This window comes from Paenibacillus sp. J2R1T-4, assembly GCF_059692235.1.
Genome location: NZ_JCAUBA010000004.1, coordinates 1 through 230,686, shown reverse-complemented (window position 1 = coordinate 230,686; position 230,686 = coordinate 1). Strand labels below are relative to the sequence as shown.

Annotated in this window: 217 protein-coding genes, 2 tRNA genes, 1 pseudogene and 1 other annotated feature (1 of these 221 cut by a window edge); of the genes and pseudogenes, 40 read left to right on the top strand and 180 right to left on the bottom strand. The window is 47.0% G+C overall.

The annotated features are described in order from the left end of the window. The 7 genes from AC58QD_RS09965 to AC58QD_RS09935 all read right to left on the bottom strand — a co-directional run. Nucleotides 1-3,827 carry the 5' portion of a family 10 glycosylhydrolase gene (locus AC58QD_RS09965; protein WP_497332603.1) on the bottom strand. The gene continues 460 nt to the left of window position 1, outside the view, so the window shows 3,827 of its 4,287 coding nt (coding positions 1-3,827); its start codon is at nt 3,825-3,827; its stop codon lies off the left edge, out of view. Between the two features lie 230 nt (nt 3,828-4,057). Further along, complete coding sequence (locus AC58QD_RS09960; RefSeq protein WP_497332601.1) at nt 4,058-4,570, bottom strand: adenine phosphoribosyltransferase; 513 nt, start codon at nt 4,568-4,570, stop codon at nt 4,058-4,060. Then, entirely contained in the window at nt 4,567-7,014 is a 2,448-nt protein-coding gene (gene recJ, locus AC58QD_RS09955; RefSeq protein ID WP_497332599.1) for a single-stranded-DNA-specific exonuclease RecJ, read from the bottom strand. The genes AC58QD_RS09960 and recJ overlap by 4 nt, the downstream gene beginning before the upstream one ends. 14 nt (nt 7,015-7,028) lie before the next feature. Further along, nucleotides 7,029-7,982 carry a cation diffusion facilitator family transporter gene (locus tag AC58QD_RS09950; protein WP_497332597.1) on the bottom strand — a complete coding sequence of 318 codons (954 nt, stop codon included), beginning with the start codon at nt 7,980-7,982 and terminating at the stop codon, nt 7,029-7,031. Between the two features lie 52 nt (nt 7,983-8,034). Then, the gene (secF, locus tag AC58QD_RS09945) at nt 8,035-8,958 is read right to left on the bottom strand and encodes a protein translocase subunit SecF (RefSeq protein WP_497332595.1); all 924 of its coding nucleotides are present in this window, start codon (nt 8,956-8,958) and stop codon (nt 8,035-8,037) included. After that, a complete protein-coding gene (gene secD / locus AC58QD_RS09940) occupies nt 8,948-10,180 on the bottom strand; it encodes a protein translocase subunit SecD (protein WP_497332593.1) in 1,233 nt (410 codons plus the stop codon). Before secD ends, secF begins: the two co-directional genes overlap by 11 nt. Before the next feature lie 124 nt (nt 10,181-10,304). Further along, complete coding sequence (locus AC58QD_RS09935; protein WP_497332591.1) at nt 10,305-10,583, bottom strand: post-transcriptional regulator; 279 nt, start codon at nt 10,581-10,583, stop codon at nt 10,305-10,307. 161 nt (nt 10,584-10,744) lie between these two features. Between AC58QD_RS09935 and spoVB the strand changes: the two genes are divergently transcribed. Beyond that, complete coding sequence (gene spoVB / locus AC58QD_RS09930; RefSeq protein WP_497332589.1) at nt 10,745-12,307, top strand: stage V sporulation protein B; 1,563 nt, start codon at nt 10,745-10,747, stop codon at nt 12,305-12,307. Nucleotides 12,308-12,331: 24 nt separating this feature from the next. Here the strand turns inward: spoVB and AC58QD_RS09925 are convergent, their stop codons facing one another. Next, entirely contained in the window at nt 12,332-13,018 is a 687-nt protein-coding gene (locus AC58QD_RS09925) for a DUF421 domain-containing protein (protein WP_497332587.1), read from the bottom strand. Nucleotides 13,019-13,221: 203 nt separating this feature from the next. Between AC58QD_RS09925 and AC58QD_RS09920 the strand changes: the two genes are divergently transcribed. Both AC58QD_RS09920 and AC58QD_RS09915 read left to right on the top strand, forming a co-directional pair. Then, nucleotides 13,222-13,608 carry a TIGR04086 family membrane protein gene (locus AC58QD_RS09920; protein ID WP_497332585.1) on the top strand — a complete coding sequence of 129 codons (387 nt, stop codon included), beginning with the start codon at nt 13,222-13,224 and terminating at the stop codon, nt 13,606-13,608. An 88-nt stretch (nt 13,609-13,696) separates the two neighbouring features. Further along, complete coding sequence (locus AC58QD_RS09915; RefSeq protein WP_497332583.1) at nt 13,697-14,557, top strand: phosphatase PAP2 family protein; 861 nt, start codon at nt 13,697-13,699, stop codon at nt 14,555-14,557. Nucleotides 14,558-14,672: 115 nt separating this feature from the next. Here AC58QD_RS09915 and yajC read toward each other — a convergent pair whose 3' ends face one another. The 14 genes from yajC to AC58QD_RS09845 all read right to left on the bottom strand — a co-directional run bounded on the left by yajC (nt 14,673) and on the right by AC58QD_RS09845 (nt 29,709). Further along, on the bottom strand, nt 14,673-14,987 hold the full coding sequence (gene yajC / locus AC58QD_RS09910; protein ID WP_497332581.1) for a preprotein translocase subunit YajC: 315 nt from the start codon (nt 14,985-14,987) through the stop codon (nt 14,673-14,675). A gap of 21 nt (nt 14,988-15,008) precedes the next feature. Next, nucleotides 15,009-16,142 (bottom strand): tRNA guanosine(34) transglycosylase Tgt, encoded by a 1,134-nt coding sequence (tgt, locus tag AC58QD_RS09905; protein WP_497332579.1) that lies wholly within the window; start codon nt 16,140-16,142, stop codon nt 15,009-15,011. A 33-nt stretch (nt 16,143-16,175) separates the two neighbouring features. Next, nucleotides 16,176-17,207: a tRNA preQ1(34) S-adenosylmethionine ribosyltransferase-isomerase QueA gene (gene queA / locus AC58QD_RS09900; RefSeq protein ID WP_497332577.1), complete on the bottom strand. Its 1,032-nt coding sequence runs from the start codon at nt 17,205-17,207 to the stop codon at nt 16,176-16,178. Between the two features lie 10 nt (nt 17,208-17,217). Further along, nucleotides 17,218-19,359, bottom strand: coding sequence for a SpoIID/LytB domain-containing protein (locus AC58QD_RS09895; protein WP_497332885.1), 2,142 nt, complete (start codon nt 19,357-19,359; stop codon nt 17,218-17,220). 30 nt (nt 19,360-19,389) lie between these two features. Next, nucleotides 19,390-20,430 (bottom strand): Holliday junction branch migration DNA helicase RuvB, encoded by a 1,041-nt coding sequence (gene ruvB, locus AC58QD_RS09890; protein ID WP_497332575.1) that lies wholly within the window; start codon nt 20,428-20,430, stop codon nt 19,390-19,392. Nucleotides 20,431-20,443: 13 nt separating this feature from the next. Further along, nucleotides 20,444-21,085: a Holliday junction branch migration protein RuvA gene (gene ruvA, locus AC58QD_RS09885; protein ID WP_497332573.1), complete on the bottom strand. Its 642-nt coding sequence runs from the start codon at nt 21,083-21,085 to the stop codon at nt 20,444-20,446. Beyond that, nucleotides 21,082-21,585, bottom strand: coding sequence for a crossover junction endodeoxyribonuclease RuvC (ruvC, locus tag AC58QD_RS09880; protein ID WP_497332571.1), 504 nt, complete (start codon nt 21,583-21,585; stop codon nt 21,082-21,084). Before ruvC ends, ruvA begins: the two co-directional genes overlap by 4 nt. 179 nt (nt 21,586-21,764) lie before the next feature. Beyond that, nucleotides 21,765-22,400, bottom strand: a complete 636-nt coding sequence (locus AC58QD_RS09875) for a BofC C-terminal domain-containing protein (RefSeq protein WP_497332569.1) — start codon at nt 22,398-22,400, stop codon at nt 21,765-21,767. 102 nt (nt 22,401-22,502) lie between these two features. Then, the gene (locus AC58QD_RS09870) at nt 22,503-24,815 is read right to left on the bottom strand and encodes a LysM peptidoglycan-binding domain-containing protein (protein WP_497332567.1); all 2,313 of its coding nucleotides are present in this window, start codon (nt 24,813-24,815) and stop codon (nt 22,503-22,505) included. Between the two features lie 120 nt (nt 24,816-24,935). After that, nucleotides 24,936-25,799, bottom strand: a complete 864-nt coding sequence (pheA, locus tag AC58QD_RS09865; RefSeq protein ID WP_497332565.1) for a prephenate dehydratase — start codon at nt 25,797-25,799, stop codon at nt 24,936-24,938. Continuing rightward, nucleotides 25,796-26,776: a homoserine kinase gene (gene thrB / locus AC58QD_RS09860; protein WP_497332563.1), complete on the bottom strand. Its 981-nt coding sequence runs from the start codon at nt 26,774-26,776 to the stop codon at nt 25,796-25,798. Before thrB ends, pheA begins: the two co-directional genes overlap by 4 nt. Next, nucleotides 26,773-27,843, bottom strand: coding sequence for a threonine synthase (gene thrC, locus AC58QD_RS09855; protein WP_497332561.1), 1,071 nt, complete (start codon nt 27,841-27,843; stop codon nt 26,773-26,775). Before thrC ends, thrB begins: the two co-directional genes overlap by 4 nt. Nucleotides 27,844-27,902: 59 nt before the next feature. Then, nucleotides 27,903-29,189, bottom strand: coding sequence for a homoserine dehydrogenase (locus AC58QD_RS09850; protein ID WP_497332559.1), 1,287 nt, complete (start codon nt 29,187-29,189; stop codon nt 27,903-27,905). A gap of 73 nt (nt 29,190-29,262) precedes the next feature. Beyond that, nucleotides 29,263-29,709, bottom strand: a complete 447-nt coding sequence (locus AC58QD_RS09845; protein WP_497332883.1) for an ACT domain-containing protein — start codon at nt 29,707-29,709, stop codon at nt 29,263-29,265. A 340-nt stretch (nt 29,710-30,049) separates the two neighbouring features. Between AC58QD_RS09845 and AC58QD_RS09840 the strand changes: the two genes are divergently transcribed. After that, nucleotides 30,050-30,550, top strand: coding sequence for an NUDIX domain-containing protein (locus AC58QD_RS09840; RefSeq protein WP_497332557.1), 501 nt, complete (start codon nt 30,050-30,052; stop codon nt 30,548-30,550). Nucleotides 30,551-30,797: 247 nt separating this feature from the next. Here AC58QD_RS09840 and obgE read toward each other — a convergent pair whose 3' ends face one another. From obgE to AC58QD_RS09750, 18 genes are all read right to left on the bottom strand, one after another. Next, nucleotides 30,798-32,099 carry a GTPase ObgE gene (gene obgE, locus AC58QD_RS09835; RefSeq protein WP_497332555.1) on the bottom strand — a complete coding sequence of 434 codons (1,302 nt, stop codon included), beginning with the start codon at nt 32,097-32,099 and terminating at the stop codon, nt 30,798-30,800. 10 nt (nt 32,100-32,109) lie between these two features. Further along, nucleotides 32,110-32,733: a Spo0B domain-containing protein gene (locus AC58QD_RS09830; RefSeq protein ID WP_497332553.1), complete on the bottom strand. Its 624-nt coding sequence runs from the start codon at nt 32,731-32,733 to the stop codon at nt 32,110-32,112. Between the two features lie 280 nt (nt 32,734-33,013). Continuing rightward, complete coding sequence (rpmA, locus tag AC58QD_RS09825) at nt 33,014-33,325, bottom strand: 50S ribosomal protein L27 (protein ID WP_497332551.1); 312 nt, start codon at nt 33,323-33,325, stop codon at nt 33,014-33,016. A 5-nt stretch (nt 33,326-33,330) separates the two neighbouring features. Then, the gene (locus AC58QD_RS09820) at nt 33,331-33,678 is read right to left on the bottom strand and encodes a ribosomal-processing cysteine protease Prp (RefSeq protein ID WP_497332549.1); all 348 of its coding nucleotides are present in this window, start codon (nt 33,676-33,678) and stop codon (nt 33,331-33,333) included. Between the two features lie 12 nt (nt 33,679-33,690). Then, complete coding sequence (gene rplU, locus AC58QD_RS09815; RefSeq protein WP_497332547.1) at nt 33,691-34,002, bottom strand: 50S ribosomal protein L21; 312 nt, start codon at nt 34,000-34,002, stop codon at nt 33,691-33,693. 182 nt (nt 34,003-34,184) lie between these two features. Further along, nucleotides 34,185-35,477 carry an Rne/Rng family ribonuclease gene (locus AC58QD_RS09810; protein ID WP_497332545.1) on the bottom strand — a complete coding sequence of 431 codons (1,293 nt, stop codon included), beginning with the start codon at nt 35,475-35,477 and terminating at the stop codon, nt 34,185-34,187. A 31-nt stretch (nt 35,478-35,508) separates the two neighbouring features. Next, nucleotides 35,509-36,390 (bottom strand): M50 family metallopeptidase, encoded by an 882-nt coding sequence (locus AC58QD_RS09805; RefSeq protein ID WP_497332543.1) that lies wholly within the window; start codon nt 36,388-36,390, stop codon nt 35,509-35,511. After that, entirely contained in the window at nt 36,383-37,288 is a 906-nt protein-coding gene (locus AC58QD_RS09800) for a peptidoglycan DD-metalloendopeptidase family protein (RefSeq protein WP_497332541.1), read from the bottom strand. The genes AC58QD_RS09805 and AC58QD_RS09800 overlap by 8 nt, the downstream gene beginning before the upstream one ends. Nucleotides 37,289-37,478: 190 nt before the next feature. Further along, the gene (locus AC58QD_RS09795) at nt 37,479-38,633 is read right to left on the bottom strand and encodes an FtsW/RodA/SpoVE family cell cycle protein (protein ID WP_497332539.1); all 1,155 of its coding nucleotides are present in this window, start codon (nt 38,631-38,633) and stop codon (nt 37,479-37,481) included. Between the two features lie 7 nt (nt 38,634-38,640). Continuing rightward, nucleotides 38,641-39,435 (bottom strand): septum site-determining protein MinD, encoded by a 795-nt coding sequence (gene minD / locus AC58QD_RS09790; protein WP_497332537.1) that lies wholly within the window; start codon nt 39,433-39,435, stop codon nt 38,641-38,643. A gap of 61 nt (nt 39,436-39,496) precedes the next feature. Then, on the bottom strand, nt 39,497-40,177 hold the full coding sequence (locus AC58QD_RS09785; protein WP_497332535.1) for a septum site-determining protein MinC: 681 nt from the start codon (nt 40,175-40,177) through the stop codon (nt 39,497-39,499). An 87-nt stretch (nt 40,178-40,264) separates the two neighbouring features. Beyond that, complete coding sequence (mreD, locus tag AC58QD_RS09780; protein ID WP_497332533.1) at nt 40,265-40,795, bottom strand: rod shape-determining protein MreD; 531 nt, start codon at nt 40,793-40,795, stop codon at nt 40,265-40,267. Then, the gene (mreC, locus tag AC58QD_RS09775) at nt 40,792-41,667 is read right to left on the bottom strand and encodes a rod shape-determining protein MreC (RefSeq protein WP_497332531.1); all 876 of its coding nucleotides are present in this window, start codon (nt 41,665-41,667) and stop codon (nt 40,792-40,794) included. Before mreC ends, mreD begins: the two co-directional genes overlap by 4 nt. A gap of 45 nt (nt 41,668-41,712) precedes the next feature. Beyond that, on the bottom strand, nt 41,713-42,744 hold the full coding sequence (locus AC58QD_RS09770; protein ID WP_497332529.1) for a rod shape-determining protein: 1,032 nt from the start codon (nt 42,742-42,744) through the stop codon (nt 41,713-41,715). Between the two features lie 54 nt (nt 42,745-42,798). Continuing rightward, on the bottom strand, nt 42,799-43,488 hold the full coding sequence (gene radC, locus AC58QD_RS09765; RefSeq protein ID WP_497332881.1) for a RadC family protein: 690 nt from the start codon (nt 43,486-43,488) through the stop codon (nt 42,799-42,801). A gap of 167 nt (nt 43,489-43,655) precedes the next feature. Further along, nucleotides 43,656-44,387, bottom strand: a complete 732-nt coding sequence (locus AC58QD_RS09760; RefSeq protein ID WP_497332527.1) for a glycerophosphodiester phosphodiesterase — start codon at nt 44,385-44,387, stop codon at nt 43,656-43,658. Nucleotides 44,388-44,423: 36 nt separating this feature from the next. After that, on the bottom strand, nt 44,424-45,017 hold the full coding sequence (locus tag AC58QD_RS09755) for a Maf family protein (RefSeq protein ID WP_497332525.1): 594 nt from the start codon (nt 45,015-45,017) through the stop codon (nt 44,424-44,426). 27 nt (nt 45,018-45,044) lie between these two features. Next, on the bottom strand, nt 45,045-45,287 hold the full coding sequence (locus AC58QD_RS09750; protein WP_497332523.1) for a DUF4321 domain-containing protein: 243 nt from the start codon (nt 45,285-45,287) through the stop codon (nt 45,045-45,047). Nucleotides 45,288-45,509: 222 nt separating this feature from the next. On the opposite strand from AC58QD_RS09750, the gene AC58QD_RS09745 reads away from it, so the two are divergent. Beyond that, a complete protein-coding gene (locus AC58QD_RS09745; protein WP_497332879.1) occupies nt 45,510-46,808 on the top strand; it encodes an N-acetylmuramoyl-L-alanine amidase in 1,299 nt (432 codons plus the stop codon). Between the two features lie 66 nt (nt 46,809-46,874). On the opposite strand, the gene AC58QD_RS09740 is transcribed toward AC58QD_RS09745, so the two are convergent. The 4 genes from AC58QD_RS09740 to AC58QD_RS09725 form a co-directional block, all read right to left on the bottom strand. Then, nucleotides 46,875-48,266 carry an SPOR domain-containing protein gene (locus AC58QD_RS09740; RefSeq protein WP_497332521.1) on the bottom strand — a complete coding sequence of 464 codons (1,392 nt, stop codon included), beginning with the start codon at nt 48,264-48,266 and terminating at the stop codon, nt 46,875-46,877. Between the two features lie 393 nt (nt 48,267-48,659). Then, nucleotides 48,660-50,051 carry a UDP-N-acetylmuramate--L-alanine ligase gene (gene murC, locus AC58QD_RS09735; protein ID WP_497332519.1) on the bottom strand — a complete coding sequence of 464 codons (1,392 nt, stop codon included), beginning with the start codon at nt 50,049-50,051 and terminating at the stop codon, nt 48,660-48,662. An 8-nt stretch (nt 50,052-50,059) separates the two neighbouring features. Beyond that, the gene (locus AC58QD_RS09730) at nt 50,060-51,424 is read right to left on the bottom strand and encodes a bifunctional folylpolyglutamate synthase/dihydrofolate synthase (RefSeq protein ID WP_497332517.1); all 1,365 of its coding nucleotides are present in this window, start codon (nt 51,422-51,424) and stop codon (nt 50,060-50,062) included. A 49-nt stretch (nt 51,425-51,473) separates the two neighbouring features. Further along, nucleotides 51,474-54,143 carry a valine--tRNA ligase gene (locus AC58QD_RS09725; protein ID WP_497332515.1) on the bottom strand — a complete coding sequence of 890 codons (2,670 nt, stop codon included), beginning with the start codon at nt 54,141-54,143 and terminating at the stop codon, nt 51,474-51,476. A 90-nt stretch (nt 54,144-54,233) separates the two neighbouring features. Next, nucleotides 54,234-54,452: a binding site (T-box leader), on the bottom strand. A 329-nt stretch (nt 54,453-54,781) separates the two neighbouring features. Between AC58QD_RS09725 and AC58QD_RS09720 the strand changes: the two genes are divergently transcribed. Beyond that, nucleotides 54,782-54,946, top strand: a complete 165-nt coding sequence (locus tag AC58QD_RS09720) for a YszA family small membrane protein (protein ID WP_497332513.1) — start codon at nt 54,782-54,784, stop codon at nt 54,944-54,946. 75 nt (nt 54,947-55,021) lie between these two features. Here AC58QD_RS09720 and AC58QD_RS09715 read toward each other — a convergent pair whose 3' ends face one another. From AC58QD_RS09715 to AC58QD_RS09705, 3 genes are all read right to left on the bottom strand, one after another. Next, on the bottom strand, nt 55,022-56,269 hold the full coding sequence (locus tag AC58QD_RS09715) for a LysM peptidoglycan-binding domain-containing protein (RefSeq protein WP_497332511.1): 1,248 nt from the start codon (nt 56,267-56,269) through the stop codon (nt 55,022-55,024). 106 nt (nt 56,270-56,375) lie between these two features. Next, nucleotides 56,376-57,242 carry an RluA family pseudouridine synthase gene (locus tag AC58QD_RS09710; protein WP_497332509.1) on the bottom strand — a complete coding sequence of 289 codons (867 nt, stop codon included), beginning with the start codon at nt 57,240-57,242 and terminating at the stop codon, nt 56,376-56,378. Nucleotides 57,243-57,247: 5 nt separating this feature from the next. After that, nucleotides 57,248-57,382 (bottom strand): hypothetical protein, encoded by a 135-nt coding sequence (locus AC58QD_RS09705; protein ID WP_497332508.1) that lies wholly within the window; start codon nt 57,380-57,382, stop codon nt 57,248-57,250. Nucleotides 57,383-57,525: 143 nt separating this feature from the next. Here AC58QD_RS09705 and AC58QD_RS09700 point away from each other — a divergent pair, with 143 nt between their 5' ends. After that, the gene (locus AC58QD_RS09700) at nt 57,526-59,142 is read left to right on the top strand and encodes a phosphodiester glycosidase family protein (RefSeq protein ID WP_497332506.1); all 1,617 of its coding nucleotides are present in this window, start codon (nt 57,526-57,528) and stop codon (nt 59,140-59,142) included. Nucleotides 59,143-59,365: 223 nt separating this feature from the next. Here the strand turns inward: AC58QD_RS09700 and hemL are convergent, their stop codons facing one another. Then, nucleotides 59,366-60,667, bottom strand: a complete 1,302-nt coding sequence (hemL, locus tag AC58QD_RS09695) for a glutamate-1-semialdehyde 2,1-aminomutase (protein ID WP_497332504.1) — start codon at nt 60,665-60,667, stop codon at nt 59,366-59,368. Nucleotides 60,668-60,758: 91 nt separating this feature from the next. On the opposite strand from hemL, the gene AC58QD_RS09690 reads away from it, so the two are divergent. Next, on the top strand, nt 60,759-61,427 hold the full coding sequence (locus tag AC58QD_RS09690; protein WP_497332502.1) for a Crp/Fnr family transcriptional regulator: 669 nt from the start codon (nt 60,759-60,761) through the stop codon (nt 61,425-61,427). A gap of 129 nt (nt 61,428-61,556) precedes the next feature. Here AC58QD_RS09690 and hemY read toward each other — a convergent pair whose 3' ends face one another. The 3 genes from hemY to hemE are packed head-to-tail and all read right to left on the bottom strand — an operon-like array spanning nt 61,557 to nt 65,035. Continuing rightward, a complete protein-coding gene (gene hemY / locus AC58QD_RS09685; RefSeq protein ID WP_497332500.1) occupies nt 61,557-62,993 on the bottom strand; it encodes a protoporphyrinogen oxidase in 1,437 nt (478 codons plus the stop codon). 24 nt (nt 62,994-63,017) lie between these two features. Further along, on the bottom strand, nt 63,018-63,950 hold the full coding sequence (hemH, locus tag AC58QD_RS09680) for a ferrochelatase (protein WP_497332498.1): 933 nt from the start codon (nt 63,948-63,950) through the stop codon (nt 63,018-63,020). A 2-nt stretch (nt 63,951-63,952) separates the two neighbouring features. Next, on the bottom strand, nt 63,953-65,035 hold the full coding sequence (gene hemE, locus AC58QD_RS09675) for a uroporphyrinogen decarboxylase (protein ID WP_497332496.1): 1,083 nt from the start codon (nt 65,033-65,035) through the stop codon (nt 63,953-63,955). 249 nt (nt 65,036-65,284) lie between these two features. Here hemE and AC58QD_RS09670 point away from each other — a divergent pair, with 249 nt between their 5' ends. Further along, nucleotides 65,285-65,443 (top strand): hypothetical protein, encoded by a 159-nt coding sequence (locus AC58QD_RS09670; RefSeq protein WP_497332494.1) that lies wholly within the window; start codon nt 65,285-65,287, stop codon nt 65,441-65,443. A gap of 134 nt (nt 65,444-65,577) precedes the next feature. Here the strand turns inward: AC58QD_RS09670 and hemB are convergent, their stop codons facing one another. The 13 genes from hemB to lonB all read right to left on the bottom strand — a co-directional run bounded on the left by hemB (nt 65,578) and on the right by lonB (nt 80,108). Then, nucleotides 65,578-66,582 carry a porphobilinogen synthase gene (gene hemB, locus AC58QD_RS09665; protein ID WP_497332492.1) on the bottom strand — a complete coding sequence of 335 codons (1,005 nt, stop codon included), beginning with the start codon at nt 66,580-66,582 and terminating at the stop codon, nt 65,578-65,580. Between the two features lie 81 nt (nt 66,583-66,663). Next, on the bottom strand, nt 66,664-68,196 hold the full coding sequence (gene cobA, locus AC58QD_RS09660; RefSeq protein ID WP_497332490.1) for a uroporphyrinogen-III C-methyltransferase: 1,533 nt from the start codon (nt 68,194-68,196) through the stop codon (nt 66,664-66,666). An 8-nt stretch (nt 68,197-68,204) separates the two neighbouring features. Continuing rightward, complete coding sequence (gene hemC, locus AC58QD_RS09655; RefSeq protein WP_497332488.1) at nt 68,205-69,155, bottom strand: hydroxymethylbilane synthase; 951 nt, start codon at nt 69,153-69,155, stop codon at nt 68,205-68,207. A 55-nt stretch (nt 69,156-69,210) separates the two neighbouring features. Continuing rightward, on the bottom strand, nt 69,211-69,897 hold the full coding sequence (locus tag AC58QD_RS09650) for a precorrin-2 dehydrogenase/sirohydrochlorin ferrochelatase family protein (protein WP_497332486.1): 687 nt from the start codon (nt 69,895-69,897) through the stop codon (nt 69,211-69,213). Between the two features lie 5 nt (nt 69,898-69,902). Continuing rightward, entirely contained in the window at nt 69,903-70,733 is an 831-nt protein-coding gene (locus AC58QD_RS09645; protein ID WP_497332484.1) for a cytochrome C assembly family protein, read from the bottom strand. Between the two features lie 32 nt (nt 70,734-70,765). After that, complete coding sequence (gene hemA, locus AC58QD_RS09640; protein ID WP_497332482.1) at nt 70,766-72,205, bottom strand: glutamyl-tRNA reductase; 1,440 nt, start codon at nt 72,203-72,205, stop codon at nt 70,766-70,768. Between the two features lie 160 nt (nt 72,206-72,365). Further along, nucleotides 72,366-72,905 (bottom strand): S-adenosylmethionine decarboxylase, encoded by a 540-nt coding sequence (locus tag AC58QD_RS09635; protein ID WP_497332480.1) that lies wholly within the window; start codon nt 72,903-72,905, stop codon nt 72,366-72,368. A 128-nt stretch (nt 72,906-73,033) separates the two neighbouring features. Beyond that, a complete protein-coding gene (speD, locus tag AC58QD_RS09630; RefSeq protein ID WP_497332478.1) occupies nt 73,034-73,435 on the bottom strand; it encodes an adenosylmethionine decarboxylase in 402 nt (133 codons plus the stop codon). Between the two features lie 337 nt (nt 73,436-73,772). After that, entirely contained in the window at nt 73,773-74,330 is a 558-nt protein-coding gene (locus AC58QD_RS09625; protein WP_497332476.1) for a double zinc ribbon domain-containing protein, read from the bottom strand. A gap of 133 nt (nt 74,331-74,463) precedes the next feature. Continuing rightward, nucleotides 74,464-75,051, bottom strand: a complete 588-nt coding sequence (locus AC58QD_RS09620; protein ID WP_497332474.1) for a non-ribosomal peptide synthetase module — start codon at nt 75,049-75,051, stop codon at nt 74,464-74,466. A gap of 233 nt (nt 75,052-75,284) precedes the next feature. After that, nucleotides 75,285-75,896 carry a ribosome biogenesis GTP-binding protein YihA/YsxC gene (yihA, locus tag AC58QD_RS09615; RefSeq protein ID WP_497332472.1) on the bottom strand — a complete coding sequence of 204 codons (612 nt, stop codon included), beginning with the start codon at nt 75,894-75,896 and terminating at the stop codon, nt 75,285-75,287. A gap of 17 nt (nt 75,897-75,913) precedes the next feature. Next, entirely contained in the window at nt 75,914-78,250 is a 2,337-nt protein-coding gene (lon, locus tag AC58QD_RS09610) for an endopeptidase La (RefSeq protein ID WP_497332470.1), read from the bottom strand. A 145-nt stretch (nt 78,251-78,395) separates the two neighbouring features. Beyond that, the gene (gene lonB, locus AC58QD_RS09605; RefSeq protein ID WP_497332468.1) at nt 78,396-80,108 is read right to left on the bottom strand and encodes an ATP-dependent protease LonB; all 1,713 of its coding nucleotides are present in this window, start codon (nt 80,106-80,108) and stop codon (nt 78,396-78,398) included. A 215-nt stretch (nt 80,109-80,323) separates the two neighbouring features. On the opposite strand from lonB, the gene AC58QD_RS09600 reads away from it, so the two are divergent. Next, nucleotides 80,324-81,079: an N-acetylmuramoyl-L-alanine amidase family protein gene (locus AC58QD_RS09600; RefSeq protein ID WP_497332466.1), complete on the top strand. Its 756-nt coding sequence runs from the start codon at nt 80,324-80,326 to the stop codon at nt 81,077-81,079. Here the strand turns inward: AC58QD_RS09600 and ispG are convergent. From ispG to AC58QD_RS09575, 5 genes are all read right to left on the bottom strand, one after another. After that, nucleotides 81,076-82,188 (bottom strand): flavodoxin-dependent (E)-4-hydroxy-3-methylbut-2-enyl-diphosphate synthase, encoded by a 1,113-nt coding sequence (gene ispG / locus AC58QD_RS09595; protein ID WP_497332464.1) that lies wholly within the window; start codon nt 82,186-82,188, stop codon nt 81,076-81,078. The two genes, AC58QD_RS09600 and ispG, sit on opposite strands and share 4 nt — an antisense overlap. Nucleotides 82,189-82,303: 115 nt before the next feature. Then, nucleotides 82,304-83,581 (bottom strand): ATP-dependent protease ATP-binding subunit ClpX, encoded by a 1,278-nt coding sequence (clpX, locus tag AC58QD_RS09590; protein WP_497332462.1) that lies wholly within the window; start codon nt 83,579-83,581, stop codon nt 82,304-82,306. Nucleotides 83,582-83,595: 14 nt separating this feature from the next. Further along, nucleotides 83,596-84,183 carry an ATP-dependent Clp endopeptidase proteolytic subunit ClpP gene (clpP, locus tag AC58QD_RS09585; protein WP_497332460.1) on the bottom strand — a complete coding sequence of 196 codons (588 nt, stop codon included), beginning with the start codon at nt 84,181-84,183 and terminating at the stop codon, nt 83,596-83,598. 299 nt (nt 84,184-84,482) lie between these two features. Next, complete coding sequence (tig, locus tag AC58QD_RS09580; protein WP_497332458.1) at nt 84,483-85,784, bottom strand: trigger factor; 1,302 nt, start codon at nt 85,782-85,784, stop codon at nt 84,483-84,485. Nucleotides 85,785-85,936: 152 nt separating this feature from the next. After that, a complete protein-coding gene (locus AC58QD_RS09575; protein ID WP_497332456.1) occupies nt 85,937-86,860 on the bottom strand; it encodes a hypothetical protein in 924 nt (307 codons plus the stop codon). A gap of 170 nt (nt 86,861-87,030) precedes the next feature. Here AC58QD_RS09575 and AC58QD_RS09570 point away from each other — a divergent pair. Both AC58QD_RS09570 and AC58QD_RS09565 read left to right on the top strand, forming a co-directional pair. Continuing rightward, nucleotides 87,031-87,104 (top strand) — tRNA-Gly (locus AC58QD_RS09570). A 14-nt stretch (nt 87,105-87,118) separates the two neighbouring features. Further along, nucleotides 87,119-87,192: transfer RNA gene (locus AC58QD_RS09565), tRNA-Arg, on the top strand. A gap of 81 nt (nt 87,193-87,273) precedes the next feature. Here AC58QD_RS09565 and AC58QD_RS09560 read toward each other — a convergent pair. Next, a complete protein-coding gene (locus tag AC58QD_RS09560) occupies nt 87,274-87,636 on the bottom strand; it encodes a VOC family protein (RefSeq protein WP_497332454.1) in 363 nt (120 codons plus the stop codon). Nucleotides 87,637-87,824: 188 nt separating this feature from the next. On the opposite strand from AC58QD_RS09560, the gene AC58QD_RS09555 reads away from it, so the two are divergent. The 4 genes from AC58QD_RS09555 (at nt 87,825) to asnB (ending at nt 92,625) form a co-directional block, all read left to right on the top strand. Further along, nucleotides 87,825-88,523 (top strand): response regulator transcription factor, encoded by a 699-nt coding sequence (locus AC58QD_RS09555; RefSeq protein WP_497332452.1) that lies wholly within the window; start codon nt 87,825-87,827, stop codon nt 88,521-88,523. After that, the gene (locus AC58QD_RS09550) at nt 88,513-89,610 is read left to right on the top strand and encodes a sensor histidine kinase (protein WP_497332450.1); all 1,098 of its coding nucleotides are present in this window, start codon (nt 88,513-88,515) and stop codon (nt 89,608-89,610) included. The genes AC58QD_RS09555 and AC58QD_RS09550 overlap by 11 nt, the downstream gene beginning before the upstream one ends. A 113-nt stretch (nt 89,611-89,723) precedes the next feature. Further along, nucleotides 89,724-90,635 (top strand): D-alanyl-D-alanine carboxypeptidase family protein, encoded by a 912-nt coding sequence (locus AC58QD_RS09545; protein WP_497332448.1) that lies wholly within the window; start codon nt 89,724-89,726, stop codon nt 90,633-90,635. Between the two features lie 139 nt (nt 90,636-90,774). Further along, nucleotides 90,775-92,625, top strand: coding sequence for an asparagine synthase (glutamine-hydrolyzing) (asnB, locus tag AC58QD_RS09540; RefSeq protein WP_497332446.1), 1,851 nt, complete (start codon nt 90,775-90,777; stop codon nt 92,623-92,625). A 176-nt stretch (nt 92,626-92,801) separates the two neighbouring features. Here asnB and AC58QD_RS09535 read toward each other — a convergent pair whose 3' ends face one another. The 3 genes from AC58QD_RS09535 to thyA all read right to left on the bottom strand — a co-directional run bounded on the left by AC58QD_RS09535 (nt 92,802) and on the right by thyA (nt 94,679). Beyond that, complete coding sequence (locus tag AC58QD_RS09535) at nt 92,802-93,386, bottom strand: type 1 glutamine amidotransferase family protein (RefSeq protein ID WP_497332444.1); 585 nt, start codon at nt 93,384-93,386, stop codon at nt 92,802-92,804. Nucleotides 93,387-93,501: 115 nt separating this feature from the next. Further along, the gene (locus AC58QD_RS09530) at nt 93,502-93,723 is read right to left on the bottom strand and encodes a DUF2905 domain-containing protein (RefSeq protein WP_497332442.1); all 222 of its coding nucleotides are present in this window, start codon (nt 93,721-93,723) and stop codon (nt 93,502-93,504) included. Nucleotides 93,724-93,845: 122 nt separating this feature from the next. After that, nucleotides 93,846-94,679, bottom strand: coding sequence for a thymidylate synthase (gene thyA / locus AC58QD_RS09525; protein WP_497332877.1), 834 nt, complete (start codon nt 94,677-94,679; stop codon nt 93,846-93,848). Nucleotides 94,680-95,064: 385 nt separating this feature from the next. Here thyA and AC58QD_RS09520 point away from each other — a divergent pair, with 385 nt between their 5' ends. Both AC58QD_RS09520 and AC58QD_RS09515 read left to right on the top strand, forming a co-directional pair. After that, a complete protein-coding gene (locus AC58QD_RS09520; protein WP_497332440.1) occupies nt 95,065-95,316 on the top strand; it encodes a YolD-like family protein in 252 nt (83 codons plus the stop codon). A 42-nt stretch (nt 95,317-95,358) separates the two neighbouring features. Then, the gene (locus tag AC58QD_RS09515) at nt 95,359-96,609 is read left to right on the top strand and encodes an aminopeptidase (RefSeq protein WP_497332438.1); all 1,251 of its coding nucleotides are present in this window, start codon (nt 95,359-95,361) and stop codon (nt 96,607-96,609) included. A 75-nt stretch (nt 96,610-96,684) separates the two neighbouring features. Here the strand turns inward: AC58QD_RS09515 and AC58QD_RS09510 are convergent, their stop codons facing one another. Then, the gene (locus AC58QD_RS09510; protein WP_497332436.1) at nt 96,685-97,527 is read right to left on the bottom strand and encodes a nucleotidyltransferase domain-containing protein; all 843 of its coding nucleotides are present in this window, start codon (nt 97,525-97,527) and stop codon (nt 96,685-96,687) included. Between the two features lie 153 nt (nt 97,528-97,680). Between AC58QD_RS09510 and AC58QD_RS09505 the strand changes: the two genes are divergently transcribed. Next, nucleotides 97,681-98,439, top strand: a complete 759-nt coding sequence (locus tag AC58QD_RS09505) for a MerR family transcriptional regulator (RefSeq protein ID WP_497332434.1) — start codon at nt 97,681-97,683, stop codon at nt 98,437-98,439. A gap of 84 nt (nt 98,440-98,523) precedes the next feature. Here the strand turns inward: AC58QD_RS09505 and AC58QD_RS09500 are convergent, their stop codons facing one another. From AC58QD_RS09500 to AC58QD_RS09450, 11 genes are all read right to left on the bottom strand, one after another. Then, nucleotides 98,524-99,204, bottom strand: coding sequence for an ABC transporter ATP-binding protein (locus AC58QD_RS09500; protein ID WP_497332432.1), 681 nt, complete (start codon nt 99,202-99,204; stop codon nt 98,524-98,526). Continuing rightward, nucleotides 99,201-100,862 (bottom strand): ABC transporter permease, encoded by a 1,662-nt coding sequence (locus AC58QD_RS09495; RefSeq protein WP_497332430.1) that lies wholly within the window; start codon nt 100,860-100,862, stop codon nt 99,201-99,203. The genes AC58QD_RS09500 and AC58QD_RS09495 overlap by 4 nt, the downstream gene beginning before the upstream one ends. Next, complete coding sequence (locus tag AC58QD_RS09490) at nt 100,863-101,966, bottom strand: Fe(3+) ABC transporter substrate-binding protein (RefSeq protein WP_497332428.1); 1,104 nt, start codon at nt 101,964-101,966, stop codon at nt 100,863-100,865. 203 nt (nt 101,967-102,169) lie between these two features. Continuing rightward, nucleotides 102,170-102,979 (bottom strand): AAC(3) family N-acetyltransferase, encoded by an 810-nt coding sequence (locus AC58QD_RS09485; protein WP_497332426.1) that lies wholly within the window; start codon nt 102,977-102,979, stop codon nt 102,170-102,172. Nucleotides 102,980-103,074: 95 nt separating this feature from the next. Further along, a complete protein-coding gene (locus tag AC58QD_RS09480) occupies nt 103,075-103,230 on the bottom strand; it encodes a hypothetical protein (RefSeq protein ID WP_497332424.1) in 156 nt (51 codons plus the stop codon). 12 nt (nt 103,231-103,242) lie between these two features. Then, nucleotides 103,243-103,707 carry an NUDIX hydrolase gene (locus AC58QD_RS09475; protein WP_497332422.1) on the bottom strand — a complete coding sequence of 155 codons (465 nt, stop codon included), beginning with the start codon at nt 103,705-103,707 and terminating at the stop codon, nt 103,243-103,245. A gap of 73 nt (nt 103,708-103,780) precedes the next feature. Beyond that, the gene (locus AC58QD_RS09470) at nt 103,781-104,842 is read right to left on the bottom strand and encodes a Gfo/Idh/MocA family protein (RefSeq protein ID WP_497332420.1); all 1,062 of its coding nucleotides are present in this window, start codon (nt 104,840-104,842) and stop codon (nt 103,781-103,783) included. Nucleotides 104,843-104,935: 93 nt separating this feature from the next. After that, entirely contained in the window at nt 104,936-105,520 is a 585-nt protein-coding gene (locus tag AC58QD_RS09465) for a GNAT family N-acetyltransferase (RefSeq protein ID WP_497332418.1), read from the bottom strand. Nucleotides 105,521-105,617: 97 nt separating this feature from the next. Continuing rightward, on the bottom strand, nt 105,618-106,379 hold the full coding sequence (locus AC58QD_RS09460; RefSeq protein ID WP_497332416.1) for an aminoglycoside adenylyltransferase domain-containing protein: 762 nt from the start codon (nt 106,377-106,379) through the stop codon (nt 105,618-105,620). 26 nt (nt 106,380-106,405) lie between these two features. Further along, nucleotides 106,406-107,638, bottom strand: a complete 1,233-nt coding sequence (locus tag AC58QD_RS09455) for a M16 family metallopeptidase (protein WP_497332414.1) — start codon at nt 107,636-107,638, stop codon at nt 106,406-106,408. 402 nt (nt 107,639-108,040) lie between these two features. Next, a complete protein-coding gene (locus AC58QD_RS09450) occupies nt 108,041-108,187 on the bottom strand; it encodes a hypothetical protein (protein WP_497332901.1) in 147 nt (48 codons plus the stop codon). Nucleotides 108,188-108,420: 233 nt separating this feature from the next. Between AC58QD_RS09450 and AC58QD_RS09445 the strand changes: the two genes are divergently transcribed. Then, complete coding sequence (locus tag AC58QD_RS09445) at nt 108,421-109,179, top strand: YheC/YheD family protein (protein WP_497332412.1); 759 nt, start codon at nt 108,421-108,423, stop codon at nt 109,177-109,179. Nucleotides 109,180-109,264: 85 nt separating this feature from the next. Here AC58QD_RS09445 and AC58QD_RS09440 read toward each other — a convergent pair whose 3' ends face one another. From AC58QD_RS09440 to AC58QD_RS09405, 8 genes are all read right to left on the bottom strand, one after another. Then, complete coding sequence (locus AC58QD_RS09440; RefSeq protein WP_497332410.1) at nt 109,265-109,999, bottom strand: multinuclear nonheme iron-dependent oxidase; 735 nt, start codon at nt 109,997-109,999, stop codon at nt 109,265-109,267. A 22-nt stretch (nt 110,000-110,021) separates the two neighbouring features. After that, nucleotides 110,022-110,789: a DeoR/GlpR family DNA-binding transcription regulator gene (locus AC58QD_RS09435; protein WP_497332875.1), complete on the bottom strand. Its 768-nt coding sequence runs from the start codon at nt 110,787-110,789 to the stop codon at nt 110,022-110,024. 547 nt (nt 110,790-111,336) lie between these two features. Continuing rightward, nucleotides 111,337-111,462 (bottom strand): hypothetical protein, encoded by a 126-nt coding sequence (locus tag AC58QD_RS09430; RefSeq protein WP_497332408.1) that lies wholly within the window; start codon nt 111,460-111,462, stop codon nt 111,337-111,339. 134 nt (nt 111,463-111,596) lie between these two features. Beyond that, the gene (locus AC58QD_RS09425) at nt 111,597-112,094 is read right to left on the bottom strand and encodes an NUDIX domain-containing protein (RefSeq protein ID WP_497332406.1); all 498 of its coding nucleotides are present in this window, start codon (nt 112,092-112,094) and stop codon (nt 111,597-111,599) included. Nucleotides 112,095-112,287: 193 nt separating this feature from the next. Beyond that, nucleotides 112,288-113,559, bottom strand: a complete 1,272-nt coding sequence (locus AC58QD_RS09420) for an MFS transporter (RefSeq protein ID WP_497332404.1) — start codon at nt 113,557-113,559, stop codon at nt 112,288-112,290. A 65-nt stretch (nt 113,560-113,624) separates the two neighbouring features. Further along, nucleotides 113,625-114,857 (bottom strand): beta-ketoacyl-ACP synthase II, encoded by a 1,233-nt coding sequence (gene fabF / locus AC58QD_RS09415; RefSeq protein ID WP_497332402.1) that lies wholly within the window; start codon nt 114,855-114,857, stop codon nt 113,625-113,627. A gap of 73 nt (nt 114,858-114,930) precedes the next feature. Beyond that, nucleotides 114,931-115,527, bottom strand: a complete 597-nt coding sequence (locus tag AC58QD_RS09410; RefSeq protein ID WP_497332400.1) for a TetR/AcrR family transcriptional regulator — start codon at nt 115,525-115,527, stop codon at nt 114,931-114,933. Between the two features lie 71 nt (nt 115,528-115,598). Then, a complete protein-coding gene (locus tag AC58QD_RS09405; RefSeq protein ID WP_497332398.1) occupies nt 115,599-116,534 on the bottom strand; it encodes a GNAT family N-acetyltransferase in 936 nt (311 codons plus the stop codon). Between the two features lie 180 nt (nt 116,535-116,714). Here AC58QD_RS09405 and AC58QD_RS09400 point away from each other — a divergent pair, with 180 nt between their 5' ends. Next, entirely contained in the window at nt 116,715-118,226 is a 1,512-nt protein-coding gene (locus tag AC58QD_RS09400) for a sulfatase family protein (protein WP_497332396.1), read from the top strand. Nucleotides 118,227-118,299: 73 nt separating this feature from the next. Further along, nucleotides 118,300-118,461, top strand: a pseudogene (locus AC58QD_RS09395) (N-acetyltransferase); the annotation flags it as partial. Between the two features lie 205 nt (nt 118,462-118,666). On the opposite strand, the gene AC58QD_RS09390 reads toward AC58QD_RS09395, so the two are convergent. Then, entirely contained in the window at nt 118,667-119,947 is a 1,281-nt protein-coding gene (locus tag AC58QD_RS09390; RefSeq protein WP_497332394.1) for a neutral/alkaline non-lysosomal ceramidase N-terminal domain-containing protein, read from the bottom strand. A 19-nt stretch (nt 119,948-119,966) separates the two neighbouring features. Then, nucleotides 119,967-120,323, bottom strand: coding sequence for a cupin domain-containing protein (locus AC58QD_RS09385; RefSeq protein ID WP_497332392.1), 357 nt, complete (start codon nt 120,321-120,323; stop codon nt 119,967-119,969). Between the two features lie 139 nt (nt 120,324-120,462). Between AC58QD_RS09385 and AC58QD_RS09380 the strand changes: the two genes are divergently transcribed. Further along, the gene (locus AC58QD_RS09380) at nt 120,463-121,455 is read left to right on the top strand and encodes an AraC family transcriptional regulator (RefSeq protein WP_497332390.1); all 993 of its coding nucleotides are present in this window, start codon (nt 120,463-120,465) and stop codon (nt 121,453-121,455) included. Nucleotides 121,456-121,573: 118 nt separating this feature from the next. Here AC58QD_RS09380 and AC58QD_RS09375 read toward each other — a convergent pair whose 3' ends face one another. The 4 genes from AC58QD_RS09375 to AC58QD_RS09360 all read right to left on the bottom strand — a co-directional run bounded on the left by AC58QD_RS09375 (nt 121,574) and on the right by AC58QD_RS09360 (nt 125,510). Continuing rightward, nucleotides 121,574-122,302, bottom strand: coding sequence for a non-canonical purine NTP pyrophosphatase (locus AC58QD_RS09375; protein WP_497332388.1), 729 nt, complete (start codon nt 122,300-122,302; stop codon nt 121,574-121,576). Beyond that, on the bottom strand, nt 122,286-123,044 hold the full coding sequence (gene rph, locus AC58QD_RS09370; RefSeq protein ID WP_497332386.1) for a ribonuclease PH: 759 nt from the start codon (nt 123,042-123,044) through the stop codon (nt 122,286-122,288). Before rph ends, AC58QD_RS09375 begins: the two co-directional genes overlap by 17 nt. Nucleotides 123,045-123,186: 142 nt before the next feature. Beyond that, complete coding sequence (locus tag AC58QD_RS09365) at nt 123,187-124,284, bottom strand: hypothetical protein (RefSeq protein ID WP_497332384.1); 1,098 nt, start codon at nt 124,282-124,284, stop codon at nt 123,187-123,189. A gap of 197 nt (nt 124,285-124,481) precedes the next feature. Then, the gene (locus AC58QD_RS09360; protein ID WP_497332382.1) at nt 124,482-125,510 is read right to left on the bottom strand and encodes a GerMN domain-containing protein; all 1,029 of its coding nucleotides are present in this window, start codon (nt 125,508-125,510) and stop codon (nt 124,482-124,484) included. A gap of 228 nt (nt 125,511-125,738) precedes the next feature. Between AC58QD_RS09360 and AC58QD_RS09355 the strand changes: the two genes are divergently transcribed. Further along, a complete protein-coding gene (locus AC58QD_RS09355) occupies nt 125,739-126,278 on the top strand; it encodes a phosphatidylglycerophosphatase A family protein (RefSeq protein ID WP_497332380.1) in 540 nt (179 codons plus the stop codon). Nucleotides 126,279-126,332: 54 nt separating this feature from the next. Here AC58QD_RS09355 and AC58QD_RS09350 read toward each other — a convergent pair whose 3' ends face one another. Continuing rightward, nucleotides 126,333-127,376, bottom strand: a complete 1,044-nt coding sequence (locus AC58QD_RS09350; protein WP_497332378.1) for a cation diffusion facilitator family transporter — start codon at nt 127,374-127,376, stop codon at nt 126,333-126,335. Between the two features lie 184 nt (nt 127,377-127,560). Between AC58QD_RS09350 and AC58QD_RS09345 the strand changes: the two genes are divergently transcribed. Together AC58QD_RS09345 and AC58QD_RS09340 are read left to right on the top strand one after the other, a co-directional pair. Next, the gene (locus AC58QD_RS09345) at nt 127,561-127,845 is read left to right on the top strand and encodes a hypothetical protein (protein WP_497332376.1); all 285 of its coding nucleotides are present in this window, start codon (nt 127,561-127,563) and stop codon (nt 127,843-127,845) included. Beyond that, entirely contained in the window at nt 127,796-127,969 is a 174-nt protein-coding gene (locus tag AC58QD_RS09340; protein WP_497332374.1) for an STAS domain-containing protein, read from the top strand. The genes AC58QD_RS09345 and AC58QD_RS09340 overlap by 50 nt, the downstream gene beginning before the upstream one ends. 1,292 nt (nt 127,970-129,261) lie before the next feature. On the opposite strand, the gene AC58QD_RS09335 is transcribed toward AC58QD_RS09340, so the two are convergent. The 17 genes from AC58QD_RS09335 to AC58QD_RS09255 form a co-directional block, all read right to left on the bottom strand. Further along, on the bottom strand, nt 129,262-130,773 hold the full coding sequence (locus tag AC58QD_RS09335; protein WP_497332372.1) for a sulfatase family protein: 1,512 nt from the start codon (nt 130,771-130,773) through the stop codon (nt 129,262-129,264). Beyond that, nucleotides 130,770-132,218, bottom strand: coding sequence for a sulfatase family protein (locus tag AC58QD_RS09330; RefSeq protein ID WP_497332370.1), 1,449 nt, complete (start codon nt 132,216-132,218; stop codon nt 130,770-130,772). Before AC58QD_RS09330 ends, AC58QD_RS09335 begins: the two co-directional genes overlap by 4 nt. A gap of 59 nt (nt 132,219-132,277) precedes the next feature. Further along, complete coding sequence (locus AC58QD_RS09325) at nt 132,278-133,807, bottom strand: extracellular solute-binding protein (RefSeq protein ID WP_497332368.1); 1,530 nt, start codon at nt 133,805-133,807, stop codon at nt 132,278-132,280. 42 nt (nt 133,808-133,849) lie between these two features. Further along, the gene (locus AC58QD_RS09320) at nt 133,850-134,713 is read right to left on the bottom strand and encodes a carbohydrate ABC transporter permease (RefSeq protein ID WP_497332366.1); all 864 of its coding nucleotides are present in this window, start codon (nt 134,711-134,713) and stop codon (nt 133,850-133,852) included. A 57-nt stretch (nt 134,714-134,770) separates the two neighbouring features. Beyond that, entirely contained in the window at nt 134,771-135,739 is a 969-nt protein-coding gene (locus AC58QD_RS09315) for an ABC transporter permease (RefSeq protein WP_497332364.1), read from the bottom strand. A 163-nt stretch (nt 135,740-135,902) separates the two neighbouring features. Further along, on the bottom strand, nt 135,903-138,245 hold the full coding sequence (locus tag AC58QD_RS09310) for a helix-turn-helix domain-containing protein (protein WP_497332362.1): 2,343 nt from the start codon (nt 138,243-138,245) through the stop codon (nt 135,903-135,905). Between the two features lie 142 nt (nt 138,246-138,387). After that, entirely contained in the window at nt 138,388-142,071 is a 3,684-nt protein-coding gene (locus AC58QD_RS09305; RefSeq protein WP_497332360.1) for a hypothetical protein, read from the bottom strand. Nucleotides 142,072-142,190: 119 nt separating this feature from the next. Continuing rightward, nucleotides 142,191-143,054, bottom strand: a complete 864-nt coding sequence (locus AC58QD_RS09300; RefSeq protein ID WP_497332358.1) for a sugar phosphate isomerase/epimerase family protein — start codon at nt 143,052-143,054, stop codon at nt 142,191-142,193. A gap of 889 nt (nt 143,055-143,943) precedes the next feature. After that, a complete protein-coding gene (locus AC58QD_RS09295) occupies nt 143,944-145,122 on the bottom strand; it encodes an FAD-dependent monooxygenase (protein WP_497332356.1) in 1,179 nt (392 codons plus the stop codon). 85 nt (nt 145,123-145,207) lie between these two features. Next, complete coding sequence (locus AC58QD_RS09290; protein WP_497332354.1) at nt 145,208-145,810, bottom strand: Uma2 family endonuclease; 603 nt, start codon at nt 145,808-145,810, stop codon at nt 145,208-145,210. A gap of 81 nt (nt 145,811-145,891) precedes the next feature. Next, nucleotides 145,892-146,251: a Rieske (2Fe-2S) protein gene (locus tag AC58QD_RS09285; RefSeq protein WP_497332352.1), complete on the bottom strand. Its 360-nt coding sequence runs from the start codon at nt 146,249-146,251 to the stop codon at nt 145,892-145,894. A 4-nt stretch (nt 146,252-146,255) separates the two neighbouring features. Further along, a complete protein-coding gene (locus AC58QD_RS09280) occupies nt 146,256-147,347 on the bottom strand; it encodes an amidohydrolase family protein (RefSeq protein WP_497332350.1) in 1,092 nt (363 codons plus the stop codon). Between the two features lie 34 nt (nt 147,348-147,381). Next, nucleotides 147,382-148,497, bottom strand: a complete 1,116-nt coding sequence (locus AC58QD_RS09275) for an alpha/beta hydrolase family protein (protein WP_497332348.1) — start codon at nt 148,495-148,497, stop codon at nt 147,382-147,384. Further along, nucleotides 148,463-150,796: a helix-turn-helix domain-containing protein gene (locus tag AC58QD_RS09270; RefSeq protein WP_497332346.1), complete on the bottom strand. Its 2,334-nt coding sequence runs from the start codon at nt 150,794-150,796 to the stop codon at nt 148,463-148,465. Before AC58QD_RS09270 ends, AC58QD_RS09275 begins: the two co-directional genes overlap by 35 nt. A gap of 29 nt (nt 150,797-150,825) precedes the next feature. Beyond that, the gene (locus AC58QD_RS09265; RefSeq protein ID WP_497332344.1) at nt 150,826-152,409 is read right to left on the bottom strand and encodes an extracellular solute-binding protein; all 1,584 of its coding nucleotides are present in this window, start codon (nt 152,407-152,409) and stop codon (nt 150,826-150,828) included. 44 nt (nt 152,410-152,453) lie between these two features. Further along, nucleotides 152,454-153,329 (bottom strand): carbohydrate ABC transporter permease, encoded by an 876-nt coding sequence (locus tag AC58QD_RS09260; protein ID WP_497332342.1) that lies wholly within the window; start codon nt 153,327-153,329, stop codon nt 152,454-152,456. A gap of 20 nt (nt 153,330-153,349) precedes the next feature. Further along, nucleotides 153,350-154,309, bottom strand: coding sequence for an ABC transporter permease (locus AC58QD_RS09255; protein ID WP_497332340.1), 960 nt, complete (start codon nt 154,307-154,309; stop codon nt 153,350-153,352). Nucleotides 154,310-154,715: 406 nt separating this feature from the next. Here AC58QD_RS09255 and AC58QD_RS09250 point away from each other — a divergent pair, with 406 nt between their 5' ends. Then, on the top strand, nt 154,716-155,567 hold the full coding sequence (locus AC58QD_RS09250; RefSeq protein WP_497332338.1) for an alpha/beta hydrolase: 852 nt from the start codon (nt 154,716-154,718) through the stop codon (nt 155,565-155,567). Nucleotides 155,568-155,620: 53 nt separating this feature from the next. Next, on the top strand, nt 155,621-156,163 hold the full coding sequence (locus AC58QD_RS09245) for a PadR family transcriptional regulator (protein WP_497332336.1): 543 nt from the start codon (nt 155,621-155,623) through the stop codon (nt 156,161-156,163). A gap of 257 nt (nt 156,164-156,420) precedes the next feature. Here AC58QD_RS09245 and AC58QD_RS09240 read toward each other — a convergent pair whose 3' ends face one another. Both AC58QD_RS09240 and AC58QD_RS09235 read right to left on the bottom strand, forming a co-directional pair. Then, nucleotides 156,421-157,401 (bottom strand): MBL fold metallo-hydrolase, encoded by a 981-nt coding sequence (locus AC58QD_RS09240; protein ID WP_497332335.1) that lies wholly within the window; start codon nt 157,399-157,401, stop codon nt 156,421-156,423. Between the two features lie 25 nt (nt 157,402-157,426). Then, the gene (locus tag AC58QD_RS09235) at nt 157,427-158,158 is read right to left on the bottom strand and encodes a class I SAM-dependent methyltransferase (RefSeq protein WP_497332333.1); all 732 of its coding nucleotides are present in this window, start codon (nt 158,156-158,158) and stop codon (nt 157,427-157,429) included. Between the two features lie 154 nt (nt 158,159-158,312). On the opposite strand from AC58QD_RS09235, the gene AC58QD_RS09230 reads away from it, so the two are divergent. Then, the gene (locus AC58QD_RS09230) at nt 158,313-159,260 is read left to right on the top strand and encodes a hypothetical protein (protein WP_497332331.1); all 948 of its coding nucleotides are present in this window, start codon (nt 158,313-158,315) and stop codon (nt 159,258-159,260) included. 94 nt (nt 159,261-159,354) lie between these two features. Here the strand turns inward: AC58QD_RS09230 and AC58QD_RS09225 are convergent, their stop codons facing one another. From AC58QD_RS09225 to AC58QD_RS09120, 22 genes are all read right to left on the bottom strand, one after another. Next, nucleotides 159,355-160,461, bottom strand: coding sequence for a glycosyltransferase family 2 protein (locus AC58QD_RS09225; RefSeq protein WP_497332329.1), 1,107 nt, complete (start codon nt 160,459-160,461; stop codon nt 159,355-159,357). A 292-nt stretch (nt 160,462-160,753) separates the two neighbouring features. Then, nucleotides 160,754-161,116 (bottom strand): VOC family protein, encoded by a 363-nt coding sequence (locus AC58QD_RS09220; RefSeq protein WP_497332327.1) that lies wholly within the window; start codon nt 161,114-161,116, stop codon nt 160,754-160,756. A gap of 196 nt (nt 161,117-161,312) precedes the next feature. Next, a complete protein-coding gene (locus tag AC58QD_RS09215) occupies nt 161,313-161,537 on the bottom strand; it encodes a helix-turn-helix domain-containing protein (RefSeq protein WP_009672290.1) in 225 nt (74 codons plus the stop codon). Nucleotides 161,538-161,705: 168 nt separating this feature from the next. After that, a complete protein-coding gene (locus AC58QD_RS09210; RefSeq protein ID WP_497332325.1) occupies nt 161,706-162,182 on the bottom strand; it encodes a CcdC protein domain-containing protein in 477 nt (158 codons plus the stop codon). Between the two features lie 470 nt (nt 162,183-162,652). Then, a complete protein-coding gene (locus tag AC58QD_RS09205; RefSeq protein WP_497332323.1) occupies nt 162,653-162,913 on the bottom strand; it encodes a metal-sensitive transcriptional regulator in 261 nt (86 codons plus the stop codon). A gap of 76 nt (nt 162,914-162,989) precedes the next feature. Beyond that, on the bottom strand, nt 162,990-163,469 hold the full coding sequence (locus tag AC58QD_RS09200; protein WP_497332321.1) for a DsrE/DsrF/DrsH-like family protein: 480 nt from the start codon (nt 163,467-163,469) through the stop codon (nt 162,990-162,992). A 46-nt stretch (nt 163,470-163,515) separates the two neighbouring features. Continuing rightward, nucleotides 163,516-164,298, bottom strand: a complete 783-nt coding sequence (locus AC58QD_RS09195) for a sulfite exporter TauE/SafE family protein (protein ID WP_497332319.1) — start codon at nt 164,296-164,298, stop codon at nt 163,516-163,518. 27 nt (nt 164,299-164,325) lie between these two features. Then, nucleotides 164,326-164,553: a sulfurtransferase TusA family protein gene (locus tag AC58QD_RS09190; protein WP_497332317.1), complete on the bottom strand. Its 228-nt coding sequence runs from the start codon at nt 164,551-164,553 to the stop codon at nt 164,326-164,328. Nucleotides 164,554-164,579: 26 nt separating this feature from the next. Beyond that, the gene (locus tag AC58QD_RS09185) at nt 164,580-165,716 is read right to left on the bottom strand and encodes an MBL fold metallo-hydrolase (RefSeq protein ID WP_497332315.1); all 1,137 of its coding nucleotides are present in this window, start codon (nt 165,714-165,716) and stop codon (nt 164,580-164,582) included. Between the two features lie 5 nt (nt 165,717-165,721). Continuing rightward, on the bottom strand, nt 165,722-166,303 hold the full coding sequence (locus AC58QD_RS09180) for a sulfurtransferase TusA family protein (protein WP_497332313.1): 582 nt from the start codon (nt 166,301-166,303) through the stop codon (nt 165,722-165,724). Next, a complete protein-coding gene (locus AC58QD_RS09175) occupies nt 166,284-166,628 on the bottom strand; it encodes a rhodanese-like domain-containing protein (protein WP_497332311.1) in 345 nt (114 codons plus the stop codon). The genes AC58QD_RS09180 and AC58QD_RS09175 overlap by 20 nt, the downstream gene beginning before the upstream one ends. 161 nt (nt 166,629-166,789) lie before the next feature. After that, nucleotides 166,790-167,116 carry a cupin domain-containing protein gene (locus tag AC58QD_RS09170; RefSeq protein ID WP_497332309.1) on the bottom strand — a complete coding sequence of 109 codons (327 nt, stop codon included), beginning with the start codon at nt 167,114-167,116 and terminating at the stop codon, nt 166,790-166,792. 130 nt (nt 167,117-167,246) lie between these two features. Beyond that, nucleotides 167,247-167,999 (bottom strand): YhcN/YlaJ family sporulation lipoprotein, encoded by a 753-nt coding sequence (locus tag AC58QD_RS09165; protein WP_497332307.1) that lies wholly within the window; start codon nt 167,997-167,999, stop codon nt 167,247-167,249. 297 nt (nt 168,000-168,296) lie between these two features. Further along, nucleotides 168,297-168,836, bottom strand: coding sequence for a hypothetical protein (locus AC58QD_RS09160; RefSeq protein WP_497332305.1), 540 nt, complete (start codon nt 168,834-168,836; stop codon nt 168,297-168,299). Nucleotides 168,837-168,866: 30 nt separating this feature from the next. Further along, on the bottom strand, nt 168,867-170,342 hold the full coding sequence (locus AC58QD_RS09155) for a DEAD/DEAH box helicase (protein WP_497332303.1): 1,476 nt from the start codon (nt 170,340-170,342) through the stop codon (nt 168,867-168,869). Between the two features lie 165 nt (nt 170,343-170,507). Continuing rightward, nucleotides 170,508-171,374: a sugar phosphate isomerase/epimerase family protein gene (locus AC58QD_RS09150; RefSeq protein ID WP_497332301.1), complete on the bottom strand. Its 867-nt coding sequence runs from the start codon at nt 171,372-171,374 to the stop codon at nt 170,508-170,510. A gap of 48 nt (nt 171,375-171,422) precedes the next feature. Beyond that, the gene (gene nagA / locus AC58QD_RS09145) at nt 171,423-172,589 is read right to left on the bottom strand and encodes an N-acetylglucosamine-6-phosphate deacetylase (protein WP_497332299.1); all 1,167 of its coding nucleotides are present in this window, start codon (nt 172,587-172,589) and stop codon (nt 171,423-171,425) included. A gap of 37 nt (nt 172,590-172,626) precedes the next feature. Beyond that, nucleotides 172,627-173,400: a glucosamine-6-phosphate deaminase gene (locus AC58QD_RS09140; protein ID WP_497332297.1), complete on the bottom strand. Its 774-nt coding sequence runs from the start codon at nt 173,398-173,400 to the stop codon at nt 172,627-172,629. Nucleotides 173,401-173,417: 17 nt separating this feature from the next. Continuing rightward, complete coding sequence (locus AC58QD_RS09135; protein ID WP_497332295.1) at nt 173,418-174,701, bottom strand: neutral/alkaline non-lysosomal ceramidase N-terminal domain-containing protein; 1,284 nt, start codon at nt 174,699-174,701, stop codon at nt 173,418-173,420. A 2-nt stretch (nt 174,702-174,703) separates the two neighbouring features. Further along, nucleotides 174,704-175,729, bottom strand: a complete 1,026-nt coding sequence (locus AC58QD_RS09130; RefSeq protein ID WP_497332293.1) for a Gfo/Idh/MocA family protein — start codon at nt 175,727-175,729, stop codon at nt 174,704-174,706. Nucleotides 175,730-175,732: 3 nt separating this feature from the next. Beyond that, nucleotides 175,733-176,587 (bottom strand): sugar phosphate isomerase/epimerase family protein, encoded by an 855-nt coding sequence (locus tag AC58QD_RS09125; protein WP_497332291.1) that lies wholly within the window; start codon nt 176,585-176,587, stop codon nt 175,733-175,735. Nucleotides 176,588-176,747: 160 nt separating this feature from the next. After that, nucleotides 176,748-178,418, bottom strand: coding sequence for a polysaccharide deacetylase family protein (locus AC58QD_RS09120; protein ID WP_497332289.1), 1,671 nt, complete (start codon nt 178,416-178,418; stop codon nt 176,748-176,750). Between the two features lie 210 nt (nt 178,419-178,628). Between AC58QD_RS09120 and AC58QD_RS09115 the strand changes: the two genes are divergently transcribed. Both AC58QD_RS09115 and AC58QD_RS09110 read left to right on the top strand, forming a co-directional pair. Beyond that, nucleotides 178,629-180,008 carry an extracellular solute-binding protein gene (locus AC58QD_RS09115; protein ID WP_497332288.1) on the top strand — a complete coding sequence of 460 codons (1,380 nt, stop codon included), beginning with the start codon at nt 178,629-178,631 and terminating at the stop codon, nt 180,006-180,008. A 198-nt stretch (nt 180,009-180,206) separates the two neighbouring features. Then, nucleotides 180,207-182,348: a methyl-accepting chemotaxis protein gene (locus AC58QD_RS09110; protein ID WP_497332286.1), complete on the top strand. Its 2,142-nt coding sequence runs from the start codon at nt 180,207-180,209 to the stop codon at nt 182,346-182,348. 65 nt (nt 182,349-182,413) lie between these two features. On the opposite strand, the gene AC58QD_RS09105 is transcribed toward AC58QD_RS09110, so the two are convergent. The 9 genes from AC58QD_RS09105 to AC58QD_RS09065 form a co-directional block, all read right to left on the bottom strand. Further along, entirely contained in the window at nt 182,414-183,301 is an 888-nt protein-coding gene (locus tag AC58QD_RS09105; RefSeq protein ID WP_497332284.1) for an SMP-30/gluconolactonase/LRE family protein, read from the bottom strand. Nucleotides 183,302-183,464: 163 nt separating this feature from the next. After that, nucleotides 183,465-183,785: a hypothetical protein gene (locus AC58QD_RS09100; RefSeq protein WP_497332282.1), complete on the bottom strand. Its 321-nt coding sequence runs from the start codon at nt 183,783-183,785 to the stop codon at nt 183,465-183,467. After that, nucleotides 183,782-184,126, bottom strand: a complete 345-nt coding sequence (locus tag AC58QD_RS09095) for an alpha-helical endospore appendage domain-containing protein (protein ID WP_497332280.1) — start codon at nt 184,124-184,126, stop codon at nt 183,782-183,784. The genes AC58QD_RS09100 and AC58QD_RS09095 overlap by 4 nt, the downstream gene beginning before the upstream one ends. Nucleotides 184,127-184,171: 45 nt before the next feature. Next, a complete protein-coding gene (locus AC58QD_RS09090; RefSeq protein WP_497332278.1) occupies nt 184,172-184,462 on the bottom strand; it encodes a nucleoside-diphosphate sugar epimerase in 291 nt (96 codons plus the stop codon). A 137-nt stretch (nt 184,463-184,599) separates the two neighbouring features. Then, nucleotides 184,600-185,940: a UDP-glucose dehydrogenase family protein gene (locus tag AC58QD_RS09085; RefSeq protein ID WP_497332276.1), complete on the bottom strand. Its 1,341-nt coding sequence runs from the start codon at nt 185,938-185,940 to the stop codon at nt 184,600-184,602. Nucleotides 185,941-185,961: 21 nt separating this feature from the next. After that, a complete protein-coding gene (locus tag AC58QD_RS09080) occupies nt 185,962-187,065 on the bottom strand; it encodes a glycosyltransferase (RefSeq protein WP_497332873.1) in 1,104 nt (367 codons plus the stop codon). A gap of 5 nt (nt 187,066-187,070) precedes the next feature. Further along, nucleotides 187,071-188,177, bottom strand: coding sequence for a glycosyltransferase (locus AC58QD_RS09075; RefSeq protein WP_497332274.1), 1,107 nt, complete (start codon nt 188,175-188,177; stop codon nt 187,071-187,073). 74 nt (nt 188,178-188,251) lie between these two features. Then, nucleotides 188,252-189,352 (bottom strand): glycosyltransferase family 4 protein, encoded by a 1,101-nt coding sequence (locus tag AC58QD_RS09070; protein WP_497332272.1) that lies wholly within the window; start codon nt 189,350-189,352, stop codon nt 188,252-188,254. A 43-nt stretch (nt 189,353-189,395) separates the two neighbouring features. Beyond that, nucleotides 189,396-190,514, bottom strand: coding sequence for a glycosyltransferase family 61 protein (locus AC58QD_RS09065; protein ID WP_497332270.1), 1,119 nt, complete (start codon nt 190,512-190,514; stop codon nt 189,396-189,398). Between the two features lie 172 nt (nt 190,515-190,686). Here AC58QD_RS09065 and AC58QD_RS09060 point away from each other — a divergent pair, with 172 nt between their 5' ends. Continuing rightward, complete coding sequence (locus AC58QD_RS09060) at nt 190,687-191,805, top strand: glycosyltransferase family 4 protein (RefSeq protein ID WP_497332268.1); 1,119 nt, start codon at nt 190,687-190,689, stop codon at nt 191,803-191,805. A 151-nt stretch (nt 191,806-191,956) separates the two neighbouring features. On the opposite strand, the gene AC58QD_RS09055 is transcribed toward AC58QD_RS09060, so the two are convergent. Continuing rightward, complete coding sequence (locus AC58QD_RS09055; RefSeq protein ID WP_497332266.1) at nt 191,957-193,039, bottom strand: glycosyltransferase family 4 protein; 1,083 nt, start codon at nt 193,037-193,039, stop codon at nt 191,957-191,959. Nucleotides 193,040-193,295: 256 nt separating this feature from the next. On the opposite strand from AC58QD_RS09055, the gene AC58QD_RS09050 reads away from it, so the two are divergent. The 3 genes from AC58QD_RS09050 (at nt 193,296) to AC58QD_RS09040 (ending at nt 196,365) form a co-directional block, all read left to right on the top strand. After that, nucleotides 193,296-194,411 carry a glycosyltransferase family 61 protein gene (locus tag AC58QD_RS09050; protein ID WP_497332264.1) on the top strand — a complete coding sequence of 372 codons (1,116 nt, stop codon included), beginning with the start codon at nt 193,296-193,298 and terminating at the stop codon, nt 194,409-194,411. A 77-nt stretch (nt 194,412-194,488) separates the two neighbouring features. Continuing rightward, the gene (locus tag AC58QD_RS09045; protein ID WP_497332262.1) at nt 194,489-195,208 is read left to right on the top strand and encodes a hypothetical protein; all 720 of its coding nucleotides are present in this window, start codon (nt 194,489-194,491) and stop codon (nt 195,206-195,208) included. Between the two features lie 20 nt (nt 195,209-195,228). Next, the gene (locus AC58QD_RS09040) at nt 195,229-196,365 is read left to right on the top strand and encodes a glycosyltransferase family 61 protein (RefSeq protein WP_497332260.1); all 1,137 of its coding nucleotides are present in this window, start codon (nt 195,229-195,231) and stop codon (nt 196,363-196,365) included. 49 nt (nt 196,366-196,414) lie between these two features. Here the strand turns inward: AC58QD_RS09040 and AC58QD_RS09035 are convergent, their stop codons facing one another. From AC58QD_RS09035 to AC58QD_RS09020, 4 genes are read right to left on the bottom strand one after another with little or no spacing between them, the layout of a single operon-like run. Continuing rightward, complete coding sequence (locus tag AC58QD_RS09035) at nt 196,415-197,800, bottom strand: UDP-glucose dehydrogenase family protein (protein ID WP_497332258.1); 1,386 nt, start codon at nt 197,798-197,800, stop codon at nt 196,415-196,417. Then, nucleotides 197,797-198,789 (bottom strand): NAD-dependent epimerase/dehydratase family protein, encoded by a 993-nt coding sequence (locus AC58QD_RS09030; protein WP_497332256.1) that lies wholly within the window; start codon nt 198,787-198,789, stop codon nt 197,797-197,799. Before AC58QD_RS09030 ends, AC58QD_RS09035 begins: the two co-directional genes overlap by 4 nt. Then, nucleotides 198,786-199,667: a UTP--glucose-1-phosphate uridylyltransferase GalU gene (gene galU / locus AC58QD_RS09025; protein WP_497332254.1), complete on the bottom strand. Its 882-nt coding sequence runs from the start codon at nt 199,665-199,667 to the stop codon at nt 198,786-198,788. The genes AC58QD_RS09030 and galU overlap by 4 nt, the downstream gene beginning before the upstream one ends. Next, nucleotides 199,657-201,780 carry a glycosyltransferase gene (locus AC58QD_RS09020; RefSeq protein WP_497332252.1) on the bottom strand — a complete coding sequence of 708 codons (2,124 nt, stop codon included), beginning with the start codon at nt 201,778-201,780 and terminating at the stop codon, nt 199,657-199,659. The genes galU and AC58QD_RS09020 overlap by 11 nt, the downstream gene beginning before the upstream one ends. A gap of 198 nt (nt 201,781-201,978) precedes the next feature. Between AC58QD_RS09020 and AC58QD_RS09015 the strand changes: the two genes are divergently transcribed. Continuing rightward, nucleotides 201,979-202,479 (top strand): DUF4214 domain-containing protein, encoded by a 501-nt coding sequence (locus AC58QD_RS09015; RefSeq protein ID WP_497332250.1) that lies wholly within the window; start codon nt 201,979-201,981, stop codon nt 202,477-202,479. Nucleotides 202,480-202,510: 31 nt separating this feature from the next. Next, nucleotides 202,511-203,413 (top strand): phosphotransferase family protein, encoded by a 903-nt coding sequence (locus tag AC58QD_RS09010; RefSeq protein WP_497332248.1) that lies wholly within the window; start codon nt 202,511-202,513, stop codon nt 203,411-203,413. A 90-nt stretch (nt 203,414-203,503) separates the two neighbouring features. Here the strand turns inward: AC58QD_RS09010 and AC58QD_RS09005 are convergent, their stop codons facing one another. Genes AC58QD_RS09005 through AC58QD_RS08995 form a run of 3 tightly spaced genes read right to left on the bottom strand, consistent with a single transcriptional unit; the run spans nt 203,504 to nt 206,256 of the window. Next, the gene (locus AC58QD_RS09005) at nt 203,504-203,998 is read right to left on the bottom strand and encodes a PIG-L family deacetylase (RefSeq protein ID WP_497332246.1); all 495 of its coding nucleotides are present in this window, start codon (nt 203,996-203,998) and stop codon (nt 203,504-203,506) included. A 25-nt stretch (nt 203,999-204,023) separates the two neighbouring features. Beyond that, entirely contained in the window at nt 204,024-205,094 is a 1,071-nt protein-coding gene (locus AC58QD_RS09000) for a glycosyltransferase (RefSeq protein ID WP_497332243.1), read from the bottom strand. A gap of 52 nt (nt 205,095-205,146) precedes the next feature. Beyond that, entirely contained in the window at nt 205,147-206,256 is a 1,110-nt protein-coding gene (locus AC58QD_RS08995) for a glycosyltransferase family 61 protein (protein WP_497332241.1), read from the bottom strand. A gap of 273 nt (nt 206,257-206,529) precedes the next feature. On the opposite strand from AC58QD_RS08995, the gene AC58QD_RS08990 reads away from it, so the two are divergent. Next, complete coding sequence (locus AC58QD_RS08990) at nt 206,530-207,633, top strand: glycosyltransferase family 4 protein (protein ID WP_497332239.1); 1,104 nt, start codon at nt 206,530-206,532, stop codon at nt 207,631-207,633. A gap of 11 nt (nt 207,634-207,644) precedes the next feature. Here AC58QD_RS08990 and AC58QD_RS08985 read toward each other — a convergent pair whose 3' ends face one another. Further along, entirely contained in the window at nt 207,645-208,346 is a 702-nt protein-coding gene (locus AC58QD_RS08985; RefSeq protein ID WP_497332237.1) for a putative nucleotide-diphospho-sugar transferase, read from the bottom strand. 119 nt (nt 208,347-208,465) lie between these two features. On the opposite strand from AC58QD_RS08985, the gene AC58QD_RS08980 reads away from it, so the two are divergent. Continuing rightward, nucleotides 208,466-209,554 (top strand): glycosyltransferase family 4 protein, encoded by a 1,089-nt coding sequence (locus AC58QD_RS08980; protein WP_497332235.1) that lies wholly within the window; start codon nt 208,466-208,468, stop codon nt 209,552-209,554. 57 nt (nt 209,555-209,611) lie between these two features. Here AC58QD_RS08980 and AC58QD_RS08975 read toward each other — a convergent pair whose 3' ends face one another. The 6 genes from AC58QD_RS08975 to AC58QD_RS08950 all read right to left on the bottom strand — a co-directional run bounded on the left by AC58QD_RS08975 (nt 209,612) and on the right by AC58QD_RS08950 (nt 216,208). Further along, on the bottom strand, nt 209,612-210,250 hold the full coding sequence (locus AC58QD_RS08975; protein ID WP_497332233.1) for a serine/threonine protein kinase: 639 nt from the start codon (nt 210,248-210,250) through the stop codon (nt 209,612-209,614). Between the two features lie 61 nt (nt 210,251-210,311). Then, nucleotides 210,312-211,748: a glycosyltransferase gene (locus tag AC58QD_RS08970; protein ID WP_497332231.1), complete on the bottom strand. Its 1,437-nt coding sequence runs from the start codon at nt 211,746-211,748 to the stop codon at nt 210,312-210,314. 49 nt (nt 211,749-211,797) lie between these two features. Continuing rightward, nucleotides 211,798-212,745, bottom strand: coding sequence for a GDP-mannose 4,6-dehydratase (locus AC58QD_RS08965; RefSeq protein ID WP_497332229.1), 948 nt, complete (start codon nt 212,743-212,745; stop codon nt 211,798-211,800). Between the two features lie 4 nt (nt 212,746-212,749). Beyond that, nucleotides 212,750-213,784 carry a mannose-1-phosphate guanylyltransferase gene (locus AC58QD_RS08960; protein WP_497332228.1) on the bottom strand — a complete coding sequence of 345 codons (1,035 nt, stop codon included), beginning with the start codon at nt 213,782-213,784 and terminating at the stop codon, nt 212,750-212,752. Between the two features lie 205 nt (nt 213,785-213,989). After that, nucleotides 213,990-215,255 (bottom strand): glycosyltransferase family 2 protein, encoded by a 1,266-nt coding sequence (locus AC58QD_RS08955; RefSeq protein WP_497332226.1) that lies wholly within the window; start codon nt 215,253-215,255, stop codon nt 213,990-213,992. Continuing rightward, the gene (locus AC58QD_RS08950; protein ID WP_497332224.1) at nt 215,252-216,208 is read right to left on the bottom strand and encodes a GDP-L-fucose synthase family protein; all 957 of its coding nucleotides are present in this window, start codon (nt 216,206-216,208) and stop codon (nt 215,252-215,254) included. The genes AC58QD_RS08955 and AC58QD_RS08950 overlap by 4 nt, the downstream gene beginning before the upstream one ends. A gap of 186 nt (nt 216,209-216,394) precedes the next feature. Between AC58QD_RS08950 and AC58QD_RS08945 the strand changes: the two genes are divergently transcribed. Continuing rightward, a complete protein-coding gene (locus tag AC58QD_RS08945) occupies nt 216,395-216,913 on the top strand; it encodes a DUF4214 domain-containing protein (RefSeq protein WP_497332222.1) in 519 nt (172 codons plus the stop codon). Nucleotides 216,914-217,007: 94 nt separating this feature from the next. Here the strand turns inward: AC58QD_RS08945 and AC58QD_RS08940 are convergent, their stop codons facing one another. From AC58QD_RS08940 to AC58QD_RS08870, 15 genes are all read right to left on the bottom strand, one after another. Continuing rightward, the gene (locus tag AC58QD_RS08940) at nt 217,008-217,262 is read right to left on the bottom strand and encodes a hypothetical protein (RefSeq protein WP_497332220.1); all 255 of its coding nucleotides are present in this window, start codon (nt 217,260-217,262) and stop codon (nt 217,008-217,010) included. Nucleotides 217,263-217,293: 31 nt separating this feature from the next. Next, nucleotides 217,294-218,670 (bottom strand): glycosyltransferase family 2 protein, encoded by a 1,377-nt coding sequence (locus AC58QD_RS08935; RefSeq protein ID WP_497332218.1) that lies wholly within the window; start codon nt 218,668-218,670, stop codon nt 217,294-217,296. Between the two features lie 24 nt (nt 218,671-218,694). Next, nucleotides 218,695-219,696, bottom strand: coding sequence for a GT-D fold domain-containing protein (locus AC58QD_RS08930; RefSeq protein WP_497332216.1), 1,002 nt, complete (start codon nt 219,694-219,696; stop codon nt 218,695-218,697). A 15-nt stretch (nt 219,697-219,711) separates the two neighbouring features. Continuing rightward, nucleotides 219,712-220,818, bottom strand: a complete 1,107-nt coding sequence (locus tag AC58QD_RS08925) for a CgeB family protein (protein WP_497332214.1) — start codon at nt 220,816-220,818, stop codon at nt 219,712-219,714. A gap of 16 nt (nt 220,819-220,834) precedes the next feature. Continuing rightward, the gene (locus tag AC58QD_RS08920) at nt 220,835-221,986 is read right to left on the bottom strand and encodes a CgeB family protein (RefSeq protein ID WP_497332212.1); all 1,152 of its coding nucleotides are present in this window, start codon (nt 221,984-221,986) and stop codon (nt 220,835-220,837) included. Between the two features lie 45 nt (nt 221,987-222,031). Beyond that, nucleotides 222,032-222,931, bottom strand: coding sequence for a dTDP-4-dehydrorhamnose reductase (rfbD, locus tag AC58QD_RS08915; protein WP_497332210.1), 900 nt, complete (start codon nt 222,929-222,931; stop codon nt 222,032-222,034). Then, nucleotides 222,928-223,977 (bottom strand): NAD-dependent epimerase/dehydratase family protein, encoded by a 1,050-nt coding sequence (locus AC58QD_RS08910; protein ID WP_497332208.1) that lies wholly within the window; start codon nt 223,975-223,977, stop codon nt 222,928-222,930. The genes rfbD and AC58QD_RS08910 overlap by 4 nt, the downstream gene beginning before the upstream one ends. Nucleotides 223,978-224,035: 58 nt before the next feature. Next, nucleotides 224,036-224,575 (bottom strand): dTDP-4-dehydrorhamnose 3,5-epimerase, encoded by a 540-nt coding sequence (gene rfbC / locus AC58QD_RS08905; protein WP_497332871.1) that lies wholly within the window; start codon nt 224,573-224,575, stop codon nt 224,036-224,038. Nucleotides 224,576-224,595: 20 nt separating this feature from the next. Beyond that, complete coding sequence (gene lhgD / locus AC58QD_RS08900; RefSeq protein WP_497332206.1) at nt 224,596-225,852, bottom strand: L-2-hydroxyglutarate dehydrogenase; 1,257 nt, start codon at nt 225,850-225,852, stop codon at nt 224,596-224,598. Continuing rightward, entirely contained in the window at nt 225,849-226,580 is a 732-nt protein-coding gene (locus AC58QD_RS08895; RefSeq protein ID WP_497332204.1) for a sugar phosphate nucleotidyltransferase, read from the bottom strand. The genes lhgD and AC58QD_RS08895 overlap by 4 nt, the downstream gene beginning before the upstream one ends. Nucleotides 226,581-226,614: 34 nt before the next feature. Beyond that, complete coding sequence (locus tag AC58QD_RS08890; RefSeq protein WP_497332202.1) at nt 226,615-227,352, bottom strand: glycosyltransferase family 2 protein; 738 nt, start codon at nt 227,350-227,352, stop codon at nt 226,615-226,617. After that, entirely contained in the window at nt 227,349-228,467 is a 1,119-nt protein-coding gene (locus tag AC58QD_RS08885; RefSeq protein ID WP_497332200.1) for a glycosyltransferase family 2 protein, read from the bottom strand. The genes AC58QD_RS08890 and AC58QD_RS08885 overlap by 4 nt, the downstream gene beginning before the upstream one ends. Nucleotides 228,468-228,471: 4 nt before the next feature. Then, nucleotides 228,472-229,281, bottom strand: a complete 810-nt coding sequence (locus AC58QD_RS08880; protein WP_497332198.1) for a glycosyltransferase family 2 protein — start codon at nt 229,279-229,281, stop codon at nt 228,472-228,474. Between the two features lie 474 nt (nt 229,282-229,755). Next, nucleotides 229,756-230,124 carry a RidA family protein gene (locus AC58QD_RS08875; protein ID WP_497332196.1) on the bottom strand — a complete coding sequence of 123 codons (369 nt, stop codon included), beginning with the start codon at nt 230,122-230,124 and terminating at the stop codon, nt 229,756-229,758. Next, nucleotides 230,099-230,338, bottom strand: a complete 240-nt coding sequence (locus AC58QD_RS08870) for a hypothetical protein (RefSeq protein ID WP_497332194.1) — start codon at nt 230,336-230,338, stop codon at nt 230,099-230,101. Before AC58QD_RS08870 ends, AC58QD_RS08875 begins: the two co-directional genes overlap by 26 nt. Nucleotides 230,339-230,686 lie beyond the last annotated feature (348 nt).

Genomic DNA, 230,686 nt, shown 5'->3' with positions numbered 1-230,686 from the left:
TTTACTGTCAACACTACTTTCCTTACATCGTCCAAGGCTTGGGCTGAAATAGTGACTTTAGCCACCTGCACTTCATCCTTCACATCAACGATCAGTTCCGATGCTTTCTTACCTAACGAATCCAGCATCTCTGCTGCTCTCCCTACCATCTCCGCATCGATAATGATTTCAACGGCGGTTTTGCCGTCGATAACAGATGTCTTCACTTCCGTTGGTGGCATGAGGACACCGTTTAGGGTCGGCGTCGGGGAGAGTACACGGACAGTGACGTTACTCATTTGCTTTTTCCCCATATAATCTACACTAATCGTTGTCTGCCCAGCTTTAATTGCACGGATAAGTCCATTTGCCGCAACAGATGCTACGGTCGGATTGCTGCTTGTATAGACCGCTTCACCAGTAATGTCAATCTTGCTCGAATCCTCATATAAGGCTTCAACTTTTAGTTGTGAAGTTTCCCCTACTGCCAATTGCCCATTAGAACCGCTGACAACCAAATCCTGCAATACCGGAGGATTATATGTCATCTGAATGGATTTCTGATTCGTCTTCATCCCATCCACATAAACGGCAATTGTAATCGTATTTAACCCTGACTGAAGGTTCACTTTGCCAGTAAAATCACCATTCGCGCTAACCGCAGCCGCCGAACCATTCAAGCTAACGCCAACTGTCGAACCTGCTCCCATCACCTTCACGTTGCCTGAGAGGTCAGGATTGGCATTGGTTACCGTTTGTCCGTCATAGGCCATATAACCGGTAAGCGCTGCCGCTCTAATGTTATCCCCAACATCGTACGTATTGGCAAGCAGTTGACGATTCGTTCTAATCCCGCTCTGATCAATCGCCGATACAACCATGCCTCCTGCAGGAATTGAACTGTTGTTATCCTGAGGAACAGTCCAGTTCCAAGTAGACGCTTGGGTCTTGTTGACGACTGCAGTTACTTTTCCAGTTGCATCTGTAACTACTTCCACACCGAATTTGTTCGTTCCGGTTGAAGTGCCAAATTCTTCGTTATATACGTTAATATCATTGGTGTTGCGGCTTACATTATAATAACTGCCCTCAATGAATGAGTTCGGATCGTTCGGATCACTGACTCCGATTTGATAATCCTTCACGTAATCCTGGTTGTTCAGGGAGGCTTTCACAATCGGCCAGTTCGCCAGTGATGCATCGAATAACATTAAGCCGTTAGAGCTGCCGAGCGCATTTTGGAAAATTTCCTTCTGAAGAGCCGGCGATTGCAAATCTGTCAAAGCCATTCCTGCATAGATCGGCACCTCGCCATTGGTCACAATCGTATCAATCGTGAGATACTTCTGAATTTCCTGTTTCGTACTGTAGTAAGTGCCCACCATCAGGAAGTCCAAATAACTGATATACCCGGTTTGGTAATATTCAGGTGTATAAATAGAGCTTGTAGGAAAGCCCAGACGGCTGTCATAACGGAAATCTTTGCTCCCCCAGTGTACGCCATTCAAGTAGTACGATTCGAACCAAGCGCCTACATAAGCCGCGGTCTGGATCGACCTGTTCTTGGAGGCTTCATACTCGGCTACGAGATCATGCGTCTCTTTCACAAAGCTTTCGATCGTGCCGGATCGGAATTCCCACCAATCCTGGATGAGCGGACCATCTGTCCTCTTCCCGTTAACATATCTGAAAATGTCATCCGGCCAGTTATTCAGTTGTTTTCCTCTTTGTTGCAAAAACGTGATGAATTTGGCCTTGGTTACATCACTGAAATCAGCGGTTTCGTTATCGTATCGTCCGCGGTCGAGAATGATCCCATCCACATCATAGTTCTTCAATACTTCCTCGAACGTCTTCAACTGATAATCGCGCACCTGATCATTGGCAGGATTCACGAACAGCACGAGTGCCCCGTTGGCATTGCCGGCAAGTCCTCTTTTGCCATACTCGCTCTCGCGAAGACGTTTAATCTGTCCGTTATCATCAGAGCGATACACTTGCTCCTCCCAGTCCAGATGCTGATCGATCACAGCGAAATCTTTTACAGCAATGGACCCCTCCGCAAACACGTTAAAGGCTGCATGAACCTTCAAATTGAGCGTGCGGCTGTGGGTAATCACCTCTTCGAGCAAATCCAGATCCGGATTAGATCCGCTACGCTCCGGAGCCGTCATTTCACTGACGTAAGGACGGTTAGTCAAGTCGTTCTTTTTGTAGGAAACGAACCCTTCCACTCCCTTAACGTCAAAGGCAATATCAGTGACACCGGCATCCTTAGCTTTACGTAGGAAATCGAGTACGCTTGCGCTACTCTGTAATTTTCTTGCATTGGATGCTTGGTCAACCCATAGTATCACTTGTTTTTCTGATGGCAGATCCGGCTTACTGTAGACGACAACACTTTTTTTATCATGCTGCACATTATTTTTGCTCAACATGACATCCATATAGTTCGGACCAACCGTAAGCTGCTTCAAGTAGTTGAATGTACCATCCGGCTGTACCGTAACTGGAATATTATCAACCGTAACAGAAGCACCATCCGGATTCGTCACTTTACCTGTGATAGTCGTTGTCGTTTCCTTGATCGTGTAGAGCGGCAGGTTATCCAGCACAAGCCGCGGAATTTGGCCCTGGCCGGTCATGAGCTCGGTTACGGGTACGACATTCCCATTTTTACGAAGCTTGGCGATATCCCCTACTTTGAATTTTGTTGCCAAGTATCTTTTGATGTAATTGTTTGCATAGCTGTTATCCTGGGCCATGACCACATATCCGCCCTGTGGAATTTCCAGGTCCGTAGGCGTTACCGTCCAGCTAGGAGTACCTCCATTGACGGAGGGATTGACCATCCTCGTTACATGCCCTGTAGCGTCTACTTGGATGGCTACACTTACGGTAGGGATTTGAATGGACGGACCAAATTCCGTAGTGTACAGAGCAAAAATATTGCTTATTCCTGTTACATCCTTATCGATGTAATCGATCTTCTTCTTTGGTCCTTCCACAATGATCGTTATATCATCTGGCGGTGCTTCGATCTCGATCAGATCACCAGCCTGCGGTTGAAAAGCCAGAGTAATCATTTGCTCTTGAAGAAGCGTTTCGTTTTTGAATAGCTTGACATAAATATTATTAGCACCTTCGACCAGTGATACCGACTGGCTGAATGAACCGTTCGCTTGAAGAGCAGCGTTCGACTCCCCGACTTTTACGACAAGTCCAAGATCAGGAGCATACTGCGCGATACGGCCTTCTACCGTATAGGTAGCTGTCGTAACTGTGGTTCCGGACAGTGTTGTGAGCTTTAGAGACGGCACCAGCAGTTCAGATGGCGCCACCGTCAGCCCTCCTCGTTCGAGATGAATGGGGCTGCCTTGCATATCGAAAAGCGAAGCCCTGTACTTAGGTGCCGTGTTCCACGAGCTGTCGCTCGCTATTAATACGAATCCATCCTGAGGGATATCCATGTACTGATCGGCTTCCCACTGGGTGGTTCCTGAGACAGGCAATGACAAGGGACCGATTACATCTAGAATTGCGCCATGGCTATCCACTTGAATGGCGACATTAAACTTTTTTACAAGTACTTTATTCGTATAGGTCGTATTGTTTACAATCTCTGTTCCGCTAGTGTAAAGCGCAACATAATTACTTTTTTGCTCACCAGGTTTGTTGACATTGAAGTTGATATAATCGATCTTAATCTTCTTGCTTCCGTCTTGCGATGCCGCATAGACAGTGTCCGTTACTGTCCCTCCTTGTGGTCCGTCTGCCAAAGCGGCGGTATGTCCAAAAGACGGTAAAAGCGAAAACAGCAAACAGGCGATTAGCAACCTATTAAGCATATACATTCTACTCCTCAAAACGTCACCTTCCTCCAATGATATAATGGTCGTCCTTGCCATTATAGTTGGGAGCGGTTTCATAATGAAGGGATTATGATGACCTGTTATTGGATAATGATGACTATTTTGTATCGTATAGGTAATAAGTCCTAGTTCGCGTGACGCTTCACTCCATCTTCCTGTCCCTTTCCAGTTAAAGAAAAGAGCCCTGGGAAAGGGCTCTCCTACTATCAATATTGCACCATGGACAAGACATCGATCCCGCCAAGCTTTTCACGTCCGTTCAAATAGGACAACTCAATTAAAAATGCAGCACCCACTACCTCGCCGCCCAGCTGTTGGACCAAATTGATCGAGGTGTGAATCGTGCCGCCAGTTGCAAGCAGATCATCTGCAATGAGCACACGTTGACCTGGTTTGATCGCGTCCTTGTGCATGGCCAGCTTATCCTTGCCGTATTCCAGATCGTAGCCAGCTTCAATGGTTTCGCTTGGCAGCTTGCCGCTCTTCCGAATCGGCACGAAGCCTACTCCTAACGCATAGGCTAGCGGTGCTCCAACTACGAAGCCGCGTGCCTCAGGACCTGCAATGAGATCGATTTCCCTCGCTTTGTAATACTCCGCCAAATAATCGATAACCTGACGATAAGCCTCACCATTACTTAGTAAGGTTGTAATGTCCTTGAAGCGAATACCCGGTTGTGGAAAATCAGGAATAACCCGAATGTACTCTTTAATATTCATACTGAAACCTCCATAGCGTACGTTTCCTGTCTTTTCAATAATAACCATTGTGTTAATTCTTGTGCTGAGGAATAGATCATGGACTGTTCCATCCCTATTCTATGCAACCGCCTCTTATAGGCTTCAGCAGATTCTAGTTCAGTCTTGCCGGGCGACACTACCGTACGCTGTATCGAGCCTATGCTTTCAACCAAGGAAAGCTCTTCAAACACTAACAGTATAAACCGAATGATGGCAGGTGACAAACCTGTTTGCCGAGCAAATTGCTCAAGTGCATGCTGGTCATCCTTCGGCCAACTCGCCGTATGTAGAAGCTTCGTATACACTTTCTTGAATGCCTCTCGTCCAGGCAGCTTGAAGTCATCGGTATTCCAATCCGCAAATACGGGATAGATCCGTTCCGCTGCTCGCGCTGTCGCAAGCAACCGATACAAGGATGCTTCTGTATCCGGTAACGAGTACAGCATCAAGTCCGTGACATCAACAATGGGAACATGGGCGGCCGCATCATTCAATGGCACTGCCCCGTCCAACTCATCCCAACCATACAAGAGCCAATCAGTCGCCTCAAGGAGCTTGCGATCTCGTTCCCAGTGCAGCACTCGCTCCACAATAATCGCGCGCTGCGGTTCACTCCTTCTGCTCATGAACCTACTTGCACTAGCTCTTGCACTATCCAACTCTCCCAACTTGTGCTGGAGCCGGTTCACACCGCGCCAATCAAACACCTGCAGCTCGGCAACACGCATGTCCTGGATTATGATCTGCGGCTTACGAACACCGTTCCATTCATTGACCGACAGTTCACCGATCACTTCAAGCTTCGAGGTTGGAGAAATGAATTCGGTCAGCCCTCCCCGACCGAATCCCATAGCTTCAACCGAGCAAGCTATCTCTTGTATACTCTGACCAAGCTGCAGCTTCAAATGCTGCTTCTCCCTGCCAAGTGTGCGCATCTCTTGCACGTCTAATTGGGACAGATGGAACCGCGGTGACGGATTCCCCATCCCAAAAGGAGCCATTGCTTCAATCTGGTTAATGCTGTCCAAGGAAACATCACTCAAAGCATATTCTGCATCTATTCGCATATACGGAATGAAGTCATCCTCCGTAAGCCACTCATCCGCATACGTGTTCAAACGATCCCGGAAAAGGTCGATCCATTCTTGCTTCAACGTCATGCCTGCTGCTGCTTGATGACCGCCATAGTGTTCAAGCAATTCCTGACATTCCGTCAGCGCTTTATGAATATCATAGCCTCTGATCGATCTAGCCGAGCCCTTCGCCTTACTAGTCTCACCATCAATCGTCAATATAATGACAGGTCGATAGTATTTCTCCAGCAGCTTGGCTGCTACGATACCAATAACACCAGCATTCCAGCCTTCTTTTGCAATCACAATTACTTTGTGAGCATGTTCCTGCTGAGCAGTATGAAACAGGGATAGCGCTTCTTCCGTCATCTCATCTACGATACGCTGACGTTCTTTGTTCAGTTTGTCTAACTCTGCAGCCAATAGGTCTGCTTCATCGGCATCTTCTGTAGTAAGCAGCCGCAGCGCTTCTTTGGCATGCTGCAGCCGACCGCTAGCATTTATTCTAGGTGCCAGGCCGAATCCAAGATGCGAAGCGCTCACTTCTTTACTAGTAATACCGCAAACTTTATATAAAGCCAGTATACCTGGATACTTGCTTCTGGCTAATTGCTCCAGACCTAACTTAACTAGACAACGATTCTCTCCTGTCAGAGGCATCAGATCGGCAACCGTTCCTATCGCCGCGAATTCAGCCAATGATTCTGGAGCATCACCTAACAAGGCATGCGCTAACTTCCAGGCAACTCCTACTCCAGCCAACTGCTTATTCGGATAAGAACATCCTGGTTTCTTCGGATTGAGAATAACCAAGGCATCAGGCAATAGCTCGGGCGGCTCATGATGGTCTGTCACAATTACATCGATTCCAAGTTGATTCGCATAAGCGATCTGCTCTACTGCACTTATTCCGGTATCGACCGTTATAAGCAGGGTTACTCCGCATTCCAGCGCATGATCTAATGCTTGATTATTAAGACCGTAGCCTTCCAGAGTTCGATGGGGAATGTATGTATCGAACTCGGCTCCGAGTTGTCTGAGCAAATGCGTCATAAGGGCAGTGCTGCTCACCCCGTCTGCGTCATAATCTCCATAAACTCGAATTTTCTCTTTCTGATGAAGTGCTTTTCTTATTCGATCGACTGCAAACTGCATGCCATCCAACAGAAAAGGATCATATAAATGATCCTTTCCACCATTCAAGAATTGATCGGCTTGTTCCACGGTTGTTATTCCTCTTGCCACTAATAGCTTGGCAACAGCCGGGTGCAGCTTCAATTCGTGTATTAATTGTTGTTCGGCCATCTGATCACTTGCCGCTGTTTCCCATCTTGCTTTCGAATGAAGCATACATACCTCCCTCGTCAATGCAGCAGGTTCGGATGCTCCGTTTGATCCGAATCGACATTATTTTTATAAGGATAGCCTGGATCGTATGGATTGACATGAATCATCACATCCGAGACATGACTGAACCTGCGCAGCAGCTGCTGCTTCACAACCTTGCCGATTTCATGACCTTCCGTAACGGTGATCTTAGGGTTGACGCTTATTTTGATATCGACTACAACATAATGCCCGTGTTCTCTAGCTCGCAAATCATTTACAGCAATGACCCCTTTGATCCTTAATGCCGTATCCAACATATCCTCAGTTTCTTCCTTGTGCAGGACATGATCAATGGAGGTGTGAATCGACTCTTTTACTAAGTTATACCCTACACGAAGAACTAGAACTGCAACGAACAATCCCGCCACTGGATCGGCATAGTACAACCATGTATGTCCAAAGCGTTCACCCAGTACCGCTCCGCCAACACCCAGAAGAACTGCTACTGAGGATAGCACATCTGTTCGATGGTCCCAAGCGCTCGCAATGAGGGCCTGACTCGATATTCGGCGGCCCACGCGGATATTGTATTGGAACAATATTTCTTTTACAACCATCGCAACCCCGACTGCTATAAGGGCGAACCATCCTGGAGCGCTCTCGACTCCGTTTACAATCGTTTTGATCGAAGAAAGACCGATCTCCAGTCCTACTAACAATAACAACACGGAGACAATAATAGCAGCGACGGACTCTGCTTTCCCGTGACCATACGGATGATCCTCGTCCGGCGGTTTGTTCGCAGCCTTGAGTCCAATCAATACAGCGATAGATCCTGCTACATCTGAAGCTGAATTTGCCGCATCAGCCATCAGTGCCTTACTGCCTGACAACCACCCCACAATGCCTTTTAGTGCTGCCAGAAGGATATTGCCGATGATCCCTAACCAAGCAGCAAAGCGAGCTTGTTCGAAACGCTGCTCTGACATGTTGCCACCCCTTGAACCATTGTAGTCAACTCACGCAAGCCCCTATCCGTTATTAAGATTGCTTCGCTACTGCTACTTTCTTTGATTTAAGTGTCTGCCGTTTCAGTAAAAACCACATAGGCGTTGCCAGGCAGATCGAAGAGTAAACCCCGCTTGCTAATCCGATCATCTTGGCTAATGCAAACAATTTGATGGATTCGCTCCCGAAAATGTACAGACATCCTGCAGCAATGAGTACGGTGACAACCGTATTAATGGAACGTCCCATCGTCTGCCATATACTTTTATTAACCAGATCCGCTAATTCCTCATCTGTGCGAGTCTTGGAGAATCGGAGATTCTCACGAATCCGGTCCAGAATAACAATCTTATCATTAATGGAATACCCGATTGTAGTTAAGATCGCAGCCACAAACGGCAGATCAACCTCAAATCGGAAGATCGAGAAAATTGCGATTACGAAGAAAGCATCGTACAGAATGGTAATAATTGCCGATAGAGCGAACCGCCACTCGAATCGAATCATAACGTATAAGCTGATACCTATGCTGGCAATCGCTATAGCGATCAGCGCCTTCTTACCTAGCTCACGGGCCATGTCCGGAGTAACGATATTGACCTCGGATGATACTTGAGTACCGTACTTAGCTATGAAGGTATCCGTCACTTTTTTGACTTCATCGTCTGATAAAATTTCATCATAACGAACGGAGATGCGGTCCTTGTTTTCTCCACCTATTGTGCGGATTACAGGCGGGTGTCCCGCATCTTGAAAGGTCTGATCCGCTTCTTCCTGAGTTACAGATTTGCCTACGGAAAGATCAATCGAGGTCCCTGACTTGAAATCAACCCCATAATGCAAATTGAACACGAATAACATAATGATCCCGATAACCGTTACGGCTGCTGACAGGCCGAAGAAGATGTTCCGGTGTTTTACGAAGTCATACCGTTTCTTATAGTCTTTAAAGTACACGGATCTCATCCTCCTTCACGCCGTAATAGCTCGGTTTCTTGAACAGATTGGAACGAATTAACAGCTGTATCAATACTCTTGAGAAAATGACATTCGTTAGAATACTGATCAGGATACTTACAATCATCGTCAGGGCAAAACCTCGTATAGCGCCGTTCCCGATGTAGTAAAGTACTATTCCTGCAATAATATTCGTGATGTTAGCATCCATAATGGTGCGGAATGAATGCTTGGACCCTGCTTTGAGCGAGGACAACAAGCTTTTCCCGCTGCGAATTTCTTCTTTGATCCGTTCGTACATAATAATGTTGGCATCGACGGCCATCCCGATCCCGAGAACGAGGGCACCAATACCAGGGAGAGTAATAGTAGCATTCATGAAATAGAATACTAGCAGCACGGCCCAAGTATAAGTGACTAGAGTCACGGATGCGACGAGACCCGGAATGCGATAAAAAACAATCATAAAGATCAGAATAAGCACCGTTCCGATAATAGCGGCTTTAACGGTTTGTTCCAACGATTTTTGACCCAGTGTCGCACCAACGGATTGCGTGTATTTCTCCGTCAATTTCAATGGCAACGCACCTAAGTTAATCGTATCTTTAATTTTCTTTGCTTCTTCATAGGAGTAGCTTCCTGAAATTGTCGCGCTACCATCCGTCAGCACCTGCTGGACGATCGGAGCAGACAACTCTTCCTCATCTAAATAAATAGCGAGCGGTTTGCCTAACAGCTTCTCCGTTACTTTCTTGAACTTGTCGGCTTCTTTGATCTTGATATGAATCTCCGGCTGATTCGTCTGACTGAAGCCAACCTCAGCTCCGCCAGCTACGAAATCGCTACCAACTAATTCCTTCGTACCGTCAGGTCCGCGGAAAGATAACTCTGCCGGCTTTTTCAGGAGCTTTCTAACTTCGTCCTGATTCTCTACTCCTGCTAATCTTGCACGGATCCGGTTCGATCCTTCCGTTGTTACTTCCGGCTCGGCGACACCGCTCTTGTTCGCGCGGTCCTCCAAGGCCTTAGCCGTCTCAATTAACGAATCTCTGGAAATGGGTTGACCCGCTTCAATAGGCTCGGCTTCATACAAAATCTCAAATCCGCCTTTCAAGTCCAGTCCCAGGTTGATTTGCTTCAACAGGTATGGGCTTGTCCCTGCAATAACTCCGAGGGAAACTACTACAATTAGCAAGAATGTAACGAGCCTTTTCAAATCCATGTAAACGAACTCCCTTCAATACTCAATATTCCTATTATAGCGATACGCAAAATTCGAGTCAATTTGTACAATTTCACCATAAATCGAGCCCATCATATCCAACCACAAACAAAAAGCCCATTCCTCAGAATTGGGCTCCTTTATAAACGCTCAGCGTCATCCAGTTCATTAGCGATGTTACTTTCAAGGATAAAATATCGTTGACCATCTTGTGCAGCAGCGGCTCACCCGTCTTGATATATTTATCGCAGACGCAGTTCCATACATCCTGCCCTGTAACTTGATCGTAGCCCAGCATTCGGAATTCCTCAGCCTTACTGACGCATAACTCACGGATCGTGTGGCCCTTCTCGTCATCCAGATTGTATAGAACAACAAGCTCATTGTTACGATCCAACTTCACGAAGCATTCCCCCCTGACCTTCCATCCTAATAGGTATTCGAGAAAAAACTTGTTTTTCCTGCCCTTGATTCTCCTTCCCTGCAAAAAACCTAGCATGAGCTTGGACACCTTTCGCATAGTCATAAGTAAACTAGCTACGGCCATGGAAGGAAGATACAGCCTTGAAGAAACAATCATTTATTAAAGGGACCCTCATTCTGCTCGCAGCAGGTATCGTCAACCGTCTTCTTGGTTTTATTCCCCGAATCACGCTGCCGCGTATCATGGGCGCTGAAGGTGTCGGGCTGTACCAGCTAGGGTATCCGTTCATGATCGTAGTTCTTACTATTATTACTGGCGGGATTCCACTTGCAGTGGCCAAGCTGGTTGCTGAGGCCGAGTCCGAAGGAAATGTCAAACGTATTCGTAACATCATTAAGATATCCCTGACCATCACAGTCGGACTGAGCATCATTTTCACTGTCTTCTGTCTGGTCGCTGCTCCCTGGATCACAACACGGATATTAACTGACCCAAGAGTATATGACACCTTTATTAGTATGAGTCCGATCCTCCCAATCGTGGCTATCTCCGCTGTGCTTCGCGGATATTTTCAAGGGCGGCAGAACATGATCCCTTCCGCTGTTTCCCAGATCGTTGAAACCTTAATGCGAATTGCTGCGATGCTGATCGGTGCGTATCTTATGTTGCCGTATGGGATTGAGAAAGCCGCTGCAGGGGCAATGGCTGGAGTAGTGTTCGGAGAGTTATGCGGAATGGCCGTGCTGTTATATCATCATTTTCGGAATCCAATTCGCTTGCAGGTGAAGAAATTAATCATCACAGCAGGCGAGACGCGTGCCAGCTCGGAGTTGAAACGTATTCTTACGATTTCGATTCCGGTAACTGGAAGTCGGCTTGTAGGCTCGACTTCCTACTTGTTAGAATCCATTCTAATCGCTCAGAGTCTCGCTGTGGCCGGAATCGCAACTGGAGTTGCAACGGCACAATATGGGATTCTCCAAGGTATGGTCATCCCGATTCTTCTGCTCCCTGGAGCACTGACATATTCTCTCGCAGTATCGCTCGTTCCATCTTTGTCAGAAGCGGCAGCCAAAAACGACATTAAGACGATCCATAAGCGGCTGCATCAGTCCCTGCGGCTGTCCTTGGTTACAGGAGCGCCGTTCGCTGTTCTGATGTACATGCTGGCTGAGCCGATATGCTACTATATGTACGGGAATATTGAGGCCGCCCGAATGCTGAAGATGATGGCCCCCGTTGCTCTGTTTATATATTTCCAAGGGCCCTTGCAGGCTACATTGCAGGCATTGGACCGTCCGGGTACGGCTTTGTTCAATACCTTTATAGGGGCTGCAGTAAAGCTCTCGCTTATTGTCTGGTTAGCCTCCAAACCGCAGTGGGGCATTCAGGGTGCCGTTGTGGCAATTAATGCTAATATTATTCTAGTTACGCTCTTGCATTGGAACAGTGTCGTACGTCATGTCAAGTTCCGAATGGACAACATTCATTTTGTGAAAGCCGGGATTGGCATGATCATCATGGCTGCCTGCTGCCACTTAGCCATGTATGTTCAGTGGACCGATCTAACTCTGCTGAAATTCATAACTTCCTGTGTGGCAGGAGGGCTCGTTTATGGAGCCGCAATGATCATGTTCGGTATGGTGAAAAAGGAAGATATGAGCCGGGTGCCATGGCTGAACAAAATCTTCAGAAATCGTTAACCGCTTAACACACACACCTTAACGTCATCTCTTACGCTTTAAGTCGGTATACAATTTCCCTTTATGATCCACTGAGCAGTAGAACACCTCTTTAAAATCCATAATCCCTTTAGCTTGCAGCTGATTTTTCAACCAGAACCTAGTTTTGCCGAGCTTCTCCAGATTCTCATTCTGTACTTTGCCGTCCATGATTAAGGAAACGGGCAAGCCTTCATAGCTGAATTTCACTTCGCCTTGAGCAGCAGGGATGTTTCTCTGATCCTTAGGTTTCTCGAGCACACTTAGTTTCCCGGAAGTTTCCAGAATGGCGAATTCAACATCAGCCACATTGTTTATTTTATTTTCTCTAAGCTGCAATAACAAATCGTCCAACGAGTACCTTTGCTTGCTCATCTCTTCTCGATTCAGCTTTCCGTTCTGAATCATGAAGCTCGGCTGACCATCGAACCATCCGCGGATGGTTTGTGACTTCAAGGAAAGGTAGGCGATCAGAATCTGAATTATCACCAGAGTAAACATAGGAAGTAACCCGTGTGTTAGAGGGAGTGAAGTATCCTCAATAACAAACACCGCAATTTCTGCAATCATAATCGAGATCACCAGATCAAAGACAGACAGCTTGCCGATCTCACGTTTACCCATAATACGCAAAGTTATGAACACGACAAAGTAAATTAACACAGTGCGCAAGAACAGAGTTGAAATGTCCATGGATAGCAACCAAGATTCCCTCCGATCATTTGGATTCAATGGTATTCTGACCATGGTAAACGTTGCTCATACTTATTCGAGATGATCAATAATTGGCAGTTGCATCATGAATGGAAACCCGTTCCCTTGTACTATTTTGGTCAAGCTGCCCATACAATGGGGACATAAGACTAGTACGACTAATTTCGGAGGTGTTCATTAAGATGAATTCATTCACTAAGGTGCCCCGCTTGCGTATTACTTCTCCTCTGCTGTCTGGACTTGTTAATGCTACGATCAGCTTATTCGTCGGTATGATTGTGTTATCTATGATTCTCGCTTGGACGGATCTGAAAGAGCAGTCTCTTTCGACTTGGGTGTATATCATTCACGCCGTTGCTTCTGTTATAGGGGGCATGGCCAGCGGAAAACGTGCTGCAAACAAGGGTTGGTATCACGGTGGTATGGCAGGCATTTTGTATGGGATTATTATTTTATTGGCTGGCTTTCTTGGGTTTGACGCTCATTTTGGCGCACAGACATTAGCTCTGCTGGCGTTATCCTTTGCGTGCGGTGCTCTCGGCGGAATGGTCGGTGTAAATAGGAAATAATACAGCTACAGTCATTTCACTTCTTATGCCCCTATGCTATAATAGTTGAGTTCAGCCGTTCTTATTTCCATTTTTAGGGGGATACACCATGTTTGTCATACACTCGATGACCCAAGTTTCTATATACATTGCCATAACGGTCTATTTATTACTTGTCTTTTCATTAAAAAGAAGCCCGCTTTTACCTTTTCACGCAGCAGGTACGTTTGTCCAAGTATTGTTTACAAATCGTAAATATCTTTTTCATTTCCTAGCTGTCTTAACAGTATTGTTTTTCAACAAACTTGAGCTGTTTATAGAAAGTCAAATGCATAATTTGAATGACTTTACCCAAGAAATTCACAAACTTGAGGGCAATTTCGTAGAAGTGTTCCAGAGAGTATTCGAGAACAGTGCACTGACTTTTTTCCTTAGTTATTTCTATGTGGTCGTTTTTACAGCACTCATGGTAACTTCTATTTTCCTTTATACCTACCAGAAGCAAATGAAGTTATTTAACGCTCTTTGTTATGCCATTATGCTGAACTATATGATTGCTATTCCGTTTTACCTGTTTTTTCCTGTTACCGAGGTTCATGCTTTTACACCAAGTGTCAAATTTCTAATGCTCGACGTGTTCCCTAGCTTTGAGGCAGAATATCGGCCATTGTCAGGATTGGATAATTGTTTTCCAAGCCTCCACACTTCCCTTTCTGTAACATTGGCCATGTTAGCAAGAAAATCGAATAGCCGCTTCTGGAAAATATTCGTACCTATAAGCGCAGCCATTATTATTTTCTCCATCTTCTATCTAGGCATTCACTGGTTAACCGATATGTGCGGAGGATTAGTTCTTGGTTTATTTGCTTCCAAGCTTGCTCTTCGTCTAAGCACAGGCCGCCAATTGTTGAACCAAGTCGGTGTACCCAACAGCTTGAAAATGAAGAAACAACAACGGGATGTTCAGTGAACTAATTTGGATCCTGTTCGATCCATATAGTCCGACGCAACAAACAAGCGTGCAGCCAGGCGGCTGCACGCTTGTTTATTTGTTCTATGTAAGGACTCAAGACCCGACACCCTTCTTACTCGGATACCGGACTTGATTGTACAACTGCATTAATCGCGGAACGATCAAAAGTCAGCTTCGTTACATCATTGACTCGAAGCACGATGATATCGTCGGTAATCTCAACAATCGTACCATGCATACCGCCAATTGTAGTGACCTTATCACCCTTCTTAAGCTGACTCAGCATACTGGTGCGAGTCTTGGATCTCTTTTGTTGAGGACGGATAAGCAAGAAATACAAGACGGCGAACATCAAAATAAACGGCAAAAATGTCGTTAGATAACTCGCAGCACCTGGGCTTTCAGCCGCTTCTGCTAAATACCACATGTTGTTCCCTCCTTTCTTCCATTAAAAACCTTTTGAATTGTCATTCATACCATAGCGCTCGAAGAAGTCATCACGGAAATCCAATAGACGATCTTCCCGTATAGCTTGTCTAACTCCCCGCATCATTTCAAGCAAGAAGTGCAAGTTGTGATACGTTGTCAATCGAATTCCGAACGTCTCATCCGCCTTGATCAAGTGGCGCAAATAAGCTCTTGAATAGTTAGTGCACGTGTAGCAGCTGCAATTCGGATCGAGCGGTCCGTAATCCCGAGCATACTTCGCGTTGCGGATGACTAACCTTCCAGTACTGGTCATGCATGTTCCGTTACGGGCTATTCGAGTAGGGAGTACACAATCGAACATGTCGATCCCGCGAATGGACCCTTCAATTAATGCATCCGGAGAACCGACCCCCATGAGATAGCGGGGCTTCTGCTGCGGAAGCAATGGAACCGTACATTCCAGCATTTCGTACATGAGCGGCTTGGATTCACCAACACTCAGTCCACCAATAGCATACCCCGGGAAATCTATAGAAGTCAACTGTGCAGCGCTTTGCTTACGCAAATCGGTATACATCCCGCCTTGTATGATGGCGAATAAAGCCTGATCATGCGGCCTAGCATGTGCTGCGAGACAGCGCTCAGCCCAACGTGAGGTACGCTCAAGCGACTGCTTCACGTAATCATACTCAGCTGGGTACGGAGGACATTCATCGAATGCCATCATAATATCGGCTCCGAGCGCATTCTGAATCTCAGTTGCTTTCTCAGGTGTCAAGAAGAGCTTGTCTCCGTTCAAATGATTGCGGAAATGTACACCCTCCTCCGTTATTTTGCGAAGCTCACTTAAGCTGAATACTTGAAATCCGCCGCTATCCGTTAAGATTGGGCGATCCCAATTCATGAATTTGTGCAATCCACCCGCTTCCTTAACTACCTCATGTCCCGGGCGAAGAAACAAGTGGTACGTATTACTCAAAATAATATGAGCATCCATCTGTTTGAGCTCTTCCGGACTCATCGTCTTGACCGTAGCTAAGGTGCCGACTGGCATAAAAGCTGGAGTATCGATTACTCCGTGCGGTGTGTGCACCTTTCCTAGTCTGGCGCCTGATTGCTTACACGTTTTAATTGCCTCATATGTTACTGCCATGCTTCCATTCCCTCTCATTCGTTAGTACCAACGTTATTCATAGATGAACATTGCATCTCCAAAGCTGAAGAAACGGTATTCTTGCTCTATCGCATCATGATAAGCTCTCATAACCGCGTCTCTTCCTGCTAATGCGCTCACCAGCATCACCAGTGTAGATTTAGGAAGGTGGAAGTTCGTAAGCAGCGCGTCCACAATCTTAAACTTGTAGCCAGGATATATAAAGATGTCTGACCATCCTTCACAAGGCTCAATAGGAGAATCACCTGCAAGCTGAGCTATCGTTTCCAGTGTTCTGGCCGAAGTCGTCCCGACCGCAATTACTCTGCTGCCTGTTATTCTGGCTTGATTCAATAGATCAGCGGCTTCAGCTTCAATCCTGTAATACTCGGCGTGCATGGCATGTTCTTCTACACGTTCAGCTGAGACCGGACGGAATGTGCCTAACCCTACATGCAACGTTAAATAAGCGATATGGACTCCTTTTGCGCTAATCTGCTGCAAATAGTCAGGAGTAAAATGCAGTCCAGCAGTCGGAGCAGCTGCAGATCCATCATGCTTGGCATAGACAGTCTGGTATCGTTCCTTATCCTCAAGCTGCTCTTTGATGTAGGGAGGCAAAGGCATTTGACCCAATCGGTCCAGAATTTCCTGGAATATGCCAGCATATATGAACCGGATCGTCCGCATCCCCATCTCGCCCACCTCTTCCACTAAGGCAGACAAATCAACTCCAAAGCTTATTTCAGTACCTGCGGGAATTCTTTTCCCTGGACGTACTAATGCTTGCCAACGGTCTCCTTCCAGCTGTTTCAGCAGCAGTACCTCTACCTTAGCCCCAGTATCCGATTTTACTCCGAATAGTCGCGCAGGAATAACCCTCGTATTGTTCAGTACAAGGGTGTCACCTTCCTGCAAGTAATCGATCAATTGTGCAAAGCCTTGATGGGCAATTTCTCCTGTCGCTTTGTTAAGCGTTAGCAGACGAGACGACGTTCTCTCGACTAAAGGAGTTTGAGCTATTAGTCGCTCGGGCAAATCAAAATCAAACCAATTAACATCCATATTCGTATATTCATTCCTTACTTATAGTTACTCCACTGTAATAGTATTGCAGTATATATCGGTAGTCATACCCGGACTCTGCAAGCCCTCTCGCTCCCCATTGGGACATCCCTAGTCCGTGACCGAACCCTTTACCAATAAGGCGATATTGTGGGTCCGCAGTTACTGGTCGAACCGTGCCAGTATGATTAGTCACATAATAGGTGCCTTTAGAAGGTTGAATTGGCTTGGATGTAGATGCGGAATCACCTGTCAAAGCGTACACCGTGCCTTGTGTTCCGTTTAATTGACGCTGCTTTCCGTCTGCACCAAGTACGGTTACTTTGGCCGTCTCTTCAATCTCGAACCTTGTGCTCGGAGCCCCGTTCAACGCCGTGCGATAGTTGTCAGGTCTAGTGAGCGGAATGGCCTTTCCGTTGGCTGTTAATTCGGTAACCCTGCCGGACGGTCCTCTTTTGGATACTTCAAGCGATTGGAGGGGACCTGTGACAGGAGTTGGAATCGTATTGTTGATCGTCTCCAACAGCTTGACGCCAGTAAACGGACCGCGAATCCATGTGAACTCATTAGATTCCAGATCTTGACCGATGATCGTCATCCGATCTCCCTTGTTCACCTTCGTGATGGCTTCATTCTTCACATTATCTACATAAGGCGCAGGACGTATTGCCACTCCTGACTCGTTGGCAACAGCGATCTTGAGACCTGCGGGAGATTTCATTCCGGTATCTGTCGCATAGTCAGAACGGATATACCCGATTGTGCCGTCCGCCAAAACAACTCGGTACCAATCAAGCTCGTTGGCAGCAGCCCCTTCGTCAGGACTGGGCACAGCTGCGATATAATCGACAACCTGTCCCCACACTTCAACGGCGTCTCCAGTCATACCTCCGCCATTGGAGTAATAAAAAGGAGAGATAGGCGCGCCCTTATGAAGAATTAATTCTCCAGCAGTCGCTTGGACGGCAGCAGCAGTAGCATCCCCCTCAACACCCGTCCCATAATAGGCCTGATCAGTAGTTGAATCCGAGATATGAGCAATCTGATACTTCATCCCCTGCTTGATCGCAAAAGTCCGCGCAGCCACGGCTTGTGCTTTTAATGCTTCGGCTGGCCATTTATTATTCATCTCTGTACCGACCACTGAAACGAGATATGCCTCGAATGGAACCTCATTTATTACCGCAAGGCTTCCATTGAACTCGCTTAATTCCATGCTCCCTCTGTACTTTCGCTTACTGCGTTCTTCAACGAGAATGGTGCTGTCCTTTGTAGATACCCATACTTTCTGGCCGGAGTCACTGCCATTAAAGCTGTAATGATCGGCACCACGGGATAGGGTGATTCCAGCCAGTCCAGGCGTGACCTCTTCACGTTTCAGTAAATAGGGTTGAGTACGATCCACTTTCTGAAGTGCAATACCGAGCTTTGCGGCTTGCTGCATCAATACGTCTAGCTGAGTGTCATCAGCAGCGTCACCGACCCACACCGCATATACAGGTACGCCGGCTTGCTCTTGCACCGTCAGGTTAGCCTCGAGTCCATTCTGGAGTAAAGAGTCTAGAATAGGCTTGGCAAGAGCTTCGGTAGCGAATGTACCTGCACTTGCATAATACGAACCGGCTACGGAAGGAACGATCCCTTTCAACAAAACGCCTGTGGAAGCACCGTTTGCAATCCGCTGTGCGGCATCTGACGCAAGCTGCATACTGTTATACATCCCTGCATAGACTCGGTACACGACCTTGCCTTGCTTCAAGGATTTGAACACGTACGGTTTATCCTGTGTTGTCTGCAGTGCCTTGGCAATTGTCTCGGCAAACGTATAGTCTGGCGTCTCTGCCAACATAACTTTATAACGATCCACGCTAGCCCTTACCAGAACACCAGCCGGAGCAGTTACCCATGGATTGATGCCGCCTGGGTGGCGCAAGCCCAATTCCAAACCTTTGTCCGATGATAAGGTAACAGTTGATACAACTGCTTTATAACTTTTCCCATAGTCAATGAATAAAGCAACACGAATCTGATCCAACTTAGGAACAGCTGCATAGCTGGTCGTTGGTATAGCAGGTATCGCTGCTGTAACAGTTAAGCTTAGACCGAGCAGGATCGCGATTGTGTGTCGTTTGTTATTGCGGAATATGCCCATCACTTTCACATCACCCTTCTGCATGTGCTGTCAAATGGCGCTTGAGCCATCTTCGTCAGCGGCTTTGCCATTGCCCGCAGGCATTGGCAGTCCGATGTGTCGATACGCTTGAGGTGTCACCATTCTGCCTCTTGGTGTTCGTTGCAGAAATCCAATCTGCAGTAAATACGGCTCGTACACATCTTCTATAGTCTGACTTTCTTCACCTATCGTGGCCGCAATCGTATCTAGTCCTACAGGGCCTCCGCGGAAGTTAGTCATGATCGCCCGAAGCATCTTATGATCAATCTCATCCAGGCCAAGATCATCGATTCGAATTAATTTAAGCGCAGTCTGCGCAATATCGAGCGTGATAATTCCGTCTCCTCTGACCTGCGCATAGTCCCTTACCCGTTTCAGTAATCGGTTAGCAATTCGAGGCGTCCCGCGCGAACGCTTACCAATTTCAGTAGCTGCTTCTCCGATAATTCCAACATGGAGTATGTCGGAAGTTCGGCTGACGATGTAGCTAAGCTCCTCCACCGTATAGTATTCAAGACGGCTAACTACTCCGAACCGATCCCTGAGAGGAGAGGATAGCAAGCCAGCGCGTGTTGTAGCGCCTATCAGCGTAAAGGGAGGCAAATCTAATCTTACGGACCTTGCGCTGGGACCTTTGCCGATAATAATATCAAGCGCATAATCCTCCATAGCCGGGTATAATACTTCTTCCACTGTCCGATGCAGGCGATGAATCTCATCGATGAATAATACATCGCCTTCTTGCAGATTCGTTAATATAGCAGCTAGATCACCTGGACGTTCAATAGCAGGCCCCGAAGTGGTGCGAATACTTACGCCTAATTCATTAGCAATAATATTAGACAGTGTCGTCTTCCCGAGCCCTGGAGGACCATACAACAGTACATGGTCAAGCGCTTCCTTGCGCATCTTGGCTGCTTCTATGTAAATTTCCAGGTTTTCCTTCGCTTGTGCCTGGCCGATATATTCCGCCAAATACCTTGGTCTCAAGCTTAGCTCCACGATATCGTCTTCCATCATCAGGTTAGCCGATATGATACGGTCGTCCATCACTTTCTTCCTCTCACACCCCGCTATACAGTGCTTGCAGAGCGAGCTTCGTTAATACTTCTGACTTATCTCCGTCTTTCATCTTCTGTTTCACCTTGTTCCATGCACGATCAGCCTCTGCCTCGGAGTATCCTAAAGCAATCAGAGCTTCTTTGGCTTCTGACCATGCCGCCCCGCCTTCACCGATATAAGCGGCTCCTGGGAGTTCATTGCCGAAGATTCCACCCGTCATCGAGATGGCTCCTGCCGGGACTGGAATGGCCCCCAGCTTATCCTTCAGATCGAGAACAATACGCTGCGCGGTCTTCTTCCCGATTCCAGGAAGCTTCATAAGAAACGCCAGGTTCTCCTGTTGAACGGCCGCCACTACAGCCTCTGGCCGGCCAGCAGAAAGAATGCCAAGCGCTACGCGCGGACCAATACCATTGACGTCCAACAATTTGCGAAACAAAGCTTGTTCATCTCTTGTAAGAAAGCCGAATAACAGTATAGCATCCTCTCTTACATGATGGTGAATATACAGGGTTGTCTCTTCTTTGTCCGCCCCCGCTGCATAGGGATTCGGACAAAATACCCGATACCCTACACCGTGAACATCCAGAACGGCGTATTCTGTTTCTCTATGTACTACTTTTCCTCTGAGGAAATCTATCATGGCTTCGAGGCTCCATTCAATTTGTTCTGTAATACGGCAGAGTGCGCATGACATATAGCAATGGCCAAGGCATCAGCAACATCGTCCGGTTTGGGAATGGCCGACAGCTTCAGGAATAGCTTGACCATCTCCTGAACTTGCCTTTTCTCAGCATTCCCATAACCAACAATGGCCTGTTTGACCTGCAGCGGGGTATATTCCGCTATACTAAGTCCGCGTTGAACACCTGCCAATATTAATACACCTCGTGCCTGCGCTACAGTAAAAGCAGTCGTAACATTCTTATTGAAGAACAGCTTCTCGATCGCCATCGCTTCCGGCTTGTAGGTATCAATTAATTGCAAGGCAGATTCATAAACTTCTTTCAGACGAATAGCCGGATCGGTATGAGCCATTGTCTGGATACAACCATATTGAACGGGCACAAGCTTGTGCCCTTGCTTATCAATAACTCCGAAGCCGACAATCGCTATACCCGGATCGATGCCAAGCACCCGCATATATTCACTCCCTAACCCTTCCATCCATCACTTTGTCAGCTATAAAAGCGAACATATGTGTGTTCTCTTTTGCCATTATAGCAAAAAATCGCAAGAAAAAGTATGATTGAACGCAAAAAAACAGACAGATCGTCCACTCTGCCTGTTAAATGTCGGATAGCTGTCAATTGAATAATGCTCTATTGCTCGACTGCAAATTCACTGAAAGTAGACAGAACGCTATTGTACTCTAACATATCCGTCACGCGAATTCCTTGCCGCAGCTCTTCGATTGCTTCCAACTGGAGACTGCTTTCCAGAAATCCCATATTCAGCTGAAAAAAAGTGCGGATCACCTTCTTATCCGATGGGATTCCATCGAATAAAGACAGGTTATCCTCCTTGTCCAATCCAAAATAAGCCGTGTCTTTACATCCAGGAGACAAATCATCAATCTGTTCCATCAGAACTACATTCGTTCCATTCCTCGTCACTACCCATTCCGGGTGTTCAGAATGAATATTTCGAATTTCGGCAGGAGTGAGAACTCCAAGGTGCTCGGTCTCTTCCCCGCAGATGAAAGTGCGAATCGTTGTTACATCAAGCTTGTCCCCAGCCTCACTTAACATGGACAGCACTGCTTCGTCCGGATCTATCTTATTAACTGACATCGAAGCCATTACAGATTGTATATCAGAATTCTGACTTCCACTGCCATACAATGAGAGGCAGATGGCGCAAACACCAACGATAAGCACGACTGAGCCGAGAAAGAGCCATCTTCTATTTATACGAAGACGTTTCTTTAACTGTTTCAATATGCTGGCGAAGTTCATGGGAATCCCTTCCGTCCTAGAATTTTTCTCTAGTTTTCCCAGAAGGCATTCCCCTTATACTTCACATCATCATGTTGCATAGTATGGTAATAGAAAGTACTATTATCCTCTTGTCCAAGGCGAGTTAGATTTCTTTTGTGATTGGGATGAAGAGATTCTGTTTTTTCTAGCAGAGCGGCTGTTGCTGCTCTTTGTACTAGCGTTCACAGGTTGCTGGTCAGATACCGAGATTTTGGCTTTCTTTTCGGTTGCTGCGGCAGCTACTGGAGGATTCTCATGACAGTTGCAATCCTTTTTGACCCAGTCCCCATGACCTGGATGTCCATAGCCATACGGCATCATGTGACCAGGGCCTACCCATCCATACGGAGGAAAACCAGCGGCATAAGGAGAGTAGTAAGGCATGACATGATGCGGGACGTGACCGAACGGCGGGTTGCTGCTATATGGCGACACCATCGGTGCATTATCAAACGGCGGGTTGCTGCTGTACGGCGACACCATCGGCGCATTATCAAACGGCGGGTTGCTGCTGTACGGCGACACCATCGGCGCATTGTCAAACGGCGGGTTGCTGCTGTACGGCGACACCATCGGCGCATTGTCAAACGGCGGGTTACTGCTGTACGGCGACACCATTGGCGCATTGTCAAACGGCGGGTTGCTGCTGTACGGCGACACCATCGGTGCATTGTCAAATGGCGGGTTGCTGCTATACGGCGACACCATCGGCGCATTGTCAAACGGCGGATTGCTGCTGTACGGCGACACCATCGGCGCATTGTCAAACGGCGGATTGCTGCTGTACGGCGACACCATCGGCGCATTGTCAAACGGCGGGTTGCTGCTATACGGCGACACCATCGGCGCATTGTCAAACGGCGGGTTGCTGCTATACGGCGACACCATCGGCGCATTGTCAAACGGCGGGTTGCTGCTATACGGCGACACCATTGGCCAGTTGTCAAACGGCGGGTTGCTGCTATATGGCGACACCATCGGCGCATTGTCAAATGGCGGGTTGCTGCTATACGGCGACACCATCGGCGCATTGTCAAATGGCATATTACTGCTATATGGTGACACCATCGGCGCATTTGGAAAAGGCATATTACTGCTATAAGGCGACACCATCGGCGCATTTGGGAAAGGCATATTACTGCTGGAAGGCGACACCATTGGCGCATTTGGGAAAGGCATATTGCTGCTGGAAGGCGACACCATCGGCGCATTTGGGAAAGGCATATTGCTGCTGGAAGGCGACACCATCGGCGCATTTGGGAAAGGCATATTGCTGCTGGAAGGTGACACCATCGGCGCATTCGGAAAAGGCATATTGCTGCTGGAAGGCGACACCATCGGCGCATTCGGAAAAGGCATACTACTATAAGGCGATACCATTGGCGCATTTGCGGACGGCATGTTGCTGTAAGGCGATACCATTGGCGCATTTGCGGTCGGCATGTTGCTGTAAGGCGATACCATCATAGGACCAACCGGGCCGTTACTGTATGGAGCAAACATTGCATTTTGCGGCTGCCCACTATGTCCCCAACTCGGCATAGCCCCTGCTTCGGTTGCTGGTGTCTGGTATTGCATGAATGGCTCAACAGCTTCGGCAGACCAAGGATTTCCGTGCCCAGTGGACATACCCGCCATTCCAGGTGCGGCTGGGTACGATTGCGGATTTATTGATTTGTTCTCCATTTTTGGAGATGGCATTGGACTAACTGTAGCTTTAGGCTGTGTAACAGGCTTTTCTTTGACTGCTGGAGATACTTGAGCTTTTGGAGCAACAGCAGGCTTTTCAACTGCCTTAGGTGCAACTGATGGTTTCGCCTGCGGCATTTCTTTCATTTTTTCTTTTATTTCTTCTTTTATTTCTTCTTTCACTTCTTCTTTCACTGCTTCTTTCACTGCTTCTTTCGTTTCTGCCTTTACTGGCATTTGCGGGTTTTCAGGAACCTGGACCTGCGGCTTCTCCACAACTTCCGGGAGCTCAACTGGCAAGTTTTCTGCTACAATAAGCGCGGTGCTTACTTTGTTACCGTGTACGGCCGCTTGCATTTGCTGATGCGGTTTGACTTTTGGGATGTAGATGGTATCACCAGTCATAAGTATGTTTGGATTTTTAAGGTGCGGATTGGCATCGATCATTGCTTTTAATGGTACTCCCCAAGCCTTGGACAGCTTCCACAGAGTATCGCCTTGCACCACTGTGTGTTTGTGCGTGATTTCGCCTACCGGGGGGGCAACTGGTGCTGGTGATGTGGGAATGCGAATTTTCATCCCTACATCGATTTTGTCCGGATCAGCGATTTGTTTGTTGAAATCGATCAGTTTTTGCAGCTCAACGTTGTACTTCTTAGCGATTTCGAACATCGTGTCGCCTTTTTTGACAATATGAATTTTCAATGCATAAACCTCCTGCCTCTTCAGAATGACAATACAGTCTATGCACGTTCTGGGCTTTTGACATCCTTTTCTGCAAAAAAAGTAGGCTACCGCACAAAAAACACGGTAGCCTACTGCTCATTAATTATTAATTTCTGTGTAGGTGTAGCTTGGGTAGGAACCCAGCAATCGCACTTGAGCGCCTATAGCTTCAATCTCCGCGAGTGCTGCAGGGAGCAAAACAGAATCCATGGAAGCTTTGATATCAATGTAAAAATAATAATTGCCCAGCATCTTTTTTGTCGGTCTGGACTCAATCTTCGATAGGTTAATACGGCGCCAAGCAAACGCCGAAAGCACCTGATGCAGCCCCCCTGGATAATCTTCAGGCAAGGTTACAAGAATGGTAGTCTTCAGCTCATCAGCAGGCCTTAGATCAGGCTTGTTGCGGCCAATTAAGACGAAACGCGTGTAGTTATTATCGTGATCCGTTATATTCTCTGCTAACAAATCCAATCCATAGAGCTCAGACGAGAGCTTCGTTCCGATCGCAGCGAGCGAGGGGTCATTGGACTGCTGTACAAGTCTTACCCCTTCCGCAGTGCTGCTAACATTCTCAAATGACACATACGGCAGCTCCGCACGCAAAAATTGATGGCATTGGGCAATTGCAACGTCTTTGGATAAGATCTTACTAATGCCGGAATAATCCGTAGACCCTGGAGTTCGACGACCGATCAGGTTCTGTACGGAAGGATAAATCCACTCGGCTTGAATCGGTAGTTCTGCGCCATCAACTAATGTGTCGATATGCAGCTTAACAGATCCTTCTATCGTATTCTCAATCGGAATAACGCTATAATCTGTTTCACCTGATACTGTTGAAGCGTAAGCATCAGAAATTAAGGCAAAGGGCACATATTCTACCTGATGTGCCGAGAAAAAGTAGCGGGTGGACTCCTGGGATACCGTACCCGCAGGTCCTAGAAAAGCGATCCGTTTCACGCTCGAACTTCCCCTTTAATGTTTTGAATAAGCGTACACTTCGGATCGAAGTGTGTCAACACCTCAGCCCCGCTGAGACAAGGCTTGAGCCACAACGTTGCGGCTTCAATCCCTTCGCGCTGCAAGGTGTCGCGCAGGAAGCGCGTAAGCTCAGCCTTGCCTGCGGCCGACAGGCTCGCTGCATCGACGAGCGCCAGCAGCGTCGGACCTGCGCCGCTCAAGGCGACCCCAAGCGCGCCATGCTCCACGGCGCGCTCCAGGATGTCGCTCATCCCCGGGATGAGCGACGCCCTGTAAGGCTGATGCAGCGCGTCCTTCATCGCGTGCTGAATCATGTCGTAGCGGCCGGTGGAGAGCGCCGCTACGAGCAAAGAGACGTGGCCGACGTTGTACACGGCGTCCTTCATGGCCACCGACGTAGGCAGCACATGGCGTGCTTTCTCCGTCGACAGCTGGAACTCCGGGATCGCGACAAGAATTTCGAGCCGACTCTCCGGCTCGATACGAATATGCTCCGCGCGCTCACCATCCCAGAACGCCGCGATCAGGCCGCCGAATAAGGACGCCCCAACGTTATCCGGATGTTTCTCGAGAGCCGAGGCCATCTGGAACAACGTGTAGTCAGTCAGAGGGCGTCCGATCAAGGCGTTCGCCGCTACAAGCGCGCCGACAATCGCGGAGGCGCTGCTGCCTAGTCCGCGCGTGAGCGGAATATCGCTGTACATCGCGATATTCAACTCAGGATGCTCCACGCCTGCTGCGCGGAACACCTGCTGCGCTACCTCATAGACAAGGTTAGACTTGTCCGTCGGTACACCCTTCATTTGATCACCGTGTAGAATGATCGTTGTCTTCTCGACCGCGATGCTCATTTCAATCCATGCATATAAGTTAAGTGCCATACCGAGCGAGTCAAAGCCTGGCCCTAGATTAGCCGTACTGGCCGGTACTTTTACATACACGCTATGCGAGCTCATGCTTGCGCGTCCTCCAGCTTGCGAATCGCCTCCATAACGGCTTCTTCGGAATCCTGGACTACAAGCGGATCTCCGCCTACGGTCTTGATCGCAATGTTAGGGTCCTTCAAGCCATGTCCAGTGAGAACGCAGACAATCTTCTCTCCTCCGCGGAACACGCCTTCCTTCTTCAGCTTCATTACGCCCGCTATGGAAGCCGCTGAGGCTGGCTCGGCGAATACGCCTTCCTTAGCCGCAATAGTGCGGTACGCGTACAGGATCTCCTCATCGGTCACATAGTTGATCTGACCTTCTGACTCCTTGGCCGCGTTCACAGCCAGATCCCAGCTCGCTGGGTTCCCGATCCGGATCGCCGTTGCAACGGTCTCCGGATTCAAGATCGGCTCGCCTTTCACAATCGCCATAGCACCTTCCGCTTCAAAGCCAATCATCTTAGGCAGCGAAGATATGATCCCCTTCGCATGGTATTCTTTGAAGCCTTTCCAATAAGCGGATATGTTACCCGCATTCCCTACTGGAATAGCAAGATAATCAGGAGCTTGACCGAGCTGCTCACATACCTCAAAAGCAGCGGTCTTTTGCCCTTCCAGACGGTAAGGGTTCACCGAGTTCACAAGTGTAATAGGATGCTTGGCCGTAATATCCCTCACAATTTCCAACGCACGGTCGAAGTTTCCTTCGATTGCAATGACCTTGGCTCCATATATAATCGCTTGCGCAAGCTTTCCTAAAGCAATATTGTTGTTCGGAATGAGCACGATACAGTTCAGGTCACCGCGTGCCGCATAAGCGGCTGCAGCTGCTGATGTATTGCCCGTGGAGGCGCACATAATGGTCTTGCTGCCCTCTTCCATGGCTTTGGCAACAGCCATAACCATGCCGCGGTCTTTGAATGATCCAGTAGGGTTCAAACCCTCGTACTTGAAGTAAATGTCCAAATCCAACTCATCGGACAATTTATCCGCGCGAACTAGCGGTGTGTTCCCTTCGTGTAAAGTCAGAAGAGGTGTACGCTCTGTAACAGGCAGAAACTCTTTGTACTTGTGCAGCAATCCCATATATCTCATAGCAGCAGGCTCCTTTTATACGATGAATGTAGGTTGGGTTATAATAATTAAGTTAGAAATTAGCCTTCAACACGATAAACACTTTTGATCTCGAATATGACTTCTAACGACTCGAAGTGGCTAAGCACCTTGTCCATGCTCGCCTTACTGGCGTCATGAGTGACGATAATAATTTCTGCGTTTGAATGATTCGTGTTAGGCTGCTGTACAACCGATTCCAGACTTACCTCATGCTCGGCAAACACCTGAGTAATTTTGGCTAACACACCGGCTTTATCTGCAACATGCAGCAAAATATAGTTTTTAAACGCAATTTGCTCGGCAGTCTTAAGCTTCTTCTCTTTATATGGGACGAATACGCGCTGTCCATTAACGCCAAGCTTCAAGTTCTTCACAACCGCTACAAGGTCAGCTACCACAGATGTCGCAGTTGGCATCTCACCCGCACCCGGCCCATAGAACATCGTTTCGCCAACTGCTTCACCATGCACGTATACCGCGTTGTAAACCCCATTCACTGCAGCCAGCGGATGAGTTTTCTTAACCATTGTAGGCTGCACGCTGATACTGATTAGATCGTCTCTGCTCTCTGCAATTCCGAGTAGCTTGATCTCGTACCCAAGCCTTTGACCGTATAGAATGTCTTCTTTGGAAACCTGGGAAATCCCTTTTACTTCCACATCCGATAATTCTACATTAGCGTGGAAACCAAGTGTGCCCAGAATCGCCATTTTACGAGCAGCATCGAGTCCTTCTACATCAGAAGTCGGATCCGACTCTGCATAACCAAGCTCTTGGGCTTCCTTCAATACATCCATGTATGAAGCGCCTTCTTGACTCATCTTGGTTAGGATGTAGTTCGTTGTTCCATTCACAATCCCCATAATTTTTGTAATGCGATCCGAGGAGAAGCCATCGATCAATGTCCGAATAATCGGAATACCGCCGGCCACACTCGCTTCATAATAAACGTCACAGCTTCTTTCCGCAGCTTTTTGCAAAATCTCTGTGCCATGCAGCGCCATCAGATCTTTGTTTGCCGTTACGATATGTTTGCCGCGCTCTAATGCAGCAAGAATATAACCTTTGGTTGCTTCGATTCCGCCCATTACTTCAACTACAACGTTAATTTCCGGATCGTCTATAATATCCCATGGATTCTCGGTCAGCTTGCTGGGATCAATATTGAAGCGGCGCGCCTTGCTGCGGTCTTGTACAAGCACCTTCTCAATATGAATAGGCGAGCCCACTTGCTTCTGCAAATCCTCTTGATACCCTTCGACAATGCGGATCACACCTGTTCCGACTGTCCCCATTCCTAATAAGCCGACTTTCACTGGTTTCATCTATCTTTCCTCCTTCAATAAGTGTGAAGCAATTATCTTCGTACACATACGTTTAATTTCAAGTCGACCTTATTTATCCCTGACCTATTACCGTTGCACGGCTAACCCCGTCCTGACCGCGTATCGCGTCCAATAGTCGAATAACATTCTCACCCATATGCGACGTTTCTACGGACAGCACTACATTGGCAGTTCCTTGAAGCGGAATGGTCTGATGAATCGTTAGAACATTGCCGTCAAGTCCGGCTATAATAGCAAGAACCTTAGACAATATCCCCGAGCGGTGCTGCAAATCCATTGATATGGTTACGATCCGTTCGCGGTCTAGCTTGCTGAGCGGATGAATTCCATCCTTGTACTTGTAAAAAGCGCTACGGCTCAGCCCGCAACGATCGGCGGCTTCATGCACGGTCTTCGCCTTGCCTGATGCGAGCATTTGTTTCGCTTGGATTGTCTTCACTAGTGCTTCTGGCAAAATATCCTCACGCACCAGAAAGTACCTCGACTCATCCGATCGGATGGCAGTAGGGGCTTCTGTTCCTGATCCTGTTTGGCCTGTTACAGTCCCATTATCTACATGAGCACTTCTTATTGTTTTGACTTCAGCTGTGCTTTCCGTCGTGCCTTCTATCGTGGGACCGTCGCCCGTCGTCGTTGAATCCATATCCCCTCATCACCGTCCTCCCGTAAGAGACTTTTGTTTGCATATAGTGGACATTATAACGGATCGATCCCTGAGGAGCAAGAGGCAATTTGTAAAAGGGGCTTTCCGGCTAGACATCTTTTCATTCCTATGGAATAATGTTCTCTAGTCTTACGGCTGCAGAGATAGGTTCGGCAGTTCGTATTTGGAGGTCCTAATGGAATTACGATTAATTGCCGCTGCTATTTTGTTCAATGGAAATGATGTATTAATGATGAGACGTTCGGAAAGGAGAACCCTGAATCCTGGTCTTTGGGCTACTGTGGGCGGGCATATAGAGGGCTACGAGCTGGCACACCCTATGCAAGCCTGTCTGCGCGAGATAACTGAAGAAACCGGATTTGAACCGCAAGATGTGCAGGATCTAACGATGCGTTATGTACTTATGCGTAACAATCGCGGGGAATTCCGTCAACAATTTATATATGTAGGAAATGTGAACAGACGTGATTTTCATCAGACCGATGAAGGCGAACTCCATTGGGTTCCATTCGAAGAAATTCTGGATCGGCCGCTCCCTTATATATTCCGAGCAACCCTGGAACACCTTATTCTGCATCGTCATTCCCCTCATGTATGGTTCGGATCAGCAGTCCGCTCATTAGAACTGGATGAACCCATTGTCATCTGGACGCCTCTAACCGACCCGTTGATGTGATATTTAACGATCAAGGATAATAGTCATAAGAATAAACATTGAGTTCAGTTGGAGCGCGGGAGGGCAGAAATATGGGCTCCAACCGCTGTTGTACTTGAATTCTTTGATTATATTTTATGGTGAGAATTCCAGTACAAAGGCGGACGCTGACGCTTTTCCACTCCATCTTCCTGCCCTAGAGTTATGTTCACATCCATCAAAAAAGGCAAGTCAATGGATATCCATTGGCCCGCCTTTTTTATGAATTCTAGCTATGCTCTACGAACTCGAACTCAAAATCGCCGATCTGCACCAAATGGCCATCTTCTGCACCCTTCTTACGCAAGGCATCATCAATCCCAAGCTTACGCATAACCCGTGCAAAACGTTGCAGTGCTTCATGGGAACCTAGGTTCATCCGTTTGATCATCTTCTCAATACCAGGACTCTCAATAATGAATGTATCATTCTCACGGCGAATGGTGAAATCCCGGTTCTCATCCTGATCGAGCTTATATATTTTACGTTCGGATACACCAGACACTTCTTCCACCAATGGGGCTTCAGGAATGGTAGCTAACACATCCATTGCACGGTATAACACTTCTTGAACACCCTTCTTGGTTACGGCCGAGATAGGGAGAATCTCAACCTCAAGTCCATCTTCAGCCAATCGTTCCTTGAACAGAGCCAGGTTGTCTTCCGCTTCCGGAATATCCATCTTGTTCGCGACTACGATCTGTGGACGCTCTGCCAAATTCTCATTATACAGACGAAGCTCCTCGTTAATCTTAAGCCAATCATCATACGGATCTCGGCCTTCTGTCCCTGCCATATCGACCACGTGCAGAATGACACGAGTACGCTCTACATGTCGCAGGAACTCATGACCCAGTCCCACGCCTTCATGCGCGCCTTCGATCAAGCCCGGCAAATCGGCCATAACGAAGCTGCGGCCATCTCCAACGTCAACCACACCTAGATTTGGCGTAATTGTTGTGAAATGATAGGCGCCAATCTTCGGCTGAGCAGCAGATACGACTGACAGCAAGGTGGACTTCCCTACGCTTGGGAAACCGACCAAACCCACATCCGCCATTACTTTCAGCTCGAGTACTACCCATCGTTCCTTGCCTTCTTCGCCATTCTCAGCTAGTTCAGGCGCCGTATTGGTCGCAGTTGCGAATCGGACATTGCCTCGTCCGCCTCGTCCGCCCTTAGCGATTACAACTTCTTGTTCGTGTCTTACAAGATCCGCCAAGATTTCCTGGGTGTCGTCATCAATAACAACTGTTCCAGGCGGCACTCGAACGATCATGTCGTCCGCATTCGCCCCATTTTGACTCTTATTACGGCCTTTTTCACCACGGCTAGCCTTGAAATGCTTCTGATAGCGGAAATCGATCAGAGTACGCAGTCCTTCATCAACACGGAATATTACATCTCCGCCGCGTCCTCCGTCTCCCCCAGCCGGTCCTCCCATGGGTACATATAGCTCTCGGCGGAACGCTACGAGCCCATCGCCGCCGTCGCCGCCTTTTACATAAATCTTAGCCTTATCCAAAAACATTCCTAACACCTCATTTAAGTATGAACGGTATCCGTAACGTCAAAGCCGTCCACTGCGATTCGAATTCACTCTCCAGCTGAACAAGCATATGCTCGTTTGCAGAAGCTATTGCTATATTCAATTCTTGTTCCAACGCAGCTTGATCACATTGACCGCGAAAATCGAAGCAAAGTGCCAAAGCATCCTCTTCCACGTTCCACTCCAGCTGTAGGTGATGCGGTTCTACGAAACCCGTCTCGTATGTACGGCGCTTAAAACAATCCAGCACAGCAATGACTAGTGTCGCCACTTGCTCTGCGTCAACCGCCAACTCATTTAGTTGGAAGTCTTGCTCCAATTCGACCTCCAGTTCAATAAGCGGACACTGCACACGAAACGTATAGAGGTACACGATCAACTCAGTCACGCCAAGCTTGGAAATCATACTCTCTCGAGCGGCCTTTTGCTTTATTGTTTCCATAAAATCAATTAATTTATCATGCTTATTAAGGCGTAAATAACCATACAACACTTGGATATCATTCATCCAGTCATGTCGAAGGTGGTTGATGACATCAATCAGCAGCTCGTTTCTGGCTAGCAGCTCATGCTTGTGGGTCCGATCTGCGGAAATGGCTTCATCTTTCAGATCCATCAGAAATCTTCTCCGTTCCTTGAACTTCCTACCAGTATATCATACATAATTTCACCCCACAAAGTGAAGAGAAGCTCCGAAGCTTAATCCTATTACTTTGCGGGGACCCCGACTTTTACCCCACAAAGTGAAGAGAAGCTCCGAAGCTTAATCCTATTACTTTGCGGGGACCCCGACTTTTACCCCACAAAGTGAAGAGAAGCTCCGAAGCCGCCAGCTTCGCTTTAAAAACCAATTAAAAAACCCCAGCCTAAGCCGGGGTTCTTGGAGCATTGCGGGTTTACGCTTCGATTGCTGCTGCAACCGGTGCGGAGACTGCAGGGTATACGCTAACTTTCTTGCGATCGCGACCCCAACGTTCGAACTTCACAACACCTTCCACTTTCGCGAACAGTGTGTCGTCTGAACCGATGCCCACATTGTTACCTGGGTGAATTTTGGTGCCGCGTTGGCGAACCAAAATGCTGCCAGCGGATACAGCTTGACCGTCAGAACGCTTAACACCAAGGCGTTTAGCTTGACTATCACGACCGTTTCTTGTGGAACCTACACCTTTTTTCGAAGCAAATAACTGAAGGTTTAATTTCAACATCGTAGTTACCTCCTTTTCTTGTGAACTTGTTGTTTCATCTTCATATATTTTCCGTATTCCTTCTGAATCGAGTCCAACATCACGACCATGGATTCCAGAAGCAATTGTATCTTCGCGCTCGTTTCCTGCTCCAAGTCTGTTGGGACCTTAACACGCAGCAGACCATGCTCCATCTCGCTCGGCAGCTCTACGCCTGTTAAAACTTCCACCGAATTCACGGTTCCGACTGAGACAGCGGACACTCCAGCACACACAATGTCTTTGCCCGTATTCGCATAGCGAGCATGACCGGATACGGAAAACGCGGCAATATAGCCTGAATCGGCTAATCGTTCAATGATAACCTGTACCATTGTCTGGACCTCTTATGCCTGGATCTTCTCGATAACCACTTTAGTGTAAGGCTGACGGTGACCTTGTTTACGACGGTAGTTCTTCTTAGCTTTGTACTTGAACACGATAATCTTCTCGCCTCTGCCGTGCTTCTCCACTTTCGCGGATACGCTAGCGCCAGAGATAAGCGGGGAACCCGATACAAGACCCTCATCATTCGATACAGCCAATACACGGTCAAACGTTACAACATCACCTTCGGAAGCAACAAGCTTCTCGATGTAAAGTACATCGCCTTGTGCTACCTTGTACTGTTTTCCACCTGTTTCAATAATTGCGTACATTCGTTACGCACCTCCTCATGTCTCAGACTCGCCTTGTCAGGTGGCGATTGTGGCGAAGCCGAAGCCCGTCGCAATCAACTCTTAAGGTTGTACCTGTTTCGCGCGGTTACAGCATGTGCAGCATGCGCGGCAACACACATTCGTCTATTATAGCTGAATAATACTTCTGTTGCAACAACTATTCAAGAAAATTTCGGTTGAGGCCGATGGTGCTGTCTTGGCTTGGACGGAGCAATCGGGGCAATAACCTTACCACTGCCTCCACACTCGGGACAAGCTACGGTATGTATTTCGTCCAAGCTCTCCCGTACCTTCTTGCGAGTTAACTCCAACAGGCCGAGGCGTGTCCAACCAACCACTAACGACTTGGTTCGATCACGCTTCATAATCTCAGTCAGATGCTCAGCAATGGCTGTACGATTGCGTTCTGAAGCCATATCGATGAAATCTACGATGATTATGCCTCCGAAGTCTCTTAACCGAAGTAATCGGCCGATTTGTTCCGCCGCTTCCATATTCGTAGTGAACACGGTATCTTCCAGGCTGTCATTGCCTGTGAACTTCCCTGTATTGACGTCTATAACCGTTAACGCTTCAGTCCGGTCAATAATCAAATAAGCACCGCTCTTCAGCCACACTTTACGCTGTAAGACAGAGTCCAGCTGTTGGTGAATCCCAAGCATATGATGCAGGGACTTGCCTGATTCGCTCCGCTGAACTTTAATTCTTCCTTCCAGCTTCAATCCCAAGTCACGTGTCAATCGGCTGACTTCCGCAGCCTTGCCTGGATCATCCAAGACCAGCTCGTCCACTTGTTCAGTGAATGAATCTCGAACCAACCTTTCCAGCACACCTGGCTCTCGAAAAAGCAATTCTGGAACTTTCGCACTTTCTGCTCGCTCTAGGATCCGATTCCATGTGCTGCGGAGCATGTTCAAGTCGCGCTCCAATGCTTCAACTGGTTCCCCTTCGGCGACCGTGCGGATGATTAACCCCTCACCCGGCCGTCTTATACGATCTGCTATCTCTTTCAATCGAGTACGCTCTGAATCGGTATCGATCTTCCGGGAAATACCAACATAATCGGCGTTAGGCATATAGACAATCCAACGTCCAGGTAAAGAGAAATGCGTGGTTACCCGCGCTCCCTTGGTCCCTAGCGACTCTTTGGTAATTTGTACGGTAATCTCCTGACCTTCTCGAAGCAGTGATGTTATAGGTGGTTTAACTCGAGGTACTTGATCCATATGCGCAGGCAGAACATCATCAATATAAATAAATGCATTTTTCTCTAACCCAATCTGGACGAAAGCAGCCTGCATGCCCGGGAGAACATTCACGACTCTTCCCTTGTACACATTCCCCACCAATTGCCCCTTGACCGGTCTTTCTGAATAGTACTCTGTGAGTTGCCCATCATCTAACAAAGCGACCTGTATGTCGCCTTCCCGGCTCTGCACTACGATTTGCTTCATGTAATCACCTCGGCTTTACGTCCCTCTTGTTCTATTTTACCATGAAAAGCTCAGAAACGGGACTTCCAGGTCGGTTCAAATGAAAATATGCGTGCAATAATCGTTGCTCGGGTAATACAAGCTTCACGCTTCCGCCAGAACCAAGCACATACACGATGTGATACTTCTCTCGCATAAACAATCTGACGATCTCAGCAATCGTTCGATGGGGTGAGATTACGATAGGCTGAGCCAATGTTCCTTTATCTATCAACGGTTCCATCCTCATATTGCGGTTCATCAGAAATCGCACAAATTGATACCTGCCATTGCGGAGTCCATATCCATTCGATACTAACAGGAATACCGAGATAATCAGTAAGTTAAATTCAATTCCTTCAGACAGGATGTTCCATATTGAGGCTGCTACGAACACTAGGCTAAGCGCTATACTGATCCAGGTACTGGATTGAATCGCTCTGTAATAGGGAAGAACGCAGCTGAGCAGCGCCTGCATGATCTTCCCCCCATCCAAGGGAAGTATAGGTATTAGATTGAATAATCCAATCATGAGGTTGGCCTGAATGAAAGTTTGGGTCCACTCCGCTTCCCACAACCCGACTGTTCCAAGCAAATAAGCTAACCCGATCATCCAAGCATTCTGAAAAGGACCTGCTGCTGCAACGATTATGTCTTCTCGAACCGAGCATGTGCCCGATTGATCAGTCTCTGCCACACCGCCGAACGGGAGTAATTCCACTTTTGTTATCGTCCATCCGAAGCTGCGTGCTGCTGCCACATGGCCTAGCTCATGGATTAAAACAATGGAGAATAGAATAAGCAGCTCAAGAAAGTAACCGGTAAGGATGGACAGCAGCATCATGATTGTAAATAAAGGATGCAAGCGAAATCGGATCCCGAATAGTTTAATCAAATGGGACCACATCCGTTGGATCAATCCATTGGTTGTCCTTTTTTACCGCGAACAGCAACCTGCCTGATTTGGACTGGTTATCTGCAGCTATTCGGCCTATCGTTTCGCCTCCTTTGATCCAGTCATATTTTTTGACTGTGCTTTGAGAAAGACCGCCATAAGTGGATTGCAGCCCGTCTGCATGCTGGATAACGACCTGTACGAGATTGTCTGCAGCTGTCAGAACGGCCAACACACGGCCAGTATCCATTGCCTTTGCCTCCACAGCAGCCGTTTCCACCTTAATCATAGGCTCAGCTTCGGTGTAGGATGTAAGGATTCTACCCGTAACCGGAGCGTACATTTGCCTTGCGTTCACTGTGCTTACTTTCTGAATTTCCGGGTCGTCCTCATGCCGCCAAGAAGCAGGAAGAATAGCAGGGAGTCCACTAAATTTCGATTCATACCAAGCAGCTGCCAGCGCAAAATTATAGTCCTCGGTCAAAGCCTTGGTGACCCACTCCCTGCCCTTCAATGCATAGGGATGGTCGGTTTGGAACGTTCCAAAAGAAACAGCGAACAAAAGAGCAGCTACCCCCAGCTTGACCCACAGCTGCCGTGCTGATGGAGGTTTGATCCACCCATTGCGTTTTCTCTCATATTCCTCATAGTTATTATTGATCTGACCCCAGCTAGTTGGCCTCTCATTTCGGAAGCGATCCCTCTGCTTCCAAGCAAATTCCGGATCCTGAAAACGCAGATCATCCGTTTCGTATTGCGGCTCCTTCACCCTATTTATGTCCACATACGGAAGCTCTTCTCTCTTCCAACTGACCTGCCCGGCAGGGCGAAGCGTGGACTCTGAGAGCTGCTTCATACGATCCATTCTTCTCTGCTTCACATTAGACTTCACTTCCATAGGATTAACCTCCCAATAAACTTAACATTCTCAAGGTTGAAATGTATGCTGCTGAGATCCCTGCCTGTCCATGTGATCGGCAGAGCTTGTATCCCTACATGTTTATGATCGCATTAGGATTCCTATGAACAAAGATCCCTCCTATCCTGCAAAAAGAAAAAACGCCCTCGCGGGCGCTTAATGATCTAACCTAATATAGCTTCGGCTTCTCCTGATGAACTTGAATGCTCATGACAAGACCGATCGACAGCATATTGATAAGCAGTGAGGTGCCTCCGTAACTTACGAAAGGGAGTGTAATTCCCGTCAATGGCATAATCCCAATCAGCATACCTATATTCTCGAATACTTGAAACACGTACATAGACACAATCCCGACGATGATGAAAGAGCCTACGCGGTCTGTCACCTGTATGGCAATGTAGATCATTCTATAAATTAGCAAGAAATACATGAGCAGCAATATGGATGCTCCGACAAACCCGAATTCCTCTCCAACCACAACAAATACGGAATCAGAATAAGGATAAGGGATAAACCCTTTCTGTACAGAATCCCCCTCCTTGAACCCTTCGCCGAACAAGGAACCAGACCCTATCGCTCGCATCGAATTCTCTACTTGATATTTGGCATCCGCAGAGGCGTTATCCGGGTCCATAAAGGTCTGAATCCGGTCTAATCGATGAACCCACTTCTCCATGTCATTGGCCTTGAGATAATCCACCATAGGACTATAGTACAACTGGAATAAATAAAAGAACAAGGCGATCAGTCCGACAATGATAGCTCCGCCAATCAACACCTGAATATATTTAATATTCCCGATCCAATACATCACCAGAAGTATGACTAAGAATATGATCGCATTCCCTAAGTCAGGTTGGATAATAACGAGTACGAACGGAATAAAGACGAATATCCCGATCGGAATGACCTCGTGAAATAAACGAAGTGGACTGCCTTGGCGACGCCCAATAAACGCAGCTAATGCTACGATGATAATCAGCTTCATTAATTCAGCCGGTTGAAAATTAAAGCCCGCCGGTAATTCGAACCAGCTCTTGGAGCCATGAATCTCAGCTCCGAACAAGTAAACAGCGACGAGTAATCCAATCCCGATTAAATATAAGTATAAGGCTCCTTTAATCAACAACCGATAATCCAATAACATTGCCATAAAGCAAACCAGGAAACCAATTCCGTAATTAATCAGGTTCTTGACATCCATGTTGGCAAAGCCCGGATTATTCGCCGTTGCACTATGAACGATAAATGTACCGAGTATCATAAATGCAACAAGAATGGCTACCATAAACCAATCTGTTCTTTTCAGCTTATCTAACAAAATCGTCTCATCCTATTCCAAGAAACTTCTTCATCCTGACCATGACACCTGGTTTCTCATCAAGCGACATGAGAGGAACGGCATCCCCTAACATTCTGCGAGCGATATTCCGGTAGGCAATTGCAGCCTTGGACTTCGGGTTCATGACGGTAGGTTCCCCGCTGTTAGCTGCTTTAATTACGTGCTCATCATCGGGTACAATGCCAAGCAAATCTATTGCTAGAACCGAACAGATCTCATCGATATCTAACATATCGCCCTTCTTCACCATATTGGGGCGAATTCGGTTAATAATTAGCTTAGCGCCCATGATTTTTTCCTGTTCTAATAGTCCGATAATCCGATCGGCATCCCGCACAGCCGCATTTTCCGGAGTCGTGACGACTATTGCTTTATCTGCACCCGAGACGGCATTCTTGAAGCCCTGTTCTATGCCCGCGGGACAATCAATAATTACATATTCGAAGTCTTTCTTCAATTCGAGGATCAGGTCCCGTACGTTCTCAGGTGAGACCGCATGTTTGTCCTTCGTCTGCGCTGCCGGGAGCATATAGAGTTCATCGAAGCGTTTATCTTTGATCAAGGCTTGGGATAATCGGCATCTGCCTTCCACCACATCGACCAAATCATAAATAATGCGGTTCTCGAGACCCATAACGACATCCAAGTTGCGCAAGCCGATATCTGTATCGACCATACACACCTTTTTGCCCAACAGAGCCAAGGCAGTACCCAAATTAGCGGAGGTCGTCGTCTTACCTACCCCGCCTTTACCCGATGTCACAACGATTGCTTCTCCCATTGATACTCACTCCTTCAACATTTACGTAGCAAATGCATTTCATAGCTAAAGCTGCGGAGGTCTAAACATTTGCAAACGGAAAGTACGATAAATCCGGCCTTAAACGATGGAGCTGACTAATCTTCTCAATCTCCATCTTCCCCTGATGAATATAGGCAAACTCCATATACGCATCCTCAAGCCCCCACTCATCAGGCGGCCTGCTGATAATCTCAGCAATTCGAAGTTGAGTCGGCTTCAAGTAGGAGGCAGCAATAATCGCATTTTCATTGCCTTCAATCCCCACATGCGCCATGCCGCGCAGCGCTCCCATGACGAACAAATCTCCTGTGCAAAGAATGGTTCCGCCCGGATTGACATCACCTAGATAAAATAAATTGCCTTCAAAGCGAATCGTCTGCCCTGAACGAACAATTCCTTTCATCACTGTAATCGGACCATTCCCTTGATCCTGTTCTATTCCTTCTAGTATATCAGATTCCATAGATTGGACCAGCAGGTTCCCCTGAGAACTGAACAATTGTTTAATTTGTTCCCGCTCGTCATCACCAATCGTCCTTTTTCCTAATTTGATATGGACATGGATTATGGGGCCAGTCAATATGCGGCGGTGTGTTTTTTCCAATTTATGTTGGATATCGCTCAGCAACGTGGAGAAATCGCATGCGTCATCCAGTATAAATACCAATCCGTCTTTGACGCCCTTGATGGTCACGTGATTCTGCTGCTTCGTTTCCGTCACCCGCTAGCTCACCCCCACCCCTTACAATTCGTCCGTGAACAGGGCTTTTCCTGCCCTTTATCAAATAATATAACTGTTAACCCTTACCTATTTCTCTTCCCCTTCACGATTCGTATCGTTTTGTTCCAGCCATTTGCGAGCAGGCACATAAATCGCCAGAGCAAGCAGAAGGTTAAACAGGGTACTAGGCAGCATTTGATGAAAAAAAGCCCATTCTATGTCAACACGAATCACGTTGAGAAACAGACGATAAATGCCAAAGATCAACGTTTCATAGAGAAGCAGCCCGAGCAGCACAAATATAAGACTGGTTACGATTCCAAAGGTCATTCTGCGGAATAACAAGCCTGCAGCATATCCGATTAATCCTAAAGTAAAGGAATATACTCCAATTGCATGCCCATAATAGATCACATCCTGGAGAAGCCCGAAGGCCAACCCGTATGTAAGTCCCACATGGCGGGACCTGAACATTGAAATATATAAGACACCGATAAGGACCAGATGCGGTACGATATAAACTCGCGTTTGCCAGGTTGGAGGAATGATCCATTCCGACAGCGTTCCTTCAAATATGAAACAACCAAATACGATTAGCGCGATCCAATAATGCTTCATTGGCTGAGCTCCGGCACTTCGACAACAAACACTTCACGCAGATGATTGAACGAAGCGAACGGCTTAATATAGGCCGTATGCGTAATACCGAACTCTCCTTCATCCTTCTCCACGATTGTGCCGATCTCGATCCCGCGCGGGAACAACTGTCCAAGTCCGGACGTTATGACAACATTATCCTTCGTCATCTGGTCCGTTTTCGGAATTTTATTCATGACTAGCAGCTCTTTTTCACGATCATAGCTCTCGATAATGCCAAAGGATTCATTCTCAAGACCTTTCACAGTTGCTGCGATCGCCTTCGAGCTACTCGAACGATCATCAATATCAGTTAATAATTGCACGTTGGAGTAAAACGGAAAAACGCGTGAAACGCGGCCAATCAAACCTTCAACAGACATGACGGCCATATTCTCTCGAATCCCGTCCTTCTCTCCGAGATTAATAGTAACCGTGTTATTGTAGGGATCCGGGCTTGAAGCATAAACTTCAGCAATCCTGTATGTGTATTGCGTCGTTTGTCTCTGTCTCTCTGTGAAGCCTAATGCTTCTTTCAACCGTTCGTTCTGGGATTCAAGATCGTTAAGCCGCGCTGTATCCTTTGCATACCGAGTCAGCGTAAGCTTCAGAGCGCGGTTCTCATCATAAACAACAGTAAGACGCTGCATATCTTCAAAGAAGCCCGCTACAACACGAGCGGGCTTGTATACTATTCCTTGAATCCAGGACACTGAATCCTTGACGAACCGTTCCGGCCAAGTCATCTGTTCCCGGTTTCCAAACGTGAACCCCATCAGGGCTGTAAAAATAATGAACCCAAACATCAAGATAAGCAGTCTTTTGTTTCCGAACCATTTAAACAATACGAACACCTTCTAATCAATTGTGTGCCTCATATAGGGATTAGCGATTTAAGGTTACTTCCTTGCTCTGCCTGCACCCGGTCTGGATTTGAATAAATGAATATTTTCCAACGCCCGGCCTGTTCCAATTGCCACGCAATCGAGAGGGTTCTCTGCCACAAGAACTGGCATTCCAGTCTCTCGAGTCAACAATTTATCTAAATTACGCAATAAAGCACCGCCGCCCGTCAAGACAATACCGCGATCCATAATATCCGCTGACAATTCTGGGGGGGTTTTCTCCAATGTTACTTTAACAGCATCCACGATATGGTTGATCGTATCCGTTAAGGCTTCAGTAATTTCATCCGAGGTTACACTCATCGTTTTGGGAAGACCGCTAACCAGGTCGCGTCCACGGATTTCCATCGTAGTAGGCTTGTCCATAGGAAGCGCAGAGCCAATCTCCATCTTCATCTGCTCCGACGTCCGCTCACCTATCATCAGGTTGTACATACGCTTGATATATTGCGTGATCGCTTCGTCCATCTCGTCTCCGGCAATACGGATCGAGCGGCATGTTACGATACCTCCCAGAGAAATGACGGCCACTTCCGTCGTTCCGCCGCCGATATCTACGACCATGCTGCCAGTTGGTTCCCATACCGGCAGATCAGCACCAATTGCCGCTGCGAATGGTTCTTCAATCGTGTAGGCTTCCTTAGCCCCTGCTTGCTTAGTTGCGTCTTCAACGGCACGTTTTTCCACGGCTGTAATCCCTGAAGGAACGCAGACCATTACATTCGGACGGCTGCGGAACAGCATCCGCTGCTTCTGAGCTTGTCTCAAAAAATAATTAATCATCGTTGCTGTTGTGTCAAAATCGGCGATTACCCCATCTTTCATCGGGCGAACCGCGCGAATGTTGCCAGGTGTACGGCCAATCATCTTCTTAGCCGCTTCACCTACAGCTTCAATTGTTTTTGTATCGGTACGCAAGGCAACCACGGAAGGCTCCCTGACCACAATGCCTTTTCCTTTGACATACACTAATGTGTTAGCGGTTCCTAAGTCAATTCCCAAATCTTTTGTAAAGCTGCCAAACATGTTGTAATCTCCTTCCTAATGCTGCCTGTAAATCGCAGTCCGTTTTATATTATATTACAGATAACCTTGTTCCTTCAAACTCACACTCGTACGATCACCAATAATGATGTGGTCTAACAGTTCAATCCCTAGTAATTGTCCAGCCTCAGCAAGCCTTTGCGTAATCTGAATATCCTCTGGACTTGGTGTCGGATCTCCGCTCGGATGGTTGTGTACACACACAATGGATGCGCTGCTGCGTTTCACTGCGGCGAGAAAGACTTCGCGGGGATGTACAATCGATGCGTTCAAGCTGCCCATGGATAAAGTTTCTTTACCAATGACCTGATTCTTCGTATTGAGGAATAGACATACGAAATGTTCTTTATTCAAATATCGCAGTTCCTCGGCGAGCAGACTGGATACGTCCTTAGGAGAGCGAATCGTAACCGTCTCATCCTGGCTCGTCCTGGCTAGCCGCCTTCCAAGCTCGATTCCAGCCTGCACTTGCAATGCCTTGGCTGAGCCTATTCCGCGAATCTCCGTCAATTGTTCAATACTCATCTCGACCAAATTCCGCAATCCGCCAGCTTGAGTAAGCACTCGTTGGGATAAACCTACAGCAGACTCAGACGTTGTTCCGGTTCGAATTATTATCGCAAGCAATTCAGCATTGCTCAGCGCTCCAGCCCCATATTGCAGCATGCGTTCTCTCGGTCGTTCCTCATGGGGGAGTTCGCGTAGTGTTACATTTGGCGACTCCATCAATTCCCTACTTTCTCATCTCATTTCCTGTGCTCTTCAAGCATCATTTTTCCATTATAGCACTAACTGAAAATCAATGCGGGCGAAAAAGAAAAAGACCTAGCAAAAGATCGATGACCGTCGCTAGGTAATAGTTCGTGGTTACGGTTAAGTTTGTGCGGGTAACCTTACTTTCCTTCCAGAAGCTGCTTCAATCGAGCAGGGAAGTTCGTAATGATCCCTTGCACCCCAGATTCGAGCATCGAGGTCATATCTTCGACTGAGTTAACCGTCCAAGCATAAACTTGGAATCCATTATCCGACAACTCACGAATATCCTTCTTGCTGATCGCTTTGAAATAGGGATGAATCGAATAGACCGGCATTTGAGCAGCTTCCGCAACCTGCAGATGGCTGACAAAGTCTGAATTGTACAATAAGCCTACTTTGAGATCACGCGAAAGCTGTTTCAGATGATGTAGACACTTATGATCAAACGAGGAGATCACCACTGATTCCATACGTCCTGTGCGTTTCAACAGCTCTATTAATTTGGGCTCTAGCTTGTGGCCGCCGTGGTCTTTAATCTCTATATTGATAATGAAGTTCTGCGGAACCAGGTCGAATACTTCGCTTAACAGCGGGATTTGCTCCCCTTTATATTTCTCATGGAACCAGGAACCCGCATCGAACTGCTTCAATTGAGCAACAGTCAATCGGTCGATTGCACCTGTCCCATTGGTCGTACGATTAACCGTATAATCATGGATTACGATAATCTCTCCGTCAGCTGACAAATGAATATCCAGTTCAAACGCGTTTGCTCCTTGCTCCAGAGCTAGCTTGAAAGCTCCCAGTGTATTCTCTGGCGCTTCACCCATGGCTCCGCGGTGGGCGATAATCAAAGGCTTTTGAGTCATCTTCTGCTTCCTCCTCAAGTAGTAAACCTGCAAATTTTATAGTACTTCAATTCCCAGATCAGCTAGCATATCGCTTAATAGGGAAACGGGGAGGCCAACAACCGTAAGATAGTCACCATCTATCCACTCAATCAGAGTAGCTCCGATTCCTTGAATCCCATATGATCCTGCCTTGTCAAGAGGCTCCCCGGTACGGATATATCGTTCAACCTGCCCAGCAGACAATGGTTTCATGGCTACTCTCGTCATCCGATGCGAGACGATCTGACGATCATCCCGAGTGTCAATGCACGCCACCCCAGTATATACCTCGTGGACCTGACCTTGAAGCTGCTGCAGCATTCTGGCAGCATCCTGATCGTCCGTTGGCTTGCCTAACACTTCTCCATTCAACACTACGATCGTATCGGAGCCGATTACAATACCATCCGCTGATGAATCAAGCGCTTCCCTAGCTGCTGCTGCCTTACGTAAAGACAGCTCACGAACAATCGCATCAGGACGTGTACCAGGCTCAAATGATTCATCCGCGTAACTCGGAGCGATTACAACTGGAAGCTGGAACGTCTGAATTAATTCGCGCCTGCGGGGCGACGAAGAAGCTAGTATTAATGTTCGGGGTTGTTGCATGTTATTCCTCCATCAGAAGCGATTTCATCATACTTTCCGGTAAATCCAAATGGCAAGACCTATACAAAGAATACTAATCAGATTCAACTTAATATGAAGTGAGAAGCTATACTTCACTACATTGAAATCGGCTTGAGGCTCCCAAGAGATTTGTGCGGAACGAGTTAAAAAGGACAACCACTCAACAGAACTTAGCAGCCCAGTGAGTATGGCGCCTGTCAATAACCCTAACAGCAAAAAAATAATCAGAGTAAAAATATTTTTCTTCATTCAACTTCATACCTTCCCTAGTATGGCCATCTTTTCCATGTCACTTATTATAAACGCAAGGCCGATTTGTGACAATCATTGTCGAAGGATGAAGAAAAAGTTGTCGAATTCACTCAAAATAGGCCCAATTTCCTGTTACACTTCCACTCATTCCCTTGTACAATAAAAAGACGTATAGGCTTTATGCTATCCGTGTACCCAATTTAGGAGGAAGAAGTATTGATGATAGGCAACAAGAACAGCAGCAAGATTAGTCACATGGTCCGCAGTCATTCTCCCACTATGGATAGGGTTAGCCCTATCGGATTTCCGTCGTTAAGCCGTAAACTCGGTTGTGTTCTATTAGCTTGTATGATAGGTTTCAGTTCCGCGCAAGCCGCAACAGCGGCCAAAATTGTCGTGGATGCCGGTCATGGAGGATCAGATCCCGGAGCGATCGGCGTTAATGGTCTGCAAGAAAAACAAGTTAATCTGGACATTTCATTAAGATTGCAAGGAGAACTGCTGTTAAGAGGCTACGAGGTTGCTCTCACAAGACAAGATGACCGGTACATAAGCTTAGCAGATCGTGTGGCGATAACCAATGAAGCGAAGGCCGACTTATTCGTCTCCGTTCATGCCAATTCCCATACAGCCAGTTCCATATCAGGCACTCTAGTCCTTTATCATGATAGCAGTTATCCTCAATCCGACTATCCCGCTAGCGATGCTATGACAGCACTGACACCTGAGAGCAAGAAACTCGCCCAGTCTGTCCTTCGTAATGTTCTGCTTACAGCCAAGCTCGCAGATCGAGGACTTGTTCCAAGTGCTGCCTATGTCGTTCGTATGGGTCAAATTCCAAGTATTCTAGTCGAAACAGCCTTCCTGAGCAATCCGCAAGACGCTACAGCATTGAAGGACCCGGCTATGCTGCAGAAATTTGCAGTTGGGATTGCTAATGGAATACAGGAAGTATTGCCGCCGGCCCCTGTACCTAAGGAATTCGCAGATTTGCAAAAGCATTGGGCCAAAGATGCCGTTTACAGGTTGAAGGACAAGGGCATCGTCGAATCGGATAAAAATTTCTTTCCTGATCGTCCGCTTACAAGAGCAGAGCTGTTAACGATGCTTAATCGAAAGTTCGCATTCGGACAAAGATTGATGGGCACACCGAAGCCTGGGGTGAACTTGCCAATGTTCAAAGACTTGCCTGCGACTCACTGGGCTTCAGATGTTATGTACCGTGCTGGCGCACTCGAGTATGTCGACGGGTATCCGGATCAAACGATTCGCCCGGATCAATCTGTAACACGAGCGGAAGCAGCCGTTCTGCTGCAAAGAATTATGCTGCTGCCGAAGATGGACAAGCCGTTAACTGATACGGGCTTCTCCGATGTTCGCAGTGACAACTGGGCAGCCAAAGCAATTGTTCAATTGTCCCAGAAAGGGTTAATTAACGGCGTGGGCGACAAGCTATTCGCCCCGGATAAAGTTATGACCCGTGCAGAAATGGCAGTCTTGATAGATCGCGCGAAGTAGCTTCTAAACAAATAAGGAATAATCAAAACGGTTCAACACAAAGTGTTGAACCGTTTTGATCGTTAACTATTTAACAGCTATCGCATGCAGCAGTTCGCCCTCAAGCAATACATATTGCATAGTTCCGCTCTGCGCTTGCCACAGGAATGAAGCAGAAGGATTCTTTTTATATTCGTCCAATGCAAGCACAGCCGTATTAAGAGCCGTATTCATTTTTTGAATAATGGAGCGTTGCTCTTCCGCCAGTCCTTCTCCCATCGCCGTGACTGACGCGCTCCAGGTTTGATGCACCGAATGGATGGCTTGCAGAGTATTGTTCTCTATTGGTCCTGGTGCTGCAGCTTTAAGATGCAGTGCTGTGACATTGGTCATGGAGCTCGTAAGCTTAGCTGCTTGTGTGAAATAAGAATCAGCTGTTTCTGGCGTCTTGCCGTTCCATTTAATACTTGTGACGCTTGGAGAAGTAACGGTTTTGACGTATACCTCCGTTTTTTGAGCTTGTAATTTCGCTTTTATCGCTGCTGCTTCATCAGGTCCAGGGGTCAGTCCGGCATAAACATATTGTTTGTCCGCTGATTGAACCGCAGCGCCTAAGCCGAGCTTGCGAAGCTCAGCTAGCGCTGAGTCTGCGCCCTGTTTGTTCTGAAAAGCCCCATACTGCAAGAGCGTGTATGAACGAGCAGGAATCTTCACTGAAATGGTCGCAGATGTAGCGGATGCTGCTGTCGAGATATTTGAACTCGGAGCAGGTTTAACCGCTGTATCGGAACTGGGACTCGCATTCACTTGTGCGTTCCCCCCTGTATTCGCTGCCGTCGGAGCACCGGGATCATTTCCATTCTTGGGATCATCTGCGGAAAAGAGAGAAAGGACGAAGATTCCGATCAGTACCCCGGTTGTAATCGCCCCAGTTACAGATGCAACAATTTTGAGCCAAGGGGTTCTTGAATAACGCTCGAAGCGGTTTCCAGACACCGTCACTCTGCCGCCGCCCGGTGTGTCATATAAATTAGATGATATCACTTCACGATTCCTTGACTGCTCATAATATCCTGTTTCCCCGTTATATTGTGTAGGTTCAGAACGCGGGTCATGATTATGGTGTCGTTGATTCTCTTCTTCCTCCACAATCGTTGCCCGACCTGTTTCTCTAATCATTCGCTCGACCCGCTCCGTCTCTTCATCGAATGGACTGCTCCATGTTCCGAAGTCCGTAGTGAATCGGTTGAGCGGCTGCGACTGGTTAAATAAATTTGCTGTAGGAGAGGGGTTCCTGTCTATTTGCGCATGTTCTTGAGCTGCAAAAGATGAATGCATAGCCTCTTCTTCCACCACAGAGAATTCCTCGGGTGTAAGCGGGATTACAGGATTAGTCTCTTGCCCGTATCGAGGGGATGAAGTCCTCTTCTGTTCTGGATGATCAAATCGATATGTAAGTCTTGCTTTATTATTATTCATTGACGGTCCTCTCCTTGTCCTTCATGGATACTCTCAATTTATGATAGAGAATAATCAAATATGATAGGAGGAGGAAAATAAGTATGGAAAGAGGAAGAAAATAAATATTGAAAAGCTGTATGTGATACGCTAGTGCGGAGGACAAGGAGATGGGCTACGACTGCTGTTGTAATTGTATTCCCTTTGATTATATATTTATAGGTTGGAATTCACTTACAAAGGCAGACACTTCGTTTCTCCGCTCCATCTCCATGTCCTCTCTCAGCTACTCCGTGCTGCTTTCCACCTTAAACCCGATACTTATTTTCCTAAGGGCGGGGACAGGAAAGACCTTTGGAGCAGATTATCTCCAAAGGTCATTTCAAACAACAATGCCACTACCTAGCCATACCCTCAGCGCTCGGAAGAGCGCCGTTCAAGTTCTTGTGCCAGATCGAAGGCAACCCTCCAGATATCGCCGGCTCCCATGGTCAATACTAGATCACCGCTTGATACAGTATTCTTCAAGTATGTGAATACTTCTTCTTTGGCAGCAAAAAACTTCACATTCGGGTTACTGTTCGTTCGAATTAACTCCACCAGTTTGGCCGAGCTAATCCCTTCGATTTGTTTCTCGCCAGCTGGTGAATAGATGTCGGTTATGAGCACCTCATCCGCTTCATGGAATGCTCGACTGAATTGATCAAATAAAAAGAACGTTCTTGTATATCGTTGGGGCTGGAATACCGCTACGATCCGTTTGTCAGTTGCTTTGGCCGCACTTATGGTTGCTTCAATTTCCGTAGGATGGTGAGCATAGTCATCGATAACAAGAATGCCATCAGTCTCCCCCAATACCTGGAAACGGCGTTTTGCCCCTCGGAAGTCAAGAATGGCTTCTTTGATACGATCAAAAGGGATGTTTGCTTCCAGACATATGATAATCGTGGCTAACGAATTATATACGTTATGACGTCCTGGAACGGAAATCTTTACTCTCCCCAAATTATTGCCATGGTAAATCACATCAAAAGAAACTCGGCGATCGCCCAGTTCGATCTGCTCTGCGTAGCAATCCGCACCGCTTGAAGCGTGGAATCCATAAGTAACTGTATCCGTCTTCAATGTGGGGAGCAGTGCCTTCAAGTGCGGATCATCCACACAAAGAATAGCTTTACCCTTCGGATTCACTTGGCTTAGAAATTGTACGTACGCCTGCTTCAGCTTCTCGAAATCGCCATCATAATTTTCCAGATGATCGGCTTCCACATTGGTCACAATGGCGTACATCGGGTGATATTGCAGGAAGGAACCGTCGCTTTCATCGGCTTCTGCTACAACAAAATCCCCTTTGCCCGCTTTTGCATTGCTCCCGACATTCATAATCTCGCCGCCGATAATGAAGGTCGGATCAAGTCCGCATTGCTCCATGACAAGCGAAATCATGGAAGAGGTTGTCGTCTTGCCGTGCGCCCCGGCAACCGCAATTCCTTTGCGGTCTGCCATAAGACGCGCTAACATTTGAGAGCGATGAAGAATCGGAATGTTGAGCTTCTCGGCAGCCTTCATCTCCACATTATCTTTGGCCAAAGCGGTGGAATACACAACCACATCGGCTCCCTGTACATGACTTGCATTGTGACCGATGTATACTTGTGCTCCTTTGGCCGCTAGCTTGTCAGTCAACTCCTGACGAGCCAGATCCGAACCCGTCACTCGATATCCCAATTCAAGCATCACCTTGGCGATGGCGCTCATGCCATACCCGCCAATACCGATAAAATGAATATGCTCTGCCACACTCACTCCGCTCTTCACCAACCTTTATCAGAATCCGTTCGATACAAGATCCAGGAACGAACGTCGGAAATCAAGTACAAGGTACCGGATACCACAGCTAGATCGTCCGGATTCGTCCGGTCGGTCAGCATTTGAAGAGCCTTTTTGTAATCTCGTTCCACATCAACGGTTAAAGTCTTACCTAATTCAGCCGCCACCTGCCTGGCCAAGTCAGCTAACTTATCCGCATCCATCTTTTTGAAGAAATCGGGCTCTGTAATGATTAAGGAATCCACTAAAGGCAGTATATGCCTCAAGTATTCGGAATGACTCTTTGTCGGCATCATTCCCATCATCAAGTGTAAGTGTTTATATGTGTACATACCCCTTAATGCCTCAGCCAACGCTTCTGCCCCTTCAGGATTATGCGCACCATCCAACAAAATCCTCGGATCAGACTGTACCATTTCCATCCTTCCAGCCCATGCAGTTGTTCGCATACCCTCATATAACACATCATCATCAACGATTACTGCATAATATTGACGTAGCACTTCCAAGGTCATCAAGGCAACTGCCGCATTTTTGAACTGGTGCGGACCATTCAAGGAGATCTCTACGGACGGGATCTCCCGGAAGGGACCTGTAAAGCTCAACCGTTGGCTGTCTAATTCAGAGGACATCACTTCGTAAGAAAATTTCTGTCCCATCAAATAGAGTGAGCTGCGCTTACTTGCTGCAATCTCCTCAATGATTCGGATCGCTTCCGGTTGCTCAACAGTACTCACAACAGGTACCCCAGCCTTAATAATTCCGGCCTTTTCAGAGGTAATCTCGGCAAGTGATGATCCAAGAATATCCATATGATCATGCCCAACATTCGTTATAACCGAGATGATCGGATTCACGATATTGGTGGAGTCGAGCCGTCCGCCTAGTCCAGTCTCCCATACTACAAAATCAGGATAGGCGATACGGGCAAAGTACAGGATAGCAATCGCTGTGGACACTTCGAACATAGTCGGTGCACCCAGCTCAGAGGCCGCGATCTGGTCGGTGTACGGCTTTACCATATTCGCCAGCTTAAGCAATGACTCATCATCTATGTCTTGACCGTTCAATTGTATACGATTCGAGTAACGTTCGATGAAAGGAGACGTGAACGTCCCTACATCATACCCGCTGTGGACAAGAACACGAGTCAAATATGCGCACGTTGACCCTTTGCCATTCGTTCCCGCCACATGGATGAATTTAAGCCGTCGATGCGGATGACCGAGCAGCTCCATTAACCGCTCCATCCGCTTCAGCCCCACTTGAATGCCGAACTGCGGCATACGCTGTGTGATCCAGCTAATAGCTTCATCTACTGTTTGAAAAGTTTCTATTGATTCACTCATCGTTCACCCTTCTCGTCTCATAATGGGCCGCCAATTGATTCAGAGATTATTACCCTCGTAGCTCGGCAAGACGCGCTAACACCTTATCTCGTTTATCTGCATAATCTTGCTGCTTCGCTTTCTCTTCCTCAATGACACGTGCTGGAGCTTTTGCAACAAACCCTTCATTGGAGAGCTTCTTATCTACCCGTTCCACTTCAGCAGTCAGTGACTGAACTTCCTTCTCCAATCGAGCGATTTCCTGGGAAATGTCGATCAATCCCGCAAGCGGTAAAAAGAGCTCAGCGCCAGTAACAACAGCTGTCATCGCCTTCTCAGGATTAGCAAGATTCAAGTTGATTTCTAGTGAAGAGGTGTTACAGAAACGGCGCAAATACTCTTGATTACCGTTCAGAATGTCATTAGCTGCAGGGTCAGCAGGTCGAACGAGCAATTCAATCTTCTTACTCATCGGTACATTAACTTCAGCACGGATATTACGAACGCTGCGAATGATCTCCATCAGCAGGTCCATTTCCTTAACTGCGTCAGGAGCTTCCCATACCGTATCGAATACAGGCCATTCTGCCAACAGGATGGTCTCGCCTTTATGAGGCAAATGCTGCCAGATCTCTTCACTGATAAACGGCATGAAAGGATGAATTAAGCGCTGTGTGCGATCGAGCACGTAAGCTAATACGGATTGTGTTGTCTTCTTAGCTTCTGCGTCACTTCCATATAAGGAAAGCTTGGCGAACTCAATATACCAGTCACACAGGTCATCCCAAATGAAGTTATAAAGCACGCGTCCTGTTTCGCCGAATTCATATTGGTCAATGAGTCTTGTCACTTCACGAACGGTTTCGTTCAAGCGATGCAGAATCCAGCGATCAGCCGTTCCTTTTTGACCGCTCAAATCGATATCCTCATAGCTGAACCCTTCAAGATTCATTAACGCAAACCGCGAAGCATTCCATATTTTGTTGGCAAAATTGCGAGCTTGCTCCACCCGTTCCCAACGGAAACGCAAATCTTGTCCCGGGGTGCTGCTTGTAGCGAGCATATACCGCATGGCATCGGCCCCGTATTTCTCTATAACTTCCTGCGGATCGACGCCATTGCCTAGAGATTTTGACATTTTGCGTCCTTCGGAATCACGGACTAACCCGTGGATTAACACATCCTTGAACGGAACTTGCCCAGTAAACTCCAGCCCGCTGAAAATCATCCGAGATACCCAGAACGGAATAATATCGTAGCCCGTTACGAGCACATCCGTAGGATAGTACCGTTTCAAATCTTCGGAATCGTCGGGCCAGCCAAGCGTCGAGAACGGCCATAATGCCGAGCTGAACCAAGTGTCGAGCACATCCTCGTCCTGCTTCAGATTCGCGCTGTTGCAGTGAGGGCAGACGCTCACGTCTTCCTGGGATACGATCGTTTCACTGCAATCTCCGCAATACCACGCAGGGATCCGATGGCCCCACCATAACTGACGTGAAATGCACCAATCGCGTACGTTCTCCATCCATTGCAAATACGTTCTTTCGAATCGATCGGGTACGAAATTGGCCCCTTTGCCCGAGTTCTGGGCTTCGATCGCTTGACTGGCAAGCGGCTTCATGCTGACGAACCATTGCGTGGACAAGTAGGGCTCGACTACGGCGCCGCTGCGTTCGCTATGCCCAACCTGATGAATGTGCTCCTCGATTTTGAGCAGAACACCTTGATCCTGCAGATCGTTCACTAGCTTCTTGCGGCATTCAAAACGGTCCATACCTTGATAAGGACCTGCATTGGCGTTCATTTTACCGGATTCGTCCATGACTAACACTTGCGGGAGCTGATGACGCAGGCCGACCTCAAAATCGTTCGGATCGTGGGCCGGTGTTATTTTGACCGCACCGCTTCCGAATTCCTTCTCAACGTAATCGTCCGCGACGATTGGAATTTCACGGCCGACGATTGGCAGAACGAGCAGTTTCCCGATCATGTGCTTGTATCGCTCATCTGCCGGGTGAACCGCGACCGCAGTATCGCCGAGCATCGTTTCCGGGCGTGTTGTTGCTACAGTAAGATACCCGCTGCCATCTTTTAACGGATACTGTAAATGGTAAAGAGCGCCCTGTACCTCTTTGTACTCAACCTCAATATCAGAGAGTGCTGTGCGAGCGGCAGGGTCCCAGTTGATGATCCGGTTACCGCGATAAATAAGCCCTTTCTCGAACAGCTTGACGAATACTTCGCGTACAGCACGAGACAAACCTTCGTCGAGCGTAAAACGTTCTCTTGAATAATCGAGGGAGAAGCCTACTTTGCCCCATTGCTCGTGAATTGTGTCGGCATAATGTTCCTTCCACTCCCATACCTTCTCCAAGAACCGCTCGCGCCCCAAATCGTAACGCGACAAGCCTTCCTCCCGCAGCTTTTGCTCAACCTTCGTTTGAGTAGCAATTCCCGCATGGTCCGTTCCCGGAAGCCAAAGCGCATCAAAGCCCTGCATCCGCTTCGTCCGAATCAGGATGTCCTGAAGCGTGCAGTCGAGCGCATGCCCGATATGCAACAGTCCAGTTACGTTCGGAGGTGGAATTACGATGGTATACGTCTCAGCATCAGGACGTGTCCCTGCGTCGAAATAACCACCCTTCAACCAAAAAGGATACCACTTCGCTTCTGCTGCTTTTGGATCATAAGTAGTTGGCATAGTGCCAGCTGTTTGAGTTTCCATAATATCTGACATGTTCAGAACCTCCTGTTATGCTTTCTTCATCAAAATCGTTGCTGAGTTGAATTCCTGTTGTCTCGAGAACGACAAAAAAATCCCTTCGCCGCAAAGGACGAAAGGATGTGCTTCCGTGGTACCACCTTTATTCCGTATCTGGATTCCAGATCCGGCACTCGAACAGATAACGGCTGCAGCCGGCCAATGCTCAGTAGCAAATGGCAACTCAAGGACGACTTCGGCAATTACGACCTGCGGAACTTCCCACCTAATCCGTTCCACTCTCTGAAGGCTTGGCTGCCTACTACTTCCCGTCAACGTTGTTGGTAACGCATATTAATTCTATGATACCGATATTGGTGCGCTGAGTCAATCGGCAGTTCAATCCGAATTGTCTTCCTTGAACATTTGCCGAACGATATAGATGACAATGGCGATCAAGGTAGTAATCCAAATCGATTGATAGATCGTCTGTGCAGATGACATGGCCAGGCACCTCTCTCAGATGATTTTCTTATTATGAACATTATATACGTTTCAGCATATCCAGCCTCGGCGAGTTCATACACTTAGTTAGAAGAAGAATTGAAAATTGCAATGCATACAAGCATTAAAGGGACTTATGCATTCATAAAACAAGCGGGAGGTTGACCTCGATGGATAAATGGTGGTGGAAAATACGGTATTCCGTCAAAGGCGTTTTATTTCCATTGATCTGCATACAATTTGTACGAACATTGATTCTTCCCAATGGGTTTGATGTATTTATTTTATTTGCCTTATTTCTGATTTATCTTGGCTTTCTTCTAAATATATATTAATGATCCGTATTGTGATAACAAAGCCCCGAGTGCCGTTAATATGGCTTTTCGGGGCTCTGCTATATAGTCCGGAAACTATGGGATGTAAATGACTTGCCCTGTACTGACATCAAGCTCTTGAAGTCGATTATATAATTTGATCTCCTGAGGTTTGCGGTCATATCGCTTAGCGATCGTTTCGAGCGTTTCCTCCTTTTGTACGATAACCATCTTAACTTTCTTGAATTTTTGTTCTTCCGACTCGGATATAAACAGCTTTTTCCATTCCAGTACATCCGCAGGGCTCTGCTCTTCTGCAGCGATCCTATTGTCGTCGATCTTACTCGAGGGGTAGTTTGCCGCCGTTCGATAGTTATCATTCTTATGTAGGTAAGATTTGAATTCAGACGACTGATTCTCTTCAGATCGCTTGCTTCCAAAGGCAATTTTTAGTTCTAAATCCCGATCTCCCTCAACGTCTTCGCCTGAGTGTTCGGTCTCCACTTTTATCCAAGAATCTTTATCTTTATCCTCGTCCTCTTGCTCAGTCACGGTATCATAGTGATCAAGCAAAGTAAGGTCCTCATACGTATCGACTAGAATTTCCTCGCGCGGCTTCGGTGCTGCTGTAACGATTGCAGCTTCCTCATCTCGTACCCTCTCCACCGATTGATATACTGCCGGTTGCGCCACTGAGGAAGTGTACACCTGCTGCGTTTCGTATTCATTGCCTTGAACGGCAGCTTCATATACGGGTTGTTGTTCTTCCTCAGGCTCGTAAGCGGGTGGAGGTTCCGTTAAAGCCCCATGTGCCTCATAGTGCTGGTAGGCGGCGGCTGGTACTCGAAGCAGCCAAGGTGCAGCAGAATGGGGCGCTTCATCATCCAGTGCTTCTTGCTCCAGCTGTTCCGTTGCCTCCGGTTCTGCCTCATGAATGAACAGCACCTCGTCTTCTCGCCAGTCACTGGAAGGAGTACTCGTATACATCTCAATGCCTTGCAAGGATAATACTCCTGTAACATTCAGGCTCCGTGAAGAGAGCAAATCCACATCAAAATGTTCAATCTCAACAGCAATCTCATCCACACTGCTTACTCTATTCATAGGCAATGTAATTTCTACTGGAATCATATGCTGCAACGGAACGGATGATCGCGACTCATCAACGCAAGCGTATGATCCTTCTAGTTGCAAATAGCCCTTCAAAACTGCCTGCTCGCCCTCGACGACCACCTCAATATGCGGGATTAATTCTACTGCATCCAGCTCACGGATGGACTCCGCATCATCATTAAGCATAATTCGTTCATAAATATCAAATCGCAATCCCGGTTGTTGACTCAAAACTTGACACCTCCTCTAACATTTGTGGAACAAATCGCCCATCAAACTTATCACCTTGGTTTGGTATTCTATAAATTTATATGGACGAAGGTGGGGGAGAATGACACTATTTTAATAAACTTTGAAAATCAACAGGGATCGGACACACAGATTCTATCATTTCTTGGGAAAAAGGATGAGGAAAACGTAGGGATTCTCCATGTAAGGCTTGTCTTCGGATAAGATCTGGTGGCCCACCATAAAGAACATCGCCCAAAATAGGATGGCCTATATAACTCAGGTGAACTCGAATCTGATGCGTCCTGCCTGTCTCCAGTACTAGTCGAAGTAAGGTCGATTCCCTATAACGCTCTACTACTTCGTAATGTGTGGTTGCCTGCTGACCATTCGCTGACACTCTTCTCCTCGTAGGATGATGCCGGTCCCTTCCAATCGCTGCAGAAACTGTGCCTCTTTGCTGTGCAACTTGTCCTTTGACTACGGCCAGATAGTTCCTATGAATATGCTTTTGTCTCATTGCCTCATCTAATTTGTTGTGGGCATACGCATTTTTGGCGTATAGAACTGGCCCTGTAGTATCTGTATCCAATCGATGAATGTGACGGACAGCAACCTGTTGTCCTGTTGCTTCATAGTAGGCTGCAACAGCATTAGCAAGCGACCCTATTCCTCCCTGCTGTTCAGGGTGAACGGGCAATCCGGCGGGCTTGGACACAACCATACAGAAATCATCTTCGTATAAGATGTCTAGATCCAGCCACTCGGACGGATAAGAAGGCGGCTCGTCTGCAAACAACTGGATACGCAGTTTGCCTCCGCTGTATTGGATTGCTTCCTTCTTATTTAACTGGGAAAGCTCTTTCGTCGAAAGACGCAATATGGATGCAGCACTTACTGAAACATTGTGATCCGTGTCTGCGTCTATAGGAAGTCGCAGTTCCATCCACTCACCTTTGCGTATATAAGAGACCATAGGCTTTACTCCCTTCCGCTCTTCATGGAAGAAGCAGAACGGCGAGCAGCGAACCATACGATTCCAATTAACATAATGGCGAATAGCGCCATAACGGCAAGCAGCTCTACTGAGAAGCCAAACAAAAAATATCTTTTCATAAATCAATATCCAGCCTTTCGGAAACATCCGGAAAATTTAGTATTTTTGCCATCAAGTCCCCTATATTTTATCAATAAATCTACCCAAAAAGAAATAAATCTATGATATGATGGAGAATGAATATTGAAAGGAGCGATCATGTTTGAGCACTGCCGCACAAATGTTTGTTCACACTAGAAGATGGGTTGGCTCTTGGAGTTGGTTGAAGAAAGGTTTGCTGCTATTTTCCTTATTTATTTTCTCAACTTCAAGTTTCTTATATTTAACACCGCCGGGTCTATCGATTCGAGAATTCCTAGCAGAGACGGTAATCACCACACAGCATCGGGATTGGGCTTGGATATTTGTTGGTACGGAGAAAAGAGATTATATGGTGCAGGAATCACACCGATTCACGGCATCTTCAGCAATAGAGAAGCAAGACATGGGTCTTATTAACATCGAGGAACGGAAGAATAAGCACAAACGATCCGTGAACGAATTAATTAGCGACGTTAAGGAGATTTCATCGCAGTTCTGGAAAGGAAAGCTAATCTACGTCTATGACCCGACAACCATTCGTGTTGTAACTCCCAAATCGGTAGGTGAAGGAGAGCGTATTAGCTCCATGTCCGAGAGAACCGGCGCTGTTGCGGGGATTAACGGCGGCGGATTCATCGACCCTGACGGGTTAGGCAATGGCTTCGCCCCTATCGGGTTGATTATGTCCGACTATCAGCCCATCTATACGGATACGGACGACGACGATCCACAGCATATCATCGGTTTCACTGAGGACGGTACATTGTTAGTAGGGAAATACAGCTTGAATGAGCTCCGCAAAATAAATGCCAAGGAGGCTGTCTCGTTCCTTGCCCCTCGTCTGATTGCTAATGGTAATCCTCAAATTACCCAGGGCGACGGCGGATGGGGTCGCGCACCGCGTACAGCGATTGCACAAAAAGCGGACGGCACCATTATATTCCTGGCGATTGATGGTCGATCAACAAGCAGCGTAGGGGCAACGCTCAAAGAGGTTCAAGATATACTGCTCAAAGAAGGCGCCATTAATGCAGGCCTTCTCGACGGAGGCGCATCAACAGAACTTGTACTCGGTCATCAAGTTGTAACGAAGCCATCTAGCCGTTACGGCGAACGCCGCTTACCTTCGGGATTACTCGTTTATGATGACCCGGACAGCTATAAGGCAGACCGAGTATGGGATGGAGTACAGAAAATTAACGCAGGCGGAGCATTCGATCATCCTGATTTCCTTAAGGAACAAGAACAGCTTCGACGCAAGCAATTGCAGAATCCGGTTAAAACCCCGGACCCATCTGCAACTTCAAGTCCTAAGAATACAACAACAACTACGCCGACGCCGACACCTAAGACGTCAGGCACCGGATCGAGCGGTGCAGGCAGCGGAACGACAAGTCCTGGCACTTCAACTCCTCCAGGAACAGCAACACCTGGCAACACTGGCGGAACAGGCACCAGTTCGCCTGGCGCAACTGCCAAACCGACTACAACTCCAACTCCTACGGCAACGCCTGGTGGAGCAGCTGGGGGAACGGGCACTGGAACGCCCGTTTCCACCCCATCTGCTACTCCTTCCAAAACGCCAACTCCAAGCGGAGGAGCGGGCACTGCTTCACCAACGCCTAAGTCTAGCGCTGGGGCCAACGTTAATGTAAATATTGGCGGCAATACATCAGGAACTGGAGGCAGTACAACGACTTCTTCCCCATCTCCTGCTGCAACACCAAAAGCTAATTAAGATTACATATGTACCATATATCGCAACAGACGATCTGAACTGTCCTCATGAGGCAGTTCTTTTTTTTACCTATTAGATTCTTATAAACGTATTATTCCAAGTTGAAACACAAAAAAACGAAAAATATGAAATAAGTGAAAAAAAAGAGACGATCTACGTTCGATCTATATCGATCGAAGTAAATCGTCCCCAAATTGTGTACCAACCCGGTTATAAGCTGGATCTATAACCGCTTCAAAGCTTCGTAATGCGTGGAGATTGTAGTCTCGATATCCTCATCCGAGTGGACGGCCGAGACGAACAACCCTTCGAACTGAGAGGGCGCAATGCTGACGCCCAAATCCAGCAAATTGCTGAAATAGCGGCCGAAGCGTGCCAAGTCCGAAGTCTTGGCTGTCTCATAGTTGATTACCTGGGTGTCTGTGAAGAATGGGCAGACCATCGATCCGACGCGGTTAATCGTAGACGGAATCCCCAGCTCCTTCGCGTTAGCCGCGAAGCCCTGCTCCAGTCGAGCGGATTTGCGCTCGAGCTCCTCGTAGACGCCAGGCTGCCCCAGCAGCTGCAGCGTCGTAAAGCCTGCGATCATGGCCAGCGGATTGCCCGAGAGCGTCCCGGCCTGATAAATCGGGCCGCTCGGAGCCATCTGCTCCATGATCTCGCGCTTGCCGCCATAGGCGCCTACCGGCAGCCCGCCGCCAATGACCTTGCCGAGGCAGGTCAGGTCGGGCGTAATGCCGAAGCGTCCCTGGGCGCAGTGGTATCCGACGCGGAAGCCCGTCATCACCTCATCGAAGATGAGGATGGTGCCGTACTGCGTCGTCAGCTCTCTTAACCCTTCCAGGAAACCCGGAAGCGGTGGAACGACACCCATGTTGCCGGCTACCGGTTCAACAATAACAGCTGCAATTTCTTCGCCGAATTTGCTGAAGGCAACTTGAACGGATTCCAAGTCATTGTATGGAACCGTAATCGTATTGACCGCGACACCTTCAGGAACTCCAGGACTATCTGGCAATCCGAGTGTTGCTACACCAGAGCCTGCTTTAATCAACAAGGAATCAGCATGTCCGTGATAACAGCCTTCGAACTTGAGAATTTTACTGCGGCCTGTATATCCGCGGGCCAACCGCAATGCGCTCATTGTTGCTTCCGTACCGGAGTTCACCATTCGTACGACATCAATAGACGGTACTCGCTCACAGACCAGCTTAGCCATTTCAGTCTCAAGCGTTGTTGGCGCACCAAAGCTCGTCCCCAGCTCTGCCGTTCTTTTAATCGCTTCGATGACCTCGGGGTGAGCATGTCCCATAATTAGCGGTCCCCATGAACCCACATAGTCGATGAAGGAATTGCCGTCAATATCATAAACGCGCGAGCCTTCACCGCGCTCCATGAATGCAGGCGTTAGCCCAACTGATTTGAATGCCCGTACAGGGCTGTTTACTCCGCCAGGAATAAATTGTTTGGCTTCCTCGAAAGCAGCTTTAGATTTACTGTCAACACGACTTTTTAATACGTCCATTTTTTGTTTCACACCCTGTCTTTTATTTAAGTTTCTAATTATCTATGGTAAAATATGTTGGTAGTATACTATAAGTAACGAAGGTGCCTAAATGATAGATTTTCTTTCAAGAGTTCCGTTATTTGCGAAATTGAATGAGTCCCAACTCAAGATTATCGCGGATATTTGCAGCAAAAAGGCTGTTCGTTCCGGCACCGTTCTGTTTCGTGAGAAAGAACCCGGCTCTATTTTCTACGTGGTATTCATGGGATCTGTAAAAATCTTTACGTCCAATAATGCCGGTGAGGAGAAAATGTTATCCCTGTTCAAGACCGGAGACAGCTTCGGCGAATTATCCTTGATCGATGGGAAGCCTCGTTCCGCAACCGCGCAAGCCATGGAAGACACGATACTAATCGCTCTATCCGCAGACAGCTTCATGGATTTGATGCGCAATAACTTCGAAATTACTCTCGGGATTATGCAAGAACTCGGACAGAGGCTTAGAGATACGAATCAGCATGTATACGACCTGACGTTCCTGGACGCTCGATCCCGAGTCATTAAGAACCTCATCATGCTCGCGAATAAGAACGGGAATCGCAACGGCAATACAATCGTAGTAAGGCTTGCCCTGAATTATGATGAAATCTCACAGATGGCTGGTGTACAAAAAAATGTCCTTATGCAGGTTATGCGGGATCTGACTGATCGTCAAATTGTAACATTAGGCTCCAACGATTTCAGCCTACATTTGGATCGGTTAAGACAACCTTCATAGACCATTGTAAACGACTTCCATCGAAGTTTCCACCTTCTGGTTGTACAGACTATCCTGCTCTTGTCTATCATTCACTTTAATTTCAGCAACACTCCGCGAGCCTACCGCCCGCGGAGTGTTTTTAATTTGTTATTGAATATTGTTCAAATGCGCTACAGCCTGCTTCGCAGCATCCCGGCCTTGACGAATGCAATCAGGTAAGCCTACCCCTTCGAATGCGGCGCCTGCTGCATAAACCCCCAGCATTTCTATGGCCATCTGCTCCCGGAACTGACGGATCGCTTCTACATGACCAACCGGATACTGCGGCATGGAATGATGCAATCGTGTAATTTCACTGAACAAAGGCTCTGCTTCAATTCCGTGAAGCTTCCGAAGATCTGCCTTCACTTTACTAAGTAGCTCCTCATCGGACCAATTCACCCATTGCTCAGCTCCCGAGCGTCCAACATAACAGCGCAGCAGCACTTTACCCGGAGGAGCGGAATGCAGCCATTTGGATGAGGTCCATGTGCATGCTGTAATAGTCGTCCCTTCCTTGCGCGGAATGACGAATCCCGTACCGTCAAGCGGCTGCTTAATGTCGGACACATTGAAAGCCATGATGACATTGGCAACCGAAACATAAGTAAGATTCGTGAAATGTTCGGCGGCAGCCACGGACGACAGCAGCCGTCCGGCGGCTGGACCCGGCAAAGTCAGGACAACAGAATCCGCTTCGAGCGTCTCCCCGCCGTCCAGCTTCAACAAATAACCGTCCTCTCCATCCGATCGGCTTGTCAAGGTCTCAACGCCTTGCTGCACGATCTTGATGTCAGATAGTTCCTCTTTCAGCCGATCCACAAGTGTAACCAGACCGCCTCGGTATGTTAGAAACATACTATTCTTCGCAGCTGCCGGCAATCCAGGCAGTGCTTGTCCCTCTTTGCGGCTGGTCATCATACCTAAGATAAGACTGCGATGCTTCTGCTCTACAGCTCGGAACTGAGGAAATGTCGCCGCCAGACTCAAATTGAACGTATCTCCTGCATAAATACCCGCGAGCAGTGGTTCTGCTATATTTTCCAGTACCTCGCGACCTAGTCTTCTGGATAGAAAATGGCCAAGCGATTCATCAGAAGCTTCCGTTCTTTTCGGCAATATAAAATCTAATGCAGCTCGTGCTTTCCCTGCCGGAGAGATCAGACCGGTCTTCAGAAAAGGAGACCATTCCGTTGGAATCCCAAGAACAAGCCCTTGCGGCATACGATGCAGCTTACCTTGATGGAGGATATACGTTTTCTTGGCATTGGGATTCGTACCCGTTAACTCCTCCTCAAGTCCAAGTTCCCGGGAAAGATCAATAATGGGAAGCTTGCGAGCCAAAAAAGAATCTGGGCCTTTCTCGATCACGAAACCATCCCGATGAAGGGTCTGAATCCTCCCGCCTAATCGACCGCTCTTTTCCACCAGTTGCACGTCTGCAGACAGTCCCGCTTCGCGCAAATATTTCTTCACATAAAAAGCTGTGCTAAGGCCGGTAATGCCGCCTCCGACGATGACGATTTTCTTATGCTCATTACCCATCGGTTACGAACCTTCTTCCTTGTGTTAGCTAAGCTTTCCAATTACGTCGCTAAGTGTCTCCATATAGAGAGGATCCGTGTTAAGAGATTCCGTACGTTCCAACCGCATACCCAGCTCCTTGGCACGATGCTTGCATTCTATATCAATGTCGTACAGGACTTCCAAATGATCGGATACGAACCCGACTGGGCACATTAGAACATTCTCGACTTGTTCTTCCTCGCGAATCGTCCCTAACACGTCAAGGATGTCAGGACCAAGCCACGGTGTTGCGGTCTGTCCAGCACTTTGCCAAGCAAATTGCCAGCTGGTAACCCCTGCTTGATCCGCTATAGCGCGTGAAGTTTCTAATAATTGCTCCGGATAGGGATCATTCATCTCCAGAATCTGAGCAGGCAAGCTGTGGGCGGAGAAAATCACCCTCACTTGATCACGATCCTGCTCGTCAAAGCGGTTTAGCGCTTGCGTCACACGATTCGTCAGGGCTTCAATCAGCTTAGGATGCAAGTGATAGCTTCGGACAAAGTCGAGCTTGAGCTCTGAGGTCTGCGACTGCGCAGCTTCCTGTGCCCGCTTGATATATCCCCCTACACTCATCACGGAATAATGCGGAGCAAGCACCACACCGACTGCCTCTTGAATGCCGTCCTGCACCATCTGCGCAACCCCGTCCTCGATAAAAGGAGAAGCATGCTTCAAGCCTTGATAGCATCTATAAGTGACATCTGTATGCTCACGATTCAATGTCTCCTCCAGAGCTGCAACCTGTTTGTTCGTATTCTCGCGAAGCGGGAAGAACCCTCCGACTATCGCTTCATAACGGTCACGCAGGGCTTGAAGCTGCTCGGGTGTCGGCGGTTTCCCGCGACGGATGTGTGTATAGTAGGCTTCAACCTGATCCAGGCTCTCTGGTGTTCCATAAGACATTACCAACACACCAATTGTTCGTTCTGACATGCTTATTTTCCTTCCTTCGTGAGCAGTGTCGCTTTTCTGGCCGCGATAGCTTCGGCAGAATAGCTTTGTACGAATGAGGTCAACTGTTCAAGTTTCTCAGGTGAAGCTTCCGGGAAAAGGCCGTGTCCCAAATTAAAAATATATCCAGGTTGATCAATCGCCTCATCGATGATGATGCGCGCGTGCTCTTCAATGACGGACATAGGTGCAGTCAGCACATAGGGATCGAGATTGCCTTGCACCGCATAGCGGCTGCCCAGACGGCTGCGGCCAATCGGAATCGGAGTTCTCCAGTCCAATCCGATTACATCCGCTTCGAGGGCACATGCAGATATGGCAGGGAGCAATTCACCTGAGCTTACGCCAGGGAAATATATTTTGGGTTGATCATATTCTGACAGCGCACTGAATATTCGCTGAATCGTAGGAAGAACGTACTTCTGAAAGTCGCGCGGCGCCAAGGAACCAACCCAGCTGTCGAACACCTGCACAGCCTTAGCTCCTGCAGCTATATGGGCCTTGAGGTAAGTAATAACCATATCCCCTAGCTTGTCCATAAGAGCGAACCAAATGTCCGGCTCCCCATACATCATTTCTTTGGTGCGAATATAGCTCTTCGATGGCTTTCCTTCTATCAAGTAGCTTGCAATGGTGAATGGAGCACCTGCAAAAGTAATGAGCGGGATTGTCAATTCACGGTCGAGAATACGGATCGTCTCAATAATATGTGACAGGTCGCCCTCTACATCAATCGGTCGAAGCGCTTCGACATCTGCAGCCGTACGAACCGGATTATGAATAACAGGACCAATATTTTTCACTATATCGAAATCAATCCCCAGAGACGCGACAGGATTCATAATATCGGAATACAGGATTGCAGCGTCTATCCCTAATCTTTTGACCGGCTGGAGTGTAACCTCAGCAGCAAGCTCTGGCTGTTCACATATTTCTAGCAATGAATATTTCTCTTTGATTTTACGATAATCGGGGTCATAGCGTCCTGCTTGACGCATATACCACACGGGCAGACGGTCGATGTCCTGCTTGCGGCAGGCACGTATAAAAATATCGTTATAACTCATGACAATCTCCTCTTTCCTGTTCCAATGCTTTACCGACAAAGCGGACTGCTTAAATTCTCCTCCTATTATGCCCGAAATCTACCAGTGTAACAACCAACTCACATGGACAACATCCGACAAAATCATGACAATGTATCCAAAGTGTCTAATAAAAATGTGGAATTTTGACAGTAGCGAAACTTGTGTGCATCATGTAACGTATAACTATAAAGAAAGCGCATACATCAGTGGTCTTGGAGGGTGATAATCTTGGCAAAAAAGCAGCATGTGGAGGAAGATCTTTCGGAAGAAGCCATGATGAGCAAGCAACAATCCCTGTTGCCTAAGCCTGTTCGGATGTTTAGTTATGTGTTCTTCTCCGTTGTCTTGATTACAGTCGTATTTGGCTGGATAATCTCGAATAACTAGCACTGGTTTGATCGCTGTTCACACACTCCATTACACCGCTTCCTCATATATAACGAAAAGCCGTATTCCTTGCATAGACGTCGTAAGTGTACTTGACGGTATGAAGAAATCCGGCTTGTTCATTTGGCCTGAAATTAGGACTGCGTTGAATCTGATAACCATCTTGCAGCATCCTTGGCATGGTAAGTAATAATAATATCGGCACCAGCCCGTTTGAATCCAATTAGTGTTTCGAGCACAATCGCACGTTCATTAATCCAGCCCCGTTCTGAGGCGGCTTTGATCATCGAATATTCCGCACTGACGTTGTACGCTACAATTGGATGCTGATAACGATTCTTGAGCTCTCTTATAATGTCCATGTAAGCCAGCGCAGGCTTCACCATCAATAGATCGGCACCCTCTGCGACATCAGACTCCGCTTCTCTGATCGCTTCTCTGGCGTTGGCCGGATCCATCTGGTACGTCTTACGGTCGCCGAACTGGGGTGTGGAATGAGCCGCCTCCCGGAAAGGACCATAAAAAGCAGAAGCATACTTAACGGAATAAGCCATGATCGGAATATGTTCGAAGCCGGCTTCGTCTAGCCCTTTGCGGATCTCATGCACGTACCCATCCATCATATTGGAAGGGGCGATGATATCTGCTCCGGCCTCTGCTTGCGACACAGCGGTTCGGACCAACAGTTCTAAGGAAAGATCATTATCAACCTCTGCCCGATTCGTCAAAGGATTGTGCTTCACCACTCCGCAATGTCCATGATCGGTGAATTGACACAAACAAGTATCCGCCACGATCAGGAGATCCGGCGCCCATGATTTGATAGCGCGAGTTGCCTTCTGGACAATAGAATGATTCCCATACGCTTCTGTACCTGTACTATCCTTATGATCCGGTACCCCGAATAAAAGGATCGACTGGATTCCTAAAGACTCAATCTCGCGAATTTCGGACTCTAATTGATCGAGAGACAGATGAAACACACCCGGCATGGAAGAAATTTGTTCACGTACTCCTGAGCCTTCCGTAACGAATAAGGGATAAATAAAGTCATTGACAGATAGCTGGGTTTCTCGGACTAAATTACGCATTGCTGCGCTGTTGCGCAATCTGCGGTTCCGTACGACAGGAAAACTCATCTTGAACTCCTCCTCAAATAATTACGCAGTAAACGCACTTTCTATCGAAGCACATCGGGCCAAATATTTATTAGGATATCGCTACAAAGGCTGTTGAAGAGCATCGATCATTGAAGCAACGGTTGACTGTTGAGCTACCCGGTGTACGGACAAGCCCGCATCCTTGGCTGTCTTGGCTGTGATCGGTCCAATACAAGTAACTTCAAGCCTGCTTATCAACTCTTCTGGTTGATCCTCACCCAATTGTCTCAAAGCAACTAATAGATTGGTCACTGTAGATGAACTTGTAAAGGTAACGGCATTAATGCTTCCGCTCCGCAGCATTTCCAACGTTTCCTCCCCGTACTCCGTGGATAACACAGTCTCATACGTATCGACTGAGGTGACCTGCATACCCAACTCGGCCAGCTTCTTAGGCAATACATCTCTAGCCAAGTCCCCCGAGGGAATAAGGACATGCTGTCCCGGCTTCAGATGGGGAATCAGTGACTCAGCTAAACCTTCAGCTTGATATTCAGCCGGAAGCGGCAAAGTCGTCAAGCCGCGTTGACGGAGCGCTTCCTGTGTTTTAGGGCCTACTGCCGCAATGATCGCTCCGGTTAGGCTGCGAATATCCAGTCCATTCTCCATCAGTCGGCGGAAGAAGAAATCCACTCCATTCACACTCGTGAATAGAACCCAATGAAACTTATTCAAGCTTGATAATGCTTCATCCAATTGTTCAATGGCTTCCTTCTTGCTAGGCGTCTGACAGCGTATGACCGGGAACTCGACGGCCTCTCCGCCTAATTCCTCAATCCTGCGAACCAACTCACTGGCTTGCTCCCGAGCTCGCGTCACCAGTATTCTTTTGCCGAACAACGGACGTTTCTCGAACCAAGCAATGCGCTCCCGCAACTGTACGACCTCACCAACAATAATAATAGCAGGTGACTCTATGCCAGCTTCCTTCACTTTACCTGCAATTGTCTCTAAAGTTCCTGTTACCGTAGTCTGCTCCATCCAGGTCCCCATCCGGATGACGGCAGCTGGAGTTGTTGGAGCTTTGCCGAAATGAATCAGACGCTCAGAGATCGACTCTATATTAGCAACGCCCATCAGGAAGACTAGTGTGCCTACTGCTGTAGCCACCTTCTCCCATTCTACGTTCGCATACGTTTTATTCGGATACTCATGGCCCGTAATGATCGCGAATGACGATGTGAAATCCCGGTGGGTCACTGGGATTCCAGCATACATCGGCACGGCTATTGCGGAAGTAATGCCTGGAATAATCTCGAAGGCTATCCCATACTCCGCCAGAAGCTCGGCTTCCTCACCAACACGGCCGAATACACTTGGATCACCGCCTTTAAGACGTGTGACTATTTTGCCTTGCAGAGCAAGGTCAACTAATAACTGATTAATTTCCCCTTGCTTCAAGATATGCTTATCGGGCAGCTTCCCCACGAAAATCTTCTCTGCTCCCGGTTTCATGTGACGCAGCAGACGGGGGTTGGCCAGGCGATCGTACACAACTACATCCGCCCGCTCGATCGCTTCCTTGCCTTTTATCGTAATTAACTTCGGATCTCCGGGACCCGCTCCGACCAAATATACTATTCCCCGTTGCATGGACGAATTCATCCTCTCAGCTCAGCCAATATCCGTTCTGCGCCTTGTGCAAGCAGCTTGTCCGCGAGTTGGTCGCCCAACTCATCCGGATCATGTCCTTGCACCCATTCTTTCAACAGCTCCCGCCCATCGGGGGAGCCAACCATGCCCGTCACCTCGATACGCGGTGACGGATCCGTGCTGCCCTCGTTCGGCAGCACGACAGCGTAGGCGCCAAGGGGGATTTGACATCCCCCGTTCAGGCGCCCCAAGAAGCGGCGCTCAGCTCGCACAGCGAGCGCCGTAGCCGCGTGATCGATCGTGCTGAGCAGATCGATCATGAAGTGGTCGCCCTCGCGGCATTCGATGCCGAGGGCGCCTTGCCCGACGGCCGGGATGCAGACGTCGGCCGGCACGTATTCGACGATGCGGTCGGCCCAGCCCATCCGGTGAAGACCGGCGGCGGCCAGCATGATCGCATCGAAGCCTTCGGTTTCGAGCTTGCGCAGCCTCGAATCAATGTTGCCCCGAATCGACTCGATCTGGAGATCGGGCCGATAGGCTTTCATCTGCGAAGCTCTGCGCAGACTGCTTGTACCGAGCTTGGCGCCATGCTTAAGCTCAGCAAGCGAGACCCCGCCTCGGGTGATCAGAGCGTCACGAGGATCTACCCGTTCAGGGATTGCTCCGACGATAAGACCGTCCTGCCGCTCCCAAGGCATGTCCTTCATGCTATGAACAGCCATATCAATCTGACCGTCCAAGAGCGCTTGCTCTATTTCTTTTACGAACAGACCCTTGCCGCCCACCTTCGATAAGGTGACGTCCAGAATCATATCGCCCTTAGTAACAATCTTCTGAATCTCGAACTCACAGACCATGCCATGACGCTCAGCCGCTTGCTTCAACTGCTCGATGACCTGCCCTGTCTGCGTAAGTGCTAATGCGCTTTGACGCGTTCCAACAATAATCTTCCGCATGACTACCCCTCCGCTTCTCTGAAATGGGATCTAATAAAAATAAGACGTGTTCAGGCTAATCCTCTGCTTCCTGTTCAGAAACAGCATCCTTACACGCCAACTCAGCTTCTTCCAACAAACGCTGCATCTCCGCCTCATAGTCCTGCCAGTTGTCATCGGACAGTCTAGAGAAGACATCCCCGCTTACCAGCCGCTTCAGAAGCTGTCGGCGAAGCGTTGCATCAGGGACACGTGCCTTCGCCTTCCGCCGAAAGCACTCGAGGTAATCAAGCAGCCGCTCAACGTCTTCGCCTAATAAAGCATCGATTCGATCACGAATGGCTATAGCCGCGGCAGGGCTCGCTCCAGCCGTGGAGACTGTCACTGTGAGCGGTCCACGCCGCAGCACGGCTGGTAAGATGACAGATCCCAGCAGAGGCTCTGAAACGCTATTCACGAGCTGTCCGCGCATGGCGGCCACCGAGCTTATGTGTTCGTTCACGTCTTGTCGATCGGTTGCAGCAACAACAAGAAAAGCAGCCTCTCCCTCACCAGGTGCGTACTCCCGTTCTTCAAGGAACAGCAGCCCTTCTTCAGCCCAGAGCTTCAATTGCTCTGTAAAGGATGGACTCACAACGGTAACCGCAGCACCTGCTTCCAGCAGAGTTGCTGCCTTCCGTTCGGCTACACGGCCGCCCCCGACAACGAGACAACTTCTGCCCTTCATCCGTACCATCATCGGCAATAATGATGGTTGATCCATAGTCGTCACATCCAATCCCATTGATGAAAGCGGGATAGCAAATTGGTGCCGATGTAATTCAGTACAACCAGAGCAAAAGCCGCCAAATTCCATAACGCCAATTTATAACCGGGTTGTTGGCCTGAGGCTCTTTGAACCAAGTAAAACACATAAGCCATCATGATGAAGAAAGTCAAAATAACTTTTGGATCGAGGAAATAATGACTGTCTCCTTCTAATCCCACTTTAACCAGACCCAAGACAAGAGACAAGATAAGCAAGGGAGTCCCGATCAGGACGGAACGAAACGTATAATATTCGATCGTATCGAGACTTGGGAATCTGGTAAGCAGAGTCGACCATTGCTTACCTTTCAATTGTTTGTGCATATACAGGTACATCACCGAGAATACTGCAGCAAACAAGAAAGCCACATAACTGCTAATAGCTAATGTAATATGCACGAATAGCAGATGATCCCGCGCTTCCCACTGACTTAGTCCTGAGGAGTTCCCCGAATCACTGAATAGATTAACTGCTAGTATTGTAAAACCAACAACATTAACTAGAAAGACGATCATATCCATACGCATGAACCAGCTCATAATCAAAGTTACAGACACGAGCAGCCACACACATAAGAACAAGGTTTCGAACAAGGTCAGGACCGGCATGTAATCTAACACGTACATCCGATAGGCCATAAAGAAGGTTTGCATAAGCCATACAAAAGAAAGCAGCCCTGTACCCATGCGCTTTGCATTCCGCTTAGGCCCTACGGCGGCGGAAAAGAAAAACAACAGGCTCAGGGCATATAAATAAAGAATTGCATCATACATCCATGTAATAGTGACCATCGCTAGCTCCCTGCTTCCTATGGCCAGGTAACCTAAGTTCCGGCAAGTATCTCGCCAGCGGCCAGGTTCAGCATCGGCGCACGTTCCTGCTGCTTACCGCCGATCGCATACAGTCCTTCTTCCTTGACAGTGTCGCCAGACTTCCGATTCTGCTCTGGCAGACGTTTGACTGCCTCTGCTTTATTCTTAGCCTCCACAGTCACAGGCTCCGAATCTAGCGCGAACAAATCAGTAAACAAATTCAGTGCTTGTTCCCCGTTACGCTCACCAGCAAGCTCTTTGATTCTTAAGATCGGATCCCGCATCATCTGGTTCATCATGCTCTTGGTTAATTTGCGGATGATCTTCGCCTCGCGCTCATCGAGATCTGTCAGCTTAAGAAGCAGGTTCTCCATCGTTTCTTGATGGATCGTATTCGCTTTTTCCTGCAGTGCTTGAATGACAGGACCTACTCCTAGCATTTTGTACCACTGTTCAAATGAAGCAATTTCAACCTCAATCATCGAATCGATCTTATCTGCTTCTTTGCGGCGTTCCGTCAAATTAGTCTCCACAATTAGCTCCAAATCATCTATATCGTATAAATATACATTGGGCACCTTGGCAATTTCCGGATCCAGATCGCGAGGTACCGCTATGTCTATCATGAACAGCGGTCGTGATTTGCGCAAGCTCATAATGCGCTGAATCTGCTGTTTGACCAAGACATAGTCGGAAGAACCGGTCGAGCTGATCACGACATCCACGTGCTTCATCTCATCCAACATACGATCCATGGCTATGGCTTTGCCATTCATTTTACTGGCCAGCTCTTCCGCCTTAGCAATCGTTCGATTAGCGACTAATACCCGATCTGCGCCTTGTCCGGCTAGATGCTTCAATGTTAATTCGCTCATCTTGCCAGCGCCGATGATCAAGACGGTCTTCTTCTTGAAATTACCGAAAATCCGTTTGCCAAGCTCAACAGCAGCATAACTGACAGATACCGGATTTTCTCCAATTGCCGTTTCAGAATGCGCACGCTTGGCCAGAGTTACTGCTTGCTTGAACATCATATTGAACATGGACCCTGTTGCTTTCTCCTCCTGAGCTTTCAGGAAGGCATCGCGAACTTGACCCAAAATTTGTGTTTCACCAATAACCATAGAATCCAGTCCGCATGTCACTTTGAACAAATGGTCTATGACCGGTCGGTCTTCATACATGTATAAGTAATCCTTCATGTATTCACGCGGAATTCCGAACCACCGCTCCAAATAGCTGCGAATATAATAACCGCACATATAGAGTCGATCTACGACTGCGTATATTTCCATCCGGTTACAAGTGCTCACGATCACACATTCAAGTATGCTCTTCGTCTCTTTGAGCTGCTCTAGAGCCTCTGCAAGCTCATGTTCGGCAAAAGCAAACTTCTCCCGAATCTCAACGGGGGCTGTCCGATAATTCAATCCGACAACAATCATGTGCATCGTTCCTCACCTGCCTTTCATCTGCCTGCATTCAAATTCAAGATTCATTATAACATAATACGACAAAGGTAGTCCTTCAAAAGTATGAATAAATTATGAACCGTTCTTCACACTTTCAATAGTATGTTCGAACGGGGAAAACGCTATACCGTCGGCCATCTTAAGGCTGCAGCTTCTTATGTATCAAATCATATAGTTCATCATCCGCCTTTTTCATCTTATCATTCGCAGAACCCACTACTTTTCCTCCCGAAGACATAAGCTTGGAATAATTGTCGAACAGTACTTTAAAGCCCGCTCCTGCCTTGGCGAATGTATCTGTTTCATCCTGTTTTAAGTTCCGCTCACCGCCAATCTGCAAGCGCAGCAAATACTGAATAAGCTCCGGCAAGGAGTGGAGGGCTGCGAGCGACTTTCCTTCAGCCAGAACCAGACGCTCATGAGTGAAATTCGCGGAATACGCAGCCAACCGCAGCTCATTCAGCTCCTCAGAGCGCTTAGCCTCAGCACCCTCGATCAAGGCACTATTCAACAGTTCCATCTGGAACAGGGCCACTTGGTATAGCAGATTGGATGCGTCATGCTTCTCAGAGGCGCTGCGTAAGCTATTCACAATTTGATAAGACGGCCATACAATTAAAGCTGCCACAATGAACCACCCGAGAAGTTTCTTAAGATGAACACGTGCTCGATTTCCCATATACAATCCCCCGCTTTATTAGCATTCCTTGTATTTGTATGGGACGAACACAAAACAAATGACCATGGATTTTATCCATGGTCATTCGCATCAAGCCTATTTATCTAAGTTCATTTTTGTTTCCGTTGTTATTTCGCTAGAACAGCCTGTTGCATAACAGGTGATTCTACGGTCATTTCGCCTAGGCCGCGAATAAGCTTCTTGGCATACGTCTTCTCAGGCTTCAGGACGGAAACGAGATAATCGATTGCCGCCTGCGGATCTACTGTTTCCCCGCAAGTATAACAATCCAATGCCGCGAATCCTTTCTCAGGATACGTGTGAATCGAGATGTGACTCTCCGACAGCAATACCAAAACCGTTGCACCTTGCGGCTCGAACTGCTTGGATTGAACGGACAATACCGTCGCTCCGCAAACCTCCGCAGCTTCTACCATTTGAGCTTGTAGCCATTCTGCGCTGTTAAGCTTGTCAAAATCGGCTCCCCAAGTATCAACAGCAACGTGTCTTCCGAAAGTAGAGTATTCCATCTTTCGGTTCCCCCTTCCTAGGAATAAAATTGTTGGATTTCATCCGCTAGGACCTACGTCATTCACTTCCCGAGGGAATAATCTCTCGCAACATTACATGTCCTGAGTGAATCCTGGTTCCTATATTGTTTTCAACGAGAATAAAAATAACATCTCTAGCCTAGAAATGCAATAGTTTTTTTTGTAAAGAATGAAATCCTTAGACTAATTTCACTCCAATACTCAACGTATGTCGATTGTGTTATGGTGGTGCGTTCATCTAGAAATAATCCTAACCGACCCTGCAGCCCACCTGAGCCCTTGTGAGAGCTTCGTTTCCTTTAACAACCTGTGAGGATTACAAGCGATTTTCATGCCCAGGCAACGCTTGTACGGCTCTGCAGTGCGGGCATACCGTCTCATCTTCCGGAAGCTCCTCACGGCAATAATGGCACTTGATGGTCTCTACTCCTTCATACACAGGCGGTTCTACTTCGGTCCAGACCTCTGAATGATCTTCTGCTGTCTCTACTACTTCGTTCTCTGTAAGGACGATTGCATCATCCAAGTCAAACTTCCTCCCGCAAGCCGGGCAGAATGCAGCATCAGAAGGTGCTCGGTGTCCGCATACACATAACCTCACATCATTCAGCAGACTGATTCGATAATTAAGGTCGGCTATCGATGCTTCAATGGAAGCTACTTCGTCTGACAGTCTGGTAATCTCGGATTCCGCTAATGCTAAATCTCCAGCGCGGTATGCTTGGTAGACGGCCGAACCGATGGAAGTATAATTATCTTTTATTTCTTTACGCTTGCGTGTAATGAGGGCCGATAATTTCGACGCTTCTACGGTACGTTGTGCTTTATCAGCCGCTTTGGCTGCTCCGTCTTTTATTTTCTTGAATATACTCATGGTATCCCTCCATCGTGTTTATAGGTGTCGAAAGAACTATTATACTATACGGATCATCATTCCTTTTTAAGACTTTCCAACTACAACAAAAAAGGGCCGATCACTCGACCCCCGTTCGCATCCAGCACGGCTTCTACGCTTCTAGTACGAATAATTTATGCGTCAACGATTTCAACTCGTCGTCAATTTGTTGTTTCTGTTCAGGCTGGTCTGTCTCATTACGTTCATCCAGCAACATATTGATCTGTTGCAATACTTGAGAAATCTCACGCTCAACAAGCTCCTGGTTAAACATACGTTCCAGTATACCTAAAGTATCCTTATACTCAAATACCAACTTCTTGCTGCTCGGAGTAATCTCCATGATCTGTACAACTGAACCCCTCTTGTAAACATAGTTCATCGTATAAGAGGTGTAAATCCGGTTTACAATTGCGTCGCCTTTAAACTCTGCTACAGCCTTACGCATCAGATTCGCTAACTTGGGATTACTGATTCTGCAAGAACCCTCGCATACATAGTACCCGTGCTTCCGTTCAAAGGACAAACAAATTTCTTCATCTGCACCATCTTGGAAGACAACTTCCTGACTTCCATTTTCGGTAACTTTGACCCGAGGATTGACCTGATTCATTGTAAGCAAATCCAGAAAACTAGACATTTCGGCTTCCGTTAAATGCAAGCAGGTTTTGACATATTCCGTCGCTAACCGCTGAGCCATAAAAATCCCTCGATTCTTTGTTTTAAACCCTTACCTTAATTAAGTATACTATAACCCTTGAAATTATTCCTGTTAACTTTTCGCTGAAAACAATCAAAATTCTGAATAATCCGTTGTCTTTCGTAAGAAGTCCCAGATAAACATTGTATTTCCCCTGTTTCGCTTGCATATTCATGCAATACCTTAATAACCTCATTAAGTTCCTTTTGAATCAGTCGCAAAGAAAGCTCGTTCTAGTCATCACTAGAAGAGCTTGTTTGCAGAGCCGCCGCCTGTTCGATCACTTGCCAAAGATCATCGCGTCCTAAGCCGATTTCCGACGAAAATAGCACGATCTCATCCTGAGGACGCATATTCAGACTTTCTTTTATTATCTTTTGGTGCTTCTGCCATTTTCCCTTAGGGATTTTATCAGCTTTAGTCGCTACAATACAAACGGGCAGATCATTATGAACCATCCATTCATACATAGCAATATCATTGGCAGTCGGCGGGTGCCGCAGGTCAATGATCTGGATAATCAGCTGAAGGCGTTCGCGCTCGATCAAATATTTCTCAATAAAGCGGCCCCATTCCTCCCGCTTCGTCTTGGAAACTTTGGCATAACCGTAGCCCGGTAAATCTACAAAATACAATTGTGATTCTATTCGGTAAAAATTTAATGTCTGTGTTTTACCAGGTTGCGAGCTCGTACGAGCTAAATTTCTGCGCATAATCATTTTGTTGATAAGTGATGATTTGCCCACATTAGAACGGCCAACCAGAGCGATCTCTGGCAAGCCGTCTTCTGGGTACTGAGCAGGTCCAACTGCGCTAATGACATACTCAGCTTGATTAACTTTCATTCCGGTTTCCCCTCCCGTTAGTGGATCGGAACCTGGGTGACTAATGCGTGCTCAAGCACCTGGTCCATATGATGTACAGGTACGAAGGTCATTTCATTGCGTACGCTAAGTGGTATATCGGCTAAATCCTTCTCATTGTCCTTAGGAAGAAGCACCTTCTGAATACCTGCCCGATGCGCCGCAAGAGCCTTTTCCTTCAGACCGCCAATAGGCAGCACGCGTCCTCTCAAAGTGATCTCGCCTGTCATTGCTACTGTCTTCGATACAGGAATATTGCTAAGCGCAGAGATCAGAGCAGTTGCCATTGTAATTCCAGCAGACGGTCCATCCTTCGGAATCGCGCCTTCTGGGATATGGATATGGATATCGTTCTTTTCGTGAAAATCAGCAGGAATATGAAGCTGTTCCGATCTGGAACGCGTATAACTGAAGGCGGCCTGCGCAGACTCCTTCATGACATCCCCTAGTTTGCCAGTCAGCGTCAGTTTTCCGCTGCCTGGCATTACGGTTACCTCAATAACCAGCGTGTCTCCTCCTACCTCCGTCCAAGCGAGACCCGTAACCGCGCCAACCTGATCGATCTCTTCTGCCAAGTTAACGCGGAACTTCGCTGGGCCTAAATATTCCGATAATGCTGCATCATTAATATGAATATTCGTCTTCTCACCTGAGACGATTGCTTTGGCAGATTTACGGCACAAGCTGGCTATTTGCTGCTCCAGATTACGGACACCGGCCTCCCGTGTGTAATCACGGATCAGTTTCATCAGCGTACTTTCTTCCACTTGAAGCTGGTCTTCATGCAAGCCATGCTCTCTTACTTGCTTCGGGAGCAAATACTTCTTGGCAATCTGCAGCTTCTCAAGCTCCGTGTAACCCGGAATATAGAGCAATTCCATCCGGTCTAACAGCGGACGCGGGATGTTATGCGCAGCATTCGCTGTGGTTACGAACATCACATTGGATAAGTCGAAGGGCAGCTCGATATAATGATCGCTAAAAGTGCTGTTTTGCTCTGGATCTAGAACTTCCAGAAGTGCCGAAGAAGGATCTCCGCGGAAATCCATCGACATCTTGTCGATTTCATCCAACAGCATAACCGGGTTATGACTGCCCGCGTTCTTCAGACCTTGCACGATCCGGCCTGGCATCGCGCCCACATAAGTTCGACGGTGTCCGCGTATCTCGGCCTCGTCTCGTACGCCGCCTAGCGATATACGAATGAATTTGCGATTTAGTGAACGCGCAATGGATCTAGCAATGGAAGTTTTCCCTACTCCAGGAGGCCCTACGAGGCAGAGGATAGGCCCCTTCATCTTTTGAACCAGCTTCTGAACAGCCAAATACTCTAGAACGCGCTCCTTCGGCTTCTCCAGACCGTAGTGATCTTCATTCAGAATATCTTCTGCTTTTTTGATATCCAGATCGTCCTCGGTATGTTTGGACCAAGGGAGGGCAAGCAGCCAGTCCAGATAATTGCGAATGACTGCCCCTTCTGCTGAGGTAGCCGGCATCTTCTCCAAGCGGTCGATTTCTTTCTCGACCTTCTCGCGCACCTTCTCAGGGAGCCCGGCTTCCTCCATCTGGGCGCGCAATTCCTCTACCTCGCCCGCACGGCCTTCCTTCTCACCAAGCTCCTTCTGGATAGCTTTCATCTGTTCACGCAGGTAATATTCCTTTTGCGTTTTTTCCATTTGCTTCTTGACTCGTTGATTGATTTTGCGTTCGAGCTCGAGCACTTCCCGCTCGTTGTTCAAGAAACCGAGAAGCTTCTCCAACCGCAATCGAACGTCAACCGTTTCAAGGATGTCTTGTTTATCTTTTATTTTCAACGACAGATGGCTCGTGATGACATCGGCTAACCGACCTGGCTCATCGATATCGGATACGGCAGCAAGCGTCTCTGGCGTTACTTTCTTGGACAAATTGATGTAATGCTCGAACTGGCTGAGAACCGTCCTCATAAGAGCATCAGTCTCAGAATCAGACGTCTCTTGCTCTGGAAGCTCCTTGGCCATAACCAAGTAGTACTCCGAGTGAGCTAAGAAATCGACGATCTCGGCACGCATGATTCCTTCCACAAGAACACGAATCGTACCGTTAGGCAGCTTAAGCATCTGTCTGACCTTGGCGATCGTGCCAATTCGATAAATGTCATCCTTGGCTGGATCTTCGATATTGATCTCGGATTGTGAGCATAACAAAATCATGCTATCTTCTAGCATCGCCTGATCCAAAGCCTTCACGGACTTCTCACGGCCTACGTCCAAATGCAGCACCATACTTGGGTATACAAGCAATCCGCGCAGCGGCAGCAGAGGCAGTTTACGCACCTTTGGCTTATTCGGTCCCATGCTCAGCACCTCCCTATGACTGTAACATTCCCCACAAAGTGCAGTGGTACTATATACTTATATCTCGCGGCTAGCACGGACATAAGGGTCCTATAATTGGATGTAGTCACCATTTTATCAAACCTGAAGGCAAAACACCAATTCGTCAGCCTTCGCTCTTTAACTCTGGACCGGCATGGTAGAGCGGCGGCGGTGAAGCGATAAGAACATCGGACATATTGGGAACTATTGTCACATTACTGCTCTCTCTAATATTCAACGCATGCTCCAATACTTCCTCGATTGTATCAACGGGGATAACCGTTAACCCATTCAAGCCAGCGAATATATCCTGCCAATTCTCTCGAGGAATGATTACACGGTTCGCTCCTGCTTGGAATGCTGCTTCCACCTTAGCCACAGCTCCGCCAATCGGCTTCACTTTGCCGTGAATACTAATTTCCCCAGTCATGGCCAGCTTGTTATCTACGGGTACATTACGGATGGCTGAAGCAATTGCCGTCGCCATAGAAACCCCTGCAGAAGGACCGTCAATCGGGATGCCCCCAGGAAAATTGATATGCAGATCGTAATCAAATGTTTTCATCCCTGATCTGCGCAGTACGGTTAACACATTCTCAATCGATCCTCTAACCATACTTTTGCGCCTTATCGTCTTGGAGCCCCCTCCCATCTCCTCTTCGTCCACTATTCCCGTAATGGTATATTTGCCTGTCCCCGGAACAGCCGGGATGGCTGTCACTTCAATCTCGAGCAGCATTCCCTGATTCGGGCCATACACAGCTAAACCGTTCACCAGACCTACCTGAGGCTCGAATGGAATCTTTTTCTCCGGGCGAGGTGTCAATTGACTGCTATTCGCAACCCACTCCACGTCACTGGCCGCAACGTCATTGCGCCCATCCGAGATCGCTACTCCTACGCTAAGCTGAATCATATTCACTGCTTCACGGCCGTTAGTGGCAAATTTCTTCACAACCTCCACCGCCAGCTTATTATCCGGAAAACCAATCTTACGGACAGCATTCGTTGCTATCCGCTCTATTTCCTCAGGAAGCAACGGGCGGAAGAAGATCTCCATACATCTGGAACGAATGGCTGGAGGAATTTCTTGCGGAGTTCTTGTCGTTGCTCCAACCAAGCGAAAATCAGCCGGGAGACCATTCTGAAATATATCGTGAATGTAATTAGGAATATTCGTATCTTCTGAATTATAGTAAGCACTCTCCAGAAACACTTTGCGGTCTTCGAGCACTTTTAATAACTTATTCATCTGAATAGGGTGCAATTCTCCAATTTCATCAATAAAAAGCATGCCGCCATGCGCTTTCGTAACAGCGCCAATCTTAGGTTGCGGAATACCTGCGACTCCCATTGCTCCAGCACCTTGATAGATGGGATCATGTACAGATCCGATCAAGGGATCCGCAATACCCCGTTCGTCGAAACGAGCCGTTGTTGCATCCAGTTCTATGAACTTAGCATCATACCGAAAGGGTGAAGCCGCATTCTTCTTAGCTTCTTCCAGAATGACTCTTGCTGCAGCCGTCTTCCCAACACCAGGAGGCCCATAAATAATGACGTGCTGCGGATTCGGACCGCATAGCGCCGCCTTCAAGGCTCTTAGTCCTTCCCTTTGTCCTACAATATCATCTAGAGTAGATGGTCTTGTTTTCTCCGACAGCGGCTTAGTCAGAGAAATCGAGCGCAGCTTGCGGAGCTTATCCATCTCTTTCTTCGATTCTCGGTCTACTGCAGTTCGGTTCGTCTGTTGATTGCGAAGCAAATTCCAGAAATACAAACCGATAACAATGGCAAAAAACACCTGAATGATCATTAACACAATACTTATACTCATAGTCAATTCCTCCTGTTCCTGCCCGTACTCAAATCGTTCATGTTCCCCGGAAAATGATCCGGAATCCACTTCAGCACTAGGCTGTATTTTGAAGTCACGGTGATAGTTGGTAGTATTCCCCTGTCCTAGACGGGTTAACCGAGAATGAGAACAAAAAGTTTGCGCACCCTATAGTTAAGGAATCTAACTCGTGGATAAGGCGGTAATCATTTAATATGCGACCATTGGTAAAATGGCTTATAGGATCGTTTCTGCTTCTAAGCGGCAGCCTGCTTTTAACCTCCAACCCATCACAAGCACAATCTGGAATCGAACCCATTGAGGCGTCCGTATCAACTGAAAGTCTTTGGTCTAAAACCCTTTCTCTCCCTGAAGCAGATATTGTTATAGATGTAGGACACGGCGGTATCGATAGCGGTACGAAATTCGGGGAATTACTGGAGAAGCATGTCAATTTGGAGATCGCCTTGAAATTATACGAGCAGCTCAATAAATCCGGAGTGCGTACAGCTATTAACCGAACCACAGATTATGCTCTAAGCGATGATAACGACTGGCTTAGAAGCCGATCCAGACATTTGCGCGATTTGTCCCAACGCAAGCTGATCGCAGAAGCATTACAGCCTAAGCTGGTAGTCAGCTTGCATACGAATTGGGCCAAACGACCAAGCAAAACAGGCGCATCTGTCTTGTTTCAGATGAATCCGCAGAGCCACGTGGCCGCGCATCTTATTCAACATCGTCTAAATGGACTCTATGGCAGAAATGAAATTCCTTATTTGGGGAAGCCCTTCTATTTGCTCAATCATTCTCCATGTCCAGCTGTTATTGTCGAGATGGGATTCATTAGCAATTCTTCTGATCGCACTCGCCTTACAACTCAAGCTAAACAACAAGAAATGGCGGAAGCTATCGCCTCCGCCATCCGTGAATATTTGATTACATTCGCCGATCAGCCCTCTAACTATTAGCGGGCTGGCGTATGCTGTTTACGGCCTGAAATCTCACCAGTGCGCTCGAACTCTTCAACAATCAGATCAATTTCTTTCTTCAATTCGCCGACCAATTCTGCTTCAGGCACTTTACGAATCATCTCTCCATAGCGGAAGAGCATGCCTTCTCCCCGAGCACCGGCAATGCCGATATCCGCTTCCTTAGCTTCACCAGGTCCGTTCACAGCGCATCCTAGAACGGAAACTTTAATCGGAACCTTGAGCTTCTCGATGTACTGTTCCACCTCATTCGCAACGGAGAACAGATCGATATCCAATCTGCCGCAGGTTGGACAGGAGATCAGGGTCGCTGCATTGGTTATGAGCCCGAATGATTTCAACAACTCACGGGATACCTTAATTTCTTCCACAGGATCTGCACTGAGCGAGATCCGCATCGTATTACCAATGCCCATAGCGAGAAGTGCGCCGAGACCGCCTGCGCTCTTAACAGTGCCTGAGAACAATGTGCCGGCTTCGGTAATCCCCAAATGCAGAGGATAGTTGAATTTGGATGCCGCTTGCGAATAGGCCGCAATGGCCATTGGTACATCTGAGGCTTTCAACGATACGATAATATCGTGAAAATCCAGCTCCTCCAGAATACCAATATGGAACAATGCACTCTCCACCATAGCTTCGGGAGTCGGGTAACCATACTTGTCCAGCAAATGCTTTTCAAGCGAACCTGCGTTCACCCCAATCCGAATCGGTATTCCGCGCTCCTTGCAGGCTCTCACTACTTCTTCCACTTTCTCACGTCGACCGATATTACCCGGATTGATCCGTACTTTGTCAATACCGTTCTCAATCGCTGCAAGCGCCAGACGATAATCGAAATGAATATCCGCCACTAAGGGGATATGAATTTGTTTCTTAATCTCTTTGATTGCTGCGGCTGCTTCTTTGTTGTTAACTGTAACACGAACAAGCTGGCAGCCTGCCTCCTCCAATCGGAGAATCTCGGCTACGGTAGCTTTGACATCCGCGGTTTTGGTTGTGCACATACTCTGCATGATAACTTCATTGCTGCCGCCGATTGTTAAATCTCCCACACGGACAGGCACAGTATTCGCTCTATGAAACATGATGGACTCTCCCATGACGCCAAACATCCTCCCTCCCGAACGATGGTCTGAAGCGATCTTCAGACACACGCACGTGTGCGCGTTCAGGCGGGAGGAAGCATTGGCTATTTATTGGTTAAGCACTTTCTTCTTTCTTCTTGTTGACGTTAACGGATATGGACTTACCATCCTTCGTCTTGAGCTCCGGAGCGATCTTCTCGAGAACCGCTTCCTTCGTAATCGTACAATTGGTCACATCATCGCGGGACGGAACCTCGAACATCACATCAAGCATGATGCCTTCGATGATAGCACGCAGACCGCGCGCCCCTGTATTCCGCTTGATGGCTTCCTTGGCAATGGCATCCAGAGCCTCACTGGAGAAATCTAGAGAGACACTGTCCATTTCTAACAGCTTCTGATACTGCTTCACAAGCGCATTCTTCGGTTCAGTCAAGATCCGAACAAGTGCGGGCTCATCAAGTGGCTCAAGTGTAGAAATGACAGGTAGACGTCCAACAAATTCAGGAATTAACCCAAATTTGAGCAGGTCTTCCGGCAATACCATGGACAAATACTCTCCAGGCTTGAGATCATTCTTGTGTCCTTCGCTGTTGAAGCCGATGACCTTCTTCCCGATCCGCCGTTTAATTAGCTGCTCCACTCCGTCAAATGCGCCGCCGCATATGAACAGGATGTTCGTTGTATCGATCTGGATAAATTCTTGATGAGGGTGCTTACGTCCACCTTGCGGAGGAACGCTTGCTACCGTTCCTTCAAGAATTTTGAGCAATGCTTGCTGTACGCCTTCTCCCGATACATCCCGAGTAATTGAAGGGTTCTCAGACTTGCGAGCTACCTTATCGATCTCATCGATATAGATAATGCCGCGCTCTGCTTTCTCAACATCATAGTCTGCCGCTTGGATAAGCTTAAGGAGAATGTTTTCTACATCTTCTCCCACATATCCAGCTTCCGTTAATGATGTTGCATCAGCGATCGCGAACGGAACATTCAGTATCTTCGCAAGCGTTTGTGCAAGCAACGTCTTCCCGCTACCCGTAGGTCCGATCAGAACGATGTTGCTCTTCTGTAATTCAACATCTTCCAGCTTGTTATGGGAATTGATCCGCTTATAGTGGTTGTAGACCGCTACAGACAGAGATTTCTTAGCTTGATCCTGGCCGATTACGTATTGGTCGAGAATAACGCGAATATCCTTCGGTTTCGGGACATCCTTCAAGTCCAATTCTTCTTCACTGCCGAGCTCTTCTTCTACGATTTCTGTGCATAATTCGATACATTCGTCGCAAATATATACACCTGGTCCTGCAACTAGCTTACGGACCTGATCCTGAGATTTTCCACAAAAGGAACATTTCAGTTGACCTTTTTCATCGTTGAATTTAAACATAGGATCACCTCCTATTATTGATTTAACTGCGTAATTACTTTGTCAATCAAGCCATAGTTCACGGCTTCTTCGGCCGACATGAAATTATCTCGGTCCGTATCGCGTTCGATCTTATCGTAAGGCTGACCGGTCCGCTCTACATAAATGTTATTGAGTTTCTGTTTGGTCTTGATGATCCAATCAGCGTGAATCTTAATATCAGTCGCCTGCCCGCGAACTCCGCCGAGAGGCTGATGAATCATAACTTCGCTGTTAGGAAGCGCAAACCTCTTACCTTTGGCGCCAGCGGTTAGAAGCAAAGACCCCATGCTTGCGGCCATTCCTACACAAATGGTGGAAACGTCAGGCTTAATGAACTGCATCGTATCGAATATACCCATTCCTGCTGTAACAGAACCACCTGGTGAGTTGATATACAAATGGATATCTTTCTCTGGATCAGATGCGGCCAGGAACAACAGCTGCGCAATGATCACATTGGCAACATCGTCATCGATAGCGCTGCCCAGAAAGATAATACGGTCTTTCAGGAGACGGGAGTAGATGTCATAAGAGCGCTCGCCTCGTGCTTCTTGCTCTACGACCATAGGGATCAGACTCATATCCATGACCTCATTTCTATATGAACTCTTGCTTCATTACTAAAATAACATGGTTTAAGGGCGAATGCAAAATCCCCTTCCACTCATTGTAACATGAACGCCAATGTGATGCCATTCTAGGTTACTATTCACTGTATGTAGCCGTGTTCTATTCCATGCAATTTGAACAAAGCAGGACGGAGAGAAACACTAATATGGACAAGCAATATGTATGGACAACGGAAAAGCTTCTCTAATATTAAAAGAAAGGCACGCTTGGGTATACGTGCCTTTTCTTATGACATTAGGTCTGGTTAAACTTATGCTACTGGCGTGACTTGCTTGCTGTTCGCAACAAGGAACTCAACTGTTTTCTTAACAGTCAATTCGCTTTTCAAGCCTTCCAAGTTCCCGTTAGCGCTAAGGATAGTGCGGATCTCATCAATGGAACGTTGGTATTGCTCAGCCATTTTCTCAAGCTCTTGGTTCAGCTCTTCTTCTGTTGTTTCGATATTCTCTGCCTTGCCAATCGCTTCAAGAACTAAATTGTTGCGAACACGCTTCTCAGCATCGCCCTTCATCTGATCCTTCAACGCTTGCTCGTTCTGACCGGAGAATTGGAAGTACATGTCCAGATTCATCCCTTGCATTTGTAGACGGTTAGCGAAATCCTTATACATTTGCTCCTGCTCCGTCTCAACCATGGATGCTGGAATTTCAACTACTGCTGTTTCAGCGGCCTTCTCAACAACAGCAGACTCGATTTCTTGTTGGTTAGCTTTAGTCTTGCGGTCTAGTAGACGAGTCTCGATGTCTTGCTTGAATTCGTCAAGTGTGTCGAATTCACTCACATCTTTAGCGAATTCATCGTCAAGTTCCGGCAAGTTTTTGCGTTTGATATCATGAAGCTTGATTTTGAATACGGCTGCTTTACCTTTAAGCTCTTCGGAGTGGTAGTTCTCAGGGAAGTTCACTTCAATGTCCTTCTCGTCTCCTGCGCTTAAGCCTACTACTTGTTCTTCGAACCCAGGGATGAAGCTCCCGGACCCAAGCTCAAGGGAATACTTCTCGGATTTACCGCCTTCAAATGCAACACCGTCGACATATCCATCGAAGTCAAGTACAACAGTATCGCCGTTCTGTGCGGCACCCTCTTCTACTACTACAAGCTCAGCATGACGCTGTTGCAGACGCTCAAGCTCAGCTTGAACTTCATCAGCTGTTACTTCGTTCTTCTTCTCAGGAACTTCGATGCCTTTGTATTGTCCAAGTTCAACTTCAGGCTTCACAGCAACAGTTGCAGTGAACTTAAGTGCTTGTCCCTTAGCGAATTGTTGAACGTCTACTTCAGGACGGTCAACCGGGATAATCTCATGCTGCTCAATTGCTTCCATGTAGGCTTCTGGCAAAATAATATCAAGAGCATCTTGATATAAGCTTTCTACACCGAATTTCGCTTCGAAAATTCCGCGAGGCACTTTGCCTTTACGGAATCCAGGTACGTTGATTTTTGCTGCGACTTTCTTGAAAGCCTTGTCCAAGGCTAGTGCTACTTGATCCGCGTCAACCTCGATTTGAAGTTGCACTTTGTTCTTCTCTATTTTCTCCCAGCTTGCTGTCATTTATGCTTTCCCCTCCAGAATTCTACCGATACAAAGTAAAAGCATCCGGCCTTATAACCTTACACCAGTACGATGTCCAATTTATAACCACTACATTATATCACAAAAAACATCGTAATCAAGGTATTCTTGAAACATCTGCTTGTATTTTGTCAGTTATCGCCGGAGGCTGTTACGGTCAAGAACAGTTTCATTACCTGACAAGCTTTCTGCCAAGCCTTCTGCTGCTCCTCTTGTATACCGAATATTTCACGAGTAGCCTCTTCATCGTTCAAAGCAAACATAGTTTCCTGAAGCGTATGATGTAGGGCCGCCGCCCATATGTCGACTGTATCCCCATCGCTTCGGATCATATCCTGATAGATCGAAGTTCCATATATGAATGCCAGGAAATCGTCCCAGGTCTGTTCTACGAAATAGGCAAGCGCGGGTTGATTGATCTCATTCACTTCTTGAACACGTTTGCGAATCAGGCTGATCTGCTGTGGAAATTGCTCGAAATTCAACGGTGTTTCTTGGGTATCCAACTCAATCGCTTGTCCCAGCTTATGCAGCTTTATGAGTCCCGTATCCCCTCTTACCTTCAATACTTGAAGAGCTTTGAACTGAACGATTGGATGAATGCGCGCACTCTCCAGCCATTCTCTCAGCGCACGTTTCGTGCGGCTATGCTCGACATGCTGCAATTGTTCTAACGCTAACAGCTGTTTATCCGGCGAATCTGTCTGGACTAAAGTATCAAGCAGCTTCACCGCAAATTGCGAATCCTCTGCGGATTTCAACCATACCCGCCGCTTGAACAGATCCTCTTCTGATTCCTCTGGATCTTCTCCGTCAGTCGCGTAATGGATGTCCTTACCCTCGTCATTCTTGTCTTTTGAATCAGGGAACGTATTCTCCAGCCACTCGAGTAGAGATCCCCACTCCTCTTTTGAGTTATCATCTTCATGACGGCATTGAAGCAGAAAACGCAGAACCCCGATCGCTTCGGAGTACCGCTCTGTTTCCAGCAATCGTGTCAATTCGATCTGGTAATAGTCTACGGTTTTGGGAAAAAGGAACACATTACTCTCCATGATGGAAGTCACCTCCCTACAAGTCGAATTTTAGCGAATTATAGTTTTAATATTCCATTTATTGTAGCAGAATTACTCTTAGATTACGCAATTCTTTTCTGTATTTCTTTTGTTGCTTTTCCCGATTTCATATGATATTATTATCCATGCTTCTTCTCCTTCGTACTAATGCGGGTGTAGTTCAGTGGCAGAACGCCAGCTTCCCAAGCTTGAGGCGAGGGTTCGATTCCCTTCACCCGCTCCAAGAATCTTATATTTGACCCAGTAGCTCAGCTGGATAGAGCAACGGCCTTCTAAGCCGTCGGTCGGGAGTTCGAATCTCTTCTGGGTCGTAAGAACGATAATATGGCAAGCACCTGACCGGTTTACCGATCAGGTGTTTTTGTATTCCTATATTTCTTGACTCCATAGAGTTAACCTTTCAATAGAAACTCGTTGCCATCCAAGTCGAGGAACGTGGCGAATGTACCCCATTGCATTTTTTGCAGCTCGCCTTTAAACTGGACCCCATTCTTCTTCATCGTCTCGTAGGTCCCTTCGATATCCTCGCATACAAAAACAACGGACGGCTTCAATTCCGCCCAATTCGTCATCATCGATTTGGGATATATGACAAGGCAAGATTCCGCTCCCTTCGGGGCAACTTCAATCCAACTCGCTGAAGGTCCCATTGGCTGGTCTAAGCGGAGCTCGAATCCTGCTTGCTCTGTCCAGAACTCTAGTGCTTTGCGTTGATCCTCTACATACACGGCTACAGTTGCTATTTGTTTAATCATGTTAAGCTTCCTCCTGCGGGTTGGACTTATCTTATTTCACCCATACTATAACAGAAACCAGATTTTTAATAAAACCTTAAGAAACTCATAATAATTCTTAAGTTCACTCTCAGAATGATTACAGACACACCAATCTGTTCTATAGTAGAAACGAGCTGCGAATCATCGAAAGGAGCTAACCCCCTTATATGATCTATAACATACTTATTGTGGACGATGACCGGGAAATTGCTGAACTTATAAACATTTATTTGAAGAATGAAGGTTATGTTACAAAGCTTGCTGCCAATGGACGGGAGGCGTTAGAGTTGTTCACCGCCGAGCTCTTTCACCTAGTCGTGTTAGATGTGATGATGCCGGAGATCGACGGGTTGGAAGTGTGCCGCAGCATTCGCAAGCACCAAAGTGTCCCTATTCTGATGGTAAGCGCAAAGGCTGAGGATATGGATCGAATCACCGGACTTATGACAGGCGCAGATGACTATGTAGTCAAGCCTTTCAATCCTCTCGAGCTTACATTACGGGTGAAGTCCTTGCTTCGCCGTGTCTATAGTGATAAACCTGGTCAAACAGAAATCATGGAAGAGAGCGATGTGATCCGATTAGGAGATCTTGAGATTAACAAGAACAAACATACCGCTGAGGTGGATGGCCGCCCTCTGGCATTAACCTCTAAAGAATTCGGCATTCTTCATTTGCTTGCCCTTCATCCGGGCAGGGTATTCAGTGCGGAGGATATTTTCAGACAGGTGTGGAAAGAAAAATATTTTGACGCGAACAATACGGTCATGGTGCATATCAGCAATTTGCGCGACAAGCTGGAGCAAGAGCTTGGGGAGAAACTGATTGCGACAGTATGGGGGGTCGGCTACAAAATTGAGAGCTAACTTGATGAGCCGGATGGTGTTCCGTTTAGTCAGTCAAATTATTATAAGTGCTCTCCTCATGTTTCCGGCGGCGCTTGTAACTATGTATACAATGGATACCGTTTCTAGAGAAATCCCTGTTTTACGTGATTTTTTAAGAAATTTTGTGCTCGCATTCGGACAAACCGTTCCTTTTGCCGGATTATGCGGTACTTATTTTATCATCCTGATGATCATGTTGAATTGGCGCAGATTCCAATCCTTTGCCAAACTCGGTCACACGGTTCAACATATAGCCGAAGGGAATCTGGATGTGAAGGTGCAAATAATCGCTCGTAATGAAGTGGGTGAGCTGGCCTCTGATTTGAATCGAATCATAGATCAATTGAAACAATCGATTGAAGATGAACGCCAGGCTGAGCAAAGCAAAAATGAACTGGTAACTAACGTTTCTCACGATCTTAGAACTCCTCTGACTTCAATACTCGGTTACTTGGCCTTGGTTGATGAAGACCGTTACCGCGACGAAGTAGAGCTGAGGCATTACGTTCAGATCGCCTATACGAAGTCCCAGCGCCTGCATGTCTTGATTCAAGACTTGTTCGAATTTACAAGATTGCGCCATGATGCCATTCCACTGCTTACGAAACCGATCAATACAGTAGAAATCATGTCCCAGATGCTGATGCATTACAGGTTGCCGCTTCGCAAGGTCGGGATGGAGGGCAATCTGATCACAAGTGAAACCGATCTAACCATTTCAGGCGATGCAGACAAGCTGTTCCGTGTATTCGATAATTTGTTCAGCAATGCCATGGTCTACGGACAGGAAGGACATAAGCTGGATACCATCGTCCGGAGGGACGGGACTTGGGCTGTTATTGAAGTCATTAATTACGGTTCAACTATTCCAACGATTGATCTCCCTCATATATTCGAGCGATTCTATCGGGTTGACCGCTCTAGAAACGAACATTCGGGCGGCTCCGGGCTTGGCTTGGCCATCTCCAAAAGCATAGTGGAGCGGCATGGAGGAACGATTCACGCAGAGAGCGATCAGAGCCGCACGAGCTTTATTGTACGCCTGCCTCTTCCACCATCTAAGTAATAAACTTTCCAGTTGTTAAGAAAAACTTTAGATATGGTTATACTTTGCTTAAACTATGGTCTCTATACTGAGTATTATCAATCTACTAAGATGCTCAGTGAAGGAGAATAACTATGAATCGCAAATTAATATTTTTCCTAATCTTAGGGTTAGGCAGCCTATTCTATATAAATCGAGAAGAAATTTTATCAGCTTGGGCATCCATGCAACCTCAAACACCGCCTCAGCTGCAAGCACGCGCTGCTCTGATCATGGAAGCCGGTACTGGACGGATCTTGTACGACCTGAATGCGGACGAGGCGCTTCCCCCTGCAAGCATGTCTAAGATGATGACAGAGCTATTGGTCCTTGATGAAGTCAAGAAAGGAAACCGCAAATGGGAGGATCAAGTCAAAGTGAGTCGTTACGCTGCCGAGGTGACAGGATCTCAGATTGGCTTGAAGCAAGGAGAGTCACTGACTCTACGACAAATGTTCCAAGCTATTGCCGTTCACTCCGCTAACGATGCAGCAGTCGCTGTTGCGGAGCATTTGGCAGGAAATGAGAAGGCGTTCACTGAACAAATGAATCGCAAAGCGAAACAGATCGGGCTCTCCAGTACAGCTTATTTCGCAACTGCAACAGGATTATCCTTGTCCGATCTTGGACCCTATGCCCCAAAGAATGTGAAATCCGAAACCCAGTTGACCTCTAAGGATGTTGCTCTGCTTGCCAATAACCTCATTACCACATATCCAGAGATACTCAAAACAACCAAACAAACCCATGTAAGTTTAGCCGGTTCTAATGTTAAGTTGGCTACTACGAATGAACTTTTGCCTGGTCAGTCTTATGCCTATAAAGGAAATGACGGCTTCAAAACGGGCTTCACGGACGCCGCTGGTTATTGCTTTACAGGAACGACGGAACGTGATGGGAGACGTCTCATAACCGTTGTCATGGGTGCAGAGACAGCAGATTCACGATTCACTGAAACAATCAAGCTGTTCGATTATGGCTTTCAATTGACAGCTCGAACGAATTAGGCCAGAAGTAAAAAACCACAATTGGAAACACCCAGCCGGACAGACATGTCAGACAGGCTAAGCGCATAGTGTATAGTATTGCTGCCTGCCGTCAGCTTTCTTGACATGAACATACTTTGTAGGCGAGAGGGTGATTGAAATGTGTGGAATTACGGGATGGGTCGATTATCGAAAAGACTTAACTCAGTATCCCTCCATTCTGATTAATATGACGGAAACGATGGCGCTCCGAGGACCAGACGCTTCCGGTAATTGGCTTTCGGCGCACTGCGCACTGGGACATCGCAGACTTAGCGTCATGGATCCTGAGAATGGGGCTCAGCCCATGACTCGCCGCCGAGGGGATTACGGGTACACTATCGTTTATAACGGAGAGTTATATAATGCACCCGAGCTGAAGCGGGAGCTCGAGCAACGCGGGCATCGGTTCACCACGACTTGCGACACGGAGGTCTTGTTGGTCTCGTTCATAGAGTGGGGACGCTCCTGCGTAGATCGGTTGAACGGGATATTCGCTTTTGCCGTCTGGAGCGAGGAAGAGCAGAATCTGTTCGTAGCACGGGATCGCGTCGGCGTAAAGCCGTTTTTTTATTCTTATTCGCATGGATCGTTCCTGTTCGGCTCTGAGCCGAAAGCGATTCTCGCGCACCCTAGCTTCCAGCCTGAGATTGATCGAGAAGGGCTGGCAGAGCTGTTCATCATCGGTCCGGCGCGGACTCCGGGCAGCGGGATCTATCGCGGTATGTCCGAGCTGAAGCCCGGACATTGCATGGTTGTAGACGCGAATGGCATTAGCGTCAAGGCGTATTGGCAGCTCGAGAGCCGTCCTCATGAGGACGATATCGAGGCCACGGCAGCTCGAGTGCGAGAGCTGCTGATCGATACGGTGGAACGCCAATTGGCTTCCGACGTGCCGGTTTGCACTTTGCTCTCAGGCGGCCTCGATTCGAGCGCTTTGACCGCCATCGCCGTTGAATCGTACAACCGGAATGGTCAAGGAGCGGTTCATACTTATTCGGTTGACTATGTCGACAACGACAAGCATTTCAAATCCAGCGTGTTCACCCCGAATAGTGACGCGCCCTGGATACAACGGATGGTGGACCATCTAGCGACGGTGCAGCATAATGTAGTGTTCGATACTCCCGAGCTGGTCGATTCTCTCAAAGAGACCGTGTATGCCCGTGATATGCCAGGCATGGCCGACATCGACGGCTCACTGTACTTGTTCTGTCGCGAGATCAAGAAAGGAGCTACGGTTGCGATCTCCGGTGAAGCCGCTGACGAGATCTTCGGTGGCTACCCTTGGTTCCACCGCGAGGAGTCGCTGAACGCGAACACGTTCCCGTGGTCGCTCTCCGCCGATACGCGGCTTAGCATAATGTCGCCGGAGTTGATCGACTGGCTGCAGCCGCAGGCAACACTCGACAATCGCTATGAGGAGGCGCTTGCTGAAGTGCCTCGTCTTGCAGGCGAGACGGGCCATGCTCGCCGCATGCGCGAGATGTCTTACTTGAACATCACTCGCTTCATGCCGACCTTGCTCGATCGCAAAGACCGCATGAGTATGGCGGTCGGGCTTGAAGTCCGTGTGCCATTTTGCGACCATCGTCTGATCGATTATGTCTGGAATATTCCCTGGGAAATCAAGACGTCCGGCGACCGAGAGAAAGGCATACTGCGTAAGGCTTTGAAGGGCATTCTGCCAGAGGATGTGTTAACCCGCAAGAAGAGTCCTTACCCTAAGACGCATAACCCGAATTATTTGCTAGCTTTGCAAAGCAACCTCTTGGATATATTGAACGAACCATCTTCTCCTATTCTCGAATTCATCGATGCGAAGCGGGTTCGTAAGCTTGCTGAATCTGACGCCTCACAAATGAACCTGCCCTGGTTCGGCCAACTGATGTCAGGACCTCAGCTGCTTGCCTATCTCTCTATGATGAATATGTGGCTGAGGGAGTATAAGGTGTCAGTTGCTCGGGGCTAATCCACTTAGCCACGCTATCATATAATCCAAAAAGACGGCCGAAAAAGGAGTCACGCTCCTTGTTCAGCCGTCTTATTATTCATTCATCTACCTTACTTCATCTCCGTTACTCTACACGGTCAACTGCATAATTCCTTATCGACCGAATTGAGAGGTCAGTTGAAACTAGATCAGACTTATGCCGGGAAGTAACCTTTCTTGAAGATATGGTACCATTCTTCGAGCTGCTCCCCTTCAAGGACGCCAAGCTTCTCCAGAATATGCTTGGTAAACTCAACTGCCCCGCTCCCGTTAGCCGTGATCAAGTTTCCTCCGCTGATCGACTGGGCATCTACATAGTGGCGATCTCCTTTGTAGTTAGGAGCACCTTGTTTCAGGTATTCCAACGTATTGCCCGTATGCTTGTTGTTGTCGAGGAATCCATGGTTGCCAAGAAAAGTAGTGGCATCACATATGGCCGCAACAGGTATTTCCTGTTTGAAGTAAAAATCTACAAGGGCTTGGATCTTCTGATTCTTCTCACTTCTCCAGCCCGTTCCACCTGGGACGATTAACATGGCTACATCAGAGATACTCTCCATTTCATTAAGCACATAGTCCGGAAGTACGCGCAATCCACCCATTGAAACCTTTGGTTCATGATCAATGGCTATGGTCTTAACTTGATAGTTGGTAGTGGATTTGTTCAACTCTGCGCTTACATAACTGGCTTCCCAATCCGCAAACCCGTCTGTTAATACGATAAGTACTGTTTTTTTCATATTAATATCGCTCCTCGTCATCAAGTTATACTCATATAATAAACAAACATCACTGACAACTACGGTCAGTGATGTTAATTTGATCAGAGATGTTTACATTTCTTGTAACCTCACATTACTTGGTGAACAAACGAATCACGTAAAAGATTAACGACAATACGACACTGAGCACGATACAAGTGACGATTGGAAAGTAGAACTTAAAGCTGCCTTTGTCCACTACTACATCTCCAGGCAATCTCCCCAGGTTGAAGAATCGACCGCCAACCATCCAGATCAATCCAACAATAATAAGGATAATGCCCGCAAAAATCAAAAGTTTCGGAAAATTATTCATCGTTGATCACCCCATTCTATTATTTAACAAAATCAAATAGGGCATACCACCACACAAACACGTTCAATCTAGCTTTCTATTCGCCACAAGTAATTACTACACTTCACCATGGTCGCTTCTTCTTAGATTGCAATCTCCATCTTCACTGACGGGTGATACTTGTAATCGATAAGCTTGAAATCTTCAATCGTGAAATCATCGAAGTTGCGTATGTCAGGATTGATCCAGATCTGCGGAGCCGGATAAGGTGTCCGTATGATTTGCTCTTGCAAGGGTTCAACATGCCGTTCGTAAATGTGAGCGTCATTCATATTAAACGTTAACGTCCCTAACTCATAACCCGTAACCTGTACAACCATTCTCTGTAATATATAGTATTGAAAAATATTAAATGGGTTGCCTAGAGCGATGTCGTTCGATCTTGCATTTACAATTAAATGCAGCTTCCCTTGTTTAACCAACCATTGATTATTCCATACACAAGGGTATAATTCCATCTGGTCGAGGTCATCTATGTTCCACAGTGAGATGACATGTCTTCTGGAGGCAGGGTTTTGCTTGAGCCCCTCTATCAGCTGTTGAACTTGATTCGTAATCTGTCCCTTTATCATTATAGGCTTCCCTAGCTGGTACCCGTAGGCTTTGCCGATATTATTATTCGAGTTGGTCCACTCTTTCCAGATCTTCACGTTGTGGTCATCGAGATAGGAACAGTCGCTTGTCCGCTTCACATAAAACCATAACATCTCATGAATAGCCGATTTCCAAGGCACCCATTTGGTTGTCAGAATAGGGACTTCTGTGTTGTCAAAAACCATTTGCTTGCTAATTAGGCTTTTCGTATAGGCGGGCGTACCATCCCCCCATACCGTTCTTACTTGTTGATCTTTATCCCAATGTCCATTCTCCAAAATATCCATTACTAAATTTTTGTAAGTTTCGTCCATATTTCCCATCATAAGTTAATCCTCCACACTCTAGTTTGATCTAGTATTCTAACAGTACCTCCTTTTTCCCTCCTCAGCAAGTAAAAAACAGACCGCTTATGTTGCAGACTGCTTGCTTGCTCAAAGCACCTATTATATTACTCTAGCTCTTCCTTTGTACAGAAACCCATACCTCACATTTCGCCTCCCGTAAGCCGGACTCATTAAAGTCGCTCTGAAATGCTTTTGTGAACGCTTCGGGACTTTCGTATCCATACTTGAGCGCCACATCAATGACTTTGCTGTCCGTACCTGCTACGCCAAAACAAATACTATGGTAAAATAGGGTCTGGGACAGGGAAAATCGGCTTTATTATTGGACCAAGAAGATGGACAAGATTAAGGAGGAAGCAGCATGGCAAAGGCAAAAGTAGCGAAACGACCAACGCGGGATGAATTCGTACTCGAGGAGCTCGGCAACCAATTAAGCGAAGCGAAGCAGGAAGATTCCGAAATTGTGCTTACCGTTTGGGGATGGAATGAACCGGTGCGCGGCCAGATTGATGCGATGGACTCACGAACAGGCAAAGTGCATATTCGGCAAAATGGCGAGATTACAAAAGTACCTTTTATGGATATTATGAAAGTGGAGTACCCTAAAAATTAGATTCCTGATGGGCGTATATTCCATCGGAAAAGGGAGGAACAAATGAGTCAAATGAGTGGGTTAACTACGTTTGAGCAGCAATTACATAAATACGCGGATCTCCTAATCAAAGTGGGAGTCAATCTGCAGCCTGGACAGATCTTATACTTGGAATCTCCGTTGGAAGCGGCAGAGTTTGCCCGTATCATCGTGCGTAAGGCTTATCAAGCAGGAGCCAAATACGTGCAAGTCGCATGGGATGACGAGGCGGTTACACTAGCGCGATTCGAGTCCGGTCCAGATGAATCATTCACATATTATCCGCAGTGGAACGCTTCAATGATGGAACAGCTTGCAGAAGCTGGCGGAGCTCTGTTGAACATCAGGGTGTCGAATCCGGACTTGTTCAAAGGAATAGATCCAGCCAAAGTATCCTCTGCATCAAAGGCCGCCGCGATGGCAAGGCAGAAATTCCTCGGATATGTCCGCACGAACAAAATAAGTTGGTGCCTCGCTAATGTCCCAACCCAAGCCTGGGCCGATAAAGTGTTCACTGATATTCCAGAGGAGCAAAGGCTCGAAGCCATGTGGGAGACGGTGTTCCGAATGAATCGGATCGACCGCGAGGATCCCGTAATGTCCTGGAAGGAGCATAGTAACAAGCTGTCTAACCTTTCATCAGAGTTAAACACCAAACGCTACAAAAAGCTCCATTATAAAGCTCCGGGAACGGACCTTACCGTCGAATTAATCGACGGGCATGTATGGATTGGCGGCGGCAGCTTGAACGAAAGTGGAGTGTTCTTCGTGCCCAATATGCCAACTGAAGAAGTATTCACTATGCCTCGTCGACCTGGCACAAGAGGTACGGTATCGAGCACAATGCCGCTTAATCATAACGGCACCTTGATTGATGAGTTTACGTTAACTTTCGAAGACGGAAGAATTACCGATTTCACCGCCAAAGTCGGGTATGATGCCCTGAAAGCACTACTCGATACGGACGATGGCGCTCGTTACCTAGGCGAAGTCGCACTTGTCGCCAATGATTCTCCTATTTCTAATCTGAATCGGATTTTCTTTAATACAGGGATAGACGAGAATGCTTCCTGCCATTTCGCCATTGGCAGTGCTTACCCTTTCAACATCGAGGGTGGTACGAAGCTCTCCAAGGAAGAATTGGTTGCCCGAGGGGCAAATGTTAGTATTACCCATGTGGACTTTATGATTGGTTCTTCTGAGTTAGATATCGATGGTGAGCTTGAGGATGGTACGTCGGAGCCTTTATTCCGCAAAGGGAACTGGGTAAAATAAACAAATAACCTCTGGACGAGATGAACATCTCTGTTCGGAGGTTATTCTGCATTTATTCGAAATCAGGTCCCTCATTCACTTCAGTTCAGTATAAGCCTTATAAGCCTGATTAGTCTCCGAATGAATCCAGCGCAGCAATTCCACCAGATCACTCAGACGTTGCAGCTGAGAATTATAGAATCGTTGCGGTTGGAGTTGTTTGAGTGTTATGGCTTCGTTAATAAGTCCATGCCACCGATCAGAAAGCACCTGAATTCCGTATTTACCAGCTCCTATTTTACTTGTAACACCATGTTCTCGGATCGTATACAATTGCCGTAACATACCAAGCACACACCATTCGACAGCCTCATCCGCTTGCTCTGTAGAAATGGATGTCTCCGCAGTGGAGGCAGCAACAGTCTGCAGTTGTAATTCGAGTCGCTCTACACAGCCGACCCAATAAGAGTTCATATTTGCGATTACGTACCTTAACAAAGAATCCAATGGTGATTCATAGGTAAAAGAAATGGTAGCTCCATAAGCACAGATGCCATGATTACGAAGAATCCACCATGTAATAGGATTAAGATCGGCTCCTTTACCGTTCGTATGTAATTGTTTATTGTAATAGGTAATGAGCTGTTGGCCGGGTCTCACTGCTTTTCCAAGATCTTCTCTGTGTATGTAGGACCCCATTATATCTGTTTCCGGCAGCTCTATTTCTACTTCGTTATGAGCTTCTGCAATGGCCAGTATTTCGGATGAGGTCAATTCAGTTCGGATAATGGCAATAAAATCGATATCACTTGAGCCAACTATATAGTCACCCAAGGCAATGGATCCATAAATGTAGATGGATTCAATCTTGCTTGGCAACCGACTTTCTAATGAGCAGGATAAGATTTCCATAACCTTCTGGACTTGATCTGGCAGCATATTAGGCGAGTCTCCCCTCTTGAATGACACGGAATGTGCAGCATGTTTAATACGCCATTTGGGGCTAAAAGTTTCCACTATTCATTTTAATAAAACGGGATTGACATTGACGGTACGTAAAGGTGTACGATGAATTTGTCAGGAGGAACGAACATGGAATATACCGTGCAAAAGCTAGGGCTCCTGGCAGGCATCAGTACCCGGACGCTCCGATATTATGATGAAATTGGAATTCTCAAGCCGGCGAGGATCAATTCATCAGGCTATCGAATCTACGGAAGATCAGAGGTTGATCGGTTGCAGCAAATCCTTTTTTATCGGGAGTTGGGAGTCACCTTGGACGAAATCAAGGAAATCATCACCTCACCGACCTATGATGCTGACCAAGCGTTGAGGGAGCATCGTGAGAAGCTCCTCGCGAAACGAGAACAATTAGATGCGCTAATTGCCAATGTAGACATGACATTAGCCCAGAAGGAAGGGACATTACCCATGAGTGACAAACAGAAATTCGAAGGCTTCAAGCAAAAATTAATTGATGATAATGAGATGAAGTACGGAGAAGAAATCCGCGCGAAGTATGGCTCGGACCAAATCGACAAAGCGAATAAAAAGTTTAAGGGCATGACCGAGAAGCAATTTGCCGAGAATGAACAATTGACCGCGGAGCTGTATGCAACGCTAGCAGAAGCATTCGCCACAGGCGACCCTGCCGGCGAACTGGCTCAGAAAACGGCAGATCTTCACCGTCAATGGCTCAGCTTCTATTGGGACAGCTATAACAAAGAAGCCCATGCAGGTGTCGCCCAGATGTATGTGGATGACGAAAGATTCACCGCTCACTATGACAAAGATCAGCCGGGCGTAGCCGTCTTCCTGAGAGATGCTGTACTGATTTATACCAAGAGCTGATAAGCAATATTTCAAACGCAGTTACATGTTAGCAAGAATAATCCCCGCACTCTGATTGGAGTGCGGGGATTGATGTGTAGTACTTCAAACACATGTCAGTACAGGCGCTTGCATCTGCGTCTGCATCCTGCCGAGCATCACACTGCGGTCGCAAATGGCATTGACATCGTCCGGATCGTGAGTGACGAATAGACAAGTGATCTCTGCCTTGCGAAGAATATCGCGCACCTCGAGTCGGAGCCCCGACTTCAGTGCAGCGTCAAGGTTACTGAAGGGCTCATCCATCAACAGCACGGAAGGCCTCGGTGCCAACGCTCTAGCTAAAGCTATGCGCTGCTGTTGACCGCCGCTCAGTTCATGCGGATATCTCGAGCCGTAGTCCTGCAGCTGCACCAGCTCAAGCATATCCGCCGCTCTCTGCTTACGCTCGGTACGGGCGAGCTTGTGCAAGCCGAACTCTACGTTACTCGCTATCGTCAGGTGCGGGAATAGGGCATAATCCTGAAATACCATTCCGATACCACGCTTCTCGGGAGGCATGTAAACAGCGTCATTGACGACAACTGCACCGCCAACCAGAATCTGTCCGGACGACGGCGTCTCGAGCCCCGCAATTAGACGCAGGAGCGTACTTTTGCCGCTGCCGCTCGGGCCGAGCAGGCCTACAATCTCTCCTTGTTTTACCTCAAGCGACACACCGTCCAACACTGCAGACCGTCCTCCTTGATAGGAGAACCTCACATCTCTTATTTCGACAACGTTCATTGCTCCAGCCTCTTTCCCATACGATTGAGTATATACACCGACACGAGACTGACTGCAATTATGCACAGGGCAGGCAGCGACGCTTCGTATATTTTCTCGTCACTCGCATATTGATAAGTCTTGGTTGCCAATGTCTCAAAATTAAAGGGGCGCAAAAGCAATGCAAGCGGCAGCTCCTTCACGATCTCGACGAAGGTCAACACCGTGCCGCTGAGTATTGCTCCGCCAAGCAGCGGCAGCTCTACACGCCAAAAAGTCTGCGCCAACCCGCGTCCGAGCATGCGCGATGATTCGCTATACTTCGGACTTATACGCTCGTAGCCCGCCTCCAAGGCGTTGAATCCAGTCGCCATGAAACGGACGACATACGCCGTGACTAGCATTATAACGGAAAGGCTCAGAATAAGCGGTGCTTCGCCTTCTCCGATTCCCAACGAAACATAGACGGGAGCAAGCCAATGATCGAGCTGGACAAAAACGGACAATACGCCTATAGCAATAATAGCGCCTGGAATGGAATATCCTGCGGTGACCGCCTTTGCAAGCAAATAACCGGGCCCGCCTGACAGCTGACGACTCGCTACTGCTATTACGGAGGAAGCAGCTAGGATCAGTGCTGTAGCAAAAAGCGCAACCCTTACCGTATTCCATGCAAATCTATAAAACCCGTCAGTCCATACGTCAGCCGCCGTCCAAGAAGCCCAGACGAGCAGTTGAACAACCGGGATAACAAATGCCAGCAGCATAACCACCGCACACAACGCAAACGCCGCTGTTCCTTGGCCTTGTCGCAGCCGCCTTCTTAAAAGCGGACGCACCTTCCCTGTTGTCGAGCTGTACCGTCGTCGAGAGCGAAGCATGCGCTCGAGCACAAACAGCCCAAGAACGCCAAGCATCATCCAAGCAGCCAGCTGGCTAGCCGATTCCAAATCGTACATACCGAACCAGGTCTTGAATATAGCTGTCGAGAGCGTTTGGATTCCAAAATAGCTTACAACGCCGTAATCGCTCAACACCTCGAAGCAAACGAGAATAACGCCCCCAACGATTGCTGGCCGCGAGATCGGGAGCACTACGCGCCAGAAGATCGACCATGGTCCGCGTCCCAGAAGTCTCGCGTTCTCTACATACGCACCCGTCTCGCGCTCAAGGAACGCCCTTGCGATCATGTACACGTAAGGGAACAGAAACATCGTAAAGACAAACACCGCTCCTCGCATCGACATAAAATCAAACCAGAGCGGATCTGGTTTTATGTCGAATGTGTTGCGTAACGTTTTTTGCACAATGCCGGTATAACTCAGCATTGCGCTATAAGTATAGGCCGCAATATATGGTGGTATGGCTAGCGGCAATGCAAGCGCCCACCTAAACCAACGGGCCAGCGGAAAATCGTACGCAGCTGTAAGCCACGCTAATCCGACACCAAGCACGGCTGCACCAAGCCCAGAATACAGTACAAGCCAAAATGACTGAATGACCGCATCCTTAAGGACGTATTGTTTAATATGGGACCAATTCTCATTTGGCGTCTGGACGAGGGAGATTAATATGAAAAAAACGGGCAGCAGAATAACTGCTGCCCCCAGAAATCCGGCAATGGTCCAACCGTTCGTTCGTCTTCGTATTTCACGAATCCATATATTCGGGTGTTTCACTTATTTCCAACCTACTTTATTAAGAATCTCTACCGCCTTCTTATTGTGTTCGCCTAGCTTCGAAAAGTCAAGCTGCTGTTTCTTGAACTCACCCCATGATTTAAGCAGCTCCGGAAGCTCTGCCTTCGGGTTAACTGGGAATTCGAAGTTTTCCTTGGAGAAGATCCCCTGAGCTTCAGTACCTGTTAAGTACTCAATGAGTTTGATCGCAGCATCCTTATTTTTGCTGTTCTTGGCTAAACCCGCTCCGCTGATGTTCAGGTGCGTGCCTGTTGTCTGCTGGTTAGGGAAGAACACTCCGATCTGCTTTCCTACCTTCACTTCCTCGGCATCCTTGGAGTTAAGAAGCTGTCCGACGTAGTAGGTGTTCATGATGGCAACATCTCCTTGGCCAGCCAAGATTGCCTTGGCCTGGTCACGGTCGCCGCCTTCCGGCGCACGGCCCAGGTTCGTTGCGATACCTTTGGCCCACTGTTCCGCTTTGGCTTCTCCGCCAAGCTCGATCAGAGATGCAAGCAGCGATTGATTGTATAAGCTTGTAGAGGAGCGTACCAGCACCTTGCCTTTCCATTTATCAGTGGCAAGATCCTCGTATGTGGAAAGCTGTTCCGGCTTCACTCGTTCTTTGGAGTATGCAATGATCCGGGCGCGTGATGACAACCCGATCCATTGGTTCTCCTTATCACGATATTGAGCTGGCACATTCTCAGTAATAACGGACGACTGAACCGGCTGAAGCACACCGCTTAGCTTGGCATTGTTCAATACACCTCCGTCTACGGTGATGAACAGGTCGGCAGGGCTACTTGCGCCTTCGCGCTTCATGCGCTCAACCAATTCTTCTGCCGTACCCTTCACGACATTGACCTTGATCCCAGTTGATTTGGTGAAATTGCTGTACAACGTATCGTCTACCTCATAATGACGGGCCGTGTAGACGTTCACTTCCGTGGAGGCAGGTTTCACAGTTGCTGTTGGTGTTGCCGATGGCGATGGAGAAGCTCCTTGCTGCTTACCATCCGAAGCACCCGATCCGCAAGCTGACAATAAGCCAGCAAACAGTACAGATGTTAATGCAATCGAAATCTTGTGGAATCTTTTCATAATAATAGCCCCCATAACGTATGTAGTTCAATTGATAATGATTATCATAATCGACAAGATTCAATTTATCATCTCGCTCCATTCCTGTCAATGCTTATTTTGTTAACTTATTGTTCACCTATTGCTTGTATATTAATTATGATAAAACAAGAACCGCCGAACATGGTGTCCGGCGGCTCCTATGGTACATCTTCCCAATAGTTTTATTGTCCCCTATATTGTTCCATCCATTTCACACCAAAGTCCACAAGCTCCCGCTGCGGCATCAAACGTATACTAGCATCACCGATCTTGCCGATCACGATGGAGTTCCCCTCTTGCTCAAAGGCATCTCCGATTGTCTGGAAATCATCTGAATCATAATCAATATCCTCGAACGTCACCCATTCTCTTCTTCCATTCACTTTGATAGGCGCACCTAGTGTGACATGTTGTTTTCCAGAATAATCGGCCCTGTACTCCGCCAGATGCAACGAGGTGTTCTTGCTATGCTCTACTCCAAGCAGCAGCACCCAAGCATGGAGTTCATATAGACGGGCAAGCGGCGAATTCTCGCCAAGACCATTAGCAAGTGAGTGACTATCCGTTATATACTCTGCTCTAGGTCCTCTGGCTGTAAAAGAAACCTGAGGGTGATCACTGCGGAGCGTCCCGCTTTGCTTTCGAAAGCTGTCTGCAATAACACCCATCCCCCATGTAGAAGTGAGATCCCGGTCAAAGGCAGGCATCTGTTCCTTGATCAGGCTCCACCATTCTTGCGGCACAGGCGGGTTCCTCCATCCCGTTGGGTCGGACAGATCTCCGCTGTGCGCAGGCATTACAATCGTCCCTCCTTCTCCAACCGCTTCCTCCAGCGCCAGGACAACGGCATTCGGACCTCCTACAACCCAACGGTTTAACGATTTTATGGAAGAATGGACAAGCAGTGTCATCCCTTCAGATATTCCCAACTTGGCAAACTCAGCCTTAAGCGATGAAATGGTAATTGGCCAAGCAGACTCGTTAATTTTCATCTTTGTTCCTTTCCATCTTGCATTTTTACCATTACCTTAACAACTTGACCTGTCATTTCATAGGGATAAATTAATTTACAATGATACTTTGCACGTTATAATTCGAAAGCCTGGTGAACAAACTCGACCTCATTGACTGCGTTCTGACTTATTTCATCTGCTTTGGCTTTAATAGAAGGATGTGAGTAATTAATCAAATCGGTCTCAATCAGATAGTCATTCCTATTGCTTGATTCACATATTAAATCCATTCTTCATCCACCTCAATTATCCAGTCTACCTAACAGGTTATAAGACGGACTCATCTCCCAAGTCTCATAGGGCACATAGTTTGTTGCTCTCCATGCATCCAAGGTTCGAGATTTTTGTTGAGGGCGAGTTATGTATTGGTCAATATTCGACTCTGTCAGTTCGATAAACCTAGCTTCTAGTATTTCTTCAGGTTGAATTTGAATCTCCCCGCTAACATACTCAGCCCTAAAAACAACACACAACACATGCTTTGTTGCATTATAGTAAACACCTGTTACTCCAATAGGTCGTATCCATATACCCGTTTCTTCTTGAAACTCCCTGACAATTGCGGCATCTAACGGTTCTCCTATTTCAACTTGCCCGCCTGGCATTTCCCATGTATCAGACCGCCAATGTGTTCGTAGTAATAATATTTCCCCTTGATCATTCGTAACAAAAGCAGAAACAGCAATAAAATGCTTGGGCGCTTCCATTGATCGAGCCTCCTTAAAGACCAAACAACCCCATCTGCAAATGCAATGAGGCTGCTTGTTGTCACCTTATATACTAAAGTTGAATTTCTCTTCCGAGTTTGGCGGATTCATAGAGAGCGGATAATATTTTGATCATATCGACCCCATGTTCCGGAGTATTGATCGGCTCTACTCTACCTTTTACGACATCTACGAAATGTTTGATATGTTCACCATGAATGGATTCTACCTTACCCAGGATTGGCTTAGTGTCGGTTAACTTGCCGGCTGTCTCAGAGTATACCTCCAGCTCCCCATTCACTAATCGGATTCCCGACTTCGTACCTCTAAGCTCTACAAAGTTCTCTTCTCCTTTGACGTTGGAAGCCCAACTGAACTCGATCTGAAGGGTGGCGCCATTGTCGAAACGGATGAATCCTGTTGCCAAATCCTCAACGTCGAATGTCCCGCCGGCATTCTTTTCCCCAAACGAACTATTCGCCGAATCAGACAGAGTAGTCCCTGCGAATTTGCAATAAGTCGAGCCCGATACGGTAACCGGCTTAGGATTGCCCATGAGCCATACGGTCAGGTCGATGAAGTGCACCCCTAAGTCTATTAGAGGACCACCCCCAGATAATTCCTTGGTCGTAAACCAACCCCCTTGGCCTGGAATCCCTCTGCGCCGAATCCACCCGCAGCGCCCCGTGTAAATATCTCCCATACTGCCTTCTTCTATGTACTGTTTAAGAAACTGCGCTGCCGGCTGAAAGCGATTATTGCGCATAACCATTAATACGTTACCGCTGGCTTGGGCTGCATCCGCCATTTTCTGTGCTTCTACTGGATTGACCGCATCGGGCTTCTCACAAAATACGTGTTTGCCTCTGTTGAGTGCCTCGATGGAGATGATAGAATGATACAGGTTCGGTGTACATATATCGACCAGATCAATATCCTCTTCCTTCAATAGATCCTCATAATTCGTGTACACACGGGATACTCCAAGATCTTGAGCGATTTTCTCTGCTCTTTCCCGGTTAATATCGCATATTGCGCTTATTTCGATTTCAGGATGCTCCTTCCAAGTTTTCGCATGGGCACTCCTGAATATATTGCCCGATCCAATTACCCCAAGCTTCATCTTTTGACTCATTACGTTGATCCACTCCTTATCTAATTATACTAATTCCGCGTATTGCTGTGACTTTGCAGCCTTCAAGTTGATTCTAGCATTTTCCAACGTTTGTTAATACTCCATACCTTTAACCTTGGAATAAACATTTGTGTTCGTTAGGACACCAAAGGCGTCATATTCATCATTACGAATAATTCCCTCCAGTGTATAACCAAGACGTTCCGCTACACGGGCACTGCGCACATTCCGCGAATCACAGCGAATCTCTACTCGATTAGCTTCCAGCTCACGGATCGCATAATTGGTTATCGCCTCTACCGATTCTGTAATGTATCCTTGTCCACTCATTGAAGTACGAATCCAATAACCAATCTCGACTTTACGCGGCTTCCAATCTATTCGGTGAAGGCCGCTGCTGCCTATCAATTGACCTGTTTCCTTGTGGAAAAGGAGCAATCGCAAGTCGGTACGATCCAGGAATTTCAATCTTGCGCGTCGGATGTTGATCTCTGTTTCTTCGATTGTAGGAATATCATGAGCCCAAGGCATCCACGGACGTAATTGTTCCAGACTTTCAATAATTGCTTCGTTTACTTTACGGCCATCTCCCCACAGAGGAGCACGAATTAGTACACGACGACTTTCAAAGCTCTCAGGTATCGATATTAGAATAGGATCCATTCCCATCGCGCCCATACACCCATCTCCAGTGAAAAATATTTCCATCTAGAGTATCACATGCCTGATTAATTGATCAAGATGAAGTTTTGGCGTGAAAATATGGTATTAGGCTCTAGGTTGATGATGTATGGATCTCCGCCAACATGTAATCCGCAAATTCAACTAGCAGTTCGTTGTCGATCTCTTTCGTGCCGGATGCCTCTGTATACTCATCCAAATATTGTTGAATCATGGCTCGATAATGGCGTGGTAATGTCTGTACTCCCCATTCTCCACCCTCTTTCTTGGAAGATATGTTCCCCTCCTTCAAGAAAAATAGAACTCTGCACAGATTCAAAGTTATGTACATGGGGTTGCTAATAATGCCATTCGAGGCACCTTTAATATCGTAAAGTATGGATGCAAGATAATATTGCTGAGGAACCGGTTCGCATACCTCATGAAGAGATGGACCGAATACGGAGTAACCACGATGATAAGCCACTGTAATTTGAGATGCTAGGTCCTTGTCTGACATGCCCCCGCAAACATAGTTCTCATCGTTGCTATATCTATCACGATGAGAGTCCGAGTAATGATATTCAAACGGTGTTGGATAAACGAAAGGGTTAAGAGAGGCTTCCAACACAATACTAAACTCCATTCCACGTTCGTTTGGCATCTCGTCATGCAAGGAGAGGACTCCGCTGGTGATCCTCTTATTGTTGTCCGCTGTGAGCTGTTTTCGTATAACGACCAATAAATCGATATCACTGCTCTTTGGATGAAAACATCCCATTGCCAGTGATCCATGTAAGTAAATCCCTATTAAATTATCCTTTAGTTCTGCTGTTAATAATGCAACGAATTTATCTATATACAATTGAGTGTCCATGCTTGACCAAGCCTCTCCTCACTTCACTAAGCTTCACCTACACGAATGAACAACATCTTCTCTTGACCGAAATAACGATTGGCAAATGCTTGAACGTCTTCGGCAGTGATGTTTTTAATTTCCTCAGATACGACTAGGGGGTTCAAGGAAATCCCGTACATCTTCTCGTGAGCCAAGGTGCTGTTACGGGCTTCTTTGCTGTCTTGTGCGATCAAATATCTGCCGATCATGGAGTTCTTAGCGATCTGTAACGCCTTATCCGAGACCGGTTCCGTTCTCAGACGATCATATTCCTCTATAACGATACGCTGCGCTTCCTCGCATTTCTGAACGTCTGTTGCCACATACCCGATCAGAAATCCTTCACAGGCATTCCCCGAAGTGGAAGCTCTGACCGAATAAGCCAACCCCCGTTCACTGCGAATGATGCGATAGAGACGGGAGCTATGAGAACCCCCTAACAGATGACTGACTAGACTCCCGATCCTTTTATCGCGTGTACCTGTAATAGGACCATACATCCCCCAGTGAAGATGTGTTTGTTTCATCGGCCTCTGAATATGAATCGTTTCTCCGGATAAAGGCATTTCCGTGAGAACAGCAAGTTCAAGCTTACTATGAACTGGAACACTCACATTAACAGATTGAGAGGCTAGAAATTCCACTAATGCCTCATGATCCATTCTACCCGTAGCGATAAAGAGCATATTCGAAGTTTGGTAATACTGCTTGTGGAAATCCAATAGATGATCACGGGTTATGGAGGTTACCGTTTCCGCGGTTCCCAGATTACTTGCTCTCTCAGGATGAGCCCCCCGCAATTTCTCCAACAGCAGCCTCGAGCCGTACTGGAATGGATCATCCTCTGCTCTTTTGATTTCCTCTAGTACAACCTTTTTCTCCATTTCAAGCTCATTCCCAGGGAACGTGGAGTTGAACACCATATCGGTGAGGATCTCCAGACCTTCACGCCACTTATCAAAAGGGGTATACGTATAATAGCGCGTGCTGTCAGTCGAAGTCCCCCCATTCAATCTTCCCCCGCATTCATCCATCTGCTCGCTGATGTCGTCCTTGGTTCGTTTCTTAGTGCCCTTAAACAGCATATGCTCGAGAAAATGAGCGGTCCCGTAAGGATGTTGGGTCTCGAAATGTCCGCCAACCTTCACCCAAAAAGACAATAAGGTAGAAATAGCGCTATCGTTATTCTCAGAGATAATCGTTAACCCGTTAGGCAATACGGTCTTCTGAATGCTCATAGAGACACCCTCCTGTTGAGTCTAAATAAAAACAGTCTCCAAACATAGTGTTTAAGAGACTGTCCCGAACATTTAAAACGATTGTGTCAGCAGTGATATAATTATGCGTTAATCCCCTTATGGTTTAGCCCAGGAACAGTCGTTGTGTTCATGTGAAACGGCTCCCACTATGAATTCATCTCTATGATACTTTATTTTCTCAGTCTATTCCAACATATATTAGCTGCTATGCCATCAGACCTAGCAGCACTTTTACCATTTTTACGACTAATTTGGAAAATTTCCAAGTTGTCAGTAGACGGAGTGAATGCCATGTGGAAAAAGGCTGCGGCAGCAATAATGATAGGTATACTGTTATGTGGAATTTCAGCCCTGCACACTTAATTGCAGGGCTGGCTTTTGTTATTCCTCCGGTGTACGATCGAGGTAAAGACGTGTAACTGAAGTTGTGTCGTGTTCCTTGATTTCTTTTTCTGTTGGCTTTTCTTCAAGTCGATCATGCATATTCATCCCAGGCGCAATTGTTGGTGCTTGGTCTTTTTCGTTCAACGTGCAACATCCTCCTTCCCTTCATCCGAAAGTAGGATAGCCATTCTGAAGTAAATATATCCAGACGATGAAACATTGGGAAGGTATCCCTCCCGAACGGCAGGATAGACGGAGGGAAAACCTGTTTCCTTGCTGCACAATCAACCAATCCTACAACAAGGTAATAGGCAAATGCGGTGACAAGCTCCCGACAATGTACATATGCTGTGTGGACGTAATGGTAGGGGGGCTTGATGATGAAATACAGGAGCAGTACATGCAAAAGCAAATGGAAAAAAACCAAATGGCTGTTGAAAGAGCGGAGGCTAAGGAAGCATATCCCGCGAACAATGTTGTTTAGTAAAAAAAGCCTGAAATCGATGCTTGCCAGGTATTCAACGATTTATTTCAAGCCTACAGGCGGCTCTGGCGGGGCTAATATTATTCGAATCCGAAGAAAACCGAGGGGCTATCAAACCCAATACGACACGGTCAAAGCTTATTGCTTTTCGAAGGCTGGCTTATACAAGAAGCTGCGCCGTTTTTCGAACAAGCGATCCTTTTTATTGCAGAAGGGGATTCGATTGGCCAAAACGAATGGTAGACCTTTCGATATCCGTGTCATGGTTCAAAAGACTAACAAAGGGAAATGGGTAAGTTCGGCTGTTTTCACGAAGATCGGCAGGCCGAGAAAGGTTGCTACAAACTATAACCAAGGCGGGAAGCTAGGCTATTTTCGTCGTACGATGTCAGGGGCTGGCTACAATAGGTCCTCGATTGGGCGGAAGGAAGTTAGCTTGAAACGGCTTGGGGTACGTGTTGGTAAAAATTTTGATCGTCATAAAAAGGGGTTAAGAGAGCTGGGATTGGACGTGGCGTTGGATTCAAAAGGAAAATCTTGGATTCTGGAAGTGAATACACGACCGCAAATTTATCCATTAAAAGACATGAGCAATACGAAATTGTACAATAGAATCGTTTCCTTTGCCAAGAAATATGGGAGATATAAGTAAAGAGCAGCTTATGCAGCGTGCTCTAGTAACCTCTGCCTATACGATGGTTCGCAATCGCGTCAATTGTCTTTCCAGCACATCGATCTCACTTCGCCATTCCATATGCGGACCGGTGCCGCCATACTCCAGACTTGACAAAGGCCGGGTTGGTTACTTGCAGAGCTTCGGCAAGCAGCTCATAATCCACTACCTGCATTTCCAAATGACGATCTCGCAAGCCTTCTACAGGATCCATGACAGGCCCGCATACGTGAATTTCTTTTACCCGATCAAGAGGCAGCTTCTGTAAATATTCAGAGGTTGTCTCTTTGCGATGCCAAGCAGCGACTCTTAAGTGCGCCAAGTCGAGCAGTAATCCTACATCACATTGCTGACAAATGCGGGTAATGATCTCTGGATCTGTACTGCAGCGCAAAGTCCCTCTGAAGCCGTAGAAAGGGACGTTCTCTACCAACAAATCGACGGTCATTAGCTCCTTCCATAGCATCACACCAGCAATCATCCTATCCACGATAATCTCATCGGACACGGGTGCTTGTTCCCAATCAGTTGGCATTGCGGCAAGGTGAAGCGCGATGTGGGGAGAACCGCATACTCGAATAGCCTTATTAAGCTCGTTCCATTCTATTTCGGCAAATGATGGTTTTCCCGCATACGGCAAGCAATGAAGCAATATTGGCCATGGTTTTATACGGCGTACTGCTTCCAGCTCTTCCCAAAAAACGCTCCAACGTCCCATTTTGATATAGTCAATAGCTACACGGCCATCTTCAAGCAGCGACATCAACTGGGGAGAATAGTTACAAGCAAGTAATGTCATCCAACATCTCCTTATGATCAGATTATGAACTTGGAGCCACAAGCACCTTAACTCCTAAAGCCCGAATTCGTTCAATTGCTTCCAGATCAGCATCTTCATCCGTAATTAACAGATCGAGCTCCTGGGCGGGTCCAGCCTTCGCAAAAGCATCGTTTCCTATTGAATGATGCGTAGCAAGTCCAATGCATCGACGGGATACGGAGGTAACGGCTCTGCTGAAAGCTGCTACTTCCGGTGTTGCCAGACTGATTCCATGCTCTGAGATTCCACCTCCAGTAACGAAACTGACATCAATCTTGAACTGCCGCACGAATTCGTTCGCAAGCACATCGGTTATATTCCCCGACGCCTTCACCCGTCCACCTATAAGATAAGTATTGATCCACTCCCTTTCCCGTAAACCATCCGCTACTCGTATCGAGTTGGTTATTATCGTTAGCGGCATACGTTCCGGCAAATGCTTCATCAGCACATAAGAAATCGAGCCGCTTCCAATAAATACGGTATCGTTCGCTCTAATATACGAGACTGCTAGCTTTGCGATTGCATTACCTTGCGCAGTCCCTTCACCGTACCTTACGTCTGGAGGTGGCGGTGATTGTCTCACTTTTGTTGTTGGTATCGCGCCGCCATGCGTTTTCTTCAGCAGGCCCTGCTCCTCCATGATCGATAGATCTCTTCGAATCGAGTCGATCGATATTTGGAACTTCTCCGCCAGGTCTTTGGCTAATATCCTTTGTTCCTGCTGCAGCAGCTCTAGAATTTTCTCGCGACGTTCTTCGGCAAACATGCCTGCACCTTCCTGAGTCATTCAGCATCTCTCCTGTTTGTTCAATTTTTCGCAAATGGTATAGTGCAATTATATGCATTATTATTCATGTTTGCAACAAAATATTTTCGTTTTTATTCGCTTTTATTCCGCTTTATTTAATTGATCAAACGGTTAGGGGGCATGGCCGGTGCTATTATAGTGGCAACCCACTTAAGAAGTCATGGATAAGCCATGCTACTGCTGGCTATTTGGGCCATTTCATCGCTCAGGACTAATTAGCCAACCTGACTATCCCCTATTTCCACATTGTTACCGGATTTTCCTCAGAACCATGCTAATAACCAGTAGTAAAATAGGCTATTCCAGAAAAAAATGACTTTTCCGCCCATAAAACCTATACTAGCACTGGCTAATTGATCTCCTATGGACCTAAAGGGACCCTTCGGATGCACCCAGAACTTACACAATTTTGTGCGTTAAAAAAGACCTCTGGAGAAATATCGCCAGAGGTCCTTAATGATTCGCTTAATTGGATATCAGTGGAACTGCGTTCCCCTGCCTCAAATTATGTAACCAAATGAGGCTTTGAGAAAATCCAGTATTTCAGGCCAGGAATCGGCTTGAGCGGCCGCGTCAAAACGTTCTCTTTGACTTGTTCCGCCAAGCTGCGAATGGATGAAAATGCCACCATCTCTCACTCCCCTTATGCAGAAACTGAGACTCTGGGTTAGGAACCATTCTACTGGATAATTATAGCAGTTATGGAGGATTACAAGTAGGCCTCATTTTGTTCGATAAAGGTTCCAATTTGTTGGATTGAGAGCGCTATTGCTTCCCACCTAACGTATAAACATCATAATGGAGGTAACTATTGTTTGTTAGTATAGGTCTCTCTACTCTGAACAAACCATTCCCAGGGGCAGTATTTATTACTGAGCAGATGATCTCTTGCGATAATCCAACAACCATAGGGTCTTGAAGAACTTCATCTATACGTCTATATTGAGCGGCCGATACTTCCAAGCCATCCGCAATTGGGCTGCCGGCTACCTCTTCCATTTCGTAGATCAAATAAATGCCATACTCGAGCCCACTGCTATTTTCTTTAACTCCAGTCCTCACTGCAATTAGTCTAACAGTATTTGCAACAATACCCGTTTCTTCCTTCACTTCACGGATCGCTGCCTGTTCAAACGTTTCCCCTTCCTCTACTAATCCGCCCGGCAGCATCCAAAAGCCCTTATTGGCGCCATATGTAACTTGGACAAGTAGAACATGATTGTCCTTGATAATAACTCCGCCTGCTGAACATATTAATTGCATCCCTTCATCACCTCTTCTCCAGTTTATGGAATTTTAACACAGGCCACTTATAATTAGAAATTCTTATATGTTATGATCCTATAGGTATTACCTATTAAAGGTCTATGACAAAAAAAGCAGGGAACCTAATAATGGATATAGGTAGCCTGCTGGATCTAACTTTACTAAATAACTACAAATTTCAATAAATAGATTAAGTACGATTTATCTGAACGATCTGTCCAGACCTCCGCATTCTCACAGCCATTGCAGAAGCCAGCAGGCACACAATGCCAGCAAGTATAAACGGAACCGTATAACTCCCCAACCAATCCCGCATAACACCTGCTCCATATGCTGCCGTAGAAGCACCAAGCTGGTGAGCAACCAGAATCCATCCGAATACCATACCCGACTGCTCTTTACCAAATGTATCTGAAGTGATCTTAGCTGTAGGCGGAACAGTAGCGATCCAATCCAGTCCGTAGAACACCGAGAAAATCATAAGCTGCAAATAACCTGAATCTAAAGCGTACGGTAGAAAAACAAGGGATAACCCGCGAAGACCATAGTACCAGAACAGCAGCCATCTGCTGTCGAAGCGATCTGTAAGCCAACCCGACATGGTGGTGCCTACCAGATCGAACATACCCATAAGCGATAACAATCCTGCTGCCGTTACGATCGGAATTAAATAATCACCGCAAGCTGGAATAAGATGCGTGCCTATCAATCCGTTAGTAGAGAACCCGCACATGAAAAAGGTACCCGCCAGCAACCAGAAAGTACCGCTTCGGCTTGCGGCACCGAGAGCGCGTATCGGCGTCAGGAACAGATTACCCTTGAACGGAACAGGTTGGATCACTTCTGTTGTCCCAAGTGCTGCCGCACCTACATCAGAGGGATGATTCCTCATCCATGCTGCAACAACAGGAATCAGAAGGAACAGTACTCCGACCACCGCAAAGATCGCATATCTCCAGCCTATTTGATTCGTTATGGCTGCCAATAGAGGTAAGAACAGGAGTTGTCCCGTCGCGGCACTGGCCGTCAGCATACCAATGACAAGCCCTTTATGCTTCACAAACCAGCGATTCGCTACCGTCAAACCCAATACATTAGCCATCGCCCCTGTCCCAATACCCACGATTACACCCCACAACAGAATAAGCTGCCACACTTCTGTAATTAGCGGGGTCAATGACATACTGACGACCAGTAAAGCCATGGAAAATAACATAATTCTCCGTATGCCATACCTCGCCATTAATGCAGCAGAGAATGGTCCCATCAACCCGTACAACAAAATTCGAATCGATGCTGCCGCTGATACCGCACTGCGATCCCACCCAAACTCCTGCTCAAGAGGGAGCATTAATACACTAGGAACGGAACTGATTGCCGCTGAAACAAGCAAAGTCAGGAAAGTGATGAACACTACGACCCACCCGTAATACAATTTTGACGCTGAACGATCCTTCTGCATCTCTAACACCCCTGACTCCCTGACTGTGATCTATTGTACACATGATCTTACTTGAAATGGAAACATCACGCTTCAGAACGAAACACCAAAACGGCGTTATGGCCTCCAAATCCAAACCCATTTGACATAGCAACCTTAACGGACGTGCTTCTCGCCTGATTAGGCACATAATCCAAATTACAATTCGGGTCAGGGGTTTCGTAATTGATTGTCGGAGGAATAGTGTTATTAGCAATTGCTTGAATGCAAGCCACCGCCTCAACTGCCCCCGCTGCGCCAAATAAATGTCCGGTTACAGATTTCGTAGAACTGATTAATGGGGGTTTACCGTATTGTTGATATAAAGCCTGGATAGCCTTGGTTTCTGATTGATCGCCTAACGGTGTACTAGTGGCATGGGCATTAATGTAATCAACAGCCTCAGGATTAATATCTGCATCCTCGAGTGCAGCCTTCATCGCCCTATAAGCTCCTCCACCCTCAGGATCTGTAGCTGTAATATGATAGGCATCTGAAGAGGATCCGTAGCCGGCTATCTCAGCAAGTACAGAAGCTCCTCTTGATTGTGCGCTTTCTAAAGACTCCAGTAGCAATATTCCTGCTCCTTCACTCATGACGAAGCCATCTCGATGCATATCGAATGGACGGCATGCTTGCTCCGGATTTTCATTATTAGTTGACATTGCATGCATATTGCAGAAACCCGCTAATGAAAGCTCATGAATGGAAGCCTCTGCCCCTCCGGCAATCATAATGTCTGCTCTACCACTGCGTATTGCGTGAAAAGCTTCCCCTATAGCATGATTGCTCGTCGCACAAGCAGACATTGTTGCCATGCTAGGGCCTCGTGCTCCGGTAAGAATAGAGATCTGCCCTGCTGCGATATTGCCTATCATCATGGGAATCATGAATGGACTTACTCTCCTAGGCCCTCGCTCCAAGAAAGTCTGGTGGTTCTGCAGCAGTGTATGAATACCCCCAATTCCCGTACCGATGTATACCCCAACCCGTTCTGCATAACGACTGACGTCTAGACGGGCTTGCTCGATAGCTTGCTGAGTTGCAGCTACTGCGAACTGCAGATAACGATCATATTGTCTTATTTCTTTTGAGCTCATATAGGAATCCGCTTGAAAACCCTTTACGGTTCCCGCAATCTTAGTCGTAAAATGAGTTGTATCAAATTGATCAATCGCCGTAATTCCGGATTTCCCTGCGACAAGATGGTTCCAGAACGTGTCAACATCGTTGCCAATCGGCGAGATTACACCCATTCCGGTAATAACTACTCTTTTCATAAAGAATCCTCCTCGTGTACTGAAACATCAACCCACTTAAGAAACCGATCGGTCTGTTCATTGTCAAAAAAAATTACTGTTGTCTAACCTCTGTGTTCAAGTAATGCGTCAAATATTGAATCACCACACTCACAGCCTGTTCATTCTCCGACAGCTTACTCATCATGAGCGCCCCTTCAAACGCCGCTATGAGAAAAATGGCGGTCTCAGCTGCATTCACATCTTTTTTTATTTCATTCACGCTCTTGCCGTATTCAATAATCTCAGCTATCCTAGCTTGGAATTTATCCATGGACATACTAGCCTTCTGTTTCAAGGAAGGGTGTGCATCATCGGATTCAATAGCAGCATTCATTATAGCGCAACCGCCCGGTAACGGAATTCCTCGGAACAGATCCTGAACGACGGTTACGATGGCAATCAATTGGTCGACAGAATGAGAATCTGCAGAAACAACGTGATCGATGTGTAACCTGATCTCCTTAACACAATAGCTGAACACTGTGCTAATAATCTCATCTTTACTCTCAAAATGGTTGTAAATTCCGCCTTTCTTCAGACCGGTTACCTCCATGATCTCGGAAAGTGAGGAGGCGTAAAATCCTCTCTGATTGAGTACCTTTGAAGCCTTCTCGATTATGTGCTCCTTGGTTAGATCACCTTTTCTCACGTTCACACCCCAGTCAAGACCGATCGGTCTTTTTGGTACATTGTACTCCTTGTGCTGAGAAAATACAATGGTTAAATCGAAGAATTGTCCAAAACCATTCCATATCTCACTTCTTCCGAATCTATCTCGAATCCGATCCCCCTATAGAGCTGTAATGCAGACTCATTCTCAGCTTCGACCTGCAATTCAGCCACCGTGCAGTTATGATCCTTCAGATAGAGAAGAGCTTGGGTAAGCATGTACTTTGCTATGCCTTGCTTCCTCCATGGTTCTCTAACAAGAACATCCTCGATTTGACCTGCTCCATCTTGCTCCCTCTTCCATACCATCGTGCTGCCAATGAGCCTATTTTGTTCCCGAACGGTCAATGTTGTCCATATCGGCTTCTGACGATAATTAATAAGACGTTCCCGTTGAATACGTGCATCTGGCCATATCTCGGCATCAATCTCCATGTACTCCTGCACATCTTCATTCGTCGGCATATCCCATAGCATAAAGCGGTAAGGAGCTTTCAGAGTCATAGGATCAATTGGTTCTTCAAGATCTCGGCTCATTGAGTACAAACTTTTCAAATACTTATATCCTTGATTAACAAAAAAAGCATTATTAGGTTCTTCCGTGGACACATTGCCTACACAAATCATAGTCCTGTACTCGCTCGGTAATTGATCTCTTAACTCTAATGCTCTATGAACAAGTTTATTGTAAACGAGATTGTAAAGTACGGTATCCTTCTCTCGGTCCGGGACAACCTTCAGATTCACGTAGATTTTATGCGTGGGATCATCTGCTATAAGGTCAACTGCAGCTTTGCTGACTACTGCCACTTGCCCTTTGGCAACCATCCAACCATTCTCGAAAGCACAGTAAACGTTGATCCAATTCTCTTGGGGCCCTATCCACCAAAAAACTGTATTCTTGTCGGCTGTTACGGATTGATGGAATGCCCCTAACAAAGATCTGTCCTTTTCCTCAAAGCTACGAACTTCAATTTGTTGTAACATCTTACAGGCTCAGCTCCAATTCTAGAATCTACTTAACATCCTAACTCCTATACGGGATGACCTGGAAGAGAAAGATTGGATATAACTCTATAATCCGCTTGATTAGCAAACAGTCATTCCTTTTAAACCTCAAATCGGCTAATCTAAACTTGAAACTCAGGAGAAGGAGTGCATATTGCCATGAAAAAACCTAACATATTGTTAATCACAAGCGATCAGCAGCACTGGAATACGCTGGGGGCTTTTAATCCGGAAATCTCTACGCCGCATCTGGACAGGTTGGGCCGAGAAGGAACTACTTTTACTAGAGCCTACTGCCCCAATCCTACATGCACCCCCACTCGGGCATCGATTATTACAGGCACATATCCTAGTCAACATGGTGCATGGACTCTAGGAACAAAGCTGCTCGAAGATCGTCATACGGTCGGTGAAGATTTCATTGCAGGGGGCTATCGGACCGCACTTGTCGGCAAAGCGCACTTTCAGCCATTAAGATCTACAGAAACTTACTCTTCCATAGAATCCTATCCGCTAATGCATGACCTGGATTACTGGAGAGCATTCGATGAGACATTCTACGGATTCGACCATGTGGAGCTTGCCCGTAATCATACGAATGAAGCTCACGTAGGTCAGCATTATGCATTGTGGTTGGAGGAAAAAGGATGTGCAAACTGGAGAGATTATTACTTGGCTCCAACAGGAACGATGGACCCCAAACAACGTCACAAATGGGCCATTCCTGAGGAGTTTCACTATGACACATGGATTGCGGAGAGAACGAATGCCTTGCTTACGCAATATAAAGATTCCGAGGAAAGTTTCTTTCTGTGGTCGAGCTTCTTCGATCCGCATCCGCCTTATCTGGTACCGGAGCCATGGGACACGATGTATGATCCTAATCAGCTCACAATACCCAAGATAACACCAGGGGAACATGAGAAGAACCCTCCGCATTTAAAGATGACACAACAAGCAGACCCGGACTTCTCCTCTTATAAAGAGACCGGTTTCGGCATACACGGCTACCATTCGCATCTCAAAATCACCGAAGAGGAACACAAAAAACAGGTCGCAACTTACTATGCCATGACCAGCTTAATGGATAAGTACATTGGGTCCATCTTGACTAAGCTAGAAGAGCTTGGACTTGCGGACAACACCATTGTCGTCTTTACTACGGATCACGGTCATTTCTTCGGGCAGCATGGATTGCAGGCCAAAGGTGGGTTCCATTATGAGGACTTGATCAAACTCCCCTTTATCGTCCGTTATCCCGGCCATGTGCCGGCAGGGATCACTTGTGATTCCATTCAGTCTTTGGTGGATCTCGCTCCGACGTTTCTTAGCTTTGCAGGGTTGCCTATCCCAGGCAGTATGACGGGTCTAGATCAGAGTAAGGTGTGGCTAGGCACGCAAAGTGAAGCGCGCGACCATGCCATCTGCGAGTTTCGTCATGAACCCACTACGATTCACCAGAAAACCTACGTCAATAAGCGATACAAGCTTACCGTTTACTATAACCAGGCGTACGGTGAATTGTTCGATCTGCAGGAAGATCCGGGTGAGCTCAACAATCTATGGGATGATGCCGACTCAGCTGAGCTCAAATCAGAGCTGCTGCTCAAGTTCATGTGGGCCGAGCTTGGCAAGGAGGCAATGCCAATGCCTCGAATTTCGGGGGCCTGACAGTAGGGGATTCCAACAAAGAAAAGATACATGATTATAACCAAAAAATCTGTAGTTACAGTATGGCAGACAAGCAATGGAACTATTAATTCATTTGTTCCAAGAACAGCATCATTGCCATGAAATTAAACTCAGTCATAGGCGTAACAATGAAATAGCTTCGAAATTATATGATTCTATGGGATTTGAAATTATTAGTTCCGATGAAGCAATCACGCGTAGTTTAAAGTTATGAATCTCCTGTTTGCGAAGGTAAAGAGCATTCGGAATTGTCTGAGTATGTGCAATTAGTGGAATATTCTGAGGTGAACCATCAAGTTACAATCGGAATGTTGCAGAAATTCAAGGAATGGCTTGATAAACATTTGGTTATTAAGGAACCCAAGTAGTAACTATCTTTCAGCTGTTTTTCGTTACTACTCAGGTCCTAAATCTAAGGCTTAACCTTGCAAACTCTCATAAGCCCGAATGAACGCTGTCGCCATGCTCCGATCAATCCCGGCCTTCAAGCTCCCTTTGAGCCCATATTCCTCTGCGGAGCCTTCTGCTTCGTAACCGCCTTCCGCGATGATCTTATCATCCGGGATGTAAGCCGTCGCGTCGGCGTATCCGAAGAACATCAAGGTGACGTCCGGGAACAACTGCACAAGCTTGTGTTTCACTTCATAGCAAGGTTCCCCGCCCATATAGGCAATATATAGATTCCTGCTCAAACGCACCAAGCCTGCTGGCAGCGGGATATGATCCTCCATCTCATCATAATTTCGCAGCACCTTATTCGCCATACCAACTAGCCCTGGCCTGGAAGCAGGATCGCTCGCAATTTCCGCGAAGTGCTGCTTAGGATATGGATCAAGCTCGAGCCGGATATTGAATTGACACGCTGCCAAGTCTAGTACCACTGGCCTTAAAGCCCCTGGTGTTGAGCATAATCCTTTGATACGAAGCGTAATGGAGGCGGCCATCTCATTGACTTCATCATAGGTGCAAGTAATGAAAGAACCACCGTATGCGGTAGCCTTTGGCCGGCTATTCCCTCCCGCCCCTTGGAAAAAGATGCCCATCGCCCCGAAGTATTCCGTCTCCAACAAGTGGCAAATACGGCCTGGGAAATCTCCTGACAAATATAAGGTATCCCTTACCGTTACAGGATGGCATGCATAATTGAATAAAATTACTTTCGTCCGACCATTGGCATCCAGTACCCGCAAGACGTGTATGCGATCATCCTTTTCACCTTCGGGATTAGGCTTATTCAGCATCTCACCATTCACGAGCGACCTGCGGTTGATATTCCAATCCCCGTCAACGCTGCCATGCTCCAATGTCCCTTCGAACAGGTTCACCATCGTACGCGCGATGCAGCTCTTGATTCGAGCGAACAGAAAAGCTTCATACTCTTCCGAATGCTGGCTCTCATCGTCGTAGCCCACAACAGCTGGCCCGCCATGCGTGTGGCTGTAGCTGAGAAATAGCTGATCGGGTGCAAGCTCGTACTGCTGTCCTACCCATTCCTGTAATTGGCGAGTCAATGAGTAGTCATGGAAAAGCAGGTCCAAAGATACGAATAACAGCGGATTACAGCCATCATCTACAAAAAGTGCACGCACATACAAATCATCATGGATTCCTTGAAATGGTTTATTGAAGAACGATCCGTATCCACCCATAAATGTGAGCAGATCCGGTGTCACGATATCTTTGGCTGCTCCAAAACGCATGCGAAGCTCCTCCTCGCTATTACTTATGATGCACAGGTTGTCCAGGTATGCGATCTGGCCAGTTGGCGACGCAAATGTACTCAAAGTCCTCATCCGAAATACAGGTTGCCTGGTGCTCCACATCTCTAGGGATATAGACGACATCGCCGAATCCTACCTCTTGAACGGTATCTCCTAATCTCAAGCTTGCGCGTCCGCCCATAATAATGTATACCTCTTCTTCATCGTCATGATTACCGACTGTTGTCGATTGGTTTGTTTTGAGACGCACGTAATTGCTGGAAATGGTCTCGGCCTCATTTTCTTCCAGAAAGGTTACCCCTTCTCCTTCATACCCTGCCAGCTCGGAAAGCTTTTTTACAAATGCTTGATGCATCGGTTGTTCCTCCAATTAAGTTGATTTAGTTGAATACAACCTGAGTATAGCGTGATCCATAACGATGGAATACCCGACTTGATGACATCAATCACTGAAATATGTCTCATTCGTATCTTTTCAGTTTCAGTTGAAGTGAATGATCGGATCAATCGCTTGTCACTCCTCTAACTACTCTACTATAATGGATGTAAATGAACTGCCTAAAGGCGAGAAGGTGACTGTATTGAACAGCTTTACTTCAGAAAACTATAACATCAGAACCCGAATCGGCTCTTTGCTATTCGATATTTATCTGGACGATACTTTCCTGTCCGCACACGCCCCCCATCGCGCTAATCGGCATAACCACTCCATGATGGAGATTCATTTTATCGTGTCAGGCAAGGGAGTTCTGGTACTGAATCGAGAGGAAATAACGCTGAAGCCCAACCACTATTATGTCATCCCTGCTGGAGTGTATCATGCTATTCTTGCGGGTACGGATAAACTGGAGCCCTTATGCAAATATACGTTTCGCTTCGAATATGTAGAATTGAAGGAAACGGAATCGTACTATCCCGCTAGCGAGATCGAATCCTTGAGAACTTCCCTCAGCAATATCCAATATAGCGAAGCAGTGGACCATGACGGCAACCTATCTTTGCTGCAACAAATCATTCATGAACTTGAGACCCGTCCCCTAGGGTATTACGCCAAGCTTCAAGCTTATTTCAACCAAATTCTAATCCATGTGCTGCGATCTAATACGTCCTTACAGACGAGTGCTTACCATATCCCGAACCGAATCAGCGATGATCAGCGCAGTCATGTGATCGATACTTTCTTCGATCAGTATAATACGAATCTGACATTAGAGGACCTGGCCGACCTGCTCCACCTCAGCACCCGCCAAACGAATCGAATCATCAGGCAGCTGTACAACACGACCTTTCGTGACAAATTGGCAGATATTCGAATTGAAGAAGCCAAGGACAGGCTGCGGAACACCAATGATTCCGTCACTTTAATCGCAGAGCAGCTTGGCTTCGCCTCGCAATCCTTCTTCAGTACTTTGTTTAAGCGAAAAACAGGAATGACTCCCTTCAATTACCGTAAAAATAAAATTCCCGACAGATCGGTTCCATTCTAACTTGGAATCGATCTGTCGGGAATTTATTCATTTGGAGCTTGTGATGTGTGTCATATCATCGTGATCAACCCGGGTCCGGCATTGGGCTCACTCTCGGGCAAAACCTTAAATATGGATATCACTTCCACATCCCAAGTAAACGATCCATTGCCTGAGCTCTGTGACTGATAGCATTCTTCTCTTCCATAGTAAGCTGCGCCATCGTCTTCCCGTATGCGGGGACGAAGAACAGCGGATCATACCCAAAGCCATTCTCGCCAAGCGGCGTGTCGATGATCCACCCGTCGCTTGCACCCTCAGCGTGCAACGTCTCGCCGCTCGCGGGGTCGTGCACCGCGAGCGCGCACACGAAGCGCGCCGCGCTAAGCGCTCGCGCGCCCGCAGCAGCTAGCGCCTGCGCCGCCAAGAGATCGCCAGCCTCAGCTGGCGATCCCTTGGCGCTTGGCGCGCGCTGCACGCTCGGCTCGCCACGCTCGTCCGACGCCTCCGGCGACAACCGCAAGCTCTGCAGTTCCTGCAGCAGCTTGTGGTTGTTCGCCGTGTCGTCGGACGGCTCGCCAGCGTAGCGCGCCGAGTATACGCCGGGCGCTCCGCCGAGTGCGTCGACGCACAGGCCCGAGTCGTCGGCCAGCACCGGCAGGCCGAGCGCCTGCGCGATCGTGACGGCCTTCTTCTCGGCGTTGGCCGCGAAGGTGTCGCCATCCTCGACCACGTCAGGCATCGCGTCGTAGTCGGCGAGGCTCCGAACCGTCAAGCCCAGCTTGCCGAATCGATGAGCGAACTCCCTCACCTTGCCTGCATTGCGAGTCGCGATAACGAGTACACCCCCGTCAAGACTGAGCCGCATATTTGCCCCCGCCTACAATCGCAACAATCGGTCCAAGCACTTCTTTTTGCTTCTCAATCATTTGACCGATACCTAGTTCGGCCAAAGCTAACAGCTCATTTAACTCTTCGCGCGTGAACGGAGCTTCTTCCCCCGTACCTTGCACCTCTACAAACTTTCCTTGTCCAGTCATCACAACATTCATATCAACCTTAGCTTGGGAATCCTCGATATAATTAAGATCCAGACAAGCTTTTTCTTGAATTACACCTACACTGATAGAAGCCAGAAAATCAGTGATCGGAGAGGCCTTCAGCTTCTTCTCCAACATCAACTTGTTCACGGCAAAACAAAGAGCAACAAAAGCACCCGTAATCGAGGTTGTTCTTGTACCGCCGTCTGCCTGTATAACATCACAGTCAATCGTAATTGTCCGCTCTCCTAATGCATCCAATTGAATAACAGAACGCAATGCGCGTCCGATCAAACGTTGAATCTCCATGGTGCGTCCGCCGAGTTTGCCTTTGGCTGATTCCCGTTGATTCCGAACTTGAGTGGCTCGCGGCAGCATCGAATATTCTGCGTTGATCCAGCCCTTGCCTTGTCCTTTCATAAAAGGAGGTACCTTCTCCTCGATTGAAGCTGTGCAGATCACTTTGGTGTCGCCTACTTCAATCAGGACTGATCCTTCGGCATACTTAATATAATTGGGGGTAATCGCGATTGTACGCGGCTCCGAATAGTCTCTTCCGTCTGATCTCATTGTGTAATTCCTCCATCTTAGTTCCATGCAACCTTGTTTATTGTACGCTTAATCCCCTCATTCTACCAAAGTCCAACACGAAAAGCATTATTCCCAGTTAAAACTTGAGGCAAGGTCCTTGGCGGTTATGCTCAAGAGGCTCTTATTCATCGAAACATTCGCTCAAAAAAGCAGGCCGATATCCGTTTTCTGAAGCCCATTTCACTGCCGTCTCGAGCTTCTCCTTGAAGTCGGGTTGATAAGCCACCACGTAGTCCTGGTAAAAGTATTGCTCATGAACCATCAGCTCCAGGAATCCCGCCTCATGCGGATTCGCCCGAAGTTTTTCCAGATTTGGGACGATGTCTTCTTTTTTCGTCTGGTCCAATACCATATCAATTTTGCAGAAAACAATATCTTCACTATGATCCTTCCAGAAATCCCGTTTGTTCAAATGCTCAATGCAGGATTTGTCCAAATAATAGGAAACGGAAGGCTTATCCCCTGCAAACTTGAAATATCCTGCCAGTGCGCGAAAGCCGAATTGACGCAATGCCCTGCATCCTTCGCGAGTCGCTTCGCCCCAATGGATGGTCGTGCCGGTATCGAGCAATTCCTCTCCTGCAAAACGGACAATCTCGCGAGTCACTTGTTCACAATCCCGCATTATCTCCCCAGGCAGAGCATTCTTGTACGGCATACTAGGTTGCTCCTGCAAGGAGTGGAACGTCAGACGCAGCCAATGCGACTGAGCCTTCCATTCCTCCTTGAACTTGTCGGGCATCTGCGACAGATTGAACCCGTCGGTCTCATAAAAGAGGTTGAGATGCACCTTCGTCCCGTACTTGTCATTTAGCTCTTTATAAACGTTCAAGTACGGATTATCAAAAATTGAGCGGTAGGAGCCGCTGTTTGCGGCAATATCCCGTAAAAACCAAATGTTGTCGTCTACCGATAATCTGTATTTGTTAGTGGCATTTTTCAGCCAATACACCGTTACATTCTCATTATAGCCGGTTGTATTGTCCACGATTGTGATTGTATTCCGATAATCGGATAACCCGATTTCCGCGGTATATCCGTCATCGGCTCGCTCGGCTATTTTCCCATTTACAGTTAATCGGCTTCCTTCCGGACCCGCTAATCGGACCTGAATATACAAGCGCTCGTCTCTGATGCAGCCATCGAATTCGTTCAGCATGTCACCGTCCAATGGAAACAGCAGCACTGAAGATTCATTTGTTTGACGCCCCTCAATCATGACATCGACTCCTCATAGATAAATTGGATGAATTATCCTATAAGTAAGAGTATACAATAGTTCCCGGTCCCCATCATGTTAAAAATGCAGCTTTGACGGAATCCAAGGGCGAACTTCCAGCCACAGTCAAAGAGCCCGCCTCCCATAAGGAAACGAGCTCTTTTCTAATGTTCTCCTACTCTCGCTTGGTTCTCTATCTACATCTTAATTGCATTGACATTCGTCGGTTTCATAACCGGCTTATTGTAACTCTGATTGTCAGTCGAGGTTACAGTAGCATTCCCGTTCACCTTGATCTGGACCTTCGAGACACCCGCGTTCTCCGTCAACGATAGTACAACAGCTTCAATTCCAGCACTTGGAGCTTTCTTATCCGCACCTAATAACTTGTCGGTGAAGTTAACGGACATGACACCATCCACGGTCTCAAGCTTAGGGAGCTCCAGCGTTGATGCAAGCACGGATTGAAGCTTGGACTTGACGGTAGGTCCCAGAATAAGCTGTTCCATTACCGCTTTAGCTTTGTCGTCTGTTCGTTTCACCATCCGAGTGACGGGAACGTAGTACTTGGTCTTATCCGTAGTTTCACCTTGGAAATACAACGTGACTGGAGTTGATTGCCCGAATTCTGCGCCTTCTGCACGTTCTATATTGATGCCCATCGCCCGCGAAAGCTTCCCGTCAAGCGGCGTGCCTCCATTCGGCATTTCTTTTAGTACCTTGCCATCCATTAAGATCTGTACATTCTCCACACCCTCGAAGCTGGTTAATGTCCAGGTTATCGCTTCAAGAATTTTGCGTTCATCCTGCACCGCGTAATTTTTGAACTCTTTGGAGAAATCGACCGTGGCGGTCTTATCCCTAATATCCAACGGTTTAATCACAGTACCCTTCGGTAGAACAGCTGTGAAATCTTTGGGCAGTTGCCCCTTCGAAACACCATCCTCAACCATGAACTCCAATGATTTTTGGGCAATCCCGACTACCTTGGGCACGTTCATAGTAACTGGTGCGATAAAGCCGTTACGGTCTTTCAGATACAATGTGACTGCTTGCGTCGATCCTTGAACAGTTGCGCTTACGCTTAGGGCATCCCCCCGTGAATCCGTACTAGCAACGTTTTGTGGCGGGTCGATTTCACTTGATTTCAGCAGGGAACATCCGGAAGTTAGCAGAACAGTTACTCCTGCAATGGCTCCCCATTTCATCCAGTAGCTCGGCTTCATTGGAATCCTCCTTATGGTTTCTTTAGGACTAGGTACTACTATGTATACGAGCCTTCTGCCGATTTATAACTACTTTTTGTCCCATTTTGAGTCCGAGCTTTGTATAGGTTGTCCGATCTGAGACTTGTGTGTCTTCCGCTGAACAGAATGGAATTGGATAATTTTGACCGTAACATGTTATGCTTGTATATGAGGTATTAGAAAAGGATTAGAACTGGGGGTATCAGGGTGGAGAAATACAGTTTGAACAGTCAAAAGGTATCGGATGCGACTCAAGCCTGGTTATTAGAGCGAGGCGTCCACAGGGAAGAGATCGGAGAGCTGGTGATGTTCTTGCAGCAGCCTTATTTCCCGAATTTGACACAGGAAGAATGTCTGATTTCAGTAGATGCGGTCTTATCGAAGCGCGAGGTTCAGAACGCCATTTTAACCGGTATCCAGCTCGATATGCTCGCTGCAGAAGGCAAGCTGCTGCCCCCGCTTCAAGAAATGATCGAGAATGATGAGGGCTTATACGGCTGTGATGAAATATTAGCTTTGTCTATCGTCAATGTTTACGGTAGCATTGGTTTTACGAACTTTGGCTATATTGATAAGCTCAAGCCGGGGATCCTGAAACGGTTGAACGATAAGTCAACTGGGGAGACGCATACGTTTCTAGACGATATAGTTGGCGCAATCGCTGCGGCGGCGAGCAGCAGGATCGCACACCGGAAACAAGCCGAGAAGGAAACAGAGTTGGAAGCAAAAGGAAAAGAGCTGCGTTAACTTTGGCCCGCAATCACAACGTCCCCCAGTGAGAATCACTGGGGGACGTTGTGGCTAATGCAGATCCTTATGTTGAATGTGCCTGGTTTCCACTTGTATGGTCGTGTGGGTAATATTAAACCTGTTAGCCAAAACTTCAATGGCTGCCTGCAAAACCTGCTGGTTGTCTGCACCCTCACCTATAAGCAGATGGCAGCTAAAAGCATCCATCCCAGATGTCAGAGACCAAATATGCAAATCATGCACATTATCAACACCCTCTATGCTCAGTAGTGCTTCATGAACTTTGCTTTGATCTATTCGGTGCGGCGTGCCCTCCATCAGAATGTGTACGGAATGGGAGAGCACTCCCCAAGCTCCCTTCAGAATAAGCACAGCTACCAGTACACTTATTATAGGATCTGCTATATACCAACCGAATGCATACATGATAAGACCAGCAGCAATCGCTCCAAGTGACCCGAGCGCATCACCAATTACATGCAAATATGCGCTCCTCAGGTTGATGTTGTCTTTTACATTGCCCTTTCGAACAAGCGACCATGCGCTAACTATATTGGCGAACAAGCCTATAAGCGCAATGAGGATCATTCCTCCGCTGTTCACTTCTGGCGGCTCCTGCAATCGTCCGATCGCTTCCCAAATAATGAAGCCGGATACTCCCACTAAGGTTATCCCATTAACGAGAGCGGCGAGTATTTCGAAGCGGTAGTATCCATAGGTCTTGTCTGGAGACGGCGGCTTGGCGGCGAAACCTACAGCTAGTAAGCTGAGCAGCAAGGACGCCGTGTCGCTTAACATATGGCCGCTGTCGGATAAAAGGGCCAAGCTGCCCGTTATCCATCCACCGATGAATTCTACAAGCATGATGGTGGCTGTAATGATCAGGGCAATCGTTAAACCTTTGCGGGTCCCATCTGAGCCATGGTGATGATGGTGGTGGCCGTGGCCGTGGCTATGATCGTGACCGTGATCGTGATTATGGTCATGATCATGGTCATGACTGTGACCCTGTTCGTGACTGTGATCATGATGATCACAAGAATGATTGCTCTTTGCATTAAACTTGTTATTTGACTGAGAATCGTTTGTAGTCATGTTGGGTTACACCTCCGATAAATCTCACTATCATTATGTATGCATCAGAGCAAATGTATGTGGCATCAAATTTATAATATATGAATACTTGCTCATATATTCGTTATAACCCAGTTCACCCCTTTTGTCAATCACTAGAAACAATTGGAGCTATTACAGGGCAGCAATAGTGGGCGTTATGTTCATGATTTCCATCGGGACTTTTGATTGGTCGTCCGGAACCGGCCTTCACAAGCTGCCGAGAGCGGATGCCTTTGTTATGATCGTCACAGTAGGGACGGTTGTGGCTACCCATGACCTGTCCAAAGGTGTTCTGGCTGGTGTATTACTAAGCGCCTTATTTTTTGCATGGAAAATAGCCCGTATCCAAGTATCTCCTTACTTGTATAACGGAATCAAAACATACAGCGTCACACGCAGTGATTATCGATCTATCCGCTTCTCATGTATGGGATCAATCCGCTGTTAACGCAATAGGCAAAGTGATCGTTAAAAATAAACAGCTGGGAAAGACGGTACAGATCGAAGGATTAAACGAGGAGAGCAAGCTGCTTATCGAAAAAATGGGAATGAGCATGCTTCAGGGCCATTAAGCGAACCTATGAAATGCTCCATACGATACTCTAGAAAGTCAATTCGGTGTGACACTCTTCTGATAATTCAACAAAGTCTGAAGATGCATCCACCATTGGGCGAGCAAAAGGTATCTCTCAGGTACCTTTTGCTCTATTTTCTGCTTCCTCCTGACGCTATTTTAATTAGTTAAGTACCTCTTAGGCACCTATTTGGAGTTCCAACCACCATTTGGTGTCCGTTAGGTACCTCTCAGGTACCTAATGCTCTTTTTCTGCTCTCTCCTGACGCTATTTTGATTAGTTAAGTACCTCTCAGGCACCTATTCGGCGTTCCACCCACCTTTTGACGAGCAATAGGTACCTCACAGGTACATATTGCTCTATTTCTGCTCCCTCCCGACGCTATTTTGATTAGTTAAGTACCTCGCAAGTACCTATTCGGCGTTCCACCCACCTATTCGCATCCAATAGGTACCTTGCTGTGTTACTACTTAGGTATTACTCCATAAAAGCTCGTTTGCTCACCATGCTTGAAAAAGTGTGTGTTCGTGTTCGTGACTTTACTTAAACTGCAAAAGCTGCAGTTAATTTTCTGGGATCAGGACCTTTTACCAAATTAACTGCATTTCCTACCGTTAATCTTATGATGCCCGGCTTATCTAGGTAAAAGTCTAATTATTAACTGCAGCTTTTACAGTTATAATTCAAATATGCTGCGTTTGAGAGATATTAACTGCAGGTTTTGCAGTTACCTCTCACGCTTGTTTAGCTAGATATTCTGCATTTGCACCCTTTTACTTCCATAGACAACATCCACCTAAGTTGTAACCATCGCTGGTACCTATTGCTCTACTTCTCCTCCCTCTTGGCGCTATTTTGATTAGTTAAGTACCTCTCAGGCACCTATTCGGCGTTCCATCCACCATCTGGCGTCCGTTAGGTACCTCTCAGGTACCTAATGCTCTTTTTCTGCTCCCTCCTGACGCTATTTTGATTAGTTAAGTACCTCTTAGGCACCTATTCGGCGCTCCATCCACCATTTAGTGTCCGTTAGGTACCTCGCAGGTACCTATTGCTCCATTTCTGCTTCCTCCTGACGCTATTTTGATTAGTTAAGTACCTCTCAGGCACCTATTCGGCGTTTCATCCACCAATTCGCATCCGTTAGGTACCTCTCAGGTACCTATTGCTCTATTTTCTTCTCCCCCTGACGCATGCTCCTAGCAACACTTCTCCTGCTGTATGGCGGATTTCCGCTCTACAGCTTTACCAGAACAAAAAGCCGCGGACGAGGTCCACGGCTCTTCAAGCTAAGCATGCGATATTCGGGGCATCGGCATCGGTTCTTTGCCCATTTCCGCCCATATATATTTCATCAACAGTTCCGACTTCAGCTGGCCGTATCGTTCATCATCCCATACATTCCGCACTTCGCCCGGGTCCTCCTGCAGATCGAATAGTTCCCCGTAGGTCTGGTTGAAATATACCGTAATTTTGTACCGCTCGTTCACATAGGTTTTCTGATGAATCGTCGTCGGCTCGTGCCGGAACTCGCAAATAATATGATCTCTCGCCGCTAGCTTCGGATCAAGCCACACATGAGATTGATCCACTCCTGTCATCGCCCCTGGCACCGGCAAACCTGCGAATCGAAGAAACGTAGGCGCCAAATCCACGAGAGACTGCATCGATCCCGATACCGTGCCTGGCGGAATCTGATCCGGATAACGTACAATAAATGGAACGCGGATTAAATCCTCATAGTGGAACCCGCCCTTCGCTTGCAGGCCATGCTGCCCGAAGAAATGCCCGTGGTCTGTTGTGAAGACAACAATCGTATTGTCCGCAATTCCAAGCTCATCCAGCTTATCCAATATGCTTCCGATGTATTTGTCGGTAAAACTGACCATACCATAATAAACCGCAACAGCCTTCTTATGTTCCTCTTCAGTCATGTGCATATGAGAATGATAGCCGTGAATGCCATAGCCCGTCTCCTTATAAGCGGAGAAATCAGGACTTACCTCTTGCGTCATTCGGAAGTGAGGCGGATTAGCGTCATGCTCACCTGGAGATATTCTCGGGATCGTTAACTTGTCGGGATCATACATATCTTCCCACGGTTCCGGTGCCAAATATGGTGGATGCGGATCAGGGAAGCTTGCCCACATGAAGAACGAATCTCCGTTTTGAGTGTATTGTTCCATCAGTTGATTGGTCCGTTCCGCTATAAACGTATTATAGTGATATTCCTCCGGAATCGGCCAATGAAATTGCTGCTTCTCGTCCATTGTCCCAATTGGTGGTGTGAAATAGTCTCGCCAATTGTCGCAGCCCTTTTCTTCCATCCACAGCGCATAGTGCTGTCCAACAAGCCACTCGTTCGCATGATTCCTCACCATTTCTGCACGCTCAAAACCGTAGTAAGGCCCCGTAAACGTCTTCCAAAAATCGAAATCATGCAGCTTCCCCCGCCCTTCAAGCGAAAGATATTGTTCCGTGGAGCCTATTGGGTGGAAGTGCGCCTTCCCAATCAAGGCTGTCCGGTAATTCTCCTCACGGAGAAGATCGCCCACGGTAACACGGTCCTCCAACAGCTTGGTACCCAATGTCCAAGCTCCGTGTTGGCTCGGATACATGCCCGTGATAATGGAAGCCCGTGTTGGCGTACAAGTGGGATTGGGGCAGTACGCCCGATCAAAGGTCGTTCCTTCCCTCACCAGTCTGTCCAGATTGGGTGTCGAAATTTCCGGGTTAAAGGCTCCTATTGTGTTCCAATGCTGTTGATCACTCGTGATCAACACAATATTGGGTTTGTTCATTCTGCAGGCTTCTCCTCTCTCGGCATCACTTGTCCAGGAACGGATATATTCAACGATGCGAATGCGGGTTTACCTTGGCCTGCCGTCCCAGCTAACCCGACCTGCCCCGCTCCGGATACGGGCTCGCGTGAACCATCCGTTGCAGGGTCCGAATATCGGACGAACCAATCATCGAGCTGAGACTTCATCACAGACAGCTTGTCGCCGTAAAAGGGGTCCATTGCCAGGTTCCTGCATTCTCCAGGATCGTTCGCCAAGTCGTATAATTCATGAGGTCCATACGGATATCGATGAATATATTTCCAAGTTTTACTGCGAACCATACGAACCGGTCCATATTCGTCATAGATTACCACATGCTCTCTCTCCTCCATGTCTTCGCCTTCCAACAACTGCAGGAAGCTCGATCCCGGAAGCTTGTCGGCTCCAGGATTGTCGATACCTGCATAGGCAAGCAACGTCGGCATGAAATCGTAACCGCTGACCATTGCCTCACTCACCTCACCGCTTGGAATACGTCCAGGATGGCTGAAGATGGCTGGAACCTTAACAGAGGTGTCATACATATTGAGAGGGAATGTCCCGTTGCCCTTCCCCCAAAAGCCGTGTTGGCCGCAGCTGAACCCATTGTCACTCATAAAACAAACGAGCGTATTTCCTCCCATTCCCAGTTCATCCAGTTTGTCAAGAATACGGCCAATCTGGCTATCCATTGCTGTGATCGCTGCATAATAGCCTTTCAGATTGGCTCTGTAATCGCTGCCCCATGGCGGGTTGGGGATCATCCACGGATGCGGCGTCTCCTGCTTGCTCGATTCAAAGGGACAATCCTCATACATGTCTATGAACTTCTGCGGATGATTGTTAATCCAAGGGCTGTGCGGCGCTGTATAGTGAACGCTAAGATAAAATGGCCGATCGGTACCGCTCTGCCGATCGATGAAGGCAAGCGCATCGTCTGTAATGACATCTGTGATATAACGGGGTTCGATGTATGGAACACCGTCTCGAATCATTGGAGCATTATAGTACGGACTTCCCCCTGTCTGGTGAGCGAACCAATGTGAGAATCCGTTAGGAGGTACGCTGTTATCACCGAGATGCCATTTACCACTGAGTCCGCATTCATATCCATGCTGCGCTAACAGCTCGACGTAAGTGGTTTGTCCCTCCAAATAACGAATCGCTTGCTCGCCCATGTTGCCCTCACGAATCCAATCATGAACACCGTGCTGCGAAGGAATGCGACCCGTCACCAAAGAGGCCCGTGCAGGGGAGCATACAGGTGATGTGCAAAAAAAGTTGTCAAACCGCATACCACTTGCCGCTAATCGATCCAGATTCGGTGTGCTGATTTCCCGATTGCCCGCGCACCCCATCGCCCATGCTCCTTGATCATCCGACAACAAGAATACGATATTCGGCCGCACTGCGTGCTGCTTCATGCCAACAACCTCCTAAGAAAGATACGGGGGGAGGCTTATCAGCCGCCCCCTTTCGAATCTTATTTATTTTCCTTGTAAGCCTTCGTAACCTCTTCCAAGATTTTGTTGCCGCCCTGCTCACGCCATTTGCGGGAGAGCTCCGCTGTACCTTTCTCAATATCTATCTTTCCAGTCAGCATGTTCATAAAGTATTGGCTGTACAATTCATTCACGACACCGCCGAATTCTGTCTCTGCCGCAGTTGTGATATTGACTAAGTTCGGCATTAAATACTTAGACGCGATGTTAACCGATTCCTTCGCGCGATCCGCCTGAAGTTCTGTTTGCGGCAAATAATTTTGGGTCAGCGGCCACATGACGCTCCCCCATGCCAGCGGATGCGCCCAGCCGTTAGATGCAAAGCTATCCTTTGCCCTTTCAGCCTCGTTGTAGACGATTTGGTCACCCTGCTTCGTGTAATGCACATTCTCAATCCCCAGCTCAAGCAATTTTCGACCTTCACTAGATAGCATGAACTCGATAAATTTAGCAGCTTTTTCTGGATTTTTGGAATCCTTGGTGATGGCTGTAAACAACCCGTTTTTCTGTACTCCGATCATGCCTGCTTTGCCATCAGGACCAACGGGCGGAGCCATATAACCAAGCTTACCCTTCGGGCTCACCTTTTGCAGACTAGTCTCGATTCGATTCACATGCCGGAACAGGTTGATATCCATCATTCCTGCTTTGCCTTGATAAAACTTCTGCTCCTTCATCTGGATGTCGTTCAGCATGAATTCCGGCTCAATGAGCTTCTCATCCCACAGCTTTTTGATATAAGTCATCCCCTTCTTGAATGCAGGATGCTCAAACTTCGGGATCACGTTCTTGTTGTCATCAAGCGCCCAGTCTCCATAAGGCATGCCATACCCGTAAAATACGAAGTCAAAACCGGCCGGCACCGGCTTTCTGGATGTAAAACCATAACTATCGTTTTTTCCGTTCTTGTCGGGGTCTTGTGTGGCAATTGCCTTCATCACATTATACAATTCGTCCAAATCTTTTGGAGGCTTCAAACCAAGCTCATCCAGCCAATCTGCACGGTATCCAAGCATGTAATTGGATTTTTCGCTCTCTATAAAAGGATACCCGTAATACTTGCCGTCCACAGCCGTCCAGGACAACTTGCTCTCCAGCTTCTGCTTCACAGTCGGCATTGAGCCCAAGTAGTCGTTAATCGGAAGCACCAGACCTTCTTTGATCCATTGGGACAACGAATTGGATGGATAGTTGATCGTTACCACGTCTGGAAGATCGCCCGTCGCCATCGCCACGTTTATTTTGTCATAGGCATTCTCCGGCACAACCTTGAGGACCAGATCGATCCCCAGCCTTTTGTTAATCTCAGCGATAATGCGATCGTCAGGCTTGACACCGGCGGCAGCCACGTCGCCTGTTGTCATGAATACGAGCTTGGCAGGCACGTCGCTCTTGCCATTTTCTCCCGCAGGAGCAGAAGAATCGGAGCTGCTTCCGCACGCGGCAAGCAGGGGAACCATCATAGTTGTTGTCATCAAGCCAACGAGCATCGTTTTATTAACAGATTTCATATCAGCCCTCCATATATGCATCTTTGGGAGCATGTCCCACTTTTATTCTTTGACAGCCCCGAGCGTAACGCCTTGCACGAAATATCTTTGGAAAAACGGGTAAATCAGCAGGACTGGAATTGTGGAAATCATTACAGAAGCCATCTTGATCGATTGGCCTAGCAAAAAAGGATTGTCTCCGCCGCTCTGATAACTCGCTTCATTCTCCATTAGCATGGCGCGAAGGAAAAGCTGCAAAGGCCATTTATCTTTGTCCGTAATGTACATCACCGCTGTAAAAAATTCATTCCAACGGTTCACCGCATAGAACAACCCAATAGTTGCAATGGCCGGCATCGATAGAGGAATGACGATTCGGACCAAAACTCCAACGTCATTGCAGCCGTCTATTTTCGCCGATTCCTCCAAGCTTTCCGGAACGGATAAGAAGAAATTACGCATAATGATCAGATTATAGGTACTGAGCGCGGTAGGAATAATGAGAGACCAGACCGAGTTCAACAAACCGAATTGTTTGACGACAATATATGTTGGAATTAGCCCCCCGCTGAACATCATGGTGAATACAATCAGGAATAGGACAACCCGCTTCCCCTTCAAGTTTTTCTTAGATAGCGCGTAGGCGGCCAGGATCGTGACGATCATACTGATTAATGTTCCTACCACCGTTATAAAAAAACTTACACCGTAAGATGACCAGAGCTCCTTCATTTTGAAAATATAAGCATAGGCTTCCCATGTAATCGTTTTCGGAAACAGATGCACAGTAGAGGCCAAGCTTTCTTCAAGCGGAATAATGGACACAATGAAGGAATCCCAAAACGGATACAACGTAATAAAAGCCAACAGAGCAAGAACAACGTAATTACAGACATCAAATACTTTTGAAGCCAAGCCGCGGTTCATTCAATCCCTCCTAAAACATTTGCTCAGCAAATGTACTTCACAGCGAAGCTTCATGCGCTAGTAGACCCCTTGTTCACCCATCATACGAGCCAACTTGTTGGCGATAATAAGAAGAGCGAAATTGATCGCGGATTTAAACAAGCCGACTGCGGCCGCAAGACTAAAACGTCCTTCGGTAAGCCCGATCCGATATACATACGTATCAATAATGTCCGACACCGCATACACAGCCGGATGGTACAGTACAAATATTTGCTCAAAGCCAGCTTCCATCAAATGCCCGATCCGCAAAATCAGCAGAATGATAATGGTGCTCTGAATACACGGAACCGTGATTCGCCACATCCGCTGGAATCGGTTCGCGCCATCGATAACTGCCGCTTCATATAATTGCGGATTTACCCCAGCAAGTGCGGCCATATAAATAATCGTATTCCAACCAAATTCTTTCCAAATCATCGACCATACCAGCGTATCTCGGAAATGACTTTCGTCGCTCATAAATCCAACCGCAGATCCGCCGAATGATTCAATTAATTTGTTGACTACACCACCGTCCGTAGACAGCAGGTTAATCATAAGCCCTCCCAGTATTACCCAGGAAATGAAATGCGGCAGATAGACGATCGTTTGCACCGTCCTCTTGAACACGACAAGACGAACCTCATTCAAGAGCAGCGCAACCATAATAGGCAGCGGAAAACCGAACACAAGTCTGTACAGGCTTATGATCACCGTGTTCCACAGCACCTGCCAAAACTTGTCAAGCGAGAACAAATACTCGAAGTGTTTAAACCCCACCCATTGACTGCCCAAGATCCCCTTTGTAATGCTGAAATCCTTAAATGCGATGACCGCTCCGTACATGGGATAGTAATGAAAAATTCCGTAGTACACAAGCGCCGGCACAAGCATCAAGTACAAATAACGATTCGCCCAAACGTGTCCCCAGAAAGCTCCTTGTTTGTTTATTGGCTTCTGAGGAATCATGGGTTTCGGTCGGCTGCCGGGAATTACTGTGGGCATGTCGCAGTTCATCCTCCTTTACGATAGCGTTTACAATAGCGTTTGGTGAGCGTTTTCATACACTCACTCATTCACCTTGCACATTTATCATAGGGGATCTGATCGACATGCGAAAAGAATCACTTTGCATAAAAAAGGTTCAAATCTTCATAAAATATAGGTATCATTTGTTCAGATCAGTAGCATTTTCGGAGTCGGAACCGCTTTCCAGCCGTTCTATTATATTCTGGTTCCGATATTCGGAGGGAGTGATACCATACGTTTTCTTGAAAGCTCTTATCAAATTAAGCTTCTGCCCGAATCCGCTCAGCGAAGCAATATCAATGATTGTTTTGTCTGTTTCCTTCAGCAGCCTGCAAGCCTGATCCATCCGGACCTCTGTTACATATTCGATAAAGGTTTTCCCAGTGCTGTCTTTGAACAGCTTACTGAAGTAGTTCGCATTCATGTATAACGTATCCGCAACGGATTGTAGAGTCAGAGGTTCGGAAGCATGCTGTCGGATATATGCGCTCACCTTAAGCATCATATCTGCATTTTTGTTGTCGCGTTTGTTCTGGATGAAAGTGTATGTTTTCACTAGAATTACGTCGAACCACTCATTTATTCTTGGCAGTGTAGTTTGCTTGCTATACTCGTGGTACATATTGTAATGGTTACCGAAGACGTCTTCGATCTGTCCGTTCCATTCAAATATAATGCTGACCATACTGTTGATAATATGGGTTAGGATCATGTTCTTGTAATGGTAGCCGAGCTGATTGTCCTGACTCAATTGCTCCATGATTTCATTCTTAATATGCTGTGCTTTTTCCAGGTTGCCGCTCTTCAGTTCATTAACAAGCTTGTCTGCTTGAGCGCGATAAGCGATGAACAGGTTGCGATTCACGTGATTCAGCATCAGATCCTGAATCGAGACGATACTTCCGGTCCCGCCGATTCGTTCCAGCAAAAGTGCTTCCAGCGCCTCTTCATAAGAGAGTGAAATCTCGGAAGCCTTCTCATAATAACCGCCGATCCCGATCGACATCTTGATGCCTGTTTGTTCCTCAAAGGCATTCCGAATGCGCATTGCGGCGTTTTTCGCCCGTTCACCGGCTAACTCCTTGGTCACGCCTTGTTCGAAGTTCATTAACACTACATCATGCTTCTGTACTTGATTGATGAAGGCGCCTCCACCGATCTCCGCAATGGCTTCCTCACATATGGTTCGGACCTGATAAGGAAGTATGCTTCGGAACGGCTCTTGGGAACAATCAGCACCTTCAGGCGCGTCAATACGAAGGACCATGACACAGAGCCGATCTGGCCGAAGAGCAAGGCCGTAATACTCGATTTGCCGGGCGATCTCATCTTCACCGGGCGGCTTGCCCAGCAGTAGATGGAGCAGGAAATGGTCGCGCAGAATAATCTCATTCTCCCTGAACTTCATCTGGAACTCCTCATTCTCTTCCCACAGCTTATCCAAGGAGCCCCTGATGTAACTGAATTCGTCTTTATACCCCGTTTTATTCATACCCGGAACAAGCCGCTGATCGATCGCTTGCACCATGTTTCGAATCGGGCGGTAATACTTGCCCGAAACGAGCACCATCAGAATGAGTCCGATGATCAGGCAAAGACCAGAAACGGTAAGCGTTGCTTTGAGCACGGCAGTTGATTTTTTGAACACTTCCTTGGACGGGTTAAAGGCAACATACTTCCAGCCGTTCTCTTCCGAAATAACATAAGACACGAATGTACTTGTTCCGTTCATATCTTGAATAAAGTACCCTTCGCCCTGGTCGCTCATTTGCTTCGTGTCAGCTGCAAAATGAGTATAGAGCAAACTTTTGTCCTTATAAGAAAGCATATCACCGGATCGGTTGAGGATAGCTACATTTCCGAGCTTCCGATTGTTCGTATTCACTACCGCACCGTACAGTAAATCCTCCTTCAAATTCACAACGAGCACACCTGTTTTGTTGTAGTCGTTTAACGGCACACTCATCATATAGCTGAGAACATTGTCCTTTGAACCGTCAGCGTAAACAATCGACTGGGTGTCATACCACAGAGAGGTTGCCCTTTCCTTCTGAAAAGTCTCAATAGCAGATTCATACCAGAACCCGGTAAAATCCGCTATCCCTGAATTGGAAATGATTTTTCCGTTAGTATTGCTATATAAATAGATCGAGTGAATGTAGTTAGAGGACGTTACTTTATCGCGGAACAATTCGTTGATTCCTTCTAAAAACTGGTATTCTTCGTTCATATCCCATTTCAGCCAAACGGCTCTCTGAACATTTCTGTTCAATGCAAGCGAAAAAGCCATCTTCTGTACTTCACCTAGTGCCAACTCTACGATTTTTTTGGTTTGTCCGAGCACCTCAGCATTAGAAGCATACACTTCCTGCTTCAACATTCGGTTTACATACCCGTATACAAGCGTACCGATTATAAGGGTGATAAGGACGACAGCTATACACAAGTGCTGCATCAGTCGAATAAGAACGGTTTTTTTCATACGCCCGCTAGCATCCCCTTCATTATTTGTATGACGATTATAGCATAGCCTGGTCTTAATCGCCGACAATATGTCTTCCAATGTTCGTGCGCAACAAAAAGAAGTGAAGCACGAAGATGCTCCACTTCTTCTTATATTAGTATTACCCCAGAACAAACCGATTTCTTAGCGAAAAAGTGTCCCCTGGCTTCACGTCAATAATCATCTGCTTGCCTGCATACGGTTGTGTTGATTTCCCCTGCTGCACTCGAGCTTTCTCTGCACCTCGCCAGCCTTCTTCCCCGCGGAACAAGGTAACGTCTGCCTTGAAGGTCAACACATTATTTTCCAGCTTCGGTTCCCTGATGTAATAGGGGGATGGCTTTTTGTAGGTGTCCGCGTCGACGAATCCTACACAATCCTTGAGCTGCGCAAGCTCCGGCCAGTCTCCCTCCAGTCTGATGGAGATCAGGCGTTGCTCTGCATCCACATGGATTACGGAGCCTTGCCAATTGAAATGGCTTCGCTCCTGCTTCCACTCCCCTGAGGCGGCTACTGTGAAGCCAAGCGCTTCTGCCTGCAACAGCTCATCTCCACGATACCTTAGGAACAGCGCCTTTGCATCTGTCGTATGCAATACGCCTGCCTCATCGCGAAATCGGACTACACGACCTTCTTCATGAACGGAAATCAACAAATCACGAACACCATCGGGATGATTCACGCAGATTCCAACCGTTGGAAATCCACTTTGATTTTCAATTTCACTTTTCACGACCCCCTTTTCATCCATCCCCTCTAGGCGTTCCAGAGAATATATGGATTGCAAGAATGGAACGCCTTCGAACGGCTCCATAATGGTCGTAAACATTGCTTTATGGTGCTCCGCGTCCGCATTCTCATCTCGGAGCAGGACGTAACTATCCCACGCGGACTTTCTCATTTCCTGACCGCCCTTTTCACCAAGGCAGGTGATTAGCTCACGAGGCTTATCACTCAAGGCTGTGATCTTCAGGCCGTTACTGCCATACGGATAGGTCCAGGATACTTTGTCATCGACCTTGGCTGTACGCACATCCTTCATCCAGCCGTAACCTGGCTCACTGTACAAGGGAACATCCGATCCTACCAGCGTACCCGTCATTGAAGTCCATTCTTTCACACCTTCAAAAACTATGTCGTCCATCTGAACATCTAATCCGTGTGTATTGTAGTCAAATCGAGTTCCGTTGGACACATTGAACAAATCGAACACATAGGCGTTCTCCCCATCTGGAGCCTGAATCAGCCAAGTCCATCGCTCATAATGGCTTCCTGGGTAAGCTTCTGTACTCTCCAATCCTGCAAGCTGAATGGATGTGCCTTCATAGTGCTCGAGCTGGATTGAGCTCGATGGCGCCTGATTACGACCATCGATGAGCACCACATTACATGAAGCAGAATGAAGCTCCCATTGTGTGATTTTGGGACCGATCCAGATGTACGGATAATGACCGCCGTGTGCCAGCATATGAATTCCATATGCGCCGATCCACAGTCCCAGCTTATCACCATGACAGTGAGGGAGCGTTGGTTGTCCGTACAGGACGACATGCTTCATATTATGCGCGGAGGTACCTGTCCTCAGAATACTGATCTCGGAGTCCTCCATGAGGTAAGAAGGCTGAACAACACTTTGCTCTGCCCGGTAAGGGGCCAGTTCCTCCTCTGACAGAGCGTTGGCAAGTAGCAGAAGTGAGCTTTCTACACCTCTTCCGCTGCGCATACAAGCCTCTACTCTCATAGTGTTAAGCTCTTCGGCAGTATAGAGAGCGAGAGCAGGTCCAATGACCTCTCTTGCGGAAGGCATTCGTCTGAATACGGACTCACTCAAGGATAAATAGGGAGTTAAGCCCCGTTTGCGCTTGTCAGAAATAGGCTGGAGGTTATCCACGGTCGTATCTCCGAATGATGCGGACAAACTCCCGTTTTTGAATTTGTAATAGACGGCGATCGCTTCTTTAACCCCGAATCTGGAATCCTCGAACAAATTAAGCGGCTCTTGGAAATATTGATCATCCTGGAACAAATAAGCCCAGTCCGGATATCTCATCATGGCAGCTGACATGCCCTCTACGTACTCGGAAGAATCATAAGCATATTTGCCATCCCGGTAATAGCCGTTCTTCAGCTTGGAGAACAGACTGAATTTAGAGTCAAGCAAAATGTTATGTAAAAGCTCCCCGTTCTGGATGAGTGCCGCTGTCTCTACCTCCAGCTCTAACAGCCGCATGGACCAATCGCTTGCACCGCTTCGCTCCAGCTCGCAAGCATAAATAATATAAGGAACCATCTCTTGTTCAACCGCTCTTCTCAGATCAAAAGGCTGCTGCCGCTTCTTGTTCTCAGCATCAGGCTGGCTAGCAAAGAATGCTTTCAATTCACTATGAAAGAGATCAATATCGTCAAAGATCAGATCGTACGCTTCCAGCAAATTTTTCTTCCATTCTGTTCCCGTTGTGGACGGCTCAGCAATGTGAACGGTATCGGAGTAACTGCCGTCGTGATACCCGCCATTCATATAAGGATACAACTCCGCTATTCGGCCGATCAGGATTGCTGCTTTGTACGCGTAGAGAATATCACCTGTTAAGGAATACGCATTCGCCAGATTAGGAATGGCTCCTGAATAACGTAGTCCGGTTGTATCCGGAACAACATTCCGATCCGTAATGGTAGGGCAATAAGGGGCAGCCATTGCAATACCAAGCCGATATTGACGGTAAGCAGCCACTAACATGCAGCGGGTGTATGGATTCGCGAAGCCTTCAGGCAGCAAGAATCCCGAGCCGTCATCCTCGACAACAACCTCTTCCCCCGTCTTGGGATTGATAAGCCGTTTGCCTGGATACCACCATTCTCCAGTCTCTTCGTTATAAAAGCGATACGGTGTTTCGATACATGTCTTGAGTGTAGAACGATTCCCGCCCGTTAACGGATCACCGAAGAATTGGCTTGGTGTCATCGCTCTCGGATTGCCAGGAAGAATGAAATCAAACAACTCTTGATCTGATTTTAATGCCCAATAGTTCGCTGCCTCAATAGTCCGTTCCGCAATCTGCGCTCCCCATTCGGTGTGGTGAGCGTGGAATCTGGCTCGACCCAGGTCCTCCTTCTTCAAACGCAAAGAAAGCCCGGTTTTCTTGGCACGGACATACTTCATTATTTCTTGCGGCAGCTTCTGTTTCTCCCACTTCGTATAATAGGCGCGGCTGTCTGCTGAGGCTTCCTCCACTAACGCGTCGATCTCTTCCGCAGTGAGATCCTTCACGAAGATCAGATCGCCTACCCCCTGCAGACAATGTACAGCCAACTCACCCGGAAGCCCCGACCATTTGGACCAGGTGCGTACCGCTTTGCTCATTCGCATCACGTTAAGCCCAATGTATCTTCTGTTCTGCTCTTCCTTGTATACAAGATTTAGCGGGATTCGGAGTGTGCATTCCCACAAACCGTTCTCAAAGGCAGAATTCCCGGTGACTCCTGCTACAGGCGATAAATGAATAATGTCATATTCCATCGTTTCCGCTCTAACTTCGCCATTACCGTCCACTGTAATCTGCACCAGATTATGCGGTCTTCTGCCGGAATGGTCCGGGTCGAAATTCAAGCGAATGTACTCGTTGTCCAGATCTGCCTCATAGCTGCGGATTTGTAGAAACAGCGTATCCTGACAAGTATAGGCTGCGAATTCCGCTCGTTTCTGTGCCGGATTCATCGAATCCCCTTCTGTAAAGTCTCCTGTATAAGACAGGTGTTCAAATGAATCTGCTTCTGGCACCAGATAGGTTGGATAAAGTGGTCGCATGGGTTATTGTACCCTCCCGATCATATTGGAGTTATATTCCCTATATGTACATTGAAATCAAGAAAGGATGATCCTGGGCCGGCTGCGGCTCGAACCATCCTTTCCTTCTTAATTGCAGACTATACTTCGTTCCAGATCCGTCTTACGTTATCCATCCCAGCCTTGGAACCGTACGTACAGGATTCCTTACCTTCGAATTCTATGGAAATGTATCCATCATAACCTGAATCTTTAATAGCCTTGATCACGGTGCGAATGTCAATATCACCTTGACCCACAATAGCACCTCTTAAATAATTTCCACCTGCAGTGCGGAACCATCCTTCACCCGGGTCTTGATGAGACGGGCGAAGATAGAAATCTTTCAAATGGACCATCGAGGCGATCGGCAAGTTCTTCTTTGTTGCGATTACGGAATTCTCATCTGCGCACATGAAATTCCCAATATCCAGGGTCGTCTTGTAGTTATCGCGGCCAACTGCTTGAACTAGAGCTTGCACTCTGTCGCTGTGCTGAATATAGTAGCCGTGATTCTCTACGCTAGTTGTAATCCCGTATTGAGCCGCATAGTCGGCAATTCGTCTGCATGCATTCGCCAGGCTAGGAAGATCCGCTATAAAGTTAACCAACGTTGCTTCAGGAATCGGCCGTGAGGCGACATCGTGCCGCATCAGCTTGACGCCAAGCGCATGGGCAACATCCACGTGTTTCATGACTCTAGCAATCTCTGCTTCGTACGCTGCTTCATCCGGTTGAATGAATTGAGCGCCTATAGCATAGTCTGATACATCAATTCCATATTCTTCAGCGTTCTTACGAATGGCTTCTACCAACGCCGGCTCCTCAGTCAGATTGATTTTGCCCGAGGAAATCTCAACATGCTCCCCGCCATTATCCGCTACCCATTTAACGGTGTCCAGAAACGTCATTTCGCCATCAGCAACGGCTCTCGATAAACTGTATGTACTTAGTCCTACCTTCATGTTTGCCTCCTTGGTCGATCTTCGACTATTTGATTTCCAATCTGTTACTTTAGTGAACCCTTCCTTCACTATAAACATCATCCATAGAAGAATCAAACCCTTTTTTCCGGGAAAGTCTTAATAGAATGTTTTACCATCACAGGCATTTCCACTGGTATTCATTGGGGATGGAGAGGACTGAAATAATAACACATTTTTCTGTTTGTTTTATGATGAAAAGGCACATCAAGACCTGTTGATATTATGAAAAAATCTGACCGGAAGTTAGTTCACCGAACAGGTACTTGGTGTAGGATATCAATTGGGTGCGTGGGAGGGCAGAAAGGCGGGCTACAACGCTGTTGTACTTGAATTCTTTGTCTAAAGGACTGTCTACAAACGACCCAGGTCCACCGATAGATTCTTTGGATTAGTTAATCAACTACTTAGGTCCTCCTGCGGAGACCAGTTAGCCAGTGATAGTATAGGTAATTTGGACGGAAAAGCCGACATTTTCCGGGATAGCAAGTTTTACTACTGGTTATTTGACCTGGTTTGAGGAAAATCGGTTCACAATGCCGAAATAGAGGATAGTCAGAATGGCTAATTAGCATCTGAGCGATGAAATGGTCCTATTAGACAATAGTAACATGGCTTATTTGTAGGCGAGGTACCACGAAAATCCAAAATGCCACGAAGAGCAGGAGCGAAGGAGAAAAGGAGCAAAGAATAGGGATGAATTGTTCGTGGAAGACGGAAATCACACTACGGATTCGATCAAACAATTTGCAAGACCTAAAAGGGGAACCTCTGGTTCCCCCCAAAACTTAAAGTTCTATAATGTTAAGAAAAACATGACCGGAAGTTAGTTCACCGGACAGGTCCTTGGCGGTTGAAGTTCAGTTGGCGCTTATGCCTCATACCCGATCAGCCAATGCAAACGGCGAACCTGTAAACCAGGAGGCAATGTTCGAAGAATTAGGTTCCGAGCTGTAGTCGCTACTTCATTCTCAAGTTGGACTAACCGTCCCATTCTCCGCGATTCACGCACAATCCTGGTGGTACGGGGTATGCGGCGCTGCTCGTAGGCTTGAAGAGCAGAAGGCACAGCTGTACTGTTATTTGCCAGACAATCCGCTAGCACGATTGCATCCTCCATCGCTTGTGCCCCGCCCTGACCGAGATTGGGGAGCATTGGATGTGCTGCGTCCCCGAGCAGGGTAACTCGCCCCTTACTCCATGTCTGAAGCGGTTTGCAATCGAATATATCATGAGCCAGTATAGCTGATTCATCCGTCGCCCCTATCACGGCCTCAATCGGCTTGCACCAATTCCTGAAGCTTTCGAGAGCTGCATGCTTTCGCATCCCCTGAGGAATGATTGCGCCTTGCTTGGCATTTATCGCCGCGAACCAGAATACTTGACCTTCACCCAGATGAGAGAAGCCAAAACGTTTGCCTGGTCCCCAAGCTTCAAAGCCGCCGCCAAGCTCTCTGGAGTAGCGCACATCATCGAATATAGCTATGCCTCGAAGTGCAGAGAAGCCCGAGTATCGGAGCGCTGCACGGCCATGGAGCTTTTCTCTGACAATAGAATGGATCCCATCCGCTCCAATTAGCACATCGCCGGTTTCCTTAGTTCCATCCTCGAACAAAGCCGTTACCTTTTCTCCCTCATATTCGAAATCCACTAATCGCTTTTCAAAAGAAACGGTTGCTTCCCGCGTCAGCTCGTGATAGAGAATGGACTGCAGCCTCGAGCGATGGATCAGATAACTAGGCGTACCGTACAGGTCTTCTTGCTCGTGTATGGGTAGGTCCAGTATGATTCGCCCGTCCCAAGTGCGAATCTCTGCTTTGCCGACTGGCATACCCTGCGCTTTGATCTGCTCGGCTGCTCCCAGTTTTTGCAACGCTTTAATCGCATTCGCAGCCAGTACGATCCCTGCGCCGCCTTCGGTAAGGGAATCCGATTTCTCCAGAACAACGACCTGCCAGCCCTTCTTGTACAGAGCAAGCCCGGCACATAATCCACCAATCCCTGCTCCTATTATTATCGCTTTCTTACTTGAGCTTTTCATGATCGCCATATTCCCCCGGCTCTCCTTTACATGATTGCTGCAAAAACAAAAAGAACACCATGCCTGCGAAGCTGCAGACAACGGCGTCCATCTATTAATCTTGCAGATCTGGAATATTGGATATAATAGCGGCCATTGTGAAGGATACGCAGGTTAGTTTCTCCGAACGCACTTCGTCATCACCAGTGTATAACTGGAGGAGCTGGTAGTCTCCGTTCTGCAGTGTGAATTGCTCCAAAGTGCCGTGTACAGGATCAATCAGCCAATACTCTGGAATACTGTACTGCGCATAGACACGCAGCTTATCAAGTCTATCTCGTTTGTGCGTGTAGGGGGAAAGAATCTCGACAACCAGATCAGGAGGACCTACTATCCCGCGTTTGGTTAGAAGATGGACGCGACTTCGGTGCAGCATCATAATATCAGGCTGCCGCACTTCGGTCGGACTCAAAATGACGTCTAATGGAGCATAAAGAACAAAATATTGAGATTCACAGGATTCCGCAAGTTTCTTCTGAAGCTCAAAGCTGAATAGTTGATGGGCGGAAGAAGGCCCCGGACTCATAAGCTCCAGTTTGCCGTCCGCCAACTCATATCGCTTACCGTCGTCTAATGCAGCATAGTCATCGTAGGTCATAGGCTGTTCTCGTATGATCTCATCCTTGGGCTTACCGTTCTTCTTCTCCTCATAGCTCACAAGAATCTCCCCTTACAGATCGCTTAGAATACTCCCCCTATTATAACTGGAATAGGCTTTTACTGCCATCGTGTCCACAACTTACACCCATACATAGATTTGATCTTGTTCCACATCGACAGGATACCCGCGAAGTTTCACTTTCGCATCAACCAGATGCTCTCCGGTTATGAGGTCGAACTCCCACCCATGCCAAGGACAGCGTAGAATCTCTTGATCGCGGCCATATTTGTACTCTTGCACCAGGGATGGCAGACGGGTACCGCCAACCTTCCCTGCACACACCGGCGCTGCCGCATGTGGGCATACACTCCGCCAAGCACGGAACTCCCCGCCTGCATAGAAGATCCCTATTTCAATGCCCTTCACGGTGACAAGCTTGCGTCCATTCGAGAGCACTTCATCTGCTTGGGCCACTGGATATTTTGTTTTTTCCGTCATTGACCTACATCTCCTTTACAGAAACAGCAGGTTTACTGATTAAACCGTATAATTCAATCGCATTATCAGCAAAAATTTTCGTTCTTAGCTCCCTGCGAATCGGCTGCAGCGCCATCTTAGGATTATCGAAATCCCAGTGCGGATAATCAGAGGAGAACATAATCAGGTTATCCGCACCGAGCATATCGAGAATCTGATTCAAGTGAGCCGGGTCGGCCGGTTCTTCGATAGGCTGTGTCGTCAGACGAATATGTTCCTTGATGTACTCGGAAGGAAGCCGCTTAAGCCATGGCACCTGATCGCGTAATCCTTTGTAATTCTTATCCATCCGCCACATTAGATGCGGCAGCCAGGCGATCCCGCCTTCTATTGCAACGAATTTAAGCTTAGGAAATTTCTCGAATACCCCTTCGCACACCAGGCTGTTCACATGCGCCATATAGTTAGTAGGCAGTATATTATGCCATTCCAAATAACGGGTCGGATAGCCGGAAGGCGTCGGTGCTCCAGCAATGCCTCGCCCTTCCGTACCGGGATGAATCCCTACAGGCAGCCCATTGCGTTCGGCGGCCTCATAGATCGGATGGTAGAAGCGTTGACCATACAGCATTCGAGAACCGCTGCACATAATGACCTGCACTATGTCCGGATGGCTGCCCATACGGTCAATCTCCTTAGCAGCCGCTTGTGGATCAGCATGGTTAATCAGAATGGACCCTTTATACTTCGGGCTAGCCTTCAACCAAGTTTCAACAAGCCAGTCATTATATGCCGTCGCTATGACATTCCCATAATCCGGATCGGGATTTAAGGATATACCCAAAACCCCAGAGCCGGTAAGCACCGCATAATCAATATCATATTTATCGAGATGATGCTTCAGCATGAATGCAGGGTCACTGCCGGGTATTCCTCCCCCATCGGGAACGGCGTCCTTCCGCAGCACACTCACTGGGCTGTACCACCCTCCGCTATACCCTGGCCCTACGGCTAACCATTGATCATGCCATACTTTGGGAAGATATGGCAGCAAGTCCTGCGGCTTGGCAATCGCATTGTGTACATCTGCATCTATTAATTGAGGTCGATCAGACATAACTATCTCCTCCGTTTATCCGTTTTTTTCCAAATTACACATCTGTCATACAAACACCCTGATCCCGCCGACCGTCATTCCAAAGGATTCGATACTTGTAAGGCTTAGCTGCTGTCAATCGAGCTTCACGTGTCTCAAGATCATACTCCATTACGGCAAGAGAATGAACCGATTCAAGGTGCACCTGGAAAGACGCCGTATATACGTAGCCCCCTATGACCAGCTCGCCTTTCAGAGGAAGCTCCCTCTTAGCCATGTGTTGGGTTCTATTCCGTTCAGACCCAATCCGAATCAACTCAAGCTGTTCCTCCCTTATGTGATCCTGGTGGCCTTGTCCACCAACACCGAACAATTCATCATAATGAATGATCGAGCTCTTCCCAAGCCGTGCCATATGCTGGACATACATTCTGGCATGATCTACTGGAATTCGAATGTCATTCTCTCCATGAGCAATATAGAGCGGGGTAATCACATTTGCTGCAAGCTGAAGCCCGCTTCGAGCTGCATAACGCTGTTCATCCTGGGCAGGGCTGCAGCCAATCCAGATGTCCATATCGTCCATGAATTCCCCCGTCTTATCTTGTTCATACCACACGGCATAGTCCGATATGCCATAATAGGCAGAAGCTGCAGCGAACAAGTCCGGAAACTTGGCTGCAGCAGCTAGCACATTCCCGCCGCCTCCGCTTCCTCCTTCGAGATAAACAGGATCGGGTGCAAGCAAATACTCGGAGTATTCGCTCCTCACGAATTGCACAGCATCATAGATATCAATTAACTCATAGCCATTGCAATCCTCTTCGCCTTCGGAAAAAGCTCTTCCGCGCATATCTACCTGAACAATCAAATAAGGGCTATCTAATGGTGTTTCCCTGCGCTCCGGCATCGGCATGCTCATATGCCATCCATGGAGCTTGATTAACATATAACCGGGCCGCTCTGGTTTGATCACATTCAAGCCTAGACGAATTCCTTGTGTTACCGAAGACTCATAGATTCGAAAATCCTGATAGGGCGAATAAAAGGGCTCCAGCATATTGGATTTCCCTAATCGCTCCCGATCCTCATACTGTTCATACATGGCGAGTTCTCTACCTCCCGTAACGGCCAAGTCACCTTGGCGATTCGAATGAGCTTCCTTTCCCATGCCTTTCCCTATAGTTCCCTGGTGTAATGCCCTCTGCCTTTTTGAAAATCCGCATGAAATAACTGGGTTGGTAGCCTACCCGTTCCGCGATATCATTCATCTTCATATCTGTAGTGCTTAACAGCTCTTTGGCTTTATCCAGCCTGACATTCGTCAAATAATCAATAAAGTTCGTACCTGTGAATTGTTTGAACTCTTTACTCAGATTGTACGAGGTGATCCCATAAGTATCCGCGCAAGATTCCAACGAAATCGGTGTTGGGTACAATTCATGGATCGATTCGATGACTTTGGTCACAATTTGCCGCATCATTTTCTCTCTCGTATTAGAAAGCTCTTCAGCATATGGCTCAATGATATGAGTGCGCATCCAGCGCAGCATTTCTTCCGGAACCTTGATCCCGCTTAGCTGCTCGAATAGGTTGCCATTCCGATTCAGCGCCGCCGAGTATACGCCAGATCGTAAAAGTGCATGCAGAATGCTTCCAAGCAGTTGGAGCATGCCTTGCTGGAACAACATCTCTTTCCCTTGACTTTGCTTCAGCTGTTGGACGAATCGTTCGAGCTGCCGAACGGCTTCCTTCTCCATCCCCATCTTCATCGATTGGATAATCGCATTCTCCGTATCGAATGGATAATTAACAGGAACCGCCCCCTGAGGCAGTACATTGTCCATATCCAGAATTTGCTCGTTCTTGTCCAGATCCCGGAATCTTAACGCTTCTCTTGCTTCTGCAAGTGATTTGTGAATATCCTGCGCCCGGTACTCCAGCTTCCCGACACCTACAGTAAAACGCAATTGAGTAAAGCGAGTCAGAATGTCTATTAACTCTCTTGAGAGGTGGAAGAGATCGCGCTTAACCTGCTCCTTAGGCCTCTCAGACGGGTAGGAGAGCAGAATAGCAAACGATAGATCATAGAAATTGATCACTCCGGCGTCCTCTCCAAGGCTGCTCAATAGATCCTGTGAAATGTTTACGGCCGCAAAAGTCGCAAGCTGTTCGTCCCCCTCATAGAACTTGCCATGGTCATCGGTAATCTCGTCCATTCGTACCAGGATGATGGCAAAGCCTTTATCCTCTGCATGCCAGCCATGATGAGCCATCTTCTCTTTCAACTCCTCTTCGGAGAAGAAATACAGATGCCCTTGGATCAATTGCAGTAAGAAGCCTTCCTTGAGCGATTGGCGGTTCTGCTCCAGCTTCACGTTCATAAGCCGGCTCTCCTGGAGTGTCTTCCGCCATTTGCTCTCGATAAAAAGGAATTCATCGTTCTTGTCGATCGGTGCTGCAGAGCTGGATACAGACTCGCGGAACATCCCGACCAGATTCTTAACAGGCCGATAAATGCTTCTTGAGGCAAACAAGGACAGGCCAATCGCAATCAACAATCCGATCATACTGACGGCCAACCCGAGCTTCGAGACTAGAACGACAGGAGCAGTAAGCTTCGTAAGAGGTGTTGCCACGACGACTTTCCATCCGTCACGGGATAGTTCCCCAACGGTAACAGAATAGCTGATCTTGCCTCGTTTGAAGATGAAATCATCACTATAGCGCCCCTGATCTAATACGGCCTCGCGCACTGCTTCATCCAGGGGTAAAGGCTCCTCGCTCTGACGCCGGCCGCTAGTAATCCAACTGCCGTCATTGTTCAGTATAAAAGCGACCCCCTGCCCATCCAGATTGAGGGAAACTAACATATCATCCATCTGACTTTTGTCCAAATACAAAATAATCGCCCCTGAAGGCGCTGACACTAACCCTGTAACTTTATGCACTAATGCAACCTGAACCTTGCTCTTATATTTAAGAGGGCTGACGGGCTGCTCCCACCAAAATAAATTGGAGCGCTCCTCCAACAGCTTCTGAAACACTTGCTGTGTCGGTTCTTCTTCGAGGGTTACAATTCCCTCTTCGTCCGAAATGACCAAATGATTTTTTTGTAAATACAACACAGCGTTATCGATCAAGGAATTGGTCTGTTTCAAAGTTCTTAAGGAAACGAAGAGCTCCCTTGTCGATTCGGAATTTTGCCGCAGATCACCGGTAAGCAGCTCACCGATAAACAGCGGATTAAATACCCATTGATTGCCGATTACTTTGAGGCGGGTCAGCTGCTTCTCCATGTTGCTGTATATTTGCTCGAGCTGCAGGCGGTGGTTCTGCTTCACTTCGTTCTCGATCTGGCTTACGACAATATAATAGTTGGATGCTGCAATGATCGCCATAGGAAGACAAGTAACTATGAACACAAGAAGCAGGTTCCGATAGTAGAAATTCAAGTTAAGCTTCCTCATGGCGATCCTCACATCCTCTAGCACAATATTTATTTGCCTGACTTGGCCTTATAAGCGGCATTCAATTCATCCATGGACTTGGTCCAGTTCGGATCGGTTGCAAGCTTCGCGGCATAGGCATCCCAGCTCTCAAGAGGCTCTGAACCCAGGATGATTTTAACCTGTAGATCTGTAGTTTTCTTGACGAATTCATTGCGATATTTCGTCCAAGTCTCGGAGTAAAGTCCGAGGGACGGGTTGGATAGGCTGACTTTACTGATTTCATCGATGATCCCTTTGCTGCGATTGTAATAATCAACTGGAATATTCGGCGCAGTCGCATAAATGTATTTGTTATATTTCGTGAAAATTTGTCCAAAAGCCGAAGTGGAGACGATATCCTTCGTTGCTTGCTCGGTCTGGACGTAGAACTCCCCATTCTTCGTGAAATGCACATCCTTGAAGCCGTAAGCGCCCAGCTCATAGCCTTCATCCGAAGCACCGTAGTCGATAAAAGCAAGCAGCTTCTTCAGCTTCGCCTCCGGAACCGTTTTGGGGATAACGAACACCCCGCTGTACCCCGTGCCTTGGCCATTATACTTGGCGCCGCCCGCATTACTTAAGGAAACCAATGGAAGCATATCACCCTTAGGATCTGTTTTGCGGATGCCTTCCGTCAATACCCATGCTGCCGATACCGCTTCGAAGGCAACTCCAGCTTTGCCGCCCATCACCGCTTCTCTTCCTTGAGAATTTTTGAGCGTGGCGAAATCCTTATGGATCAATCCTTCCGCATACGCTTTACGAAGCCATGCGAGCCCTTCCTTGGTAGAGGAATGCGTAGTCATATTCACGAGCTTGCCGCTCTGATCCACCTTCCAGCCGTCATTCGCATTCTGGAATGTGTTCAGAATCGCATTAAAGCTTCCTAGACCGATCCCATCGGACGCTATGTTCCCAGCCATTCCGACCGTATCTGCTTTTCCGTTCCCATCTGGATCATTAACTGTGAATGCTTTCATTACATTATACAAATCATCCATCGTCTGGGGAACCTTTAGATTCAGCTTATCGAGCCAATCCTTCCGCACTGAAAGCATACCAGCATCCAAGCCGCGAACACGCGGAATGGCGTAGATTTTGCCATTCTGGTATCGCGTGTTATCCCAAGCTTCCTTAGGGTACGCTTTCAGATTGGGATAATCGCCGATGTACTTCTCCAAATCCCAGAATGCCCCTTGGGCCGCCATGCTCCTTACGTTCTGGGCGAAGTTATCGCCAATTAGTGTAATGTCCGGAATATCGCCTGAAGCGAGCGTCACGTTGACCTTTTCGTTGTAGCTGTTCGGTGACACCCATGTAATCGTAAGCTTCGTGTTCGTCCGCTTCTCAATCTCTTTGATGACTACATTATCCGGTCCAGGGGGCTCTGCACCATAGAATGTAACCATGATGCTGATCGGGGTTGGCGGTTCCGGTGCCTTCTGTGTGGCCGTCGGACTTGGACTGCTGCTTGTACTGCTGCCCTCGCTTCCATTGTCTTTGCTGCAGCCCGCAAGGACCGAGCCGGTTGCAAGTGTCAAAGCTAACAGAACGACCCACTTCTTCTCGATGACTTTGAATGATGATTTCATCTTGCTTTCCTCCTTTTATTGACCAATCCTATAGTTGTATAATCTCATTCCTTAACAGATCCTACCATAACTCCTTTGGCAAAATGTTTCTGTAGGAATGGGTATACCATCATAATGGGGAGCGATGCGATTAGGACAGCAGCCATCTTGATGGACTGCGGATTCACATATTGTCCTTCCGCCAGCCCTTCTCCCCCTCCTGCGGTCGTGCTGGATTCAATCAGCATTTGTCTCAATACGAGCTGCAGCGGCCATTTATGGAAATCGTTGATGTAGAGCACTGCATTGAAGAACACATTCCAGTACTGGACCGCGAAGAAAAGACCGAAGGTAGCAAGCGCCGGCAAAGACAAGGGCAAAATGATTCGCCACCACACTTGCAGATCATTGCAGCCGTCAATGACAGCGGCTTCCTCCAGACTATCGGAGATGCTGTCGAAGAAGCTTTTCATAAGGAATACATTCCACCCATTGCTAACAGCGGGGAGAATGAGTGCCCACAAGGAATTGATTAACCCTAAGTCACGAATGAGCAAGTAGTGCGGGATGATCCCAGGACTGAACAGAATCGTGAACAAAATCAATAACAGCAACAGCTTCCTGCCCATGAATCGTTTACGGGACAACGCGTAGGCTAAGGCCGAGGTTACCGCTAACCCTAATACCGTTCCCAAAATGGCCACATACAACGTTATACCGATTGAGCGCGGGAATAATGGGGTAGATAGTAAGTACTTATAGTTTTCAAAAGTAAAACCCTTGGGATACAACACGAGCCCGCTATCGTGATAAATCTTCGGGTCGGTGAACGAAACGGCGAATACATAATAGAGCGGAAAGATCATCACTACAGCAAGCAAGGCAAGTATGAATGAATTCGATCGTTCCACCCATTTATCTGAAGAAGCGGTCTGGAGCATGTCCTCCTCCCTCCTAAGCGTTAATATAGACCATCTTGACCGGCGAGCTTAGCGAGCTTATTGGCTGTCAGCACCATGATTAGCCCTACTGCCGATTTGAACAACCCGACTGCTGCGGTATAGCTGAATTCCCCGTTCAGGATGCCGTTCCTGTACACATAGGTGTCGAACACGTCCGCCACATTCGATACGGCTGCGCTGCCCATCAGGAATACTTGCTCGAAGCCGACATCCATGACATCACCCAGCTTCAGGATCAAAAGAATCATAATTACGTTTTTCATCCCGGGAAGGGTAACATGCCAAATTTGCTTCATTCTGCTCGCTCCGTCCATTTTGGCCGCTTCATATAAGGTAGGATCAATACCAGAAATCGCGGCCAGGAAAATAACGGTCCCCCATCCGGCATCCTTCCAAATATTTTGCATGGTCAGCATGAACCAGAACAAATTCGGGGAAGTCAAAAACGGTATTTTCTCGAATCCGAGCAGAACCAGAATCTCATTGATTACACCCTCTGCCTGACCTAACATAATGAAGCTGATCCCGGCAATGATGACCCAGGACAAGAAGTGGGGAAAATAGATCACAGTCTGCACGAATCGTTTGAACACCGTATGCCTCACTTCATTCAGCATTATAGAGATTATGATCGGTGCCGGAAAAAACAGCAGCAGGTTCATGAGGCTAATCGCCATGGTGTTGCGCAGGAGGAGAAAAAAATCAGAATGACTGAAGAAGCGGTTAAAATGCTCCAGCCCAACCCACTCACTGTCTAACACGCCTGCATAGGGCGAGTAATTCTGAAAGGCTATGATCAGCCCCCACATCGGGACATATTTGAACAGGAAAAAAAACAATAAGCCCGGCAGTGCTAACAAATAGAGATAACGATCTCGAATCAGCAAATGAAACCATTTCTTTCGCCTGTCCTTTGGTAGTTGGTGCTTGGTTTTCGTCTGGGCCATCAAACGGTCCATAGCTGCAGTCTCTCCTCTCTCTGGAATCTTGCCATGCTGTAGCTTGAATTCCGTAGTTATAGCCACAATGTACTGGATGAAGGGTTAGTGCGTCTACGGTACTCTTTTGCCCGCATATGCTGGAGGTAATCCCTTGCTGCAGCAGGCTTCCCGAATCCAAACACAACCTCGCTGCAAAAATGTTCACAGTCGTTGCTGCACATTTTTGCATGGAGCCAAGCTTTCGCAATAAAGTGAATGTCTCTGTTAAACTCAACAAGCCAGTGGAATTGTTACTCCTCCTGGCTGGACCGACAGTAGATTGGGATTGTGCTGCGCTTGAATGTAATGGGATTTATCGTATAATCTTGAGTAGTGAACCTTTTATGCAGAATAAAAATGTGAAAACCCAGCGAGGTGATCGATCATGGCTTACGAAGAGTTCAGATGGCGCTGCAGAGACGGCACCTCTATGTTCGCTTGCGAATGGAGTCCTGAAGCGAGGATGGAAGCAAAGGCTGTTATCGGAATTATTCATGGGATGGGTGAGCATACCGGTCGGTATGCACATGTTGCGCAACGTTTCATCGACGAAGGATACATCGTCATGATGTTCGATCAACGCGGACACGGCCGCACAGCCGGACAACGCGGGCACACACCCGACTATGAACAACTGCTTGAGGGGATCGATCTGATGTTAGCTGAAGCCGGACACCGATCTCAAGGTCTTCCCATTTTCTTGTACGGCCATAGCATGGGTGGCAACGTCACCCTCAATTATATTCTAAGGCGCAAACCGCAGATTGCTGGGGCTATTGTAACTGGACCTTGGCTGCAGCTCGCTTTCATGCCGCCGTCACTTCAAGTGTGGCTTGCCCGAATTGTTAACCGTGTCTATCCTTCCTTCTCCAATAATCGGCCTATGAAAGCAGATCATCTAACGTCTGATCCCGAGATGGCACGGCGATACAAGGAAGACAGCTTGAATCACGGGTTCATTACGGCCCGTTTCTATAACAGTGTAGTGAGTGCAGGATTATGGGCCCTGAACCACGCCGATGAATTGAATGTCCCTCTTCTTCTTATGCATGGCGGGAATGACAAGGTTACGTCGATTCATGCCAGTCAACAGTTCGCCGAACGAGCTGGCAGTGACCGATGTATGTTCAAAGAGTGGCCCGACTTTCTTCATGAGCTTCATAATGATACTAATCGTGAAGAAGTGATGTCTGACGCCTTGTACTGGCTCAATCAACAAAGGGCGTCTTCTACGTAGCAGAAGACGCCCCTAAGTTTACGAATATACCTAAATCGGAGGAATAGTTGCACTTGAATACACTCTCATACGGATTGCTTAGCATATTGACTGTAGCTCCGTGCTCCGGATATGACCTTATGTTGAAAATCCATCTGTTCTGGCAAGCCAAGCATAGCCAGATATATCCCCTGCTTGCTGAGCTGGAGAAGGATGGACACGTGCAGTTCGAGCTCGTGGAACAGACCAATAAGCCTGACAAAAAAGTATATTCCATAACAAAAACCGGTGAAGCGGCCGTAAGACAATGGCTTTCCGAACCGACTGCTGACCCCGTTACAAGAGACGAATTTACGCTGAAGCTGTATTGCATTTGGATTAGCGACCCTGACACGGCCAAGAAGCTGCTCGCGGATCGAACCGCTATGTATGAGGCGAAGCTCTCTAAGCTGGAGAACCGAATTGAGCAGCTTCGAGTAATAGTAGGCGGAGATCTGGGAGCGATTACACTCCATTCTCCTTATTTTGGAGCATACACCTTGGTGCAAAGAGGCATTATGTATACCCGTACCAATATAGAGTGGTGCGGGTGGGTTACACGTACATGGTTGAGCTAAGCTTGAGTTTGAGCTTGATGCGTTTGAACGGCTGGCATTTCATCGCAAGAGTTTAGTCAGCTTCTGCACAGCGCTGTCATTCGCAACTGCTGCGAATCGTGACAATAGCTTCTCCTTGGCGTCAGCACGCTCTAAACGGATAAAGGAAGGATACCGACCTTTGCAATAACTGCGCCGGCCTCCTCAAACGTTTCAACCATACTCCATTCCAATCCTTCAGATGACATACGCTCACTCCTTTTTCAACTTAGAATGGTCTAGAAACTGCGATATAACAGCGAACCGTTCTCTGCTTGCAGTTCCTGAACCTGATCGTCTTCATGCATATAGATAACATGAGCAATCGTTTCCGACAAGGCGAAGCGTAGCTGATGAATGGACAGCTTGTCTCCGAACAAGGCTCTACATAACGTGTAGGCGCTTAACGGCTCCTCTCGAAGCAGCTCGAGCATTCGCTCCAACCGTTCTTCGTGATGCCCTGCAATGTCTATCGCTCGATCCGAATACGATGCGAACGGTTCGCGATGCCCCGGATAAGCCATCTTCACATTCATTTGAGCGGTTTGGCGCAAGCTTGCCATATAGGTTCGCAGCGGGTTCGGGTCAAAGCCTGGCAAATAACCAACGTTTGGCGTGATCTGGGGCAACACATGGTCACCGCAGAACATTTCTGCCCTTTCCTCGTCGTAAAAGCTTATATGTCCATCGGCATGGCCGGGAGTATGTAGGGTACGATACAGACGTTCACCAAGTCTGAAGGGTTGGTCCATTTCAATCAAGGATAACTTCGGTTGAGGCGATACTTGAGAGATGAAGCTGCGCATATGCCCGAACATCGGTTCAATCAAGGTCTTGTCCATACCGTGCAAGAGGAATAAGCTCATCAATCGATCGCTCATAGGCAACGCCTCGCCCCATAACTCGATAACTTGTTGCTGTCCTGTAGCCGAAAGATATACTGGTGCTCCGCTGTGCTCTTGGAACCAGCCGCTTAATCCATAGTGATCAGGGTGATGGTGGGTAAGGACGATCTGCTCTATGTCTCCCATACCTATACCAAGCTCTTCCAACGTTTCTAGCCAAATCGCTTCTGAATCCTCTGTATGCAGCCCAGGATCGATAATCGTCCATCCATCTGCTCCGCGCAATGCATAACTGTTCACCCAGCGAAGCGGAAAAGGAAGCGGAACCTTTACCTGCACAAATCCATCGCGAATTACTGTTCTAGTCATTCTCATGATTCAACTTCCTGCCTTTCAAGTCTTACTTGGTGCCTAGCAGAATTAACCTTGGAGAATCGGCAGGTTCGTATGGTTGTCCATCGTAGCCGCCATATACCGCGTCAAGCGTTAGCCCTGTGCGAGTCAGCATCGCTTCGAAATCCCGAAGTCCATACAATCGTACTTGCTCCAGATACTGACGATCCTGCTCGCCTTCTTCCTGGACAACAATCCGCTTACGTACGAATCCGTCTTCAATCGTGCGGCTTTCTTGAATAGTAAGCCCCTCATCGGTTCTTTCCGAATAAGGCACAACACGTGCTTTTATGTATTCCGCATTGAGAAAATCAATTATAAATCGTCCATCTGGTTTCAATACACGCTGTATTCCTTTGAGCACCTGTTCATTCTGCTCCTCACTATCGAAATAACCGAAGGAAGTGAACAAATTTACAACCGCTTGAAAAGATTCATCAGCAAAAGGCAAATGACGCATATCCCCTTGATGCCAATCGATGCGTTGATCCTTGTCCAGTCTGCGCGCTTCATCCAGAAGGACATCAGATAAATCTATACCCGTCACCTTATACCCAGCGTCAGCCAACGCCATGGAATGGCGGCCCATCCCGCAGCATAGATCCAGTACGTTAGCCCCGACAGGGAGATTCAACCACCCCGCCATGCGCTGTACTTCCGCGTAGGCTCCTGCTACGTCCCGGTGTTTATATACAAGCAAATAATCTTTTCCAAAACTTTCCTCATACCAAGCTGTCATCGGTAATCGCCTCCGTCTCTATTTTGCACTATTTGTATCCGGATAAGCAATCTGTTCTTCGTAAATGAACGTGACTCTTACTGAAACATCCTTCCTCCTGGAATCGTATTACATAAGAAGTACATTGTCTTCACTACGGTTTGGGAGGGGATACATGTTGAAATTTCAAGAGGTTAACGAGCAACTGGCAGGCATGAAGATGAAGCTTCGTCAGAAGCACAATTGGCAACAAAGCCTTGAGCAGCTCAATCTTGAATTGAAGCAAGAGTTGCGCAACCGGGACCATTACGAGAAGCAATGGCGAGATGAGCAACAAGACGTGGATCGGCTTACGAGGCTGTCTTTGGGAGCGTTGGTGTATAGCCTGATTGGTAAAAAAGAAGAAAAGCTGTCTAAGGAAAATGAAGAGGTCCTGCTTGCCAAGCTGAAATATGATGAAGTCATAGAAACGATTCATGACTTCGAAGAAGAGATCACGGGTCTGAATCGACAGCTCGCGGATGTTCGTACCATTGAGGCTGACATTGATGATTTGATCCAGCAGAAAAGGCGTATGATTCAGTTCCATTACCCTGAGCTGTCTTATCAAATCCAACAACTCGACGACCGGGAACCCGAGCTTGCCGCGAATAAGATCCAGATCGAGGAAGCCATAGCAGCAGGGGATACTGTTCTCAGGAAGCTGGATCACGCTCAAGAGCTGCTCGAGTCTGCCAAGGGCTGGGGCACATGGGATATGCTTGGAGGCGGGGTCATCTCTACCGCAATCAAACATGATCGGATTGATGAGGCGCGTTCCGCTATACATGCTGCTCAGAGAAGCTTACGTCATTTTGAGAAAGAACTGAAGGATGTGCAGAAGGATGTTTCCATCCGGATCGAAATTAGCGGCTTGTTGACATTTGCCGACTTCTTCTTCGATGGCTTCATTACGGACTGGATCGTGCAAGGCCGCATATCCGAAGCGCTCCATCAAATCGATGAGAGATACTCCTTGATCCAGCGAGTCGTTTCGGATCTGAAGGCAGAGAGCCGCGGCATACAATCAGAGCTCTATGATCTCCGCCACAAGGTGTTAAACTTAATTGAGAATGCTCAGTGATCACTTATGTAAGAAAAACCTATACATTCTGGTATGTGAAAAAAAACCTCCACATTATCGATCCTTTTGAAAGGTCGTTAATGTGGAGGGCTCTTTACATTGTCCGTCTGGATTCGTATCTGGACACGATGGGAGCTCCGTCCCATATCACCTCGGTCCTAGAAAGACGCTTTTTTACTCCTTCTTCTTCAAGAAGCAAGTAAAAATTTTTGGTCGGCAAGCGGCCTAGATCGTGCTTAGCGCTTAGCTTATCTAAGTAAGGACGCATTTGATCGGTTTCAGCAGAAAGATTATCTCCAGTCGATGAAGAGAACGCGTACAAGACAGAGGCAACCGGGACACGTTTCACTTGATACAATTCAGAAACTCGCAGAAAAAAGTCCCAGTCCCAATAATGATAAATATCTTCATCAAAGGTCCCGATCACCTTATGGATCTGCTTTCGATACAAGCAGCCTGACGGTATAAACGTGGAAAATTCCCTCATACCTTGTAAATCTAACTCGTAGGCAAACAATAACCTGCTTTTTGGTATCCGGGTATTGCCTCGTGTATCGTAATCGACAATCTCGGCATCACAGTATACGAGATCGCATGGTACCTTGTTTATTTCCTCCAGCATTCTCTTCATGTGATCGGGCAACAATAAATCGTCATCATCACACAGTAGGATATAAGTACCCTTTGCCCATTCCAGAGCCGCATTTCGAGCTCGGCAATGCTTGCCATTAATAGGCTGATTAATAATGGTAATATTCAGTTCTGGATATAAATTCTTAACCCAATCAATCGAATCCCCGGCATCATTAACAATAATACATTCAAAGTCGATAAACGACTGCCTTAACAAACATTCAATCATCTCGCATAAAGCTACTGGCCGATTATATGTAGGTGTAATAACAGATATTAGAGGCTCTATCCAACGACTAGAGCATTGAAATAGATCTCTGAGAGTTTCTTTTTTTTGAGCTAACGGCTCTTTACTGCCATTCCATTCGGGATCATTCTCAATAAGTGTCAGGATGTACAAGGATTTAATAATGGATAACCGAACAAATTCATCGTCTGACAAGGATAAATCCTTTTTCCCGCTTAGGTCGATCAGGAAATGGATGCGTTCCATCGAAAATCCAGATTCGACTAAGATTTTCACCCAAATCTCCTTACGCTCCTGAACAAGAATGAATAAATCATCCATCTAATCATCTCCCCAAATTAGTTCAATTAGTTGTAGCTCCGCATGGATGATCATTAGATTATTATACCAGATTTCATAGCTTTAAAAGCTTGTTACATGTAAATAACGCATCAAAAAAGCCTCCTCTGTACTCCACTCAGGAAGTGCAGATGAAAGGCTTTTCCGCTTAAACCGACACGTCAGATCTTTAATTCCCCAAGCTTAATAAGCTCATAAAGGAAAAACCACCTTACTGTGAGGTGGTTAAATGAACTATAGTTATCTGTAGTGATACAATATCTACGACTTCAATTTATATCGAGCAAGCCATCAATACATTGCCATCTAGGTCCTTAAAGTGAATCACATCCTGATTCCTATGTACAATTTCTATTCCGAGTTTGGTTAGGAATTGGAAAGCAGCATCGTAATCAGGTGCGGTTAAACTAAAAATAGGCTCAGATGAAGGATTTACCTCATCTCTTTTCGTCAAAAAAATATTCGAACAATGACTCTCCCCTAAACCAAAAATATGAATATTTTCTCTAGTTTTCTCGGGAATGGGTAAACTCAACAATTTGCAGTACCATTCAACTGATTTCTTTATGTCCGTTACATAGACGAAAACTGCAGGAACAATTGGTTTAATCGGCGTTGCAATAACTTGCTCTCCCATCTAAATTCCCTCCTCAACAATTGATTTTGTTACCTAAGTCAAGACAGTCTTTACCTTATTTTACCACGTTGTTGGGAAAAATGATTATTATTTCTTGAATATTTAGCTAAAGCAACAAATTAATACATCAAAAAAGCCTCCTCTGTACTCCACTCAGGAAGTGCAGATGAAAGGCTTTTCCGCTTAAACCGACACGTCAGATCTTTAATTCCCCAAGCTTGATAAGCTCGACAACCGCTTGTGAACGACCTTTTACATTTAATTTCTGCATGACATTCGAGATATGATTGCGCACAGTCTTTTCACTAATGAACAGCTGCTGAGCGATATCCTTAGTCGTTTTGTCCTGCACAAGCAGTTCGAAGACTTCGCGTTCGCGATTGGTTAATAAAAACTTGTTCTTATGGTCGCTACCTTTCAATAGTGCCACCCCTCCTTGCTTGGGCTTTGTATGTTACAAGGTAAAGGGATACAGTCAGTGTATTTTATGAAAGGGGCGCCCTCTTGGTGCGGAGTCTAGGAAAAATGGGCGTGATATTATTCATCTTGTTAAAAAAAATAGGAATAAACTCAAACACGACATCAATCTTCAAGTAAACTCCTGTCTTTGACGATGCAATTCCCTGAATTTTTTATACGAAACAATCCGCCATGGCACAATATATCCAACCGCCACAACCATGAATAAAGCCATCTGTGTCTCTTGCTCCACGTCTCCCATGTAATCCCTCATGAACAGTCTGATTATTACAATAGCGATAAAAGCCACGATGAAGCCTGCATTCTTCTTCGCATAAATGTGCTGGTCTTCACGGAGTTCATAATTCGTCGTCCAGATGAGCGGAATAGACAGTAAAGCGCCCAGACCGAGCGCCGCCACCCACTCCCACAGGTAAGCATGAACATTCGGATTCAGAACCAGGATTACCATAAACGGAAGCAGGAAGAAGATTGGAACCAATAAATGTTTGCCTGAACCATTCATAGGACGATAAGTGCTTCTGGTTCTCCTCCAGATCACAAAAGCAAGAACAGCTGCAACCATAGCGTAAGCCGAGATGTTCACCGAATCTACCCCCGTGGAATGTAAAGATCAATAGTGATACAATCCCTTCATATGTATGTTCGGACATCATTGTGCAGACATCACAATTAATTGGACGATCGTCCCCTTTATTAGTAAGGAAACCCATCCGGGTACACCGGTGGTCGTTGAGCTCCGTTTCATTGAAATTCAACAAGTTAATTGCAAGAAAGCAACTAATTTCAATCCTTGCTCAAAACTAGCATACTATAATTGCCAAAAAGCAACTAATCTCCCGCAATAGGACCACCAACTCTACTTTTACCTCCACTAATTGCTTTGCTGCAACTAAATTGCCCCATACCACCCTGTTCACTCGAATTAATTGCTTTTCTGCAACTAAGATCACCCACAGCATGATTATCAGTTATACGTTTACCGATTTGTTGCCAGTACGGAACGTAAGAAAGACACCTTATCTAAAGGTGTCTTTCTGGACGAGAGAGAGTAATTTACCTGCTCTTTATCAACAACTGCACTGCTTCTGAAACAACTTTACTGGTGTCTCCACCAGCTTCTATTTCATCAAGGATACATTGTTCTAAATTTTTCGCAACGATATAGGCTATGGCTTTGTCTGCTGCGCTTCGTATGGCGGAGATTTGAGCGACTACGTCTTTACAGTGCTTTTCTTCCTCCATCATATTTAATACTCCGCGCACTTGACCTTCCAGTCTCCGCATGCGGTTTTTCAAGTCGTCATCATAACGCATTATATGTTCAACCTCCTATTACCTACACCCGTATACGTATTATTATGACCTAAAAAGGGTGCCTTCACAATATCGCTTAGATAAACAGGTTCACTCTCGCTTCAGTTGCATCACCCAGATAAGCCCCGACCCCTGCGTACTCGATACCATCCAGCAGCTCTTCTTTTTGCAGACCGAGCAAATCCATTGTCATGGTGCAGGCAACCAGTTTGACACCTTGCTCCCTAGCTAATTCAATCAATTGAGGAAGGGAAAGTACATTATGTTTTTTCATGACATGTTTGATCATTTTGGGCCCCATTCCTCCAAAATTCATTTTGGAAAGTCCCATTTTGTTAACGCCTCGAGGCATCATCTTCCCGAACATTTTTTCTAAAAAGCCTTTTTTAGCAGGAACGGATTCATCTTTACGAAGGGCATTTAGTCCCCAGAACGTGAAGAAAATGGTTACTTCGTGATCGTAAGCAGCGGCTCCGTTTGCAATAATAAAGGCAGCTATCGCTTTGTCCATTTCACCGCTAAATAGCACAATGGTGGACTTCTCTTTCTCCGACATCTGATTCACTCCTTAATTTTTATACGTATACCTGTATGGGTATTAACTATTCAAAAAAAATATCAAACCAAATCTTAATGACAGTTGCGACGATCAGCAAAGATAAGAACCATTGCAACGACTTTGTATTCAGCTTTTTGCTAATTATTGCCCCAATGGGAGCTGCAAGTGTACTTGCGATAATCATCACAATAGAAGGGACTAAGAGCATATGCCCGCCCATGAGTTTCCCTGTCGTTGAACCAATGGATGCGATGAACGTAATCGCCAAGGAAGAAGCAATTGCAACACGAGTTGGGATTTTGAGAATTACAAGCATAACTGGAACCGTAATGAACGCTCCCGCCGCACCTACTATTCCAGATACGATTCCGATGATTCCGGCAAGAACAGCAGCTAAGCTCTTGTTAAAGGTGACCGATGTGAAGTCATCAAGCTCTTTATTGTTTTTCGGCATAAACATCATGACAGCGGCAATAAAGGCAAGTACACCATAGACATTGTTGATTGCTGCATCCGGTAAAAATTTGGATCCATAGCCCCCAATGAAGCTCCCAACAATAATGGACGACCCCATATAGATGACAAGTGATTGATTAATGTATCCGCCCTTTCGAAAAGCAATCATGCCGGCTAATGTCGCAAAAAACACCTGAACGGCACTGATCGCGGATACTTCTTGAGCAGTAAAAGCTGCAAACCCAAGGGCTGGCGGGATGTAAAGAAGCATGGGATACTTAATGATCGACCCTCCGATCCCCACCATGCCTGATATAAGGGAACCGATAAAGCCAATTGCAAACAAAATCATAATGAAGGATATATCCATTCGAAATGCCTCCTGTCGAGCGGATTATTACCCCTTCTGAATCCGGAAGGTAAACACTCCACTTTCTTCTTTGCTTTCCATAAGCTTATGCCCTTTGGATTTTGTCCACGCGGTGATATCGGTCTGGGATCCTTTATCCGTTGCTTGAACTTCCAGGATATCCCCAGATTGGAGTTCATCCATCGCTTTTTTGGTGCGCACAATCGGCATTGGGCAAGCAAGACCTTTGGCATCCACAATTTGTTTAATATTCATGTTCATTCCTCCATATTGGTATTCATTTATCCGTGAACGGCACAGCGATTCGGACCCATCTCCATGTCGCGCTGTTCTTCTTGGGAGGGGTTCAATTTCCCCATGTTGGTTTGCCGGATTTCTTGATACGCATTCGGCTGTGGCGGAAGATTATTCGTAACCAAAGCTCGAAATGTACCCTCGTTCTTAACGTTAAGTCCTGCATTGACTTTGTATAAATCTCCCAAGCGTGCAGATACGGAGCCATGAGAACTGAGTTCAGTCATGTTGGCAAAATGGGCAGGCAATACGATTAAATCTTCGTTGAGCTCTTTATATGTCGTATACAGGGTCGTTCTGAGGTCCCCAACCCAATCTTCTGCTTTTCCGGCAAGATCGGGGCGCCCAATCGATTCCACAAATAGAATGTCGCCCGTAAGAAGGTACTTATCATCCACGATTAGGGTTGTGCTGCCAATCGTGTGACCAGGTGAATGGAGCGGAGTTACTTTGACGGTTGTTCCGCCGACAGAAATTTCTTTTCCTGCTTCCAGCGGGCAGTAATTGAAGTTAACCTCTTCTGCGTCCTTTGGAGGTAACCAGTACGTACCGCTAACTTTCTTAGCTAACTCTCGGCCTCCAGATAGATGATCAGCATGCAGATGCGTATCGATAAGATGTTTGATAGTAATGTTGTTATTGTCAGCAAACCTTGTGTAGGCGGAAATCATGCGGGCGGGATCAACAAGGATGGCTTCTCCATTCGAGACAATCATGTAGGACAAACATCCTTTGCCAATCCGAACAAATTGGTACAGGGCGCCGCCGCCTTGAATGTCAGCCACTTTCAAGGGTTCCAAGTGTTCGCTCCATGCTTTCATGCCACCTGCAAGATAGGAAACATTGCTTTTGCCTTGTTCAAGTAATTGTTCCGCAACGAATATCGATGAGCCTTCTTTTGCGCAAACGACCAGGACAGGTTGATCATCGGGAATTTGCTCCAGAATGCCGTCGATACCATCAAGCAAATCAAAATAAGGGATATTGATGATCTGAACGTGATTACCTTCGATTTTCCAAGTATTAAAATCTTCTTCATTCCGGACATCCAGAATAAATAAGGGCATATTTCCGAGAATGTGTTGGGTTACCTGAGCTGCAGTCATCGGACTAACCTTTGTCATATCAATCACTCCTCCCTCATGATAGGGCCGATCCATTCGGACATACCCGGAGTAACATTTGTTACTTTTGCAAAGCCTAAATCTGATAATCGCTGAGCAGTCATATCGCTTCGACTACCCGTGCGGCAAATCACATAAATACTTTTAATCGGATCTAGTTCAGGTGTCCGGTTCGCCAAATCTCCAAAGGGGATGCACAACGCTCCTGGGATATGACCAAATGCATATTCAGCGGGTTCGCGAACATCAAGAAGGATAGAATGATTAGCGAAACCCGGTTGCTCTAATAAGGAACTTAGCTCATCGTTGGTCATCGTAATAGGGTGCTTTTGCTCAGCTTTAATGTCAGAGGGATTCGCTTTTCTTACATAATGGTGAATCACATTTCCAACAATCCTATTCCCCAAATAAGCATGTCCTGTTCTGGTTGACCAGCTCTGTAGATCGGCGATGGATCCTTTGTCAGTGGCTTGTACTTCCAGTACATGACCTTCTGTCAGCTCTTCCATCATCTTTTTTGTTTTAACTATAGGCATTGGGCAAGCCAATCCTTTGGCGTCTAGCGTTTTATCTACTTGAATGCTCATTTTTATATTGACCTCCCTCAACGATATCTCCGTTCCATTCCAACATACCGCCAACTAAATTGTTTATATGGTTGAATCCCAGGAAAGATAAGTGGTCACACGCTCTCGTACTGCGATTGCCGCTTCGGCATATTAGAATAAGCCTGCTTTCTCGGTTAAGCTCTGTAACGCGATTTGTAAATTCGCTAAGCGGGATATTTAGTGCCTGGGGGATATGACCTTCAAGGAATTCCTCCTTTTCCCTAACATCAATAAGCCTAACATCAGGTTCGTTAGCCAGATTGTTTACAGAATCTTGGTCAATGTTCTTCCAATTGTGTATCATGGTTCAAAGCCCTCCTTGTATACCCACCGGGGTATGTTGTGAACTAAAAATAATATACCCTATGGGGTATATTAAAGTAAACTGGGAATATAATACATGATTTATGTCCCAAACAAAAAAACGCCCCTCTCGGGACGGTTTTTATATCATTCCTGCTATTCCTATTTCAGAAAATCCTCTCGCATCGGAGTGAAAAAATCTATAAGCACAGATCCATCTTCCAACGAAAGCACCCCATGTACGATGTCCGGCTCCACCATATAACCGTCACCCTTGACGAGTATCTTCTTCTCTCCATCGATCGTCACTTCAAAAGATCCGGCGGCTACATAAGCAGATTGACGATGAGGGTGGTGATGAAGGACCCCAACGACCCCTTTGGCGAATTTCACTTCCGTAACCATCATTTGCTCGGTATACCCGAGGATGCGGCGCTCCAATCCAGGTTCCAATGTTTCAAAAGCTATTTGTGACGCTTGTAAAAACATATCGGCTAGCTCCTCTGCTATGTAATCCTTTTCTTTTGATAGTATAACATCCGTTGGGGAATAATTGTACGGAGAAAGGCAGGATGCCTAATAAAAGCACAACCTGCCCTTGAATAAACACAAATACCTTTTATGGAGCCATTGGCGCAATGGGTGCTTGATTAGTTCCGTGCATTCCGCTATCCGGGATGTTCTCCGCATTATTGTACGATTCGTTCGTCCCGTAGGAGGCGTTACTCGGGAACATCTGCATCATCGACTTATTGAACTCTGACAATAAGCCAGATACAGGCTTGCCTTGACTAAGCTGCTCGCTGTATTGCTGGAACCGGCTAATCAAATCCGGATTGGCCGATACATACACGTTCTTCACTTGTGGATGGGTTGTATGGACCTTATCTGCGATCTGGGTCTTCAGATGGCCCGTCTCCAGGTTATGGCCTTCCCTCACCTTAACGGCCACATAAGCGTTATTGTCTGAAGTCATTACACTGGCCCACTCGATTGGTTCCATCGTTGTAAGCTGCTCAGCAACCTCCCGATTTTCCTGCAATCGATTGTTGTTGTGATTGTTGTTGGCCGACTTGTAATCACTCCATCGGTTCACACCATCCTGATCATACCCGGTAAACCCATTGTCTCTTCTCATGCCGAGACGTTTGTCGCTCGCATCACGGAAGAGATTAGGGTCTGCGCCGCGATATCGATCGTTCCCCAAGCGAAGGTCACCCGCTTTGTTGTTAAGCATCCTTGTTCTCATGCCGTCGTTAGCGCCTGAGCCGTCTCTTGTCGGAACTCCGCAACCTACGGTGCCAATTACCATCGTTGAAGCCAGAATTGCGAGCAGCGCAGTCTTTTTACCTGCTTTTATCAAATTAGCCATCCTCCATTTTTGAATGAATTATGATAAGGACGATCGACCTTAGGATGCACCTAATGACGGTCTCCTCATTCATTCAACCGTAGTCGGATCGCTGGCAGGAGTGTATGGATTTGCTTGGTATCAGAATTACGTTACAGCAACCCTTTGCAATACATAACTGTCAAGATGCTATAAAAGTCTAAGCTGCCGTTATCTGGCATATTGTTTCAATTGACACCGAGCTATAATAGAAAAAACTCCCCGACCAACGATCGAGGAGCAGTTCTCGCGTAAAGTTGCAAGACTTAGAGCATTCCACTATCTCCATTTGAAAGAAACAAAAACTTGTGAAGGTTCAAACACAACGTCACGAATGGCCACTAAGGATGGAAGCTCCTTATCCAATGGAATCAGCACTGGATCTACTTGATAACGGCTTAAGGGCAAGTTCCATGGTCCTACATTGGTCATCACATGTTCAACCCGCAAGTTAGGCGATTCCCATTTGACCAGGAAATCCAGTGAAGCCTCTGCACGGATCAGATTGTTCAATAGCAGTTGCACATGTGCGGTCATCATTTGCCCGCGTTGCTCCAAGCGCGCTCCTTCAATCTGCACGTTGGGCGGCAGCGACTGTTCCGCTAATTCACGTTTCATCAGATTGTTCATGTCCGCTTCCGTAAGACGTAATTCCAGGCTGCGTCTGACGACCATATCCTTGATTTTCTCTGAAATAGAGATTTGCTGGTAGGACATATCCATCGTTTCCTTAGGTCTGATCGACCAAAGAACATAGGCTGCGAATAACAGCACGATTATGATTAACACTCCAAGTGCAATTAATAGTTTTTTGATCATCTCGCATCTCTCCCATGAGACCCGTTGCCTTTATTGTGTCGGTGTATCCGGCCCTTGCTCCTTTTTAGCCTTGAGCCATTTGGGTGCACCCTTGTTTTTCTTGTCGCGTTCACGTTGGCGATCTTTGCTGCGCGCGGAGTTCAAAGCAGCTTTTTGCTCAGCGGCGGCGGAATCCTGTATAGAGCTAACGCTTGCGCCAGTACTACTCTGCGATTTGCGCGTCGGCAGATCAGAATTGGAAGCTTGTCGCGAGTCAGGATTGGAATTTCTTCGCTCCATGGAGTTGAACGATTCTCTTCCTGGAGGCTTCGCTCTGCTCGCTGTAGCCTCCCGACTTATTCTAGCCGATGAGCTGCTGTTCGACCTCAATTGCTCTGGACGCAACAGCTTGCCTTCGGATAACACTCTCCGTTGAATCTGAATTCCGAGCTGCTCTTCGAACTTTCGCAGAATGAACGCTTCACGATTCGTGATAATAGAGATTGCCACTCCGCTCTTACCCATTCGCCCTGTTCGCCCGACGCGATGTACATAGTGGTCTGCATCAGGTGCTGGATCTAGATGGAACACATGGGTAATATCAGCAATGTCTAACCCCCGTGCTGCTACATCAGTTGCAATGAGCAGACGGATCTTGCCTTCTCTGAAGCGCCCTAGAACCTTCGTTCTTTCTTGCTTAGGGGCATCCCCATAGAGGGCAGCAACAGGAATATTAGCGAATTCAAGCTTGGAGACAAGCTCAGCGATCGGTTCAATCTCATTCAAGAACACAAGCGCCGATTTGGGCTGGAGGGTGCGGTACAACCGCCGCAACCACTCCACTTTGTCTCTCTCTTCACATTCAACGAATAAATGCTCAATCGTTTCTGCTGTGCGATGTTCAGGTTGTACGGCAATGACAGCAGGATCACTCATCCAACGATCAGCGATCCGTTGCACATCGGGTGTAACGGTCGCGCTGAAGAAGGCAATTTGACGGTCACGAAGGGCACTCTTGAATATTTGTTTGACATCTTCGATTGTACTCATGGAGACAAGCTGATCCGCTTCATCCGCTACAATCGTCCGTACTTCATGCATCTTCAGCTTACGAGCTTTAATAAGCTCCACGACTCTGCCTGGTGTACCCACTACGATATGCGGATGAAGACGCAGCTTTTCAATCTGCCTTCCAATAGCTGCACCTCCGATAAGCGCTTGAGACCTAATGTTAAGGGGAGCGCCATATCGCTCCATCTCACCAACAATTTGCACGCATAGCTCGCGAGTTGGAGCAATGACCAAGGCCTGTGTATCCTTGGATGCTGCATCCAGGCGATTCAGAATCGGCAGTAGATAGGCTAACGTCTTCCCGGAGCCCGTCTGTGATTGGGCAATGATATCCTTGCCTTGCATAATTAGGGGGATTGCTTCTGATTGAATCTGAGATGGGCTGTCAATGCCCTTTAATGTTAATGCTTCTAGCAGCTCCGAACGGAGCTCCAGCTGTTGAAAACTTGTACTCATTAGGAACAGAACCTCTTTTCTTCTACATTTCCTTATGTAGGCGCAGTATGCTTCTGTTCCCTACTATAGCATACAATGAGAGAAACCCAAATAATCCCGCCTCAATTAGGAATACAGAAAACCTGACCATTGAACGGGTCAGGTTTTCACGGGAGCGAGCCTTAATTATTTGCCATTATACCCGGCTTTGGCTAACATCGATCGGATAACATCGAAGTCGTGCTGCAGCCTCTCAACCGGATGGAATGGAGCATGACATTCCATGGTGATCCAATCGGAATAACCAATTTCCACTAAGGTGTTGAACAGCGGCTGATGATCCGCTCCGCCTTCCCCTAAGCGGCATTGCAGGAACTTCTCTTTGCCGAGATGGGTAATATTCTCGAAAGTGCCAGGAGCTCCAACTTCATCGACACGAAGCTCATCCTTAACATGGACATGAAACATACGGCTTCCTAGACCCAGTACCGAATCCCGGCCATAATCGGTATCCGTAATGTACATGTTGCCCGCATCGTGAATCATACCTACATTGTCATTCTGAATCAGGTTCAAGAGGCGGTGACTGCTTTCGACGGTCTCTGCTATAGATACGTTGTGTATCTCCAGCACGATCTTAACACCCTGCTTCTTCGCCTCGGCCGCGCAACGATCGATCCAATAAGCTGACTTGGCGTAATGATAATCTTGCGCCAGAAACGCGTTCGGTCCTCCAGGACCCACTCGGATCATGGAAGATCCAAGCTCGCCCGCTGTTTGCAGCACTCGCTGGAAATCAGCAAATGACTGCTCGGCTTCCTTATCACTCGCGGTAGAGAACCCTCCCATATAACCGGCTAGCACAGGGATCTCAAGTCCAAGTCCATCTGCGACCTGGCGAATCTCCTTGATGCGAATAGCGCTTGTAGCAGGAGATAAATGCGGTTCTCGAACTGCGATTTCAAGCCCATCCATCCCAAGCTCGCTCGTCAGACGTAACGCTTCCTGAATGCTATAATCGATTAAAACTCCACTGAAAGCCGCGAATTTCATGATTCAATCTCCTTAACCTTGAAGAGGGTAGATGTTAGAAAAGCAGCATTATTTGTTGCGCTCATATACAAGGGAACCAGCTTTATAAGTTTCCTGAAGCTCCACTCTGTCGCCGTCCCAATCGAAAAGCGTAAGGTCTGCCGGAGCCCCGACAGCAAGTCCTGAACGGGCTTGCAGCCCCATAAGCTCGGCTGGCCGTATGGATGACATATCCCAGGCTTCACTTAAGCTTGCCAGTCCGCGACGAATCACATGCTCAATCCCCCACAGCAGCATCTGGGCCGAGCCAGCCAGAACCTTCTCGTTGGCGGCCGTATGCAGCCTGCCCTCAGGTGTTAACACGACATTCCCGCCAACATGAGTGGAATATTCTCCTGCCGGAAGACCGCTCAGATAGACGGCGTCACTGACCAGAATGGCTTTGTTGCCCTTCACTCGCATCGCAACCTTGATCAGTTGCTCTGGTATATGAAAGCCGTCTGCAATGAGACAACACCATAGATTATCTTGCGCAAGCTGCTCCCACAAGTAGTTAGGATGTCTTGGCATCATCAGATGAGCCCCATTACCATAATGGGTCGACATGGTCGCTCCTGCTTCAACTGCAGCACGAATCTGTTCCGGAGTCGCAGCAGTATGGCCAATGGAGACCGTTACGCCGTTCTCCACACATTTCTTGATGAAAGCGATGCTCGAATCCCATTCGGGAGATATCGTAATAATCTTGATCAGACCCTGGGCTGCTTCTTGCCAACGCAAGAAAATATTCCAGTCTGGAGCTTGTACATATTGTCTGTCGTGTGCTCCGCGAGCCCCGTCTTCCGGTGAGATGAAAGGGCCCTCTACATGGATCCCAGCGATTGTCTGCCGGCAGAGCTCGTCTTTCTGACACACTTGAGCGATAGTACGCACAGCTTCCTCGATGCCTTCCACACTGTTCGTAATGACGGTTGGATAGTACGCCGTTACTCCCTCACGGAATAATTCACGCGTTACTTGCTCTACAATCCCGTTTGCAAAAGGAATCGTGTTGAAATCCAACCCGTTGTAACCATTAATTTGTAAATCCACCAAGCCCGGACCGATTCTGCGGGCATTTGCTCGATCAATAGAAGGATCTCGCTCGATCTGACTGATTATTCCGTTCTCAATGACAACTCGTATTGGATGACCTGTTGAATAGTGAATCCCATTTAAAACAACCGATCCGCTCATAACTGCCTCCTTAACGTTTACGAAACCTTTTACCTCATTACGATCCGTAGGAATCCCGATCCACATAAAGCGTGCAATCAGCATGTTGTCGCAAGATGGTTGAAGGACATTCCGTAGACACAGAGCCATTCAATGTGCGAATGACTGCCGCGCGCTTCGTCGGTCCAGGTACCATACAGTACAAGTGCGCACCTGACATCATAGTCGGGATAGTCAATGTCAGTGCATGCGTTGGGACATCGTCAAAGGTTGGGAAGCAACCGTCATTGACTTGCTGCTGTCTGCACGCATCGTCGAGTTCCACCGCTTTGATGGGAAATGGATCATTGAAATCTGCCACAGGCGGATCATTAAAGGCAATATGCCCATTCTCACCTATACCAAGACAGACGATATCAATTGGTTTTTCTTGAATCAGTGCGCCATACCGTTTGCATTCCTCTTCGATCGTTGTGGAGCTGTCGATTAGATTCACTTGCCCTGGCTTAACCTTATCAAAGAGCTTCTCACATAGGAAACGGCTGAATTTCTGCGGAGCATCGTTAGGCAGACCAATGTATTCATCCATATGGAACACGGATATGCGGGACCAGTCAATCGCAGGATCAGCTCCTAACGTCGTTAGAAACTCATTCTGCGAAGGTGCCGCTGCGAAGATGATTCGAATAGAATCCTTCTCGCTCAGGAGCCGTTTAATCGTTGCTGCTGCCGCAGCACCTGCTGCAGCGCCAAGCTGCTTACGATCAGAGTAAACGTTCACTTGAAGACCATCGACTGACTCTGAAAGAATAGGTTGTGCTTGAAGTGGCATGGTGGTTTCTTCCTTCCTCATCTGATCAATTGTTTGAACCCTTTTTCAATTTCATCCTGCAAGGCGCTATCGAATACAGCTGGAAGCATGAATAACGGAAAAGAATCCCTGCCTTCATAACCGCCCTCCCCAACTTGCTTAGCAGACGGAACATAACCGATCATCCCGTTGCTGTACCCGAGTGGAAGTACGGTGCCGCCAGACATTTGTTTAATGATGGACCCGTACTCTAATACCATTTCTCCATCCATAGCTAAGAAGGACAAACCTTCCGCTATGTCAATTCGAGTTAGTTGAAGCGGAATGGCCGGTTGCAGCAATTGCGGGTTTTGCTTCAGCTTGACTGCCCATTCTGCGTGAATCCCTGAGCCTGATTGTGCGGTTGCAGCGACTTCATCCAAGGTTGGCAACGAATCGAATGGCAGCTTCACTTCAACTTTACTTCCGCCGATTTGACCTTCTTCAACTGGAATTAGGGGGCCGCCAAGCACAGCTAAAACTTCATCTCCCAATATACGGCCAGAACGCAGAACATCCTCATTTGTGCCGCTGTAGAAGGCGCCGTCTTTGTGGAGAGCAGGCCGAGTATCCCCGCAGCAGCCTTGCAGAAATGATGCAACAGCACCTCCGCCAACGGCTTGTTCCACCTGCTCCATCGCTACTCCTGAGTAATCAGAATTGACTAAGTTCGCATTCGTTGTTGTTGGATGACAAGTATAATGCGTCAGGATCGCTTTTGTTCTGCCAGAGTCTGTAGTGAACCGAACTACATTTACATCCGTATCCAATGCGCCTTCTGGATTCGGAACCATCACGATCTTGCCATCCACCCACTTGCGCCGATGGATACCGATCTGACAAGTTCCAGTCCCGCGTTCGGCAATGACAGGTTCTATGGATTGCACTGCCTCTTCGACCGCCTGTAGCAATAGCTCCTCTAGCTTCTCGATGTAATCATTGTCCGGTAAACCAAGCGTATCGATAAAAGCCGTTGTCGTCTGCGGTCCCCCATGCGTATGAGAAGCATTCAGAATGACGTGCTCCTCGCGAATTCCGAAGCGCTCGAACAGCTTCTTATAAATGCCTTCCATACGCTCCGGTCCCCACCATATGATATCTGCTTGAGCAAGCAGGACCAAACGATCTTCGCCTGCGATTGTCTGTCGGAACACGTTGGCCCTCAAATACAGACGGTTGCTGATCCCTTCATGAATACCCTTACGTACTCCAAAGCCCGCCAAAGGGACTGGAACATCAGGCGTAACATCAACTTTGGCAGCTCCCATGTAGAGATGGCTCATTTCTATGCCTCCAATAGTATTGGTTTGCCTTGCTGGGATGAAGCGTATATGGACTCTACCAGCTGTACGGCGCGATAGCCGTCCAGTCCTGTTACTACGGGCGTTTTTCCTGTTTCTATGGATTGTATTACATCCAGGAATTGAAGCTTGTGATTGACGTATGAGATGGCCTTAGGATCGGATACCCCGCCGCCGCCGACTGCTGGTGTACCGAAGTCAGGCTCAGCAACGCCTGGAACAGTCCAATGCGTAATCGAGGTTCCTTCCAGCTTAATGGAACCTTTCTCCCCATATAGATTCAACGTCGCTTGGAAGCCTGGCTGAATACTGGTCGAGGCCATAATCGTGCCTAGAGCTCCATTCTGGAATTGCAGAATCGCCAGTCCAATATCTTCCGCTTCCATCTCATGAGTCTGAGTAGCTACCTTCCCGATGACGGATGCAAGCGGACCTCCGAACCATAACAGCAGATCAATCGAATGAATACCTTGATTCATCAAGGCACCGCCGTCCTCGGCCAACGTTCCGCGCCAATCAGCGCTATCGTAATACTCTTGCGTGCGATAGAACGGCAACGAAATCTCGACTAGCAGCAATCTTCCAAGAGCCCCGTCATCCAGAACTTGGCGAATGGCCTGATGCTGCGCTTCGAACCTTCTCTGTGAAATAACAGAGAGAGTAACTCCGCAATCCTTAGCCGTGCTCATAAGCTCAGCTACTTCCACCGCTTTCATAGCAGCCGGTTTCTCTACCACGAGATGTTTGCCAGCACGCAGCACTTCAAGACCGATCTTATAATGACTTCCGCTTGAAGTCGTCACGGACACGATGTCCACATTTGGATCCTTGAGCATCTCTGTGTAATCGGTATACCAAGCGCAGCCTTGTTGTTCCGCAACCGAGCGTGCCTTCTCCTCGCTGCGGCTTGAAACGGCCGTGACCTTTGCTTTGTCAATTTCGCTAAGAGCTTTTATATGAAAATCTGCAATCGAACCGCAACCAATAATCCCGATTCCCCACGTTTTCAATGATTAAACCTCCTTTACTAGTGCACGTATTGCATCTAATGTCATCCTTGTCCCTGTCATCTGCGTTCCGCCAGCTGGGACGTAGTGAGTCTCAATTGTAAACAGTCCTTGATAGCCGTCTGCTGCCAGTGCCTTGAGCTGTGCAATAATGGCTACATTACCGGAACCGACCGGGACGCAGCGGGATGTTCCGTCCTCACGCACGTAAGCATCCTTCAGATGTACATGAGTTAATATATCTTTCATTTCATTATATCCTTTAGGGAACGCTTCACGGCCGCCGTAGGCTTCATTACCCGGATCCCATAATCCTCTTACGGAAGCGGAATCCACACCTCTGACAATCGCCCCGACTTCATCAGCGAAGCCGCCATTACAAGCAGGCTCATTTTCTAACAGAAGAACAACCCCTGCCTGCCCGGCAATTTCACCTGCTCGCTTCAGATGAGTAATGATTTCCTCCTGGTAACGTTCAGGCTCTTGCTCTCTCCAGAAGGAGAATATACGAATTTGCTTTGTTTTAAGAATTTTTGCGATTGCTATAACTCGATTAAGCTTATCGAAGTGCGCTTCAACGTTTTCTTCCTTCTGTCCAAATACATCACCAGAGGCGACTTGTCGGGAAGGATCTAGCGCGCATTTAAAGAGAGGCGAGGCGATAGCCGATATGAACAAGCCTTTAGCTTCCACCTTACGCAGAACCTCCAATACGCCCTCATCCGACATGTTGGAGATATTCGTGCCATCCACCATCCGCACTTCCACATGTTTTAACCCTTGCTCAGCAATCCAATCCAATGCTTCGTCGAAACGAGCAGAAACTTCATCTGTTAAAACACCTAGTCTATCAAGTACCATAATGACTCTCTCCTTCTATACCGATTATAGTTTCGCGCAATTGCTCTAATCTGCTCCAAGAAAGACAATCCCTGACAGACGGGTATCATTCTCTTGTTAGACTATACCAAGTTTCAATAATGAAGTGTTGACTTTTCTTTCGATAGAAGTATAAAAATTTTTATGTTACCCTCTTACAAGCCACTCCGAATTTGATCTCCGTCTCCCCTGGAACCTGCTTTTCCCCATCCAGAAGCGGAGCCCAGACGACTAACCCGGACAAGCCCTCTTGGCCTGACAATTCCAGTTGCCCATCTTGGCAGGATACAATTTGAACCTTGCGGCGCGCTCTTTCCCAGTCATTCACTTGCTGTCCCGTCCAGAACTCGAATCCGCGAGCACGCGCTTCTTGCGCAACCGTACGGAATGCAGCCCGTACTTCTTCACGACGATGAATATGGTATTGATGGAACAGGAAATGAGCAATTCCGTCTACCTTTTGAGCCAAGTCGAAAAAAGGCTGGATGATGCTGCTGTCTGCCCAAGAGCCAAGATCCATATCCTGAGTCAGGAATCCAATCTCAAGCACATTATATATACGGTTGTTCTCATCGCTCCAAGCAACAGGGAAGTAAGGATGGCAAGTCCCGAACGGAACCCCTACGTTCCCTCGCTTACTAGGTCCGCGCGTCTGATCACTCTCAATTCCATTATCCTCACACCAGCGGAACAGTTCGCCCCAGCCTTCCAGACGGGTATAGTGATTCTTGTTCGAGACTAGCGGCACACCTTGAACGGCCCCTTGCAGCCATTTGAATTGAGAGTTGAAGTGCTCCTTGCTCCAAGGGAAATCTATGGCATTATAATGGAATCCAAGCTCATGGCCGTCAGCCTTCACTGCGTCATACACAGCTACGCTGTATCCTGGCTCGATCATACACCAGGTAGAACGAATATCGCATTCTTTCAATATAGCCAAAGTAGAAAGTCCTGCTTCGTCTTCGTTGCCGTCACTATCGTGCGAGATCATAGCAACACCGCTCACCCCATCCGGCCAATAGCCTATGAAGGGTAAAGTGACTCCCTTGCTGATTGCAATCCGAAGCAAATGACTCACGAGAGCCTCTCTCCAAAAATCAGCATAGGGATGGGCAAAATAGGACTGGCCTGTAGATGTGGTAAGTCGATCCAATTCCCAGTCCATTGCAGCTTCATCATCCGCTTTTAGCCAACCGTCATCCAGTGCGCCGGACCCGTCTGGAGCTGGGATTCCATCTTCAAATACGGGTTGTAAGCCTTGCTGCAAGCCAACAATGGTGTTCAACATATCAATTGACCAACGCTCGATGGTGCCAGCCCCCACCTGGAATTGCAGAACGGCATCAGCACTACGAACATCGGAGGACGGATGACCGCTAATAGTACCCACTCGACCTGTGAGAAATTCGTTATCTGCACCAATCGCCCAAGGGGCAGCTTTTAAGAACCGGAGAGGCCTAGTGTCTGCCCAGCCTTCAGGCAAATGGGCATAACCTGGTTGGATAGGCTGCAAAGCCGAGCATTTCAGACGTTTCACTAATCCGCCTAGATTCCCTAGTCCGATTAATGCTCCGCCGTTCTCTGCGTACTTCCACAACTGTTCCGCCGATGCTGCTCCTTCTCTTACAAAAGCAACAATCGCGAGATCAGGCTTCAATGTATTTAATAGTTCCGGGCTGTCCACCCATTCAAAAGGTACACCTGCACGGCCCAATATCTCACCAATATACGATTCAAAAACATTAACATTGTGTAAGCGTCGAGACTCTGCCTCCTTACGGTCTAGCACTACAGCTAACTTGGCCATTCTCATCTGAATACTCTCCTTTATTAGTAGCGGAACAAATGAATTCGTAAGCAAATGCTCCCAGCTGAATTAATTGTATCTTACCTGTATTTTATCTTAATGCATATTGTAATGACCAGTTCTTTTTTATGTCTTTAATAATGGTTTCTATTCTTTACCGTTTCCGTTATAATTTAAGATTGAAACAATTTTAATTACGAATGGACGAATACAAATATGAGACGTGAAAGCGAATTTCGTTACTCCAAGTTGGCCAACATCTTGCGTGAGCAAATTTTGTCCGGTTTTATCAAGCCAGGTGAATTTTTATATTCGGAAAATGAGCTTTGCCGATTTTACCAGATTAGTCGGACTTCGGTACGCAAATCGCTGGAGCAGCTGCAAAAAGAAGGACTAATCGTCAAAAAAGTAGGACAAGGGACGATCGTAGCCCCTGACTTGGTTATTCCCGAAAGTCAAACGAAGGTTCTGCGCATCATGGCGCCGTCCCCATCGCATTATGTAGATCATTGCTTGCCCATTATCATCCATGCGTTCAAATCTAGATATCCCAATGTCGAAGTGAAAGTACTGAGCTTTCCTACTATCAATTTCAAAGAATCGATGCAGGCCTCTATGGAGCTTGGGCATTCGCCTGACCTCTTGTTGGTAACGGACAGACAATACGATGATCTGCTTCGGTTAGCTTCCTTCGAGCCTTTGCAAGAAAGATTCAAAGATCAACTGGACTCCATGTATCCGCAATTGGTGGAGGGCTTCCGCAGAGAAGGTCAAGTAAAAGCCGTTCCTGCTACCTTCTCGCCTGTATACTTGGCCTATAACCCCAAGCTGTTTGCTGCATACGGCGTTCCTAAGCCAGAGCCTGACTGGAGCGTAGACGACTTCTTATATGCAGCCCAGAAGCTGACTGTAGATTCCAATCAAGACGGAATAACGGACCAGTACGGTTTGTTACTGTCCTCCTCCTCCAGCCGCTGGCCTGTGTTCGCCTTACAGAATGGCTATACATTCCAATCTTCTTCCAGTAAGGAAGCGTTGGAGAAGACGTTATCCTTTTTGCACGACATTATATACCGCAAGCGCGCCGTTACCCTGTACCAAGGAGCCAAAGGCATTAATTCGGATGCTTTTGTATTAGGAAAAGCAGCCATGGTGCTCACAACAACGATTGAACTAGCGAGCTGGGGTGAAGATAGCGCATTCGAGCCGCAAGTTGCTCCGCTGCCATTTGGTCCAGAGAAAGCATCCTTGCTCGTTGCTAACGGCTATATGATTCCTAGTCATTGCCCAGACTTTGACTTGGCCGCCCAGTTTATGGAGATTGCACTAGACCCTGAAGTGCAGATTACATTAGCAAGACAGACCGGGTTCCTCTCCAGCCTCACGGTGAATGATCAGGTTTGGGATCAAGATGAACTTCACTCGTGGAATTTGTTCGGTAAAGAGATTGTGAACTGTTTCTTCCTGGGTGACATGTTCTCCGATCCTATGGTGATTGATGAGATTGAGTCTGAGATGGATATGTTTTGGGCCGGTCTAGAATCTTCGGAAGAATTCGCAGTTCGGATGATCGCCATTGTCGAAGACAAATCTTAATAATTCAGCTGCATAAAGCCTCCAGACCTATCGGTTTGGGGGCTTTATACTTATCACCCTAGGTCTTTTGATCTATTTGTTGATGTTTTTCGATATTTTTCCTCATGAACTATTTCCACATAAAGGAGATTGGAAAATCATGTCGAATACCGTATAAAACGAAATTGGCACAGACAAAATGACAAAGGTGGGCTTTTCATGAAAGAAAAGTTGACGCGATGGCTGTCCGGATTATCCGGCAATCTTAACAAAGCCAAGCGGCAGTTTACGAGTACGGATCAACATCAGGAAAAAGGTAAAATGAAGCTGCAAAATCCGATTCGCTCCGTTGGCGTTATGTTGTTCTTGTTATTTTTTATAAGCATTGTTGCTATGGTTGTGTTTGCAGGTGTGCTCTCAACAAACATTTCCAAAGGAATCATTACAGACAAGGTGTCAACAGCCTCGCAAGAAACTATCGTTCAAGCGTCAGACAAGCTTGATTTCTTCTTGGAGAACTTGGAGAACACCACGGTTCAAGTGATGTCAGACGATGTATTAGCCGACAACCTGAACAAATACAAAGACAAAACCTTAGGCGCTTATGATAAGCTGCAAGCGGGTTCTACGGTTTCCAACCGATTGAAGAATTACGTCATGGCGAACAGCAAGATCGCAGATTTGAATATCGTCCCTTTAACGCCAGAAAGCGAATCTTATAAATCCAATACAAGCATGAAGGATGAAGTATTCAAATCAGCTTGGCTGGAGGAAATTAAAAAGGCTGATGGGAAAGCCGTCTGGTTGCCAACCTTGAAGACTGGGTATATCTCAAGCCAGAATGTATTTGCAGTCGGCCGCGTGCTTCGTAACATTAAATCCAACGTCGTTGAAGGTGTTATCATTCTGGAAGTTAAAGAATCGGCCTTGAAAGATATACTAAGCGGGTTGTCCATAGGTGCAGGCAGCCAGACTGCTATCATTACCCCGACTAACAAAATCGTATGGTCTGATAAATCGGATCAGATAGAAGCAGATTATCCGATTGATATTATCGGAAATGCCGCCAAAGCAGCAAAGGAATCCAACGGTTTCAAAGACGATATCAATAATAAAGAATCCCTTATTGTGTATGATCAGATGGCCCGCTCCAAGTGGTATTTAACTGGAAATGTACCTGTAGAATCGTTAGTTAAGGAAGCCAAGAAAATCTCAAGTTTAACATGGAAGCTGGTCATAGCGGCCGCGATCGTTGCAAGCTTGCTAGGATTACTCGTCATGCGAATGATTGGTTCTCCTCTTATCTCTATGCGGAATCTGATGATGCAAGGCGCTAGAGGAAACCTCGTTGTTCGGACGAACTTCAAGGGTCGTCGGGATGAGATCGGACAATTGGGTGACAGCTTCAATCAGATGATGGATCAGATTACCCATTTGGTTCGTCGGACGAACGAATCCGCGATAGAAGTGCTGAATACTGCTACTGAATTATCAGATGCCTCCAAGAAGACAGCCTTATCCGCCAAGGAAATTGCCGTCGCCACAGAAGAAATTGCGTCCGGAGCTTCAAGTCTAGCCATGGAAGCCGAGCGAGGCAATGATCTAACCGGCAATATTAATGTGAAGGTCAATCAAGTTGTTGCAGCCAATCAGCAAATGGAAACTTCTAGCGCTGAAGTGAACACAGCTAGCCGACAAGGGATTGTATACATGTCGGAGCTCATAACCAAGACGAATGCAACGGAAGAAATGACTCGCTCCATGGTTGAGAAGGTCGAGAAACTGCAGGAAAGCACTCGCTCCATTCGTAAAATATTAGATGTTCTGAATTCGATGACCAAACAAACGAACATTTTATCCCTGAATGCTACGATTGAAGCTGCCAGAGCAGGAGCCGCCGGTAAAGGCTTCATGGTTGTCGCCGATGAAATCCGCAAGCTTGCTGACCAATCCAAACAATCGATCGATGTAGTTGCTCAAATTACAGATACGATCCAGCATGAGATCAAGGAGACGGTATCGGTCCTGTCAGAAGCTTACCCGCTGTTCCAAGAGCAAATCTCTTCCGTCAAGTATACAGATGAGATCTTCAAGCAGGTTTCGGAACGGATGGGCGGCTTTACGGTTCAGCTTCGCGAAGTTACGGGCTCCATTCAGCAATTGAAGGACTCACAGATCGTCTTATCGGATGCGATGAGCAATGTAAGTGCAGTAGCTGAAGAATCATCCGCTACTTCCCAGGAAGTTGCTTCACTCAGCACAGAGCAGCTTAGCATCAGCAGCGGCCTGGTTCGCTTATCGGAGAAGCTCGAACAGCTGTCCAACTCCTTGAAGGAATCCCTTAGCAAGTTCACGATTTAGAGCATACATACCAAAAGACCTGATCGGGAAACTCCCTGATCAGGTCTTTTCTATAAATGCCGTCACTACCCCTTGAAGGGATGCACAACCGCGCCGCTAACCCCCGGCCGAACTCGGAACAGTCCGCCGGACAACGGATATTGGGCCAAATCCTGTTCACTCATCCCTGTTCTCGCGGAGGTGATGTACAACTCATCACGGTTGGGACCAGCGAACATGGCTGAGGTCACTTGCAGAGCCGGAACAGAGACCATGCCAATCTTGCTTCCTGTTGACGGGTCCCACCGGCTTACTTGCGCACCGCCCCACTGAGCCACCCAGAGCATGCCTTCATCATCGATCGTCATCCCGTCCGGCACCCCTGCATCCTCGTCACCGAATTGGACAACGACTCTGCGGCCTGAAAGCTCTCCGCTCGCAGAATCGAAGTCGAATGCTGCAACCTGACGGGTCGGAGAGTCAATATAGTACATGATCTTTCCGTCCAAACTCCATGCAATCCCATTGGAGCAGCCTACATCGCCAACCGCTTCTCGAACGGTCAGATCGGGTTCCACACAATAGAGCTTTCCTTGGGCCGGCGTCCCCTTCATACTCATCGTACCGATCCAAAGTCTTCCCGAAGAGTCACACTTCCCATCATTGAAGCGATTATCCGGCTGATCTCCTTCGATTCCATCGATCAATGTTTCAAGAGCTCCGCTCTCTGGATCAAACTCGGCTATAGCATGCGGGAAGCTTATGATCACCTTGCCTTCAGAGCCAGGTACAACTACAGTCACAAAGTGATCGAAGGAATACACTTGTTCGTCTCTTGTAACAGGGTTATAGCGGTGCAGCTTGCCATCGGGAATATTCACCCACCATAATACCCCCGTCCGTTCGTCCCAACACGGACCTTCTCCTAAAGCATTTTTGATATCCAGTACTAATTCCGCTGATAATTGCTGCATTCTACATTACCCTCCCGAATGAACACCTGATCGTAAAGCCAATATGTACCATTGTACCATGTAAGAAAAACAGGCGTAAACACTAGAAACACCTTCCCTATGTGAATACGCAAAAGGGCGTAAAGCAAAAACCGGCCACCTCAGTTTCCTGAGTTGCACCGGTTTAATAAGAATCCGTATGAGTGGGAGGATGCATACGACCCATAGCAGCCTTTACCCCAGCTTGCTCGTTAGTCCAGGGACGGGTCAACCTTCCAGATCGCCTTATAGCGTCAGGCAAGGTGATGCCCATTACCTTCTCCGCCATTACTTTCTGATACTCCGCGATGGTATGAATATTGTCTTTGAGATTCGCTGCTGTATCGGCTGACTGAACGGTCACATCCGCCAAGGACTCGATCATTCTGGACAATGCCCTCTGACTGCGGGCCAGTGATTCTAACAGATCGAGCTTCACTTCCAGCTGCCTACGGATCCAGCTCATGTCTGATCTCCAGCCCCGCCTCCAAAAAAGTTACCGAAGTCGGTTCCATCCATACCACCTGAAGTTTCCTCCGGTTTGTTAAGAACGACCGTTAAATTTTTGGCTAATGCATTTTCCAGCTTGGTCAAGCCATCAATCAGCTCTACAAACTGCTCATGATATTCCAGGGGGACCTTCAATTGATCGACATGATTGTCATACGTCAGATGATTCAGATGGTTCAGAATCCAGTCGCGGGATTTGGAAGCTTCATTCGCCTTCGCCTCCAGAATGACCGAGATATTATACTGCATACTGACGGAAGCATCCAGCATTTGCATGAAAAAATCCGACCGTTTCATAACGATTCCTTCCTCCTGCACAATCTCAATTTCGTAGTCCAATCCTCACTCTTCTTCATCATGGTCTCCTAGCTCTTTGATGACTGTCTCGAGATGATAGGCTATCGCATCCTCCAAGTCCGCAATACTTTGCAAATAAGCTGTCACACTCTTGGCAATATCCAAAGCTCCTTCTCCTACTACCTTCGCGCCGCCTAATCCCAGATTCTCATTAGGCATTGCGGTAATAATGTGAGAGATATTAGTAATCGATTCTCGCTTCGATTCCAGTACACGGGCCATTTCAAAATGAGATCTTGCAATATGACCGATGATCGAAGTAACCTGATGCTCCATGGATTGTCTCTCCTTAACTATTTGCGACCGCAAATATACTTTATAACGAACGAAGCTTCATACGCTAGGCATTGCCACAGCTACTTCTTATCATATGATCATATCCGCGCAAAGGTTAAAACTCGGATAAATATAATCTACCATGCTAAACCTTTATAATGGTTGGAAGTCGGGATATCCGTACGGATCCGCACCAAATCAATAACGGGTTTAGTTAACCTCTCATCTGTAAATAACGGTTCATACAGCTTGTTTTTCTGTGCGACTACAATAACATCCGAAGCTGCCATCAGCTTTTCCAGATCAGGCTCTAACCGCTCGATCAAATGCTCCGAGGCGGTGACCGTATGCCCAAGACTCGAAAGCTCTTGAATCGATTCCAACACAAACGGATCGTGAATGATGACCTCATAACCTTTACCGATCAATCGTTCGATCAGGGCAACCGTAGGACTCTCCCGTAAATCATTGGTCCCGAATTTGAAGGCCAGGCCTAATACGCCAATTCGTTTCTTACCTGCTGATACAATCATCCGCGTCGCCCGATCTATCATTTGTGAATTGCTTCGTTCTATAGACGCCAAGACTGAAACTTCCAGATTACAGGAACGGGCAATTGCGTTAAGAGCCCTTACATCTTTTGGCAGGCAGGACCCCCCGTATGCAAACCCAGGCTTAAGATAATTCGAGGAAATATTCAGCCGGTCATCCTTGCAGAACAAACTCATCAGCTCGTGCGGATCCACACCAAGAGCGCTGCTTACAACGCCGATTTCATTGGCGAAGACTACCTTAAGAGCATGGAAGGAGTTATTCACGTATTTGATCATTTCCGCTACTTCTCTGGAAGTTGAGAGAATAGGGGCGTTTACACCGCTGTAGACTTCCTTCATCACGTCCAGCGCCCGCACATTCTCCACGCCGATCAAAGTATAGGAAGGGTTATAGTAATCATGGATACTGCTGCCTTCACGAAGAAACTCTGGATTGCTGATAACAGCGAAATCTATACCCGCTATTTTCCCGCACTCACCAAGCATTCTCTCTATAGCCTTACACGTTCCAGGCGGTACAGTTGAGCGAATGGCAATCGTCAAGAATGAATCCTGATCGCGATCCGGTTCGCTTAGCACGGTCCTGATCATCTCCGCTGCATGCCAGATCGCCGATAAGTCGGCGTGCCCCTGTTCATCCGATGGGGTTCCAACACAGAGCAAGCATACATCCGATTGTCGGATCGCTTCATAACCGTTCGTTGTTGCGCTTAATCGGCCAGAATCAGCCTGTTCCTTCACCAGTTCTTCGATCCCCGTTTCGATTATCGTCGGAACACCTTTGCGTAATAATTCGACCTTTGGGGGATGAATATCAACCCCGATCACCCGATGACCCATTTGGGCCAAACAAGCTGCCGATACGCAGCCGACATAACCGAGGCCAAGAACTGAAATCGTATAGGACGTATTTGCTACCGCCATATCCATTCCCCATTCTTTGAATTATTGGTTCTGCTCCGCAGCGACAGCGTAGAATCTGGACAATTGGCTTATTACTTTATCCGCGGTTTGTTGTTTGCTATACTTCTGAAGCAGTTCTTTTCTTGCACGCTTAGCCTTCTCCTTGGCTGCTTTCCTGGAGCATGTTACATGCCTCATCTTGCGCCGCAAATCTTCAACGGATGGTTCCGCCCAGCGATGCCCGATAAATAATGGATTCTCGCTGTCTTCAATATCGGATAACCGATCGACATCCACAAGGTAAGCATTGTCATTCCGCATGAAATCCATATGACCGCTCCACTTGGTTCCAATGACCGGCAACTCCATCAGCATCGCCTCAAAAAAAGGCCTTCCCCAGCCTTCCCCTCTTGTCGGAAGCACGAATGCATCACACGAGCGGTATAAAGCGAACATCTCCTGAGGTGAAAGCATCTGTTCAATTACATAAATGGACGGTTTCCGATCATCCTGCTTCGGATGCTGGTTCAGAATCGCCTCTATTTTGTCACTGCGATCCGTATCCCGGTTCTTGATTACAAGGGCTACGTCATCGTCTGCGGAGAATTCACTCAAGAATGCCTCGAGCAGCACGTCATATCCTTTCCTCAGCTTCAAGTCGAAGACAGATAAGAACAGGAAGGATTCTTTGATTGATAGATCGAGCTTGGGGCCTGCAGGGATGAATTGACTGGTATCGAAAAAGTTGGGAATGAGCCTTATAGGAACTTTTACACCTGAATTACGGAATGTTCGCTCATTAAAGCTGCTCTGTACCCAGACCTCGTCGAATCGGTTAAGTCCAGGCACCCATGCCTCAGGAATGCGGTCAGTTTCGAATGTGGTGCGAACAATGTTATAGGCGAAATCCGGATGAGGGCTGACATTGGTGCCAATCCAGTTATATAGGTATATATCGTTGGAAGGAAGCATTGTGTTCTCAAAAGAGGAAATATACTGAATCTCGCTGACTGGCAAAACCTTGTACTTTTCCTTTATATCCCTTGGCACGATCCGCACGCTATTCCCGGCTTCCTCCAAAATCCTCAGCAGGATTCGATTCCCTTCCGCTAACCCGTGTCCATTATAAAATATTCCTTCTAGCATGATGTTCACCGGAAGCTTATCTCCCCTCCGTATTTGTGAATGGCCTGCACGACGATGTTCGTTGTACGTTCTATGTTGAAGCGTTCGAGTAGATTAAGCCGGGCATACTTGCCGACCGATTTAGCCAACTTTGGGTTGTTGTACACATATCTCATTTTCTTCCGCAATTCGTTGAGCGAAGGCTTCGCCCAATAATGTCCGTCGAACATTTCAAACTCATTATTGCTGATTTTCTCGAACCGGTCGATCTGCAGAGGAAATGAATTCCCAGCGTTCATGAACTCCATCTGCCCGCTCCAGGCCGTACCAATAACGGGCAGTTCCATCAGCATGGCCTCAAAAAAAGGACGTCCCCAGCCCTCTCCCCTTGTAGGCAGCACGAAGGCATGACATGTGCGGTACAAAGCCATCAGTGTCGGGATATCCAGCATCTCATCGATTAAATAGACGACCGGTTTGTCACAATCCGGCTTCGGATGATCAAGAATGACCTGCTCCAGCCAATTGACCCGGCTCGTATCCCTGATCTTCATCACAAGTGCAATGTTGTCATCCGCAGAAAACTCACTAAGGTAGGCGTCCAGCAGAATGTCGTAGCCCTTTCTCTCCTGTAAATCAAATACCGACAAAAGAAGAAACGATTTGCCGACAGGCAATTCAAGCCTTTCCCCCTGCGGGTTATACTGCTTCAAATCGAAGAAATTCGGCACTAGCCGAAGCGGAGCCTTGACTCCGGAAGCACGAAATGTCTGCTCATTGAACTTGGACTGGACCCATACTTCGTCAAACTTGTTCAGCTCGGGCACCCATGACTCCGGGATGCGGTCGGTTTCAAAGGTCGTACGGACAATATTAACTCGAAAATCCGGATTCACTCTAACCTCTGGACCGATCCAATTAAAAATATAAATGTCATTGGAGGTGAGCTCCGTCTGTTCGAATGAGGAGATATATCTGATTTCTTCTTCTGGCAATATGGAAAATTTATCTTTCATGTCCAAAGGCTGGATCCGGATACGAAAGCCTGCACGGTCAAGGATATTCAGCAACACCCGATTTCCTTCCGCAAACCCGTGACCATTATAAAAGATGCCTGTGAGCAGAATGTTCACTTGTTAAATGCACCCCCTCCGCTATCGTATAAAAATCGGCATTCTTTTGACACAGCAGTTGTCTATCCCGCTCACTATTTTCTGAATTTGCTTAATTCTGAATCTACAAGTTCGCCGACCTTACCCATGTTGTATTTATACAGCAGTTCTCTTCTCGCCGTACGTCCCTTTTCCTTAGCTTCTGTACGGTGAGTAAACACATACCGCATTTGGCGCTGAAGATCTTCCAGTGAAGGCTCAGCCCAGTTATGCCCGTTGTACATGGCGTAATCCGGATTATTGTGGATTCGAACTATTTTCTCTACTTCAATAAGATAAGAATTATTCCGATTCATATACTCCGTCTGCCCGCTCCAATTCGTTGCCAGTGTAGGCATCTCCATTAGCATGGCTTCGAATAACGGCCGTCCCCAGCCTTCACCGCGGGTAGGCAGCACGAACGAATCACATGCCCGATAAAGACTCAGTAACTCGTGCGTCAAAAACATACGATCCATGATATGGATCTGCGGTCTTTTCGAGTTCGGCTTGGTGTGTTTGTCTATTTCTTGTAACAGCCGAGGTGTTTCTATCGGACTGCGAACCTTGATTACCAGCGAAACATCCTCGTCCGCTGAGAATTCGTTAAGGAATCCTTTGATCAGCAAGTCATACCCTTTACGTTCGCAGAGCTGGAAAACGGACAGAAACTTGAAGCTGTTGTCCGATACAGGCAACGGTATCTTATCTCCTTCCACGATATATTTGCTGTCGTCAAAAAAATAAGGAATAAACCGGATCGGTACTTTGACACCAGAATCAAGAAACGTCTTTATATTAAATTTGCACTGTACCCAAACTTCATCGAAACGATTAATAATCGGAACCCAGCTGTGTGGAATACGATCGGTTTCAAATGTGGTATGGGCAATGTTGACTCGAAAAGCAGGGTTTGCCACCAACCTGAAGCCTACATCCCGGTTTAGGAACACGTCATTAGAGGAATGCTTTGTACTCTCGAACGATGCCAGCGTATTTTTTTCGGCCTTCGTCAGAGCATGTCTACGCTCCGACCTCCAGTCTCTCGCAACGATTTTGACGGGATGTCCTGCACGATGAAGCATGGATAAGAGCACCCGATTGCCCTCGGCATACCCTTTTCCGTTATAAAACATCCCTTTGAACATAATATTCATCCTCTGGATCCTCCTGTTGAAATTTTCCATATTACGGATAGGTTCACTTAATGACTGCGAGTTTCAAAATTTTAATTATGTCGTCAGGATTTACTGTAATATCTACTTTCGAAGTAATGGGATGAACGTACTTCGCAGGTCTTTCCCCGAGACCGAGTACATAATAATGCTCATGTCCAAGAATGCTGCTAAGATTAGCAAAGCATTTGCGAACAACACTTGGGGAGAAGAATTCTATAATCTTAGTTCCCGGACTGCTAAAAATAAGATTAGTGAGGCCAGAGCCATGTGGACCGATGATAACCTTAGCGGAAGAGAAAATTTGAATTTGTTCAGCTACGGTGAGCGATTCACATTCAATGCTTCTAAATCCAAATTTTTCTAATATGCTTAAAACCTCCGTCTCATTGATCACTCTTCGTTTATTTGCGTTTGCACGGCTGATATAGATACGTTCGAATCCTTTTACAGGTTTAATCCCTTTATTGAGCATAAGCTCTCGTCTCAGAAAATCACATTCCCACTTCGAATGATTACCTCTCTTTGTTAAAATTGGAACAATAAGTTTTTTCGCTTCGATATGCATCTGGCTGTGACTCTCTATGATTTTGTCTTTTGGGATCCCTAAGTCTTCTAGTGTCTGGTAATGAAATGGGCTAATTTTTTTTCCAGGGATGATATATTTATGGGGAACAAACCTGCATTTGTTCAGTAAGTGAAGACGCGGCAGTAAGTCCAGCATCCAATGATAGTATACTTGACTGTGGACATGATGCAGGACGGCTACTGTTTCAGAAGTTGCTTGTACGGCAGGCAATTGACTTTCCGAAAAAATCGAGTGATCTTTCGGCTCCTTGTTATTTTCGTAAGAACAATCCCAAACTAACTTATGGTCCGGAGTAATAATATTGCAATTCAATCGGCAAACCCGTCCCTTCGGCAGCAGAGCAACTGATGCTTTTCGCTGAGTCTTTGTAGAAGATGAGTTTCGAAGGTTCCAATGAGTATGTTTTTCTAGTCCCTGAGGTTCCGATAAATGGACACGATCAGAAGAGTACACTTCTGTCAATAACGTTTTCTCGTCCAGTTTATTTGTGGATACCCAGTCTTTTATAGAGCGATAATATCCGACCGGAGTACTTTCCTTTTTTATTTTTTCCATATGATTATCCATTCCTTTTTATAATATTTAATGTAGAATAATATGACTTTGCAACGGACAAGTGCGGTGACGAAAAAAAACGATCCTAAATATGATAAGGAAGACAAACTACATGATTGACATAATTAAGCTATTGGGCTATCCAAAACAAATCATTTAGGCGGTGTATTAATTGAATATTTTATTCGAAGGATATTTTTATTCTGGAAGCGGATATGCGGAAGGAAATCGAGCTCTACTGCGAATATTAGAGCAGTCGGGGTACAGTGTTCGTATTAAGCCATTGGATACCAAGCAAGCGAGAAAAAGAAATATATTGACTTTAGAAGAAAAAAAATATGTGGCATCCTTTGAAAAAACAAAATTATTAACAAACGATATTTTTATTAATCGGGGATCTGGCAGCAATCTCCATAGCAATCCTAATTTTCGTGTCAATATTGCACTTACAACCTTTGAAACGGATCGACTTCCTTCGTCTTGGGTTCCAATACTGAATTCATTTAATGAAGTCTGGGTTCAGTGCACTTTTAATTTATCCACTTTTGCTTCCTCTGGAGTGAAGGTTCCACTCCGATTTATACCTTATTTCTTTAATGATTCCCAATACATTCCTAAAGGTGAGCAGTTTCAGCTCCCCCACTCCCAATCTTTTAAGTTTCTATCTGTATTCGATTTAATTGAACGCAAGGGATATGACATTTTACTTTCTGCTTTTTTAAATGAATTTTCATTAAAAGATAATGTGGCTTTAGTTATCAAAACTCGCAACAGTAAATACACCCATAAATTAACGGAAATAATTAATAAGCATCCTAAACCATTCCAGAATAGGCCGCCTATTCATATTATTGATAAAATGATGCTTACAACACAATTGCACGGTTTATACAGGGCCTGCCATGCATTTGTGCTTCCGACTCGTGGAGAAGGATGGGGCAGACCTTTTTTCGAAGCCATGCTAATGGAAATGCCTGTTATAGGAACCCAATGGAGTGGACAGATGGAATATATGAATGAAAACAATTCTTATCTGATTGAAGTTGATCGGTTGGTTCCTGTTTCGGTACAAGATAAGCGTGATCGTGCAAAGTACAAAGGACATTATTGGGCGGAGCCCTCGCTAAAAGATTTACAGAAAAAAATGAGGTATGTGGCAGAACATCCAGATAAAGCGAAGGAAATAGGACGCAGGGCGCGACTCGAGCTTCTGGAAAAATACAACTTGCAGAAAGTAGCAAAGCATGTAACCAAAGAAATTAAACGGATATGGAATGAAAAAGGAGGATGAGCCCTTCGTTCGTGAATCGTTCCATAATAGGTGAAAGTAGATTAGATAGACGAAGGAAGACTTAGGCTTGGCGGCCCGAGTCTTCCTTCTTTTCACTTTCGTAATCATCAGCGTAACGCAAATTTGTTTTTTGTCGAAATGAGGTTTGTGCCTACCTAAGTTTCTCAATCTCTCTTACTACTTTTCTCGCTACTTCTTTCATGCTGAAATGAGACAGCAAATACTCTCGAGCGTATTTTCCCTTCTTCAACGCTTCCTTAGGATGTTTTTGAACATACCGCATTTTGGCTCGAAGATCTTTCATGGAAGGCTGAGCCCAATAGTGTCCCCGCAGTAACGGATTATGTCGGACGGGCACAAGCTTAGCTACTTGAATCGGATAGGAATTGTCTTCATTCATGAAATCGGTCTGTCCGCTCCAATTCGTGCCAATAACTGGCATCTGCATGAGCATGGCTTCAAAAAAAGGTCTGCCCCAACCTTCTCCCCGAGTTGGTAAGACGAACGCGTTACATGTTCTATATAGTCCTATTAATTCTGAGGGAGACATCATATGGCTGATAATCTGAAGGGCGGGTCGATCTGCTTCCTTTTTTGGGTGGCTTTTCAGAACGGTTTGAAGCAGGGGCAAAGTTTTTCCATTCCGAATTTTGATCACCAGCTCAACATCATCTTTATTGGAGAACTCGTCCAGATACGCTGATAGCAAGATATCGTAGCCTTTGCGTTTACTCAAATCGAATACGGATAAAAAACGATACGAATAGTTGGATCGAAACGGATATTTATTACCTGTAAGCTCATATTGGCTCTCATCAAAAAAATTAGGAATCAGGATCAAGGGCCTTACAATCCCTGACTTTTTGAATGTTGCGACATTAAACCTGCATTGGACCCAAACTTCATCAAACTTGTTTAATTCAGGAACCCAGGAATCGGGAATCCGATCTGTTTCGTACGTTGTACGAGCTATATTAATCCGAAAGTCAGGATTGTAGCGGATTTTGGAGCCTATCCAGTTATGGATAAAAAGATCGTTGGATAACAGTCGTGTTTTTTCAAAAGAGGACAAATAAGAGATCTCTTGGGGCGGTAGCGCATTTTTGCCCCAGTGCTTATCTATAGCTCGAATCCGCACTCGATAACCCGCCTGATCCAAAATACGCAACAGAATCCGATTCCCCTCCGCCAACCCGTGTCCGCTGTAAAATGCCCCTTCCAAGAGAATGTTCATTTGTTCACCTTCCGTTCCTTCATTACTTTACGGTACACCCAGGCATAGAATGGTCGCATTTTCAAGTGAACAAGTCCTACTATGCACATTATGTTCGATGCTCTCTGCATGATCGGGATGCCTGTCCGATTAAACTAAAAAATGGGATTTTACTGCTGCCCAAATAACCAATGCAAGTGCCGTGGACAACTAATTAGAGGAAGCATATACAGTAGAGATTAGTTAATCTGAAAAATAAAGGGGAGGAAAATTGCACGTGGACTTCAACAATTATTTGCACCCCCCATCTGAATATTACTCCACGACGAAAGAATGGCTGAACACACAAAAGAACCCGGATCGTTCCGTGCATCTTTTTCACAAAACGAAAAAAGTCTTCTTGCGGGAGCCAAAAGGCCTGGAAAATCCGGTCCATTGGATTTACCGTCCATTCAAAAAGAAGAAGTATCGCCAGAAGAATGGATATGCCCTCCAAATTCCAAATGGTCGCGTATGCCGAGAGAAGTGCACGATCATCACTCCGGAACATAAAGTGCTCTGGGATTTGTCCTGGTTGAACTTAAAAGCAGAGAATGAGAAGGATCTGCACCTGATCCCCCAGCTCCCGCCTATTCAGAATATCTCGGGAACCGTCGCTCTTCTTGGCATTAGAGAAAGCTCTGTATATTATCATTGGATGGTGGATTTGCTCCCGCGTATTCATCTGATGCAGAAATTGGGCATGCCTGTGGACCGATACATTTTGAATGGCGCGGGGCGCACTCCTTTCCAGTTGGAAACCTTAAAGATGTTAAACTTCCCTGTTGACAAAATCATATGGAGCAACAATGAGATGCATGTACGAGCTGACATGCTGCTTATACCTGGGGGGGGATACGGGATATTCCCGAAATGGGCCATTCAATATTTGCGTGAGGAACTGATGATAAAGCAGAACATCAAACCTGTACGCGGGTATGAACGAATTTACATCAGCCGGGCAGAGGCACCCAAACGCAAGTTATTAAATGAAGTAAATGTCATGCACACACTGGCAAAACACGGGTTTCGCAGTATTAACCTTGAGACGATGCCGGTTAGCGAGCAAATCCGGATATTCGCATCAGCAAAGGCAATTATCGGCCCCCACGGCGGAGGATTAACGAATATTATATTCAGCCGTCCCGGGACCAAAGTGATTGAGATGTTTTCACCTGATCACATGCATACTTGTTATCCGATTATCAGCAGCCATATGAAACACGATCATTACTATTTGGTCGGTAAGGGCGAACGCCCGCCTGAGTATGTTAACCCTCGTAACCGGTCGGATCATATAACAGTCAGTCGGAAAGACTTAAAAAAAATTTTGAAGATGGCCGGGTTATATTGACCCAACAAATTGTAAGAGAATATGCGCAAAAAGCATCAATTGATCTGAGATGAATTATGTGAGGTGATGACACACCCATGGCCGTAACCAGCTTGATCCCCATTATGAACCTGGCATGGAAAGCCCGAAAAAAAATGATCATATGCAGTCTCGCTACGGGTAATTCCCACATCGAAATGATGCAGCTTATGGCGCCTACGGTTCACCATTATGCTGCCGTTCACCAAATGGATGTCCTGCTGTTATCGTTATCTGATGTTCGACTCGCTCCGTCGAGGCCGCCTGCATGGGACAAAATAGTGCTCATCAACCATATGCTGCAGCATTATGAAACCGTAATGTGGATCGATTCGGATGCCCTTTTTTGTGAAGTGACGCCTGACATCCGTTCAGAACTCAAGTCCGGTTACCCTATGCACCTGGTCGCTCACAAGATCGGACGCAACCTGATTCCTAACACCGGCGTATGGATATGCCGTCAATCACCCGAGACCTCGGAGTTGTTGAATGCCATTTGGAATAACACTGCTTATATCAACCATCGTTGGTGGGAACAAGGCTCGCTCATGGACTTAATCGGATGTGATCCTGCCAAATGCGCATTTGTCAGACGTACCCGCTATACCACAATGGTTAACTTCATTGATCATAAATGGAATAGCCGGCTTAAGGATTGTGCGGATAAACCTGTCATTTATCATTATTGCAGTAAGCCCAAGCCCATTGAGGATATGCGTCTGCGATACAAACACTTCCTGGAAAAGCACATGCTGTTTCCTACGGATGGAGTTAAATGAAGGCAGGTGGATAAGTGCACGTGAAAAAACAAGCTCCGCTTTTGAAGCCAGACGGGTATTATAAAAACTTGAAGGAATGGAGAGCCAAGGCTCCGCGCCGGCTGCGCCCCTCTAAAACGATTGTGCCTATTAACCCTTCCAACAGCCTCCAATTGTCCGCTCCAGTCGGAATTCATTCTGGGACACATTGGATGTTTGCCGGCTTCGCCAAGGCTCAGGTTAAACCAAGAGAAGGGATTATATCCGTTGTTCCGGACGGACGTGTTTGTGGAGCTTATTGTGATGTATTGACGCCGGATAACAAGCTGCTTGCTCCGCAATCGCTGCAATGGAGACTGCAGCCCACAGAACGTCATGTATGGAAAACCGAATCGCTGCCTCCACTGAGAGTCACGAGAGAATCCGTTGCCTTGCTAGCTATAAAAGACAGTGCCATTTATTATCATTGGATGATGGACGTAATCCCGCGTATTCTATTATTACAGCAGAGCGGGATTGAGGTACAGCACTATATTATCAACAGATCTCAGCAGGCATCATTTCAACAAGAATCATTAGCCTTACTTGGGATCTCTCCTTCCCAAATCATAGAAAGCAGCGACAACCTGCATATTCAATCCAGGCGGCTGATCATTCCTGGATTTCGTGGCCATATGCGGGATAAATGGTCATGCGACTCATTGAGAAGAACATTGAAAGAGCAGAACGGGCTAGGATCGGTTCCAGGATTTGAACGTATTTACATCAGCAGAGAGAGAGCACGCAAGCGCAAAGTGCTGAACGAGCCGGAAGTGATGCATATGCTTTCCCGGTACGGGTTCCGAAAAATAGTTCTCGAAACATTGTCGATGCGTGAGCAAATTCGTATTTTCTCATCCGCGAAAGTAATTGCGGGTCCGCATGGAGCAGGATTGACCAATATGATCTTCTCCAATCCAGGCGCCACCATTATTGAACTCTTCTCCCCTCAGCTCGTGCATACCTGTTATCCCGTACTCAGCAGTATCCTCGGCCATCGCCATTATTATTTGATAGGTGAAGGCGAACGACCTCCCGATTATGTGAATCCGCATAACCGGAGAGCGGATATAACCGTGAATGTGAACCAACTGGCTCAATTGTTGAAGATCGCCAAAATAGGACAGCCCGGCAAATAGAGCCGGGCTGTCCTCTCTTGAGAATTGAATATGTGTTATTCCACTCTACTCAGAAATGTATACCTAATCCCTCATAGTCGAATCCCAGATCTTGAAGAATCAGAGGATCAAGGGTATTGCGCGTATCGAGCACATAAGGGTACCTCATTCTCTGATGAATGAGCTGCCAATCAGCAGTACTCACTCCGTACTCACTCCAATGAGTAAGCAATACGACAGCATCAGCCTGACAAGCTACATCCTCAGCGCGATTACAGTAATGGATGGGCAGATGAGCATGCAATCGGCGAAACATGGCCATGCCCTTAGGATCATGAACGTTCACCACTGCCCCCAGCTCTAACAGCCGCGAGATGATATAGGAAGCTTGCGTATGCCTCGCATCATCGGTATTCGGTTTGAACGTAAGGCCCAAGACACCGATTCGTTTGCCTTTCAACATCTTGAGACGCCTTGTAATTTTCTCCACACAATACTCGTGCATTCTCAGGTTGGATTTCTCGGCAGCCCGCACTACGGTGAGCTCGCTCCCATATTTATCACCTACCGCTAACAATTCCGCCGTATCCTTGGGGAAACAACTGCCGCTCCATCCGCTGGACACCTGCAGAAACTGAGGCCCGATACGACTGTCCAGTCCCATCCCCTCTGCAACGTCGAGAGCGTTTGCACCCAGCTTCTCGCATAATCTGGCCACTTCATTGATATAACTGATTTTAACGGACAGAAAAGCGTTGGATACATATTTAATGAGCTCCGAGCTCTTGGGATCGGTCTCGAACAGCACGGGAAGAGCATCCTTATGCTTGCCCGGAAAAGAAAAATGCTCTGCCATGCTTGTATAGCCGCTCTGCTCCAGCACATCCTTGTACAAGGCTCTCATAATGGATAACGCTCTGGAATCTGTACAACCAATAACGATCCGGTCCGGATAGTACACATCCTCCAACGCGTATCCTTCACGCAAAAATTCAGGGTTGCTGACGACAGCGAATGCTCCCGAGTCCTCCTCCAGCCCGGAAGCCTGTTCAATTAATGAAGCAACCAGGTCCGACGTGCCTACCGGCACGGTTGATTTGTTAACGACAACAGTGAATCGATCTGCACTCAAATGCGCGCCGATGCTTGCAGCCGCAGCCCGGACATATGTCAAATCTGCCGACCCATCCGGAAGTGAAGGGGTTCCAACGGCTATAAACACAACATCGGCGTACCCTATCTGCTTATAATCAGTAGACGCAAACAAAGTTCCCGCTTGCACAGTATAACGGATGAGTTCATCCAAACCAGGCTCGAATATCGGACTTTGACCTGCAGCAAGGAGCCGCACCTTCTCAGGATCTATGTCGATTACCACCGTCCGGTGTCCAAAAGAAGCAAATGCGGCGCCAGTAACGCTTCCGACATAGCCTGAACCAATGACGGCAATGTTCATGGATGCTTCTCCTCCTGGCGTTCTGTGTTCGATCCCAGACGCTCCCGATACTCACTAATCATACGGCGTAATCCTTCTTCCAAAGAAATTTGAGGCTCCCATTGCAACAACCTCATGGCTTTACTAATATCCGGACGCCGTACTTTGGGATCGTCCTGCGGAAGCGGCATATGGACGAATGTACTGTTCGAACCCGTGAGCTTCACTATCCTTTTGGCCAATTCCAGGATCGTGTACTCATAGGGACTGCCTATATTAATTATTTCCCCATCAGCGCTATCCTCGGCCATCATCCTGCGAAGTCCGCTAATCGTATCATCCACATAACAAAACGACCTTGTCTGCAGCCCATCCCCGTATAGTGTCAGAGGATCGCCTGTTAAGGCTTGACTAACGAAATTGGAGATGACCCGACCGTCATCGTTGCGAAGACCAGCCGAATAAGTATTGAATATTCGCGCCACTTTGACCGGAAGATTATACCGGTGCCTATACTCGAAACAGAATACTTCACCAAGCCTCTTGGACTCGTCATAACATGCGCGAGGACCCCATGTGTTCACATTGCCGCGGTAATCCTCCTGTTGAGGGTGCTGTTGAGGGTCACCATAAGCCTCACTTGTGCTCGTATATAATACCTTCGCTCCCAACCGCCGGGCATACTCCAGGGCATTCCTCGTCCCTGTTGTATTCGCCTCAATCGTGCGGAATGGATCCGCTTGATAGAATCGGGGTGATGCAGGTGACGCCAGATGATACACCCCTTGTATCATTCCATCCTTCAACTCCGGTTGCTCCCATATCCGGCCGTCAGCCACATCCCCTTGGATAAACAGGAACAGCCCCGTTTGATCCAAGCCTTTCAGCCGTTCAGCAAGGCCAGTGGACATGTTATCGATTCCTATGACATTATGGCCGTCTTCCATCAGCTGACGGACCAGGAAGGAACCGAGGAAGCCTGCAGCTCCGGTTACTACTATATGAGTCAATCAGAATCGCCTCCTTCTGCACCGAATTGCTCTTTCAGAAACGACCGGAACGGACCTTGTAACATGGAATCCTTGCACGCAAGCTCCACTGTGGCTTTCAAAAACCCTAGTTTATCTCCGACGTCATACAGTTTTCCATCAATCCTGTAGGCATACAGGGTCTTGTGAAGGGCAAGCTTTTGAAGCGCATCCGTCAGTTGAATTTCTCCGCCTGCTCCTATAGGTGTTTTTTCAAGATAATGAAAGATCTCCGGCTCCAAAATATATCTCCCGATAATAGCTTCGTTGGAAGGAGGATTGGACTGGGGCTTCTCCACCAGAAGTTCTACTTTGATCAACCGGTCGTCGATTCTGCTGCCGCCTACAATGCCGTATTTGTTCGTTTCCGCCCAGTCCACGTGCTCGACGGCAATTACGGAAGCTTGCTTCGAATCGTAGATATCGATAAGCTGCTTTAAGCAAGGAACGGGACTGTCGATGATCATATCACCCAATAGCACAGCGAACGGCTCATTACCGATGAATTTGCGGGCACACCATACGGCATGGCCTAGCCCGATCGCCTGCTTTTGACGCACATAGTGAATGTCAGCCAGGTTGGAGACTTCTTCTACAATGTGAAGCAGGTTAATCTTGTTCTTATCCTTCAGATTCATCTCCAGCTCTTCATTCCTATCGAAGTGATCCTCGATGGATCTTTTACTGCGGCCGGTGACGATAATAATGTCTTCAATCCCGGAACGCACCGCTTCCTCCACAATGTATTGTATAGTCGGTTTATCTACGATTGGCAGCATTTCCTTCGGCATGGCTTTTGTTGCTGGTAGGAATCGGGTCCCTAATCCTGCTGCAGGAATGATCGCTTTTTTAATTTTCATATCGAACCTCCACAGCTAGACTCGGTTTTCTCAGCGGGGATCCGAACGGCACAAACACTCCATGATTGCCGCTGGAATTCACTCGCCAGAACTGAACCAAATCTTTACATTTCATCTCGTAAAGCAGCCCCTTATCACCATTAAGATTGTCAGTTCCTCTCTTGAACAGGGGAAAACGCGCCGCAACAGGCTTTTTGCGGGAAAAGCCGCCCACGCTCCAGCCTTGCTTGATCCGATATACACGCAGCATTTTTTTGCTGGTGACAGGTATGAGCATACTCGCGCTAACAATCGAACAATTGGCTGGAAGCTCATCCAGGTTATAAGAGAAATACGTTTGACGAATTTTGCCCTTCTTAATCGAGCGGAACCGGTTCGGAAGCAAATCAAACTGTCCAACTCTTGGAGGCTCAGGTTGCAGCTGATCTATTGGCTCGGCCGGGGTTATCTCTTGATCCGTTGTCTCATCTGATGGATCCTCATCGTTATGCAACGAATAAGACTCTTCGACCGAATCGACTCTGATCAAGGGTTCAACATTGTCCATAATTCTTGAAATCTGACTGGTCAGTTCATTTGCATAACGCGGTACAGTATGAGAGGCGGTCATGAATCCTCTCGCTTGTTTACGAATCCTTTTGCGTAATTCCTTATCCAGGTACAACTGAAGCATGACTTCATATAATTGCTGCTCCTCTTCGTTGTCAGCCGGGAGTTGCCAGATCAGCTCTCCTGGAAATGCTCCATACACGGCATTCGATGGTACGATGGAAGGCTTCCCATAAGCCAATAAGTCAAGGATCGTTTCGTCAAACTCATCCTCCTGCTCCGATTCTTTACCCAATGAAATGCCGACATTCGAGCGGCTGATAAACGCTGAGTATTGCTCGTCGGAGCGTGGATGAATGCTTACGTTCGAGGATAGCTGCAAGCTTGTAATCTGCGAACGCAGACCTTCCAATTGCAGCTCATCAGACTCCGTGATCATCATATATTGAATATCCGTATATCCTTGCTCAAGGATTCGCTTCAAGCAGCGAAGCACAATCTCCGTTCTTTCTTCCCTCGGGTTTTTGGCGAAGCTTATAAAAACGAAATTTTTCTCAGTCAGGAGAGTCAGCATAACAGGGATTCTCACTGGGCGGTTGCAAAGAAATATTCGAGTATAGCCTAGCTCCTCGAGTAAACGTGTCATTTGCTTGGAATGTACAACCAGCAGTTGGGCCGAGTGCAAGCAACCGTGCCAGTTCTCATTCTTCATTGCCTGGTCATGGATCACGACCACGCCAGGGTACTGTGTCATGTAAGGGGTCATGTAATCATACTCTGGACCGTTTCCAAGTTGATACAATACGGCATCATACCAGTCTGTGGCCACAAGAAATTCAGCGTGATGATGGATACTGTCAACCGGAATTGTAGCAGCTTGCTTGTTGTCCGGTTGCGGTTCATCTCCCGTGAAGAAGTGGCAATCAAACAACTCCGTCAAATGCGGCGCTAATAACGATATATACGCTGCCTCACTTGATCTGGCAGCCGCGAGAGGAGTAAACACAGCGAGTCTCTTGCGTATCAACTTCCTGTAAGCCGACGCCAGTTGAACGGCATCGGTGCGGTTGACAGCCGGGCTCCAGCCTTGATCCGAAACCGGAGATAAGAGCAGGATCCGATCAGGAGAAATACCTGCCAGCTCGGTTGCATCGGCTAGCACCTTCTCGGAATGGACTACAACCAGATCACAACTCCTTACAAATTCCGCCACATCTCTGCTTAACGGATTATCTGCCAGCAAGGCAGTTACTTCATTTAAGGTAATTACGGTCTTGGTATGAGCAAACCAGCTTTTTTTCATCAAGCTAAAGGGAATGTCGAAGGGAGATAAAATATGCATAATATCTATGCGATACGATTGTAAAAAGCGTCCAAAATGTTCCTTTCTCGCTTGCAAATTGTCTGTAGATATCGTTAATTGCTCTACACCGTCCGCGTATCGGTAAACCAAAATTTGCTCCTCTTGCCGTACCAGTAAACTCGTGAGGCTTTCGGAGTACCTTTTATTGGTTTCGTAATCGCGATCCAAGGATCTAATGGAGTAGGCATATGCAATGTTCATCAAGCCACCACCTGACTCATGCTTTTTTAAGGTTATCCTATGCGAGTCCCTGCTCGGGGTTATGGACCGTTACCCCTGGTGAAAGGAATAATTTTGAGGTTCGTTCTGATTCACATCCGCTTGTGACGGTTGCGCAACAAGTCCGTTCCACATATGGATAACGAATAGGATGAACATCATAGAGACGGAGGGGTTTTCTTGAAAATAGTTGCACAACGGTTGAACAATGCACTGCAATTGGACGGGCAACAGTTCGTAAAAGCCGCATATGCCGAGCTGTTGAACCGCGAACCAGATCCGGAAGGCTTGGCTAATCATGTAAAATCGTTACGTTCAGGCGTCGGCAAGCTGCAAATAGCGGTTGGAATTATGCATAGCCCCGAGGCTGCATCCCTCTATCAGCAACCTCTATCGTCGAGGTCAAAAGAAGACCGGTCAATCGCTGACATCCTCAGACATTTATTCGCGCTTAAACACGATCCGTTCGTCCGTCAAATGTACCAAGAGCTGTTTTCAAGGGATGCCGATCCCGCAGGCTTCCAGTCCTTCATGCATAAGCTGCAAGCCGGTCATTCCAGACATGCTGTCCTTACTGAGATGGTATTGTCCCATGAATTCAAATCTTTGATGTCATTGAACAAACATGCTTTTGCCAAAGAAATTCTGGAACGATTAATTCAAAGCTTTTATTCCCGATAAGGAATCATGAGTTGGAACGGAGGTTGATGAAATGCCGTCACGATTAGAGAAGAAGTATATTCAGCATATAGTCAACAGACACCCTGAGCTTGCGGATAAGGACGTTCATGTTATTTCGAGCGGACATCAAAACCTGGTACTGGTCATTGGCGAAAAGTGGATCTTCCGGTTTCCTCTTACCTCAGATACTTCTTCCCTTAAGCGGGAGCAGAGACTACTGCCTCAGTTAAGCAAACATCTTCCTTTCCCAATACCGGACTTCCAGTATTCTTCCAAATCAAGAGACAAACCTGTCTATGTCGGCTACCCTATTATCCAAGGAAACACGCTGGAGAAAGATATATATCAGAATCTTCCTGCGGAGACAAAGGAGAAACTGGCGCAGGATATCGCGACATTCCTGACCAAGCTTCACACCTTCAAGGGAGATAAAATCGTCAAAGTTGATCGTAACGAGTTCCGCTCTACTTGGAGGAAAAATTGGACAGGATATTATCGGGCGCTTGAGCACACTGTATTTCCGCATATCGGGAAGAAGGAACAAATTTGGATCATGAGCATTTTTCATGAGTATCTGGTACACGATGAGAATTTTACATTCCGGCCTTGTCTCATCCACGGCGATTTCAAGAATGATCATATTTTCGTAGACAGTAAAGGGAACATAAAGGGGATTATCGATTTCGGTCAATTGAAGATGGGTGACCCTTCTTATGACTATCATGATCTGTTCCTGACCTACGGGCAGACATTCGCAGGGAAAGTGTATAAGTATTATCAGGGTCCTAAGGACGCAACCTTGCTTGATCGCTGCCGCAACTTCTATACACATGTGATCCGGTTCAGTTCCTTGATGAACGCTATCAATAAGAAGGATAAGGAGAAGTGGAATAAACGGTTGGAGTGGCTCCGTGAGAAGTCAAACGGGGAGTAGATTGTAGTTGATGGTACCAGGACGTCAAACGGGATCGTCCGTATTCTCGGGCGATCCCAAGTGGTTAAGCAGAGTCTGTGAGGCTTCCAATCAAATTTTCTTTAAGCACTCTCGGACGATGTAGTCCTTGTATAAATTCAATTTTTGACTTTTGTAAAAGCCTAGCACAGCCAATTTTTTGTATAAGATTTCTATATCCAGGATGTCATCCGATTTGGCAAAAGTGTAAAGATTCTTACTTACTATTCCCTGTACAATTTCTCCAAGGGCTATATGCTGGGTATGCCCGTATTCCCCGTCTAAGTTATGTGTGACAATTTTATTGAATGGTTTTTCATTTACAACTTTATTTATGTTCTCTCTTAACGACTTCCGATCAAAATCGCCTTTCCATTTATCTTCGTAATTCCACATTTCAAAAGCAGCATCTACATAATGCATTGCGTTTTTAAATTCCTCAGCTCTTACTTTGTTACTGCCGTTTGTAACACAAATGACCTTCCAGCCTTTTTCTATAATAAGATTGGCTCCTCCGAAGATTGTTTCATCGTCCGGATGTGCAACAATCATTAACTTATTATACATCGGGATCACCTCTGCCTGATTGAAATCAAATTCTTGATTTGTATATTTCCAGCAGTTCATTAATTACTTGGGAAATGCTGAATTTGTTAATAATATACTGTCTTCCTTGATCACCCCACTCTTTCTGTATATCCGGGGATTTGAGAACTATACTTGCCATCTCTGCAATTGAAGTTTTGGTGGGCTTCCGGTCAGCTCTGTGATCGCCAAAATACTGCTGCCATGCATAATCATATTTGTCTGGACTAACGATACCAACTTCCCCTTTACACCCTACTGCAATAACTGCGCGTTTACACGCCATAGCTTCAAGCGCTACTCGTCCAGTACCGATGACACCATTTGAAATAGAAAATAATGATGGCATATCCAAGTAATTTCCTATGAGGTGTATATACTTTTGCATAGGGTCCAGCTCTATTATTTTTTTAATATCCCCTGCCTGGCTGCCATCTCCTGCTATGATCAAATGCATGGTCGGGAACTCTTTAATTAACTGATCCCTTGTTGCTTCTATTACTAATTTACAAATATCCGCCTTTCCTTTCGCTAACCGGCTTGCATATAACAGAATCGGTGCATTCGCCGGGATTCCGAGTTGACTTCGCAGAGTGGAATTGTTCATGAACCGATACTGGTCCGTATCAATTCCATTTGGAATCAAGACGGACGGAATACTTTGTGTTTTAAGCCATCGTTGTAACGGCGGACTGACGCTAATAAAGCAGACATTCATATTTCGAAGTCCCAATAGGCTATTTTTGTAATAATGCACGGTATAAATAAGGGGGATATTATGAATTCCAATAAGATTTGACATCCATATGGCTGGTTGGACGTGGTGGAAATTTATAATATTAATCTTATTTTTTTTTACCCAACGTTCAAAATGATGGTCATTGTTATATAAATCGAAATAGATCGGACATCCAAGGTCTTGGAATGGTTTGTATAAAACTCCTTTTTTTTCTGCAGCTATAAAAACTGAAATTCCTAGTTCTAATAATTTTTTGCTTATTGCTAAAACATAGGTTTCGACGCCCCCTACGTTGAAATCTTTCAGGACCATGAGTATACGTAGTTTGTTTACAGTCATCTCCACCTGCCCCCTTTGTTCTCCCAGTTCTTTCTTACTCCGATAGGTAAAATTATCCGATTGCTGCCACTTTTAATATTTTTTCTAAATCGTCAGGATTGATAGTCATATCATGATGCCTGAATCCAATTCCCTTATATTCCCGGTGACTTCCTCCTATCCCTCTTAAATAATAATGCTTATGCCCGAGGAGGCTGCTAAGAATAGGGTAACAGGTATCCACAAATTCCCGTGAAAATAACTCAATGACTTTGGTTCCCGGGCTGCTAAATATCACATTTGTCAACCCTGCCCCATGTGGACCTATGACCACTTTAGCGGAAGCGAAGATCCGGATCTGCTCGTTAAGCGGTAACAATTCAGCAGCGACACTAACAAAGCCATATTTCGAAAGCAAAGTTTCAATTTCCGGTTCGTTGAGCACTTTTCTCTTGTCAGCATGTGCACGGCTTATATAAATGCGTTCAAACCCTTTATGCGGTTTTATTCTTCGATTCAGCATTAATTCCTGTCTCAGGAACTCGCAGACCCATTTGGGCCGGCGTCCTCTTGTAAGTTGAGGGATGACCAATTTGGCAGCCTGGAGATTTAATTGGTTATGACTCACAATTACCTTATTCTCTGGAATCCCTAAAGCTTCAAGCGTTGCAAAATGAAAAGGCGAAAGCTTCTTCCCACAAATCATATACTTATCTGCTTTAATTTTAGACTTTCGCAAAATATGAATGCACGGAAGAATGTCAAGCATCCAATGATAATAAGCACCGCTTAATTCACTGGATAAAACGGCTATTGTTTCTGATGTTTTCTGCAAAGCAGGCATTTTATTAGATTTGAAAACCGCCGGACTTTTATCTTTGTTATGGGAATAGGCCAAAATTTCCTTGTGATCGGGAGTAAGAATAACAGTCTTCATAAAGCATACTTGCCCTTCTGGAATCACATGAACGACGCCTTGCCTGTATGGAATGTTGTTACCTGCTGATATAAGGAGCTGTCTGTGCGTAGGATGTTCCAATCCTTCAGGGTCCACCAGAACAGATGAATCATCAAAAGCAACTTCATAAATCCATTTATTTCTATCCAATCCCGATGCAGCTATCCAATCTTCTATCTTTCTATAACAACCAGAAGGCGGGCTTTCCCTTTTAGAACTATCCAAGCCGACACACCCCCAATGGTTTATGATTTCGGCAGCTCTGTTGCAACAATAATTGATCATAAGATAAGACAAGTCGGATTATTCAATTTATGAAATCACATCCATATTGATAACGGCTTATGGAGCAGGTAATATGACGTAGGTCAATTAGCCTTGCAAGTAAACGGTTGAAATAACTGTAGAACTTGCCTATTCCAGAAATCTTACATGTACATAAACTGAATATAATACTTGGCGTTAATGCAATATACCATAGAAGAAAGAGTGGTTTATTTGAATATTTTATTCGAGGGTTACTTTTATACCGGATCTGGGTACGCAGAAGGAAACAGAGCATTACTGAATATATTAAACCAGTTGGGATACCGGGTTCGAATTTCTTCTTTAGACAAGGTACGGGAGAAAAACAATGCATTAACAGCGGAAGAATTGGAGTACTTATACTATTATGAAAAAGTAGAATTATCTTCAAATGATATTTTTTTGAATCGGGGCTCTGGCTGCAATCTGCATTATAATCCTGACTTTCGTATCAATATCGGTCTTTCTACATTTGAAACAGACCGACTTCCGAGAGCGTGGGTACCTAAACTAAACCAATTTGATGAGATTTGGGTACAAACTTCGTTTAATGCGCAAACTTTTGCAAGCTCAGGAGTGGAAGTTCCTTTAAGAGTTGTTCCTTATTTTTTCAATGACAGCCAGTACCGCTTAGAGGGAGAAAGGTTTCCCCTTCCTTTTTCCAAATCATTTATATTTTTATCTGTATTTGATTTAATCGAGCGTAAAGGGTACGATATTTTGCTTAATGCTTTTCTTAATGAGTTTTCTGCAAAAGACAAAGTAGCTCTTGTAATTAAAACACGCAATCGCAAATCCACACATAAAATAATGGAAATTATCGATAATCATTGGAAACCCAAAGAAATTCAACCCAGAATTCATATCATTGACAAGATATTGCTAACAAATGAAATATTAAGTCTTTATAGAGCCGGAAATGCATTTGTACTCCCTACACGGGGTGAGGGCTGGGGAAGACCTTTTTTTGAAGCGATGATGATGGAATTGCCTGTTATCGGAACGGACTGGAGCGGACAAAGAGAATATATGAACAAGAAAAATTCATTCTTGATTCGTGTGGAACAGTTGGTACCGGTAGAACTAAAGGATCACCCCGAAAAAGAAAAGTATGAGGGGCATTATTGGGCACAGCCTTCAATGGATGATTTACAACTTAAGCTGAGGTATGTTCTGCAAAATAAAAATAAAGCAGGGAGAAAAGGCCGTAAAGCGAGGGAATATCTTCAGAAACATTTCAGCATGAAGGAAGTAGCGAAACAAGTCGCAAAAGAAATTGAAAAATTTCGAAATTAAAAATTTTGCTATCAGGGATTCCAAATCCGCTGTAGAAATACCTCGTAGTTTTTTCGGAATAAATTCACATCCTTTGTATCGTCGTCAGCATGATGAAGGATAACCGGATTACTTACTTTATGGCCTGGGAAGGCGTTCCACTCTTGTTTCAAATAACCAACCGTGTCGGTGTAGCGGGTTGGACCGCGGTATTTTCGTGTCTTCAGATCAAATCCAAGTAAATCCATGAGTGCGGCTTGCTCCCAACAGACGTTGTTGATGAATTTGACATTGTTCCAAACGGCCTCAAGCAATTCCTGTGTCCGTTTATCCTTTTGGCAAATCCATACCCCTCCATTTACGTAAAACCAATCCCCTCTTGGCTTTTCAGGAATCATGTGAATAGGATATTTACTATCGAGCTCCTTACGAATATCACGTGTAGGATCCAGTATTATGGCATCCGCATCGATCCACATCACGGTATCATAATGTTTAAGCGCGTTGTACATGAGAATCACTTTATCCCAGGATGGGGGCCGGGATGCATCCAACCGACGATCACCAAGCGGCAGGATCAGACTATCCATTTTGTGCAGCAGCGCATAATAGGCAACCGTTGGAGCCATGATTTGCAATAAAGCCATATGCTTAGCCCCTGTAGCCAGGCTGCAGATCAGCATTTTATTTCTGGGTGGCCATGTAAAAGGCAGCGTCGGAATGATAGGTGACATTTACATCTTCCTTCCTGATTAGCTTAAATCCTCAGCAAGCATGATACTTTAATATGTCTTCGGCGATAAAAATAGTCCAATGATTACCCGTCAGCATCCATAATTAAAGGGGTATAATAATGAATATCCTATTGGAAGGTAAATTTTATAATGGACACGGCTTTGCAGAAGACAACCGGAATCTACTGCGTATATTGGATCAAGCCGGCTATAATGTCCGAATCGCTGCAAGAGACCAAGCCGACAAATACAAGTTTTTGCATCCTAAGGAGATCCAATATATTTCATCATTTGAAAACAAATATTTACCCTCAAAAGATATTTATATATATAATTGGGTTGGCGCTGATCTACGTTATAATCCTGACTATCGGATCAATATCGCCCGCACTACTTTTGAGGTCGATCAGATACCCAGGTCCTGGGTTGTTGAATTGAATAAGTTTGATGAGGTATGGGTCATGAACAAATTTAATGCCCGCACTTTCAAAAACTCCGGGGTGAACGTTCCCTTAACACGGATTCCGAATTGCTTTGATTCAAAACAGTTTACTCCTGATGGGGATCAAATGGTGCTGCCGCTGCCCGATACTTTTCGTTTTCTTTCAGTTTTTGACTTGAAACGGCGTAAAGGTTACGATATTTTGCTTAACGCTTTTCTCAATGAGTTTTCACTCGACAATAATGTTACATTGGTTATTAAAATTCGCAATCGTAAACGTGAAGTAATAGAGAAAATTATGACTGAACATCCAAAACCAGCCGATGAAAAGCCTAACATTCATATTATTGATAAGTTTTTACCGTTTTCAGAACTTCTTAATTTGTATAGAGCTTGTGATTCGTTTGTACTTCCAACTAGAGGAGAAGGCTGGGGGAGGCCATTTTTTGAAGCCATGCTGATGGAGATGCCTGTCATAGGAACAGATTGGAGCGGGCAAAAGGCGTTTATGAACCGAGACAATTCCTATTTGGTCAAGGTAAAACGGTTGGTGAAAATTAAAAATAATGAAACAGAGATGTTAAACGGATTTAATTGGGCAGAACCCTCTGTAAGAGATTTGCAAAGGAAAATGAGATATGTATTTGAGCATCAGGAAGAAGCTAAAAAAATCGGGATGTATGCGCGGCGCGAGCTGTTGAATAAATATAGTAGTAAAAAAATCTCCAAACGCATCGTAAAAGAGCTTGACAAGTATTCAATGTAATCGCAAGATCAACTAAGCTAAGCAAAAGCACCTTCCAGTTCCGGAAGGTGCTTTTGCTTACTTCAGCTTCCCAGGCTTCGGAAGGTCGGGAACGCCTTCCACATCCTTATCTGCTTTCATTCTATCCCGCCACTTCATATAGAGCTTGAGGTCGTTCGCAACCACATATTGCAGAAAAGGCTTTAGCACCCCCGCTTTGCCCATGCTCTTGAACAACATGAGCGGAACACGCCTGTGACTGCGGAATGCCCCGATATGGTCAATCACTTTAAGCTTGCCTCCTGATGAGACGATAATATGAGCAAGACGGGTATCAATTCGGGTGAATTTCATTCGGCGCATCTCTTTCACTATCCCGAGCAATTGCCTGGAAATGTCTTCGGTATATTTCCCCTTATCCGTTAAGAATTCTTCTAGTGTCGGCCCTTGTATATACTCCATAACGACATAGCTCTTACCCGCTTTGTAGAGCTTCGGCAAGAAGGAATCCCCACGGGCTGCTTCAAGTGCTTTACGCTCCCATACGGCATTCTCGGGGTCGGCATATACCTTTACACAACGCTCAGCTGATAGACGGAATACTGCCCCTTGTGCGCCGACCCCTATGACCGGGTAAGAAGTCGGGTTGTTGATCTTGAGTTGTTTTTTCCCGCCGGCCATCTCTTGGACAACGGTAATCTTCCTGAAATCATCCATGGTTGTCCTCCTCTCCTTCACTATGAGAACCATCCCGATCGGATGGCAGCTCTCATTATTGTTATAGTAAGCCTAGTTCTTTGAGCCTGTTCTTCATCATCATTCCAACGGCATGTGGTGAAAATTCATTCCTTATCGTACTCTGACCATTGATGGCGATCGTCTTCCGGTACTGTTCGTTATACCTTACCTCACGCATCCCATGCGCAGCATGCTCAATATCGGGCTCTGCCCATGTTTGATAGCCTTTATAAGGTCCCCAGTCGCCTCCAACCTGGGTTAAGCTGTATCCCACTGGACAAGAGTTCGAGAAGTTCATGAAGTCCGTATTCCCTGACCAATAGGTTCCGAGAACCGGCTTACCCAGATACATCGCTTCAGCCAATCCAAGTCCGAATCCTTCTGACCGATGCAAGGAAACAAAGCTGTCCGTGCAATTCAGCAGCGCATTAACCTCTTCACGCGACATAATGCGATCCATAATATAAATATTATTGTAACCCTTGATCAAACCCCTCAATATCTGGATATCTCCAGGGTTAGCATGGGAATGGTTCATTTTTACGACAAGCCCAACAGTCGGGTCGTTCTTATCAAAAGCTTGTTTGAATGCCTCAATCGCGCCTTGCGGGTTCTTACGCCGCTGGTAGCTGTGTGTGTCATACATGGAGAAGAAGAGGAAACGGTTATCGGGCAGCCCGAAGGTGCCGCGATTCATCTCAGCCGGGTAAATAACCTCAATTCCATGCGGGATTCGCACTACAGGCACAGGTGACTTCTTCGCAATGCTTTCTGCAACGAAGCTTGAGGGCGCCCATACCTCTTGCACGAATTCGAATCCGTCGCAGAATTCATCCGGGAAATCCGGCAGCTCCCAGTGCCAATATCCGATGTTGTAACGCCGCTCGAACAATCTTTGACCGAAGTGGTGGTGCACCGAGCGCATGGTGTCTGCATTCATGTGGAAAATGTTGATTTTATATTCGGGATGTTCAACTTCCTTCTCAGCCCATGTCCGATCTTCCATGCGAATACTCGTTACAGGGAAGTTCAGGATATCAAACGGAACGTCGGTCGCCGATAAAGATCTGGCTGCAAGCCGGCTAGACTCCCCAATTCCCATCTCGGCCCGAATGAATCCGACTATATTAATCCCTTTGCGATACTCAGGCTCTTCTGGCTGCACTTCTGGTTCGACAACTGCCTCCGAGACTGCCGCTTGAGCAGGTTGGGGAATAACTACTCTTGCCTTACGTCTTCTGCGTCTGGCTATCCAGTTTTTTCTCGTGCCCTTTTTGCGGAGGCGCTTCAGTCTCCACTTTCTCTTCAGGCCTCGTTTCCGCAGTCTCGCCAGAACACGTTTTTTGATCTTTACCTTTCCTTTGGAAGTGCGCTTCTTCTTCCACTTTTTCTTGGTCGAAGAACTGCGAAGTGCTTTGACTACAACTACTTTCACAGCTGCCTTCTTCCGCCGCAAGATTCGTGAGGGGCCAGACATAAATCCCACCCTTTCCATGTACGATAGGTTCTGCTTGTTTCTAATTAATCTATACCCGTTCTCTCCAATAGTTCAGCAGGTCTTCCATAGTCTGCTCAAAAGGAATTTCCGGTTTCCATCCTGTTTTCTGATTAAACAGGGTATAGTCGCCGAGCAAGATCTCAACATCCGATGGCCGCAGACGGGCTGGGTCTTCCTTCACTTCAATCTTGATTGTGCTGAATGACAAGAGCAGATCGAGCATTTCCTTAATCGTGTAACATTTACCGGAAGCTATATTGTAAGTCACACCAGGCTCGCCTTTCTCGAGTGCCAGTGAGTAGGCTTTAACAACATCCCGCACATCCGTGAAATCCCGCTTGGCTTCCAGATTACCTACATAAAGGATCGGAGGTTTTTTGCCTTTTTCAATTTCAGCAATTTGTTTGGAGAAGTTGGAGGTTACGAAATTTTCCCCGCGTCTCGGTCCAGTGTGATTAAAGGTACGTGTCGGAATAATATGAAGCCCGTAACTCTTGAAATATTGATAGCCCAAATATTCCTGACATACTTTACTTACTGCATAAGGGCTCAGCGGCCGAAGCGGATTCGTTTCCTTAATAGGCACTTCATCCGGTTCAACGTGACCGTATTCCTCACTGGAGCAAGCCAACTGAATTTTACAATCCAGCTCAAACCTGCGTACAGCTTCCAGAATGTTAACTTGACCCGCTATATTATTGTGAATCGTATCCATCGGAGAGTTCCATGAGGTTGGGACGAAGCTTTGTGCTGCCAAGTGAAAGATCAGGTCTGGCTTAACTTCCTGGATGAGATGCTCTACAGAGAACGGATCCCGCAGCTCGCACTCGGTCAACTGGATATCCTTAAGATGTTTGATATGATCCATACGGCTCCGGTGCCGGATTGTTCCAGTTACTTCCACGTTGTTCGCAAGGAGGAACTCCGCCATGTGACTTCCCACAAACCCGGATATACCCGTTACTAAAGCTTTCATACGGTTATTGTCCCCTTTCCAATAGTTCGATCTCTTTGATCACGGTTTTGATTTGCTGCTCCTGGGATTTGTGGCATACCAGCAATCCTTCATCCGTAGAAACGATAATAAGGTCCTCAACTCCGATTACAACTGCCTTGCCGTGATCCGTGAATATAATATTCGTCTTTGCTGAGAAAGGATGGACAGAACCGCCTCCCTGTACAATGTTTCCATGCTCATCATGAGGATGGATGCGATCCAGAGAAGTCCACAGCCCTACATCATCCCACTCGAATTGAACAGGAATGGTATAAATAGATTCGGCCTTCTCCAGGATGGCGTAGTCCACCGAAATCTTGGGTAAGCTGGCATACGAATCAAACAATTGTTCCATCGGCAGTGTCAAGATGTTCCACAACTTCGCTTGGTGTTGTTTCATATAATAAGCGATCGTCGAAGGCTTCCAGACACAAATACCGCTGTTCCAATAAACATGTTCCTGCTGAACTAACCGTTCCGCTTTGGCCAGAGAAGGCTTCTCCATGAAAGAGCTAACCTTCAGCACACCGTTAACAAGACTTCCCTCTTCAGCTTGTATATACCCAAATGCGGTTTCGGGTCTCGTAGGTGTAATTCCGAGGGTTACAATCGTTCGCTGCACACGAGCGGCTTGTTCCGCTTGGCTCAAAGCAGTGATCAGAGCTGCACTATCCGGAATGTACTGATCGGAAGGCGTGGTTACAATCACCTCATCATCCTCGGCATCCAGAAAGTAACGAGCTGTTAATCCAACGCAAGGCCCCGTATCCCGTTGATCCGGCTCCAACAATAATCTGGTTTCGGATAATTCCGGAAGCTGCTGCTGGACCAGTCCCTTATAATTCACCGACGTAATCACGTATATCGACGAATGGGGAAGCCACTCACTGAACCTCCTGTAAGTCTCTTGAATCATCGTCTTGCCGGATGTGAGAGCCAGGAACTGCTTGGGTCTCGATGGAACACTGCGAGGCCAAAACCGGGTTCCAACACCTCCGGCCATAATGACTATTTTCACCGAATCCCCTCCTAACAAGGTGTTACGACAAAAGGATATGTCATGTATATACTATGCTCCTGGGTTCAAGCGCACATGGACATATCTCCCCTTATACCCGAAATTGGCGTTTGACTATAATTCACGTATGAAGTTTGAAATACATGTCTAACAGCCCTTCATCGTCCGTCATTGATGGCGTGAAGGGCTGTCGTTTACGTCTTTCCTACTGCTTGATTTTTCTATGCTTGACCAACCAATGACCCACTGCTGCCGGCTCTTCGCCCAGTATTCTGAATAGTGCTGCTTCGTCCTTTGTTAATGGGACAACGTGGCTGACCTTAAAGCTTAACTCCCGGTGGTCCGAATTCATCTTCTGCCTACTCGGAACGAAGAACGCATGCGATCGAATTTCAATGGAACAAGAGGAGGTGTGTGGCGGAAGTGGAATTTCCGCTGTAAATTTGCCTTTCTCTAATTCTATAGTACGGACTTGACGGCCGTTAATGTAAATGGTCCATTTAAGCTTGCCGACACCGCTCTGGATCTCGGGAAGCAAATGCTCTCCTGCTACGAGCAGGCATTTAAGAGGAGCTGCGGCATTGCCTTCAATTTCTATTTTCCAACGGGGAGGAACCCATGAATCTTCATAACGGTTCGATTGGCGAACCACAGGCGTTGCACCGAACACATGGTATGTTTTCAACCGCTCTGTAAGCCAAGCAGGTCCTTCCAATAAATGATGCGCAATAAACTGAATAAGCCAGTGGTTGGATACAGCTCCGTAGTTTTTTAAGCTTGTTCGGATAATTTCCGGAAGTCCTACACTGAAGTATTGCTTAACACTTTTAGCTTCCTCGTGAAGTCGCGAATTAGCAATGATCTCATTTATAAATCCAAATTTGTGTTTCTTAACCAAGCGCATCCAAAGATCATAATCCATACAAAAGTTTAATGATTCATCGATGGCACCGACTTGATCAAGCACGCTCTTACGGATGAAAACCGCTGGCTGGCAAATGGTGCATACGTCGAACAAACGGGTCTTGTTGATCGAAGCGTCGACCGGATAAGGATAAAGAACTTTATTTCTGGCATCCGTGTGATTCGCCTTGCCGTATACAGCACCATATTCGGCATGCTTTCTCAACATTTGAACCGCTCGTCGGATCGCTTTGGGATGATACGTATCATCCGAGTTCAACCAACCGATAATTTCCCCTTTAGCCATGGCCAGTCCTTTGTTAAGCGCATGAGACTGCCCACGGTCTTTTTCCGAAATGTAGCGAAACCTGGGTTCAGACCTGGCGAACTTTTTCAAGATATTGACCGTACCGTCCCTTGATCCGCCATCCACAACAATATGTTCTATGTTCGGATAATCTTGGGACCAAACACTCTTAATGGTTTCGCCAATATATTTAGCTTGTTGATAGGATGGGGTAATGATCGTAACCAGCGGAGTTTTGTTATGCGATTCATTCTCTGTCATCTCTCCTGCACCTCTCCCGTCACTCTGTAAGCCTTGTACCAGTCGATCACTTTCCTTAGACCCACCTCCATTGGTGTTCGCGCTTCAAAACCGAAGCGTTCTGCGGCACGTTGAACGTCGAGTCGGCGTCGAGGCTGCCCGTTGGGTTTATCTGAGTTCCAGACAATCTCTCCCTCATAACCGGTCAGTCGTTTTATCATCTCCGCAAGGGCTTTAATCGATATTTCTTCACCAGAGCCGATATTAACGGGTTCCGAGTCGTTATAATGTTCCGTAGCCAGCACAATGCCCTCTGCTGCGTCCTCTGCATAAATAAACTCGCGAGTGGGGGTCCCGTCTCCCCATAGGATAATGGAAGGTGAATTATTGTTTGCTGCTTCCAGGCATTTGCGTATCATAGCCGGGATTACATGGGATGTCTCCAAGTCGAAATTATCCCCGATTCCGTATAAGTTGACGGGAAGCAGATAGATAGAGTTGAACCCGTATTGCTGGCGGTATGCTTGTGATTGAACGAGCATCATTTTTTTCGCTAGCCCATACGGGGCATTCGTTTCCTCCGGATAACCGTTCCATAAATCGCTTTCCTTGAAAGGCACAGGGGTATGCTTCGGATAGGAGCATATCGTACCGATCGCTACAAATTTCTCGACACCAGCCTGTCGAGAATGTTCCATAAGCTGCGTCCCCATCACCAGGTTGTCGTACAGAAACTTGCCGGGATTATTCAGATTTGCACCAATTCCCCCCACTACTGCGGCTAGATGAATAATAACATCAGGCTTGCTCTCACGTAACAATCTTTCTATATCCGCTTCTTTTCTCAAATCGTAATCTTTACTTCGGGGTACAATGACTTGGCGACAACCACGCTTATACATCTTGCTAACAACATGCTTTCCCAGAAATCCCGCTCCGCCGGTAACAATGATTCTTTTCTCGGATAGCTCCATCCTCTTCATCCTTTCCTGGTGGAATGCGTCTATTGTTTACGATATGTAAAGAAGAGGAGACAGGTATAGACAAGTGCATGGCCTTCAAGAAAAAAGTTGTGCAATGGATGTAACTTGTCCAAACCAATTTGAGCGATTTCTCATATTCTATGAGTAATCATGAGAAAGGGTAGAAGGTGAGAGCTTATGAGAATCATTGAAATTTTGCATAAAAGTATGCATAAAGAGTCCAGTAAATTCGTCGCAGCCTGTTATCGAGAGCTGTTGAACCGAGAACCAGACCGGTCTGGCTATGATCATCATCTACATCTTTTGTCTCACAAAAAGCTTTCTAGGTTAGCACTAATGGAATCATTCTTGACCAGCGCGGAAGCTGTACATCTTTATGAGCATGGCTCTCCGAACATGGCTGGCAAAAAACGCCCCTCAGCCGCAGATTTGTTAATGAAAATGCACAGATTGTCTACTGACGGTTTTATCGAGACATTGTATCAAGAACTGCTGGGCAGAAGCGCTGACAGGCAGGGAAGGAACCAATTGAGGCATCAGTTAGCTCACGGCGTCCCTCGCTGCGTCATCGTAGTCGGAATATTAAAGTCCGGGGAGGCGCAGGAGCTGCTGAATGCCGAGAGCCACCTTGCAGTAGCACAAAAAATATTGTTTGATTTCTGTCAAAAGAAGTTTATGCCCCACATTAACACTTAACTCCAACATGAACAGAGTTCCGCAATGGTCACAAAAGATGCAGCAGCGGAACTCTGTTGTTTATTCCATACTTACTAGACCTGCAGCTTCAGCATCAACCCTGCATGTATGCTTGCTGGTAGCCTTCTTCGAATGCCTTGGAGAAGCCTTCATCAAAGCCCTGATTGTACCCTTGATTGAAGCCTTGGTCATACGTTGCCTTTTGCGGATCGGTTGGACGTTTTTTGAGCCGCCTCACCAACGCCTTTCCGCCTCGAAGCTTTCGCTTGCCGCGAACCAAGGGCTGCTTCTTCCCGCCAGCTCCTGGCTTCCGCAAGGCTCGAACCGCTCGCCTCTTACGTTTAAGCATGGCTTAGACCTCCTTAATAACGGATTTGTTCTCATATGTTGTGCGCTTTTATAACTGGGGGTGCAATAATGGGCAGCCCTTCTTGGTAAGCCGCTTTCTCTGTGTCGGTAATAGAATGAATGATTCGACCGCCTAGATTCCATACTTGAAGTGCCCAGTCGGTAGAGATCCGATGCAAGGTGCCTCCTGTAAGCTGATATTGCTTCCCGTCCGCGGTCTGTACCAACGATCCTTCGGCAAGAGCTCCACCTTCTGGAGGCCGAACCGCTGCGGCCGCCAGCCTATCCGTCAACTGATTAAGTGTAAGCGGATTGCCTAGCGGCCAATTCTTGATATCTACTTGTGCGAGCCGCGTTGCAGTTATGGGTTGGTCGGATGAAAGCGGGAAACGCATCCCTTGCTCGATCCAATACATTGTCATGCCTGTTCCCTGTACGACAACGTGTGTCGGATAGAGATCGTTCATCCTGGTTGATGAGCCGTCCCATAAGCTGAGCGTTTCATTCAGCAAGGAATGTGTCTCCCCCCATTTGCTCGAATAGAAGGCTAAGTTTCTGCTGTATACCTCGTTGAACTGCTCGGCAGACAGCGTCTTGATCGTCGTGCTGCCCACATGATGAATGAACGTATCATGGGCAATGATGAGATCAAGACCAAGCAATCGCGCACGAAAGCCATAATCATCATCTTCACAGTTGCCAATCTCGAACCCTTCATCCAGGTAGCCCAAGCGGCGGAAAACATCCCGTGTCATGAGAACGCAGAACCCTGTTAGCCGCCCTGTGGCTTTCCATTTATCGGAATTTGAACGGTTCAGAGTTTTGGCGAACTGGTGCATTTCCTCCAATGATTTATATGAGGTTTCAATTAATTGATCACCGCTAATGTAGTTGGTCACAGGCCCAACGAGACCGAATCTGTTGTTGGAATGTAAGCAGGCAAGCAGATTGGACAACCAGCCCTCTGTCGTGATGGTGTCATTGTTAAGAAATAACAGCCTCGTGCCTCGTGCCATCATCAGGCCTTGGTTAACCCCTCCGGCAAAGCCTAGATTATGCTCGCTGATTGTGTGCCGCACGACATTTCCCGGCAGGGAGCGCAAATATTCAGCTGTTCCGTCTGTTGATCCGTTGTCCACTACAATAATTTCGTGCGGCTCCGGAGTGTACCGCTCAATGCTTTCAATACAATCCTTCAGATAATTAAGCTGATTGTATGTGGGAATCACGATACTGGTACCTTCAAACAGATTGGCCTGCGCCCACCCACCCTTTTCCATCCCCAGTTCATAGCCTTTGCTGTATCCAATATTGAAGCCCGCATCGAAGCCCCAATTATAGGACATGTTCAGTCTGTAAGGGCCCTTCGGATTCATCTTCCGTCTAAGCCTCTTTTGCTTGATCATCATTAGCCTCCTTCCTTGTACATTCTGTTATTTGAACGGGGCTTCCCCCTTAATGATGGAATTAGCCAAATGCCCGAAATCAATTGCGACCTTGCCCATTTCCGTGGCGATGCGCTGTGACAAGATAACGGCGGCTATTCCTGCCGCAACTAGAGCAATATCGAACGGTTGAGCAGCCGCAATCTCCTCCATTACACGAGGTACATCAGCCACTCCGTTCACCGGGGTAACGACTGCAGTGACATGAACGCCGTTTCCGCGCAGTACATCGCTGAGCTGATCCGCAAGCGTTCCCGCAATAAGCACCCTTCTCCCCGAGAGAATACGCGACAAGAATCCGGCTTGATACAAATAATAGTTGATTAGAGAATCGGTCAAGGCTAACTCTCTGTGGTTAATCCCATGTGCACGGAATACTTCAAAAGCGAGGGGTTGGTAGTTGCGCACCCTTAGCTTGGGAATGCCAACAACGGTTGCTTTTCGAACCGATTGAACCAATTGATCACGGGCATTGTAATCCGGAATCTCCACCCCCGCATATCCGAGGAAGGAGCCCTGCTCCTGGACTTGAGCAATACTGAGCACTGCGCCTTGCGCTAAGGTCAGCAGCTCCCCGTCACCAAGCCGAACCACCGACATCGGTGTCCGGGTATCAAGCGCGTGGAGAATTTGACTGCCTAATTGTTCGGGAGTGAGCAAATGGCGGAATTGCCCCCTCAGATGCTCCAATCCAGCAGCGATAATCTGTTCCGCACTTATCTCCGGCAATATTTCATAGTCCGGCGTCATGGAGTCAATTATCCCTTCTACTCCATCGCGAAAGCCGCCCTGTGCCTCTCCGTCATATTTCCCTTGGCGGTAACCCTCCACATGCCCTTTGTCAAATCCGCTGTTGTAGCCATCATTGTAAGCAGAGTGCAGACCCGGGGATAAATCGTTGCGTTTGCCGGTTTTCCTTCCTCTACGGAGAAGCCCTCGACGCTTAATGACCCATTTTCTCTTCGTTCGATTGTTAATCAGACGAGCCATTTACGTTCACCGCCTTTATCCGAAAATAATTGTAAGCATTCGGCTTACCCGATTGTTATAAGTGTGATCGCTCATAGTACGCTCAAGGCCCTTATAAGCCATCTGCTTGCGCTCTTCCTCATGCTGCAAGTAATACTCGATTCGTTCCACCAGCTCATCCGCTGTTGAGTACGATGCAATCTCACTTCCAGGAGTGTAGGCTTGCTGCAATCCTTCGCGCACATCCGTCAATTGAAGTGTCCCGCATGCACCGATTTCGAAGCTTCGCGGATTGACGGACTTCGCGGGAATGTTCCGACTATTCCGATTGGACTCATCATCGATTGCTCTGTGCAAGTTAATGACAATCTTGGCGCCATTGTAATAAGCGGCTGTATCTTCGGGTGAGATCCAGTACCCCAGTCGAATTTGATTCGCAAGCAAGGAATACTGATTCATCCGGTCCCACCAATAGCCTGCAATAATGACCTTCTTGCCGCTCAAATAGGGAGCAACCTGATCGAATAGAGCAACGCGATTCCAGAATGCACTGCCGATGAAACATATATCTGTCTTGATGGAACGATCAATTCGTTTCGGATGATAGAAAGCTGTATTAACTCCAAAAGGTAAATGATACACCTGTGCGCAGCCCCGTTCCTGATAGAACGGAACACAGCTCTCTTCCAGAGTAAAGACATAATCGTAATGCGGGGCAATATCTGCTGTCACATCCGAATAATAGGGATCATCCGTGAACCAGACAGCAGTCATGATTCCTCTGGCACGAAGAGCATCCACTTGAGCTGCAGGAAGACATTCTACGGAGTTCAATGCAAGCACCAAATCTGCACCGATCGCGGCTGCCCGAGTAGCAACATCATCGGTAGGATTAGCGACATGGAGTTCGCGAACCGTCTCTCTCAAAGCATCGATTACCCCGTCATCGAGCGGCGCGTACGCCCATAGACCTGTTCGGACATATAACACACGCACCTCCCGGAAAACTCCCTGCATTCCCGCTCTCCTGGATTCCATACGCTGAACAATGGCATTACACCGTCCAAGCCGCTCCCCGTCTTCCCGGCCTTGATTGTATCCTTCAATCCGTCCAAGCTTCCATAGTGCTGTGTTTCGCATCATGTTTCTAGCTCCCTTGTTACCCGAATACTAGCTCAAGCAGCCGGGATAGCCGATTTCGGTACGTATGCTCGTTCACGGTCCGGAACAAGCTCTTGCGCACGATCTCCCGCCTTTCTTCCTCATGGGTTAAATAATATTCAATCTTGTTGCGCAAGTCGTCAGCAGACTGGAAGGAGACTATATCTACTCCGGGGGTATATAAGTTGGCCAACTCCGGTCGTTCATCAACCAACTGTAGAGTAGCGCAAGCCGAGATTTCGAAAAGCCGCGGATTGACTGAATTTGCTGGAATCTGTTTGCTGTTGCGGTTATGAGATGCATCTTCTGCAGAGCGGTGCATGTTGATTACGATCTTTGCTCCGCTGTAGTGCTTGGCGGTTTCCTCGGGCGATAACCAGAATCCATGGATTTTGTCCTTCAGCTTCTCATAATTCCGCATCCGGTCCCACCACCAGCCGATAATCTTGAAGTTCTTACCGGATAGGTAATCTGCTAATTCATCGAATAAGGCAACCCGATTCCAGAAGGCGCTCCCGATAAAACAAATATCACTAGTGTAGGCTGCATCGACTTCCCTGTAACGAGTGAACTGAGGATTTACTGCGAATGGTAAATGATGCACGATCTTACAGCCTTGATCCTTATAGAGCTGTACACAGCTTTGCTCTAGAGTGAAGACGTAGTCGTAGTGCGGAGCAAGTTGAATCGTTTGATCTGAATGATACGGGTCATCAGGCAGCCAAATCGCAGTTCGGATCCCTTTTGCGCGCATGGCATCCGCTTGGTCCGTAGGGAACGAACGTCCGATTGCATCCAATACCAGCACCAGATCAGGACGCAGGTTCTCAGCAATCGCAACCACATTATCCTCAGGACCCGCGACATGAACCTCGCGTGCTACTGATCGCAAAGCATCCTCGATCCCTTGATCCAGAGCATGATACGGGCTCCCTTGCGCTTGCACATACAACACTCTCACATCCCATTGCCGCTGGACTGGGGTCATTACGCTGTTCGCATACATCCACTCGCATAATCCATCATGCCTGCCCTTGTCTCGGCCCAGGCGATAGCCCTCATTCCAGCCTATCTCCCACGGACCGACTGGCTCTGTGTGCATGACCGTTTGCTTACGTCTGCTTCGTCGCCGCTGCAGGGTACTGCGCATAGAATCACCTCCTTAAGCATTTATGATAGCGGGACTACATCAACCTCAGGACTCATGTTTAATCCGGATATATTCGTCAAGCGCATCCTTCCAATGAGGCATCTGATGGATCGCATTCAATTTGCTGTTGTCCAGGACACTGTATGAAGGCCGCTTGGCTCTGGTGGTCAGGTTGCCCGCTGATCCAGGGGAGAGGTCAGCTTGTATGCCGAGTCGCCGGAATATTTCTTCCGCGAATTCATACCAGCTGCACGCGCCTTCTCCTGAGCAGTGATAGATGCCTGATTCACTTGTCTTGTTCCGGATTAGGGTAGTCACTGCTTTTGCAATATCCAATGTGTGAGTTGGAGACATGAATTGGTCGTTCACGACGGATATTGCTTTACCATCACGTGCCAATCGGATCATCGTCTCGACGAAATTGCCTCCTTTTCCGCTCGCGCCCGCTACTCCGAATAAGGAGGATACCCGGAAAATGTAATATCGTTTGCCATATGCCTGAATCAACTGTTCCCCTGATACTTTGGAAGCACCATACACATTGATTGGATTCGTTGCATCGTCCTCGGTGTAAGGTTCAGATCCCCGGCCTCCAAACACATAGTCGGTTGTAAAGTGGATAAATATTGGAGGAGATCCGGAGGCAGAGCCCCTGCTACTGGCACTGGCGCAATATTTGGCCATCTCCCAAGGCGCTAAGCTGTTAATCGTGAAAGCCCGTTCTGCATAATCTTCACACTCATCGGTCTTATGATAGGAGGTGCAATTAATCAGAACATCGAATGTATCCAATCCTTGCAAAAAAGGGGCGATCGCCCCAACATTCGCTACATCCAGGTCCTTGCGCAGCAACGGGACTAGGTCCATATCAGGTTCGTTCGCGAATACTCTGCATAAATCAGTCCCAAGCTGTCCGTTTGCTCCCAGCAGCACGATTCTGGTCATGAGCTTTCACCGATTGAATCCTGAAGGTCGAACATGCCTCCGTATAACTCTGCTTCCCGAATGATTTTATGCCATTTAATCAGGTCCCGATACCATGTGAGCGTAATAGTCTGTTCCATCTGAGGGATATGTCCCGCTTCCAGCTCGTTGTATATTTCTAGCGCTCCTCTTGCAGCAGTCCACTGTGCACTCCAACCCAGCACCGACTCAATCTTGTCAAAGCTTACTCGGTAAGAGCGGTGATCTGGATCCCCGTACCACTGGATGGTAACATCCTTAGGTAGAGCTTCAGCGATTTCATCTCCAAGCGGCCCAAGCTGATAATTGTTACGGTTGGAGCCGACGTTGAAAATTTCTCCGTTAATCTTCTCCGAGTCCGCTTCCAGCAGTAACGCCATGACGTCAGTTGTGTCTTGTACATGAACCATTGGACGCCATTGAGTCCCGTCTTTCATAAGAGGGATAACTCCGCTCTTCCAAGCGCCGAGCGTCATCCCGTTGATGGCCAGATCGAAGCGCATGCGAGGCGAGTAGCCATACACGGTTGCCTGGCGCATCACAACTACTGTGAAATCCTCATCAGCTAAAGGCAGCACGCCCAGCTCCGCCAACTCATTAGCTTTGGCATAAGTAGAGAGAGGATTCGTCGCAGACTGTTCGTCGACAATCACATCCGCATCCACAAACCCATACAGACTGCAGGAGGAAGGAAGAATATATCGGCGGACCCCCATTTTCTTGGCCATCTTCGCCATATTCACTCGTGAAACATGATTAATCTCATAGGTTGCGTCACGGAACATTTCGCCGCTAGGATCATTGGAGATCGCCACCAAATCAATAACTGCTTCTACACCTGCAAGAGCATCCTCTGTCACACGACGGCTATCTTCGCGGATCAGTTGAAGATTAGGATGGTCGGCAAGCTTATCGGTTCCAAAAAAGAAACGATCCAATGCTTTCACCCGGTATCCAAGTGCAAGCAGCTTCGGCGTGAGCACACTGCCAATATACCCGCCAGCTCCTGTCACAAGTACGGTTTTCATGCCTATCAACTTCCCTTCTGTTCTCTTGAGGATGCCTGGACACTTATACGTTAGGATCTTAAAAGTCGGTGATTAGTTCCTTCAACCGTGGTTGAACCCTGTCTTTCTCCGATAAGATCGGTTGGCTCACCGGCCACTCAATACCGAGATCAGGATCATTCCATAACAACCCGCGATCGTGCTCAGCGGAATAGTACTGATCAACCTTATATAACACCTGCGTATTCGGGGTAAGTGTACAGAAGCCATGAGCCATTCCTGGCGGGACCAGAAGCTGTCTCTTGTTATGCTCGCTTAATATGAATCCAGCCCATTGGCCGTAAGTTGGAGATTGGCTGCGGATATCGACAACAACGTCATAGATGACTCCTGTCAGCACACGAACCAGCTTGGTCTGAGCCTTCGGATTCAGTTGAAAGTGCAGCCCGCGTATTACACCCTGCATCACAGACAAGGATTGGTTGTCTTGAATGAACGTATAGTTCAATCCGAGCCCTTCTATACGGTTCAAATTGTAGCTCTCCATGAAATACCCTCGGTGGTCTCCATGGACATCTGGCTCCAGTACGACTACACCGTTTATTTTGGATTCAAGCATGTTCAAGACTTTATTCCTCCTTAAGCATTTGGTGAACCAGCTTCGCTGTGCTGGCTTAGAGCTATTCGGCGTTGTTCCGTGATGAAGTTGACTACATGTATCGCAAAAGGCATGGAACATGTAAAAGCGGGAGAAACTGCGTTCAGCACATGCACGGAACGGTGATCGCCTTCGATTACGAAGTCTTGCACCAGTTCCAACGTGTCCTTGTTTAATAATTGAGCTCGTATCCCAGGCCTTCCGAAGTCACCGAAGCCTCTAGGATCAATACCGTGAGCCAGCTTCATAGATAACCGAATGAAATTGGATTTGATATATTTCTTCATCTCTTCCAAAGCAAGCTTGCGGAAACCGAATGAGTTGGTCAGAAATAATTTGGCCTCGTAATAGACGATGGCAAGGAACTCACTTAGCTTGAAGCGACTGAGCCCTTTATAGTTTTCACGCCATAGCGCTGGAATTGCGGTTGGCCCTATCTTGATGCTGCCGTCCACGGTCTTGGTAAAATGCACACCCAGAAACGGATTTCCGAGATTTGGTACAGGATAAATGTTTGTGCGGATGTCCGTCTTATTCTTGGCGTATTTTAAGTAAATACCTTTGAACGGAATGATTGTATATTGGCGGCCAAATCCAAGCGGATGCGCAATCTGGTCGGCATATAACCCGGCCGCATTAATCAAATACCCGCACCGGAAGGAGTGAGGGGTGGAATGAACCTCCCCATTCTGGTAGCTTACGTAATGGGTATTGAAGTGAAAAGTTACGCCCTTCCCTTCAATCTCTCGCCTGAGTGTCTCGCATACCTGCACCGGATCTACCGTTACCGTTGTTGGCGAGAATAACGCTTTGCGATATGTCCTTGCATTCGGATCAATAGCAGCCGCTTCATGCTCGTCAAGCCAGTAGAGCTCCACACCGCTCACATCTCCGCGGCGTTTCAGCTCCTCTAATCCTGCAAGCTCCTCTTCATTCGAAGCAACAATCAATTTCCCGCAACGATTCATATCCAAGCCTTGTTCTTGACAATAAGCTTGAAGCATCCGGTTGCCGTCTCTTGCGAAGCGAGCCTTTAAGCTATTCGCCGTGTAGTAGAAGCCTGCGTGGAGAACGCCGCTATTACGCCCGCTAGCATGATAGGCTGCATGCTCCTCCTTCTCTATGATCGCTATCCGGCAATCCGGTTCCCTCAGCTTCAGTTCTCTGGCAATGGTCAGACCAATAATACCAGCTCCGATAATGACATATTCGTAGGAATGGGTTGTCTCCTTAGTCATCTACGCTCGCCTTCATCTTCCAACAGAAGCCTGGCACTTGCCTCGTGAAAGGAATGGAAGGTCCCTGCGTCTGTCCACCAGCCATGAAGGATGCCATAGGTCAGTTTACCTTCTGTTGCATAAATATTGTTCACATCGGTTATTTCCAACTCCCCGCGATGGGACGGACGGATGCGCCGGATAATATCAAACACCATCGAATCATACATATAGATTCCGGTTACACAGTAATTCGATTTCGGAGTGGATGGCTTCTCTTCAATGAATATAATGTTATCGTTATGCAGGATAGGCACACCGTAACGATGGGGGTCAGATACTTGCTTCAACATGACTCTGGCCCCTTCTTGCTGCTTCGCGAATACATCCACAGCGTCAGAGAGGGAATCCTCGAACAAGTTGTCTCCGAGCAGCACTACGAACTTCTCATTTCTGTGAATGAAGCCTTCTGAAAGCAACAATGCTTGAGCTATACCCCCAGCTTCCTCCTGGATCCTATAGGTCAGTCTAACTCCGAGATCTTTACCGCTGCCTAGATACTCCATATACAAACCTGCGGAGTGTTTTCCCAGAATGAGCTGCACTTCTTCAATTCCAGCTTGCTGAAATCTTCGAATGGCATAATGAATCATCGGGTACTTCCCAACCGGAAGCAAATGCTTATTAACAATCTTCGTCATTGGATATAACCGGCTTCCGGTTCCTCCGGCCAACAGCACACCTTTCACAGCATTACCTTCCTTCCTTGAAGATGAGCGCCATTCATATAAAAGAGCGCGGGTCTACTCCCCATTTGTCGATAAACTTCCTATAGTTCGTCTCCACCAGTCGATCAAGCTCCTCTTGGCCCTGCTTGCGGAAGCTGGCGCTGCCATGATGGTGAACGAGCACATCCCCTGCAATGATGAGCCGATATCCGGCTTGCCTGGAGCGATAGCAATAATCGTCATCCTCATAGTGACCTGGCGAGAAGCGCTCATCGAGTAGACCAATCCGATCCATCAGTTCACGCTTGAACAGAAAACATAAACCTACAATCCGGCTTACATCTTGCCATTTGGACCGGTCCGACCGATTCATGGCATCCGACATCCAATGAAATTCATCCAAGTTCTCATAGCTGACGTCGACCTTTTGTCTGCCGCTTACGTAGTTCGTGACGGGGCCAACAATACCGATGCTCGAAGAACTGTTCAGACAATGAAGCAAGTTCGTCAGCCATCTATGTGATACCACCACGTCATTATTAAGCAGCAGCAAGTTATCCCCGCTTGCCAATAACATTCCGTAATTGCAAGCAATCGGAAAACCGCGATTTTCTGGAAGGGACAAGAAGCGAATGTGATTGGCTTTGCAAAAAGAGGTAGTTCCATCAACCGAACCATTGTCAACCACGATAATCTCATAGGGGACATCGGTGTACTTCTGAATGGCTTCGACGCATTCCGTCAGTAAAGGAAGCCCGTTATAAGTTGGGATTATTATACTGGTGAGGCTCATGTTCTCACCCCCGCGAGTAAGCTTCGATTGCGGATCCGGTCCGGTTCTCCAAGCCGATCGCCCTTCTCTTCCATCAGCATGGACAATGCTTCTACATGATCGCCAATGATCAGAGCTGCAACCCGGTTATGGCTGCCGGTATTGGAGTTGCGCACTTTATTGATGGAGATGACATCGACACTGACTGGACAGCTGAGCTTCAGACCTTTGGATATGGCAATAGCTTGGGCTTTGGGAGGTACAAGTAAGTTGTGGTAGCCGATTTCATTAATTGCTTTTCGTGACAATGCATGAGGGACGGCCGTAAGGGAATTGGCTTCCAGATCACGTCTGCCAATAGCACGGTTCAATAATTCCTTGACCATGGTAACGGAATCACGATGACCGAACTGTCCCAGAAAAGGGGTAATGTTGTTCATGGCTACGTCTGTCCCCCTTTCTATCGCATCTGCAAACAACACTAATTGCTCAGCAGATACTGGGAAATCTCCGTCCAGGAATAGAACAATTTCCGATCTCGCCAGCTTGGCGCCTATTGCACGGCCTACATCATGCCCAAGAGCATCGGTATAATGGACAATAATGGCATTCGATCGCGCACGGGCCATTTCAAACGTTCCATCCGTTGATCCATTGACAACAATGATGATTTCATTCACAGGGAACCGCTCCAGCTGTTCCAGGACGGAAGACAGGGACAACGCCTCATTCATGGCCGTCAGGACGACACTAATGGACCGGCTGCATGGCGTCCATGCGTAATTCGGTACTGCTAAACCTGCATCCGCACAGAACCCTTCCGCGAATTTCTTAGCTAGACCAACACCTTGCGTCCAAGGATGGACCGCTACATTATGCTGCACTCTCCAAGCACTCCAGCATTTCTGGATCCAGCTCCCTAATTTAATGACCGCTTCTCCAGGGTATGGTTCTGTCCGAGCTGCTCCCTGACCCGCCTGAAATGCGCTTAATAGGGCTCCATTATTACTTGTAGTGACGGTGTTCAACAAGCGAGGTGATCGTTTCCTAATTAATCCGCGTCGACCGCGAATGGATGGGCGGCGAGAAAGGCGGCGTTTCATGATCCATTTGGAAATCTTTCTTTTTCTCAACATACCTTCACCTCACCACATTCCTTACTCGCGTAAGGTCAGGCAGATTCCCCCGTGAATTAGTCGAGTTCGTCAGCCACCTTACGGCCTCAAGATGATCTCCTACAATGAGCGATTCCAGAGGATCGCCTTCCCCTTTACCTCTTTTGCGAATTCGATTCGTCCGTCCAACGTCGACATAATGTACAGCACGAATATCCAGTCCTTTCGAAACCCCCATGGCTTGGGCTTTCGGCGGCACAACTAGATGCTCGCTTCCGATCAGCTCGAGTGCTTTCCTGCTCATTGCATGAGGAATCGTCGTTAGAGACGACCCTCTCAATTCGGGACGGGAGAGAGCGATATTAAGCGCATGTTTGGCTAGAACGACTCCGTGCACATTCATTTTGTTCGTAGGTCCTTGATAGCTGTTCAGAGCGATATCGATTCCATTCTCAACTGCTCTGATAAACGGAATCAGAGCCATAGTCTGAATGACTATATCGCCATCCAGGAACAGCAGGATGCTGCCCTTCGCTTCCTTCGCACCCAGACTGCGCCCAACATCATGGCCCAGCGCCTCTGGATATTCAATGACTCGCGCACCCATTCTCTTAGCAATTTCATTTGTTCCGTCAGTCGATCCATTCGCGATCACAATGACTTCTGTATTCGGGTGTACTCGGAATGCGTTAGCTATGACCTTCCCAATGGTCCTGCGTTCATTAATTACAGGAATGATGACAGACACTTTCGGCTCAGCTGAATTGCGGATAGCAGTAAGCTTTGGCCGTTGCAGGTTCCTATTTAGTGATTTTCGAGATCGTTGCTTCCTCATCATTCACCTCCGCTGTCTGTAGACGTTTTTTAGTCATTTTATGATAGGATGTCATCGGCGGAAGGGCATGTGTGGATATCACGGAAAAAAGGCGCACAGAACATGAAAAACCTGGCCGTTGGCCAGGTTTTTTGGGGTGGTTGAGTTGTAGTTTATTTGATAGAGCCCCAAAAGGATTTATTTTCCTTTTTTCTTCGGTGGCTGGAATTAAGACCCTGCGCCTGAAACGAAGCACTAGGGAGATCGGATCGGTTTAGCAAGTGCCGGTATTGGTTATTTGGGCGGAATCGATCGATTATGCTTGGATAGCAAGTGTCCCCTGACAAATCGAATTTAGGACAATTCAAACGCCTACATCTGGATGTCTATAATTCATATCATCGGACTGATAATCATTTGATTAGTTGCGCTCAGCAAGCCACCTCCTCAGGTTCAACCTGGGAGGCTCTTGGCTTTCTCTAGATGTCGTGTTGCTCAGGTCGTACTTGCAATAACATCAATTTCTATAAGCAGATCATAATTCAAATCACAATAAATGGTGGTGCGGGCTGGAAACGGCGCGGTAAAATAACGGGCATAAATTTTATTGAACTCCTCATACGAACATCGGTCAGACAAATACACATTCACTTTGACCACATGCTCCAAATCCAATCCCGACGCAATAAGTACTCTGCGGATGTTTTCCATCGTCGTTACAGTTTGTGATTCAATATCGGGTCCAACGACACGTCCTTGATTATCAATTCCACCCTGGCCGGATACATAAACAGCGTTATCTGTTCTTATCCCTTGTGAAAAAGGAAGCTTGGAAAGTTTATGTGGTAATAGTTCTATCTTCATTAAGTAATCCCCCTTCGTCAAAAACCTCGAGTGTTTCTTCCAGCAGACGTCGACGCGGGTACTGCTTTCTCTGCCGCTCATCTTCCGGGTAGTCGCCGTGTTCACCAATGATGATGACACCGTCAAGACCACCGTTAGCAAAGGGAATCTTAAGCGTCTCGGCAATCGTCGAATAAATGGGGACACCTGTCCGCGCTGCTTCTTCACGGCTCATATCGTTCTCAGGTACTTGGTCCGTATAAAGCGATACGACTTCGACCCGCGGCCTGTAGTTGAAATCGCCTAAGAGTCTTCCAAGAATGACGACAGCTCTAGCTTGAGCGCCATAACAGCAGCTGTTTCAAAACCTCCGGCGTGCCCCGGCACAATTCAAGCCCATTGGCGTCTGTTTCGTTCAAGGCTGCTCTCGCTACACTCCAATCGGAGGCAGAAGCAGTCCAAACGGGAATCAAACGGCAAGGTCATTGGCCGTTTGATTGGATCATTGCCTCCATTACTTCTTGGCTTCCATTTTAGTAATATAAGTGTTCATTTCCGTCATATAGGTCTTCCCGAATTTCGT

What these genes read in the sequence shown, in the direction of transcription:
- AC58QD_RS09185 (WP_497332315.1), bottom strand. Translation starts at nt 165,716, where the DNA reads ATGACAAAGGTTAGTCCGATGACTGCAGCTCAGGTAACCCAACACATT.
- AC58QD_RS08980 (WP_497332235.1), top strand. Translation starts at nt 208,466, where the DNA reads ATGAATATCCTATTGGAAGGTAAATTTTATAATGGACACGGCTTTGCA.
- AC58QD_RS09115 (WP_497332288.1), top strand. Translation starts at nt 178,629, where the DNA reads ATGAGACGTGAAAGCGAATTTCGTTACTCCAAGTTGGCCAACATCTTG.
- AC58QD_RS09090 (WP_497332278.1), bottom strand. Translation starts at nt 184,462, where the DNA reads ATGGAGCATCAGGTTACTTCGATCATCGGTCATATTGCAAGATCTCAT.
- AC58QD_RS09500 (WP_497332432.1), bottom strand. Translation starts at nt 99,204, where the DNA reads ATGAACGTTGTCGAAATAAGAGATGTGAGGTTCTCCTATCAAGGAGGA.
- hemH (WP_497332498.1), bottom strand. Translation starts at nt 63,950, where the DNA reads ATGTCAGAACGAACAATTGGTGTGTTGGTAATGTCTTATGGAACACCA.
- AC58QD_RS09190 (WP_497332317.1), bottom strand. Translation starts at nt 164,553, where the DNA reads ATGAATATTAAACAAATTGTGGATGCCAAAGGTCTTGCTTGCCCAATG.
- AC58QD_RS09175 (WP_497332311.1), bottom strand. Translation starts at nt 166,628, where the DNA reads ATGATACACAATTGGAAGAACATTGACCAAGATTCTGTAAACAATCTG.
- AC58QD_RS09240 (WP_497332335.1), bottom strand. Translation starts at nt 157,401, where the DNA reads ATGAGAATGACTAGAACAGTAATTCGCGATGGATTTGTGCAGGTAAAG.
- AC58QD_RS09045 (WP_497332262.1), top strand. Translation starts at nt 194,489, where the DNA reads ATGGCCGTAACCAGCTTGATCCCCATTATGAACCTGGCATGGAAAGCC.
- ispG (WP_497332464.1), bottom strand. Translation starts at nt 82,188, where the DNA reads ATGTTTCATAGAGCGAATACTGTGCCTGTCCGTGTGGGAGATTTAACA.
- AC58QD_RS09465 (WP_497332418.1), bottom strand. Translation starts at nt 105,520, where the DNA reads ATGGGCGCGATGGGAATGGATCCTATTCTAATATCGATACCTGAGAGC.
- tgt (WP_497332579.1), bottom strand. Translation starts at nt 16,142, where the DNA reads ATGGCAGTAACATATGAGGCAATTAAAACGTGTAAGCAATCAGGCGCC.
- AC58QD_RS09745 (WP_497332879.1), top strand. Translation starts at nt 45,510, where the DNA reads ATGATAGGCAACAAGAACAGCAGCAAGATTAGTCACATGGTCCGCAGT.
- AC58QD_RS08940 (WP_497332220.1), bottom strand. Translation starts at nt 217,262, where the DNA reads ATGCTTAAACGTAAGAGGCGAGCGGTTCGAGCCTTGCGGAAGCCAGGA.
- AC58QD_RS09005 (WP_497332246.1), bottom strand. Translation starts at nt 203,998, where the DNA reads ATGTATAATAAGTTAATGATTGTTGCACATCCGGACGATGAAACAATC.
- asnB (WP_497332446.1), top strand. Translation starts at nt 90,775, where the DNA reads ATGTGTGGAATTACGGGATGGGTCGATTATCGAAAAGACTTAACTCAG.
- rplU (WP_497332547.1), bottom strand. Translation starts at nt 34,002, where the DNA reads ATGTACGCAATTATTGAAACAGGTGGAAAACAGTACAAGGTAGCACAA.
- AC58QD_RS09950 (WP_497332597.1), bottom strand. Translation starts at nt 7,982, where the DNA reads ATGTCAGAGCAGCGTTTCGAACAAGCTCGCTTTGCTGCTTGGTTAGGG.
- AC58QD_RS09830 (WP_497332553.1), bottom strand. Translation starts at nt 32,733, where the DNA reads ATGGATCTGAAAGATGAAGCCATTTCCGCAGATCGGACCCACAAGCAT.
- AC58QD_RS08970 (WP_497332231.1), bottom strand. Translation starts at nt 211,748, where the DNA reads ATGTCTGGCCCCTCACGAATCTTGCGGCGGAAGAAGGCAGCTGTGAAA.
- AC58QD_RS09095 (WP_497332280.1), bottom strand. Translation starts at nt 184,126, where the DNA reads ATGAAACGGTCGGATTTTTTCATGCAAATGCTGGATGCTTCCGTCAGT.
- AC58QD_RS09515 (WP_497332438.1), top strand. Translation starts at nt 95,359, where the DNA reads ATGAGTCAAATGAGTGGGTTAACTACGTTTGAGCAGCAATTACATAAA.
- secD (WP_497332593.1), bottom strand. Translation starts at nt 10,180, where the DNA reads ATGGATTTGAAAAGGCTCGTTACATTCTTGCTAATTGTAGTAGTTTCC.
- AC58QD_RS09460 (WP_497332416.1), bottom strand. Translation starts at nt 106,379, where the DNA reads ATGGACACTCAATTGTATATAGATAAATTCGTTGCATTATTAACAGCA.
- AC58QD_RS09895 (WP_497332885.1), bottom strand. Translation starts at nt 19,359, where the DNA reads ATGGGCATATTCCGCAATAACAAACGACACACAATCGCGATCCTGCTC.
- clpP (WP_497332460.1), bottom strand. Translation starts at nt 84,183, where the DNA reads ATGAGTCTGATCCCTATGGTCGTAGAGCAAGAAGCACGAGGCGAGCGC.
- AC58QD_RS08870 (WP_497332194.1), bottom strand. Translation starts at nt 230,338, where the DNA reads ATGAGCCGTGAAGAAGCAGCGCGGACAGGTGTCCCCATTTATTCGACG.
- AC58QD_RS09300 (WP_497332358.1), bottom strand. Translation starts at nt 143,054, where the DNA reads ATGAAGGTAGGACTAAGTACATACAGTTTATCGAGAGCCGTTGCTGAT.
- minD (WP_497332537.1), bottom strand. Translation starts at nt 39,435, where the DNA reads ATGGGAGAAGCAATCGTTGTGACATCGGGTAAAGGCGGGGTAGGTAAG.
- AC58QD_RS09435 (WP_497332875.1), bottom strand. Translation starts at nt 110,789, where the DNA reads ATGTTTGCCGAAGAACGTCGCGAGAAAATTCTAGAGCTGCTGCAGCAG.
- thrB (WP_497332563.1), bottom strand. Translation starts at nt 26,776, where the DNA reads ATGAGCTCGCATAGCGTGTATGTAAAAGTACCGGCCAGTACGGCTAAT.
- AC58QD_RS08920 (WP_497332212.1), bottom strand. Translation starts at nt 221,986, where the DNA reads ATGCGCAGTACCCTGCAGCGGCGACGAAGCAGACGTAAGCAAACGGTC.
- AC58QD_RS08890 (WP_497332202.1), bottom strand. Translation starts at nt 227,352, where the DNA reads ATGAGCCTCACCAGTATAATAATCCCAACTTATAACGGGCTTCCTTTA.
- AC58QD_RS09840 (WP_497332557.1), top strand. Translation starts at nt 30,050, where the DNA reads ATGGAATTACGATTAATTGCCGCTGCTATTTTGTTCAATGGAAATGAT.
- AC58QD_RS09250 (WP_497332338.1), top strand. Translation starts at nt 154,716, where the DNA reads ATGGCTTACGAAGAGTTCAGATGGCGCTGCAGAGACGGCACCTCTATG.
- AC58QD_RS09305 (WP_497332360.1), bottom strand. Translation starts at nt 142,071, where the DNA reads ATGCGACCACTTTATCCAACCTATCTGGTGCCAGAAGCAGATTCATTT.
- AC58QD_RS09555 (WP_497332452.1), top strand. Translation starts at nt 87,825, where the DNA reads ATGATCTATAACATACTTATTGTGGACGATGACCGGGAAATTGCTGAA.
- AC58QD_RS09035 (WP_497332258.1), bottom strand. Translation starts at nt 197,800, where the DNA reads ATGAACATTGCCGTCATTGGTTCAGGCTATGTCGGAAGCGTTACTGGC.
- AC58QD_RS09350 (WP_497332378.1), bottom strand. Translation starts at nt 127,376, where the DNA reads ATGACTACAAACGATTCTCAGTCAAATAACAAGTTTAATGCAAAGAGC.
- AC58QD_RS09650 (WP_497332486.1), bottom strand. Translation starts at nt 69,897, where the DNA reads ATGGATCAACCATCATTATTGCCGATGATGGTACGGATGAAGGGCAGA.
- AC58QD_RS08975 (WP_497332233.1), bottom strand. Translation starts at nt 210,250, where the DNA reads ATGGATGATTTCAGGAAGATTACCGTTGTCCAAGAGATGGCCGGCGGG.
- AC58QD_RS09360 (WP_497332382.1), bottom strand. Translation starts at nt 125,510, where the DNA reads ATGAAGCCGAGCTACTGGATGAAATGGGGAGCCATTGCAGGAGTAACT.
- AC58QD_RS09430 (WP_497332408.1), bottom strand. Translation starts at nt 111,462, where the DNA reads ATGGTGGCATTTTCATCCATTCGCAGCTTGGCGGAACAAGTCAAAGAG.
- fabF (WP_497332402.1), bottom strand. Translation starts at nt 114,857, where the DNA reads ATGAAAAGAGTAGTTATTACCGGAATGGGTGTAATCTCGCCGATTGGC.
- AC58QD_RS09470 (WP_497332420.1), bottom strand. Translation starts at nt 104,842, where the DNA reads ATGAGTCAAAAGATGAAGCTTGGGGTAATTGGATCGGGCAATATATTC.
- AC58QD_RS09545 (WP_497332448.1), top strand. Translation starts at nt 89,724, where the DNA reads ATGAATCGCAAATTAATATTTTTCCTAATCTTAGGGTTAGGCAGCCTA.
- AC58QD_RS09400 (WP_497332396.1), top strand. Translation starts at nt 116,715, where the DNA reads ATGAAAAAACCTAACATATTGTTAATCACAAGCGATCAGCAGCACTGG.
- AC58QD_RS09720 (WP_497332513.1), top strand. Translation starts at nt 54,782, where the DNA reads ATGGATAAATGGTGGTGGAAAATACGGTATTCCGTCAAAGGCGTTTTA.
- rpmA (WP_497332551.1), bottom strand. Translation starts at nt 33,325, where the DNA reads ATGTTGAAATTAAACCTTCAGTTATTTGCTTCGAAAAAAGGTGTAGGT.
- hemB (WP_497332492.1), bottom strand. Translation starts at nt 66,582, where the DNA reads ATGAGTTTTCCTGTCGTACGGAACCGCAGATTGCGCAACAGCGCAGCA.
- hemL (WP_497332504.1), bottom strand. Translation starts at nt 60,667, where the DNA reads ATGGACGTATTAAAAAGTCGTGTTGACAGTAAATCTAAAGCTGCTTTC.
- AC58QD_RS09150 (WP_497332301.1), bottom strand. Translation starts at nt 171,374, where the DNA reads ATGAAATTCGCGGCTTTCAGTGGAGTTTTAATCGATTATAGCATTCAG.
- AC58QD_RS09445 (WP_497332412.1), top strand. Translation starts at nt 108,421, where the DNA reads ATGATGAAATACAGGAGCAGTACATGCAAAAGCAAATGGAAAAAAACC.
- AC58QD_RS09180 (WP_497332313.1), bottom strand. Translation starts at nt 166,303, where the DNA reads ATGAGCATTCAAGTAGATAAAACGCTAGACGCCAAAGGATTGGCTTGC.
- AC58QD_RS09070 (WP_497332272.1), bottom strand. Translation starts at nt 189,352, where the DNA reads ATGAATATTATGTTCAAAGGGATGTTTTATAACGGAAAAGGGTATGCC.
- AC58QD_RS08945 (WP_497332222.1), top strand. Translation starts at nt 216,395, where the DNA reads ATGAGAATCATTGAAATTTTGCATAAAAGTATGCATAAAGAGTCCAGT.
- AC58QD_RS09755 (WP_497332525.1), bottom strand. Translation starts at nt 45,017, where the DNA reads ATGCAACAACCCCGAACATTAATACTAGCTTCTTCGTCGCCCCGCAGG.
- AC58QD_RS09110 (WP_497332286.1), top strand. Translation starts at nt 180,207, where the DNA reads ATGAAAGAAAAGTTGACGCGATGGCTGTCCGGATTATCCGGCAATCTT.
- AC58QD_RS09265 (WP_497332344.1), bottom strand. Translation starts at nt 152,409, where the DNA reads ATGAAATCATCATTCAAAGTCATCGAGAAGAAGTGGGTCGTTCTGTTA.
- AC58QD_RS09750 (WP_497332523.1), bottom strand. Translation starts at nt 45,287, where the DNA reads ATGAAGAAAAATATTTTTACTCTGATTATTTTTTTGCTGTTAGGGTTA.
- clpX (WP_497332462.1), bottom strand. Translation starts at nt 83,581, where the DNA reads ATGTTTAAATTCAACGATGAAAAAGGTCAACTGAAATGTTCCTTTTGT.
- ruvA (WP_497332573.1), bottom strand. Translation starts at nt 21,085, where the DNA reads ATGATAGATTTCCTCAGAGGAAAAGTAGTACATAGAGAAACAGAATAC.
- hemC (WP_497332488.1), bottom strand. Translation starts at nt 69,155, where the DNA reads ATGCGGAAGATTATTGTTGGAACGCGTCAAAGCGCATTAGCACTTACG.
- ruvC (WP_497332571.1), bottom strand. Translation starts at nt 21,585, where the DNA reads ATGCGGGTGCTTGGCATCGATCCGGGTATAGCGATTGTCGGCTTCGGA.
- yihA (WP_497332472.1), bottom strand. Translation starts at nt 75,896, where the DNA reads ATGAAAGTTAATCAAGCTGAGTATGTCATTAGCGCAGTTGGACCTGCT.
- AC58QD_RS08880 (WP_497332198.1), bottom strand. Translation starts at nt 229,281, where the DNA reads ATGAGGAAGCAACGATCTCGAAAATCACTAAATAGGAACCTGCAACGG.
- AC58QD_RS09740 (WP_497332521.1), bottom strand. Translation starts at nt 48,266, where the DNA reads ATGAATAATAATAAAGCAAGACTTACATATCGATTTGATCATCCAGAA.
- rfbD (WP_497332210.1), bottom strand. Translation starts at nt 222,931, where the DNA reads ATGACCAGAATCGTGCTGCTGGGAGCAAACGGACAGCTTGGGACTGAT.
- AC58QD_RS09120 (WP_497332289.1), bottom strand. Translation starts at nt 178,418, where the DNA reads ATGAGAATGGCCAAGTTAGCTGTAGTGCTAGACCGTAAGGAGGCAGAG.
- AC58QD_RS09275 (WP_497332348.1), bottom strand. Translation starts at nt 148,497, where the DNA reads ATGGGAAAGGAAGCTCATTCGAATCGCCAAGGTGACTTGGCCGTTACG.
- AC58QD_RS09730 (WP_497332517.1), bottom strand. Translation starts at nt 51,424, where the DNA reads ATGAGTGAATCAATAGAAACTTTTCAAACAGTAGATGAAGCTATTAGC.
- tig (WP_497332458.1), bottom strand. Translation starts at nt 85,784, where the DNA reads ATGACAGCAAGCTGGGAGAAAATAGAGAAGAACAAAGTGCAACTTCAA.
- AC58QD_RS09770 (WP_497332529.1), bottom strand. Translation starts at nt 42,744, where the DNA reads ATGTTTGGCAGCTTTACAAAAGATTTGGGAATTGACTTAGGAACCGCT.
- AC58QD_RS09390 (WP_497332394.1), bottom strand. Translation starts at nt 119,947, where the DNA reads ATGCGTTTTGGAGCAGCCAAAGATATCGTGACACCGGATCTGCTCACA.
- AC58QD_RS09530 (WP_497332442.1), bottom strand. Translation starts at nt 93,723, where the DNA reads ATGAATAATTTTCCGAAACTTTTGATTTTTGCGGGCATTATCCTTATT.
- AC58QD_RS09810 (WP_497332545.1), bottom strand. Translation starts at nt 35,477, where the DNA reads ATGAAGCAAATCGTAGTGCAGAGCCGGGAAGGCGACATACAGGTCGCT.
- AC58QD_RS09725 (WP_497332515.1), bottom strand. Translation starts at nt 54,143, where the DNA reads ATGTCAGATATTATGGAAACTCAAACAGCTGGCACTATGCCAACTACT.
- AC58QD_RS09520 (WP_497332440.1), top strand. Translation starts at nt 95,065, where the DNA reads ATGGCAAAGGCAAAAGTAGCGAAACGACCAACGCGGGATGAATTCGTA.
- AC58QD_RS09875 (WP_497332569.1), bottom strand. Translation starts at nt 22,400, where the DNA reads ATGAACTTCGCCAGCATATTGAAACAGTTAAAGAAACGTCTTCGTATA.
- AC58QD_RS09920 (WP_497332585.1), top strand. Translation starts at nt 13,222, where the DNA reads ATGAATTCATTCACTAAGGTGCCCCGCTTGCGTATTACTTCTCCTCTG.
- AC58QD_RS09230 (WP_497332331.1), top strand. Translation starts at nt 158,313, where the DNA reads ATGTTGAAATTTCAAGAGGTTAACGAGCAACTGGCAGGCATGAAGATG.
- AC58QD_RS09235 (WP_497332333.1), bottom strand. Translation starts at nt 158,158, where the DNA reads ATGACAGCTTGGTATGAGGAAAGTTTTGGAAAAGATTATTTGCTTGTA.
- AC58QD_RS09055 (WP_497332266.1), bottom strand. Translation starts at nt 193,039, where the DNA reads ATGAACATTCTCTTGGAAGGGGCATTTTACAGCGGACACGGGTTGGCG.
- AC58QD_RS09080 (WP_497332873.1), bottom strand. Translation starts at nt 187,065, where the DNA reads ATGCTAGAAGGAATATTTTATAATGGACACGGGTTAGCGGAAGGGAAT.
- lonB (WP_497332468.1), bottom strand. Translation starts at nt 80,108, where the DNA reads ATGAGTATAAGTATTGTGTTAATGATCATTCAGGTGTTTTTTGCCATT.
- AC58QD_RS09285 (WP_497332352.1), bottom strand. Translation starts at nt 146,251, where the DNA reads ATGACGGAAAAAACAAAATATCCAGTGGCCCAAGCAGATGAAGTGCTC.
- AC58QD_RS09705 (WP_497332508.1), bottom strand. Translation starts at nt 57,382, where the DNA reads ATGAAAAGATATTTTTTGTTTGGCTTCTCAGTAGAGCTGCTTGCCGTT.
- AC58QD_RS09925 (WP_497332587.1), bottom strand. Translation starts at nt 13,018, where the DNA reads ATGGACATTTCAACTCTGTTCTTGCGCACTGTGTTAATTTACTTTGTC.
- AC58QD_RS08875 (WP_497332196.1), bottom strand. Translation starts at nt 230,124, where the DNA reads ATGAAGATAGAACTATTACCACATAAACTTTCCAAGCTTCCTTTTTCA.
- AC58QD_RS09200 (WP_497332321.1), bottom strand. Translation starts at nt 163,469, where the DNA reads ATGTCGGAGAAAGAGAAGTCCACCATTGTGCTATTTAGCGGTGAAATG.
- AC58QD_RS08925 (WP_497332214.1), bottom strand. Translation starts at nt 220,818, where the DNA reads ATGATGCGAAACACAGCACTATGGAAGCTTGGACGGATTGAAGGATAC.
- AC58QD_RS09195 (WP_497332319.1), bottom strand. Translation starts at nt 164,298, where the DNA reads ATGGATATATCCTTCATTATGATTTTGTTTGCAATTGGCTTTATCGGT.
- rfbC (WP_497332871.1), bottom strand. Translation starts at nt 224,575, where the DNA reads ATGCTTGAATCCAAAATAAACGGTGTAGTCGTACTGGAGCCAGATGTC.
- AC58QD_RS09125 (WP_497332291.1), bottom strand. Translation starts at nt 176,587, where the DNA reads ATGGTACTTGATAGACTAGGTGTTTTAACAGATGAAGTTTCTGCTCGT.
- AC58QD_RS09260 (WP_497332342.1), bottom strand. Translation starts at nt 153,329, where the DNA reads ATGCTCCAGACCGCTTCTTCAGATAAATGGGTGGAACGATCGAATTCA.
- AC58QD_RS09365 (WP_497332384.1), bottom strand. Translation starts at nt 124,284, where the DNA reads ATGATTGAGGGGCGTCAAACAAATGAATCTTCAGTGCTGCTGTTTCCA.
- AC58QD_RS08965 (WP_497332229.1), bottom strand. Translation starts at nt 212,745, where the DNA reads ATGAAAGCTTTAGTAACGGGTATATCCGGGTTTGTGGGAAGTCACATG.
- AC58QD_RS09000 (WP_497332243.1), bottom strand. Translation starts at nt 205,094, where the DNA reads ATGACTGTAAACAAACTACGTATACTCATGGTCCTGAAAGATTTCAAC.
- AC58QD_RS09850 (WP_497332559.1), bottom strand. Translation starts at nt 29,189, where the DNA reads ATGAAACCAGTGAAAGTCGGCTTATTAGGAATGGGGACAGTCGGAACA.
- AC58QD_RS09135 (WP_497332295.1), bottom strand. Translation starts at nt 174,701, where the DNA reads ATGAGCCATCTCTACATGGGAGCTGCCAAAGTTGATGTTACGCCTGAT.
- AC58QD_RS09325 (WP_497332368.1), bottom strand. Translation starts at nt 133,807, where the DNA reads ATGAAATCTGTTAATAAAACGATGCTCGTTGGCTTGATGACAACAACT.
- lon (WP_497332470.1), bottom strand. Translation starts at nt 78,250, where the DNA reads ATGGGACCGAATAAGCCAAAGGTGCGTAAACTGCCTCTGCTGCCGCTG.
- AC58QD_RS09575 (WP_497332456.1), bottom strand. Translation starts at nt 86,860, where the DNA reads ATGGAGAGTAATGTGTTCCTTTTTCCCAAAACCGTAGACTATTACCAG.
- AC58QD_RS08985 (WP_497332237.1), bottom strand. Translation starts at nt 208,346, where the DNA reads ATGTCACCTATCATTCCGACGCTGCCTTTTACATGGCCACCCAGAAAT.
- AC58QD_RS09320 (WP_497332366.1), bottom strand. Translation starts at nt 134,713, where the DNA reads ATGAACCGCGGCTTGGCTTCAAAAGTATTTGATGTCTGTAATTACGTT.
- cobA (WP_497332490.1), bottom strand. Translation starts at nt 68,196, where the DNA reads ATGCAACGGGGAATAGTATATTTGGTCGGAGCGGGTCCCGGAGATCCG.
- AC58QD_RS09915 (WP_497332583.1), top strand. Translation starts at nt 13,697, where the DNA reads ATGTTTGTCATACACTCGATGACCCAAGTTTCTATATACATTGCCATA.
- AC58QD_RS09255 (WP_497332340.1), bottom strand. Translation starts at nt 154,309, where the DNA reads ATGGACCGTTTGATGGCCCAGACGAAAACCAAGCACCAACTACCAAAG.
- AC58QD_RS08950 (WP_497332224.1), bottom strand. Translation starts at nt 216,208, where the DNA reads ATGGAGCTATCCGAGAAAAGAATCATTGTTACCGGCGGAGCGGGATTT.
- AC58QD_RS09105 (WP_497332284.1), bottom strand. Translation starts at nt 183,301, where the DNA reads ATGCAGCAATTATCAGCGGAATTAGTACTGGATATCAAAAATGCTTTA.
- AC58QD_RS09020 (WP_497332252.1), bottom strand. Translation starts at nt 201,780, where the DNA reads ATGAACATTGCATATGCCTACTCCATTAGATCCTTGGATCGCGATTAC.
- AC58QD_RS09380 (WP_497332390.1), top strand. Translation starts at nt 120,463, where the DNA reads ATGATCGGATCAATCGCTTGTCACTCCTCTAACTACTCTACTATAATG.
- AC58QD_RS09085 (WP_497332276.1), bottom strand. Translation starts at nt 185,940, where the DNA reads ATGGCGGTAGCAAATACGTCCTATACGATTTCAGTTCTTGGCCTCGGT.
- AC58QD_RS09155 (WP_497332303.1), bottom strand. Translation starts at nt 170,342, where the DNA reads ATGAGTACAAGTTTTCAACAGCTGGAGCTCCGTTCGGAGCTGCTAGAA.
- AC58QD_RS09490 (WP_497332428.1), bottom strand. Translation starts at nt 101,966, where the DNA reads ATGAAAAGATTCCACAAGATTTCGATTGCATTAACATCTGTACTGTTT.
- AC58QD_RS09420 (WP_497332404.1), bottom strand. Translation starts at nt 113,559, where the DNA reads ATGCAGAAGGATCGTTCAGCGTCAAAATTGTATTACGGGTGGGTCGTA.
- AC58QD_RS09535 (WP_497332444.1), bottom strand. Translation starts at nt 93,386, where the DNA reads ATGAAAAAAACAGTACTTATCGTATTAACAGACGGGTTTGCGGATTGG.
- thrC (WP_497332561.1), bottom strand. Translation starts at nt 27,843, where the DNA reads ATGAGATATATGGGATTGCTGCACAAGTACAAAGAGTTTCTGCCTGTT.
- AC58QD_RS09440 (WP_497332410.1), bottom strand. Translation starts at nt 109,999, where the DNA reads ATGACATTACTTGCTTGTAACTATTCTCCCCAGTTGATGTCGCTGCTT.
- AC58QD_RS09505 (WP_497332434.1), top strand. Translation starts at nt 97,681, where the DNA reads ATGGAATATACCGTGCAAAAGCTAGGGCTCCTGGCAGGCATCAGTACC.
- AC58QD_RS09625 (WP_497332476.1), bottom strand. Translation starts at nt 74,330, where the DNA reads ATGAGTATATTCAAGAAAATAAAAGACGGAGCAGCCAAAGCGGCTGAT.
- galU (WP_497332254.1), bottom strand. Translation starts at nt 199,667, where the DNA reads ATGAAAATTAAAAAAGCGATCATTCCTGCAGCAGGATTAGGGACCCGA.
- AC58QD_RS09620 (WP_497332474.1), bottom strand. Translation starts at nt 75,051, where the DNA reads ATGGCTCAGCGGTTAGCGACGGAATATGTCAAAACCTGCTTGCATTTA.
- AC58QD_RS09560 (WP_497332454.1), bottom strand. Translation starts at nt 87,636, where the DNA reads ATGATTAAACAAATAGCAACTGTAGCCGTGTATGTAGAGGATCAACGC.
- AC58QD_RS09820 (WP_497332549.1), bottom strand. Translation starts at nt 33,678, where the DNA reads ATGGTACAGGTTATCATTGAACGATTAGCCGATTCAGGCTATATTGCC.
- AC58QD_RS09475 (WP_497332422.1), bottom strand. Translation starts at nt 103,707, where the DNA reads ATGGAAGCGCCCAAGCATTTTATTGCTGTTTCTGCTTTTGTTACGAAT.
- AC58QD_RS09455 (WP_497332414.1), bottom strand. Translation starts at nt 107,638, where the DNA reads ATGAGCATTCAGAAGACCGTATTGCCTAACGGGTTAACGATTATCTCT.
- AC58QD_RS09280 (WP_497332350.1), bottom strand. Translation starts at nt 147,347, where the DNA reads ATGTCTGATCGACCTCAATTAATAGATGCAGATGTACACAATGCGATT.
- AC58QD_RS09480 (WP_497332424.1), bottom strand. Translation starts at nt 103,230, where the DNA reads ATGGATTTAATATGTGAATCAAGCAATAGGAATGACTATCTGATTGAG.
- AC58QD_RS09345 (WP_497332376.1), top strand. Translation starts at nt 127,561, where the DNA reads ATGATTTCCATCGGGACTTTTGATTGGTCGTCCGGAACCGGCCTTCAC.
- AC58QD_RS09315 (WP_497332364.1), bottom strand. Translation starts at nt 135,739, where the DNA reads ATGCCCACAGTAATTCCCGGCAGCCGACCGAAACCCATGATTCCTCAG.
- AC58QD_RS09270 (WP_497332346.1), bottom strand. Translation starts at nt 150,796, where the DNA reads ATGAGGAAGCTTAACTTGAATTTCTACTATCGGAACCTGCTTCTTGTG.
- AC58QD_RS09510 (WP_497332436.1), bottom strand. Translation starts at nt 97,527, where the DNA reads ATGCTGCCAGATCAAGTCCAGAAGGTTATGGAAATCTTATCCTGCTCA.
- hemA (WP_497332482.1), bottom strand. Translation starts at nt 72,205, where the DNA reads ATGCACATGATTGTTGTCGGATTGAATTATCGGACAGCCCCCGTTGAG.
- AC58QD_RS09760 (WP_497332527.1), bottom strand. Translation starts at nt 44,387, where the DNA reads ATGACTCAAAAGCCTTTGATTATCGCCCACCGCGGAGCCATGGGTGAA.
- AC58QD_RS09485 (WP_497332426.1), bottom strand. Translation starts at nt 102,979, where the DNA reads ATGAAAATTAACGAGTCTGCTTGGCCAATTACCATTTCATCGCTTAAG.
- AC58QD_RS09220 (WP_497332327.1), bottom strand. Translation starts at nt 161,116, where the DNA reads ATGGGAGAGCAAGTTATTGCAACGCCGATTAAACCAATTGTTCCTGCA.
- AC58QD_RS08910 (WP_497332208.1), bottom strand. Translation starts at nt 223,977, where the DNA reads ATGAAAACCGTACTTGTGACAGGAGCTGGCGGGTATATTGGCAGTGTG.
- AC58QD_RS09600 (WP_497332466.1), top strand. Translation starts at nt 80,324, where the DNA reads ATGCGACCATTGGTAAAATGGCTTATAGGATCGTTTCTGCTTCTAAGC.
- AC58QD_RS08935 (WP_497332218.1), bottom strand. Translation starts at nt 218,670, where the DNA reads ATGATGATCAAGCAAAAGAGGCTTAGACGGAAGATGAATCCGAAGGGC.
- yajC (WP_497332581.1), bottom strand. Translation starts at nt 14,987, where the DNA reads ATGTGGTATTTAGCAGAAGCGGCTGAAAGCCCAGGTGCTGCGAGTTAT.
- AC58QD_RS09710 (WP_497332509.1), bottom strand. Translation starts at nt 57,242, where the DNA reads ATGGTCTCTTATATACGCAAAGGTGAGTGGATGGAACTGCGACTTCCT.
- radC (WP_497332881.1), bottom strand. Translation starts at nt 43,488, where the DNA reads ATGGAGTCGCCAAATGTAACACTACGCGAACTCCCCCATGAGGAACGA.
- AC58QD_RS09425 (WP_497332406.1), bottom strand. Translation starts at nt 112,094, where the DNA reads ATGCAATTAATATGTTCAGCAGGCGGAGTTATTATCAAGGACAATCAT.
- rph (WP_497332386.1), bottom strand. Translation starts at nt 123,044, where the DNA reads ATGAGATCAGACGGAAGAGACTATTCGGAGCCGCGTACAATCGCGATT.
- AC58QD_RS09140 (WP_497332297.1), bottom strand. Translation starts at nt 173,400, where the DNA reads ATGCCACTTCAAGCACAACCTATTCTTTCAGAGTCAGTCGATGGTCTT.
- AC58QD_RS09635 (WP_497332480.1), bottom strand. Translation starts at nt 72,905, where the DNA reads ATGGGAAATCGAGCACGTGTTCATCTTAAGAAACTTCTCGGGTGGTTC.
- nagA (WP_497332299.1), bottom strand. Translation starts at nt 172,589, where the DNA reads ATGAGCGGATCGGTTGTTTTAAATGGGATTCACTATTCAACAGGTCAT.
- AC58QD_RS09645 (WP_497332484.1), bottom strand. Translation starts at nt 70,733, where the DNA reads ATGGTCACTATTACATGGATGTATGATGCAATTCTTTATTTATATGCC.
- AC58QD_RS09165 (WP_497332307.1), bottom strand. Translation starts at nt 167,999, where the DNA reads ATGGCTAATTTGATAAAAGCAGGTAAAAAGACTGCGCTGCTCGCAATT.
- AC58QD_RS09295 (WP_497332356.1), bottom strand. Translation starts at nt 145,122, where the DNA reads ATGGCGATCATGAAAAGCTCAAGTAAGAAAGCGATAATAATAGGAGCA.
- AC58QD_RS09690 (WP_497332502.1), top strand. Translation starts at nt 60,759, where the DNA reads ATGATAGATTTTCTTTCAAGAGTTCCGTTATTTGCGAAATTGAATGAG.
- AC58QD_RS09205 (WP_497332323.1), bottom strand. Translation starts at nt 162,913, where the DNA reads ATGCGTTATGATGACGACTTGAAAAACCGCATGCGGAGACTGGAAGGT.
- recJ (WP_497332599.1), bottom strand. Translation starts at nt 7,014, where the DNA reads ATGCTTCATTCGAAAGCAAGATGGGAAACAGCGGCAAGTGATCAGATG.
- AC58QD_RS09225 (WP_497332329.1), bottom strand. Translation starts at nt 160,461, where the DNA reads ATGGATGATTTATTCATTCTTGTTCAGGAGCGTAAGGAGATTTGGGTG.
- AC58QD_RS09375 (WP_497332388.1), bottom strand. Translation starts at nt 122,302, where the DNA reads ATGCGGCTCAGTCTTGACGGGGGTGTACTCGTTATCGCGACTCGCAAT.
- AC58QD_RS09405 (WP_497332398.1), bottom strand. Translation starts at nt 116,534, where the DNA reads ATGTTACAACAAATTGAAGTTCGTAGCTTTGAGGAAAAGGACAGATCT.
- AC58QD_RS09385 (WP_497332392.1), bottom strand. Translation starts at nt 120,323, where the DNA reads ATGCATCAAGCATTTGTAAAAAAGCTTTCCGAGCTGGCAGGGTATGAA.
- lhgD (WP_497332206.1), bottom strand. Translation starts at nt 225,852, where the DNA reads ATGACTAAGGAGACAACCCATTCCTACGAATATGTCATTATCGGAGCT.
- AC58QD_RS09335 (WP_497332372.1), bottom strand. Translation starts at nt 130,773, where the DNA reads ATGAACAAACCCAATATTGTGTTGATCACGAGTGATCAACAGCATTGG.
- hemE (WP_497332496.1), bottom strand. Translation starts at nt 65,035, where the DNA reads ATGAGTTATAACGATATTTTTATACGTGCCTGCCGCAAGCAGGACATC.
- AC58QD_RS09330 (WP_497332370.1), bottom strand. Translation starts at nt 132,218, where the DNA reads ATGAAGCAGCACGCAGTGCGGCCGAATATCGTATTCTTGTTGTCGGAT.
- thyA (WP_497332877.1), bottom strand. Translation starts at nt 94,679, where the DNA reads ATGGGAAATATGGACGAAACTTACAAAAATTTAGTAATGGATATTTTG.
- mreD (WP_497332533.1), bottom strand. Translation starts at nt 40,795, where the DNA reads ATGAAGCATTATTGGATCGCGCTAATCGTATTTGGTTGTTTCATATTT.
- AC58QD_RS09010 (WP_497332248.1), top strand. Translation starts at nt 202,511, where the DNA reads ATGCCGTCACGATTAGAGAAGAAGTATATTCAGCATATAGTCAACAGA.
- AC58QD_RS09310 (WP_497332362.1), bottom strand. Translation starts at nt 138,245, where the DNA reads ATGAAAAAAACCGTTCTTATTCGACTGATGCAGCACTTGTGTATAGCT.
- AC58QD_RS09100 (WP_497332282.1), bottom strand. Translation starts at nt 183,785, where the DNA reads ATGAGCTGGATCCGTAGGCAGCTGGAAGTGAAGCTCGATCTGTTAGAA.
- AC58QD_RS08955 (WP_497332226.1), bottom strand. Translation starts at nt 215,255, where the DNA reads ATGACAGAGAATGAATCGCATAACAAAACTCCGCTGGTTACGATCATT.
- hemY (WP_497332500.1), bottom strand. Translation starts at nt 62,993, where the DNA reads ATGGGTAATGAGCATAAGAAAATCGTCATCGTCGGAGGCGGCATTACC.
- AC58QD_RS09800 (WP_497332541.1), bottom strand. Translation starts at nt 37,288, where the DNA reads ATGGAAGTGAAGTCTAATGTGAAGCAGAGAAGAATGGATCGTATGAAG.
- AC58QD_RS08885 (WP_497332200.1), bottom strand. Translation starts at nt 228,467, where the DNA reads ATGTTGAGAAAAAGAAAGATTTCCAAATGGATCATGAAACGCCGCCTT.
- AC58QD_RS08930 (WP_497332216.1), bottom strand. Translation starts at nt 219,696, where the DNA reads ATGGCTCGTCTGATTAACAATCGAACGAAGAGAAAATGGGTCATTAAG.
- ruvB (WP_497332575.1), bottom strand. Translation starts at nt 20,430, where the DNA reads ATGGACGACCGTATCATATCGGCTAACCTGATGATGGAAGACGATATC.
- AC58QD_RS09960 (WP_497332601.1), bottom strand. Translation starts at nt 4,570, where the DNA reads ATGAATATTAAAGAGTACATTCGGGTTATTCCTGATTTTCCACAACCG.
- AC58QD_RS09170 (WP_497332309.1), bottom strand. Translation starts at nt 167,116, where the DNA reads ATGTTTTTACAAGCGTCACAAATAGCTTTTGAAACATTGGAACCTGGA.
- speD (WP_497332478.1), bottom strand. Translation starts at nt 73,435, where the DNA reads ATGGAATACTCTACTTTCGGAAGACACGTTGCTGTTGATACTTGGGGA.
- obgE (WP_497332555.1), bottom strand. Translation starts at nt 32,099, where the DNA reads ATGTTTTTGGATAAGGCTAAGATTTATGTAAAAGGCGGCGACGGCGGC.
- AC58QD_RS09065 (WP_497332270.1), bottom strand. Translation starts at nt 190,514, where the DNA reads ATGGAAAAAATAAAAAAGGAAAGTACTCCGGTCGGATATTATCGCTCT.
- AC58QD_RS09160 (WP_497332305.1), bottom strand. Translation starts at nt 168,836, where the DNA reads ATGATCAAAAAACTATTAATTGCACTTGGAGTGTTAATCATAATCGTG.
- queA (WP_497332577.1), bottom strand. Translation starts at nt 17,207, where the DNA reads ATGGATGTTAATTGGTTTGATTTTGATTTGCCCGAGCGACTAATAGCT.